Origin of the sequence: Mesorhizobium sp. M6A.T.Cr.TU.016.01.1.1, from assembly GCF_003952585.1 — a bacterium.
Classification (GTDB): Bacteria; Pseudomonadota; Alphaproteobacteria; order Rhizobiales; family Rhizobiaceae; genus Mesorhizobium; species Mesorhizobium mediterraneum.
The window spans coordinates 626,832-855,746 of the sequence record NZ_CP034452.1 but is presented as its reverse complement, the minus strand read 5'-3'; the positions used below and the strand labels follow the sequence as shown (position 1 = coordinate 855,746).

General features: G+C 63.1%; 209 protein-coding genes, 3 pseudogenes and 1 riboswitch (2 of these 213 running past the window's edge). Of the genes and pseudogenes, 105 read left to right on the top strand and 107 right to left on the bottom strand.

The window, feature by feature from the left end; translation table 11 throughout:
- The 5 genes from EJ075_RS03965 to EJ075_RS03945 form a co-directional block, all read left to right on the top strand.
- Positions 1-457 carry the 3' portion of an ABC transporter permease gene (locus EJ075_RS03965; protein ID WP_164547257.1) on the top strand. Its footprint begins 395 nt before the window's first position, so the window shows 457 of its 852 coding nt (coding positions 396-852); its start codon lies beyond the left edge, outside the window; the stop codon is at positions 455-457.
- Positions 454-1,263 carry an ATP-binding cassette domain-containing protein gene (locus EJ075_RS03960; protein ID WP_126103452.1) on the top strand — a complete coding sequence of 270 codons (810 nt, stop codon included), beginning with the start codon at positions 454-456 and terminating at the stop codon, positions 1,261-1,263. The genes EJ075_RS03965 and EJ075_RS03960 overlap by 4 nt, the downstream gene beginning before the upstream one ends.
- A gap of 12 nt (positions 1,264-1,275) precedes the next feature.
- Positions 1,276-2,484: an agmatinase family protein gene (locus EJ075_RS03955; protein ID WP_095483789.1), complete on the top strand. Its 1,209-nt coding sequence runs from the start codon at positions 1,276-1,278 to the stop codon at positions 2,482-2,484.
- 2 nt (positions 2,485-2,486) lie between these two features.
- The gene (locus EJ075_RS03950; RefSeq protein ID WP_095483790.1) at positions 2,487-3,005 is read left to right on the top strand and encodes a hypothetical protein; all 519 of its coding nucleotides are present in this window, start codon (positions 2,487-2,489) and stop codon (positions 3,003-3,005) included.
- A gap of 91 nt (positions 3,006-3,096) precedes the next feature.
- A complete protein-coding gene (locus tag EJ075_RS03945; RefSeq protein WP_206437531.1) occupies positions 3,097-3,645 on the top strand; it encodes a HupE/UreJ family protein in 549 nt (182 codons plus the stop codon).
- A 180-nt stretch (positions 3,646-3,825) separates the two neighbouring features.
- Here the strand turns inward: EJ075_RS03945 and EJ075_RS03940 are convergent, their stop codons facing one another.
- Complete coding sequence (locus EJ075_RS03940; protein WP_126103451.1) at positions 3,826-4,539, bottom strand: GntR family transcriptional regulator; 714 nt, start codon at positions 4,537-4,539, stop codon at positions 3,826-3,828.
- Positions 4,540-4,800: 261 nt separating this feature from the next.
- On the opposite strand from EJ075_RS03940, the gene EJ075_RS03935 reads away from it, so the two are divergent.
- The 6 genes from EJ075_RS03935 (at position 4,801) to EJ075_RS03905 (ending at position 10,792) form a co-directional block, all read left to right on the top strand.
- The gene (locus tag EJ075_RS03935) at positions 4,801-5,889 is read left to right on the top strand and encodes an ABC transporter ATP-binding protein (RefSeq protein WP_126103450.1); all 1,089 of its coding nucleotides are present in this window, start codon (positions 4,801-4,803) and stop codon (positions 5,887-5,889) included.
- Positions 5,890-5,922: 33 nt separating this feature from the next.
- Complete coding sequence (locus EJ075_RS03930) at positions 5,923-7,212, top strand: PotD/PotF family extracellular solute-binding protein (protein ID WP_126103449.1); 1,290 nt, start codon at positions 5,923-5,925, stop codon at positions 7,210-7,212.
- A gap of 245 nt (positions 7,213-7,457) precedes the next feature.
- Complete coding sequence (locus EJ075_RS03920) at positions 7,458-8,372, top strand: ABC transporter permease (protein WP_126103448.1); 915 nt, start codon at positions 7,458-7,460, stop codon at positions 8,370-8,372.
- 4 nt (positions 8,373-8,376) lie between these two features.
- On the top strand, positions 8,377-9,195 hold the full coding sequence (locus EJ075_RS03915; protein ID WP_126103447.1) for an ABC transporter permease: 819 nt from the start codon (positions 8,377-8,379) through the stop codon (positions 9,193-9,195).
- Positions 9,196-9,203: 8 nt separating this feature from the next.
- The gene (locus EJ075_RS03910) at positions 9,204-9,950 is read left to right on the top strand and encodes an aspartate/glutamate racemase family protein (protein WP_126103446.1); all 747 of its coding nucleotides are present in this window, start codon (positions 9,204-9,206) and stop codon (positions 9,948-9,950) included.
- A 5-nt stretch (positions 9,951-9,955) separates the two neighbouring features.
- Positions 9,956-10,792 carry a GNAT family N-acetyltransferase gene (locus EJ075_RS03905; protein ID WP_126103445.1) on the top strand — a complete coding sequence of 279 codons (837 nt, stop codon included), beginning with the start codon at positions 9,956-9,958 and terminating at the stop codon, positions 10,790-10,792.
- A gap of 207 nt (positions 10,793-10,999) precedes the next feature.
- Here EJ075_RS03905 and EJ075_RS03900 read toward each other — a convergent pair whose 3' ends face one another.
- From EJ075_RS03900 to EJ075_RS03870, 6 genes are all read right to left on the bottom strand, one after another.
- Positions 11,000-11,725 (bottom strand): DUF6236 family protein, encoded by a 726-nt coding sequence (locus EJ075_RS03900; RefSeq protein ID WP_126103444.1) that lies wholly within the window; start codon positions 11,723-11,725, stop codon positions 11,000-11,002.
- A 359-nt stretch (positions 11,726-12,084) separates the two neighbouring features.
- Positions 12,085-13,383 (bottom strand): FAD-dependent oxidoreductase, encoded by a 1,299-nt coding sequence (locus EJ075_RS03890; protein WP_126103443.1) that lies wholly within the window; start codon positions 13,381-13,383, stop codon positions 12,085-12,087.
- Positions 13,380-14,363, bottom strand: a complete 984-nt coding sequence (locus EJ075_RS03885; RefSeq protein WP_164547256.1) for a branched-chain amino acid ABC transporter permease — start codon at positions 14,361-14,363, stop codon at positions 13,380-13,382. Before EJ075_RS03885 ends, EJ075_RS03890 begins: the two co-directional genes overlap by 4 nt.
- Complete coding sequence (locus tag EJ075_RS03880) at positions 14,360-15,268, bottom strand: branched-chain amino acid ABC transporter permease (RefSeq protein WP_126103441.1); 909 nt, start codon at positions 15,266-15,268, stop codon at positions 14,360-14,362. Before EJ075_RS03880 ends, EJ075_RS03885 begins: the two co-directional genes overlap by 4 nt.
- Positions 15,265-16,032, bottom strand: a complete 768-nt coding sequence (locus tag EJ075_RS03875) for an ABC transporter ATP-binding protein (protein WP_126103440.1) — start codon at positions 16,030-16,032, stop codon at positions 15,265-15,267. The genes EJ075_RS03880 and EJ075_RS03875 overlap by 4 nt, the downstream gene beginning before the upstream one ends.
- Positions 16,029-16,829, bottom strand: coding sequence for an ABC transporter ATP-binding protein (locus EJ075_RS03870; protein WP_126103439.1), 801 nt, complete (start codon positions 16,827-16,829; stop codon positions 16,029-16,031). The genes EJ075_RS03875 and EJ075_RS03870 overlap by 4 nt, the downstream gene beginning before the upstream one ends.
- Positions 16,830-16,957: 128 nt before the next feature.
- On the opposite strand from EJ075_RS03870, the gene EJ075_RS03865 reads away from it, so the two are divergent.
- Genes EJ075_RS03865 through EJ075_RS03840 form a run of 6 tightly spaced genes read left to right on the top strand, consistent with a single transcriptional unit; the run spans position 16,958 to position 21,344 of the window.
- Positions 16,958-17,695 carry a GntR family transcriptional regulator gene (locus EJ075_RS03865; RefSeq protein WP_126103438.1) on the top strand — a complete coding sequence of 246 codons (738 nt, stop codon included), beginning with the start codon at positions 16,958-16,960 and terminating at the stop codon, positions 17,693-17,695.
- On the top strand, positions 17,692-18,180 hold the full coding sequence (locus EJ075_RS03860; protein WP_126103437.1) for a DUF3830 family protein: 489 nt from the start codon (positions 17,692-17,694) through the stop codon (positions 18,178-18,180). The genes EJ075_RS03865 and EJ075_RS03860 overlap by 4 nt, the downstream gene beginning before the upstream one ends.
- A gap of 2 nt (positions 18,181-18,182) precedes the next feature.
- Positions 18,183-18,542 (top strand): TIGR04076 family protein, encoded by a 360-nt coding sequence (locus EJ075_RS03855; protein WP_126103436.1) that lies wholly within the window; start codon positions 18,183-18,185, stop codon positions 18,540-18,542.
- A complete protein-coding gene (locus EJ075_RS03850) occupies positions 18,539-19,594 on the top strand; it encodes an aldo/keto reductase (RefSeq protein ID WP_126103435.1) in 1,056 nt (351 codons plus the stop codon). Before EJ075_RS03855 ends, EJ075_RS03850 begins: the two co-directional genes overlap by 4 nt.
- Positions 19,595-19,602: 8 nt before the next feature.
- On the top strand, positions 19,603-20,031 hold the full coding sequence (locus EJ075_RS03845; RefSeq protein ID WP_126103434.1) for a DUF4440 domain-containing protein: 429 nt from the start codon (positions 19,603-19,605) through the stop codon (positions 20,029-20,031).
- A gap of 53 nt (positions 20,032-20,084) precedes the next feature.
- Positions 20,085-21,344 (top strand): ABC transporter substrate-binding protein, encoded by a 1,260-nt coding sequence (locus EJ075_RS03840; RefSeq protein ID WP_126103433.1) that lies wholly within the window; start codon positions 20,085-20,087, stop codon positions 21,342-21,344.
- Between the two features lie 74 nt (positions 21,345-21,418).
- On the opposite strand, the gene EJ075_RS03835 is transcribed toward EJ075_RS03840, so the two are convergent.
- Entirely contained in the window at positions 21,419-21,958 is a 540-nt protein-coding gene (locus EJ075_RS03835) for an Lrp/AsnC family transcriptional regulator (RefSeq protein WP_126103432.1), read from the bottom strand.
- A gap of 48 nt (positions 21,959-22,006) precedes the next feature.
- Between EJ075_RS03835 and EJ075_RS03830 the strand changes: the two genes are divergently transcribed.
- Together EJ075_RS03830 and EJ075_RS03825 are read left to right on the top strand one after the other, a co-directional pair.
- Positions 22,007-23,179 carry an MFS transporter gene (locus EJ075_RS03830; RefSeq protein ID WP_126103431.1) on the top strand — a complete coding sequence of 391 codons (1,173 nt, stop codon included), beginning with the start codon at positions 22,007-22,009 and terminating at the stop codon, positions 23,177-23,179.
- Between the two features lie 157 nt (positions 23,180-23,336).
- The gene (locus EJ075_RS03825; protein ID WP_126103430.1) at positions 23,337-23,774 is read left to right on the top strand and encodes a GNAT family N-acetyltransferase; all 438 of its coding nucleotides are present in this window, start codon (positions 23,337-23,339) and stop codon (positions 23,772-23,774) included.
- A gap of 150 nt (positions 23,775-23,924) precedes the next feature.
- On the opposite strand, the gene EJ075_RS03820 is transcribed toward EJ075_RS03825, so the two are convergent.
- From EJ075_RS03820 to murA, 9 genes are all read right to left on the bottom strand, one after another.
- A complete protein-coding gene (locus tag EJ075_RS03820; protein WP_126103429.1) occupies positions 23,925-25,040 on the bottom strand; it encodes an anhydro-N-acetylmuramic acid kinase in 1,116 nt (371 codons plus the stop codon).
- Positions 25,041-25,047: 7 nt separating this feature from the next.
- Positions 25,048-26,052 (bottom strand): serine hydrolase, encoded by a 1,005-nt coding sequence (locus EJ075_RS03815; RefSeq protein WP_126103428.1) that lies wholly within the window; start codon positions 26,050-26,052, stop codon positions 25,048-25,050.
- A 232-nt stretch (positions 26,053-26,284) separates the two neighbouring features.
- Positions 26,285-28,030 (bottom strand): ABC transporter ATP-binding protein, encoded by a 1,746-nt coding sequence (locus EJ075_RS03805; RefSeq protein WP_126103427.1) that lies wholly within the window; start codon positions 28,028-28,030, stop codon positions 26,285-26,287.
- The gene (locus EJ075_RS03800; RefSeq protein ID WP_126103426.1) at positions 28,027-28,866 is read right to left on the bottom strand and encodes an ABC transporter permease; all 840 of its coding nucleotides are present in this window, start codon (positions 28,864-28,866) and stop codon (positions 28,027-28,029) included. The genes EJ075_RS03805 and EJ075_RS03800 overlap by 4 nt, the downstream gene beginning before the upstream one ends.
- Positions 28,866-29,825 (bottom strand): ABC transporter permease, encoded by a 960-nt coding sequence (locus EJ075_RS03795; protein ID WP_126103425.1) that lies wholly within the window; start codon positions 29,823-29,825, stop codon positions 28,866-28,868. The genes EJ075_RS03800 and EJ075_RS03795 overlap by 1 nt, the downstream gene beginning before the upstream one ends.
- 43 nt (positions 29,826-29,868) lie before the next feature.
- Positions 29,869-31,407 (bottom strand): ABC transporter substrate-binding protein, encoded by a 1,539-nt coding sequence (locus EJ075_RS03790; RefSeq protein ID WP_126103424.1) that lies wholly within the window; start codon positions 31,405-31,407, stop codon positions 29,869-29,871.
- A 127-nt stretch (positions 31,408-31,534) separates the two neighbouring features.
- Entirely contained in the window at positions 31,535-32,458 is a 924-nt protein-coding gene (gene murQ / locus EJ075_RS03785; RefSeq protein ID WP_126103423.1) for an N-acetylmuramic acid 6-phosphate etherase, read from the bottom strand.
- Between the two features lie 185 nt (positions 32,459-32,643).
- Positions 32,644-33,534: an N-acetylglucosamine kinase gene (locus EJ075_RS03780; RefSeq protein ID WP_126103422.1), complete on the bottom strand. Its 891-nt coding sequence runs from the start codon at positions 33,532-33,534 to the stop codon at positions 32,644-32,646.
- A complete protein-coding gene (gene murA, locus EJ075_RS03775; protein WP_126103421.1) occupies positions 33,531-34,787 on the bottom strand; it encodes a UDP-N-acetylglucosamine 1-carboxyvinyltransferase in 1,257 nt (418 codons plus the stop codon). Before murA ends, EJ075_RS03780 begins: the two co-directional genes overlap by 4 nt.
- A 179-nt stretch (positions 34,788-34,966) precedes the next feature.
- Between murA and EJ075_RS03770 the strand changes: the two genes are divergently transcribed.
- On the top strand, positions 34,967-35,824 hold the full coding sequence (locus EJ075_RS03770) for a MurR/RpiR family transcriptional regulator (RefSeq protein WP_126103420.1): 858 nt from the start codon (positions 34,967-34,969) through the stop codon (positions 35,822-35,824).
- A gap of 39 nt (positions 35,825-35,863) precedes the next feature.
- Here EJ075_RS03770 and EJ075_RS03765 read toward each other — a convergent pair whose 3' ends face one another.
- From EJ075_RS03765 to EJ075_RS03745, 5 genes are all read right to left on the bottom strand, one after another.
- Positions 35,864-36,646 (bottom strand): ABC transporter permease, encoded by a 783-nt coding sequence (locus tag EJ075_RS03765; protein WP_126103419.1) that lies wholly within the window; start codon positions 36,644-36,646, stop codon positions 35,864-35,866.
- Positions 36,643-37,509 (bottom strand): ABC transporter permease, encoded by an 867-nt coding sequence (locus EJ075_RS03760; RefSeq protein ID WP_126103418.1) that lies wholly within the window; start codon positions 37,507-37,509, stop codon positions 36,643-36,645. Before EJ075_RS03760 ends, EJ075_RS03765 begins: the two co-directional genes overlap by 4 nt.
- Entirely contained in the window at positions 37,506-38,567 is a 1,062-nt protein-coding gene (locus EJ075_RS03755; RefSeq protein WP_126103417.1) for an ABC transporter ATP-binding protein, read from the bottom strand. Before EJ075_RS03755 ends, EJ075_RS03760 begins: the two co-directional genes overlap by 4 nt.
- Before the next feature lie 106 nt (positions 38,568-38,673).
- Positions 38,674-39,711, bottom strand: coding sequence for an ABC transporter substrate-binding protein (locus EJ075_RS03750; protein WP_126103416.1), 1,038 nt, complete (start codon positions 39,709-39,711; stop codon positions 38,674-38,676).
- Between the two features lie 66 nt (positions 39,712-39,777).
- Positions 39,778-40,761 carry a 2-oxoglutarate and iron-dependent oxygenase domain-containing protein gene (locus tag EJ075_RS03745; RefSeq protein WP_126103415.1) on the bottom strand — a complete coding sequence of 328 codons (984 nt, stop codon included), beginning with the start codon at positions 40,759-40,761 and terminating at the stop codon, positions 39,778-39,780.
- Here EJ075_RS03745 and EJ075_RS03740 point away from each other — a divergent pair.
- The 5 genes from EJ075_RS03740 (at position 40,760) to EJ075_RS03720 (ending at position 46,126) form a co-directional block, all read left to right on the top strand.
- Positions 40,760-40,939, top strand: a complete 180-nt coding sequence (locus tag EJ075_RS03740; protein ID WP_126103414.1) for a hypothetical protein — start codon at positions 40,760-40,762, stop codon at positions 40,937-40,939. The genes EJ075_RS03745 and EJ075_RS03740 overlap by 2 nt on opposite strands.
- Before the next feature lie 95 nt (positions 40,940-41,034).
- Positions 41,035-42,144, top strand: a complete 1,110-nt coding sequence (locus tag EJ075_RS03735) for a carbohydrate kinase (RefSeq protein ID WP_095483825.1) — start codon at positions 41,035-41,037, stop codon at positions 42,142-42,144.
- 30 nt (positions 42,145-42,174) lie between these two features.
- Entirely contained in the window at positions 42,175-43,104 is a 930-nt protein-coding gene (locus EJ075_RS03730; RefSeq protein WP_126103413.1) for a pseudouridine-5'-phosphate glycosidase, read from the top strand.
- 70 nt (positions 43,105-43,174) lie between these two features.
- Positions 43,175-43,996 carry an enoyl-CoA hydratase/isomerase family protein gene (locus tag EJ075_RS03725; protein WP_126103412.1) on the top strand — a complete coding sequence of 274 codons (822 nt, stop codon included), beginning with the start codon at positions 43,175-43,177 and terminating at the stop codon, positions 43,994-43,996.
- A gap of 3 nt (positions 43,997-43,999) precedes the next feature.
- The gene (locus EJ075_RS03720) at positions 44,000-46,126 is read left to right on the top strand and encodes an acetate--CoA ligase (RefSeq protein WP_126103411.1); all 2,127 of its coding nucleotides are present in this window, start codon (positions 44,000-44,002) and stop codon (positions 46,124-46,126) included.
- On the opposite strand, the gene EJ075_RS03715 is transcribed toward EJ075_RS03720, so the two are convergent.
- From EJ075_RS03715 to EJ075_RS03675, 8 genes are all read right to left on the bottom strand, one after another.
- Positions 46,127-49,597: an indolepyruvate ferredoxin oxidoreductase family protein gene (locus EJ075_RS03715; RefSeq protein WP_126103410.1), complete on the bottom strand. Its 3,471-nt coding sequence runs from the start codon at positions 49,595-49,597 to the stop codon at positions 46,127-46,129.
- A complete protein-coding gene (locus tag EJ075_RS03710) occupies positions 49,594-51,012 on the bottom strand; it encodes an FAD-binding oxidoreductase (protein WP_126103409.1) in 1,419 nt (472 codons plus the stop codon). The genes EJ075_RS03715 and EJ075_RS03710 overlap by 4 nt, the downstream gene beginning before the upstream one ends.
- Before the next feature lie 292 nt (positions 51,013-51,304).
- Positions 51,305-52,585 carry a trehalase family glycosidase gene (locus tag EJ075_RS03700; RefSeq protein WP_126103408.1) on the bottom strand — a complete coding sequence of 427 codons (1,281 nt, stop codon included), beginning with the start codon at positions 52,583-52,585 and terminating at the stop codon, positions 51,305-51,307.
- A gap of 59 nt (positions 52,586-52,644) precedes the next feature.
- Positions 52,645-53,685: an ABC transporter ATP-binding protein gene (locus EJ075_RS03695; protein ID WP_126103407.1), complete on the bottom strand. Its 1,041-nt coding sequence runs from the start codon at positions 53,683-53,685 to the stop codon at positions 52,645-52,647.
- A 21-nt stretch (positions 53,686-53,706) separates the two neighbouring features.
- Positions 53,707-54,549 carry a carbohydrate ABC transporter permease gene (locus EJ075_RS03690; RefSeq protein ID WP_126103406.1) on the bottom strand — a complete coding sequence of 281 codons (843 nt, stop codon included), beginning with the start codon at positions 54,547-54,549 and terminating at the stop codon, positions 53,707-53,709.
- Positions 54,546-55,391: a sugar ABC transporter permease gene (locus tag EJ075_RS03685; protein WP_126103405.1), complete on the bottom strand. Its 846-nt coding sequence runs from the start codon at positions 55,389-55,391 to the stop codon at positions 54,546-54,548. Before EJ075_RS03685 ends, EJ075_RS03690 begins: the two co-directional genes overlap by 4 nt.
- Positions 55,392-55,467: 76 nt before the next feature.
- Positions 55,468-56,733 (bottom strand): ABC transporter substrate-binding protein, encoded by a 1,266-nt coding sequence (locus EJ075_RS03680; protein WP_126103404.1) that lies wholly within the window; start codon positions 56,731-56,733, stop codon positions 55,468-55,470.
- A 36-nt stretch (positions 56,734-56,769) separates the two neighbouring features.
- Positions 56,770-57,828 carry a substrate-binding domain-containing protein gene (locus EJ075_RS03675; RefSeq protein WP_126103403.1) on the bottom strand — a complete coding sequence of 353 codons (1,059 nt, stop codon included), beginning with the start codon at positions 57,826-57,828 and terminating at the stop codon, positions 56,770-56,772.
- 218 nt (positions 57,829-58,046) lie between these two features.
- Between EJ075_RS03675 and EJ075_RS03670 the strand changes: the two genes are divergently transcribed.
- From EJ075_RS03670 to EJ075_RS03625, 10 genes are all read left to right on the top strand, one after another.
- Positions 58,047-59,021: a sugar-binding transcriptional regulator gene (locus EJ075_RS03670; RefSeq protein WP_095483838.1), complete on the top strand. Its 975-nt coding sequence runs from the start codon at positions 58,047-58,049 to the stop codon at positions 59,019-59,021.
- 44 nt (positions 59,022-59,065) lie between these two features.
- A complete protein-coding gene (locus EJ075_RS03665; protein WP_126103402.1) occupies positions 59,066-60,511 on the top strand; it encodes an extracellular solute-binding protein in 1,446 nt (481 codons plus the stop codon).
- Positions 60,512-60,718: 207 nt separating this feature from the next.
- A complete protein-coding gene (locus EJ075_RS03660) occupies positions 60,719-61,642 on the top strand; it encodes a sugar ABC transporter permease (protein WP_126103401.1) in 924 nt (307 codons plus the stop codon).
- A 9-nt stretch (positions 61,643-61,651) separates the two neighbouring features.
- The gene (locus EJ075_RS03655) at positions 61,652-62,509 is read left to right on the top strand and encodes a carbohydrate ABC transporter permease (protein ID WP_126103400.1); all 858 of its coding nucleotides are present in this window, start codon (positions 61,652-61,654) and stop codon (positions 62,507-62,509) included.
- A 5-nt stretch (positions 62,510-62,514) separates the two neighbouring features.
- Complete coding sequence (locus EJ075_RS03650; protein ID WP_126103399.1) at positions 62,515-63,633, top strand: ABC transporter ATP-binding protein; 1,119 nt, start codon at positions 62,515-62,517, stop codon at positions 63,631-63,633.
- Positions 63,630-64,754, top strand: coding sequence for an ABC transporter ATP-binding protein (locus EJ075_RS03645; RefSeq protein WP_126103398.1), 1,125 nt, complete (start codon positions 63,630-63,632; stop codon positions 64,752-64,754). Before EJ075_RS03650 ends, EJ075_RS03645 begins: the two co-directional genes overlap by 4 nt.
- Positions 64,754-66,307: an FGGY-family carbohydrate kinase gene (locus EJ075_RS03640; protein ID WP_126103397.1), complete on the top strand. Its 1,554-nt coding sequence runs from the start codon at positions 64,754-64,756 to the stop codon at positions 66,305-66,307. The genes EJ075_RS03645 and EJ075_RS03640 overlap by 1 nt, the downstream gene beginning before the upstream one ends.
- 10 nt (positions 66,308-66,317) lie before the next feature.
- Entirely contained in the window at positions 66,318-67,358 is a 1,041-nt protein-coding gene (locus EJ075_RS03635) for a 2-hydroxyacid dehydrogenase (protein WP_126103396.1), read from the top strand.
- Between the two features lie 48 nt (positions 67,359-67,406).
- Complete coding sequence (locus EJ075_RS03630) at positions 67,407-68,924, top strand: glycerol-3-phosphate dehydrogenase (RefSeq protein WP_126103395.1); 1,518 nt, start codon at positions 67,407-67,409, stop codon at positions 68,922-68,924.
- A complete protein-coding gene (locus EJ075_RS03625; protein WP_126107224.1) occupies positions 68,924-69,865 on the top strand; it encodes a TIM barrel protein in 942 nt (313 codons plus the stop codon). The genes EJ075_RS03630 and EJ075_RS03625 overlap by 1 nt, the downstream gene beginning before the upstream one ends.
- Positions 69,866-69,908: 43 nt before the next feature.
- Here the strand turns inward: EJ075_RS03625 and fba are convergent, their stop codons facing one another.
- The gene (gene fba, locus EJ075_RS03620; RefSeq protein ID WP_095483847.1) at positions 69,909-70,973 is read right to left on the bottom strand and encodes a class II fructose-bisphosphate aldolase; all 1,065 of its coding nucleotides are present in this window, start codon (positions 70,971-70,973) and stop codon (positions 69,909-69,911) included.
- 291 nt (positions 70,974-71,264) lie between these two features.
- Here fba and EJ075_RS03615 point away from each other — a divergent pair, with 291 nt between their 5' ends.
- The 3 genes from EJ075_RS03615 to EJ075_RS03605 all read left to right on the top strand — a co-directional run bounded on the left by EJ075_RS03615 (position 71,265) and on the right by EJ075_RS03605 (position 73,373).
- Positions 71,265-72,032, top strand: coding sequence for a DeoR/GlpR family DNA-binding transcription regulator (locus tag EJ075_RS03615; protein WP_126103394.1), 768 nt, complete (start codon positions 71,265-71,267; stop codon positions 72,030-72,032).
- Positions 72,033-72,142: 110 nt separating this feature from the next.
- The gene (locus EJ075_RS03610) at positions 72,143-72,901 is read left to right on the top strand and encodes a triose-phosphate isomerase (protein WP_126103393.1); all 759 of its coding nucleotides are present in this window, start codon (positions 72,143-72,145) and stop codon (positions 72,899-72,901) included.
- 28 nt (positions 72,902-72,929) lie between these two features.
- Positions 72,930-73,373: an RpiB/LacA/LacB family sugar-phosphate isomerase gene (locus EJ075_RS03605; RefSeq protein ID WP_095483850.1), complete on the top strand. Its 444-nt coding sequence runs from the start codon at positions 72,930-72,932 to the stop codon at positions 73,371-73,373.
- On the opposite strand, the gene dhaL is transcribed toward EJ075_RS03605, so the two are convergent.
- The 9 genes from dhaL to oiaX form a co-directional block, all read right to left on the bottom strand.
- Entirely contained in the window at positions 73,370-74,008 is a 639-nt protein-coding gene (dhaL, locus tag EJ075_RS03600) for a dihydroxyacetone kinase subunit DhaL (RefSeq protein ID WP_126103392.1), read from the bottom strand. The two genes, EJ075_RS03605 and dhaL, sit on opposite strands and share 4 nt — an antisense overlap.
- An 11-nt stretch (positions 74,009-74,019) precedes the next feature.
- A complete protein-coding gene (locus EJ075_RS03595; protein ID WP_126103391.1) occupies positions 74,020-75,027 on the bottom strand; it encodes a dihydroxyacetone kinase subunit DhaK in 1,008 nt (335 codons plus the stop codon).
- Between the two features lie 75 nt (positions 75,028-75,102).
- On the bottom strand, positions 75,103-75,576 hold the full coding sequence (locus tag EJ075_RS03590; RefSeq protein WP_126103390.1) for a 6,7-dimethyl-8-ribityllumazine synthase: 474 nt from the start codon (positions 75,574-75,576) through the stop codon (positions 75,103-75,105).
- A 76-nt stretch (positions 75,577-75,652) separates the two neighbouring features.
- A riboswitch (FMN riboswitch) is annotated at positions 75,653-75,799 on the bottom strand.
- A gap of 366 nt (positions 75,800-76,165) precedes the next feature.
- Positions 76,166-78,454 (bottom strand): xanthine dehydrogenase family protein molybdopterin-binding subunit, encoded by a 2,289-nt coding sequence (locus EJ075_RS03585; protein ID WP_126103389.1) that lies wholly within the window; start codon positions 78,452-78,454, stop codon positions 76,166-76,168.
- A gap of 9 nt (positions 78,455-78,463) precedes the next feature.
- Entirely contained in the window at positions 78,464-79,450 is a 987-nt protein-coding gene (locus EJ075_RS03580; RefSeq protein WP_126103388.1) for a xanthine dehydrogenase family protein subunit M, read from the bottom strand.
- Between the two features lie 3 nt (positions 79,451-79,453).
- The gene (locus tag EJ075_RS03575; RefSeq protein ID WP_126103387.1) at positions 79,454-80,113 is read right to left on the bottom strand and encodes a 2Fe-2S iron-sulfur cluster-binding protein; all 660 of its coding nucleotides are present in this window, start codon (positions 80,111-80,113) and stop codon (positions 79,454-79,456) included.
- Positions 80,114-80,203: 90 nt separating this feature from the next.
- Complete coding sequence (locus tag EJ075_RS03570; RefSeq protein WP_126103386.1) at positions 80,204-81,088, bottom strand: AraC family transcriptional regulator; 885 nt, start codon at positions 81,086-81,088, stop codon at positions 80,204-80,206.
- Between the two features lie 169 nt (positions 81,089-81,257).
- A complete protein-coding gene (locus tag EJ075_RS03565; RefSeq protein WP_126103385.1) occupies positions 81,258-82,592 on the bottom strand; it encodes a four-carbon acid sugar kinase family protein in 1,335 nt (444 codons plus the stop codon).
- Positions 82,593-82,603: 11 nt separating this feature from the next.
- Entirely contained in the window at positions 82,604-83,854 is a 1,251-nt protein-coding gene (oiaX, locus tag EJ075_RS03560; protein ID WP_095483857.1) for a 3-oxo-isoapionate-4-phosphate decarboxylase OiaX, read from the bottom strand.
- 141 nt (positions 83,855-83,995) lie between these two features.
- Between oiaX and EJ075_RS03555 the strand changes: the two genes are divergently transcribed.
- Positions 83,996-84,709, top strand: a complete 714-nt coding sequence (locus tag EJ075_RS03555) for a transcriptional regulator NanR (protein WP_126103384.1) — start codon at positions 83,996-83,998, stop codon at positions 84,707-84,709.
- Here the strand turns inward: EJ075_RS03555 and EJ075_RS03550 are convergent, their stop codons facing one another.
- The 9 genes from EJ075_RS03550 to mtnK all read right to left on the bottom strand — a co-directional run bounded on the left by EJ075_RS03550 (position 84,710) and on the right by mtnK (position 95,699).
- Positions 84,710-86,548 (bottom strand): hypothetical protein, encoded by a 1,839-nt coding sequence (locus EJ075_RS03550; protein WP_126103383.1) that lies wholly within the window; start codon positions 86,546-86,548, stop codon positions 84,710-84,712.
- Positions 86,545-87,579 carry a Gfo/Idh/MocA family oxidoreductase gene (locus EJ075_RS03545; protein WP_126103382.1) on the bottom strand — a complete coding sequence of 345 codons (1,035 nt, stop codon included), beginning with the start codon at positions 87,577-87,579 and terminating at the stop codon, positions 86,545-86,547. The genes EJ075_RS03550 and EJ075_RS03545 overlap by 4 nt, the downstream gene beginning before the upstream one ends.
- A gap of 2 nt (positions 87,580-87,581) precedes the next feature.
- Positions 87,582-88,646 (bottom strand): ABC transporter permease, encoded by a 1,065-nt coding sequence (locus EJ075_RS03540; RefSeq protein ID WP_126103381.1) that lies wholly within the window; start codon positions 88,644-88,646, stop codon positions 87,582-87,584.
- The gene (locus EJ075_RS03535) at positions 88,639-90,189 is read right to left on the bottom strand and encodes a sugar ABC transporter ATP-binding protein (RefSeq protein WP_126103380.1); all 1,551 of its coding nucleotides are present in this window, start codon (positions 90,187-90,189) and stop codon (positions 88,639-88,641) included. The genes EJ075_RS03540 and EJ075_RS03535 overlap by 8 nt, the downstream gene beginning before the upstream one ends.
- Positions 90,186-90,845, bottom strand: coding sequence for a DUF2291 family protein (locus tag EJ075_RS03530; protein WP_126103379.1), 660 nt, complete (start codon positions 90,843-90,845; stop codon positions 90,186-90,188). Before EJ075_RS03530 ends, EJ075_RS03535 begins: the two co-directional genes overlap by 4 nt.
- A 76-nt stretch (positions 90,846-90,921) precedes the next feature.
- Positions 90,922-91,863: a D-ribose ABC transporter substrate-binding protein gene (locus tag EJ075_RS03525; RefSeq protein ID WP_095483864.1), complete on the bottom strand. Its 942-nt coding sequence runs from the start codon at positions 91,861-91,863 to the stop codon at positions 90,922-90,924.
- 300 nt (positions 91,864-92,163) lie between these two features.
- Positions 92,164-92,991 (bottom strand): phosphogluconate dehydrogenase C-terminal domain-containing protein, encoded by an 828-nt coding sequence (locus tag EJ075_RS03520; RefSeq protein WP_126103378.1) that lies wholly within the window; start codon positions 92,989-92,991, stop codon positions 92,164-92,166.
- Positions 92,992-93,339: 348 nt separating this feature from the next.
- Entirely contained in the window at positions 93,340-94,431 is a 1,092-nt protein-coding gene (gene mtnA, locus EJ075_RS03515) for an S-methyl-5-thioribose-1-phosphate isomerase (protein WP_126103377.1), read from the bottom strand.
- A complete protein-coding gene (gene mtnK, locus EJ075_RS03510; protein ID WP_126103376.1) occupies positions 94,428-95,699 on the bottom strand; it encodes an S-methyl-5-thioribose kinase in 1,272 nt (423 codons plus the stop codon). Before mtnK ends, mtnA begins: the two co-directional genes overlap by 4 nt.
- Before the next feature lie 136 nt (positions 95,700-95,835).
- Here mtnK and EJ075_RS03505 point away from each other — a divergent pair, with 136 nt between their 5' ends.
- The 3 genes from EJ075_RS03505 (at position 95,836) to EJ075_RS03495 (ending at position 99,541) form a co-directional block, all read left to right on the top strand.
- A complete protein-coding gene (locus EJ075_RS03505) occupies positions 95,836-97,362 on the top strand; it encodes a sugar ABC transporter ATP-binding protein (protein WP_126103375.1) in 1,527 nt (508 codons plus the stop codon).
- A 66-nt stretch (positions 97,363-97,428) separates the two neighbouring features.
- The gene (locus EJ075_RS03500; protein WP_126103374.1) at positions 97,429-98,424 is read left to right on the top strand and encodes an ABC transporter permease; all 996 of its coding nucleotides are present in this window, start codon (positions 97,429-97,431) and stop codon (positions 98,422-98,424) included.
- A 61-nt stretch (positions 98,425-98,485) separates the two neighbouring features.
- Positions 98,486-99,541 (top strand): substrate-binding domain-containing protein, encoded by a 1,056-nt coding sequence (locus tag EJ075_RS03495; RefSeq protein ID WP_126103373.1) that lies wholly within the window; start codon positions 98,486-98,488, stop codon positions 99,539-99,541.
- A gap of 71 nt (positions 99,542-99,612) precedes the next feature.
- Here EJ075_RS03495 and EJ075_RS03490 read toward each other — a convergent pair whose 3' ends face one another.
- The gene (locus tag EJ075_RS03490) at positions 99,613-101,667 is read right to left on the bottom strand and encodes a bifunctional aldolase/short-chain dehydrogenase (protein WP_126103372.1); all 2,055 of its coding nucleotides are present in this window, start codon (positions 101,665-101,667) and stop codon (positions 99,613-99,615) included.
- Between the two features lie 88 nt (positions 101,668-101,755).
- Positions 101,756-102,721: a sugar-binding transcriptional regulator gene (locus EJ075_RS03485; protein ID WP_126103371.1), complete on the bottom strand. Its 966-nt coding sequence runs from the start codon at positions 102,719-102,721 to the stop codon at positions 101,756-101,758.
- Between the two features lie 178 nt (positions 102,722-102,899).
- Between EJ075_RS03485 and EJ075_RS03480 the strand changes: the two genes are divergently transcribed.
- The 5 genes from EJ075_RS03480 (at position 102,900) to EJ075_RS03460 (ending at position 106,335) form a co-directional block, all read left to right on the top strand.
- The gene (locus EJ075_RS03480) at positions 102,900-103,145 is read left to right on the top strand and encodes a type II toxin-antitoxin system ParD family antitoxin (protein WP_126103370.1); all 246 of its coding nucleotides are present in this window, start codon (positions 102,900-102,902) and stop codon (positions 103,143-103,145) included.
- 2 nt (positions 103,146-103,147) lie between these two features.
- Positions 103,148-103,477, top strand: a complete 330-nt coding sequence (locus EJ075_RS03475) for a type II toxin-antitoxin system RelE/ParE family toxin (RefSeq protein WP_126103369.1) — start codon at positions 103,148-103,150, stop codon at positions 103,475-103,477.
- 65 nt (positions 103,478-103,542) lie between these two features.
- Complete coding sequence (locus tag EJ075_RS03470; RefSeq protein ID WP_126103368.1) at positions 103,543-105,183, top strand: acyl-CoA synthetase; 1,641 nt, start codon at positions 103,543-103,545, stop codon at positions 105,181-105,183.
- Positions 105,184-105,291: 108 nt separating this feature from the next.
- Positions 105,292-105,702 (top strand): nuclear transport factor 2 family protein, encoded by a 411-nt coding sequence (locus EJ075_RS03465; protein ID WP_126103367.1) that lies wholly within the window; start codon positions 105,292-105,294, stop codon positions 105,700-105,702.
- Between the two features lie 114 nt (positions 105,703-105,816).
- Positions 105,817-106,335, top strand: a complete 519-nt coding sequence (locus tag EJ075_RS03460; RefSeq protein WP_126103366.1) for a DUF417 family protein — start codon at positions 105,817-105,819, stop codon at positions 106,333-106,335.
- Between the two features lie 130 nt (positions 106,336-106,465).
- Here EJ075_RS03460 and EJ075_RS03455 read toward each other — a convergent pair whose 3' ends face one another.
- Together EJ075_RS03455 and EJ075_RS03450 are read right to left on the bottom strand one after the other, a co-directional pair.
- Positions 106,466-107,362 (bottom strand): PhzF family phenazine biosynthesis protein, encoded by an 897-nt coding sequence (locus EJ075_RS03455; RefSeq protein WP_126103365.1) that lies wholly within the window; start codon positions 107,360-107,362, stop codon positions 106,466-106,468.
- A gap of 26 nt (positions 107,363-107,388) precedes the next feature.
- Positions 107,389-107,742 carry a VOC family protein gene (locus EJ075_RS03450; protein ID WP_126103364.1) on the bottom strand — a complete coding sequence of 118 codons (354 nt, stop codon included), beginning with the start codon at positions 107,740-107,742 and terminating at the stop codon, positions 107,389-107,391.
- 241 nt (positions 107,743-107,983) lie between these two features.
- On the opposite strand from EJ075_RS03450, the gene EJ075_RS03445 reads away from it, so the two are divergent.
- The 4 genes from EJ075_RS03445 (at position 107,984) to EJ075_RS03430 (ending at position 114,777) form a co-directional block, all read left to right on the top strand.
- A complete protein-coding gene (locus EJ075_RS03445) occupies positions 107,984-108,592 on the top strand; it encodes a TetR family transcriptional regulator (RefSeq protein WP_126103363.1) in 609 nt (202 codons plus the stop codon).
- Positions 108,593-108,645: 53 nt separating this feature from the next.
- On the top strand, positions 108,646-109,806 hold the full coding sequence (locus EJ075_RS03440; protein ID WP_164547031.1) for an efflux RND transporter periplasmic adaptor subunit: 1,161 nt from the start codon (positions 108,646-108,648) through the stop codon (positions 109,804-109,806).
- 248 nt (positions 109,807-110,054) lie between these two features.
- Complete coding sequence (locus EJ075_RS03435) at positions 110,055-113,201, top strand: efflux RND transporter permease subunit (protein WP_126103361.1); 3,147 nt, start codon at positions 110,055-110,057, stop codon at positions 113,199-113,201.
- An 82-nt stretch (positions 113,202-113,283) separates the two neighbouring features.
- Positions 113,284-114,777, top strand: a complete 1,494-nt coding sequence (locus EJ075_RS03430) for an aldehyde dehydrogenase family protein (RefSeq protein WP_126103360.1) — start codon at positions 113,284-113,286, stop codon at positions 114,775-114,777.
- A 164-nt stretch (positions 114,778-114,941) separates the two neighbouring features.
- Here the strand turns inward: EJ075_RS03430 and EJ075_RS03425 are convergent, their stop codons facing one another.
- The 12 genes from EJ075_RS03425 to EJ075_RS03370 all read right to left on the bottom strand — a co-directional run bounded on the left by EJ075_RS03425 (position 114,942) and on the right by EJ075_RS03370 (position 130,897).
- Positions 114,942-116,651 (bottom strand): APC family permease, encoded by a 1,710-nt coding sequence (locus EJ075_RS03425; RefSeq protein ID WP_126103359.1) that lies wholly within the window; start codon positions 116,649-116,651, stop codon positions 114,942-114,944.
- Positions 116,652-116,891: 240 nt separating this feature from the next.
- The gene (locus EJ075_RS03420) at positions 116,892-119,261 is read right to left on the bottom strand and encodes an aminomethyltransferase family protein (RefSeq protein WP_126103358.1); all 2,370 of its coding nucleotides are present in this window, start codon (positions 119,259-119,261) and stop codon (positions 116,892-116,894) included.
- A 310-nt stretch (positions 119,262-119,571) separates the two neighbouring features.
- Positions 119,572-120,201, bottom strand: a complete 630-nt coding sequence (locus tag EJ075_RS03415; RefSeq protein WP_126103357.1) for a sarcosine oxidase subunit gamma family protein — start codon at positions 120,199-120,201, stop codon at positions 119,572-119,574.
- The gene (locus EJ075_RS03410) at positions 120,194-123,178 is read right to left on the bottom strand and encodes a sarcosine oxidase subunit alpha (RefSeq protein ID WP_126103356.1); all 2,985 of its coding nucleotides are present in this window, start codon (positions 123,176-123,178) and stop codon (positions 120,194-120,196) included. The genes EJ075_RS03415 and EJ075_RS03410 overlap by 8 nt, the downstream gene beginning before the upstream one ends.
- Positions 123,178-123,453, bottom strand: a complete 276-nt coding sequence (locus EJ075_RS03405; protein ID WP_095483884.1) for a sarcosine oxidase subunit delta — start codon at positions 123,451-123,453, stop codon at positions 123,178-123,180. Before EJ075_RS03405 ends, EJ075_RS03410 begins: the two co-directional genes overlap by 1 nt.
- Positions 123,454-123,469: 16 nt before the next feature.
- Positions 123,470-124,723 (bottom strand): sarcosine oxidase subunit beta family protein, encoded by a 1,254-nt coding sequence (locus EJ075_RS03400; RefSeq protein WP_126103355.1) that lies wholly within the window; start codon positions 124,721-124,723, stop codon positions 123,470-123,472.
- 92 nt (positions 124,724-124,815) lie between these two features.
- Positions 124,816-126,123, bottom strand: a complete 1,308-nt coding sequence (gene glnT / locus EJ075_RS03395) for a type III glutamate--ammonia ligase (RefSeq protein ID WP_095483886.1) — start codon at positions 126,121-126,123, stop codon at positions 124,816-124,818.
- A gap of 36 nt (positions 126,124-126,159) precedes the next feature.
- Complete coding sequence (locus tag EJ075_RS03390) at positions 126,160-127,488, bottom strand: FMN-binding glutamate synthase family protein (RefSeq protein WP_095483887.1); 1,329 nt, start codon at positions 127,486-127,488, stop codon at positions 126,160-126,162.
- 6 nt (positions 127,489-127,494) lie between these two features.
- Positions 127,495-128,226, bottom strand: a complete 732-nt coding sequence (locus EJ075_RS03385; RefSeq protein ID WP_126103354.1) for a GXGXG domain-containing protein — start codon at positions 128,224-128,226, stop codon at positions 127,495-127,497.
- A gap of 4 nt (positions 128,227-128,230) precedes the next feature.
- A complete protein-coding gene (locus EJ075_RS03380) occupies positions 128,231-129,127 on the bottom strand; it encodes a glutamine amidotransferase family protein (RefSeq protein WP_095483889.1) in 897 nt (298 codons plus the stop codon).
- A gap of 131 nt (positions 129,128-129,258) precedes the next feature.
- A complete protein-coding gene (locus tag EJ075_RS03375; protein WP_095483890.1) occupies positions 129,259-129,477 on the bottom strand; it encodes a hypothetical protein in 219 nt (72 codons plus the stop codon).
- 22 nt (positions 129,478-129,499) lie between these two features.
- Entirely contained in the window at positions 129,500-130,897 is a 1,398-nt protein-coding gene (locus EJ075_RS03370; protein WP_095483891.1) for an ammonium transporter, read from the bottom strand.
- A 168-nt stretch (positions 130,898-131,065) separates the two neighbouring features.
- Between EJ075_RS03370 and EJ075_RS03365 the strand changes: the two genes are divergently transcribed.
- Genes EJ075_RS03365 through EJ075_RS03350 form a run of 4 tightly spaced genes read left to right on the top strand, consistent with a single transcriptional unit; the run spans position 131,066 to position 134,822 of the window.
- Positions 131,066-132,199 (top strand): aminomethyltransferase family protein, encoded by a 1,134-nt coding sequence (locus EJ075_RS03365; protein WP_126103353.1) that lies wholly within the window; start codon positions 131,066-131,068, stop codon positions 132,197-132,199.
- Positions 132,200-132,213: 14 nt separating this feature from the next.
- Positions 132,214-132,810 carry a dimethylamine monooxygenase subunit DmmA family protein gene (locus tag EJ075_RS03360; protein WP_126103352.1) on the top strand — a complete coding sequence of 199 codons (597 nt, stop codon included), beginning with the start codon at positions 132,214-132,216 and terminating at the stop codon, positions 132,808-132,810.
- Positions 132,807-133,772: a PDR/VanB family oxidoreductase gene (locus EJ075_RS03355; RefSeq protein WP_126103351.1), complete on the top strand. Its 966-nt coding sequence runs from the start codon at positions 132,807-132,809 to the stop codon at positions 133,770-133,772. The genes EJ075_RS03360 and EJ075_RS03355 overlap by 4 nt, the downstream gene beginning before the upstream one ends.
- Positions 133,773-133,781: 9 nt before the next feature.
- Complete coding sequence (locus tag EJ075_RS03350) at positions 133,782-134,822, top strand: DUF3445 domain-containing protein (RefSeq protein WP_126103350.1); 1,041 nt, start codon at positions 133,782-133,784, stop codon at positions 134,820-134,822.
- A 213-nt stretch (positions 134,823-135,035) separates the two neighbouring features.
- Here the strand turns inward: EJ075_RS03350 and EJ075_RS03345 are convergent, their stop codons facing one another.
- Positions 135,036-135,746, bottom strand: a complete 711-nt coding sequence (locus EJ075_RS03345; RefSeq protein WP_126103349.1) for an XRE family transcriptional regulator — start codon at positions 135,744-135,746, stop codon at positions 135,036-135,038.
- 258 nt (positions 135,747-136,004) lie between these two features.
- On the opposite strand from EJ075_RS03345, the gene EJ075_RS03340 reads away from it, so the two are divergent.
- Entirely contained in the window at positions 136,005-137,363 is a 1,359-nt protein-coding gene (locus EJ075_RS03340) for an NAD(P)/FAD-dependent oxidoreductase (RefSeq protein WP_126103348.1), read from the top strand.
- Positions 137,364-137,548: 185 nt separating this feature from the next.
- Here EJ075_RS03340 and EJ075_RS03335 read toward each other — a convergent pair whose 3' ends face one another.
- From EJ075_RS03335 to EJ075_RS03290, 10 genes are all read right to left on the bottom strand, one after another.
- Positions 137,549-138,574 carry a serine hydrolase gene (locus EJ075_RS03335; protein ID WP_126103347.1) on the bottom strand — a complete coding sequence of 342 codons (1,026 nt, stop codon included), beginning with the start codon at positions 138,572-138,574 and terminating at the stop codon, positions 137,549-137,551.
- Between the two features lie 52 nt (positions 138,575-138,626).
- Positions 138,627-140,609, bottom strand: coding sequence for an ABC transporter permease subunit (locus EJ075_RS03330; protein ID WP_126103346.1), 1,983 nt, complete (start codon positions 140,607-140,609; stop codon positions 138,627-138,629).
- The gene (locus EJ075_RS03325) at positions 140,606-141,691 is read right to left on the bottom strand and encodes a glycine betaine/L-proline ABC transporter ATP-binding protein (protein ID WP_126103345.1); all 1,086 of its coding nucleotides are present in this window, start codon (positions 141,689-141,691) and stop codon (positions 140,606-140,608) included. Before EJ075_RS03325 ends, EJ075_RS03330 begins: the two co-directional genes overlap by 4 nt.
- Before the next feature lie 76 nt (positions 141,692-141,767).
- Complete coding sequence (locus EJ075_RS03320) at positions 141,768-142,742, bottom strand: ABC transporter substrate-binding protein (RefSeq protein WP_126103344.1); 975 nt, start codon at positions 142,740-142,742, stop codon at positions 141,768-141,770.
- Positions 142,743-143,304: 562 nt separating this feature from the next.
- Complete coding sequence (locus EJ075_RS03315; protein WP_126103272.1) at positions 143,305-144,291, bottom strand: IS5 family transposase; 987 nt, start codon at positions 144,289-144,291, stop codon at positions 143,305-143,307.
- Positions 144,292-144,508: 217 nt separating this feature from the next.
- Positions 144,509-145,294, bottom strand: a complete 786-nt coding sequence (locus EJ075_RS03310) for an SDR family oxidoreductase (RefSeq protein WP_126103343.1) — start codon at positions 145,292-145,294, stop codon at positions 144,509-144,511.
- Between the two features lie 8 nt (positions 145,295-145,302).
- Complete coding sequence (locus EJ075_RS03305) at positions 145,303-146,067, bottom strand: SDR family oxidoreductase (protein WP_126103342.1); 765 nt, start codon at positions 146,065-146,067, stop codon at positions 145,303-145,305.
- A gap of 138 nt (positions 146,068-146,205) precedes the next feature.
- Positions 146,206-147,714, bottom strand: a complete 1,509-nt coding sequence (locus EJ075_RS03300) for a sugar ABC transporter ATP-binding protein (RefSeq protein ID WP_126103341.1) — start codon at positions 147,712-147,714, stop codon at positions 146,206-146,208.
- A 17-nt stretch (positions 147,715-147,731) separates the two neighbouring features.
- Positions 147,732-148,670, bottom strand: coding sequence for a sugar ABC transporter substrate-binding protein (locus EJ075_RS03295; RefSeq protein WP_126103340.1), 939 nt, complete (start codon positions 148,668-148,670; stop codon positions 147,732-147,734).
- A 117-nt stretch (positions 148,671-148,787) separates the two neighbouring features.
- Positions 148,788-149,789, bottom strand: a complete 1,002-nt coding sequence (locus tag EJ075_RS03290) for an ABC transporter permease (RefSeq protein WP_126103339.1) — start codon at positions 149,787-149,789, stop codon at positions 148,788-148,790.
- Between the two features lie 433 nt (positions 149,790-150,222).
- Here EJ075_RS03290 and EJ075_RS03285 point away from each other — a divergent pair, with 433 nt between their 5' ends.
- A complete protein-coding gene (locus tag EJ075_RS03285) occupies positions 150,223-151,185 on the top strand; it encodes a sugar-binding transcriptional regulator (RefSeq protein WP_095483908.1) in 963 nt (320 codons plus the stop codon).
- Between the two features lie 310 nt (positions 151,186-151,495).
- Here the strand turns inward: EJ075_RS03285 and EJ075_RS03275 are convergent, their stop codons facing one another.
- The 5 genes from EJ075_RS03275 to EJ075_RS03255 form a co-directional block, all read right to left on the bottom strand.
- Entirely contained in the window at positions 151,496-152,992 is a 1,497-nt protein-coding gene (locus EJ075_RS03275; protein WP_126103337.1) for an FGGY family carbohydrate kinase, read from the bottom strand.
- Positions 152,993-153,012: 20 nt separating this feature from the next.
- The gene (locus EJ075_RS03270) at positions 153,013-154,335 is read right to left on the bottom strand and encodes a homoserine dehydrogenase (protein WP_126103336.1); all 1,323 of its coding nucleotides are present in this window, start codon (positions 154,333-154,335) and stop codon (positions 153,013-153,015) included.
- A gap of 347 nt (positions 154,336-154,682) precedes the next feature.
- The gene (locus EJ075_RS03265; protein ID WP_126103335.1) at positions 154,683-155,789 is read right to left on the bottom strand and encodes a mandelate racemase/muconate lactonizing enzyme family protein; all 1,107 of its coding nucleotides are present in this window, start codon (positions 155,787-155,789) and stop codon (positions 154,683-154,685) included.
- A 24-nt stretch (positions 155,790-155,813) separates the two neighbouring features.
- Positions 155,814-156,536 (bottom strand): GntR family transcriptional regulator, encoded by a 723-nt coding sequence (locus tag EJ075_RS03260; protein ID WP_126103334.1) that lies wholly within the window; start codon positions 156,534-156,536, stop codon positions 155,814-155,816.
- A 96-nt stretch (positions 156,537-156,632) separates the two neighbouring features.
- Entirely contained in the window at positions 156,633-157,421 is a 789-nt protein-coding gene (locus EJ075_RS03255) for a 2OG-Fe(II) oxygenase (RefSeq protein ID WP_126103333.1), read from the bottom strand.
- A gap of 102 nt (positions 157,422-157,523) precedes the next feature.
- On the opposite strand from EJ075_RS03255, the gene EJ075_RS03250 reads away from it, so the two are divergent.
- Positions 157,524-158,471, top strand: coding sequence for a LysR substrate-binding domain-containing protein (locus EJ075_RS03250; protein WP_126103332.1), 948 nt, complete (start codon positions 157,524-157,526; stop codon positions 158,469-158,471).
- 86 nt (positions 158,472-158,557) lie between these two features.
- Here the strand turns inward: EJ075_RS03250 and EJ075_RS03245 are convergent, their stop codons facing one another.
- The 3 genes from EJ075_RS03245 to EJ075_RS03235 are packed head-to-tail and all read right to left on the bottom strand — an operon-like array spanning position 158,558 to position 163,171.
- Positions 158,558-159,727: an efflux RND transporter periplasmic adaptor subunit gene (locus EJ075_RS03245; protein WP_126103331.1), complete on the bottom strand. Its 1,170-nt coding sequence runs from the start codon at positions 159,725-159,727 to the stop codon at positions 158,558-158,560.
- A gap of 16 nt (positions 159,728-159,743) precedes the next feature.
- Positions 159,744-162,920, bottom strand: a complete 3,177-nt coding sequence (locus EJ075_RS03240) for a multidrug efflux RND transporter permease subunit (protein WP_126103330.1) — start codon at positions 162,918-162,920, stop codon at positions 159,744-159,746.
- Complete coding sequence (locus EJ075_RS03235) at positions 162,914-163,171, bottom strand: hypothetical protein (RefSeq protein WP_126103329.1); 258 nt, start codon at positions 163,169-163,171, stop codon at positions 162,914-162,916. The genes EJ075_RS03240 and EJ075_RS03235 overlap by 7 nt, the downstream gene beginning before the upstream one ends.
- Positions 163,172-163,431: 260 nt before the next feature.
- On the opposite strand from EJ075_RS03235, the gene EJ075_RS03230 reads away from it, so the two are divergent.
- Positions 163,432-164,013 carry a TetR/AcrR family transcriptional regulator gene (locus EJ075_RS03230; RefSeq protein ID WP_126103328.1) on the top strand — a complete coding sequence of 194 codons (582 nt, stop codon included), beginning with the start codon at positions 163,432-163,434 and terminating at the stop codon, positions 164,011-164,013.
- Between the two features lie 584 nt (positions 164,014-164,597).
- Here EJ075_RS03230 and EJ075_RS03220 read toward each other — a convergent pair.
- The 5 genes from EJ075_RS03220 to EJ075_RS03200 form a co-directional block, all read right to left on the bottom strand.
- Positions 164,598-165,620 carry a LacI family DNA-binding transcriptional regulator gene (locus EJ075_RS03220; protein WP_126103327.1) on the bottom strand — a complete coding sequence of 341 codons (1,023 nt, stop codon included), beginning with the start codon at positions 165,618-165,620 and terminating at the stop codon, positions 164,598-164,600.
- Positions 165,621-165,690: 70 nt separating this feature from the next.
- On the bottom strand, positions 165,691-166,485 hold the full coding sequence (locus tag EJ075_RS03215) for an ATP-binding cassette domain-containing protein (protein WP_126103326.1): 795 nt from the start codon (positions 166,483-166,485) through the stop codon (positions 165,691-165,693).
- A 3-nt stretch (positions 166,486-166,488) separates the two neighbouring features.
- Positions 166,489-167,475: an ABC transporter permease gene (locus EJ075_RS03210; RefSeq protein WP_095483918.1), complete on the bottom strand. Its 987-nt coding sequence runs from the start codon at positions 167,473-167,475 to the stop codon at positions 166,489-166,491.
- 121 nt (positions 167,476-167,596) lie between these two features.
- Positions 167,597-168,529 (bottom strand): substrate-binding domain-containing protein, encoded by a 933-nt coding sequence (locus EJ075_RS03205; RefSeq protein ID WP_126103325.1) that lies wholly within the window; start codon positions 168,527-168,529, stop codon positions 167,597-167,599.
- Positions 168,530-168,783: 254 nt separating this feature from the next.
- Complete coding sequence (locus EJ075_RS03200; RefSeq protein WP_126103324.1) at positions 168,784-169,941, bottom strand: fumarylacetoacetate hydrolase family protein; 1,158 nt, start codon at positions 169,939-169,941, stop codon at positions 168,784-168,786.
- 266 nt (positions 169,942-170,207) lie between these two features.
- Between EJ075_RS03200 and EJ075_RS03195 the strand changes: the two genes are divergently transcribed.
- The 8 genes from EJ075_RS03195 (at position 170,208) to EJ075_RS03165 (ending at position 177,732) form a co-directional block, all read left to right on the top strand.
- Complete coding sequence (locus tag EJ075_RS03195; RefSeq protein ID WP_348627359.1) at positions 170,208-171,365, top strand: FAD-dependent oxidoreductase; 1,158 nt, start codon at positions 170,208-170,210, stop codon at positions 171,363-171,365.
- The gene (locus EJ075_RS34110; RefSeq protein ID WP_348627358.1) at positions 171,319-171,486 is read left to right on the top strand and encodes a hypothetical protein; all 168 of its coding nucleotides are present in this window, start codon (positions 171,319-171,321) and stop codon (positions 171,484-171,486) included. Before EJ075_RS03195 ends, EJ075_RS34110 begins: the two co-directional genes overlap by 47 nt.
- Before the next feature lie 86 nt (positions 171,487-171,572).
- Positions 171,573-172,460, top strand: coding sequence for an ABC transporter permease (locus EJ075_RS03190; RefSeq protein ID WP_126103323.1), 888 nt, complete (start codon positions 171,573-171,575; stop codon positions 172,458-172,460).
- Positions 172,457-173,335 (top strand): ABC transporter permease, encoded by an 879-nt coding sequence (locus EJ075_RS03185; RefSeq protein ID WP_126103322.1) that lies wholly within the window; start codon positions 172,457-172,459, stop codon positions 173,333-173,335. Before EJ075_RS03190 ends, EJ075_RS03185 begins: the two co-directional genes overlap by 4 nt.
- Complete coding sequence (locus EJ075_RS03180) at positions 173,320-174,390, top strand: ABC transporter substrate-binding protein (protein ID WP_126103321.1); 1,071 nt, start codon at positions 173,320-173,322, stop codon at positions 174,388-174,390. Before EJ075_RS03185 ends, EJ075_RS03180 begins: the two co-directional genes overlap by 16 nt.
- A gap of 190 nt (positions 174,391-174,580) precedes the next feature.
- Complete coding sequence (locus tag EJ075_RS03175) at positions 174,581-175,189, top strand: cupin domain-containing protein (protein WP_126103320.1); 609 nt, start codon at positions 174,581-174,583, stop codon at positions 175,187-175,189.
- Complete coding sequence (locus EJ075_RS03170; protein WP_126103319.1) at positions 175,179-176,264, top strand: ABC transporter ATP-binding protein; 1,086 nt, start codon at positions 175,179-175,181, stop codon at positions 176,262-176,264. Before EJ075_RS03175 ends, EJ075_RS03170 begins: the two co-directional genes overlap by 11 nt.
- Positions 176,265-176,304: 40 nt before the next feature.
- Positions 176,305-177,732 (top strand): aldehyde dehydrogenase family protein, encoded by a 1,428-nt coding sequence (locus tag EJ075_RS03165; protein ID WP_126103318.1) that lies wholly within the window; start codon positions 176,305-176,307, stop codon positions 177,730-177,732.
- 66 nt (positions 177,733-177,798) lie between these two features.
- Here EJ075_RS03165 and EJ075_RS03160 read toward each other — a convergent pair whose 3' ends face one another.
- Positions 177,799-178,491, bottom strand: coding sequence for an FCD domain-containing protein (locus tag EJ075_RS03160; RefSeq protein WP_126103317.1), 693 nt, complete (start codon positions 178,489-178,491; stop codon positions 177,799-177,801).
- Between the two features lie 178 nt (positions 178,492-178,669).
- On the opposite strand from EJ075_RS03160, the gene EJ075_RS03155 reads away from it, so the two are divergent.
- From EJ075_RS03155 to EJ075_RS03120, 8 genes are read left to right on the top strand one after another with little or no spacing between them, the layout of a single operon-like run.
- The gene (locus EJ075_RS03155) at positions 178,670-179,665 is read left to right on the top strand and encodes an ABC transporter substrate-binding protein (protein ID WP_126103316.1); all 996 of its coding nucleotides are present in this window, start codon (positions 178,670-178,672) and stop codon (positions 179,663-179,665) included.
- A 12-nt stretch (positions 179,666-179,677) separates the two neighbouring features.
- A complete protein-coding gene (locus EJ075_RS03150) occupies positions 179,678-180,505 on the top strand; it encodes an ABC transporter permease (protein WP_126103315.1) in 828 nt (275 codons plus the stop codon).
- A gap of 1 nt (position 180,506) precedes the next feature.
- Positions 180,507-181,310, top strand: a complete 804-nt coding sequence (locus tag EJ075_RS03145; protein ID WP_126103314.1) for an ABC transporter ATP-binding protein — start codon at positions 180,507-180,509, stop codon at positions 181,308-181,310.
- 6 nt (positions 181,311-181,316) lie between these two features.
- Positions 181,317-182,072 carry an ABC transporter permease subunit gene (locus EJ075_RS03140; protein ID WP_126103313.1) on the top strand — a complete coding sequence of 252 codons (756 nt, stop codon included), beginning with the start codon at positions 181,317-181,319 and terminating at the stop codon, positions 182,070-182,072.
- Between the two features lie 2 nt (positions 182,073-182,074).
- Positions 182,075-182,773, top strand: a complete 699-nt coding sequence (locus EJ075_RS03135; protein ID WP_126107223.1) for a fumarylacetoacetate hydrolase family protein — start codon at positions 182,075-182,077, stop codon at positions 182,771-182,773.
- On the top strand, positions 182,766-184,298 hold the full coding sequence (locus EJ075_RS03130) for an acyl--CoA ligase (RefSeq protein ID WP_126103312.1): 1,533 nt from the start codon (positions 182,766-182,768) through the stop codon (positions 184,296-184,298). The genes EJ075_RS03135 and EJ075_RS03130 overlap by 8 nt, the downstream gene beginning before the upstream one ends.
- Before the next feature lie 2 nt (positions 184,299-184,300).
- Positions 184,301-185,287, top strand: coding sequence for a 2-dehydropantoate 2-reductase (locus EJ075_RS03125; protein WP_126107222.1), 987 nt, complete (start codon positions 184,301-184,303; stop codon positions 185,285-185,287).
- Positions 185,265-185,981, top strand: a complete 717-nt coding sequence (locus EJ075_RS03120; RefSeq protein WP_245458096.1) for a 2'-5' RNA ligase family protein — start codon at positions 185,265-185,267, stop codon at positions 185,979-185,981. The genes EJ075_RS03125 and EJ075_RS03120 overlap by 23 nt, the downstream gene beginning before the upstream one ends.
- A 12-nt stretch (positions 185,982-185,993) precedes the next feature.
- Here the strand turns inward: EJ075_RS03120 and EJ075_RS03115 are convergent, their stop codons facing one another.
- Entirely contained in the window at positions 185,994-186,479 is a 486-nt protein-coding gene (locus tag EJ075_RS03115) for an SRPBCC family protein (protein ID WP_126103311.1), read from the bottom strand.
- Positions 186,476-186,835 carry a metalloregulator ArsR/SmtB family transcription factor gene (locus EJ075_RS03110; RefSeq protein WP_126103310.1) on the bottom strand — a complete coding sequence of 120 codons (360 nt, stop codon included), beginning with the start codon at positions 186,833-186,835 and terminating at the stop codon, positions 186,476-186,478. The genes EJ075_RS03115 and EJ075_RS03110 overlap by 4 nt, the downstream gene beginning before the upstream one ends.
- A gap of 176 nt (positions 186,836-187,011) precedes the next feature.
- On the opposite strand from EJ075_RS03110, the gene EJ075_RS03105 reads away from it, so the two are divergent.
- Positions 187,012-187,365, top strand: a complete 354-nt coding sequence (locus tag EJ075_RS03105) for an ArsC family reductase (protein ID WP_126103309.1) — start codon at positions 187,012-187,014, stop codon at positions 187,363-187,365.
- A gap of 24 nt (positions 187,366-187,389) precedes the next feature.
- Here the strand turns inward: EJ075_RS03105 and EJ075_RS03100 are convergent, their stop codons facing one another.
- The 3 genes from EJ075_RS03100 to EJ075_RS03090 all read right to left on the bottom strand — a co-directional run bounded on the left by EJ075_RS03100 (position 187,390) and on the right by EJ075_RS03090 (position 190,149).
- Complete coding sequence (locus EJ075_RS03100; protein WP_126103308.1) at positions 187,390-187,746, bottom strand: DUF488 domain-containing protein; 357 nt, start codon at positions 187,744-187,746, stop codon at positions 187,390-187,392.
- A 45-nt stretch (positions 187,747-187,791) separates the two neighbouring features.
- A complete protein-coding gene (locus tag EJ075_RS03095; protein ID WP_126103307.1) occupies positions 187,792-189,048 on the bottom strand; it encodes an aminopeptidase in 1,257 nt (418 codons plus the stop codon).
- A 186-nt stretch (positions 189,049-189,234) separates the two neighbouring features.
- The gene (locus EJ075_RS03090; RefSeq protein ID WP_126103306.1) at positions 189,235-190,149 is read right to left on the bottom strand and encodes a LysR substrate-binding domain-containing protein; all 915 of its coding nucleotides are present in this window, start codon (positions 190,147-190,149) and stop codon (positions 189,235-189,237) included.
- A gap of 97 nt (positions 190,150-190,246) precedes the next feature.
- Here EJ075_RS03090 and EJ075_RS03085 point away from each other — a divergent pair, with 97 nt between their 5' ends.
- The 3 genes from EJ075_RS03085 (at position 190,247) to sbmA (ending at position 193,163) form a co-directional block, all read left to right on the top strand.
- A complete protein-coding gene (locus tag EJ075_RS03085) occupies positions 190,247-190,459 on the top strand; it encodes a hypothetical protein (protein WP_095483940.1) in 213 nt (70 codons plus the stop codon).
- Between the two features lie 144 nt (positions 190,460-190,603).
- Entirely contained in the window at positions 190,604-191,764 is a 1,161-nt protein-coding gene (locus EJ075_RS03080) for a YbfB/YjiJ family MFS transporter (RefSeq protein ID WP_126103305.1), read from the top strand.
- A 121-nt stretch (positions 191,765-191,885) separates the two neighbouring features.
- Complete coding sequence (gene sbmA, locus EJ075_RS03075) at positions 191,886-193,163, top strand: peptide antibiotic transporter SbmA (protein WP_126103304.1); 1,278 nt, start codon at positions 191,886-191,888, stop codon at positions 193,161-193,163.
- Positions 193,164-193,292: 129 nt separating this feature from the next.
- On the opposite strand, the gene EJ075_RS03070 is transcribed toward sbmA, so the two are convergent.
- Positions 193,293-194,297, bottom strand: coding sequence for a polysaccharide deacetylase family protein (locus EJ075_RS03070; protein ID WP_126103303.1), 1,005 nt, complete (start codon positions 194,295-194,297; stop codon positions 193,293-193,295).
- 191 nt (positions 194,298-194,488) lie between these two features.
- On the opposite strand from EJ075_RS03070, the gene EJ075_RS03065 reads away from it, so the two are divergent.
- Both EJ075_RS03065 and der read left to right on the top strand, forming a co-directional pair.
- The gene (locus tag EJ075_RS03065) at positions 194,489-195,154 is read left to right on the top strand and encodes a tetratricopeptide repeat protein (protein ID WP_126103302.1); all 666 of its coding nucleotides are present in this window, start codon (positions 194,489-194,491) and stop codon (positions 195,152-195,154) included.
- 89 nt (positions 195,155-195,243) lie between these two features.
- Positions 195,244-196,677, top strand: a complete 1,434-nt coding sequence (gene der / locus EJ075_RS03060) for a ribosome biogenesis GTPase Der (protein WP_126103301.1) — start codon at positions 195,244-195,246, stop codon at positions 196,675-196,677.
- Positions 196,678-196,693: 16 nt separating this feature from the next.
- Here der and EJ075_RS03055 read toward each other — a convergent pair.
- A pseudogene (locus EJ075_RS03055) lies at positions 196,694-196,936 on the bottom strand (LysR family transcriptional regulator); the annotation flags it as partial.
- Positions 196,937-197,363: 427 nt separating this feature from the next.
- Between EJ075_RS03055 and EJ075_RS03045 the strand changes: the two are divergent.
- From EJ075_RS03045 to EJ075_RS03020, 6 genes are all read left to right on the top strand, one after another.
- Positions 197,364-198,545 (top strand): cell wall hydrolase, encoded by a 1,182-nt coding sequence (locus EJ075_RS03045; protein ID WP_126103300.1) that lies wholly within the window; start codon positions 197,364-197,366, stop codon positions 198,543-198,545.
- A gap of 242 nt (positions 198,546-198,787) precedes the next feature.
- Entirely contained in the window at positions 198,788-199,186 is a 399-nt protein-coding gene (locus EJ075_RS03040) for an AtpZ/AtpI family protein (RefSeq protein ID WP_126103299.1), read from the top strand.
- Positions 199,187-199,258: 72 nt separating this feature from the next.
- Positions 199,259-200,017: a F0F1 ATP synthase subunit A gene (locus EJ075_RS03035; protein WP_095483947.1), complete on the top strand. Its 759-nt coding sequence runs from the start codon at positions 199,259-199,261 to the stop codon at positions 200,015-200,017.
- Positions 200,018-200,095: 78 nt separating this feature from the next.
- The gene (locus tag EJ075_RS03030) at positions 200,096-200,320 is read left to right on the top strand and encodes a F0F1 ATP synthase subunit C (protein ID WP_056103679.1); all 225 of its coding nucleotides are present in this window, start codon (positions 200,096-200,098) and stop codon (positions 200,318-200,320) included.
- A gap of 76 nt (positions 200,321-200,396) precedes the next feature.
- Positions 200,397-200,996, top strand: coding sequence for a F0F1 ATP synthase subunit B (locus EJ075_RS03025; protein WP_126103298.1), 600 nt, complete (start codon positions 200,397-200,399; stop codon positions 200,994-200,996).
- A 10-nt stretch (positions 200,997-201,006) separates the two neighbouring features.
- Positions 201,007-201,498 carry a F0F1 ATP synthase subunit B gene (locus tag EJ075_RS03020; RefSeq protein ID WP_126103297.1) on the top strand — a complete coding sequence of 164 codons (492 nt, stop codon included), beginning with the start codon at positions 201,007-201,009 and terminating at the stop codon, positions 201,496-201,498.
- Positions 201,499-201,728: 230 nt separating this feature from the next.
- On the opposite strand, the gene EJ075_RS03015 is transcribed toward EJ075_RS03020, so the two are convergent.
- Together EJ075_RS03015 and EJ075_RS03010 are read right to left on the bottom strand one after the other, a co-directional pair.
- Positions 201,729-202,424: a ribonuclease HII gene (locus tag EJ075_RS03015; RefSeq protein WP_126103296.1), complete on the bottom strand. Its 696-nt coding sequence runs from the start codon at positions 202,422-202,424 to the stop codon at positions 201,729-201,731.
- Between the two features lie 155 nt (positions 202,425-202,579).
- A complete protein-coding gene (locus EJ075_RS03010) occupies positions 202,580-203,734 on the bottom strand; it encodes a PA0069 family radical SAM protein (protein ID WP_126103295.1) in 1,155 nt (384 codons plus the stop codon).
- A 151-nt stretch (positions 203,735-203,885) separates the two neighbouring features.
- On the opposite strand from EJ075_RS03010, the gene EJ075_RS03005 reads away from it, so the two are divergent.
- From EJ075_RS03005 to EJ075_RS02950, 12 genes are all read left to right on the top strand, one after another.
- Positions 203,886-204,392 (top strand): glycosyltransferase, encoded by a 507-nt coding sequence (locus EJ075_RS03005; RefSeq protein ID WP_095483952.1) that lies wholly within the window; start codon positions 203,886-203,888, stop codon positions 204,390-204,392.
- Between the two features lie 169 nt (positions 204,393-204,561).
- Entirely contained in the window at positions 204,562-205,491 is a 930-nt protein-coding gene (locus tag EJ075_RS03000) for a cyclase family protein (RefSeq protein WP_126103294.1), read from the top strand.
- 188 nt (positions 205,492-205,679) lie between these two features.
- On the top strand, positions 205,680-206,507 hold the full coding sequence (locus EJ075_RS02995) for an MBL fold metallo-hydrolase (RefSeq protein ID WP_126103293.1): 828 nt from the start codon (positions 205,680-205,682) through the stop codon (positions 206,505-206,507).
- Positions 206,508-206,692: 185 nt separating this feature from the next.
- Entirely contained in the window at positions 206,693-207,475 is a 783-nt protein-coding gene (locus EJ075_RS02990; protein WP_126103292.1) for a GntR family transcriptional regulator, read from the top strand.
- Positions 207,476-207,627: 152 nt separating this feature from the next.
- Positions 207,628-209,121 carry an FGGY-family carbohydrate kinase gene (locus EJ075_RS02985; protein ID WP_126103291.1) on the top strand — a complete coding sequence of 498 codons (1,494 nt, stop codon included), beginning with the start codon at positions 207,628-207,630 and terminating at the stop codon, positions 209,119-209,121.
- Between the two features lie 66 nt (positions 209,122-209,187).
- A complete protein-coding gene (locus EJ075_RS02980) occupies positions 209,188-209,934 on the top strand; it encodes a GntR family transcriptional regulator (RefSeq protein ID WP_126103290.1) in 747 nt (248 codons plus the stop codon).
- Positions 209,931-210,668 carry an SIS domain-containing protein gene (locus EJ075_RS02975; protein WP_095483958.1) on the top strand — a complete coding sequence of 246 codons (738 nt, stop codon included), beginning with the start codon at positions 209,931-209,933 and terminating at the stop codon, positions 210,666-210,668. Before EJ075_RS02980 ends, EJ075_RS02975 begins: the two co-directional genes overlap by 4 nt.
- A gap of 64 nt (positions 210,669-210,732) precedes the next feature.
- Positions 210,733-212,019 carry an ABC transporter substrate-binding protein gene (locus EJ075_RS02970; protein WP_126103289.1) on the top strand — a complete coding sequence of 429 codons (1,287 nt, stop codon included), beginning with the start codon at positions 210,733-210,735 and terminating at the stop codon, positions 212,017-212,019.
- 21 nt (positions 212,020-212,040) lie between these two features.
- Positions 212,041-212,913, top strand: coding sequence for a sugar ABC transporter permease (locus EJ075_RS02965; protein WP_126103288.1), 873 nt, complete (start codon positions 212,041-212,043; stop codon positions 212,911-212,913).
- Positions 212,910-213,737 carry a carbohydrate ABC transporter permease gene (locus tag EJ075_RS02960; protein ID WP_126103287.1) on the top strand — a complete coding sequence of 276 codons (828 nt, stop codon included), beginning with the start codon at positions 212,910-212,912 and terminating at the stop codon, positions 213,735-213,737. The genes EJ075_RS02965 and EJ075_RS02960 overlap by 4 nt, the downstream gene beginning before the upstream one ends.
- A gap of 16 nt (positions 213,738-213,753) precedes the next feature.
- Positions 213,754-214,833 (top strand): sn-glycerol-3-phosphate ABC transporter ATP-binding protein UgpC, encoded by a 1,080-nt coding sequence (gene ugpC, locus EJ075_RS02955; RefSeq protein ID WP_126103286.1) that lies wholly within the window; start codon positions 213,754-213,756, stop codon positions 214,831-214,833.
- A 195-nt stretch (positions 214,834-215,028) separates the two neighbouring features.
- Positions 215,029-216,003: a hypothetical protein gene (locus EJ075_RS02950; protein WP_126103285.1), complete on the top strand. Its 975-nt coding sequence runs from the start codon at positions 215,029-215,031 to the stop codon at positions 216,001-216,003.
- Between the two features lie 53 nt (positions 216,004-216,056).
- On the opposite strand, the gene moaB is transcribed toward EJ075_RS02950, so the two are convergent.
- The 6 genes from moaB to EJ075_RS02920 form a co-directional block, all read right to left on the bottom strand.
- Entirely contained in the window at positions 216,057-216,614 is a 558-nt protein-coding gene (moaB, locus tag EJ075_RS02945; protein WP_126103284.1) for a molybdenum cofactor biosynthesis protein B, read from the bottom strand.
- Positions 216,601-217,503, bottom strand: coding sequence for a 4-(cytidine 5'-diphospho)-2-C-methyl-D-erythritol kinase (locus EJ075_RS02940; RefSeq protein ID WP_126103283.1), 903 nt, complete (start codon positions 217,501-217,503; stop codon positions 216,601-216,603). The genes moaB and EJ075_RS02940 overlap by 14 nt, the downstream gene beginning before the upstream one ends.
- A 25-nt stretch (positions 217,504-217,528) precedes the next feature.
- Positions 217,529-217,714: a hypothetical protein gene (locus EJ075_RS02935; RefSeq protein ID WP_126103282.1), complete on the bottom strand. Its 186-nt coding sequence runs from the start codon at positions 217,712-217,714 to the stop codon at positions 217,529-217,531.
- A gap of 83 nt (positions 217,715-217,797) precedes the next feature.
- Complete coding sequence (locus EJ075_RS02930) at positions 217,798-218,664, bottom strand: S49 family peptidase (RefSeq protein ID WP_126103281.1); 867 nt, start codon at positions 218,662-218,664, stop codon at positions 217,798-217,800.
- 82 nt (positions 218,665-218,746) lie between these two features.
- Complete coding sequence (locus tag EJ075_RS02925) at positions 218,747-219,547, bottom strand: tRNA1(Val) (adenine(37)-N6)-methyltransferase (protein WP_126103280.1); 801 nt, start codon at positions 219,545-219,547, stop codon at positions 218,747-218,749.
- Positions 219,547-219,771, bottom strand: coding sequence for a DUF2007 domain-containing protein (locus tag EJ075_RS02920; protein ID WP_095483967.1), 225 nt, complete (start codon positions 219,769-219,771; stop codon positions 219,547-219,549). The genes EJ075_RS02925 and EJ075_RS02920 overlap by 1 nt, the downstream gene beginning before the upstream one ends.
- A gap of 165 nt (positions 219,772-219,936) precedes the next feature.
- Between EJ075_RS02920 and EJ075_RS02915 the strand changes: the two genes are divergently transcribed.
- A complete protein-coding gene (locus tag EJ075_RS02915) occupies positions 219,937-220,953 on the top strand; it encodes a polyprenyl synthetase family protein (RefSeq protein ID WP_095484027.1) in 1,017 nt (338 codons plus the stop codon).
- Between the two features lie 13 nt (positions 220,954-220,966).
- Here EJ075_RS02915 and EJ075_RS02910 read toward each other — a convergent pair whose 3' ends face one another.
- The gene (locus tag EJ075_RS02910; protein ID WP_126103279.1) at positions 220,967-222,400 is read right to left on the bottom strand and encodes an MFS transporter; all 1,434 of its coding nucleotides are present in this window, start codon (positions 222,398-222,400) and stop codon (positions 220,967-220,969) included.
- Between the two features lie 104 nt (positions 222,401-222,504).
- Between EJ075_RS02910 and EJ075_RS02905 the strand changes: the two genes are divergently transcribed.
- Complete coding sequence (locus EJ075_RS02905) at positions 222,505-223,110, top strand: TetR/AcrR family transcriptional regulator (protein ID WP_126103278.1); 606 nt, start codon at positions 222,505-222,507, stop codon at positions 223,108-223,110.
- 86 nt (positions 223,111-223,196) lie between these two features.
- On the opposite strand, the gene EJ075_RS02900 is transcribed toward EJ075_RS02905, so the two are convergent.
- On the bottom strand, positions 223,197-224,297 hold the full coding sequence (locus EJ075_RS02900; protein WP_126107220.1) for a helix-turn-helix transcriptional regulator: 1,101 nt from the start codon (positions 224,295-224,297) through the stop codon (positions 223,197-223,199).
- 332 nt (positions 224,298-224,629) lie between these two features.
- Here EJ075_RS02900 and EJ075_RS02895 point away from each other — a divergent pair, with 332 nt between their 5' ends.
- The 4 genes and pseudogenes from EJ075_RS02895 to glyS form a co-directional block, all read left to right on the top strand.
- The gene (locus EJ075_RS02895; RefSeq protein WP_126107219.1) at positions 224,630-226,405 is read left to right on the top strand and encodes a tetratricopeptide repeat protein; all 1,776 of its coding nucleotides are present in this window, start codon (positions 224,630-224,632) and stop codon (positions 226,403-226,405) included.
- A gap of 171 nt (positions 226,406-226,576) precedes the next feature.
- Positions 226,577-227,290, top strand: a pseudogene (locus tag EJ075_RS02890) (glycine--tRNA ligase subunit alpha); the annotation flags it as partial.
- A 147-nt stretch (positions 227,291-227,437) separates the two neighbouring features.
- Positions 227,438-227,620: pseudogene (locus tag EJ075_RS34105) on the top strand (glycine--tRNA ligase subunit alpha); the annotation flags it as partial.
- A 522-nt stretch (positions 227,621-228,142) separates the two neighbouring features.
- Positions 228,143-228,915: the start of a glycine--tRNA ligase subunit beta gene (gene glyS / locus EJ075_RS02880; protein WP_126103276.1), read on the top strand. Its footprint extends 1,573 nt past the window's final position; only the first 773 of its 2,346 coding nucleotides appear in the window; its start codon is at positions 228,143-228,145; its stop codon lies off the right edge, out of view.

Sequence of the window (228,915 nt, the reverse complement as noted above, 5' to 3'; positions counted from 1 at the left end):
TCCGCTGGCGCTGCTGCCTATCCTGTTCATCGCGCTCGGCCTCGGCGAAACGGCCAAGATCACGCTGATCGCCCTTGGCGTCGCGCCGGTGATGGTGCGCGACATCGCCAACCGGGTGATGGAGTTGCCGTCCGAACTGGTGGCCAAGGCACAGACGCTTGGTGGCAACAGCTGGACCATGGTCTTGCGGCTGGTGCTGCCGCAAGTCATGCCGCGCCTCATCACTTGCGTGCGGCTGGCGCTCGGGCCGGCCTGGCTGTTCCTGATCGCCGCCGAAGCCATCGCCTCGACCGAAGGGCTGGGTTACCGCATCTTCCTCGTCCGCCGCTATCTCTCGATGGACGTCATCCTGCCCTATGTCGCCTGGATCACGCTGCTTGCCGTCATCACCGATTGGCTGCTGGTGCGGCTGTCGCGGGCGGTCTCCCCTTGGGCGCATCCCGTGGAGGCCAGATGAGCCGCATCGTCGTCCATGGGCTGGAAAAGAGCTACGGCGATGCCCGCGTGCTCGAGCGGGTCAACGTCACTGCCGAAGCCGGCGAATTCCTGTCGCTGGTCGGCGCCAGCGGCTGCGGAAAATCGACGTTCCTGCGCATCCTGCTCGGCCAGGAGCAGCAGAGCAGTGGCGTCGTCATCGTCGGCGATGGCCCGATCGTCCCAGAGCCGACGCCGCAGCGTGGCATCGTCTTTCAGCGCTATTCGGTGTTTCCCCATCTGACCGCCATCCAGAACCTGCAGCTGGTCGAAGACTTTCGCTCGGGCGGGCCGTTTGGCCGCGTCTTCGGCGCCAGGCGCGCAAACGCCAGGCAAGAGGCCGAGACCATGCTGGAACGGGTCGGGCTTGCCCATGCGCGCGACCTGTATCCGGCATCGCTCTCCGGCGGCATGCAGCAGCGGCTTGCGATTGCGCAGACCTTGCTCGGCCGGCCGCAGATACTGCTTCTCGACGAACCGTTCGGTGCGCTCGATCCGGGCATCCGCGTCGAGATGCACGAGCTGCTCACCGAGCTCTGGACCGAGCACGGCATGACGGTGGTGATGGTCACCCACGATATCGGCGAGGCCTTCAAGCTCGGCACCCGCGTGCTGGTCTTCGACAAGGTGCGCCACGATCCGCAGTTTCCGTCGGCTTATGGCGCGACGATCACCTACGACTTGAGGCTCGATCGCAAGACCCGGGCTTCCTCTCATCACTTGGCCAAGGTGGCCGCGATGGTCGGGACGACCCGGCCGGATACAGCAATGGCGACGACGGCGTCGTAACGGAGACCGTGTATGTTCAGAAATATCCCCGAACGCAGCCACCGCCGGGCAGGGCTCGTCGCTCGGGAGGCAAGGGAACGCTTCCACCACCCGGATTTCGATGCCCGCGGAACGCAGGGCTGGAAGTCGATCGAGGCCGAGGGAAAGCTGCCGGAAAGCGGCTGGCGCAAGGAGCAGCAATGGGCGCTCGACATGGGCCTGCCGGGATCGGAGTCGATCGTCGACAAGTCGATCCCGACATTCGCGCGCGGCGAGCTGCCGCATTTCGCCGGCATCAACACCTTTCTCAAGGCGCCCTATGTCGAGAACGTCCGCGACGTCGGCAAATATGATGCCGCCGTCATCGGCATTCCTTTCGACAGCGGCACCACCTACCGGCCGGGGACCCGCTTCGGCCCGCAAGGCATTCGTCGCATCTCGGCGCTCTACACGCCATACAACTACGAGCTCGGTGTCGACCTGCGCGAGCAGATGACGCTGTGCGATGCCGGCGACGTCTTCACCATTCCCGCCAATCTCGAAAAGAGTTTTGACCAGATCACCAAGGGCGTCAGCCATGTCGCCTCGTCCGGCGCGCTGCCGATCATGCTTGGCGGCGACCATTCGATTGGATTTCCCTGCGTGCGCGGCATCGCCGACGTGACCTCGAAACGCATCGGCATCATCCATTTCGACCGCCATATCGACATCCAGGAAAAGGATCTCGACGAGCGCATGCACACCACGCCCTGGTACTGGGCGACCAACCTGCCGAATGTCTCGGCGACCAATCTCGTGCAGCTCGGCATCGGCGGCTGGCAGGTTCCCCGCTACGGCGTCGCCGAAGCGAGGAAACGCGGCACCAACGTGCTCACCATTGCCGACATCGAGCAGATGGGGCTTGAGAAGGCGGCGGAAATCGCGCTCGAGCTCGCATGGAAAGACACCGACGCCGTCTACATCTCCTTCGACGTCGACAGCCTCGACTGCGGCTTCGTGCCGGGCACGGGCTGGCCTGAGCCGGGCGGCTTCCTGCCGCGCGAGGCGCTCAAGCTGCTTGGGCTGGTGACGGCGCCGGGCATTTGCGGGCTGGAAGTGGTCGAGGTTTCGCCGCCCTACGACACGTCGGACATCACAGCGCTGTTCGGCGTGCGGGTCGTCGTCGAGGCGCTCGGCTCGATGGTCGCTCACGGCAATCTCGGCAAGCATAAATCGATCATCGACAAACCGGTGAGTTTTTGACCATGCACGACGATCACCACCACCACAGTCACGACCATGGCGACGGCCACCATCACCACGACCATCCGCACGCGCTCGGCCACAACGGGCCCGCGGGCAAGCCGCTGCAATGGCAGACGCCGCACCTGCCGGACCAGGCTCACGAGCCGCCGGCCGATCCAGCGACGGTCGACCTCGATCTTGTCGAATCCGCTTTCCTCGAAGGCTTTGCGCGGGCGCCGGACCCGTCCAGCTTTCTACGTCTGGCCGGCATACCGTTTGTCGGTGAGAGGGCGGACGGCGTGCGGCTTCATCTGCTGCGCGTCGAGACCGAGGATCTGGTCGATGTCGGCGCGGTCATGCCGCTCGTCGGCGGCACCGGCGTCGCCTATCACCCGTTGCCGGCGCGCCTGACATCGCACCGCCGCCGCCTCGCTTTCATCTATCACGATGGCAGTGAGCAAAAGCCTCTCGGCTTCGCCGCGGCGCGCGCTCTCGCGGACCGTTCCGCCGCTTCGCAATTCACCGTTCCCGGGCACTGAAACCAGAACCCGTCACTCTCATCGAACAGGTACAACCATGAAAACATTCGCAGGCATGAAAACACTAGCAAGACTTGGCACACTTTCAGCTATGGCCGCCCTCACACCGTCGCTGGCGTTTGCCCATAGCGGCGGCCTTCACGTCCACGGCCTTTTCGCCGGCCTCGAACACCCGCTCCTCGGCATGGATCATCTGCTCGCCATGGTCGCGGTCGGCATGATTGGCGCCCGCGCCGGCGGGCGCAGCATTGCCCTTGTGCCGCTGTTCTTTGTCTCGGCGATGGTCGCCGGAGCCTTGCTCGGCATGGCCGGCATCGGCCTGCCTTCCCTTGAAACCGGCATCGCGCTGTCGCTTGTCGTCTTCGGCGCCATGATCGGCCTTGCCAGACCTCTGCCGCTTGCTGCCGCGGCTGCACTGACGGCCTTGTTCGGCCTCTTCCACGGCAATGCCCACGGCCTCGAAATTCCCGAGAGCGCCGGCGGCATCGCCTACGCTGCGGGCTTCGTGCTCGGCACATCGATGCTGCATGCGATCGGGGTCTTGTCCGTCCTCACGCTCGCCCGTTGGCCGACGACGGTCCGCACCGCGGGTGTCGCCACCTCGCTGGCTGGAATGGCGATGGCGGTCCAAGCCTTCTGAGTAAGGGACCTCTTCCGAGTGAAGCAACCGGCGCGCGGTGGGCAAACAGAACTGGAAAGCAGATGAGCCAGAGATGGTTGACGAGGCTGCGGCGCATTCGGGACATGCTGCACCAGATCCTGAAAACCCGTGCCGAACGGCTTTGAGGGGCGCGTCTTTCGCGTCCCTCCGGAATGACCGTCAGAACTCGAGCGCCTGCCTGAGTGCCGGACCGCTCCTGACGCGGAGATCGAGGTCGGCCTCGATATGGTCGATGTGGTGCAGCATCAGTGCGCTGGCGCGTTCGGAATTGCCATTTTCCAGCGCCTCGAGGATGTTCATGTGCTCGCTGTGGCCACAGCTCGAGACGCCCGAGCGGCCATAAAGCGCGATCACCAGCGATGAACGCGCCACCAGCTCCTCCATGAAACGCTGGAGGATGACGTTTCCCGCGACCGACGCCAGCAGCAGGTGAAAATCGCCCGAGGCCTTGATCTCCGACCGTCTTGCGCTTGGTCCGCGTTCGGCAATGAAGCGGCCCTCTTCATCGAGCTGGGCCTTGAAGGCAACGACATGCGCCGGCGTCATGCGCCCAACCGCGGCGATCGCGATGCCGGGCTCGATCAGCCGACGCGAAGCAAAAACCTGGCGCGCTTCCTCCGGCGACGGATTGGCGACGAAGGCGCCGCGATTGCGCTCGGTCCGCACCAACCCTTCGAAGGAGAGCATTTGCAGCGCCGCGCGCGCCACGGTGCGGCTGACGTCGAACAGAGTGCCGACCTCGCCTTCGGACAGCTTGGTTCCGGGCGCCAGCCGGCGATCGACGATCGCGTCGCGCAACTGGTCGCGGATCGCTTGGGCGCGGTCCTCGTTGGCATTGTCGACAGCAGGGAAAGTCTGGTCGGCTATATTCATGATGGTAGTCCCTGCACCTTTCTACCCTGAATCGGGTCGCGTGCACGAGGGCCAAAGTGAATACGATCCCAAAAAAGATTGCATACGATTTTTGCGGGAATCGCCCGCTATCGCCTATAATTTGTGCATTGCACAAGCATGCCGTTTCGGCAGCCAGCCGGATGCAATCCTGATTTTCCTAAGCTTTCAATCGCTTGAGGCCGATGTGGGGCAATTGGCATGCATGATGCTTTGCTTAAGTTGATTTAGAGAGGAAGCCGGATGTCCAAAGCCGCCGAAATCGACATCGTGTCCGTTTCGAAAATCTATGGCGCAACGACTGCCGTCGAAGACATCAGCTTGAAAATTCCCGCGGGAACCTATTGCTGCCTGCTCGGCCCGTCCGGCTGCGGCAAGACGTCGACGCTGCGCATGATTGCCGGGCACGAGAGCATATCCAGCGGCGACGTGCGGCTCGGCAATATTGTGGTCACCGACCTGCCGCCGGCCCGGCGCGGCACCGCCATGATGTTCCAGTCCTACGCGCTGTTTCCGCATCTCGACCTGATCGACAATGTTGCGTTCAGCCTCAAGATGAAGGGTGTCGGCAAGGAGGAGCGCCGCGCCAAGGCGCTCGCCATGCTGAAGCTGATGCAGATGGAAGCCTATGCCGGCCGCCGCCCGGCGCAGCTTTCGGGCGGACAGCAGCAGCGCGTCGCTCTGGCCCGCGCGCTCATCACCGACCCCGAGGCGCTGCTGCTCGACGAGCCGCTCTCTGCACTCGATCCGTTCCTGAAGATCCGGATGCGGGCCGAACTGAAAAAGCTGCAAACGTCGCTCGGCATCACCTTCGTTCACGTCACCCATAGCCAGGAAGAGGCGATGGCGCTCGCCGACCTGATCGTGGTGATGAACGACGGCCGCATCGAGCAGGCGGCGCATCCGCGCATCGTCTTCGAGCGGCCGGCCACCGCCTTCGTCGCCCGTTTCATGGGCGATCACAACGTCGTCTCCGGCCGCGTCAGCGGCAGTCGCAACGGCATGGTTGTCTTCGATGTGCCGGGTGGCGCCTCGCTTGCGGCCAGCGGGCAGGGCAGGGCGATCGGCGAGCCGATCGATATCGCCATTCGCACCGATCATGTGCGGATCGGCGACCCGCCTGCCGCGGGGCTGGGTTTCACCGGCATCGCCTCCAATATCGAGTACCGCGGCTCGACCGTGAAGCTCTCGGTCAATGGCGCCGGCATCGAGGATTTCACGGTGATCGTCGACGACACCAGTTTCTTCGCCAAGCCGGTTGCCGTCGGCGACGCCGTGCCGATCGCCTGGGACGCCGAGGACGCGATCGTCCTTGGCCGTCTCGATTCCTGAACCAGAACAACCAATCAAAAAAGGGGAACTGACATGACCAACACCACTGACAAGAAGACAGGAATTTCCCGCCGCTCGCTGCTCAAGACAGGTGCCGCCGCCGTCGGTTTTGCAGCCGGCTCCGGCGTCATCACCGGCTTCCCGACGATCTGGGCGCAGAACCCGATCACGCTGCGCCAGTTTGGCACCGGCGTGTCCAACCTCAACGCCATCGCCGACAAGTGCAAGGCCGACCTCGGCATCACGCTGGAGATGACGGCGACCGATTCCGACGCGGCCGCCCAGCGCGCGGTGACCCAGCCGGACAGCTACGACATCGCCGACATCGAATACTGGATTGCCAAGAAGGTGTATCCCTCCGGCGTGATGCAGCCGATGGATGTCAAGAAGCTGAAATATTACGACAAGATCGTGCCGCTTTTCATCACCGGCAAGCTGACGCCCGACAGCGTCATCGCGCAAGGCACCGCGCCGCACACCGTCGGCTTCGTCGAGGCACAGGACGCCAAGACCTTCGCCAAGGAACCGACCCAGTGGATGACGATGGTTCCGACCATCTACAATGCCGACACGCTCGGCATCCGCCCCGACCTTGTCGGTCGCGACATCACCACCTGGGCCGACATCATGGATCCGGCCTTCAAGGGCAAGGCCGCCATCCTCAACATCCCGTCGATCGGCATCATGGATGCGGCGATGATCATGGAAGCCATGGGCAACATCAAATATGCCGACAAGGGCAACATGACCAAGGAGGAGATCGATCAGACGATCGACTTCCTGATCAAGGCCAAGCAGGACGGCCAGTTCCGCGCGTTCTGGAAATCGTTCGACGAGAGCGTCAACCTTATGGCTTCAGGCGAAGTGGTCATCCAGTCGATGTGGTCGCCTGCGGTCGCTGCGGTCCGCTCCAAGGGCATCGCCTGCAAATACCAGCCGCTCAAGGAAGGCTATCGCTCCTGGGGCGGCGGCCTTGGCCTGGCAGCGCATCTCGAGGGCGCCCAACTCGACGCCGCCTACGAGTATATCAACTGGTACCTGTCCGGCTGGGTTGGCGCCTATCTCAACCGCCAAGGCTATTACTCGGCCGCCATGGATACGGCCAAGCAGTTCATGTCCGAGGACGAATGGGGCTACTGGGTCGACGGCAAGGCCGCCAAGGGCGATATCATGGCGCCGGACGGCAAGGTCATGGAAAAGGCGGGCGCCGTGCGCGACGGCGGCTCCTTCGTCGAGCGCATGGGCAAGGTCGCCTGCTGGAACTCGGTCATGGACGAGGACCGCTACATGGTGAAGCGCTGGAACGAATTCATCGCTGCTTGATGCAAGGCTGAGATGTTGCATTCCTTCGCGCCCCCCTCTGTCCTGCCGGACATCTCCCCCACTTGGGGGGAGATCGGCCGTCGCCGCTGCTTTCGCCAATCTCCAACTTCGCAAGAAGAGGCGCCAACAGCGAAGCTGCCAATCTCCCCCCAAGTGGGGGAGATGTCCGGCAGGACAGAGGGGGGCGCGAAGGATCACAGCTTGCCAGATTGTCGCCCCTCCGCGACACGCCCGGGCTGTTCCAGATGACCGTGGTCCTCAACCAGCCTGTAGCCACCACCGCCGCAAACCCCGCCAGACGCCGCCGGCTCTCGATCGGCACCCTCGCCCCCTATCTCCAGGCGACGCCGCTGGCGCTGATCCTCGGCGCATTCCTTCTGCTGCCGATCCTGATGATCGCCGTGGTCTCCTTCTGGGACTATGATTTCGCGGCGATGTATCCGGATTTCCTGACCACCAACTACGCCGACACGCTCGGCTCGTGGGTCACCTGGAAAACCTATCTGAACACGCTGAAATATGCCGCCATCGTCTGGGCGCTGACGCTGTTGATCGGCTTCTGGGTCGCCTATTTCCTCGCCTTCCATATCAGGACCACGGCCATGCAGATGGTGCTGTTCCTTGTCTGCACGGTGCCGTTCCTGACCTCCAACATCATCCGCATGATCTCGTGGATTCCGGTGCTTGGCCGCAATGGCCTGGTCAACTCGACGCTGGTGCAGATGGGGCTGATCCCGAAACCGATCGAATGGCTGCTCTATTCCGAATTCGCCGTGGTGCTGGCCATGGTGCATCTTTACACGCTGTTCATGGTGACGCCGATCTTCAACACGCTGATGCGCATCGACAAGTCGCTGATCGAGGCCGCGCGCGACGCCGGCGCTTCCGGCTGGCAGGTCCTTTGGAACGTCATCATTCCGCTCGCCAAGCCCGGCATGGCGATCGGCACCATCTTCGTCGTCACGCTGGTGATGGCCGACTTTTCGACCGTGCAGGTGATGTCCGGCGGGCAGAGCGCCTCCGTCGCGCTGATGATGAAGAACCAGATGTCGCTGCTGCAATACCCGGCGGCCGCCGCCAACGCGGTCGTGCTCCTGGTGCTGGTGCTGCTGATGGTCGCGGGCATCCTGCGCATCGTCGACATCCGCAAGGAGCTGTGAAGCGATGAGCCAGGACAAGCGCTCCCTCGAATTCTACGTGCTGGCAGCCTTCTTCGCTATTTTCGTGCTGTTTCTCTACGGCCCGCTTTCGGCGATTCTCATTCTTTCGTTTCAGGGCGAGAATGGCGGGCTGACCTTTCCGCTGAACGGCGTTTCGCTGCACTGGTTCGCCAATCTGTTCGAGCGCCAGGCGGTCGGCGATTTCGGCGGCAGCTTCAAACGGTCCTTCATCCTTGGCCTGATGGTGATGATCGTGACCGTTATCGTGTCGCTGCTTGCCGGTCTTGCCTTCCGCCAAAAGTTTCGCGGCGCCACCGCATTGTTCTATCTGGCCGTTGCCAGCCTCGTCGTGCCGTCGATCATCATCAGCCTCGGCATTGGCGTCGTCTTCCAGCAGATCGGCTTTCGCCCCGCCTGGTACACGTCCGCCTTCGGGGCGCACCTGACCTGGACCTTGCCTTTCGGCGTGCTGATCATGTTCGCCGTCTTCAACCGGTTCTCGCCGGCCTATGAGGAGGCCGCGCGCGACCTCGGAGCATCGTCCTGGCAGACCTTCGCGCATGTCGTCCTGCCGATGATCGCGCCCAGCCTGATCGGTGTCGGCCTGTTCGGCTTCACCCTGTCTTATGACGAGTTCGCCCGCACGCTGATGACCTCGGGCACGTTCAACACGCTGCCGCTCGAGATTTACGGCATGACGACGAATGTGACGACGCCGGTGCTTTATGCGCTGGGCACCGTGACGACCGTATTTTCCTTCCTGGTGATCCTGCTGACGCTCGGCGCAATCGTCTATGTCGGCCGTCGCCGGGCACGTATTTGAGAACCGCAGTGCAGATCCTCGTTGTCAATCCAAACACCACCGCCAGCATGACCGAAACCATTGCAGCGGCGGCGCGGCTCGTCGCCGGCGCCGGTACGGAAATCGTCGCCGTCACCTCGTCGATGGGTCCGGTTTCGATCGAAGGCTATTATGACGAGGCGCTTGCCGTGCCCGGCCTGCTGGTCGAGATCGCCGCTGGCGAGCACTCGGGCGCGCAGGCTGCGATCGTCGCCTGTTTCGACGACACCGGCCTCGATGCCGCGCGCGCCATGGCCAACATCCCGGTCATCGGTATCTGCGAGGCAGCGCTCAGCACGGCCTCGTTCATCGCCCAGCGCTTCACCGTCGTCACCACGACCGAGCGCTCGCGCGTGCCCGTCGAAGGGCTGGTGCAGCGCTATGGCATGGCCGGGCGGGCACGCGTGCGCGCCGCGGACATTCCGGTTCTTGCGCTCGATGACCCGGCATCGGACGCGATCCTGAAACTGCGCGGCGAGATCGCGCGCGCGCTCGAGGAGGACCGCGCCGAGGCGATCGTGCTCGGCTGTGCCGGCATGGCCGATCTCGCGGCCGCGCTACAGCGGGAATTCGGCGTTCCGGTCATCGACGGCGTCGGCGCCGCGGTCAAGCAGGCCGAGGCCTTGATCGCGCTTGGCCTGTCGACATCCAAGCGCGGCGCCTATGCAAGCCCACTGTCAAAGCCTTATCGTGGTGCATTGAAATCCTTCGCCCCCGGTATAGTTGCCGCCGAGTGATCGCAATGCGCCGAACGATCAGAACGCTCGCACTTGAAGAAGTGGAAACGCTTGTCGACTGGGCGGCAGCAGAGGGCTGGAATCCCGGCCTCGGCGATGCCGCAGCGTTCCACGCGGCGGATCCAGAAGGCTTCATTGGCGCCTTCGTCGATGGCGAGATGGCGGCCGGTATTTCGGCCGTGGCCTATGGCGACGATTTCGGCTTCATCGGCCTCTACATCTGTCGGCCCGACAGGCGTGGAGAGGGCCATGGCAAGGCGGTCTGGGATGCCGGCACGGCGCGGCTCGGCAACCGCACGATCGGCCTCGATGGTGTCGTCGAACAGCAGGCCAACTACTGCAGCACGGGCTTTGCGCCGGTCTACCGGACGATCCGGTTTGTCGGATCGCCGGATGTTCCGGCAGCCGCCGACAGTGGTATTCGCGCCATAGGCCCGGAACTCTTGGCCGACGTCGTGGACTACGACAGCCGGTTCTTTCCCGCTCCGAGGCGATCCTTCCTGGAACACTGGCTGCGCCCGCCGCATATGGCGCTTGCGATCGTCAGGGATGGCGCGATCGAAGGATACGGCGTCGCGCGCCGGTGCCGGGACGGCTGCAAGATCGGTCCGCTTTTTTCCAACAGCCTGGACGCGGCAAGTCGCCTCTTCGCCGCACTCGCCAATGCTTCCGGAGCCGGAAATATCCATCTCGACGTTCCCGAGACCAGCGGGCAATTTGCAGCTTTGCTGTCGTCCGCCGGTCTTCAACCGGGCTTCGAAACCGCTCGAATGTACAAGGGAAAAGCGCCGCAGCTCATGCAGTCCGGGGTCTTTGCGATAACGACCTTGGAGCTTGGTTGAGGCGGAGGAAGTCGACTTGTAGCGCACAAAGTCGGTTGCCCGCTGCGCGCAATTTCAGTCGGCATCAAATAGCTGCTTTGCTGTAGACGCCTTCGCCAAAATCCTTTCATCGGAACATGACGACTTCTCTTGGGCCGCCTAGCGCAACGAAATGCGCCGGCAGCGGGAAGCACAGAGGCGGAAGGCGGCTTAGTCAACCAATCGCCTTCAGGGGAACAGCTCTTTAGTGAAGCTGTAGACGTATCGATATGGGCCAATTCGCTGAGCCCGCCGGGCAAGGCCGAAATCGCCCGAAATTTTGAATGATGCTGCGGCGCCGACAATTGCCGCTGATACCAGTGGCATCCCTATCGGATCTACATATGATGCAAGAAGTGCCCCAAACGCTGTGTTTGGTTTCAGGTCAAGCGATACTTTGACGTTAGTCAGCCTGATCGGGAAAGGCAGTTCTTTCGCAACCTTCAAGACATCCGCGCAATGCCCATCCAAGATGCTAACCTGTTTGGTGAGCTCCTCTTGCTGGTTTTCGGCTTTGACGATCTGCGCCGCCATCACCTCAATAGTTTCGCGCAGCGTAAATAGCTCGTCCGCTCGTTTCGCTCTAAAATCCAAAATGTCTGCCAGTGGCACCGTCTTATCAGGTACGGGTATTGCGCGGTGCAGGGTAAAGCTGGTGCCGTTCCCCTCGGTGAGAACTTGGTTGCGGACCAGGAATGAATTTTCCCCCTGTGAGAGAGCCCAGTTGCCCGGCTCTTTAGCGTCAAGGTCTCGCCATGCTTGGACTTGGCTCCTCAACATAATGCCAGCGCCGTCGCCGTTAAACCGGAACTCCGGTCGTGACAGGACACCTATGCTCTCCAAGAAACTAGCATCGGGGTCTGATTGAAAGTAGATGGCGTTGTTTGCCGGCCACGCAAGTTTGTCCCAGAACAAGAGAGCGTACCGCAACTCCTGTGGGTCAAGCTGGCTCGATCGGACGAAGACAGACCTTCCATCGATCTCGATTGGAGGGGACACTACAAGTCCGCGCTTTGGTCTCCCAAAGAAAGGATCACTCTCACGCCGCCTCTTAGCTTCACCCATCGCTCACTGCCCCCCTCTAAAATGATGAAAAGTAGATCAGGTTAGATGGCTCTCGGCAAGAAAATCGGCGGACGCTCAAGCCGTCTCCCAGAAATCCTGCGGCGAGCCAAGCCGCAGGTCTTCCTCGCGGCGCAGGTGCTTCACACGGCCGATCAGTCCTGGCTAAGTGATGCTGGCGAATGCCATCCGATCTTGCACGCTACCGTCGACTAACCTGCCTCATCCAGCCGGTCGCGCAGGATGCTTAGGGGAAGCAGCATGTTTGGCGCATGCCGCATCAGACCGTGGAGCGGGATCGGCGACGGCGGCGCAAACGGCAGCGGCAAATCCTGCGGCTTCGCGCCGTCAGCCCAATCCGCAAGCACCTTGCCCATGCTTGTCGTCATGGCGATGCCGCGCCCGTTGCAGGCAAAGCCGGCGATCAGGCCGGGCCCGAGATCGACGAGGCGCGGCAGGAAATCGGGCTCGACCGCAGCCATCCCCGACCAGCTATGTTCACGCGGCGGGATCTCCGGGAGGTCGAGGTGTTTTGCCAGCCGCCGCCAGATCGCTCGCGGCACTCGGGCATCGGCGCCCGGACCAAAACTATGCATGCCGCCGGATATCAGCCTGTTTTCGCCATCGAAGCGGAAGGTGAAAAGATTGCGCCTGGTGTCGCCGACGCCTTGCCCGCCGGGAAGCAGGCGGGTGCGTATTTCGCGCGGCAGTGGGGCCGTCGCGATCTGGAAGATTTTCAGTGGGAAATAGGTTCGCTCAAGCGTGCGGTGCAGCGGCCCGCCATAGGCGTTGGTGGCAATCAGCACCTTTCCGGCGCGCACCGAGCCCGACGTCGTCTTCAAGACCCAGCCATCCCCAATGCGATCGATCGACGTGACACGCGTATGCTCGAAGAGGCGCGCGCCGGCGTTTTCCGCCGCATCGGCGAGCCCGCGCGCATATTCGACCGGATTGAGGACGCCGCCCGAACGGTCCATCCAGCCGCCGACATAACCGCGAACGCCGGTTAGCTCTTCGACCGCCCGCCTGTCCAGCGCAACAGTCGGTCTTCCGAGCCTTGCCCATTGCTCGGCGCGCGATCTGGTTTTTTCGAGAGCAGCCTGCGAATGGGCTGGCTGTATCCATCCGCTCTGGACGGCATCGCATTCGATGCCGTGCCGCTTGATCAGGTCGAAGACGAGGTCGGCGCTGCCGGCCGCGAAATCGACAAGGCGGTCGCCGCGTTCTGGTCCGAGCTGGGCAATGATATCGTCGGGGTCCCTTTTCGCGAAGTTCGGCACCACGAAGCCGGCATTCCTGCCGGTTGCGCCCCAGGCGACGATTTCCGCTTCGAGGACGGCGACCGAGATGCCTTTCTCGGCGCTGTGCAGCGCGGTTGAAAGGCCTGAGAAACCGCCGCCGACAATTGCCAGATCGACATCGAGTGCGCCTTCGAGCGCGGACCTGTCGCGGCGGTTGCGGCTGACGGCATGCCAAAGGGAAACGCCGGGTGACGCGGCAACGTCGATCATGACTTGGCAATGCTCTCGCCCGGAGCCTCTTTCGCGCGCTTGCCGAATCCTGCACGCCGCGGCCTGTCGCCAAACAAGCCGTTCGGCCTGACCAGAAGGATGACGCACAGCATCACGCCGATGGCGACGATCTGCAGCGAGGCGGCGCGGGCCTGCTGTTCCGGCGAGAACAACACGCTCGTCAAGGCTCCCGATCCGGCCCATATCGCCCAGACCAGGATGCTGCCGATGACGGCGCCGAGGTTGCTGCCCGAGCCGCCGACGATCAGCATCACCCAGACCTGGAAAGTCAGCGCCGGCAAATAATTGTCCGGAGCGATGAAGCCGGTGAAATGCGCCTGCAACGCGCCTGCCAGTGCCATGATGGCGCCGCCGACGGCAAAGGCCTGGACGCGGTAGAAACGAGCGCTTTTCCCCAGGGATATCGCGGCCCGCTCATCCTCGCGAAGCGCCTTCAACACGCGCCCCCATGGGCTGCGCGACAGATGCTCCAGCGCGAGATAGACGATCAGCGTCGCCACCGAGACGACGGCTAGGTTCGACAGGTTGAACAGCAACGGCGTCTCGGCGAGGCTGCCGAAAGGACGCGGAATGAAGCCGATGCCGAACGGGCCGCCGGTCAGTTTTTGGGCGTTGAGCGCCACCAGCTGCACGACGACGGCGACGCCGAAGGTGGTGATCGCCAGATAATCCGATCTGAGGCGCAGCGTGGCGATGCCGGTGATGGCGGCGGCGATGCCGCCCACCAGCATGGCGCCGAGCCAGCCGACAAGAATAGGCAGGTCGAAGCCGCCCAGACGCGCGGCATCGTCGGGCGTGGTCAGCAGTGCCGACGTGTAGGCACCGATGGCGACGAAGCCGGCGAGCCCGACATTGAAAAGCCCCGTCAGCCCCCATTGCAGGTTGAGCCCCAGCGTGACGAGCGAAAAGATCAGCGCGGTGGTCAGGAAGAAAGCGCCATAGCCGAGCAGATCCATCAGCGTTCCCTCACTCCGAAAAGGCCGATAGGCCGCACGAACAGCACGGTCATCAGGATGATGAAAGAGACGGCCGCCCGCCATTCGGCGCCGATCAACTGCACTGCGCCGGCTTCGGCGAGACCAATGATCAAGCCGCCGAGAACGGCCCCAGGCACGCTGCCGATGCCGCCGAGGATGGCGGCCGCGAACATCGGCAGCAGCATGTCGAAACCCATGAATGGGCGGATCTGTATGAGAATGCCGATCATCACGCCGGCAACGCAGGCAAGTGCCCCGCCGACGATCCAGGTGACACGCACGACCTTGGCGACGTCGATGCCGACAATGCGCGCCAATGCCGCGTTCTGGCTCAGTGCCTGCATCGAGCGGCCGGTCTGGGTGCGGGTCATCAGGAGATGCACGCCGAGCACCAGAACGGCGGTCAGAAGCAGCAGCGCGATCTGGTCGGGGGTGATGCGAATGCCGAAGCCGACCGGCATGGCGATCTGGATGGCCCGGCTGAAATAGGTCGGACGCGAGCTGAAGATAAATTCGAGCAGGCTTCTCAGCGCCATCGAGGCGCCGAAGCTTGCCATCACCACGATGATCGCCTGGCCCTTGGCCCGCAGCCGCGCGAAAAGCACCAGGTCGAGCAGCAGCGCCAGCAGGCCGGTGATCGCCATGCCGAGCACCACCGCGGCGATCAGCGGCCAGCCGAAGGAGAGCGGAGCGATCGGCGCGATCTTGCCGAACATCGCGCCGATAGCGCCGACGACGGCGAGCGTCGCATAGGCGCCCCAGGCCATGAAGTCGCCATGCGCAAAGTTCGAGAAGCGCAGGATCGAATAGGTAAGCGTCACGCCGATGGCGCCGAGGCCGATCATCGAACCCGCCAGCAGCCCGTCGACGACAAATTGCAGGTTCATACCGCACTTCCTTTGCCGGAGTGCCGGTCTCTTTCAGCATCGAGGCGGCGCTGACCAAGATAGAGTTCGGCGACCACCGGATCGTTCCAGAGCTCGGAGGCGACGCCCTCGTGCCGGTCTTTGCCTTCGACCAGCACATAGGCGCGGTCGCCGATGGCAAGTGCTGCCTTGGCGTTCTGTTCGACCAAGAGAATGGTGACGCCGGATATGCGTATACCGGCCAGCATCTCGAAGACCATCGCCACGAATTTCGGCGACAGGCCGGCTGACGGCTCGTCGAGCACCAGCACCTTGGGATGGACGATCAATGCCCGGGCCACCGCCAGCATCTGCCGCTGTCCGCCCGACAGGTTCCCGGCGGCGGTCTTGCGCTGACGGGCGAGATCGGGGAAGGCCGCATACATTTCCTCGATGCGGGCAGGGATCTCGCGCGGCTTCAGGATGCCGCAGGCGACCTTCAGATTGTCCTCGACCGACATCAAGGGGAAGATGTTTTCGGTCTGCGGCACGAAGGCAAGGCCGAGGCGGACCATGGTGTGGGCGGGTGCGGCGGTGATATCCTTGCCGTCCAGCAGCACCGTGCCGCCGGTGATCGGGACAAGGCCGGCGATCGCCTTGATCAAGGTCGATTTGCCGGCGCCGTTGGGGCCGAGAACGACGACGATCTCGCCCTTGCCGACGGTGATCGAGGCGCCGCGCACGATCGGCACACCTGGCTCATAGCCGGCTTCGAGATTGCGGACATCGAGAACCCTTTGGCTCATGCCGCGCCTCCGAGATAGGCCTCGATGACGCGCGGGTCGCGTGCCACCTCGTCCGGGCTGCCTTCGCACAGAAGCTGGCCGCTCGCCATGACCAGCACACGGTGGCAGAGCCGCGTCACCATGTCGATATTGTGCTCGATCAGCAGGAAGGTGATGCCGCTTCTGTTGATGTCGCGAATGCGGTCGATGATGACTTCGAGCAGCGTCGCGTTGACGCCGGCCGCCGGCTCATCGAGCAGGATGATCGCCGGGTTGGCCATCATGACGCGGGCGAGCTCGAGCAGCTTGCGCTGGCCGCCGGAAAGCACGCGCGCCGGCTCGTGCGCCAGGCGGGCGAGCGTGACGAGTTCAAGCAATTCGATGGCTCTCGTCTCAGCCGCCCGTTCTTCGGCGGAGACCCGCCGTGGCGTCAGGAAATTGGCGAGCAGTCTTTCTCCGGCCTGCCCCTGCGCGGCCAGCATGACGTTTTCGATCAGCGTCAGATTGGGCAAAGGCCGGGGGATCTGGAACGTGCGGCCGAGTCCGCGGCCGATGCGGTGATGGGCTGCTTCCCCCGACACGAGTATGCCGTTGAGATGGATCTCGCCGCTGGTCGGCAGGATGCTGCCGGCCAGCAGGTCGAACATCGTCGTCTTGCCGGCGCCGTTCGGGCCGATGAGGCCGAGTATTTCACCCGGCCGGACGTCAAACGAGACATTGTTGACCGCGACGAGGCCACCGAAACGTCTGACGACGTTCCTGGCCGTCAGAACCGGCGTGCGGGTCTCCGCCCGCTGTTGTGCGGCTGTGTCACTCATGGAACCCTCTGGCCGAAAGCGATCGTCGCCGCCTTCTGGTTTTGATTTGTGATCACACTTGCTTTGATCACGCTATTCGGCTTTAATTTCTTCCGCAAGCCGAAAACGGCCAAAGACCGGGACTGCCCATGCAGAAGGCCGCCATCGAAAAGAACAATGAAACGATCGCAGCCCAGCTCACGCCGGTCGGCCGCGAGACCGTGCAGGATCGCGTCTATTCGGAGCTGCGCCGGGCCTTGATCGGCGGCCTTTTCGAGCCGAGCCAGGTTCTGACCATCCGCGGCCTCGCCGACGCGCTGGTCACCAGCACCATGCCGGTGCGCGAGGCGCTCGGACGTCTGATCACGGAGAAGGCGCTGGAGGCGCTTCCCAACCGCTCCGTGCGCGTGCCTCCGATCACGCTGGAGCGTATCGACGACCTCTTGCGCGCCCGCTCCCTGATCGAGGGCGAAGCGATCGCACTGGCTGCCACGCGCATGAACCCGCGCCAGATTGCTACGGTCGAGGCCATGCTCGGCGAGTGGGACGAGATGCGGGCGCTGAAGCACAAGAAGGATATCGACCGCGAGGCGACGCTCAACCAGAGCTTCCACTTCGAAATCTACCGCTGCTGCGGTTCCGCCGTGCTGATCCCGATGATCGAGAGCCTTTGGCTGCAATCAGGACCCTGCATCCGCGTCGCCATCTATGCCTTTTCCGACGCCGGCGAGGTCGATACCGCCCACTATCACCGCAGCATCGTCGCAGCGCTTGCGAAGCAGGATGCGCAAGCGGCGCGCGAGGCGCTGGTGGCCGACATCAGCCGGCCTTTCGCCTTCCTGCGCGACAAGCTCCAATCCGCAAGCAAAGAAGGATTGAGGGCATGACGACGCCCGCCATCAGGATCACTGAGGAACGCTCAAAGCTTTCCGTGACGGCGCTGCTGTTGCCTGAAAAGGCGCCCGACAATGCTGCCTTTCTGCTGGCCTATCTCGAGCAGCCACGCGTCGTTGCCGGTATCCATGCGATGTGGACGGGGCCGGAAATCTCCTGCCCGGTTCCATCAGCGGATCTTGAGGGCCAAACCTATGCCAGGCCCCTGCCGGCGGAGAATGCAACGCTGACGCCGCAGCCGGGCGACATCGTGCTATCCTACGTGCCGCCCCGCATGTGGGGCGGCAGTCCGAATGCGATTTTCGACATCGGCCTGTTTTACGGACAGGGCGCGCGCCTGCTGTTCCCGATCGGCTGGCTTGCCGGAAGCGTGGTCGCGCAGGTGCGTCCCGAGGAGCGCGACCGCTTCGCCGCCGCCTGCGGTGTTATCCGCCGCAACGGCGCCTGCGACATCACCTTCACGCGTGTGGAGATTTGAGAGTGCCTGAGAGCGACGACAGTTTCGAACTCTTCGACCTTCGTGTCGAGGCGGTTATCCCCGAGGGCAAGCCGATCTATTGCGGCGCCAAGGCGGGTGACTATTTCGAACTCAAGGGCGAGATGCTGTCGATGCCGGCGGGGCAGGGTTTTTCGATCTATTCGATATCAGCCGTGTTGCCGCTGCTCGCAGCCAAACAGCGCCCAACCCACAAGAATGACTGGATGACCTCGGACGCCGAGATCGCTTGTCCCGATCCCAATTGCGCTAGCCGGCTCAGGATCGTCAGGACGGGCAAGCGGCGGTTCAGCCATGCCGAAACCACGGCGGTGCCGCTGCCGAAGGAGAATGACCAGAGATGACCGTCAAGGCTTTCGAGCTCAGCCCCGGCTATACGATCTCACGCGTCATCCGCGGCGGTTGGCAGCTTGCCGGCGGGCACGGCGCGATCGATCGCGAACAGGCGGTGAGTGACCTGATAGCCACTTTCGATGCCGGCATCAGGACCTATGATTGCGCCGATATCTATACCGGCGTCGAGGAGCTGATCGGCGCGGCGCGGCTGCGGCTCGCCAATGAGCGCGGTCTCGACGCCGCCGCCAAAATGAAGGTTCACACCAAGCTGGTGCCTGACCTGGAAAGGCTTGCAAACATCAGCCGCGACTATATCAGGGGCATCGTCGAGCAGTCGCTGCGGCGGCTGAAGACGGAGCGGCTCGATCTCGTGCAGTTCCACTGGTGGGATTATGCGCTGCCCGGCTATGTCGACGCGATGGGCTGGCTCAATGACCTTCGCCTGGAAGGCAAGGTGCGCAATGTCGGCACCACCAATTTCGATACGCCGCATTTGGCCGAGATCCTGGCCGCCGGGGTGCCGCTGGTCAGTCAGCAGCTGCAATACTCAGTGCTCGACCAGCGGCCGGCCAACAGCCTCGCGGCACTCGCCAAGCAAAACGGCGTCAGTTTCCTCTGCTATGGTTCGGTAGCAGGCGGCTTCCTGAGCGAAAAATGGCTTGATGCTGCCGAGCCGCAGACGCCGCTCGAAAACCGGTCGCTGGTCAAATACAAGCTGATCATCGACGACTTCGGCGGCTGGGAGCTTTTCCAGGAGTTGCTTCGCACATTGAAGGCCGTCGCCGACCGCCATGGCGTCGACATCGCCACCATCGCCAGTGCCTGGGTGCTGGAGCAGCCGCAAGTGGCGGCCGTCATCGTCGGCGCCCGCAACCAGGCGCACGCCCTTGCCAACGCCCGGATTATGGACATCGCGCTCGATGCCGACGACCGGGCGCGGATCGCCGCCGTGATCGCGCAAAGCCGCGGCCCCCTGGGCGATGTCTACACGCTGGAGCGCGACCGTCACGGCCGCCACGGCTCGATCATGCACTACAATTTGAACGCAGGCCGGATATGAGCGCCGCCATGGACGAGAAGTCCTCTCTGCTTTCCCGCGCGAGTGCCGAGGTCGTCGATCTTCACCGCTTTTTCGTCGACTGGTTCGTTGCAGGAAGCGCGGACAGGGCGGATTTCAGCCGCTTCGAACGCGTCATGAACGAAAGTTTCTGCATGGTTGCGCCGGACGGCCAGATCCTCGATCGTGACGCAGTGGTCGACCACGTCAGGGTAAGCCGCGCTACCTGTGATGGCGACTTCACCATTTCGATCGAAGACATCAGGGCCAGCTGGCAGGCCGACGACGCGATCGTCCTCTGCTACGTCGAAACGCAGCAGCGCGCCGGCAAGCACAGCCGCCGTCGCTCGAGTGCCGTTTTCACCACCAGTTCATCGGCGCCCAATGGCGTTGAATGGCGACATCTGCATGAAACCTGGCTGCAGATGCCGGAAGACTGAACAGGCTCAAGACATGAATTGAATCAGTGTCGTGTAACGAAAGGGGAACAACAATGACAAAGACGCTACTTCAGATCACCACCGCGCTGGCTCTGCTGACAGCTGCCGGAGCAGCGCAAGCCGCCGATTGCAAGATCACGGTCGGCCTCGTCATGGAACTGACCGGCCCGGCCGGCGAGTACGGCCAGGCCGGCGCCAAGTCGGTCGAAATGGCCTTCCGCGATATCAATGACGCCGGCGGCGTGCGCGGTTGCGACCTCGCCACCGACACGCGCGACAGCCAGAGCCAGGGCAACATTGCAGTCGACGCCGCGACCCAGCTCGTGCAGGTCAAGAAGGTGCCGGTGATCATCGGCGGCATCATCTCCTCGGTGTCGATCCCGATCCTGACCTCGGTCACCGCTCCGGCCAAGATCGTCCAGGTATCGCCGGCTTCCTCGTCGCCGACGCTGACGGCCCTCGGGCGCGACGGCAAGACCAACGGCATCTTCTTCCGCACCATCACCTCGGATGCGCTGCAGGGCGTCGCCGCGGCCAAATATGCCATCGACAAGGGCTTCAAGAAGCTGTCGGTCATCCACGTCAACAACGACTTCGGCGTCAACATGGTGGCGGAATTCTCGCGCGCCTATAAGGCGCTCGGCGGCACCATCGTCTCCGACACGCCCTACAATGAAAAGCAGTCGAGCTATGCGTCCGAAGTCACGGCGGCAATGGCCGGCGAGCCCGATGGGCTTTATCTCGTCAGCACGCCCGTCGACGGCGCGACCATCGCCCGCACCTGGATTTCGCAGGGCGGCGTCCAGAAATTCCTGCTCAATGACGGCATGAACAGCCCGGACTTCATCGAATCCGTCGGCGCCGATTATTTGAAGGACGCTTATGGCACTTCCTCGGGCACCAGCCCGACCGCATCGACCGAGTATTTCACCAAGAACTACAAGGAATTTTCGGGCATCGAACCGTCGAACCCGGCGGCCGACCGGTCCTATGATGCCGGCGCCATCGTCGGATTGGCAATCGCCATTGCCGGGTCCGAGGATCCGGCCAAGATCAAGGAGGCGATGTACAAGGCGGTCGACCCGGCCGGCACGCCGATCTATGCCGGCAAGGACGAGTTCGCCAAGGCGCTCGGCCTGATCAAGGATGGCAAGCCGATCCGCTACGAAGGCGTCATCGGCCCGGTCGCCTTCGACAAATACGGCGACATCACCGGCCCGTTCCGCCTCTGGAAGATCGTCGACGGCAAGGTGACGACCGACGGCGAGATGACGACGGATGACGTCAACGCCCTGCAGGCGAAGCTTCAGTAAGGCGCCTATATCTGTCCGGCATCATTTCATTGAGGTTGATGCCGGACACCACCGTCCCGACTCGCACGCTCCAGCTAGTATAGCGGCTTGGCCATGTGCCGGGGTGTCGGCCACTCCGTCGTGATCCCGGGCTGCACCGGCCGCTCCAGATAGGTCGACAGAACCACGTAGCTTCGCGTCGAGGTGACGCCGGGCGTTTCGTAAAGCCGCGACAGCAGGCCTTCGAGCGCCCGAGTGTCCTCGGTGCGGACTTTGATCAGCATGCATGTGTCGCCGGCCACCGAATGAATTTCCTCGACTTCGGGGTGCTCGGAAATCGCCATCAGTTCGGGGGTCTTTCCCCAGCCCTTAGTGTCGATGTGCACGAAAGCGAGCAACGGCTTGTGCACTGCCTTGGGATCGATGATCGCCGCGGTGTTGCGAATGGCGCCGCTGCGCCGAAGCCGCTTCACCCGTTCATGGGCTGCCGGCGGCGACAGGCCGACGCGTTCGCCGAGCTCGGCATAGCTGATCGTGGCGTCGTCGACCAGAACGCCTAATATCTTTCGGTCGGTGGCGTCGATGTCGCGGGCGGCAGGCCTGTTCTGCGGAATGCCATCTGTTTCTTCGTCCATAATGAAATTCCTTATTGATACAGAATTTAATACGGCCATTATTGCCATATGTCGAACAGTGATCAAGTCGCAACGTTGACGGCTAGGCCGCCTATCCCGGCGCTCGCCTATCTGCTCACTGGATGCATCGCCGTGATCGGCTCCAACTCGCTGGTTCTTGGTCCGATAGCACCGGCGGTGGCCGCGTCGTTTGCGACAAGCGTGCCGGCCGTCATGATCGCGTCCGCTGCGTTCGGCCTCGGAACATCCGCAAGCGCCTTGTTCCTGGCGCGCTATATCGATCGGCTTGGCGCTCGCTGCATGCTGCAAGGGGCCTTGCTGCTGCTGGCGATAGCGCTTCTCGCCAGCGCCGCCGCGCCGACGGTGACGGCGCTGGTTGCGGCCCAGCTTCTCGCCGGCATCGCCGCCGGTATCGCCATGCCGGCAATCTATGCCAGCGCCGCAGCGATCGCGCCACCTGGCCGCGAAAGCGGAACGATCGGCGTCGTGCTGACCGGCTGGACCCTGAGTATGGTGGCCGGCGTCTCATTGTCGGCGGTGCTTGCCGATCTGCTGCATTGGCGCGCCGTTTTTGCGGCTGTCGCCGTCCTTGCTGGGCTCGCGTTGACCGGGCTTACGCTGACGTCGCTGAGCGACGTCAGGAAAAGCGGCCCGGCGCCGACGCCACTCGGCGCTTTGGCCGTTCCCGGCATCGTGCCGCTTCTGGTCGCCTGCGGCGCCTTCATGACCGCCTTCTACGGTGTCTATGGCTATCTCGGCGATCACCTTCACAACGGCTTGGGACAGCCGGTCAGCGCCAACGGTTTTGCTGCGCTTGCCTATGGCGTGGGCTTCGGCATGGCAGCACTTCTTGACGGCGTGATCGATCGCCTTGGCGCGCGACGCGTCATGCCGTTCGCCTATCTTCTGGTCGCGATCGTCTATGTCGCGCTTGCCGCATCAAGCAGTAGTTTTCACCTGATCATCGCGATGGTGGCGCTCTGGGGCCTTGCCAATCATTTTGGACTGAACGTCCTGGTGATGCGCCTTTCGGCGCTCGACCCGGCGCGGCGCGGCACGATCATGGGCTTGAACAGTGCGGTGACCTATCTCGCGGTATTTGTCGGCACCACGGCTTTCGGACCGCTTTATTCCAGCTTTGGCTTTGCGGCATCGGCCATGGTCGCAGCGCTGCTCGTGCTGGTTGCCGCTTCGGCGGCCGCGTGGCATTCGCCGCGGTAGTCGCGGATTATCGCAAGTTGCCGGTTTTGAGCTACGCGGCGCCGGAGCTTGCGCCTCCCTCCTATCCTTCGATAAATGCAATGAAAGTGCGATAGCATCCGGAAGGACGCGCGGCGCTGTATACCGATATCCGGCTGTGAGCCCGTCTGGACGTGCGATGATCACGACGCTTGAAACCACCGCCGACCCTTCGCCGAAAGAGCTCGCTTTTCTCGGGGAACGGCTCAGCGCGTTCAACGACAGCGACGTCGGTGCGGCCAACAGGAAGGCGCTCGCCGTGTTCGTGCGTGACGAGCACGGTGCGGTTGTCGCCGGCATCTCGGGATACACCGCCTGGGGCTGGCTCTATGTGCAATGGCTCTGGGTTGATGAGCGACTGCGCGGCCAGCACATGGCCGGCAGGATGCTGGACGCAGCCGAACAGGAAGCCGTCGCACGCGGCTGTCACGGCGCCTTGATCGACACGTTCAATCCGAAAGCGGCCAAGGCCTATGAGCGTCAGGGATATCGGCCTTTCGGCGTGCTTCCCGATTTTCCCGTCGGCCGCAGCCGCGTCTTCCTGCAGAAGAAAATTGTTGGCTTAGAGCAAAGATGAGATCAGGTTGGTCATTTTGCCGGTGATGGCTTGGGACAAGGTCGAGGGTTTTGGCGAAGGCCGTACCGGGAGTACGGTCGAGCCGAAGCCCGAAGGATTTGGCCCAAACCGGCCCGGCAAAATGACCAACCTGATCTCATCTTGCTCTAGTTAGCCGGCAAGGCGTCCGCCGCGCATCGGCTGTGGCACACCGGTGGTGGTCGGGAAGCTGATCGGCAGGCCCCTGAGCACGCGAACCGCAAGGAAGGCAAAGCACTCCGCCTCCACTGCGTCGCCCTTCCAGCCGAGCGCCTCCGCCGGCACGGCTTCGACGCCGGCGCGGCTGGCAAGCATGGCCATGATCGTCGGGTTGTGGCGGCCGCCACCGCTGACCACCAGCCGCTTCGGCCGGTGCGGCAGAAGGTCGAGCGCCTTGCCGACGGCTGCGGCGGTGAAGGCCGTGAGCAGTGCGGCGCCATCTTCAGCGTTCATCCCGTCCGCCATGGCCGCGCCGAAATCGAATCGGTCCAGCGATTTTGGATAGGGCTTGGCCAGAAAGGGATGTTGCAAGAGCTTGGCCAGCCGGACTTCGTCGACGGTGCCCGCGCGGGCCAATGCGCCGTCGCGGTCCATTTCGCCAAGCCCTTTCGCCTTGATGAAATCGTTCAACGGCGCATTGGCCGGTCCGGTGTCGAAAGCGACGACATTGTCCTTGCCGTCCCACCATGTGATGTTGGCGACGCCGCCGAGATTGAGCACAGCCGTGTCGCCGCTGGTATCGGCATCGCGCAGCAGCGCGGCATGATAGGCGGCCGACAGCGGCGCGCCTTGCCCGCCGGCGCGCATATCGGCCGAGCGGAAATCATAGGCTACCTTGGTACCCAGGATGGCATGCATCAACTCGCCATCGCCGAGCTGGCGGGTCTGGCCGAGCCGGCCGACTTGCGGGGCGCGATGCAGCACGGTCTGGCCATGGAAGCCGACGACTCCGATATCGGCCATTGTCAGCCCGTAGCTTTCGACCAGGTCCTTGACCGCCGCGGACTGGGCGCGCGTCAGCGCCTCTTCAGCTTCGCGAAAGATCGCCGGCTCCGGTCCGGTGAAATTCCACGCCCTGGCTTGATCCAGCGTCTCCTCCAGCAGGGTCCGGATCGATCTGGGGTAGGGCGCCAGCGTGTAGGTGCCGAAATCCGCGATCCGCTCGCCGTCGGTCTTGATCAGCGCAACATCGATATTACCGTCCAGCACGGTGCCGGTCATCAGGCCGACGGCCCAGATTGGTTCCATAACTATCCTAGGCTCCGTTGACGAGATCGCCGACCGATTGGCGAAGCGCTGCGATCCCGCTGTTGAAATGACGTGTCGGATGGATCCGGTTGGTGAGCAAGGTCCATGCCTTGCCTTTGTCGAAGTCGATCCACAGCCCGGTGCCGGTAAAGCCGGTATGCCCGATCCTCCCGGGGCTGCACAGCCGGCCGCCGGACCAGCCTTCATAGGGCTGCTCCCAGCCATGGGTGCGGGTCGCGGATAAGGGCGTGCGCATCAGCGTGATCGTACGCGCGGATGCGCCGGTCCCGTCCAGCAATCCTTGTGCAAAGTCGAGGATAGACGCCGCCGTTCCGAACAGCCCGGCGTGACCCGCACCTTGCAGCGCCGAGCAATTGTCGTCGTGGACCTCGCCTGAGAGCACGCGATGACGCCAGGTGCAGTCTTCCGTCGCCGCCGTTTGATCCGGCTCAGCGGAGAACGCAAAGCCCGGGCCGGGGTCCATCTCGCGGATGGCCTTTCCCGACACGCGCTCCAGGGCAAAGCCGAGCAGGATAAAATTGATGTCGGAATAGACCGGTTCCCCGGCCTGCCACTCGCGCTGCAGGACGAAGGCGCGCAACAGCTCGGGGTCGCGCCCGTAGGTGTAGATTGGCGCAACGGCGGGAAACGGCGTCTGATGGCCGAGGCACTGGCGAAACGTCACCTTCCGCTCCCAGGCCTTTTCATCATACTGGCGAAGATCTGATAGAACCGAGATCAGCGGTGCGTCGAGATCGATAACGCCTTCTTCCGCCAGCGCCAGGATGCGTGGCGTCGTGAAGATGATTTTGGTCAACGAGGCGAGATCGAACCAGGTCTCGACATGCATCGGCCGCACCTTCGGCACGATTTGAGCCGAGCCGATTGCCCGGACGAAGCGGTCGCCATGCCGATCGACCATGCCGAGCACGCCGCCGGGAATGCGTGAGGCAGCCACCGCCGCTTCGAGAGGGGCGAAGGCGCGGTCGAAGAAGTGGGCGAGGTCGGTCAATGCCAGCCTCCGCTCGAAACTTGGCGCTTTACGACACCCCCCTCTGTCCTGCCGGACATCTCCCCCTCAAGGGGGGAGATTGGCAGTTTTGGCGCCGCCGTCCATTTCTTTCCGCGTTGAAAATTGGCGAAACCTAAGGCGACATCCAATCTCCCCCCTTGAGGGGGAGATGTCCGGCAGGACAGAGGGGGGTGCTGTCCCGCTGCGTCTGGATAATTTTGGGCGACATGCATCACGCTTCCACCCTCGCTCTGTGATCCGGCCCGAACTCATCCCACCTCGCCGGCTCCGGTTCAAATCCCAGCGGCCGCACAAGCGAGGGGACCTGGCGCGTGTCCAGTTCGAAATGCTCGCGCCGCCGGTCGATGGTGGGAACCGCCGCAATGAGCTTCTTCGTGTAGGAATGCTTCGGCTCCGACAACACCGATGTGGCGTCGCCGATCTCGACGATCTGGCCGGCATAGATGACCGCGATGCGGTGGGCGATCCGCTCGACGACAGCCATGTCATGCGAAATGAACAGATAGGCCAGCCCGAACTCGCGCTGCAGGTCGACCAACAGCTCCAGAACCCTGGCCTGCACCGAGACATCGAGCGCGGAGACCGCTTCGTCCAGGACGACGACGGAAGGGTTGAGCATCAGCGCGCGGGCGATGCACAGTCTTTGCCGCTGGCCGCCCGAGAATTCGTGCGGGTATCGTTCAAGACTACTTTCCGGCAGGCCGACGCGTTTCAGCAGCGCGGCCATTTTCTCCCGCGTCTGCGCGTTCACACGGCCGGTGGCGATCACCGGTTCCGCCAGAATGCTGGCGATGCTGAGCCTGGGATTGAGCGAAGCGTAGGGGTTCTGGAACACCATCTGCACTGGCAGGGCGCTCTGCTCGGCGGCAGCCTTCCGCGCGCCGGCCGAGAATGTGCCGCGCGTCGACCGCACAAGCCCCAGGATCGCGCGCGCGGTGGTGGATTTGCCGGAGCCGCTCTCGCCGACGATGGCCAGTGTCTCGCCGGGCATCAGGTCGAAATCGACGCCGTCGACCGCATGCACGGCGCCGCTGGCGCGGCCGAAGAAACCTGATTTGACCGGAAACCGCACCACCAGGCCGTCGACCTTCAGCGCGGGTTCGGTGCCTTTGTCCTGTTCGCGTCGCCCGTCCGAGCGCGTCGCGCGACCGCTGGCGAAATGCGGCACGGCGTGCAGCAGATGCTGCGTGTAGGGGTGCTGCGGATGGTCGAGTATCTGGTTCAACTCGCCCTGCTCGACGGCCTCGCCGCCCTGCATCACCATGATCTTGTCGGCGATGCCGGCGACCAGGCCGATGTCGTGCGTGATGAAGATCATCGACATGCCGGTTTCCCGCTTGAGCTCGGCGAGCAGCGCCATGATCTGCGCCTGCACCGTCACGTCAAGCGCCGTCGTCGGCTCGTCAGCTATGAGCAGGCGCGGATTGCAGGCGAGCGCCATGGCGATCATCACGCGCTGCAGCATCCCGCCCGACAGCTGGTTCGGCGTGTATTCCAGCCGCCGCGCCGCATCCGGAATGCGCACGCGATCGAGCGCATCCTTTGCTGCAGCCGTAGCCTGCCGGCCGGTCAGGCCGCGATGCAGGCGAAACGATTCCTCGATCTGCGTGCCGATGGTCAGCACCGGATTGAGCGAGGTCATCGGCTCCTGGAAAATCATGCCGATCTCGGCGCCGCGGATCTTTGTCAGTTGCGGCTCGGTCGCCGTCAACAGGTCGAAGACGCTGTTGTCGGCCCGTCTCAGCTTGATCGAGCCGCCGGTGATGCGGCCGCCGCCATAGTCGACGAGACGGTTGATCGACAGAGCGGTGACCGACTTGCCCGAGCCGCTTTCGCCGACAATTGCCAATGTCTCGCCGTCGGCGAGGTCGAAACTGACGCCGCGAACGACCTCATTGGCTTCAGGGTTGCGGCCGAAGCCGACGTGCAGGTCGGTGACGGACAGAAGCGGGATCACGCGATCGACCTCCGCATCTTCGGATCGAGGATATCGCGCAAGGCATCGCCAAGCAGGTTGAAGCCCAGGATGCTGACCATGATGGCGAGCCCCGGGAAGATCATCAGCCAGGGGGCTGTTTCCATGAGGTTGCGGCTGTCGCTCAGCATCAGACCGAGCGACGCGGCGGGCGGCTGTGTGCCAAGGCCGAGGAAGCTCAAGCCGGCCTCCGTCAACAATGCCCAGGCCAGCGCCAGGGTTACCTGGACGGTCAACGGCGCCACGAGGTTGAGCAGCAGATGCCGGGTCAGGATGTAGCTTGAGCTGGAGCCGAAGGTGCGCGCGGCGTCGACGAATTCACGCGCCTTGAGCGACAGCGCAGGGCCGCGCACGACGCGCGTGAAGATCGGCGTGTAGACGATGGCGATGGCAACGATGCTGGTCCATGTTCCCGGCCCTGCAACTGTGACGATCAGCAGTGCCAGAAGGATCGCCGGGAACGCCAGCAGCACGTCCATGATGCGCATTAGCAGGCCGTCCCAGCGGCGTCCGAACCACGCTGCCGCCAGCCCGAGGATGGTGCCGGCGAGCGTTGCGAAAGCGACCGAGAAGAACGCCACCGTGAAGGATTGGCCGATCCCGATCATTAGCCGGCTTGCCACATCGCGGCCGAACAGGTCCGTGCCCATCCAGTAGGCGCTGTCGGGCGCATGCAGCCGGTCGACGCGATACTGCATCAGCGGATTGTGCGGCGTCAGTCCCAGCATTCCGAGGATCGCAAGCAGCAGATAGAGCGCGACGATCGCGCCGCCGATCCGGCCGCTGGTATGCGCGAAGATGGCGCGCAGAATACGCATCAGCGCTCCCCCAGCCGGATGCGCGGATCGAGCGCGACATAGGCGAGGTCGACCAGGAGGTTGACGATCATGAAGTTGAAGGCGATGAACAGGACGCTTCCCTGCACCAGCGCATAGTCGCGCTGCAGGATCGCATCCAGGACCATGCGTCCGAGACCCGGCAGCGCGTAGATCTGCTCGACGATGACGGCGCCGCCCAGGAGGTAGCCGAACTCGATGCCGCTCAGCGTGACGACTGGGATCAGCGCATTCGGCAGGGCGTGGCGCCAGATGACGCTGCGGTTGGAGGCGCCCTTGCTGCGGGCCGTCCTGACATAGTCGTCGCTCAGCACGTCGAGCATGGCCGACCGCGAAATGCGGGTTACCGAGGCCGCGAAGGCAAATCCAAGCGTCACCGCGGGCAGCAGCAGCTGGCCCAGATTGCGCAGCGGATCCTGCCACAGGGGCGAAAACGCGCCCATTGCCGGCAGCACGCCAAAGCCGGCGGACAGAGTGTAGATGATCAGCAGGGCAAGAACGAAATTCGGCGTCGACTGACCGATCATCGCGACCACGCGCACGCCGAGATCCGATAGCTTCTCATTGTGCGTGGCGGCGAAAACCCCCGCCGGCATGCCGACCGCAAGCGCGATGATCATCGCCAGCAGCGCGAGCTCGAGCGTGAGCGGGAAGCGCTCAAGGATAACGTCGAGGACCGGCTTGCCATAGGTGACCGAGATGCCCAGATTGCCGTGCAAGAGACCGAGCAGCCAGCGCCAGTACTGGATGAACCAGGGCTGATCGATGCCGAAATAGGCTGCAAGCGCATCACGCTGCGCGGGCGTAAGGAGGCCGGCTTCGGTCCCCAGCATCGCCGTGATCGAGTCGCCCGGAACCATCCGGATCGCCACGAAAACGAGAACGGACACGCCAATCAGGACGAGAGGAAACGTCGCCAGCCGTCGCATCAGATAGTTCACGCGAAGAATACCTCTCGGGCGATAGGTCCGAAGCCGGAGTTGGTTACTGCTGGAGCGTTACCTTGGCGAGGCTGAACAGCGATCCGGTCGGCACCGGCACGAACCCTCCGACATTCTTCTGCTGGGCCGTATAGCTGTACGAGGTGTAGAGCCAGATCCAGGGCGACATCTCGGTGATATGTTTCTCGAAATCGCCAAAGATCACCTTGCGTGCCGCCGGGTCGGTCTCGGTGCGGCCTTTCTGCATCAGTCCGTCGAGCGTGTCGTCGATATAGTTCGCCACCTTCTGCAAGTTTCCGGCCTTGGTCCAGTAGCGATTGTACATCGTGTAGGGATCGGCCCTGCCGCCGTTCAAGGCGATGGCCATGTCGAAGTCGCCCTTCAGCCAGGCATCGACATAGACATTGAGCTCCATCATCTTGATGTCGAGCTTGACGCCGATTTCGGCGAGCTGCGACTGGATGACCTGGGCTTCGGCCGCCGCCGTCGGCGGCTCGCCGGTGGCGCCGATCACGCTCGCCGAAAAGCCGTCGGCATAGCCGGCCTCGGCCATCAGCTTCTTGGCCTTCTCGACGTCGCGCGTGTAGCAGAACAATTGGTTCGGATCGGTCGCCAGAGCAGGGATCGTCAGCGGACCGGTGATCTTGCCTTCGCCAAGCGAGGCGGTGTCCAGCACCTCCTGCCGGTCGATGGCGCAAGAGATGGCTTGACGCACTTTGAGCTCGGTCATCGGCTTGCGTGACGGATTGAGCTGCAGCACGTGATAGGCAAGAACCGGCACGCGGTTCAATTGCAGGCTGGCTTCCTTTGGAACCAGCGTGGCGACAAGCGGGTCGTTGAGCAGCGCGAAATCGACCTGCTTGGTGCGCAGCGCCGCCAGGATCGCCGTCTCGTCCGGAAGCACCGAGATGTCGATGCCGTCGACGCCGGTCGCGCCACCGGCCCAGTCCTTGTTGGCCACAAGCACTTCCTTGGAATTCGGATCCCATTTCTCGAGCTTGAACGGACCCGAGCCGATCGTCGTCGTGCCGATCGACCCGGCGGCGATTTCGCTGGCAGGGACAATGGCTGCGTTGATGTCGCTCATCGCCGTCAGAATCGGAACATCCGGCTGCGACAGGTGAAACACGACGGTGGCCGAATCTGGCGTATCGATGCTGGCGATCGAAAGGAAGTTGGCGCGGGCGGCTGCACTTGTCTTCTCGTCGAGTATCCGTTCGAACGATGCCTTTACATCGGCCGACGTCACCGCCGCGCCGTTCTGGAATTTTGCTTTCGGATTGAGCTTGAAGGTCAGCTCCTTGCCGTCCGCCGAGAACTGCCAGGAATCGGCGATGGCCGGGGTGATCTGCAGGCTGGCGTCGAGCCGCACCAGCGGTTCGTAGATCAGCTCCAGCAGCCGCAGTGACGAAAAGGCCGTCTGCTTGTGCGGATCAAGCCCGGTGGCGTCCTGTGACCAGGCCATACGCAACGTCGCCGCATCCGCCTGCACCGGGACTGCCGCAATGCCGAGCATCGCCGCCAAGGCAATGCCAGGTAGCGTCATGCCGGAAAGCAGTTTCTTGGTAAGGTGCTGTACCATCGTCGTCTCCCATTGTGATCGAACTCGATGCCTTGCAGTTCCCCGGTCCGCTTCAAAGAGACACGCGTCCCCAGAATGTCGGCCCAGTCTATCGGGCCCAGTCTGTCGGCCCAGTATCCATGCGGCTTCACACCGTCTTTTCGCCTATCGCCTTTCGCAGGAACCCTCCGGCAGCGCCAAGCGCCTCGCGCGCCTCTCCGACGCCCGTGCCGGTGATCGTCACCAGTATCGCCAGCTTGACGTCATTGCCGGTCTGGTCGAGTGCTTGTCGTGCCTGTTGCGCCGCGCAACCGGTCGTCTGCATCACCATCCTGACGGCCCTGGCAACGAGCTTCTTGTTGCTGGGATTAAGGTCCACCATAAGGTTCTGATAGCTCTTGCCGATGCGGATCATGCTGGCGGTCGTCAGCATGTTGAGGACGAGCTTTTGCGCCGTTCCCGACTTCAGCCGGGTCGAGCCGGTGAGAACCTCGGGGCCGACAAGCGGAGAGATGGCGATGTCGGCAAGGCCGGCGATGATCGATTTGGCGTTGCAGGAGAGCGCCACGGTCGTCGCTCCCACCTGCCGTGCATAGGTCAAGCCGCCGATGACATAGGGCGTGCGCCCGCTGACCGCGATGCCGACCACCACATCGTCGGCGGTGAGATTGATCTCCTGCAGAGCCTTCATGCCCTGTTTTGGATCATCCTCCGCGCCCTCGGCGGACCGCACCAGCGCATCGGGACCGCCTGCGATCAGGCCCACCACCATGCTCTCGGGCACGCCGAAGGTCGGCGGACACTCCGAGGCATCGAGGACCCCCAGCCGGCCGCTCGTGCCGGCACCCATATAGACAAGCCGCGCACCTTTCTGGAAAGCAGCCACAATCCGGTCTACGGCGGCGGCGATTTCCGGAATGACCTTCTCGATGGCAGCTGGAACGCCTCTGTCCTCGTCATTGATCTTGCGCAGGATATCGATGGTCGGCAGCAGGTCGATATCCATCGTCTTCGGGTTCCGATCCTCGGAAACCAACCGCTCCAGCTCCGACATCAACCCTTGTTCGCTCATCCGCTTGCTTTCAAAGTTCTTGCCGTCGGCAGTAACTAATCTGATGCCGCGCCAAGCGTCGACCAGTGCCAGCGGTTGACATTGGCTTCGTGTCGGCTGTTCCGGTTTCTGCTTTGTTAACTTTCTAGAATTGAATATTCTCAGTGTCAACGGATTATGGAATATAATATTCCTATGTTGGAACGCTATCGGCCGCCAAGAGACTTTTTGGCTAGGATGATGGCACCTGAAACCGCGTCGCCGTCGGCGGGTTTCAGACGCCGGCGGACGTCGGGAGCAAGCCACGGCTCGAGCGGGCTGGACAACCCTCCAAGCAACGTCACCCGTGGCGCGCCTTTTTCGAAAAGCACCCGCACGAAAGTATCGACCTGCTCGGCCGCACCTTGCACGATGCGCCGTCCGACCGGATCTCCCTGGTCGGCGTGGCGGATCACCATGGGTGCGAAAGCCGCATAGTCGGTCGCTGTGGCGCGGTCCATCCAGGCGACCGCCTCGATCGGGTCGTCCTTGAAACGCTGCATGACCTCCGTCAGCAGCGCCGTGCGCTCGTGCCGGCCATCGTGGGCGCGCAAGGCGAGCTGCACGGCCTTCAGCCCAAGGTCGGCGCCGCTTCCCTCGTCGGAGATCGGAAAGCCGTAGCCACCGACGCGCAGGTCGCGCCCGTCGACAAAACCGATGCCGATGGAGCCGGTGCCGGCAATGACAATGGCGCCGTCCTGGCCCGAATGCGCACCAAGGCAGGCGCCGACGCCGTCGCTGACGAAGTCGATGCTGGCAAAGGGATGTGCAATCGCCCGAAACGCCTCCAGCGCACCCTTGCGCCCGATGCCGGCGAGGCCAATTCCTGCCCGGATCCGGGCGATCTCCGCCGGCCCGAAACCCGCCTCCTCGATCGCCGCGTCAAACGCTTTGGCAACGGAGGCCCAGGCCGCGCCGATGCCGAGCCGCGTCGTTGCCGGGCCCGACAAGCCTTGCCCCAGCACCGTTCCCGCTTCGTCTTCGATGCGGGCGCGGCAGCCGGTTCCGCCGCCGTCGACGCCCAGGAAATAATGCGCAGACGCCGCGGCGACACTCATCCACTTATCCGCTCGATCTGGGCGCCGCACAGGCGGAGCTTGCGGTCCAGCTGCTCATAGCCGCGGTCGAGGTGATAGACCCGGTTGATGACTGTCTCGCCTTCGCAGATCAGCGCCGCCAGCACCAGCGAGACGGAGGCGCGCAGATCGGTGGCCATCACCTGCGCGCCCCTCAGCTTCTCGCCTCCGCGCACCAGCGCCATGGTCCCTTGCAGCTTGATATTGGCGCCGAGCCGCATCAGCTCGGGAACATGCATGAAGCGGTTCTCGAAGATCGTCTCGCGCAACAGCGCCGCGCCGTCGGCACAGCACATCAACGCCATGAACTGGGCCTGGAGATCGGTCGGAAAGCCAGGATAGGGTTCCGTCGTAACGTCGACCGCTCTGAGGGGGCCGTCCCTCGATACGATCAGTCCACGGTCGCCGGGCCAGACCTTCACACCCGTGGCCTCGAGCAGCTGCACCACCGATGCCATATGCTCGAGCCGCGCATGGGTCAGCTCGAGCTGGCCGCCGGTGATGGCCGCGGCAATCGCGTAGGTGCCGGCCTCGATCCGGTCCGGGATGATGTCGTGCGTGGCAGCACGCCAGTTGCTGCTGCCCTCGATCAGGATGCGGTGCGTGCCCGCACCTTCGATCCGGGCGCCCATGGCGTTCAGGCAGGCGGCGAGGTCCGCCACCTCCGGTTCGCGCGCCGCATTGAGGATTTCGGTCTCGCCCTTCGCCGCGGTCGCGGCCATCATCGCGGTCTCCGTCGCTCCGACCGACGGCGAGCTCAGCACGATACGCGCGCCTCTCAATCCGCCCGACGCCGACGCAACGATCAGCCCGTTCTCGATGGCAATGTCGGCGCCAAGGGCGGCGAGCGCCGCGACATGCATGTCGACCGGCCGTGCGCCGATCGCGCATCCGCCGGGCAGCGAAACCCTGGCATGGCCGAAGCGGGCAAGCAGCGGGCCGAGAACAAGCACCGTCGCGCGCATGCGCCTCACCGTGTCGTAGGATGTCTCCTTCGAGAGGGCAGCACTTGTATCGATGGTGGCGGCATGGGCTGATCTGGTGATCTCGGCGCCGTGCAGTCTCACCACGCCAAGCATATTTTCCACATCGGTCACATCAGGCAGGTTCGTCAGCTCCAGCGGATAGGGGCTGAGCAGGGCGGCCGCTATCTGCGGCAAAGCTGCGTTCTTGGCGCCGGAGATGGTCACCGCGCCTTGCAGCCTGTGTCCGCCGGCGATCCGCAATTTGTCCATGGCTCTGGAACCTGACCTGATATGTGTACGAGCTTACGCGCTCGCAGGCGATCTTTCATGCCCGAATCTGGGCCGGTCGTATCGGCTCGAGAGTCGATGGATCATTCCTGGCTGTCAATCGTGGCCGGAATAATTTATTCCTTGGCTGGCATTGCCTGCAACTGGCGACAAGGGAACGCATGTCCGTCCTGAAGAAGATCGAGGCCAAGCTCGAAACCATGGCGCCCGGTGATCGCCAGATCGGGCAATTCATCATCGACAACCCGGACCAGATGCTGCGCCTGTCGACGGCGGCTCTCGCGGCCGAGATCGGCCGCAGCCAGTCGAGCGTCGTCAAGTTCAGCCAGAAGCTGGGCTATGTCAGCTATCAGGAACTCAAGCTCGCCGTCAGCGAGGCCAAGGCGCAGGAATGGCAAGTGCCGGCTGGAGTGATCCACGGCTCGATCGAGGTTGGCGACAGCTACCAGGTCATCCTGAAGAAGCTGACCGGCAGCAAGCTTCTGTCGATGCAGCAGACCGTCGCCGCCAACAGCGAGCGGATCATCTCCAGGGCGTTGGAAATGCTGGACCGCGCGCGTCGCATTCATCTGGTCGGTGTCGGTGCCTCCTCGCTGGTGGCGCGCGATTTCTCCTACAAGCTGATGAAGCTCGGCCGTCATGTGCTGCACGACAGCGACAGCCATGTGCAGATGGCCAATGTCTCGACGCTCGGACCCGGCGACGTGCTGTTCGCGCTCTCCTATTCCGGTGCCAGCATCGAAACCTTGCGGATGGCCGAACTTGCCCGCAAGCGCGGCACGACGGTGATCGCCGTCACCGGCCTGCATGACAATCCGTTGAGCCGAGTCGCCGACATCCGCCTCTACACCATCGCCGACGAAGAGCGTGCACGCTCCTCGTCCATCACCGCACGCGATGCGCAGCTGACACTGACGGACTTGCTGTTCATCCTGCTCGTGCAAAAGCAGCCGGACGCCAATGAATATGTCCACAACAGCGAAGTGGCCGTCTCGGTGCTGAAGGCGGATCGATCATAGCGCTGCCGGTGTGTTGCAGATGACAAGCGCAGCATCATCTCAGAAGCGATGGATGCGCAGGCCCAGCACTTTCTCCGAGACGATCACCACCACCAGCGTCAGCACGATCGATACGGTCGAGACGGCTGCGGCTTCCGGCGTGAAGTTGGTGCGCAGATAGTCGAACAGCTGGATCGGCAGCGTCGACGTCCCGATTCCCTTCAGCATGAACGAGATGGTGAAAGTGTCGAAGGATATGATGAAGGCGAACAGCGCGCCGCCGATGACGCCGGGCTTGATCAGCGGCAGCATGATGCGGCGGAAGCGGGTCAGGCGGTCTGCGCCCAGCGAACGCGCCGCCATGTCCCAGGACGGGTCGAAGCTTTCCAGCGAGGCCGAGACGTTGATGAAGACGAAGGGCAGCGTGATCAGCACATGGCCGGCGACCATGCCGATCATGGTCGTGGTGCCGATGCCGATCGCATAGACGAAGAACAGCAGCGCGATCGCCGTCAGCACTTCGGGCAGCAGCAGCGGCGCCAGCATGGCAATCCGTACTGCCTCCTTCCAGCGGCCGGCATGCTGGACATAGTAGAGCGCGGCCATGGTGCCGATGGTTCCGGAAATGACGGTCGCCACCGCCGCCACCCAGAGCGAGGTGCGGATCGCGCGCATGAATACGTCATTGTGGAAGAACGTCACATACCAGCGCAGCGACAGGCCCTGCGGCGGGAACGTCAGGAAATTACCGGCGTTGAAGGAGGCGCCGACGACCACCAGGATGGGCGCCAGCAGAAAGGCATAGACCAGCAGGCAGTAGAGCGTGAGCACCGGCCGCTTCATGTCCGCGCCACCTTCCATTTCATGCGCGTCAGCCGCGCGAAGATGACGACGCAGAGCGCGCCGGTGACGGACAGCATCAGCGCAAGCGCCGAGCCCCATGGCCACTGGAAGGTGTCGATCAGCGCATCGACGACGGTGACGGCCATGGTCTTGACCCTGAGGCCGCCGATCAGCGACGGCGTCACATAGGCGCTGAGCGACAGCACGAAGACGAGAATGCAGCCGGCCTGGATGCCTGGCGTGCACAGCGGCAGGACGATGCGGCGGAAGGCGGTGAAGCGCGAGGCGCCGAGCGAGCGCGCCGCCGATTCCAGCGACGGGTCGACGCCCTGGATCCCCGCCATGATCGGCAGGATCATGAAGGGCAGGAAGACGTGGACCAGCGCGATGACGATGCCGAGCGCATTGTACATCAGCGGCAGCGGGCGATCGATGAGGCCCATGCCGGTCAGCGTGCGGTTGATGAGGCCGGCATTGCCCAAAAGAATCGTCCAGCCATAGGAGCGGATGACGATGCCGACCAGCAGCGGCGACAGCACCAGCCCGTAGGCCAGTGCGCGAAAGCGCATGGTGCCGCGCGCCAATTGCCAGGCGACGGGAAAACCGACGACAAGGCAGATCGCGGTGGTGAGCAGGCCGATCCACAGCGTGTTGGCGACCTGGTGCAGGTAGAAACTGTCGGCGAAGAACTTGGTGTAATTGCCTGTCGTGAAGCCCGGGCCGTAAGGCGTGCCTTGTCCCGGCATGCGGAAACTCATCACCGCGATGTTGAGATAGGGCAGGATGAGAAAGATGCCGAGCAGCACCGCCGCCGGCGCGATCAGGACCAGCGGTCCAAGGCCCTTGCGGCGCGCCGCCCTCATTTTGCTGCCCCGAGCAGCCAGAACCCATCCGCCGGCGCGTGCACGCTGACGCGGTCGCCTTCGGCAATCCGAATGTTCGGAAAGGTCTGGACGTGCAGCGTTTCGCCGGAATCGAGGCCGACGCGATAATCGATGATGCTGCCGGAATAGTAGCGCGCGGTAACCTTTCCCGGTGCGCCGCCCTGACCTGCGGGCCTGAGTTCGATCGCCTCCGGGCGCAGCGACAGTGTGACGGCGGTGCCCGACGCATAGCCTTCGCGGCTGTCGACGGCGACTTCGCCAAAGACGGACGTGACGCGGCTTTTGCCGACTTCCGCCTTCCCACTGACCGTGCCCTTGATCAGGTTCACCTGGCCGACGAATTGCGCGACCTCGAGATTTTCGGGGCGTTCATAGATGTCGGACGGCGCCCCGATCTGGGCGATGCGGCCGCCGAACATGACCACGACCCGGTCGGACATCGTCATCGCCTCGGCCTGGTCATGCGTGACATAGACGGTGGTGATGCCGACGCGGCGCTGCAGGTCGCGGATGAAGACGCGCATTTCCTCGCGCAGCTTGGCGTCGAGATTGGCGAGCGGCTCGTCGAGCAGCAGGATCTTTGGTTCGATGACCAGCGCCCGCGCCAGCGCCACGCGCTGCTGCTGACCGCCGGAAAGCTGGTTCGGAAAGCGCTCGGAATAGCCGCCGAGTTGCACCATCTCGAGCACCTTGGCGATGCGGCTGCGCATTTCCGGCTTGGCGATCTTGCGCATCTCCAGCCCGAAAGCGAGGTTCTGGTCCACCGTCATATGCGGAAACAGCGCATAGTTCTGGAACACCATGCCGATGTCGCGTTTTTCGGCCGGCACGTTGATGACGTCCTTGCCGTCGAAGCGGATGGCGCCTTCGCTCGCTTCCTCGAAGCCGGCGATCATCTTCAGCGTCGTCGTCTTGCCGCAGCCTGAGGGACCGAGCAGCGAAATGAACTCGCCATCGGCGATGCGGATCGAGATGCCGTCGACCGCGCGTGCGCTGCCGAAGGTCTTGGTCAGCCGCTCGATGCTAACCTCGGTCATGAATGCTCCACTTCACAGGCGATCGACCGCCACCGCAGGTGCGGCGCGGCTGGCGGGAAGCGCGCCCCGAAAGCGAGACGCGCCATCCCAAGTTCAATGTCAGCCCTTAAAGGATCGTCTTGGCCCAGCGCTCGGCCAGCTCGCCCTGCTTCTCGTTGACGAAATCCCAGTCCCAGGTGAGTATCTTGGTCATTGCCTCGCCCGAGACCGGCACGTCGGCCTTGAGGTCGTCCGGAATGACCACCTTGGAGTTGGTCGGCGACACGAAGAATTCCTTCGCCATCAGCATCTGGATTTCCGGCGACAGCAGGAAGTCAGCATATTGATAGGCCAGCTCCTTTTCCGGTCCATTGGCCAGGATCGAGACCGTCTGGTCGAACATGAACATGCCTTCCTCGGGAACGACGCATTCGACCGGCAGGCCCTGCTTGCGCAGCCGCGCGATCTCGCCGAAATCGAACGGCGCGACGACGATTTCGCCTGAGGACAAAGCCGTGGAGAGGTTGAAGTCGACCTGGATCACCTGGCCGAGCTTGGCGAGAGCGTCAAAGCCGGCATCGACATCATACTGGTCCTTGCCGAAGATCTTCGAGGCCAGCAGCAGCTCCATCTTGCCGGCGCTGTTGGCGAAATTGTAGAGGCCGATCCTGCCCTTGAACTCCTCGTTGCTCCACAGGTCCTTCCAGGCCTTGGGCGGCGTCTGAACCAGATCGGTGCGGTAGCCGATGCCGATCGGCGAAATGGCGCCGGTGGCGCCGAAACCGTCGGCGATCTTGGCCAGCGGATAGAGGTCGTTGTAATTCGGCAGCTTGGCCAGATCGAGTTTTTCGAAGAAGCCCTCCTTGCGCAGGCCGGACGCGAACACCTCATTGGTCATGATGATAGAGTAGGGCGGCTTGTCGACGCCGGCGGCACGCAAATTGGCGCCGAAGACGCGGCCATTGCCGACATCGAGCGTCACCTTGGCGCCGGAGGCCTTCTCGAAGGCCGGTGCGATGGTCGAGCGCCAGAACTGTTCCCAGACGCCGCCGAGCGTCGGCACGATCAGCGTCTTTTCCTGGGCGATGGCAGGCATCCCAATGAGCCCGGCGGCGCCGAGCGCGCCCATTCCGGCAAGCGTCTGTCGTCTGGTCAGTTTCGTCATCACAATTCCCCTTGTTGATTTTTTTGAATCAATTCGTTCTTTGGGACGGCCGAAGCCCTCCATCGTTCAGCGGCCGAAAGCCTGTCTGGTCTTCAGCTCGATATAGTCTCCATAGGTGATCGGCTCATACTTGGCCTGCTTGCCGTCGGTGCAGAACGGCTCCAGGCAGGAGATCAGCGTCTCCTTGCTGGGATTGACGAAGAAAGGGATCGACTGACGGCGCGAACTGCCTTTCCTGTTGCGCGGCGGATTGGCGACGCGGTGCGGCGTCGAGACCCATTCGTCATTGCTCCAGCGCATGAAGGCGTCGGCGATGTTGACGACATAGGCGCCGTCGATCGACGGCGCATCGAGCCAGCGGCCGTCGCGGGTCTGCACCTGCAAGCCGCCGGACGAGGCTTCCGAACGCAGGATGGTCATGAAGCCGTAATCGCTGTGAACGCCGGCGCGAAGCTGGCCGGGCAGGGGATCCACGTCCTGCTCTGGATAGTTGATGACCCGGAGCGCCGACAGATGGTTCTCGAAGGCCGGCTCGAAATAGTCGGGCTCGAGGCCGATCGCCTGGCAGAAGATGCGGCGTAAATGTCTCGCCAGCGTCTCCATCTCTAAAAAGTAATCGCGAAAGGCGCTCTCGATACCTTCGGGCTGGTCCGGCCAGGTGTCGCCATTGAGGCGCAGGCCGAAATTCAGGCTTTCCTTGTAGTCGCCGGGTGTCTTGATGCCCTTGGTGGCAGCCAGCGCCTCGTCGGCGATCGGCGAGAACGCGACGCCGCCGTTCAGGCCGGTTCCGCGCCCATGGCTGCGCTTGTAGTCCTCGGGAAGATCGAAGAAGGCGCGCGCTAGATTATAGAGCCGCATCGTCCTCTCGGGCGACACGCCATGGCCGGTGACCAGAAAGAAGCCGGTGGTCCGGCAGGCGGTCTCGATAGCCCTAACGACAGCGCCGGCGCCGGCCTCGTTGCGAATGAAAGGCCCGACATCGACGACGGGAATTCCCTGATCTGTTGCTTCGGCTTGATCTGTTGCTTCGACTTGAGGCGCAGGCTGCATGATCGCGATCACCTTCCTGTTGGAAATGTCAAACGCAGAAGGCGAAAACCAGGCATGGCCGCTTCAGGGTGTTGAAGCAGTGAAAGCGGGCAGGGCGGATGATCTCGCATGCGCATCGCTGTGCCTTCTCTTGTGCCTTGTCCCCGCTTCGAGAGAAGCCGGGGAAACGCCGGTTTGATGGACGTTATAGCTACAAACGAATGTTGACAAGATCATCTGTTGTTGTCAATATCGAAAATGTTCAGCTACGAATTGGACAGGCCGGGTGAGACTATGGACGACCTTGGAGCACAGGAACAAGCGGTTCTGGACCTCATCGCGGCGAACCCGTTCGCCGGCCAGCAGGACATAGCGACCGCGCTCGGCATTGCCCGTTCGACCGTCGCGGCCCACATCGTGCAGCTCGTCAACAAGGGCTACATTCTCGGCCGCGGCTATGTGTTGCCGGCTTCCAAGCGCATGATCTGCATCGGCGGCGCGGTCCTGGACCGCAAGTACCACGCCAAGAAGGATCTGATCTTCGAGACGTCGAACCCGGTCGACGGCTATCGCAGCTTCGGCGGGGTCGCCCGCAACGTCGCCGAGAACCTTGTCCGCCTCGGCGTCGACGTCAGCTTCGTCTCGATTGTCGGCGATGACGAGACCGGCCGCTCGCTGGTGCGGCATCTGCGCGATCTCGGCGCCGACGTCAGCCAGGTGATCACCACAACGGAGCGGCCGACGGCCGAATACGCGGCCATCCTCGATCTTAACAACGATCTCGTGCTCGGCATCGCCGACATGGAGATTTTCGATCTGTTTTCACCATCCTATCTCGATCGCTTCTGGCCGCATCTGGCTTCGGCGACTTGGGTGTTCATCGACTGCAACCTGCCGGCCGCGACGATCGCAGCGCTGATGTCACGCAAGCAGGGCGCGCGTTTCAAGCTCGCCGTCGACACGGTGTCGTCGCCGAAATCGGCACGCCTGCCGAAGGACCTGACCGGCATCGACCTGTTGTTCACCAATCACGACGAGGCCAACACCATGCTTGGCATCACCGATGCCGACAAGCGGCTGAAGCCGAAAGACGCTGCGGCGGCCTTGCGCGCGGCAGGTGCTGCCGAGGTCATCGTGACCATGGGCGCGCATGGATTTGCTGTGGCGACCGAGAGCGGCGTGGCGACGATGCGCTCCGTGCCAGCGCGGGCCGTCGACATCACCGGCGCCGGCGATGCGATGATTGCCGGCACCATGTACAAGGTGCTTTCGGGCGATCCCGTGCCCCACGCAGCGCGCACCGGCGCGCTGCTCGCCACGCTGACCACCGAGAGTGAATCCAGCGTTCATCCCGATCTGTCGCCGCGCTTCCTCACCGCCGGCATGTACCGCATTCCCGCTTGAAAGCGAGACGACCCTGAAAGCGAGACGACGATGAAAACTTCCCTCCTTCACCTGAACGACGAAGTCGCGGCAGCACTCCGGGAAGGCCGCGCAGTGGTGGCGCTGGAATCGACGATCATCACCCACGGCATGCCCTATCCGGCCAACCTGGAGACCGCGCGCGGTGTTGAAACCGTGGTGCGCGAGAACGGTGCTGTGCCCGCCACGATCGCGGTGGTTGCGGGCAAGATCAAGGTCGGGCTCGACGACACTGAGTTGGAAAAGCTGGCAGCGGCAAAAGACGTGGTCAAGGCATCCGGGCGCGACCTCGCGGCAATCATGGTGGGCGGCGGATCGGCCGGCACCACGGTCTCGGCGACGATGCGGATCGCTGCATTGGCAGGCATCGGCATTTTCGCGACGGGCGGCGTCGGCGGCGTGCATCGCGGCGCCGAGGCCACTTTCGATATCTCGGCCGACCTGACCGAACTCGGGCAGACCGGCACGACCGCCGTCTGCGCCGGCGTGAAATCGATCCTCGATATGGCAAAAACGCTGGAATATCTGGAGACCCAGCGCGTGCCGGTGATCGCCTATCAGAGCGATGATTTTCCGGCCTTCTATACGCGCTCCAGCGGACTGAAAGCCGATCATCGCCTCGACACGCCGGAGGAGATTGCTGGGGCCATGCTGCTGCACGAGCAGATCGGCTCGGGCACCGGCATCCTCGTTGCCAATCCAATTCCGGAAGTGGATGCGCTCGATCCGGCCTTCATCGACGGCACGATCGCTGCGGCTGTGGCGGAAGCCGAACAACGCGGCATCGGACGCAAGGAATTGACGCCGTTCCTGCTCGCCCGCATCAACGAGCTTTCGCAAGGCCGCAGCCTGAAGGCCAATATCGCGCTGGTCCGCAACAACGCCGAGCTCGCCGCTCGCATCGCCGTGGCGCATGCGCGGCTGAAGCGCATGGCCGCGTAGACAAGGTCAACTCTCAGCCCGGCTTCACCGACCTCCGATTTCCGACTGCCGAAAATACCAGGAGAACCGCATGAGCGAGCAGGCCACCTACGAGACGATCCTTTACGAGAAGGACGCGACCGACAAGTTCGCGACGATCACCATCAATCGTCCCGACAAGCTCAATGCGATGAACAAGACGGTGATCCGCGAGATCGACAAGGCACTCGCCGCCGCCGTTGCCGATCCTGATATCAACGCGCTGGTGATCACCGGCGCCGGCCGTGCCTTCTCCTCCGGCTACGATCTGCAGGGCGGCGACTTCGATGTCGACATCGATTTCTGGCGCGAGGACATGGGCGAGAACGCTGAAGCGCTGCTCAACATCTGGCGCGCGCCGATCCCGGTCATCGCGTCGGTCAACGGCTATGCGCTGGCCGGTGCGCTGGAACTGATGATGTGCTGCGACCTGGCGATCGCCGCCGACAATGCGAGATTCGGCGAGCCTGAGGTGCGCCACAATTCCGGGCCGCCGGCGCTGATGATGCCTTGGCTGCTCGCCACGCGCGACGTGCGTTGGCTGATGTATACGGGCGACCTTGTCGACGCCGAGGAGGCGCTGCGCATGCATCTGATCAACCGGATCGTGCCGGCCGATCAGTTGAAGGAAAAGACGGAAAACCTCGCCCGCAAGCTGGCGCGCATGCCGGTTCCGGCGCTGAAGTTCACCAAGGCGTCGATCAACAACCAGCAGATGGTGGCCGGGCTGCTGCCGTCCTTCCAATACAATATCGAGGCGATCGCAGCACTGCATGTCACCAAGCAAGGCCGTGAATGGATGGCCAACCTCGCCAAGATGAGCCTCAAGGAATATCTCGCTTTCCGTGACCGTCCGTTCAAGGGCCTCGACTGAGCCGTGACCGGCCTCGCCGCTTCGCATGAGGCGATGCGGGCGCTGATGGCGCCGCGTTCGGTCGCCGTCATCGGTGCTACGGAACGGGCTGACGCGTCGTCGAGCTACGTCATGCGCAATTTGATGGCGTTCGGATTCTCCGGCACCATCATCCCCGTGCATCCGAAGGCCGAAAAGGTGTTCGGCATTCCGGCCATTCCGTCGCTCGACCGGCTCGATGCGCCGGCGGACGTGGCGGTGATTGGCATCGGCTCGGCTCACGTTCTGAGTTCGCTTGAAGAAGCCGGCAAGGCCGGCGTCAAGGCGGCTGTCGTGCTTGCCAGCGGCTTTGCCGAAACCGACGACGAGGGCAAAGCGCGCCAGCAGGCGCTGGTCGGGATCGCGCGAAAATACGGCATGGCGATTTGCGGGCCGAACTGCCTCGGCCTGTTCAATCTGCAAAGCGGTGCGGCCCTTTACTCCTCGACGCTGTCGCCCAATCTCAGGAAAGGCCAGCTCGCCATCCTGTCGCATTCCGGTGCCAGCGCCATAGCGCTCGCCAACACCGGACGCTTCGGCTTGAGCCACATCATATCGTCGGGTAATAGCGCGGCGACCGATCTTCCCAACTTTCTTTCTTATCTCGCCGACGATGAGGCGACGCGCGTCATCGGACTTGTCGTGGAAGCGATCCGCGATCCCGCCGCCTTCACCTCGGCGATGCAGGCGGTGCATGCCGCCGGAAAGCAAGTGATTGCCCTGCGCGCCGGCAAGTCCAGCAAAGGCGCAGAAGCCGCCGCCGCGCATACCGGTTCGCTCGCCGCCGCCAACGAGGCCTATGAAGCCTTCTTCCGGCGGACCGGCGTGATCGAGGTCGCCGACATGGACGAGTTCGTCGAGACCGCCGCGCTCTGCCTGTCGCTGAAGGCCAGGCCAACGCGCGGGGGCGTCGCGGTCGTTGGGGTCAGCGGTGGCGGTGTCGCCCATGTCTCCGACATCGCCGACCAGGTCGGCATCGACCTCCCGGAGTTTTCACAACACACCATCGCGCGGCTGAAGGCCTTGCTGCCGCCCTTCGCCACGCCGCAGAACCCGGTCGACACCACGGGCGTGGTTTTCGCCGATGGCGCGATCTATCGCCGCGTGCTCGACATCTTGGCGCAGGATCCCGCCGTCGGCCTGATCGTCGCCGCGCAAGACGCGCCTGTCGGCCTCGGTGCCGGCGGCGCTGCCGAATATGTCGGCATTGCCGACGCCGTTGCCGCTTACGCAAAGGATGCGACCGTTCCCGTCATCTTCATGAGCAATCTCTCCTCCGGACACCATCCCGTGGTCCGGGACAGGCTTGCCGGCGTGCCGGTGCTCAACGGCACACGTGCTGCGCTGCGTGCCGTGCGGCGGCTGCTGGACGCGACCGGCGCCACGATACCGAACGCCCCGGCGATCGAACCGGCCGGCGAAAACGATCCGTGGGCAAAGCGTCTTGCTGCCGGCAAGAAGCTGACCGAGCGGGAGGCCAAGCAGTTGCTGGCCGAGAACGGTCTGAGAGTGACGCGCGAGCGTCAGGCGGTAACGGCGCAAGAGGCAGGCGAGGCTGCAGAGGCGATCGGCTTTCCGATCGTGCTGAAAATCGAATCGCCTGACATTCTCCACAAGACCGAAGCCGGCGGCGTGCAGCTCGGCATAGGCAGTGCAGCCGAAGCTGCCGAAGCCTTCACGGCGATCATGCAAAATGCCGGGGCCTACGCACCGGATGCGGAACTGCGTGGCGTGGTGGTGCAGGAAATGGCCGGGCGCGGCGTCGAAGTGCTGGTCGGCCTCATCCGGCACGAGCCGTTCGGCCTCGGTATCGTCGTCGGCATCGGCGGCGTTCTTGTCGAGCTGGTCAAGGACGCCGCATTCGATCTGCTGCCGATCGATTGCAAGTCGGCCGAGGCGCTGATCGATCGGACACGACTAGGCCCTCTGCTCGAGGGCTATCGCGGTGCGCCGCAAGCCGACAGGCAAGCGCTGGTCGAGACGATCTTGGCGCTGTCAGATTTCGCCGGTCGCTATGGACACCTGATCGAGGCCGTCGACCTCAATCCGGTCGTGGTGTTCGAGAAGGGGGTCTGCGTTCTCGATGCGCTGGTGATTCCGAGAGCGGAATAGTCACGCCGCCGTCTCCAACCGGCTTTCCCTGCCCAATTTTGCCAGCAGCGCTTTCTTCTTTGTCTCGAAACGTTCGACCGCCGCCATCTTGACGTGGCCGAAGCCGCGCACCTCTTCCGGCAGCCGGGCAAGCTCGGTCGCTACGGCATGATTGCTCGGCGTCAGCCGCGCCGAAAGGCCTGAGATCAGCCCTTCATAGTCGGCAACCATGCGCCGTTCCATCCGCCGCTCCTGCGTGCGTCCAAACGGATCGAAGCGCGTTCCGCGCAAACCCTTCAGCCATGCCAGCATGGCGAAGACTGGGTTGATCCAGGTGCCGAAAGCGATCTTGCCGGGATGGCCGGTGCGTGGGTCGATGCGCGAAATCATCGGCGGCGCGAGATGATGCCTGATCCTGAAATCGCCCTCGAACTGCTCGGCCAGTTTTTTCCTGAAGGATTGATCGCGATGTAGCCGCGCCACCTCATATTCATCCTTGTAGGCCATCAGCTTGAAGGCCCCGACCGCCACGGCTTTGGCAAAATCCTCGGAGCCGGCTGAGGTCCCGGCTTCGGCCGCGCGGGCGGTCTCCACCAGCTTGCGGTAGCGGTTTGCGTAGGCAGCATTCTGATAGTCGGTCAGGAATGCCATCCGGCGGGCAACCATGGCGTCGAGCGTCTCTGGCTTCGTCGCCTCGGCGCTGCCTATCTGCGCCGTATTCAGCACCGCCGCAAGGTCGATCGCCGCGCGGCGGCCCCAGCCGAAGGCAGCACGGTTCATGGCGACGCCCGCGCCGTTCATCTCGATCGCTCTGTCGATCGATGTCAGGCTGATCGGCAACAGTCCGCGCTGCCAGGCATTGCCGAGCAGGAACATGTTCGCGGCGATGGCGTCGCCCATCAGCGCGAGGCCAAGCTTCGTCGCCGAAACCAGCGTGACCGCCTCCTCGCCGGCTGCCCGGCGCAATTGCTTCAGCGTCGCTTCCTGGCGGAAGTCGATCGCGGTGTTCTGCACGAAGGAGGCGGTCGGCGCGAAATGATCGTCGAGCACGGCTCTTGTGCGGCCATGCGCAAAGGTCGAGAGCGATGTCGCGGACGCAGAGACGACGATGTCGAAGCCAAGCACCAGATCGGCCTCGCCTGGGCCTATCCTGACCGTGTTGAGCAAGTCGGGGTCGCGCGCCAGCCTGATATGCGAGATCACCGCGCCGTTCTTTTGCGCCAGCCCGGTTTGGTCGAGGGTCAGAAGGCCGAGCCCGTCGAGATGCGCCGCCTGGGACAGAATGGCGCTGACCGTGATGACGCCGGTGCCGCCAATGCCGGCCAGCAGCATGTTGTAGGGGCGGTCGAGCGCCGCCAGCGCCGGCATCGGCAATTCACCGGAACCAGCCACCACCGCGCGCGCTTTCGGCTTGCGGATCGTGCCGCCTTCCACGGTCACGAAGCTCGGGCAAAAGCCCTTGATGCAGGACAGGTCGGTGTTGCAGCTCGACTGGTTGATCCTCCGCTTACGGCCGAACTCGGTCTCCTCAGGCTCGATCGAAATGCAGTTGGAGACGGCCGAGCAATCGCCGCAGCCTTCGCAGACCAGTTCGTTAATGAAGGCGCGTTTTGGTGAGACCGGATAGGCGCCGCGCTTGCGGCGGCGGCGTTTTTCGGCGGCGCAGACCTGATCGAAGACCAGCACCGTCACGCCCTCGATCTCCCTGAGCTCGCGCTGCACGGCGTCGAGTTCGTCGCGATGGTGGATGGTCACGGACCGCGGCAGGACGCCCGCCCAGGCCTCGGGCTTTTCGGACACCACGACCACGCGTTTCGCGCCCTCGGCCAGCGTCTGCTCGACGATGGAGGGCACGGAAACCTCGCCGTCATGACGCTGGCCGCCGGTCATGGCGACGGCATCGTTGTAGAGGATCTTGTAGGTGGCGCTGATCTTGGCGGCGATGGCAGCTCGGATCGCCAGCAGTCCGGAATGGAAATAGGTGCCGTCACCCATATTGACGAAAATGTGCTTCTCGTCTGTGAAGGGTGACAGGCCGATCCACGCGCCGCCTTCGCCGCCCATCTGGGTGAAGGTGGAGGTCTCACGCTCCATGCCGATGACCATCATGTGGCAACCGATGCCGGTCGAGGCGCGGCTGCCGTCGGGCACCACGGTCGAGATCGAGTGCGGGCAGCCGGAGCAGAAATAGGGGTCGCGCTTCAGCGCGATGATCTCGCCGGGGGCAGACGCCGCGACGGCCTCGATTGTCTTCAGATGCAGGCCAAGCTCCGCGTCCGGCGCGCCGAGCCGCGAGACGATGGCGCGGGCGACCGAAACGGCGCTGATCTCGCCGATGGAAGGCAGCAGCGGCGCGCCGCGCTCGTCCATCTTGCCGAAGACGCGCGGGCGATCCGGCGCGTTGAACAGCAGCGCCTTGATCTGGTTCTCGAGCACCGGCCGCTTCTCCTCGACGACGAGGATTTCCTCCAGCCCTTGCGAAAAGGCCTTTAGCCCCTCCGGCTCGAGCGGCCAGACCATGCCGACCTTGTACAGCCGGATGCCGAGCTCGGCCGCGCGCCGCTCGTCGATCCCGAGCGCCGACAGCGCGCCAAGCAGATCGAGCCATGACTTGCCGGTCGAGACGATGCCGAGCCGCGCCTTGCCGCTGCCATGCACGATACGGTCGATGCCGTTGGCACGGGCAAAGGCGCGCACGGCCGCCATCTTGTGCTCGATGCGGCGCTCCATCGCATGCGGGCCATCCGGCCAGCGCAGCGACAGGCCGTCGGCTGGCAGCGCCAGCTCTGGCGCGATGATGGTCAGCCGCGCCGGGTCGACATCGACGGTCGCCGTGCATTCGACGATCTCGGTCTGGCACTTGAAGCCGATCCAGGCGCCGGAGTAGCGGCTCATCGCCCAGCCGAGCAGGCCATAGTCGATATATTCGCCGACGCCGCCCGGTGACAGCAGCGGCACCATGGCCGAGATCAGATTGTGCTCGCTCTGGTGCGGCAGCGTCGACGAGACGGCGCCATGATCGTCGCCGACCAGAAGCAGCACGCCGCCATGTCGGTTGGTGCCGACGGCATTGGCATGGCGGATGACGTCCATCGTCCGGTCGACACCGGGACCCTTGCCGTACCACATGGAAAAGACGCCATCATAGCGCGAACCCGCGAACATGCCGGTCTGCTGCGTGCCCCAGACGGCGGTCGCGGCCATGTCCTCGTTGAGGCCGGGATGGAAGACGACGTGGTTTGCCCTGAGATATTTGCCGGCGCGCTGCATCTCGCGGTCGAAACCGGCCAGCGGCGAGCCGCGATAGCCCGAGACATAGCCGGCCGTGTTGAGGCCGGCGGCAAGGTCACGCTGGCGCTGGACAAGCGGCAGCCGTACCAGCGCCTGCGTGCCCGAGACCAGGATGCGGCCGCGTTCCAGAACATAGCGGTCGTCAAGGCTGGCCGGAACCGCATTCGCTTGTCCGCTTTTCGGGAGAGCGGCAGCCGTCATTGGGGCATTCCTTCACGCGCAACATCCACCGGCGCGAGGTCGAAGACCCGCCCGGCATTGAGGATATTGTTCGGGTCGAAGGCCGCTTTCAAGCGCCGCATGGCCGCGATCTCGGCATCGCTGCGCGCCAGGTGCAGCCATTGCTTCTTGTCGAGGCCGATGCCATGTTCGGCCGAGACGCCGCCGCCGGCCGCGGCCACGCCCCTATAAACGATGTCATATGCGGCGGCCGGATCCACGGTGCCAACCTGATAGTGCAGATTGCCATCACCGAGATGGCCGAAGACATAGATGTCGGCGCTGGGGTCGATTGCGCGGATCGCGGCTTCTGCCGCTTGCAGGAAAGTGCCCATCCTCGCCAGCGGAATGCTGATGTCGACGCCGATCAGGCCTTTCATCGAAAACAGAAAACGATTGGCGTCCTCTCGCACCGCCCAGAGCGCGCGGAATTCGCGCGGCGACTGCGAGACGACCACGTCGTCGATCACGCCGTCTTCAACCGCCTGCATCAGCACCGCGGCAAACCGTTCGCCGTCGCGGTCGGGCTCGTGGCCCTGTATCTCGGCGAGCACGTAGACGGGCGAGCCGACCGGCAGTGGCGCCGGCGCATCCATGCCGGCGACCATGGCGCCGTAGAGCGGCGCGAAATTCACCTCATAGGCCGAGAGCAACGGTCCGAGCTTCTGCCTGAGCAGCGCAAGCAGCGCGATCGCCGCATCCAGCGAGGCGACCGCGCAGAAGGCATTGACCTCGGTGGCCGGCTTTGGGTGCAGCCGCAGGCAGGCGCGCGTGACGACGCCTAGCGTGCCTTCGCTGCCGATGAAGAGCTGGTTGAGGTCATAGCCGGAATTATCCTTGGGCAAGCCTTTGAGCGAGGTCAGGATGCTGCCGTCTGCAAGCACGGCCTCGAGGCCCAGCACCTGCGCGCGGTACATGCCGTAGCGCAGCACGCGGATGCCGCCGGCATTGGTGGCGACATTACCGCCGACCGTGGCCGTGCCGCGCGCGCCGATGTCGACGCCGAACAGCAAGCCGGCCGCGTCGGCCGCTTCCTGCACCATTTGCAGCGGCGCGCCGGCCCGGGCGATGATCGTCGCCGCTTCGCGGTCGGGCGCCTCGATCGCCGTCATGCGCTCCAGCGACAGCACCGCTTCGCCGGGCTGAATGCGCGCCGCACCGGCAAGCCCGGTCCGGCCGCCCTGGACGACAAGCCGCTGCCCGACCTCATTGCACAGGCGCAGAATGTCGGACACTTCGCCGGCCGTGCGCGGACGCAGGACGATCGCTGGCGGGGCGCCGTCCTTGCCGTCCGGGTCTTCCTGATAGCGCGGTCCGGCCTCTTCGGCCGAGACAATCGCGGATCTGTCCAGCCGCTTTTCCAGCCGCGACAGAAGCTCGGCAATTCTCTGGGGCATGAGGCTCAAGGAAACGAATGACCCGGACGCTTCGATGCGGCCGGGAGAGTTGTGGATGAAGGCCGCGAAAGCGACGGCAGCCGATTTCTGTCGTCCGGCAAACGAGCGGAAAACCCGCCAAAAATACAGCCGGTTGTTTTCGCCATGCGTCGCTCCTGTAACAGGTCGACCATAGGCGCGGCCTGCCATTTGTCAAACCTATGGGGGCAGCAAAGCAGGTTGCCGACAGCATCCGCTCGGCCATTCTGGATGGCACGCTGAAATGGGGTCTTTGGCAAGAACCCCATTTAACTCATCTCTCACTCTTCAGGAACTCGATCACCATTGCCGCCGTCCAGGTGAAACGGCCGCCGCCGAGCGGTTCGCCGCTGAGCGGATCGTAATATTCGGCAAAGCCGCTCTCGGCGATCAGGTCGACGCTCGACCGCGTGATCCGCTGCGCAACCTGCGTGTGGCCAGAGGCGGCAAGGCCGTCGGCGATCATGTAGTTGACCACCAGCCAGACCGGCCCGCGCCAATAGCGCTTGGCGTCGAAGCGCGGATCATCGAGGTCGTGCGACGGGACGATATAGCGTGCCTTGCCGGCGATACGCTCGATGGTGGCGGCGATTGCAGCGATACGGGGTTTCGGGATGGCCGAGAAGACCGGCAGGATGCCGCCCACCGAAGCGCTGTCGATGAGCTTTCCCATAGCGCGGTCGAGGCAGAGATATTGGCCGTGCGCATCGCTCCACAGCCGCTCTATCGCCGAAAGCCCTTTTTTAGCGCGGCTGCGGTTAGCGTCGGCGATCTCCATTTCGCCTAGCGTCTCGGCGAGATCGGCAAGGTCGGCCGCTGAGCGGATCAGGATGGCGTTGAAGCCGGGATCGACGATCTGGAAGGGCGAGGCATCGTGCAGCTTTGCATTGTCCCAGCCAAGTGCGCGAAAATGCTGCAGCAGCCAGAGGTAGCGGTCATATTGCGCCTTGGTCGGCCGGTGCGCCGGGTCGGCATGCAGGGTGTCGCGGCGCGTGTAAGGCTCGACGCCTTCGGTCGGCACGCGCTCGAAGGCGTCGTCCCAGTCGATGGAATTGTCGCGGCCGGACTCCCATGGATGGATAATGGCGACCAGTCCTTCGCCCCTTGGATCGCGGTTTTCGTAGAACCAGCGATGCCAGGCGTCGATCTTCGGCAGCAGCGCGCGGGCGCGCTCGGCCGCCAGTTTCTTATCCTTGGCCCGGTCGAACAGGCGGCGCACCGCAAAGCCCGCCACCGCCGGTTGGGTGATGCCGGAGGTGGCAGTCGGGCGGTTGGTTCTCCAGACCTCCGGCCCGGGGAAATAGCTGTCGTTCAGGACATGGAAGACGATATGCGGCACCATGCCATCCGGCCATTGATGGGCGAACAGCGTCTCGATCTCGGTCCAGGCGCGCGCCTCGTCATAGTGGGCAAGACCGAGCGCAGTCAGGCAGGAATCCCAGTTCCACTGGAACGGATAGAGGCCCTTGGTCGGGATGGTGTAGTCGCCGTGGTCGTTTTCCCTGAGCACCTCGACGGCACGGGCGATGGTTTCGTTGACGGCAAGAGAGATCATTGAAGCGTTCGTACTTTCGGGATTGAAGGGCGTTGGCAGATTGAAGGGCGTTGGCGGGATCAAAGGGCGTTGGTGGTTTCAGGGTCGAACCAGCGGATGCGATCGGCTTTGGGCGCAAGTCGCAGGTGGTCGCCGACGGCGATCGCAGCGCTCGATTCGAGGATGGCGCGAAACAGCCCACCCTCGACATCGCAGGTGACCAGCGTATGCGGACCGAGCGGCTCGACGACGCGCACGGTGGCATGCAGCCCCTCGTCACCTGCGTCGACATCTTCGGGGCGAATGGCGAATTCAATTTTGTGCTTGTCCGATTTCGGGCCGGGCAGCGTCAGGCCGGCGACGGTCCAGCTTCCGTTCCCAGTCTTCGTCGCGGGGATGAAATTCATCGGCGGGTTGCCGATGAAGGAACCGACGAAGCGTGCGGCCGGGTTGCGATAGACCTCGACGGGCGAGGCGGCCTGGACGATGTGGCCCTGATGCATGACGGCGATGCGGTCGGCGAGACTCATCGCCTCGACCTGATCGTGAGTGACATAGATGGTGGTGGTTTTGGATGCAGCGAGCACGCCCTTGAGTTCGGCGCGCATTTCGAGCCTGAGCAGCGCGTCGAGATTGGACAGCGGCTCGTCCATCAGGATGACGTCGGGCTCCATGGCGAGCGCGCGGGCCACCGCCACGCGCTGGCGCTGGCCGCCGGAGAGCTGGCCCGAATAGCGTTTCAGCAATTGCTCGATATGCATGAGCTCGGCGGTGCGGGTGACGCGGCGTTCGACCTCTTGCTGCGGCAATTTCTTCATGCGCAAACCGAAAGCGATGTTCTCGAACACGGTCAGATGCGGGAAGACGGCATAGTTCTGGAACACCATGGCGATGCCGCGGTCGCGCGGCGGCAGATGATCGACGCGACGGCCGCCGATCCAGACCTCGCCCTGGCTCGGCGTTTCCAATCCGGCGACGATCCTGAGCAATGTCGTCTTGCCGCAGCCCGAGGCGCCGAGCAGCACCATGAATTCCTGGTCGGCGATGGTGAGGTCTATCGAATGCAGCGCGGTGAAGCCGCCGAAGCGTCTGGCCACCTGTTTTATGGCGATCTCAGCCATCGGCTTTCTCCCTATCGCGCGTCATCGGTTGGCGATCCCCCACATGGCGAAAAGGTACTTGCGGACGGCGAAGATGAAGATCAGCGCTGGGATGACCAGTGCCGCCCCACCGGCGAATTTGAGATAGAGCGGCGACTCGCCGAGGCTCTGCAGCAGGAAGGCGGTCAGCGTCCGGTTCTCTATTGTGAGCACGGCGGCGGCAAACACCTCGTTCCAGGAGATGGTGAAGGCAAAGACCGCCGAGGCCGCGATGCCGGGCAGTGCCAGCGGCAGGATGACTTTGCGAAAAGCCTGTAGGCGGGTGCAGCCGAGCGTCCAAGCCGCTTCCTCGAGCTCTACCGGAATGCCTGAGAACAGTGAAAAGGTGATCAGCACCGCGAAGGGCAGCGCCAGCGTGGTGTGAACCAGCGCCAGCCCGATGGCGGTGTCGTCGAGGCCGGTGCGGATGAACATCACCGCAAGTGGCAGCGCCAGCAGCGGCAGCGGAAAGGCGCGGGTCATCAGCACCAGGAAACGGAACGTGCCCTTGCCCGGAAAATCGAAGCGCGACAGCGCGTAGCCGGCGGGCGCGCCGAAGCCGATCGAGAGGATCATCGTCAGCGTGGCGACGAGGACCGAGTTCCACAGCGCCCTGCCGACGCCGGCGAAATTGATGAAGAAAGACAGGCTGCCGAAATCGAAGGAAGGGAAGAAGCGTTTCGGAAAGGCAGTGACCTCTTCCGGCGACGACAAGGCGTTGACTATCAGAAGATAGATCGGCAGCAGCACCCAGACGGAGAGCAGGATGACGGTGGCGACCAGCAGCCAGTTGCCGGCCTTACGGGCTGCGGGCGCGGCGATTGGCATCTCTGCGACGGCGCTCATATGCGTGCTTCCTTCGGCACGCGCAGCACTCGCAGGAAGAACAGCGTGAGCCCGACCGAGATGGCGAGGATGAGCAGCGCGAAAGCGGCGGCAACGTTGCGGTCCTGCAACGAGAATTGCCAGTTGTAGGTCTCACCCATCAGCACCGGAAAATTGGTGCCGCCGAGCGCCGCCACCACGGCGAAAACCTCGAAGGCGAGGATGACACGCAGGATGATCGCCGTCTGCAGGCTGGGACGCAGCAAGGGGAGCGTGATCTTGACGAAGCGCTTCCACGGGCTCGCGCCAAAGACCTCGGCTGCCTCGTGATATTCCCGCGGGATGAGCCCCATGCCAGCGACCAGGATGACCATCATGATTGCGGTCGCGCGCCAGATCTCGGCCAGCACCACGGCGACGAAGATGGTCAGCTTGCTCTGGTAGCCGAGAAACATGACAGGCCTGTCGACGAGGCCAAGGTTCGACAGCAGCGTATTGAGGAAGCCCGACTGGTCGAAGATGGCCAGCCAGATCAGCCCGGCGGCGAGATCGGAGATGCCGAGCGGAATGGCGAAGATGTAGAGCGCCGCACCCCGCCCGGTTTCGAGCCTGGACACCACCGTGGCCATCAACAGCGCCATGACCAGCTGGATCGGCACGACGATAGCTGCGAGCAGGATTGTGTTCCAGAATGCGACCGGGAATTTCCAGTTGCCGGTCATGGTGCGAAAATTGTCCAGCGTGAAGCCGCCATCGCGGGTGAAAGCCTCAAAGGCGACCAGCGCGAACGGGTAGAGGAAGAAGACGCACAGAAACAGCGTCGCCGGCATCAGCAGCAGATAGGGCAGGGCCTTGCCGTGCATGGTGTGTTCTCGGTGCGGCGTATGAAAGGGTGGGCGCCCGGAGCGCAACAGGTTCCGGACGCCCCTCGGGAGGATTCTAGTCGACCGGGCAGGCGCCTTCGGATGGCTTGTCGGGCGCCCAGCACGGTGCCTTGGACTGGTCGATGAGCGCCTTGAGCGCCGTCGCCTGTTCCTCGAGCACGCCACGCACATCCTGGCCGCCGAGCACGATGCGCTCGAAACTGTCTGTGTAGACCTGGTTGAACTTGCCGCCGAGATCGCCGAGCCCCATCGGCAGCAGCGCCGGCAGCGCATCCGGGGCGCCGGTCATGGTGGCGATGACCGGGCCAAAGGCTTTCACAGAGGCCGGCATGTCGTCGGGCAGCTTGACGTCGACCACGGGGAAGAAGTTGGTGGCCTTGAGCGTCGCGATCTGTGTTTCAGGCTTCAGCATGTAGGCGACCAGTGCCTTGGCCTTGTCCACGTCCGGCGAGGTCTTCGGAATGGCGACGCCGGCGACCACCGGCATGTAGCCGCGACCCGCAGGGCCGGCCGGCGCCGGGAAGGCGACGAACTCGTCGGGTCTCTGGTTGAAGGCATCAGCAAGCCGCGCCACGTGGTCGAACGCCACCCACACTTCACCGGTCAGCAGTGGCTCCTGCATGAAGGCATAGTTGGTCGAATTCGGGTTGGTGTACTGCCACAATTCCTTGAACTTGTTCCACGCGGTCTCGGCCTCCGCCGAGCGGAACTTGGTCACCATCGAGCCGGTGTAGGACGGATAAAGGAAGCCTTCGAAGAAACGGTGCTTCAGCCCCTTCGGTCCGGCCGGGAAGCCGAATTTCGGCGAGCCGGTCTTCTCGGCGATGTTCTTCGCCCATTCGATCAACTGGTCATAGGTGATGGTGTTGAGATCGACGCCTGCCGGCAGATATTGCAGCGCCTGCTTGTTGGCCGCCATCAGGAAGGTGGCCTGCATCCACGGCAGATATTTCTGTTCACCTGTGCCGAGCATGCCGAGCTTCTTGTAGTCTTCATTGAGCTTGACACCGCCGACATCGACGCCGGACAGATCGACAAGGTCCGCACCGACCGTGGAGAAGTCTCCGTGCAGCCCGCCGAGCACGCCGATGGTGCCGGAGCCGGCCTGCAACTCGGCCTGAAGGCGCGTGAGCCAGGGCCCGTCCTCGGCGACTTGGTAGTCGACCTGGCCGTCAAACGGTTTCAGCACTTCGCTGCGCATTTTCTGCGTCTCCTCCACAGGCCGCGCCTGCGTCGACCAGAACAGCACCTGGGCTTGCGCGCCGCCGATCGCGATCGACAGTGCGAGTGCGGCGCCGGCCAATGTCTTCAACGCATTCATCGTAGTCTTCCTCACTGCTTGTTCGCCGCCCCGGCGTCAGTTTTTTCCTATGGGTGCCGGTCCTGTGGGTGCTGGGCCATGGCTTGCCCGCGAAACCAAGGTCGGCCGGATCAGCCGCGTCAGCGGTGCGGCGGACTCGTCGCCAATGACGGCCAACAGCATCTCGCCGATCTCGCGCGCGCACTGGCGGATCGAGGCATCGAATGTGGTGAGGCCCGGCGGCGCATAGGCCGAGGCGGCGATGTTGTCGAAGCCGATGACCGAGAGGTCGCGAGGGATGGTCAGGCCGGCGCGGGTGGCCTCTTCCATGACATTGAGCGCCAGTTCGTCGAACAGCGCGACGATGGCCGTCGGCCGCTCGTCAGCATGCAACAGCCGGTTGATGGCCTGGATGCGGGCGCCGCGATCGAAGCGCGGCGCCGTCGCCACATCGAGGCTGACTGACGGATCGCCTCGGCGCGCGATCGCTGCGGCGAGCCCGTCTTGCCGCAGATGGCGAAACGTCATCGGCTCGGCGATCGTCACCAGGCCGAAATGGCGGTGCCCGAGATCGTAAAGCATGGCGAAGGCTTCGCCGAAGGCGTGCGCGCCATCGGTGTCGAGCCAGTTATAGGCAAAGTCGGTATCGAGCAGTCGGCCATGGGCGACGAACGGGAAATTGCGTTGGCGCAGATAGGCGAGCCGTTCGTCGACCTCGGCGATGCGGGTGACGACGACGCCGTCGGCACGTCCGGATTCGACAACATGGCGAAGCACGGAAAGTTCCGACTGGCCTTGCGCCACGGCGGCGAGGATCAGGTCGGTGCCATGCGAAACCAGCCCTTCGCCAAGCCCGGTGACGAATTCGCCGAGGAAGGAATCGACCAGATTGGCGCCGCGGATCGGCAGCACTATGCCGACAAAGCCGCTGCGGCCTGAGACCAGCGTGCGGGCTGCCGTGTTGGGCACGTAGCCGGCCTGACGCGCGGCTTCAGTGACGCGCTCGCGCGTCTTCAAGGCGATCTGCTGATGGCCGGCAAGAGCCCGCGACACCGTGGTGATCGACAGGTCGAGCTGCGCTGCAAGTTCCTTGAGCGTGGTGACGCGGGCCGGCACCGTTCCTCCAGATCGAAGTGTTTGAAGCGTTTGTAATGCGTTTCGATCAGATTGCAAACGTTTTAAATCCGGGTCGCGTCAATGAGGGTCTTTCGCTTCACGGCAGCCAATGGCCGGTTTTTGGCCCTGTTAGCGTGATTTGAACCACGTAGTGCTTGACTCCGGCGGCGCCTTGTGAAAAATTTTGCACCAACTGATAAAAATATCGTAGGGCGGAAATGGTTGGTTTTGGAAACGGCCTCCTGCGCGACGATGAAACCAGTATGGCGACGCGTGCCGCCTGGCTTCATTATGCTGGCGGCCTGACCCAGTCGGAGGTCGCCAAGCGGCTGGGCCTGACCAGCCTCAAGGCGCACCGCCTCATCACCAAGGCCAATCAGGAAGGGTTGGTCAAAGTCTATATCGACGGCGAAGTGTCGGAATGCGTGGCGCTCGAAGACGAGTTGTCCAGCCGCTACGGCCTCGATTACTGCGAGGTCGTTCCCGACTTCGATGGCGAAGACTTGCCCCTCAAGGCGCTCGGTATCGCCGGCGCGCAGTTTCTCAAACGAGAGATCGAACGTGGCGAGGATACGCTGATCGGCGTCGGTCATGGCCGCACGCTCGCCGCCTGCGTGGAGTATCTGCCGCGCATATCGGCCGAAAAGACCCGCTTCGTCTCGCTGCTTGGCGGCCTGACGCGCAAGTTCTCGGCCAATCCGCACGATGTCATACACCGTCTGGCCGAACGGACCGGCGCGGAAGCCTATGTGATGCCGGTGCCGATGTTCGCCAACACGGTCGAGGATCGAACCGTGCTGCTCGGGCAGAAGGGCATCAGCGAAGTCTTCGATCTCGGCAAGGCCGCCGACCTGCTCATTGCCGGTATCGGCACTGCCGAGCGCGAGGCGTCGCTGGTCGCCACCGGCATGATCGAGAAGGGCGAAATGGAGGAGATCCGTCGCAAGGGGGGCGTTGGCGAATTACTCGGCCATTTCTTCGACGATGCTGGAAAAGCGGTCGAGACGACGCTTTCCAACCGGGCGCTGGCGCTGGCGCGAGAAGATATCAGCAATCGCAGGATTGTCGCCGTTGCCGGCGGCAAGGTGAAGGTTCGTGCCATCAAATCGGTGTTGGAGGGCCGCTATCTCAAGGGCTTGGTCACCGATGAGCGGACGGCGCGATCACTCGTGGAGCAGACGCCGGTCGGGTAGCCGGCAACCATTCGATTGAAACTACCCTGTGGAGGAGAAGACAAATGCATGAGAAAGAAAAAGACCTGATCGATGCGTTCCTGCGCGGACAAGTCGATCGTCGTGGGCTGATCAAGGGCCTTGGCGCAATGGGCCTTGCCGCCGGCACGGCCGGCACGCTGCTCAATATGGGGCAGACCCGCGCGCTCGCCGCGGATTTCGACTGGCAGGCGCACAAGGGCAAGACCATCAAGCTCTTGCTCAACAAGCATCCTTATGCGGATGCGATGATCGCCAACCTCGAAAACTTCAAGAAGTTGACCGGCATGGAAGTCGTCTATGACGTGTTTCCAGAAGACGTCTATTTCGACAAGGTCACCGCTGCGCTGTCGGCCAGCTCGCCCGAATACGATGCCTTCATGACCGGCGCCTACATGACCTGGACCTACGGCCCGGCCGGCTGGATCACCGACCTCAACGAGTGGATCAAGGATCCGACCAAGACCAACGTGAACTATGCCTGGGACGACTTTCTGCCCGGTGTCAGGAAGTCCTGCGCCTGGAACGGCCAGCCTGGCGGCGTGCTCGGCTCCGACGACGCCAAGCAGTGGTGCATTCCGTGGGGCTTCGAACAGAACAACATCACCTATAACAAGGGTATGTTTGACAAGGTCGGCGTCAGCGTTCCCGGCAATATGGACGAGATGGTCGCTACGGCGGCGAAGCTTACCAAGGATGTTGGTGGCGGCGTCTACGGCATCGGCGTGCGCGGCTCGCGCTCCTGGGCGACGATCCATCCCGGCTTCCTGTCGGCTTACGCCAATTTTGACCAGAAGGACCTGAATGTCTCGGCCGACGGCAAATTGTCGGCCGCGATGAACACCGCCGAATCCAAGGCTTTCCACAAGCAGTGGGTCCAGATGATCCAGGAGAGCGGCCCCAAGGACTGGTCGACCTACACCTGGTATCAGGTCGGCACCGATCTCGGTGCGGGCGCCTCGGCAATGATCTTCGACGCCGACATCCTCGGCTACTTCATGAACGGCGGCGACAACAAGATGGCCGGCAAGCTCGCCTTTTCCGCCTTCAAGGCCAATCCTGCCGCCACGGCGCCGACGCCCAATATCTGGATCTGGTCGCTGTCGATGTCCAATTTCTCGAAGGACAAGGACGCCACCTGGTACTTCATGCAATGGGCATCAGGACCCGAGCATGCGCTGTTCGGCGCGACCAAGATGGATTTCGTCAATCCGGTCCGTCAGTCGGTCTGGAAGGACGAGATGTTCCGCGAGAAGCTGAACAAGAGCTATCCGGGCTATGTCGAGATGTTCGACGTCTCGGCGCCGGGCGCCAGCATCAAGTTCACCCCGCAGCCGCTGTTCTTCGACCTGACCACCGAATGGGCGGCGACGCTGCAGAAGATGGTGGCCAAGGAAGTGCCGGTCGACGAAGGCCTCGACATGCTGGCTACCAGCGTCGACGGCCAGCTCAAGGAAGCCGGGCTCGGCTGAGTCCTGGCGAACGGCTGGCCCGCTTTTGCGGGCCAGCCGGACATTCCAATGCGAAGCGGCGCCCTGGAGCATCGGACCCAAAAATGGAAACCGGTTTTGGGAAAATCCGATGCTCAACCACTGACGGTGCCGCCACTCGCCCAACCGGCCGCCTAGCTCCCTGGGCGGCCGGCAGGGCGAAGCAACAGAGATGACGGGTGAGCCACGATGACTGCGGCGACAATGCAAAGAAACAGACCTTCCGGCTTCAGGATCAGCAAGAGGGTGCTGCCCTATGTGCTCAGCCTGCCGGCCTTGCTCGTCTGCATCGGCATCCTGATCCCGTTCTTCACATCGGTCGTCTATTCGTTCCAGCGCTACCGGCTGAGCCAGCCCTGGGCGCGGCAGTTCAATTGGGGCGACAATTATATCTCCTTTTTCACTGACCCGAGGTTCTGGAACACGCTGGAGATATCGCTGCTCTATGCCGGTATCACCGTTCTGCTCGAACTGCTTCTCGGTCTCGGCATCGCCCTGCTGCTGCAGAAGCGATCGACACTGAACAACTTCATCTCGATCATGCTGTTGATGCCGCTGATGACGGCGCCGGCGCTTGCCGCGCTGATGTGGAAGCTGATGACCAATCCCGGCTTTGGCGTGCTGAGCTATCTCGCCAGCCTGATCGGACTGCAGGATTTCCGCTGGGCCTCGTCGCCGTCGACCGCACTTTTCACCGTGGTCCTTGTCGACATCTGGGTCTACACGCCCTTCATCATGATCCTGCTGCTTGCCGGCCTGCGCAGCCTGCCGACGCAGCCCTTCGAGGCGGCAGCACTTGACGGCGTGCCGAGGAGTTTCGTGTTCTTCCGCATTACCTTGCCGATGCTGACGCCGTACATCCTGACGGCGACGCTGTTCCGCCTGCTGGATTCCATCCAGCAGTTCGACATCATCTATGCCATGACCCAGGGCGGTCCGGGCGACACGCTGACCGTCTTCCAGGTCGAGGCCTACCTCAACTTCTTCCAATCGACCAATGTCGGCCGCTCGGCGGCGCTGATGATCATCCTGTGGGCGATCACCTATTTCCTGTCGAATATTTTCATCAAGAACTGGCTGCGCCTGCGCGAACGCGCCCGCGGCCAGGCATAGGAGGCCGAGATGGAGCACACCTCACTTCTCGAACGCGTCCTGCGCGGCATAGCACTGACGCTGGTCGTGATCTTCTTCATGTTCCCGATCGTCTGGATCTTCATGATGTCGTTCCAGACCAACGAGACCATCCTGCGGATTCCGCCGCAGCTCGTCTTCAAGCCGACGCTGGCCAACTACACCGCGCTCATCACCGGAAAGCTGACGACGGCGGCCGGCACGCTCGACATCGCCTTCATGCGCAATCTCTGGAATTCGGTGTTCCTGTCGGTCACCTCGGTCGCCGTCGCGCTGTTGCTCGGCGTTCCCGCGGCCTACGCCTTTGCGCGGCATAAGTTTCGTGGCTCTGAACACATCGCCTTCACGCTGCTGTCATTCAGGTTTGCGCCGGCGCTGCTGGTGCTCCTGCCGCTGACCCTCTATTTCCAGAAGCTTGGACTGGCCAATACTTATATCGGGCTGATCTGGGTCTATCAGCTGATCTGCCTGCCGCTGATCCTGTGGATCGTGCGCGGCTATTTCGAGGACATCCCGGCGGATATCGAATATGCCTATCGCATCGCCGGTCATTCCTGGTTTGCCACCTTCCGCAAGATCGCGCTGCCGCTCGCCGGCCCGGGCATTGCGGCTGCCGGCCTGCTTGCCTTCATCTTCGCCTGGAACAATTTCGTCTTCGCGCTGGTGCTTGCCTCGGCCGACAAGCAGCCGGTGACGGTTGGCGCGCTGGCTTTCATCACCTCCTCCGGCATCCAGTATGGCCAGATCTCGGCGGCAATCGTGCTGTCGATCACGCCGACGCTGGCACTTGCCCTCTATGCGCAGCGCTATCTCGTCGAAGGCCTGTCGCTTGGCGCCGTGAAAGGATAGCTCCGATGACCAGCCTCGAACTGCGAAATGTCGTCAAGCGCTACAAGAGCCAGACTGTTCTCGACAATCTGTCGCTGACCGTCGCCGACGGCGAAACCCTGGTCCTGTTCGGACCGTCCGGCGCCGGCAAGACAGTGCTGCTGCGGCTGGTCGCCGGCGTCATCGACCCCGATGAAGGAAAGATCTTCATCGGCGGCGAAGATATGACCGACCTCGATGCCGAGTTCCGCGGCGTTGGCATGGCGTTCCAGAATTTCGCGCTGTTTCCGCACATGACCGCCTTCGACAACATTGCGACACCGCTGGAAGCCAGCCGTTCGTCGCAAAGTGCGATCAAGGCGGGCGTCCAAAGCGTCGCCAAGCTGCTCAAGATCGGCCATGTGCTCAGCCACAAGCCACGGGCGCTATCCAACGGCCAGAAGCAGCGCACCGCGCTCGCCCGCGCTCTGGTCGGCTCGCCGCCGGTGCTCCTGCTCGACGATCCCCTGCGCAATGTCGATGCCAAACTGCGCTTCGAGATGCGGCTCGAACTGCCGAGGCTTTTGGCCGATCGCGGCGCGACCGTCGTCTACGTCACCCAGGACTACAAGGAGGCCATGGCGCTCGGCGATCGCATCGCGGTGATGTCGCAAGGTGTCATCAAGCAGCTCGGCACGCCCGAGCAGATCTATCGTGAGCCGGCAAACATCGAGATCGCGCGGCTGTTCGGCGACCCGACCATCAACCTGCTCGAGGTAAAGCCGTCGCGCGATGCCAAGGGCATCTATGTCGGCCTGTCGAATGTCCAGGTCCATCTGACGGGCGCCTACGATGCGACGGTCGGCCGCGATTGCGTGATCGGCTTGCGGCCGGAAGCGCTGAGCTTCGTCGATGAAGGCACGCCGGCCGCCATACCGGTGACGGTCAAGGCCGAGACGCCGCTCAACGAAAAGATCGTCACGCTGGTGCGCACCGTGCGCGGCCGCGAAATCCTGGTCTCCCGGCCGGCCGGAACACCGGGTCAGAGCGAGGGCAGGGCCCACATCGCGGTCGACGGCAAAAGCGCCCTTTTGTTCGATCGTGCAAGCGGCGATCGCATCGGCTCGAAGAACGTCGTCAATTTGCGCAGCGGAGAAGCGGCATGAGCCAGAGCGCACTCGCCATTTCTGGCGTCGACAAGTTCTACGGTCCGATCGACAGGGGCGTGCATGCCGTCCAGAATCTGACGATCGAAATCGACAAGGGCGAGATCGTCGCACTGCTCGGCTCGTCCGGTTGCGGCAAGACCTCGACTTTGCGCATGATCGCCGGCTTCGAAGAGGTCTCGCGCGGCACCATCTCGGTTGCCGGCCGCAAGGTGCACACGCTGGCGCCGGTCAAGCGCAATGTGGCGATGGCATTCGAGGGCTATTCGCTCTATCCGCCGCTGACCGTGCGCGAGAACATGGCGTTTGCGCTGAAGGCGGCCAAGCTGCCGAAAAGCGAGGTTGATGCGAAGGTTGCCAGCATCGCCAAGCTGCTCGAGATTGAGGATATTCTTGAGCGCTATCCGAGTTCCATCTCCGGCGGCCAGCAGCAGCGCGCCAGCCTCGGCCGGGCGCTGATCCGGCAGGCCGATCTGCATTTGCTGGACGAACCGATGGGCCAGCTCGAGCCGCAGCTTCGCGCCGTCCTGCGCGGCCGCATCAAGCACTTCATCAAGGAGCGTGGCTTGACCGCGATCCTGGTCACCCACGACCAGACCGAGGCCAACGCTTTGGCCGACCGGATCGCGGTGATGGAAGGCGGCGTGCTGCAGCAGTTCGACACGCCCGACATGCTCAAGCAGCGGCCGGCCAACCTGTTCACCGGCACCTTCGTCGGCGAGCCGCCGATGAATGTCTTCGAGGCCTATGTCGGCACGGCTGCCGACAAGATCAATCTGCGGCTGCCCGACGGACTTTCGCTCGACTATGACAAGGACGCATTCAGCGGCTCGGTTCGCGACGAATTGCTCAAGCGGGAGCGGGTCGTCATCGGCATCAGGCCCTATGCGGTTCGCCGCTCGAAGGACGGCGTGCCGGCCACGGTTTCGGCCAACCAGTGGCTCGGCGACCAGACGCATATCGCGGCGGATTTCGCCGGCGGCTCGCTCGTCCTGGTCGAGCATGACCGGACCCGGCTGGAGCTTGGCGCGCCGATCAATATCAGCATCGATCCGAAAAACCTGCACGTCTTCGATCAGTCCAGCGGCATGGCAATTTCGCACGGCATGGAGCTTGCCTGATGCGGGATGTGCTGATCGGCATCGATGCCGGCACGTCTGTCATCAAGTCCGTCGCCTTCGACACGGCGGGCCGGCAGCTCGCGGCTGCGGCGGTGCCGAACCGTTACGAGACCTTGCCGGGCGGCGGCGCCGAGCAGGATCTGGCGCGCACCTGGGCCGATACCGCGACCACCTTGCGCCAGCTTGCCGACAAGGTGCCGAACCTCGCCAGCCGCACCATCGCGATCGCCGTGACCGGACAGGGCGATGGCACCTGGCTGATCGACAAGGACGGTGAGCCGGTCGCCAAAGGCTGGCTGTGGCTCGACGCGCGCGCCGCGGGGGTCGTCGAGGAGATCCGGGCGCGACCGGAGGATCGGCTGCGCTTCGAAAAGACCGGCAGCGGTCTGGCCGCCTGCCAGCAGGGACCGCAGTTCGCCTTCATGAAGCGCAACATGCCCGAAATGCTTGGCAAGGCGGCGACGGCGTTCCACTGCAAGGATTGGCTCTATTACAAGCTGACCGGCGAGCGCGCCACCGACCCGTCGGAAGGGACCTTCACCTTCGGTGACTTCCGCACGCGCGGTTACAGCGACGATGTGCTTGAGGTGCTCGGCGTCACTGATCTCAGGCATCTGCTGCCGCCGATCGTCGACGGCACCAGGCACAGCGCCGGCCTGTCGGCGGCGGCTGCCGAAGCGACCGGGCTGCTTTCCGGCACGCCGGTGGTGCTGGCCTATGTCGACGTGGCCTGCACCGCGCTCGGCGCCGGCCTGCTCGACCGCGAGCGCAAGCCCGGCTGCTCCATCATCGGCTCCACCGGCATGCATATGCGGCTTGCGCAGACGCCGGACGAGGTGCTGCTCAACGAAGCCGCGACCGGCTACACGATGACGATGCCGGTGCCCGGCGTCTTTGCGCAGATGCAGTCGAACATGGCGGCGACACTCAACATCGATTGGGTCCTTAGCCTCGCCTCCGGCATACTCGCCTCGCAAGGCATAACGCGCACCAATGGCGAGATGATCGCGCTGGTCGATGAATGGATATCGTCATCCGAGCCGGCGTCGCTGCTCTATCAGCCCTATGTGTCCGAGGCCGGCGAGCGGGGGCCGTTCGTCGACGCCAATGCAAGGGCCGGCTTCGTCGGCATTTCGTCACGGCACGGCTACGCCGACATGGTCCGCGCCGTTTTCGAGGGGCTGGCCTTCGCGGCACGCGATTGCTATGCCGCCATGGGGCCGCTGCCGAGCGAAATCCGGCTGACCGGCGGTGCAGCCAGAAGCCCGGCTCTGCGCAAGATCCTGGGTGCTGTCGTCGGCGCCGCCATTCGCACCAGCCAACGCGAGGAAGCCGGTGCTGCGGGCGCCGCGATGATCGGTGCGGTCTGCGTCGGCCAATACAAGTCGATGGATGAATGCGTCGGCGAATGGGTCACGCCGCTGCTTGGCGCGGCGGAGCCGAGCGACCGAGAACTTGCCGCGATCTATGAGCGGGCGGTTCCGTCCTACACATTGGCGCATGAGGCGCTGCGGCCGGTCTGGCGTTCGATGGCCGCATCCAAGGCAAACTGAGAAGTCGAGCATGCGTAAGAAGATTGCAATCATTGGCGACCGCTTCATGCTTCCCGAAGTGTTTCGCGAGAAAATCGAGAAGGCCTGCGGCGACAATCTCGATATCCGTACCCTTGAGGCGGCATGGCCCGACGAGCCGATGGAATTCGGCAATGCGGCGCTCGGCCTCGACAAGGTCAAGGAGTATTTTGGCGATCCGGACGAGGTGGTCGATTTCATCGGGGATGCCGAGATCTTCGTCACCCAGCTTGCGCCGCTCTCCGAGACCATGATGCAACGCCTGCCCACGCTGAAGCTGGTTGCGGTATCGCGCGGTGGCCCGATCAACATCGACATGGCTGCCGCCAAGGCCCACGGCATCACCGTCGTCAACGTGCCGGGACGCAATGCGAGTGCTGTGGCCGAGTTCACCATCGGCGCCATCCTTGCCGAGACGCGGCTGATCCGGGTCGGGCACGAAGCCTTGCGCAAGGGGGAATGGCGCGGCGATCTCTACCGGGCCGATCGCACCGGCCGTGAGCTCAACGAAATGACCGTCGGCGTCATCGGCTACGGCAACATCGGCACCCGACTGGTCCGCCTTTTGCGCGCCTTCGGTTGCCGAATTTTGGTGTCCGATCCCTATGTGCAGTTGAGCGCCGAAGACCGCAATGCCGGCGTTGAACTGGTCGCGCTCGACGATCTCCTGTCCCGCTCCGATGTGGTCACGCTTCATTCCCGAGTAACCGAGGAGACCCGCGGGCTGATCAACAAGGACACCATCGCGCGGATGAAGCCGGGGGTGATCTTCATCAACACCGCGCGCGGGCCGCTGGTCGACTACGACGCACTTTACGATGCTCTCGTCTCGGGACACATCGGCAGCGCCATGCTGGAGACGTTCGCGGTCGAGCCGGTGCCTGCCGACTGGCCGCTGCTGCAGCTTCCGAACGTCACGTTGACGCCGCATATCGCCGGTGCCTCGGTGCGCACGGTGACCTATGCGGCCGAGCAAGCCGCCGAAGAGGTGCGCCGCTACATCGCCGGCCTTCCGCCGGTCAACCCATGCTGAGGTTGCGGCAGCCATGAAAGCAAATCTAGGCATAGAGGACCCGGCGAGATGAGCGGCGCCACTGAAATCGTCGATCTCTTCGTCATCGGCGGCGGCGTCAACGGCGCCGGCATCGCGCGCGACGCAGCCGGCCGCGGCCTTTCCGTCATTCTATGCGAAAAAGACGATCTTGCCGAAGGCACCAGTTCGCGATCCGGAAAGCTCGTCCATGGCGGCCTGCGCTATCTCGAATATTACGAGTTCCGGCTGGTGCGCGAGGCGTTGATCGAGCGCGAAGTGCTGCTCGAATCCGCTCCCCACATCATCTGGCCGATGCGCTTCGTGCTGCCGCACAGCCCTGACGACCGGCCGGCCTGGCTGGTCCGGCTCGGCCTGTTCCTCTACGATCATCTCGGCGGCCGCAAGCGGCTGCCGGGCACCCGAACGCTCAACCTGCGCACCGCGCCCGAAGGCGCGCCGATCAAGGACGCGTTCAAGCGCGGTTTCGAATATTCCGACTGCTGGGTCGACGACGCCCGTCTCGTCATCATCAATGCGCTCGATGCGGCGGAGCGCGGAGCCAAGGTCTTTACGCGAACCGCCTGCACCGCCGCCCGCCGTGAAAACGACCTGTGGTCGGTCGAGATGCGCGACAGCCGAACCGGCGTCAGGACCACGGTTCGGGCACGGGCGTTGATCAACGCCGCCGGGCCGTGGGTCAACGACATCATCAACCGCGTGGCCGGCCAGAATTCCAAGCGGAACGTGCGCCTGGTCAAGGGCAGCCACATCGTCGTGCCGAAATTCTGGGAAGGGCGGCAGGCCTATCTCGTCCAGAACAGCGACAAGCGCGTGATCTTCATCAATCCTTACCAGAACGATCTGGCGCTGATCGGCACCACCGACATTCCCTATGACGGGCGGCCGGAAGACGTAGCGGCGGATGCCAGCGAGGTCGACTACCTGATCAAGGTGGTCAACCGCTACTTCAAACGCGGGCTTGCCCGCAGCGATGTCATTTACTCGTTTTCGGGCGTCAGGCCGCTCTATGACGATAACGCCGACAATCCGAGCGCGGTGACGCGCGACTATATTTTCGAGCTCGACGCCTCGGCCGGACAGGCGCCGCTGCTCTCCGTCTTCGGCGGCAAGATCACCACCTTCCGCAAATTGGCCGAGCACGCGCTGGACAAGATCGCCCCGTTGTTTCCGAAAATGGGCAAGCCATGGACGTCGAAAAGCTATCTGCCGGGTGGCGATATCACCAACGCCGACTTCGAGCAGTTTCTCGGCGATCTCGGCCGCGAATATCCCTGGATGCCGGCGTCGCTGGTCAAGCACTATGGCCGGCTCTACGGCACCAGGACGCGGGTTCTGGTCGGTGCGGCCCAGTCGCTCACCGACCTGGGGCGGTGCTTCGGTAAGGATTTCTTCGAACGCGAAGCCAATTATTTGTTCGAGCACGAATGGGCGCTGACATCAGCCGATATTCTCGAACGGCGCACCAAGCATGCGCTGCATCTGTCCGCCGCAGAAAGAGCCACTTTCGAGGACTGGTGCGCGAGCCGGCTGGTGAAAGCAAGCTGATGGCCTTTACGCTTTCCCTCAACACCAATCCGCTGGTCAATCGCTTTGCCGAACCGGACGATCTGATCGATGCGATCGCTTACGACATCGGCATCAGAGACGTGCAGCTGACGCATGAATTCGTCAATCCCGGCTGGCCGGCGGCGACGATCTCGAAATTCCTCCACCTGTTCCGCGCCGCGCTCGACCGTACCGGTGTGCGCGTGACGTCGGGGATGACTGGCCCCTACGGCAGGCTCAATCATTTCGGCCACCCTGACGCCGATGTGCGCCGCTACTATGTCGATTGGTTCAAGACCTTTGCCGATATTTCCGCCGAGCTCGGCGCCAGCGGCATGGGCACGCAGTTTGCGATCTTCACGCATAGGGATTTCGACGATCCGGAGCGTCGCGCGCGGCTTTTCGACATCGCGCTGGAATGCTGGCGCGAGGTCGCCGAGCATGCCAAGGCGGCCGGTTTGAGCTACCTCTTCTGGGAGCCGATGTCGGTCGGCCGTGAATTCGGCCACACGATCGAGAGCTGCCGGGCCCTGCAAAACGAGATCGAAGCAGCCGGCATGGCCATCCCGATGGAGATGATGGTCGATATCGACCATGGCGACGTCACCTCGAGCAATCCGGACGACATCGATCCCTATGCCTGGGCCGAAGCGTTTCCCAAGGTATCGCCGATCATCCACATCAAGCAGTCTTCGATGAATAAGGGCGGTCATTGGCCGTTCATTGCCGCCTACAACAAGGACGGCCGCATCACGCCGGAAACATTCCTGGAGACGGTTCGCCGTGGCGGCGGCGGTGACAATGAGATCTGCCTCGAGCTGTCATTTCGCGAGCGCGAGCCGATCGATCATCAAGTCGTCGCCATGATACGCGAGTCGGTCGACTACTGGGCGCCGTTTATCGAGACCGGCAGAGCCGCTCTCCTGCCACGAGCAGGATAGATGAACAGGAGCCGATGCGGCTCCTGTTCAGAACCAGAATACGTCAGCCGAATTTCGGATCGAGACTGCCCGACTTGTAGCGCTTGGCCATTTCCGAGACCGGCAGCGGCTTGATCTTGGGCGCGTTGCCGGCAGTGCCGAACTGCTCGAAGCGCTCCTTGCACAGCTTCCTCATCGCGGCCATCGCCGGCGTCAGGTATTTGCGCGGGTCGAACTCGCTCGGGTTCTCGGTCAGCACCTTGCGGATCGCGCCGGTCAGCGCCATGCGGTTGTCGGTGTCGATGTTGATCTTGCGCACGCCGTGCTTGATGCCGCGCTGGATCTCCTCGACCGGCACGCCCCATGTCGGCTTCATCTGGCCGCCATATTTGTTGATGATCTCCTGCAGCTCTTCCGGCACCGAGGACGAGCCGTGCATGACGAGGTGCATGTTCGGCAGGCGGCGGTGGATCTCCTCGATCACATTCATGGCCAGAACCGCGCCGTCCGGCTTGCGCGAAAACTTGTAGGCGCCGTGGCTGGTGCCCATGGCGACGGCCAGCGCATCGACATGCGTGTCCTTGACGAACTGCACCGCCTGCTCCGGATCGGTCAGCAACTGGTCGTGGCTGACGGCGCCCTCGACGCCGTGGCCGTCTTCCTGTTCGCCGCCGCCCATCTCCAGGGACCCGAGAACGCCGATCTCGCCTTCCACCGACACACCGCCCCAATGCGCCATGTCGACGACGCGGCGCGTGATGCCCGAATTATAATCGTAGTCGGCCGGCGTCTTGCCGTCCTCCTTCAGCGACCCGTCCATCATCACCGAGGTGAAGCCGTACTGAATCGCGGTCACGCAGGTCGCTTCGTTGTTGCCGTGGTCGAGATGCATGCAGACCGGGATATCGGGATGGATCTCGACGAGCGCGTCGATCAGCTTGGCCAGCACGACGTCGTTGGCATAGGCCCGGGCCCCGCGGCTCGCCTGCAGAATGACCGGCGATTTGGTCTCCTCGGCGGCCTCCATGATGGCGAGGCCCTGTTCCATATTGTTCATGTTGAACGCAGGCACGCCATAGCCGTGTTCGGCGGCATGGTCGAGCAATTGTCTCAATGTAATGCGAGCCACCCAATAGTCTCCCGTATTTGGTTTCAAGCCTATGGTTGCGAGCCGTCCGGTCGTCGTTCAGCCCACTGATGCTTCTGGCCGGATTTCCAGAGAACCGCAACCTTTGGCCATGCCGCCGGGAGCAATTCTTGTTACAAGACAGCAATCAAAAGCGAATAATATCCCAAAGAAATGTAACATCATCACAAAAAATCTGACGCATATGCGATTTACTCTGTTATAATGGCTGTGGCTCGCCGTTTCCGCCACGGTGGACTCGCAACGAGCCGGAATCAGGGAACAGGCTGGACAATGAAGAGCGACGGCCGGCGGCAAGGCATCATGGATTTTCTGATGGACACTGGCACGGCCAGCGTCGATGACCTTTCCACGCGCTTCGGTGTATCGAAGATGACCGTCCATCGCGACCTCGACGAGCTTGAGGAAAGCGGCTTCCTGCGCAAGGTGCGCGGCGGCGCCTCGATCCAGCCGAGCGGCCTGTTCGAGAGTGATTTCCGCTACCGTCAGAAGCAGGCCGGTGAGGAGAAGCAGCGCTTGGCGGCTGCCGCAGTGGCGATGATCGAGCCGGGCCAGACGGTGATCATCGACGACGGCTCGACCGCCGGCGGCATTGCGCGTCACCTTGCGGATCTCCGCCCGCTGACCGTGATCTCAAACAATCTGGCCGTCATCCAGGATCTGGCAGGCGTTGGCGGGATCACCCTGATCGCGCTCGGTGGCCAGTACAGCAAGAAGTTTCACGGTTTCTTCGGCCTGCTTGCCGAGGACACGTTGAGATCGTTGCGCGCCGATGTGGCCTTCCTGTCGTCGTCGGCCATCCACGGCGCTTCCGCCTTCCACCAGGACCAGGAAGTGGTCCATACCAAGCGGCTGATGATGGCCGCCGCCGCGCGCAAATATCTGCTGGTCGATCACGGCAAGTTCGGCCGCACGGCGCTGCATTTCCTGACCGATCTCAAGGCGTTCGACGCCGTCTTCACCGGTCGCGAACTGGAACCCCAGATGCGCGAGGTGTTGGATGGCGCCGGCGTTTCGCTAACACTGGTCGAGAAGGACTAGACCATGATCCCGAAAAGTGGGAACCGGTTTTCGGAAAAGATCATGGTCAAAGAAGAAGATAGAGCCCCATCCCGCTACGCGGGATGGAACAGGCTCTAGAAGGAGGACGCATGGTTTACTGGGTCGGCACAAGCTGGAAAATGAACAAGACGCTTGCCGAGGCGACTGAATTCGCCAAGGCGCTGGCGGGGTTCGTCCCCGGTTTCGACGACCGCATCCAACCCTTCGTCATCCCGCCCTTCACGGCGGTCCGCGAGGTCAAGAAGGCGTTGGCCTCGACGCGGGTCAAGGTCGGCGCCCAGAACATGCATTGGGCCGACGCCGGAGCCTGGACCGGCGAGGTCTCGCCGGTGATGCTGACGGATTGCGGGCTCGACCTCGTCGAGCTCGGCCATAGCGAACGGCGCGAGCATTTCGGCGAGACCGACAAGGCGGTCGGCCTCAAGACCGCGGCGGCGGTGAAGCACGGGTTGGTGCCGCTCATCTGCGTTGGTGAGACATTGGCGCAACGCAACAGCGGCCAGGCCGATGCGGTGCTGGCCTTGCAGGTGCATGGCGCGCTGCAATACCTCGAAGGCCAGGCGAAGGCGGCGACGATCCTGTTTGCCTACGAGCCGGTCTGGGCGATCGGCGACAAGGGCATTCCGGCAAGTGCGGACTATGCCGATAGGCAGCAGGCGCTGATCAAGAAGATCGCCGGCGATCTCCTGCCGGCCATACCGCTGGTGCTTTATGGCGGCAGCGTCAATCCGCAAAATGCCGCCGAACTGATCGGCCAGCCGCATATCGACGGGCTGTTCATTGGCCGCTCGGCCTGGCAGGCGGAAGGCTATATCGACATCCTCGGGCGCGCCTCGGCGGCGATCTAACATCGAATGAACAGGAAAGGACAATAAAATGAAAATAGCCATTGGAGCCGACAGCGCCGGCAAGCCGCTGCTCGACGTCATCGCCGCGCATCTCGCCACCAAACCCGGCCTCGCCGTCAGCGACCTCAGCCAGGCCGGCTACTATGCCGACCTGTCGCAGAAGCTCGCTCAGACCATTCTCGACGGCGAGAACGATCGCGGCATCCTGTTTTGCGGCACCGGCATCGGCGTTTCGATCTCGGCCAACAAGGTGCCCGGCATTCGCGCCGCACTCACCCACGACACCTATTCGGCGGAGCGCGCCGCGAAATCCAACAATGCCCAGATCATCACCATGGGCGCCCGCGTCATCGGCCCGGAACTGGCCAAGTCGATCGTCGACGCCTGGCTCGCATCGGAGTTCGACGAAAAGGGACCATCGGCCGGCAATGTCCAGGCGATCGACAGGCTCGACGCGGCGAAGCTGGGCTAACCCAGGCTTTTCCGCATCGCGCCAATCACGGTGACAGCCGACGCGGCGCCAGGGTCCATATGCCCGAGCGACCGCTCGCCGAGCCGCGACGAGCGGCCTTTCGCGGCGATCATGTCCTTGGTCGCCTTGGCGCCCCGTTCGGCTGCTTCAAGGGCAGCTGCCAGGCTTTCGGACAGGGTCTTGCCGGCGGCATCCGCAGCGGCCGCTGCTTGCGCCGCCGGCAGCCAGGCGTCGACCATCGTCTTCTCGCCGATCTCGGCCTTGCCGCGATCCTGGATGCCTTGCGCCATCGCCCGGAACAGGGCGATGAAATCGGCACCCGCCAAGGTCGCCTTGCCCTTGACGGCGGCCGCACCACGCATGAAGGCCGTCGCATAGAGCGGACCTGACGAAGCGCCGACGGCGTTGAGGAACGATTTCGCGGCGGTGTTGAGGAGAGCTGTCGGCTCGGTCGCCGCGAGGTCCAGCGAAGCCAGCGCATCGCGCACCGCGCCAAAGCCGAGCGCCATGGCGATGCCATGATCGGCGTCGCCGATGACGCCGTCTAACTGGCAGAGCCTGTCCTTGTCGGCTTCGATCGCCACCGCGATCGCATCGAACATTGTTTTCAGATCGGTGGTGTCGATGGATGTCATAGATGCTGCTTTCAGCCGGCGCGGAACATGGCGCAGTCGCAAGGATGGTCGAGCATCGTCTGCAATTCATCGTCGAGATGCATCAGCGTCACCGAGGCGCCGGCCATTTCGAGCGAAGTGCAATAATTGCCGACCCAGGTCGCGTGAACTGACACGCCGATGTCATCCAGCCGACGCTTCGCGCGCCGGTTCATGATGTAGAGTTCCATCAGCGGCGTCGAGCCGAGCGAATTGACGAGCACGGCGACCTTGTCGCCACGTGCCGGCGCCATCTCGTCGAAGATCTTGTCCAGCATCTCGTCGGTGATCTCGTCGGCTGTTTTCAGTTTTCCCCGCGCAATGCCCGGCTCGCCATGGATGCCCATGCCGATCTCCATCTCGTCCGGCCCGATCTCGAAATTCGGCCGGCGGGTCTGCGGCAGCGAACAGGGCGACAGCGCCACCCCCATAGTGAAAGTGTGGTCGTTGGCTTTCCGGGCGATGCGCTCGCATTCATCGAATGACAGCATCCGGTCGCAGGCGGCACCGGTAGCCTTGAAGATAAAGAAATTGCCGGCGACACCGCGCCGCTTTTGCCGCTGGTCACGTGGCGCCGATGCCACGTCGTCAGTGGTCAGCACGGTGCGCACCTCGATGTCATCCATCGCCGCCATCTCTGCGGCCATGTCGAAATTCATCACGTCGCCGGCATAGTTGCCATACATGAACAGCACGCCGGCACCGCCGCTGGCCGCCTTGGCGCATTCGAGGATCGGGTCCGGCGGCGGCGAGGCGAAGACATTGCCGATCGCCGCCGCGTCGGCCAGCCCCTTGCCGACGAAACCGAGGAAGGTCGGCTCGTGGCCCGAGCCGCCGCCGATGACGAGGCCAACCTTGCCGTCCCGCGGTCCATCACGGGCGATGATGGAGCGCGGACTTCCCTCAGCGCTTGTGAGATGGCGGGGATGCGCGGCCAGGATGCCTTCCAGCATCTCGTCGACGGTGCGGTTGCCGTCATTGATGATCTTCTTGGTCTGCACCTGCATCCTCCCGATTTCGGTATTTTCGCAGATAGTACAGCGTGTTACCGGGATTTCCACCCGGGAACGGACATTTCACGCGGCGATGCGTTCGCGCGCGGCCAGGATCTGAACACAGGCATTGGCTGCCTCTTTGCCCTTGACCTGGAAGTGCTCGAAGAAGAAGCGGTGGTGGTCCGCGCTGTCATGGTAGTTGTGCGGGGTGAGCACCGCCGAAAGCACCGGCACGCCGGTCGACAATTGCACGTTCATCATGCCGTCGATGACAGCGCTCGCCACGAATTCATGCCGGTAGATGCCGCCATTGACGACAAAGGCCGCACCGAGGATCGCTGCATAGCGACCGGTCTCGGCAAGCGTCTTTGCATGCAGAGGAATCTCATAGGCGCCCGGCACATCGAAGACATCGACGGCAAAGCGTTTCTCTCCAAGAACCGCAAGTTCGGCCTGGAACGCCTCGACGCACTGGTCGACGATGTCGGCGTGCCAGCGCGCACGAATGACGGCAACGCGGATCGTTTCATAGTCTTTCTGGGAATGCTGATTCATGGGTCCATCCTTCCGTTTCGAACCAGAATCAGGACGCACGATACGGAATCCGAACCGCGAAAGCGGACCGTCTTCCGTTCGTTCTCTTCCATCCGGACTGTGACCGTCGGCTCCGGAATCACACCGGATCTGCTGACCCCTCCGGCTAACCGGAAAGCGCTCGCGGGCTTGGGCCGAAACCCTTACCGCCGGTGGGGACTTTCACCCCGCCCTGAGAACATTGACGATGTTTGTATGGAAGGGGCGGACAGCGCTGTCAACCACAGACGTCGTCGCGGATGGCGCAGAAATAGCGATCCGTTCCAGGGCAATCGCATTTGGATTCTTGCGAAGATGGACCCCCACCCTAACCCTCCCCACAAGGGGACCACAAGGGGGAGGGAACGCTGCCGCGCACCTGTACTTTCCCGTTAGCGCCGAAAGGCAGATAATTTGCCGAGGTCAGCGCCAACGGAAGTCTCCCTCCCCCTTGTGGGGAGGGGTTAGGGGTGGGGGTACATCGTAGAGCGAAAGCCTCGGCCTTCCACCTGCGATAGCCCTGCGTTCCGACCTGGTCACTTGAGGGCAAGGAGGAGGGCAACCTGCAGCGTCAAATGGCGATCACGGGCAAGGCAGGCAGCACCTTGTCCAAGGTGATGGGAAATTCACGCACTCGCACGCCGGCCGCGTTGTAAATGGCGTTGGCGACAGCAGCCCCCGCACCGCAGACGCCGAGCTCGCCGAGACCCTTCGCGCCAAGTGGATTGGCCTTGTCGTCATGTTCCTCGAGGAAGACGACCTCCATCTCGGGGACGTCGCCGTTGATCGGGACATGATACTCGGCAAGATCGTGATTGACGAAGTGGCCGTAGCGCGGGTCAAGCACCGTCTGCTCCATCAGCGCTGCACCGATCCCCCAGGTCATGCCGCCGATGATTTGCGAGCGCGCGGTCTTGGCGTTGAGGATACGGCCCGCGCCCATCACAGCCAGCATCCGGCGCATGCGGATCTCACCGGTATCGCAATCGACAGCGACCTCGGCGAAATGCGCTCCATAGGAATGCTGCGAGTAAGCCTTGTACGACCCGGTGGCAGCGCCCGCGGCCACGGAACCTTCGGCCTCAAACCCGTCGGGAGCGATCCTCCCGATGAGGTCGGCCAGGCTTGCCGACCGCTGGCCGACCCTGACCTCGCTGTCGGCAAAACTTGCCTCGGTGGCATTCGCGCCGCGCAACGGCGAGGCTTCGCTCGCCTGCGCCGCCTCCAGGATGCGTTCCTTGAGAGCGTTGCAGGCGTTATGCAGCGCCGAACCCGCGCTCGCCGCGCCCCAGGAACCGCCGGAGCCGGCGGTACGCGGGAAGCGGCTGTCGCCGAGTTCCACTTTGATGGACGAGATCGGCAGGCCGAGGCTCTCCGCGGCGATCTGGGTCAGGATCGTATAGCTGCCGGTCCCAATGTCGGTCATGTCGAGCCGCACCGTCACCCGACCGTCCCGGTCGATCGCAACCCGCGCCGTCGCCGCGCCGATGTAGTTAGGACGGATCGCCGCCGCCATGCCGTAGCCGATGAGCTTCCGGCCCTCTCGGGTGCGGCCCGGTGTCGGGTTTCTCCGCTCCCAACCGAAACGGCGGGCGCCTTCTTTCATGCAGGCGACGAGATTGCGGGTGGAGAACGGCACGCCGCGCTCGGGATCCTGTGCCGGTTCGTTACGGATCCTGAGTTCGATCGGGTCCAGGCCGAGCCGCTCGGCGAGCTCATCCACGGCGCATTCAAAAGCCAGCATGCCGGGCGCCTCGCCGGGCGAGCGCATCCATTCGCCGCGGTTGATATCCAGCGGAACCAGGCGATGACGGGTGACACGGTTCGGCGCCGCATAGAGCGAGCGGGCAAAAACTGCCGTTTGCTCGCAGTACTCCTCGAAGCTGGACGTTGCGGACCAGACATCGTGCGCGATCCCGGTGAGCCGCCCGTCGGTGTCCGTGCCGAGACGTACCTGTTGGATCATCTCTGCGCGGTGACCGGCATTGGCGAACATCTGTTGTCGCGTCAGCGCAATCTTCACCGGGCGCTTCAGAACCTGCGCTGCAAGCGCGGCCAGGATCGTATCGGCATGGGCAATCAGCTTGGAGCCGAAGCCTCCGCCGATGAAGGGGCTCACGATGCGCACACGCTCGGGCGGGATGCGAAGCGTGCTGGCGACTCCCGCCCGGAAGTTCGCTAAAGTCTGCGCCGATGTATGGATCGTCAGCTCGTTGCCTGACCAGGCGGCGAGCGTCGCATGGGGCTCCATCGGATTGTGATGTTCGAAGGGGGTCCGGTAAGTAGCATCGATCTTGACCGGAGCCGCCGCAAAGGCGCTCTCGAAATCGCCAATCACGCTGTCGGTCTCGAAGCCGGCATTGGTCCGTTTTGGTGCGTAGGCGTCGGCCTTATGTCCCGGTAAATCATAGACGCCCGGCGCCTCGTCGTAGCGCACTTTGATGAGGCCCGCAGCAGCGCGGGCCGCCTCGAACGTCTCCGCGACAACAAGCGCGACGGGCTCGTCGTAATATCGCACCCGCTCGCTGTTGAGCGCGGGCCGGGCGCGTGTGAAGACCTCCGGCACGGTCGGCGTGACCGCCGGGCCGAAATCCGGCTGGGCCGGCGCATTCCGGTGCGTCATGACGAGCAGCACTGCCTGCGCCCGTTCGGCTTCGGCCGTGTCGATCTCGGCGATGCGCCCCTTGGCGACGGCGGCGCCGAGAATATAGCCATAGGCTGTACCATCCAGCGCATTCTCGTAGGCGTAGGTGGCACCGCCTCTCACTTTGAGCGGACCGTCGATGCGGTCGATCGGCCGCCCGATGACGCCATTGCGTGGTTCGGAAGGACGGTTCTCGCTGGTCTTCGTCTCTGTCATCGTGTCACCTCACGCACTCTCGGCGGCAGCAGCGAGCGTGTGCCGCATCGTCCGTTTCGCCAGCGGGATCTTGAAATCATTGCCGCCATGCCCGACGGCTCCGGCGAGCGCGGCTTCGGCTGCGTCGGTAAAGGCGCCGTCGGACGCCGCCGCTCCTGCGAGCGTCCGCTCCGCCTCCGTCGCGCGCCAGGGCTTCGCGGCCACGCCGCCCATGGCGATTCGCGCGCTTCGGATACGATCGCCCCTCGTCTCGACGATTGCCGCCACCGACACCAGCGCGAAGGCGTAGGAGGCACGGTCGCGCACCTTGCGGTAAACCTGCCGGCCGGGCGGCGGGGACGGCAGGGTGACCGCGGCGATCATCTCGCCGTGGCCGAGCACGGTCTCGACATGGGGCGTCGCCTCGGGCAATCGATGGAAATCACCGATCGGGATCGTGCGGGTCTCGCCGCCGGGCGATGTGGTCTCGATCATGGCGTCGAGCCCGGACATGGCGACCGCCATATCCGAGGAATGGACCGCGATGCAGGCTTCGCTCGCGCCGAGCACGGCATGCATACGGTTGAAGCCCTGAAGCGCCGCGCAGCCCGAGCCCTGCTCGCGCTTGTTGCAAGGCATGTTGCGGTCGTAGAAATAGGGGCAGCGCGTGCGTTGCAGGAGATTGCCGCTGGTCGAGGCCTTGTTGCGTATCTGGCCGGACGCTCCCGCCAGCAGCGCTTGCGTGAGCATCGGGTAGCGTGACCTCACCCGCGGATCGGCGGCGAGATCGCTGTTGCGGACCTGGGCGCCGACCCGAAGCCCGCCTTCCGCCGTCTCCTCGATCCGATCGAGCGGCAGCCGGCTGATGTCGACAAGATGCGCTGGGCGCTCGATCTCGAGCTTCATCAGGTCGAGCAGGTTGGTGCCGCCGCTGATGAACTTGGCGTCCGGTCGGGCCGCAACCGCGGCGGCTGCCTGCTCGGCACTTGCCGCACGTTCATAAGTGAAGGATTGCATTGCTCACGCCTCCTCTGCCGCGTCGCGGATTGCAGCGACAATGTTCGGATAAGCGGCACAACGGCAGATGTTGCCGCTCATCCGCTCGCGGATCTCGGCATCGGTGAGAGCGACGGAAGCCGCCGCTACGTCGGCGCTCGCATGGCTCGGCCAGCCGGCCTTGGCCTCGCCCAGCATGCCGACAGCGGAGCAGATCTGGCCCGGCGTGCAGTAGCCGCACTGGAAACCATCGCGGGCGACGAAGGCGGCCTGCACCGGATGCAGCCGGTCACCCTCGGCAAGGCCCTCGACCGTGGTGATCTCGTCGCCCTCATGCATTGCGGCAAGCGTCAGGCAGGAATTGATCCGGCGCCCATCGACGAGCACCGTGCATGCGCCGCACTGGCCGTGGTCGCAGCCTTTCTTCGAGCCGGTGAGGCCGAGATGGTTGCGCAGCGCATCGAGCAGCGTCGTCCGCGGGTCGAGCTCGACGGCAAGATCCCTAGCGTTGATCCGTAGGGACATCGGCATCGTCGGTACCGGCGTCGGAGAGGCGACCGCCGTGACGGTGTCGGCCGGCTCTGCGTCGACCGGTATACCGGTAGCCAGGAGCACGCCGGTCGCCACCCCGCCCTCCAGCACCGTTCGACGCGTCGGCCCGCTCCTGTTGTCTGTTTTGGCCATGCATGATCTCCCAGTCGCAGTTCTGTCACCCGTCGACACTGGAGCTGGGGATGCGCGCGGCGGCTTTCTTTCAAGAAATCGGCGGCAATGTCAGAATTCCGGAGAAGAATTCACCCGATAGACCCGAGGCGTCATGCCCCTGAGGCGCCGGAAGGTCGTGGTGAAGTGGCTCTGGCTTGAAAAGCCGAGGCGAAAGGCAATGGTACCGATCGACAAACCCGTTTCGCGCAGCAGCATCTCGGCTCGCCGCACGCGTTCCTCGATCACATAGGCATAGGGCGCAAGGCCGGTCGTCGCTTTGAATCGGCGCGCAAAACTGTCGACGGCCATTCCCGCGACGGCTGCCAGCTCGCTTAGCGAAATGTCGGAGTTCATATGTGCATCGATATAAGCCCGAACTCGACCAAGCGCCCGACGGCTGAGACAGCCGTGACGTATAGGCGGGTGTTGCTCCCGGTTCAGGTTGGCCACGCGGAGGCTGACGAGGGCGACCAGATGCTCGACATAGGCAGAGTCCGGCTTGTGGCCGAGTGCCATCTCGTCGCGAAGCGAACTCAGAAGCGTGGCGACGACTACGTCTTTCTTGTTCACCAGGATCGGCAGGTCTCTCAGGCGTTCGCATCCGGGAAGCCCGATATCGGGATCGATCCACAAGGCTGAGTAGGAGAGGTTTACATCGCGATAGAAGCCGAGCCGCTCCGCGCCTGCGGGGACGAAGGTGAGGGCTCCGGGCCGGTCCATCCCGTCGTAGAGGGATCTTGCCTCGTGCCGGATAGATGTGTGGGACGTTCCGCCTTCTTCGGTCAGCACGATCAGATGATGAGGGGCTGTCCAGCGGAGCTCCGCCTCCCGGCATGCCCATCGCCGATTGTCGAAAACGATCGAGGAGCTACCCCATGACGCGGTTTGCAGGGGCTCCGACGTCTCTTCCTGGCTCCGAACCCGTCCGTCACCAAGCAACGGTCTGAATGACATCGCGGCATCCCGCTGGTTCACTCGCGGAGCCGTGGCCAGCCCCGGATTGAGCGTTGTGCGCCGCCCCGCCGCTACGCATACGGCGGTTTATGTGGGACAGGCATCGCGCGTTGGTAACCGGGCAGTGTTCAAGAAGTCGTGAGATCGGTCAAATCCAGCGCGCCTTCTGTCAACCGCCGAGCCCATCGCGGATGGCGCAGAAATAGCGATCGGTTCCGACCTGCCCGCCCTTGAGAGCGACCTCCAGTCCTTCGATTGCCTTGACGCGCGAGTGGGCGACGCAAAGCGGCGAGCCCGGCGAGGCGGGCAGCGGCATCCGCACCGTCAGCGCATCGACGCCCATCTGGCCGAGTGCGTGGCTCGACGTGTCGCCGCCGGCGATGACCACGCGCTGCAATTTCTGCTCGATCGTCAGCTTGCGAAGAAGTTCGCCGAGGCCGCGGCCAAGCTTATGGCGGGCGCCTTCCTGCCGGTCGATTTCGGCGCCACGGTCGGCTGTTGGTCCAAGCGCCGTATAGAGGACGACGCTGCGCCCGGCTTCCAGGCTGGCGCGTCCGGTGAAGACCGCGCGCGCAATCGCGTCGCTGGAGGCTTCGGAAACCAGTTCGATAGGATCCACCTCGATCCCGTCGAAACCGTCCGTCAAAGCATGCCGTATCTGCCGCTCCGTTGTCGGCGAGCAACTGCCCGAGACCACCGCGATCCGGTCGGCCGCACCCGGGGGCGAAAAGCCGGGCTCGGCACGGACAATCCCGTCAGACGCCCATTCAGCCAGCAGCGCATATTCGATGCCCGAAGAGCCGACGACGAAAGTGCCGCCAGGCCTGCGAACGCGCCATATCTCCTTGCCCGCAAGCGCCTGAGTCTCGCGGCTGTCGACATCCAAGAGCACGATATCGCTGCCATTCTCGATCAGGCGATCGAACGCTTCCGAGCGGAACGCCGACTGCAGCGTCGCTAGGTCGACCAGGCCCGAGCTGAGATCCGTCTGGCGCGACAGATGGATCAGCAGGTCCGACTCATCCATCGGCGTGGTCGGGTGGCGGCTCATCACGGGATGGCGATCGATACGGAAATATTTTTCGCGGTAGGCCGCAAACAGATGGCCGAAGGCGGTGTAGCGCTTGAGCTGCGGCGCGCCGACCACCAGCGGCACGCTGGCTTGGCTGAAAACCGAGCGGCCGATCTCGATGGCCCGGCCGATGCTGCCGATCGCCGGGCTGGAATCGAAGGTCGAGCAGACCTTGTAGTGGCAGATATCGGCGTTCAGGGTCTTCAGCCAGGCGAAGGCGCCCCGCAGATGCGTGTCCATCCACTGCGGCGTCTCGCTTCGGCTGGTGCCGGCGAGGCCGATGGCACGGCAATGCCTGAACTGCGAAAGCAGGGCCTCGTCCGGCTGGTGCATGAACAGCACGGTCGGCATACCGCCGAGCTCAAGCGCCTCCATGACGTCGGTCGAGCCGGTGAGGTCGTCGCCATAATAACTGAGAAGCAGGTTTTGCATAGCGTCGCTGCTCAGGCCGCTTTGCCGTCGCCGAATTTCTCGATCGACCGAGCCAATTCGGGATGGGTCAGGGCGAACTCCGCCAGCGGGATGCCATCGACCGCCGCCTGCCAGGCTTGCTGCACGGCGCGGACGCCGGCACCCGGCCCGTCTGGATGGCTGACGATGCCGCCGCCGCAGAGATAGAGAAGATCGACCGTTCGGCCGGTTCGCTCAAAGGTTTCGGGGGCCTGTCCGCCCCACTGGCCGGAGCCGGCCACCGGTAGCGCGCAATCATCAGGCGAAAAGATCGGGGTGGTCACCGCCCTGAAGGACTCGACGAAGGACCAGTCCGGCTCCCAGTATTTCGAGGCGATGCCGTTGATCTGGAACTGATCGACGCCGAGCAGCCGCCAGAATTGCTGCCAGACCTTGAAGTCCATGCCGAGGCCGGGGTGGCGGGTGAGAATGTCCCAGCCGTTGCGGTGGGCGTGGATCACCAGGCTGGAGCGCTTTCTGAGGAAGGCCATGCCGCCGAAGCCGACGGAGTTGATGTTGACCACGGCGCAATTGCCGCCGGCCTTCGCCACCAGATCGTGGTTTCGCATCATCTCGTCGGGGTCGGCATGCGAGATGCCGAAGGCATACATGACCTTTTTGCCGGTCTTCTGCTCGTGGTCGAGGACCAGCGGCATGATTGCCTTGACCCGTTCCGACAGAGGCGAATAGGCCGGGCTCATCAGCTTCTCGTCGTCCTTGATGAAATCGACGCCGGCGGCGATCAGCTCATCCACCATTGAGGCCGTCTCGTGCGGGCGCAATCCAAGCGCCGGCTTGACGATCGTCCCGATGATCGGGCGATCGGTGACACCGGTCAGCCGGCGGCTGCCTTTGACGCCGAATTGCGGACCTGGATGCGCGCCCCTGTATTCCTCCGGCAGCTTCAGATCGACGATGCGAATGCCGGACAGCCCCTTGATCGAAAAGGCGCCGCCGATGGCGATGGTCATCAGCGCCGAAAGGTCGGTGCCGATGGCATCGAGCGGAAACGCGATGTCGACATCGGCGCGCTTGAAGGGTCCGTCGCTGGCCTCGGGGAGGGACGGGCGATCGCCGTCCGGCAGAGGCCGTATCGCCAGGACGCGCGCCGCCACCCGGGCCTTGAGCTCTTCGGTCTCGCCGGCCAGCGCGACGAAGGTTCCGGTCGACTGGTCGCTGGCGATCTTGGCCGCCAACGCCTCGATGCTAGCCGAGGTCTCGATGCGATAGGTGAGGGTGATCATAGTTCGAAAAAAGTTCCCTGATCTTTGAAATCTGGTATAATGAGTACATAAGTATTGCAAGCGATATCCGCTTGGGCAGGCATTCCGGGAATCGTGGCGACAATGCTAAACAGACACCGGTCAAAGGAGTGATTCGCGACGATGAACCGTTCGGAGCCGATCGTCCGGCGCAAGCTTTCCGACGAAGTATTTTTGAGACTGAAGCGCTTGATCACCAGCGGCGAATTGCAGCCGGGCGATGACATGCCGTCGGAGCGCGAGCTGATGGAGCGCTTCGAGGTCGGCAGGCCGGCGATCCGCGAAGCGATGCAGGCGTTGAGCAATATGGGTCTCGTGGCGATCTCGCATGGCGAGCGGGCGAAAGTGCTTCAGCTGACCGCCAAGTCTATCATCAAACAGGTCGACGGCGCGGCCAAGATCATCCTGTCGTCGTCGAAGGACACGCTGGAGCACCTCAAGAACGCGCGCATCTTCTTCGAGCGCGGCATGGTCAGGGAAGCCGCAGAAAAAGCCACTGCCGAGGACGTTCAGCGGTTGCGGGCAACCGTTGCCGAACAGCGGAGCTTTCGCGGCGATTCCGAGGCCTTCATATCGGCCGACATGAAGTTTCATACCCAGATCGCGGCAATATCCGGCAACCCGATCTACGTCGCGGTCAGCGAAGCGATGCTGGGCTGGCTGAAGGAATATCATACCGAAATGCTGATCTGGACCGGCAAGGAAAAGTTCACGCTGACCGAGCATGAAGAGATCATCGGGCGCATCGAGCAGAAGGATGCGGACGGCGCCGAGAAGGCAATGATCAAGCACCTCGAGCGCTCGCGCGCGCTCTATGTGATGAATTCCGGCAACTGATCACCCGATCCGAGTGATCGCGTAAGGCGTCATCACAAGGTGGCGTCGTTCGAACCCGGAAATATCGACCGTCACTTCGCTCGCCGTCAGGTTCGCTAGCCACATGACGGTCTTGCCCGAGGCAGAACGGGCTGCCAGCGTGAGCACCCGCGTCTCATCGCTCGTCCTCGCCGCTACGTGCCTGAAGCCGGCCAGTTGGCAAAGCCCCTGCACGGACTGGAAGATCGGCCGGGGTTCATCTTCGCCGACAGGTTCCCCGGATGCCGCCAGCACGCCAAATGGTCCGGTGAAGCTGCAAAGCGTGAGCATCTCCAGCCCGGCCGGCGCGACACGCGCCGCATAGCCGATTGTCCAAGCAGCTCCGAACTGGCCTGCATGGCGTGGATCGCGGTCGGCCATGGCGATGCGCTGACCTTGCAGATTGGCCTTGGTCGCGCCGCCATAGGGGTTCTGGCGCATGGCGATGGTCGACGGGCCGATCCGGTAGGGTGTTGGCCCGAAGATCGCCCGCGTCGAGGCGGTGATGAAAGGCAGCGCCTCCAACGATTGCATGACGCTGAGATCGTCGGCGGCGTGCACGATCGGGCAGGTGCAATGGGTGACGAAATCGAGCTGGCCGGCCGGGACGCGCTTACGGTTCAACTCAGTGAAATAGCTGAACATGCCGCCACCGAGGCGGATATCGGGAAAGGCGCGGCGGGCGGCAGAATAGATGTCTTCGAGCGGCGGGCATTCAGGCCATGCGCTGCCCGGCGGCGTCGACTGCCGGTCGACCGAAGGCGAAACGGCTATGGCCGAAAGCTTCAGCCCGGCCTGGCGGACCATGCCGGCGACGCCTGAAAGCTCGGCGTCGAGATCGCCGACGCAGGAAACGACGCATTCGAGCGTTGTCTTGGCCGGATAGGCTGCGGCGAGCTTGGCGTAGTACTGCAAAACGTCGAGGCCGTGGCCGCGCGTCGGATCATAATGGAACATCAACTGTTGCGGGCCGAGCGCGGACAGTGTCGGCAGGTTTGCAAGCGTCGTCTCGACCTCGTCCGGGTAGATGATCACGCCGATATCCGGCAGCGCCGGTCCGGCTTCGCCGATCTCGACGCGGATTGGCTCGGCGGTTGCGGCGGCAGCCGGCACTTTCCCGTCACCGGACACACGCAGGCTGATCGTCTGGCGCAGCATCTCGCCGGCAGGCAGTATGTAGGGCCATGGCAGCGCGAGCGGCCGGACGTAGGTCTTGTAGGACGCATCCGACCAGTTGCGCTGGTCCTCCATCTCGAACGCGTCGCCTTCCATCCGGCATTCGGCGGTGACGCCGGGCCGGACCTCATGGGTGATCGCCCGCAAATCCTTGAAAGGCTGCCAAGGGTCGATCAGGTCGGGAAGCTTTGTTTCCACCATGCTGCCGTCGGTGTGCTCGACCGTGACCTGGCTGCCGGCCAGGCCGGCGATCGGATGCAGGATGCAGAAGCCGCAGCGATTGGTCTCGAAATCGCTTTCGGGAAGCGCGCTCACGTCGAAAACCAGCTGGCCGTCGGCGGAACCTTCGATCGTCGCGCGAAAGTCGAGCCGGCTTCCCTCCGGTCCGACATAACTTGCCGAATAGCTGACAGTGAAAGTATCGGAGCCCTGGTCGATGACTAAATCCGTGAGCGCCGGCTCGTAGGTGCCCCAGTCGCGATCCCTGACGATATAGGCGATGGCACGCAGCACTTCGATGCCGCCATGGCGGATAGTCCGTAGATTGCCGTTGGCGAAGTCGGCGGTGAGCGCGCCGGCGCGCAGCCTGACAGGGTCGGCCTCGACCGCGCGCGTGCCATAGAGGAGGAAGGCGTCGGCGGTCATCTCAGCAAAGCGTCGAGCTGCACCGGTTCACGGCTCGCAGCACCCGCATAGGCAGCCTCGACCAGCGCGAAAGTCTTGAGGTTGTCGGCGCCCGAGGTTGCCGGCTCGGTTTTGTTCGCCAGGCAGTCGACCCAGTGCTTTTGAATGGCGACGACGCTTTCCTGTATGTTGTGCCATGGCCGCGATGCCCAGGGCAGCAGCGGCGGCGAGACGTCGCTGACCACCGTTCCGTTCCTGCCGGTGACGGTAAGCTGGTAATCCTGTGCAAGCCGGATCGTGCCGTCGCTGCCGTCGATCTCGATCAGCGTCTGCGGAAACGGCTCGGTCGCGAGCTTGGTCGCATAGCTGCAATCGACCACAGACGTTGCGCCGCTCTTGTGGTCCATCAGCATGGTAGCGACGTCCTCGCCGGCGATCTCAGGATTAATGCGAGCGGTGCGTGTCGTGATCGTCGAAACGTCGCCCAGCAGAAAGCGGGCAATGTCGAGACTGTGGATGCCGAGGTCCTCGATGATGAAGCGCTTTCCCGTTGCCAGATATGGCTGGCCGGAAAACACGTCATAGGCCGAGCGGAACGAGATCCGTCCGAAGAAGGGTGTGCCGATTTCACCGCTGTCTAGCGCAGCACGCACCGCCTGGATCGGTGATTGCCAGCGAAAATTTTCATGCACCATCAACGGCACGCCGGCGTCAGTGCAGGCCTTCACCATGGCCTTGGCGTCGGCAAGCGTCGGCGCGAACGGTTTTTGGCAGATTGCCGGAACGCGGTGCCGCGCAGCCATCTCGACAAGCGGACGGTGGCTCGGCGCGGTGGTGGCAATATCGACGAAATCGAGGCTTTCGCCGGCAAAAAGTGCCGCCGCGTCGGTGTAGCGCCGCGTGATGCCGAACTGGTCGCCGACGACCTTGAGCCGTTCCGGATCTCGGTCGCAAATGGCGATGATCGACGCACCGGCGATGTCGCGCCAGGCGTGCATCTGGTTGACGGCGAAGAAGCCGCAGCCGATCAGCGCTCCACGCAGTTCCGCCATGCTCAGCCCGCCTTTGCCATCTGCATCAGTGTAACGCGCTGTTGCAGCCGGCGCTGCGCCTGGTCGACGACGACGGCGACGATGATGACGAGGCCCTTGATCACCATCTGCCAGAAGGAGCTTACGCCCATCATCACCAGCCCGTCGGAGAGAATGCCGATGACGAAGGCGCCGACGATGGTGCCGCCGATCGTGCCGCGGCCACCCGACATCGAGGTGCCGCCGAGCACCGCCGCGGCGATGGCGTTGAGCTCGAAACTTTCGCCGGTCGCCGGGTGCGAGGCCATCAGTTCGGACGAGATGATCAGGCCGACGATCGCCGCGCAGAAACCGGAGAACATGTAGACGAACATCTTCACCATGTTGACCCGGACGCCCGAAATCCGCGCCGCCCGCTCGTTGCCGCCGACGGCGAAGATGTGGCGGCCGAGCGGGGTGTATTTGGCGAGATAGGCCGCCCCAAGTGCTACGACGACAAGAATCCATATCGAGACCGGCAGGCCGAGCAGCCGGCCGGCGCCGAGGAAGCCGAAGCCCGTCGTGCCCAGATCGGGTTTGCCGACGAGGTTCGGGAAAGTGCGGCCATCGGACGACAGCAGCGCCAGGCCGCGCGCGACATAGAGCACGCCGAGCGTGGCGATGAACGGCGCGACATTCAGCCTGGTGATCAGCAATCCATTGACGGCGCCGATCAATATGCCGACCGCCAGCGTGATCAGCGCGATCTCGAGGACGTTGAAATAGATCGTATAGCCGACCTGCAGGTCGATGCCGTTGAGCACCAGATAGCCGGCGACCATGCCGCAAAGACCGACGATCGAGCCGACCGACAGGTCGATGCCTCCGGTGATGATGACGAAGGTCATGCCCATGGCCAGGAACGCGTTCAGCGCCACGTGCTTCGACATCAGGATCAGATTGGCCGCCGACAGGAAATTGGGTGCCGCGATCGAGAAGAAGATCAGGACGGCGATCAGCGCGATGAACGTCCTCGCCTTCATCAGCGTCAGCAGGACGGAGCCGTTCGAGGCGGAGGCAACAGAAGCCTTGGCCGGGATGTCAGTCATGGGCGTGGCTCTCCGTGTGCGGGACCGGTCCGTGGCCAAGCGCCGATGCGGCGACGAGGGCCGCCTCCGTCGCCTCGGCGCGATCGAACATGCCGGTCAGTTTTCCATTGCTCATCACCGCGATCCGGTCGGACAGCGCCATCACCTCGTCGAGATCGGAGGTGGCGAACAGTATGCCCAGTCCGTCGCGGGACAGTTTGCGCATGGTGCGAAAGACGTCGGCCTTGGCGCCAACGTCGATGCCGCGGCTCGGCTCGTCCATCAGCAGCACCTTCGGTCCGGTGAGCAGCGCCTTGCCGATCACCACCTTCTGCTGATTGCCGCCCGACAGCGACGAGACCTCTTGCGCCGGATTGGCGACCTTGATCGCCAGCTCCCGCACCATCTGCGTCACCGCCTGGTTTTCCTTGGCGCCGCTGATATGAAACAGGCGCACAAACCGCGACAGGCTGGCCAGCGTCAGGTTGCTGGCAACCGAGAGTATCGACACCAGCCCTTCGCGCTGGCGGTCCTCGGGGATCAGCGCCAGTCCGCGCCGGATGCGACGCGTCGTATCACGTTCTTTCACTTTTTTGCCGGCGATGAAGATCGCTCCAGTCGCATGGCCGTGGCGTCCCATGATGCAGTCGAACAGCTCGCTGCGTCCGGCACCCATCAGCCCATAGATGCCGAGGATCTCGCCGGCACGCAGCGACAGCGAGACGTGATCGACCGCAAGCCCGCCGGTCACGCGCGGCAGGCAGATGTCCTCGGCGCGGAAGATCTCTTCGCCCGGAACATGGCCATCGGCTTTGGCAAAATCCTTGGCGTCCGAGCCGATCATCTGCCGCACGATCCATTGCGTGTCGACGTTTTTCATCTTCTCTTGGCCGGTGATCCGCCCATCGCGCAGAACGGTGATGTAGTCGCCGATACGGATCAGCTCCTCGAGCCGGTGCGAGATGTAGACGATCGCCACGCCGCGCGCCTTGAGGTCGGCAATGACCTTGAACAGGATCTCGACCTCCGCCGCACTCAGCGCCGAGGTCGGCTCGTCCATGATGAGGATGCGCGCATCCAGCGAAACCGCCTTGGCGATCTCGACCAGCTGCTGCTGGCCGATGCGCAGGTCCTCGACCAGTATCTCGGGCCGGATGCCGGCTTCCAGGCGCTCGAGGAATTTCGCCGCACGGCGCTCCTGTTCTCGGCTGTCGATCTTGCGGAACCGGTTGATGATCTCGCGGGTGGCGAAAATGTTTTCGGCGACGGTCAGGTTGCCGAACAGGTTCAGCTCCTGAAACACCATGCCGATGCCGCGGTTCACCGCGTCCCCGGATGACGAGAAGGAAACCTCTTCGCCCTCCAGGAGTATGCGGCCGAGCGTCGGCTGTTCGACGCCGGCGATGATCTTCATCAGCGTCGATTTGCCGGCGCCGTTCTCGCCGACCAGCACGTTGACCGCGCCCTTGCGCACCTCGAAATTCGCGCGCTTGACCGCGACGGTGCCCGAATAGACCTTCGAGACGTCTTCCAGCTTCAGGATCACATCGTGATCGGTAGTCATGGCTTCGGCCCGATCTCTGCCTCCGCCGGCGTCACCAGCGGCAGGTCCTGGCCGCTGCCCATGACATAGGCGCCGACAATCCTGACGCTCCGGCCCTCCAGCGCTTCGCGCGGCAGCTTGGAAAGCACTGTCTTGTCGGCATAGATGTTGAACGCCTTGCCGAACTGGGCGAAGTCGATCTGGTTGGTGAAGTCGTTGAACTGGATGAAGTCGAGGCTGTCGCGCAGCGCGGTGCCACGCACCGCAGGTCCGATCTGCACCCGCGCATCGGCCTTGCCGTCACCGTCGGCATCGACATCCATCGTCGCCGCGCGAGACTGCGTATTCGCCGTGACCACCTTACCTTCGAGGCGAACCGCGAAGGTCCATGGCGAATTCGCCTGCTTCTTCGGATTGCCGTACTTGGCACCGGCAGCCGCTGGATCGGCTTTCGCCAGGGCGTGAACCTCGGGAAATGGTCCGGCTTTCTGCTGGAGATAGGGCACCATCTTGGCAGCCCAGATATCCCCGACCATTTTGTCCGCATTGAAGGCCGGGGCATTGCCGCCGTTTTCCCCGGACGGTGTCGGCAGGATCTTGCAGGCGGTCAGGCTGATGCCGACCATCGCGACAAGGATCGGCGCGGCGAGGATCGAGCATGTCGGCTTGTTCGGCATGGCGGTCAGGGCACCCAGGAAATGGAAGCAAGGGACGAGCCGGAAGCTCGTCCCTTGCGATTGATGTTACGCCGGCTCAGTTGGTGAGCGCAAAAGTTTCCAGTTTGGCGGCATTGTCGCCGTTGATCAGGACGCAGTCCATCAACTGCTTTTCCTCGGCCGGAGACTTCTTGTTCTTGATGAAGTCGTTGGCCTGCTCGACTGCCATCTGCGCCTGCGCATAGGCCGGCTGCAGGACTGTGGCCTTGATGCCGCCTGAGGCGATCGAGTCGCGAACGTCGTTCGATCCGTCGAAGCCGACGACGATGACGTCCTTGCGTCCGGCGGCGGCAAGGGCGGCATAGGCGCCCATCGCCATCGTGTCGTTGCCGGAGATCACGCCTTTGATGTCAGGATTGGCCTGGAGGATCGATTCCATCTTGGAATAGGCCTCGGTCTGGCTCCAGTTGGCCGACTGCTGCGCCACCATCTTCAGATCCGGATAGTCGTCGATGACATCGTGGTAGCCCTTGGAGCGGATCCCGGCATTGGTGTCGGATTCCTTGCCGACCAGCTCGACGAAATTGCCCTTCTCGCCCATCAGCTTGACGAACTCCTGCGCGCCGAGCTGGGCGCCCTGGTAGTTGTTCGAGACGATCTGCGCGACGGCGACGCCGGTGGCGTTGATCTCGCGGTCGATCAGGAAGGACGGAACGCCGGCGTCCTTGGCTTTCTGCACGGCGGCGACGGTGGCGTCGGCGCCGGCATTGTCGAGGATGATTGCCTTGGCGCCGCGGCCGATCGCCGTGTCGATCAGCTCGGACTGCTTGTTGGCGTCGTCGTCATGGACGAGCACCAGCGCTTCGTAACCGAGTTCCTTGGCCTTGGCTTCAGCGCCGACGGCTTCGGCCTTGAAGAACGGATTGTCGTGCGAAGGCGTGATGATGGCAATGAGATCCGCCGCATAAGCGGGTGCGGCCGTGCCGAGTGCCAGCATGCCGGCAAAAGCCGCAAGCGTCATTCTGCGAGTGAGTTTCATGATTTCCTCCCGTTTTGAAAACTATGCCTTGATCAACCCAAGGCTGCTGTCTGCATGCAATTCATTTAGATGGCTCGGGCGCGGATAGACTGGGTTCAAAGCCGTTTGCCGGTTCATCTCAACGGAACGTCGCTCCCCAGCCATCCTCCACCCCAGGCCCGAATTTGCTTCGAAGCCTGATGGCCCTAGCCACCGTACAGCTAAGCCAACTGGTATAATGAGTCAATCACTAATTCAGATGACATGTGTCGGCACGCCCGCGACTTTCCTTCGCCCCTCGGGGAGAAGGAAAAGGTCATCTCAGGTAATCCGCTGAATGCTTGCCGCAATCTCTTCCGGCTCGAAGACCCGCTTCCAGTCGTCGCGCATCAAGACCGGCTTGCCGAACTCGATGGCCTTGTTGCAGGCGTCGGAGAACACGCCCTTGGTTTCACCGAAGATGACGGCGCCGAGCACGTTCATGTGGCCAAGCAGGAAGTCGAGCGCCGCCTGCTGGTCAACCCCGCGCGCGACGACCTCGTCGACCGCTTCCTTCATGACGACGAGCAGCGAGGCGCAGACAGTCTCCGAAAGGCCCGGCTCGAGCAGCGCCATCTGGTCGACCGTGACGCGATGCGACCGCATGACCGGAGCCCATATGATCTTGGCGATCGCTTCGCCCTTGGCGAAATCTTCCTCCGGCCCCTGCATCAGTGCGCTGACCATATGCTGCTTAGCCTTGACGCCGCCGAAATAGTCCTTCTTGGCCGCCATATCGGTCTCGTCGTTGAAGATCGGCGGATGGCAGGGATGGGTGACGAAATAGGTCAGGTCCGGCCGCTTCGGCAAATGGCCGGCGAAAGGTGCTGCGGCGTCGAGCACGACCACCATCGTGCCGGCAGCAAGCTTGCTCTCGATGCTGGCCGCGACCTTGCCGATATGGGTGTCGGGAACCGCCAGGATCACCACCTCGGCGCTATCAAGGGCTTCATCGGCGCTGACCGCGTCGATGCCCAGCCCCGTCTTTAGTCGCTCGCAGCCGGCATCGCTGACCTCTACATGGCGTATCGTATAGGGAGAGCCGCGAAAATTGGTCGACAGGCGGTAACCCATTTTGCCGCCGGCGCCAAACAGCGCAATCGTTGTCATCTAGCCGTACTCCTGATCTCCAACGATGGCCCTGCCGATCGTCATCTTAGTAGCTGGTATAATCACCCTACCATATTTTGGCAACCGGATAGGAATCGGATGCGGCCAGTTTCGGCCGGCCCCTTCCAGTGCCTTTGGTTGTTATCGCATCGATGGACGATCGCCTCGCCTTAGCCGGCTGCCGGCGAGGCGAGTATCAGGATGTCAGGCAGAATCGTCCGCCGTCAAAATGCCGGCTGTCAGAAAATGAGCTACTCTGGATGCACCCAAGCAGCGCCCCTGCCACGGATATGGGCAGCTGGCCTCGCTTATCCGCTGATGCCGCTTTTGAAAGTCAATGAAGCCGAATCAGCGTCCGGGAAACATTGCCTTCAAGCCTTCGCGCGAGGCCTTGGCGACACCGCGTTCCGTGATCAATCCGGTGACCAGTCGCGCCGGCGTCACGTCGAAGGCCGGGTTTGCCGCGGGCGTCGTCTCCGGCGAGATGCGGACCTGCGCAATCTCGCCACTCGCGGTCTTGCCCCAGACCAGCGAGACCTCGTCGCTGGAGCGCTGTTCGATCGGAATTTCGGCCAGCCCGTCGCCCACCGTCCAGTCGATCGTCGGCGAGGGCAGCGCGACATAGAACGGCACGTCATTGTCGGTCGCAGCCAGTGCCTTCAAATAGGTGCCGATCTTGTTGCAGACATCGCCGTCGGCGGTGGTGCGGTCGGTGCCGACGATGACCATGTCGATCTGGCCGCGCTGCATCAGATGGCCGCCGGCATTGTCGACGATGAGCGTATGCGGCACGCCGTGGCCGGCCATCTCCCATGCCGTCAGCTGGGCGCCCTGGTTGCGCGGGCGCGTTTCGTCGACATAGACGTGAACGGGAATACCCGCTTCAACAGCCAAATAGATCGGCGCAGTGGCGGTGCCGTAGTCGACGGTGGCCAGCCAGCCGGCGTTGCAGTGGGTCAGGATGTTGACCGGTTCCCCCGGCTGCTTGCGCGCCGCGATTTCCTTGATGATTTCAAGCCCATTGACACCGATGGCGCGGTTGAGGCCGACATCCTCGTCGGCGATTTCGCCGGCGCGCCGATAGGCGGCCTGGGCGCGTTGTTCGGCTGGCAGGGGTCGCAGGAAACCTCGCATCTCATCGAGCGCCCAGCGCAGATTGATCGCCGTCGGGCGTGTTTCGTGCAAGACCTCCCAAACGCCGTCGAGTGCTGCATCCGAAGGGTCGACGGCCATCTGCATGGCGACGCCATAGGCAGCGGTGACGCCGATCAGCGGTGCGCCGCGCACCCACATGTCGCGGATCGCGGTGGCGATGCCGGCAACGGTGCCGACTTTTTCCACGCGGAAATCATGCGGCAGCCAGCGCTGATCGATGATCTCCACCGAACGCCCGTCGTCGCTCAGCCAGATGGTGCGATAGTGGCGGTCGCCGACGTTCAAATTCCGTTCTCCTGTTCGATCAGCACGGCCAATTTGTTGACCTCGTCGATGCTGTGAATCTGGCGCCGGTTGACGGCGATGTGACGGCCGAACTTCAGCGCCTTCGCCTCACATGTGGCGCGCAGATCCTCGTCGGCAATGGTCTCGAAATCGGCGTTGTGCGCGAGGCCCAGGATGCGCCGGTGCACCTCGACGCCGGCAAAGCCCAGCATGTCGGTCCAGATCTGATGCAGCATGTGGTCGAGCGCCTGTTCAGCGCCGAGCCTGTCGCCCTGATCCTCGAACAGGCTCTTCTGGTAGAGCATGCCCGTGCGCTCGGTCCGCCACAGATGCGAGAACTCGGTGCGGAACACCGACCATGTCTCGACCGTGACGTCGAGCAGATAGGCGCGCATGGCGTCGCGCTTTCCATTTTGCTCGTGGCCACGCTGCGAGAAGAACGCCATCCAGAAATTGGCAAGCAGCATGCCGACATCGAACGCGATCGGGCCGTAAAAGGCGAATTCGGGATCGATCATCCGCGTTTCGGTGTCAGTGACCATGATCGACCCGGAATGCAGGTCGCCGTGCAGCAGCGTCTCGGCATTGGCCGCAAAGATGTGCTTCAGCCGCTGCGCCTCGACCTTGAGATCGCGGTCGGCGCGCAACTCGGCGACGATGCGGTCGAGTTGTGGGCTCGTATGCCGGTTCAACTTGGCATCGAAATAGGGATCGGAGAAAACCAGGTTCTCGGTGATGTCGCAAAGCTCGACATTGTCGGCGAACAGCGCCAGATCCGTCTTGCGGTCCTTGGTCACCATGCTGAGGTCGGAGCCACGAAACAACGTGCGGGCCATGAACAAGCCGATGTCTCTGGCGATGTTCGGCAGCTGTCGGCCCTCGATCAGCGCGCGCCGCAGGATGATGTGCGGCGACAGATATTCCATGATGATCAGCGCCTGGCCTTCGTCGAAGTGATGGATCGCCGGCACCGAACCGGGCGCTCTCGCCTGTTGTCGTGTCAGCGCATGATATTCGAAGAAGGAGCGCTTCAACGGCAGCGGCCAGCTGTCACCGACCAGGCGGACATAGGGCAGGGCCTGCTTGACGACGGCAGCACCCGTGGCGCCCTCGACGATAAAGACCAGGTTCAGATTGCCGTCGCCGACCTCGCGAACCTTCCAGCGGCTTGTATCCTTGCCGATATGCGAACACAGGGCCTCGTTGGCGCCGAGGCGTGCCGCCAATGTCTCGACCGACAGTGCTTCGAACGGCGATTTCCCAGTCATCCTCACCCTCCCGCTTATGCGCTCCCATCATACTGGAGCCATGTCGGTCGGGCCAAGCTAGGAAGCTCTCTGGCAATTGTCAATCGTGTTGACAATTGCCGGAACAGCCCCTAGCGTCATGGCCAGGGAGGAACGAATGGGCAATGATGCCGTGTTCCGCGTGGACGGTCTGAGGAAGTCCTTCGGCCATATCGAGGTGCTTGGCGGCGTCTCGCTCGATTTGCATGCCGGCGAAGTAACCGTGCTGATGGGCGCCAACGGCGCCGGCAAATCCACCCTGGTCAAGATCATCAGCGGCGTCTACGAGCGCGGCGGCGGCACGATGAGCCTCGCCGGCCAGGACTTCGCGCCCAAAACGCCAGCGGAGGCGATCCGCGTCGGCGTCGTCACAGTTCACCAGAACATCAATGACGGTGTCGTCGCCGACCTCGACGTTGCCACCAATCTGACGCTGGACAGGCTCAGCGGCAGCGGCGCGCCGACCCTGTTCAATCCGGGCCGGGTGCGTCGCGAGGCAAAGGCGGTCGCCGACCGCATGGGTCTGGCCATCGACCTGAAAGCCCGGATCAGCGATCTCTCACTGGCCGACCGCCAGATGGTGGCGATTGCCCGCGCCATGGCGCACCAGCCGAAAGTGCTGATCCTCGATGAACCGACCTCCTCTTTGTCCAGCGCCGAAGCCGATCGGCTTTTCGCGCTGCTCGACCGGCTTCGCGAGCACGGCGTCGCGATCCTCTACATCTCGCACCGCATGTCGGACATCAGGCGGCTTGCCGACCGTATCGTCTCGATGCGCGATGGCGTCATCTCAGGCGTTTTCGACCGCAAGCCGCTCGACTATGAAGGCGCGGTCAACGCCATGCTCGGCCGCAAGATCCACCTCGACCGGATCGTCGCCAGGAATTCGGCCAGGCCTGTCCTGACGATCGATGGGTTGCGGATTGCAGACGGTTCCAGGCCGATCTCGCTGACGCTCGGCGACGGCGAGGTCGTTGCCATCACCGGCCTCGTCGGCGTCGGCAAGACGGCGCTCGCTGAGACGCTGTTTGGCGTGCGCAAGCCGCTGTCCGGGACCATGGTGCTGAACGGGAAACCTTACGCACCGGGTTCGACGGGCGAGGCGATCGCCGCCGGCGTGTTTCTCGTCGCCAAGGACCGGGGCGAAAACGGCATCGTCGGCGACTTCAATATCCAGGAAAATATTAGTCTCCCGTTCCACAAGCGGATGTCGCGTCTCGGTGTACTCAAGCGCCGCATCGAGCGCGCCACCGCTCGCCGCCAGATCCAGGAGCTGGGCATCGTCTGCCGCTCGGAAAAGGACGAAATGTCCGCCCTTTCCGGCGGCAATCAGCAGAAGGTGATGGTCGCCCGCTGGATGTCGCAGGCCGCAAAACTGTTCATTTTGGACGAGCCTTTTCAGGGCGTCGACATTTCCGCCAGGCGCGATATTGCGGCCAAGCTGCGGGCGAGCGCGAACGGCCGTGCGACGCTGCTGTTCGTCACCGAACTCGACGAAGCGCTGGAGACCGCCGACCGCATCCTGGTGATGTCGGAGCAGACGATCGTCGGCGAACACCGCAACGCCGACATCGACCTCGACCGCCTGCTGGCCGAAGTGGCGGGCGGCCGTTGCACAGCGCAGCGTAAGGATCACGGACGATGAGAATTGGAATGGAGAAGGCATGAGTTCGGGTTTGGTAAAGACGGCACCAGCGCGCTGGAGCGCTGCATGATACTGCGTGACCATGCCATCCGTTATGGCTTCATCATTCTGCTGTTCGGGTTGATCGCCTATTTCGCCATCGCCGCCGGCGGTTTCGTCTCGCCGCAAAGTGCCGTCTTCATCTTCCAGTCGGTCGCCATTACCGGCGTGCTGGCGCTTGGCGTCACCGCCACTCTGGTCGTCGGCGGCTTCGACCTGTCGATCGGCTCGGTCGCCACCAGCGCCATGATGGCGGCAGCCTACGTCATGGTGGTGCTGGAGCAGAACGCCGTCGTCGCGGTTATCGCCTGTCTCGCGATCGGTGTCATCGTCGGCCTCATCAATGGCTGGCTGATCGTCTATATGCGCGTGCCGGACCTTCTGGCGACGCTCGGCATGATGTTCCTGCTCGTCGGCTTGCAGCGCATCCCGACCGAAGGCCGCTCGATCGCCACCGGCATGACGATGCCCGATGGCTCGGTGGCCAACGGCACGTTCAGCGCCGCTTTCCTGGCACTTGGCCGCCACCGTTTCGATTTCTTCATCCCCAACCTCATTCCCGTTTCAGTCGTCGTCCTGCTCGTGCTTGCAGTGCTGATCTGGTTCTTTCTCGAATACACCCGTTTCGGCCGCATGATGTACGCGGTCGGCAGCAACGAGCGGGCTGCCGAGCTCGCCGGCGCGCCTGTCAAGGCATACAAAATCTGGGCCTACGTTATTTCAGGAGTTTTTGCTTCGATCGGCGGCATTTTGCTCGCTGCCCGGCTTGGACGCGGTGACATCGCTTCGGGTAATAATCTCCTGCTCGACGCAGTCGCTGCGGCGCTCATCGGCTACGCGGTCCTCGGAGCCGCCAAGCCGAATGCCTTCGGCACGGCCGTCGGTGCGGTGTTTGTCGGCGTGCTGCTGCAGGGCCTGACGATGATGAATGCGCCCTACTACACGCAGGATTTCATCAAGGGCGTGGTTCTCGTGGTTGCCCTTGTCTTCACTTTCGCCCTTTCCGGCAGGGGCAAGAGGTAGGATTTCGACAGATAGGATTTCGACCGGCTGAAATTTGAGTTCAACAAGTGGAGGAAACAACATGAAGATCACAAAAAGACTTTTGGGGAAGGCAGCGCTTGGGCTTGCCGGCGCCGCGCTGCTGATGCAGGCCCCGGCGATGGCGCAGGACAAGCCGGCGCCGTTCGACAAGCCCGGCGCCGTCAAGATCGCGCTGGTCCGCTATCTCTCGACCGGCGACTTTTTCCAGGCCTATCTTTCCGGTGTCGAAGCGCAGGCCAAGGCGCTTGGCGTCGATCTTCGCGTCCTCGACAGCCGTCAGGATGCCGCCCTTCAGGCAGACATGGTCGACCAGGCCATTGCGCTTGGCGTTCAGGGCATCATCATCCAGCACGGCCTGACGGAATCGATGAAGGAAGCCGCCCAGCGCGCGGTCGACGCCGGCATCAAGGTCGTCGCTTTCGACGTCAATGTCGAAAACCCCAAAATCCCTCAGATCGAGCAGTCCGACCGCGACCTCGCGCGCCTCGCGCTCGAACAGGCGATCAAGGACAATGGCGAGAGCTGGAAGGCCGGCTACGTCTATGTCGCCGGCATCGCGCCGCTCGACCGCCGCAACGAGACCTGGGTCGATTTCAAGAAGAAATATGCGGGCATCAACGAGGCAGCGATGTTCGGCACGCTCGACAATCCGATCGCCAATTCCGTCGCCAACCAGGCTCGCTCGGTGCTGTCGGCCAACCCTGATATCAAGGTGATGTTCGCGCCCTATGATGAATTCGCCAAGGGCGTGAAGATCGCCGTCGACGAGGCCGGCCTGTCCCAGGACATCAAGATCTATTCGGCCGACATCTCGACCTCCGACATCGCCGCGATGCGCGAGCCCGACAGTGCCTGGGCAGCGACCGCGGCGACCAATCCGGCCGTCGTCGGCCAGGTCTCGGTGCGCGCGCTGGCACAGCTTTTGGCCGGCGAAGATCCCGGTCACAACGTCATCGTGCCGCCGACGCTGATCACCCAGAAGGAGCTGATCGACAAGGACATCAAGAACATGGAAGATCTCTCGGCCAAGCTGCCGCAGTTCGCCCATGCCGATGTCGCGATGCCGGCCTGGATGCCGAACCCGAACGCGAAATAGCTTTTTATCGCAGGCAAAAGAAAAGAGCGGCTTTCGGGCCGCTCTTTTTGCGTCTGGACTGTTCTTGAGCCTTACCTCAACGCCGCCGCGATGTTGCCGCCATCCACCGTCGTCACATCGGCGGTGGTTCGCTCGGCCAACGCATGATGCAGGAAGGCCTGGGCCACGTCTTCGGCCGTCACTTCCTGCCCAAGCAGGTTGCCCGCCATGTATTCCTTTTCCGACACGCCGCGCGCGCCCGAGCGGCTGGCGATCATGGCGTCGGTCAAAAGCCCGGAACGGATGCGGTCGGCGTTGACGGCATTGGAGCGGATGCCATGGGCGCCATAGTCGAGAGCATACTGCCGCGATAGGAACAGCGTCGCCGCCTTGGGGATGCCATAGGCGCCGAACTTCGGACCCGGATTGATTGCCTGCTTGGAGGTGTTGAACAGGAGCACGCCGCCGGTGCCCTGTTCGAGCATGATGCGCACGGCGTTCTGGGCCGCCGACTGATGGGCGAAGAAATTGAGCTCGAAGCTCTTGCGCAAGATGGCATCGTCGAGTTCGCCGATCCTGCCTTCCCAGGCAGCACCCGCATTCGAGACGAGAATGTCGAGGCCGCCGAAGACGGCGACCGCCTTGTCGAACGCAGCGCGCATCTGCGCCGGATCGGTGATGTCGGCGCCGATGCCGATCGAACTGTTGCCAGCCTTTTTTGCTGCCTCGGCAGCCCTTGACGCGTCGAGATCGACAACGACGGCATGGGCGCCATTATCGGCGAACAGCCTTGCGGTGGCGGCGCCAATTGCGCCCGCGCCGCCGGTGACCAGCACTACCTGGCCGGTTAGCGGCTTCGGCTTGTTGGAAGCGAGCTTGGCCTGTTCCAGCGACCAGTATTCGAGCGGGAACAGGTCGGCTTTGGACAGTGGACGGAAATCGCCGACCGCTTCGGCTCCGCGTACCGCCTCGATCCACATCTCACCGACGTCGGACGCGATCTTCGCATCCTTCAGCGTGCGGCCATGACCGAACATGCCGAGGCCCGGCACCAGTGTCAGGCGCGGCATCTGGTCGAGCATCGTACGCTTCACATCATCGAGCGCGTCGTTGGTTTCGAAGTAGGCGCGATAGTCCTCGGCGAATTTTTCGACATGCTGGCGGATGGCGGATTTGTAGTCGCCGATCTTGTCCGCGTCGGGTGCCGGCAGCGCCATCGGTCCGGTCTTGATGCGGATCGACAGGTCGGGTGTCGATACGCCGCGCCCGGCATAGTCGGCAATCCTGGCCGAATTGATGAAATCGACGATCGCGTCCGAGGTGCGGAAGTCGCTGATCATGCGATCGAAGCGGCCTTCGCCGCGCGCTACGGCCACCGCGCCGCGCAGCATCGGCGCAATGTCCGCGGGCTTGGCCAGCCTGGCTGGCAAGGCCGATTTTTCGGCAGGCGGCTTGCCATTCCTGGCGATGAAATCCTCGGCGACATTCACATAGTGGATCATCCGGTCGTAGGCCTGTTTGGCATCGTCGCCGAAGGTGAAAATGCCATGCTTGTCGAGGATCAGGCCTTCGACCGTCGGGTCGGCGTCGAAGACATCGGCAGCCGCCTTCGCCAGGTCGAAGCCCGGCATGATATAGGGCACGTAACCCATCTTGCTGCCGAAGACCTTCTTGCTCAACGCCTTGCTGTCGTCCTGGTCGACGATAGCCAGAATGGCGGTCGAGTGCGTATGGTCGACGAATTTGTGCGGCAGGAAGGCGTGCAGCAGCGTCTCGACCGAAGGGTTCGGCGAAGACGGATCGATGAGGTTCGCCCGCTGCAGCGCGACCATGTCTTCGTCGGAGAGCTTTTTGAGCGACCGCGCCTTGAGCAGGGCGCCAAGCTTGACCGCCGGCAGGCCCTGCGGCTCGATCACGCCCATGTCCCAGCCGCTGCCCTTGACGCAAAGCACGTCCCATTCGTCGCCGACGAGGTCGGTGGCCTTTGTCTTGCAGGAGGTGTTGCCGCCGCCATGCAGGACAAGCCGCGGTTCGCCGCCCAGAAGCCGCGTCGTGTAGACGCGCAGCGCCAGGTCGCGGGCCACACCCTTCTTTGCATAGTCGGCAACCAGCTTCTCCGCGTCGCCGTCATTCCATAGGTTCTTCATGTTCGCTTCGTCCGATTTCTCTTTTTGTTGTGAACAGGAACGCCGCGACGCTTTGATGACAATGCGCCCGCGGCGGGGTTTTGCGTATCTAGGCGACCTTTTCCGCTGCCGGTCCGGCATGGTCGAGCAGCCGTCGCGCCATCCGTGCGCCGACCACCAGATGCGTGCACAGCCCACCCGCTATCGCCGCCATCAGCGGTCCGAACTTGCTGTCCTCCTGCACCACCACGAGGCGCTTTTCAATCTTGCGCAGCGATGACAGCTCTGCCGAAATGACCCGCCGGTTGTAGCTGCAGTCGAGCGCCTTGCCTTGCGCGTCGATGATCTGTCCGGCGATGACGCCGGCAGCGCCGGCACGGCGCAGCACGTCCATTTCGCTGGCAGTCAGCGCGCCGCATTTGACGACATGGCTGTCGGCATCGACTGTGCCGACCGAGTACAGCGCGAGGTCGCATTCGCTAATGCCCGACAATTGCTCGCGGATCACCGGCTCGGCGCGTAGGCCGCGCGCCAGTTCTTCCGTGGTCAGCACCAGCGGCGCATAGAAGTTGAGCCCCTGGGCATTGAGCCGGCGCGCGATTTCCATGGTGCATTGGTCGGGCCGGTAGGAATAGGGGGCTCCGAGATTGCCGCAGAGTTGCACCACCGTGACATCCTGCAGATCGGCATAGGACATGATGTCGGCGATCGTATAAACGGTCCGACCCCAGGCGACGCCGATGCGGTCGCCCTTCTTGACCAGTTCGAGAAAGACGCTCGCTGCCAGCACAGCAATGTCGGTCGAAGGATCGGCGACATGGCCGTTTTCCGGTGCGATCCAGACGGCGTCGAGCTTCAACGCGTCTTCAAGCTTGCGTGCCAGGACGTCGTCGGTGAAAAGCTGGGTCGAGGTCGAGATGTTGACGATGCCGGTTTCGCGCGCCTTGCGCAGATACATGGCGACCGAGGCTCGGGAAATCTTGAGCTGGCTGGCCACCTGGTCCTGGCGCAGGCCGTGAGCATAATAGAGCCACGCGGCCTTGTGAATAAGCTGTTCTGCCGGTCGGATCGCCATGCCATCTCCTCGCTGACATTATTCACGGCTCTCGACAAAAGTCAAATTGAGTAAGGGAGTTGATCACTTTTTCACGTGTTAACCAAGGAAGGTCGGGAACTCCGTTCATGTAGCGATGTCAGCAATTGCGCATTTATTGTTATTACAGTACCGTTTTTACCAAACAGGAGGTTCGAGAATGAACGTATCATTGGGAGACCGCTGGGAGACCTTTGTGTCCAACATTGTGAAGCGTGGCCGCTACGGCTCTGCCAGCGAAGTCGTGCGCGAGGGCCTGCGCCTGGTCGAGGAACGCGAGGAAAAGCTGAAGGCGCTGCGTGCCATGCTGGACAAATCGTTTGCTGACGACGGCGAAGCGACCGAGCAGGATATTGACGCGGCCATGGAAGCCAAGGCTAAGCAGCTCGCAAAGGAAGGCTTCTAGGCGTGCCACGGCTGCGCATGTTGCCGTCGGTGCAGACAGATTTGATCGATATCTTTGAATACATCACTCGCGAAAGCGGCAGCCTGGTGCTTGGCCGGCGTTTTGTGGATGCTCTGCGCCAGAAATGCCGTAATCTGGCGAGCTTGCAGGCAACGATCGATCGTGTGCGTCCCGATCTCCGACCGGACGTCCGGAGTTTCGCTTTCCGGGGATACGTTATTTTCTTCCGCTATAATGGAGATTGCTTCGAGGTGGCGAACATCGTTGAAGGGCACCGGGACATCGATGCTTTATGGTCAGAGGGTGAAGGCGGGCAGAGGCGTCAGGAGTAGTTGAAGCGGCCTTGCTCGCCAGCGTCCCGAGGCTAGAAGCGTTCGATAAACATGGGGAGGACGGGATGGGCAATCCCTACGAACAGGATCTCGACAAGAATCCGGCCAACCACCAGCCACTGACGCCGCTCAGCTATCTGGAGCGCGCGGCAAAGACCTTTCCCGACCATGTCGCCATCATCCATGGCCACCAGCGCACGACCTATCGCGATTTCTGGCGGCGGTCGCTGAAGCTTGCCTCGGCGCTCTCCAAGCGCGGCATCGGCAAGGGCGACACCGTCACCGTCATGCTGTCCAACACGCCGGCGATGCTGGAAGCGCATTTCGGCGTGCCGATGACCAAGGCGGTGCTGCATTCGCTCAATACCCGCCTTGATGCCGCAGTCATCGCCTTTCAGCTCGACCACGCCGAAACCAAGGTGCTGATCGTCGATCGCGAATTCGCAAATGTCGTCAGCGAGGCGCTGGCGCTGGCCAAGGTAAAACCGCTGGTCGTCGACTATGACGATCCCGAATACGCCACTGACGCCCCCTATCCCAAGGGCAAGCGGATCGGCACGCTCGACTACGAGGACTTTGTCGCGGGCGGCGACGAGGATTTCGCCTGGTCGATGCCCGACGACGAATGGGATGCTATTGCGCTCAACTACACGTCCGGCACGACAGGCAATCCGAAGGGCGTCGTCTATCACCATCGCGGTGCAGCACTGATGGCCTACGCCAACACCATCCATGCCGGCATGGGCAAGCATGCGGTGTATCTGTGGACGCTGCCGATGTTCCACTGCAATGGCTGGTGCTTTCCATGGACGCTGGCCGTGCAGGCCGGCACCCATGTCTGCCTGCGCTGGGTGCGGCCGAAGCCGATCTACGACGCCATCGCCGATCACTGCGTCACTCATCTGTGCGGCGCGCCGGTCGTCATGTCGGTGCTGATCAATGCTGGGGAGGAGGACAAGCGGCAATTTCCGCAGACGGTCACCTTCAGCACGGCCGCGGCTCCGCCGCCGGAAGCGGTGCTGTCGGGCATGGCTGATGCGGGCTTTGCGGTCATCCACCTCTATGGGCTGACCGAGACCTATGGCCCGGCTGTCGTCAACGAATGGCATGGCGAGTGGGACGGGCTCGAAAAGGGTCTCAGGGCGGCGAGGAAGGCCAGGCAAGGCGTGCGCTATGCCGCGCTCGAAGGTCTGACGGTGATGGACCCCGAGACGATGGAAGAGACGCCGGCCGACGGCGAGACGATCGGCGAGGTCATGTTCCGCGGCAACATCGTTATGAAGGGCTATCTGAAGAACCGCAAGGCGAGCGACGAGGCCTTCGCCGGCGGTTGGTTCCACTCGGGCGACCTCGGTGTCATGCATCCCGACGGCTACATCCAGCTCAAGGACCGTTCCAAGGACATCATCATTTCCGGCGGCGAGAACATCTCCTCGATCGAGGTCGAGGAGGCGCTCTACAAGCATCCTGCCGTCGCCTCCTGCGGAGTCGTCGCCAGGCCCGACGACAAATGGGGCGAAGTGCCGGTCGCCTATGTCGAGCTGAAGCCGGGCAAGATGGCGACCGGGGCCGAGATCATCGATCACTGCCGCGCGCTGCTCGCCCGCTTCAAGGTCCCGAAGGCGGTGATCTTCGCCGAAATCCCGAAGACCTCGACCGGCAAGATCCAGAAGTTCCGGCTGAGGGAGATGGCGAAGGGAGCCTAGCCACGCGAAGAGCAAAAAACACCACTCAGTGTCGGATCGAGTGCCTCCCGATCGTCCTCGATACAGAACCAACTCGACGGAAGAGGATCTGGCAGGAGGAGAATTCTAATGGAGAACACGCAGCGTGACGCCGAGGCACACATCCGGGCGCTAATCGAGCGTTGGGCGAACGCCGTGCAACAGCAAGATCTAGAGACAATCATTGCGGATCACGCGACGGACTTTCTGATGTTCGATGTCCCACCCCCGAACGAACTCAGTGGAATTGAGGCCTACCGGGATAGTTGGGGTCCGTTCTTCGAGCACTTCAAGCAAGGCGGCGTTTTCGCGATCGAGCGGCTGGATGTCACGGCGGGAGACCGGGTCGCTTTTGCGACCGCATTGCTGCGGTGCGGCACCATGGAAGAGCTTGAAAGGGACCCGGCAACCCGCCTCCGGCTTACCGTCGGACTGCGGAAGGAAGGTGACCTTTGGATCATCGCTCACGAGCATCACTCATACCCTTACAAGCCGGACTGACAGCGCATCGGGTAATCGAGCGACCGTGACAGCGGCGGCGATTGGCCAGCCGCTAGGGGCAAGGGATAAATTTACGGCGCGGGCGGTGCAATTGGCAGTTGGAGAAGGAAACTCATGCCGGTTCTCAGAACATCAGAGCCTGAAGGTCAAGACGAGACCCTTTCTCGGCCATGGGCGCGAAACGCCGCCGCGGTCAGGAAAGCCGGGCGGGTCGTCGCCCTGATCGGGGTCATACTGCCGCTTCTCATGATCGGCGGGATGAAGTTCACGGCTGTTGAGATCGAGGCGTTGAGGCCGCTGATCGGCGGCACGCCTTGGCTCGCCTGGATGTATCCGGTATTTGGCGAAGCCGGTGCTTCTTACGTGCTTGGCGTCGTCGAGATCGCGACCGCGCTTCTCCTGATCGCCTCCCCCTGGTCGGCGCGCGCCGGTGTGGTTGGCGGCGCATTGGCCGCCCTGATTTTCCTGGTTACCTGTTCGATCATGGTTGCCCTGCCGATCTGGGAGCCTACGCTGGGCTTTCCCGCGCTCGGTCCCGCCGGTCAGTTCCTGATCAAGGACATTGCGCTGCTCGGCATCGCGCTTGTCATACTGGGCGAAAGCCTGAACAGACTAAACAGATCGGCGACCTAAGCGAATCCAGTCGAAGACTAGCGGCAAACCATGTCATCCGCACAGCCGCCAAGTGGCCGGGCTCCACCTGCTGCGACCTTGTGGGACGGGCATAAATTCGCTGCCTGCGGCACCGGATCTGCAATCTTCGCTAGATCGAAAACGCCCCGCTCGCCACCACAATGCCGCGCCCAGAAATGCTCACCGAGCCGGCATCTACACCTACCTCGATGATACTGGTACGTCCGAGCGCCGTGCCTTGCTCGATCTTGATTACGCCGGGTAGTGCAAGACCGTGGGCAACGAGATGGGCGGCGAGCGGACCAGCCGCCGTACCGGTTGCCGGATCCTCAGAAATGCCAACAGTCGGATTGAAAAAGCGTGCATACGCCGTGGCTTCGGGCTGTAGTGGATCGAGCGAGAAGACATAGCAGCCTTCCCCGCCGACCTCGTTGAGCAGGTCGAAGAGCTGTTTAGCATCAGGCGAAATCCGGTCGACGGCTTCGCGATCGCGGATTGGCACCATGAGATGGGCAGCACCAGTCGAGACCACCTGACAAGGCACGATATCGGCCGCCATATCTTCGGTTTTAAGGCCGAGTGCGGTGGCAAGAGCGCCAAGGTTTGAGAGCTGCCGGCCGGCCACTGGGGCTTCTTGCTGCATAATGATCTTTTCGAGCCGCCCCTGGCTTTGCCAGATCGCCAATGGATATACCAAGTCGCCGATCTGTTGGTGAAACCATGTTGGGCCATCGCCCAGATCGAGCCGTCCCGCTGCAGCGAGCCACCACCAGGCCCCTAACGTATTGTGGCCGCCTGCGCCGAAAACCTCAACGCCTTTCGGCGTGAAAGAGCGCAACCTCCAGTCGGCGTCCGGTCGGGTCGCCGGCAGGACAAAGGTGGTCTCCGACTGGTTGAACTCACGTGCAATGCTCTGCATGAGCTCGAGTGCCAACTCGGCACCGCCGTCGACCACCGCAAGTGAATTGCCCGTCAGCGGCTCTACCGCGAAGACATCGACGAAATGAAATGCGATTGTTCTGCTCATGTTTTCCTCCGACGACCGCAATTGGGCTAGCGAAGATGCGAGAGCACGTTGAGCAGCTTGCCGGTCGGGTCGGCAATGAAGAAACGTCTTACGCTCCACGGTTCGTCGGTCAAATCATAGACCACTCTGCAACCGATCTCTTTTGCGCGAAGATACACCTCGTCCACATTGTCGACCTCGATCGACAGATCGGGCACGGGGGTGCCTGAGCCGCCCTCGCTGGCGATGCTGATCTGAGGGATGGTTGTTTCGCGGGAGGCCAGCGTGACGAGCCACCCGTGATCCATGACGGCATCGAGCCCGAACAGGTCGGAATAGAACTTCCGAACATCCGGAATGCTGTCTGTTGCGATATTCGTGACGATGCGCAGTACGGTCATCCCATGATCTCCTTTTCGCGGCATCGGATGACGATGCATAGCTACGCGGGGTCAGCATAGATGGCGAGGGGCCTGTGCATCGCCCGCAGCAGGCTTCATTAACGCTGTTCCCGCTGAGTGGTGTCAACAGATGTCACCAGTCGCCCAAGACGGATAATGTCACGTGTTGACATCCGGTTGATTTCGAATTACGAGTGACGAAATTCAAAATTCGTCATTCGTAATGAGCTGATGAAACAAGATGTATGATTCTCTCGATACGACGGCTGACCTGGTCCGACAGGAGAATGTCGCGCGCATCCTCGATTGCGCAGAGCGACTGTTCCGCCACTACGGCTACGGCAAGACCAATGTCGCCGACATAGCGCGTGAACTCGGCATGTCGACGGCCAATATCTACCGCTTCTTCGCCTCCAAGGTGGAGATTCACCAGGCCGTTTGCGGCCGCATGCTCGCTACCTGCTACCAACTGACCTACGACGCCTGTCATGGGCCCGGAACCGCCAGCGAAAAGCTTCGCCGCTACGCGCAAACGCATTATCAGTGGACCCGCGACACCATGCTCGACCAGGAGAAGGTGCACGAAATGGTCGTCGTTGCCATCGAACGCGATTGGCATGTCATCGAGAAGCATATCGACAGGATCCGTAGCTTGGTGGCGGAGGTCATCAGCGAGGGAATCGCAACCGGCGAGTTTGCCGACCAGGACCCGGAAGTCGCTTCGCGGTGCTTCGGCGCCGCTATCATCACCCTCTGTCACCCGCAGATGGTCGCCCAGTGCCTTGCCAAAGAGAACCGGGCAATGCCGGATGACCTTATCGAGTTTGCGATCAGGGCCTTGAAGAAATGACCGGCGGCGTCCGTCGGTCCTCGACAATTCATCTTCAGTTCGGGAGTACGCAAGTGCCTTTGTCCAAATCCATCATGAACAGGCTGTCGGCCATTGGTCCGGCTCTGCTCGTCGTCGCGGCGCTCGGGCTCGCCGGCTGCTCGCAAGAAAAAGTGGAAGTCAAGGACATTGTCCGGCCGGTCAAGGTAGTCGAGATTGCCAAGGCCAACGATACCCGTGAGCTTTCCTATTCCGGATCGGTGCGCGCCCGCACCGAGATGAATCTCGGGTTCCGCATCAACGGCAAGATCACCGAGCGCCTGGTCGACATCGGCCAGCGAGTGAAGCCGGGCGATGTTCTGGCCCGCATCGATCCCGCCGACTACGACCTTTCGGTCAACAGTGCCGAGGCCAGCCTCGAGGCCGCCGAGCGGCAGGTCGAGACAACAGGCCTTGCCCGTCGTCGTGCCGAACAGTTGTTTGCCAAGAACTTCGCGTCGAAATCGCAGCTCGAACAGGCAACGCTCAGCTACGACCAGGCGGTCGCCACCCGGAATTCCGCCCGCTCAACGCTTGACCAGGCGAAAAACCAGGTCCTCTACACCGACCTCAAGGCGGACAGGAACGGCATCGTCACATCAGTCGCCGCCGATGTCGGTCAGGTGGTCGGCTCCGGCACACCGGTTGTGACTGTTGCCGTCGATGGCGAAAAGGAAGTGCTGATCGCCGTTCCGGAAATGGATATCGCCCAGTTCAAGCCGGGCAAGGACGTCAAGGCAGGTTTCTGGTCCGACGATGCGCTGACGCTCGACGGCAAGGTCCGCGAAGTCGCCGGCAGCGCCGATCAGCAGTCGCGTACCTTTGCCGTCCGCGTCAGCCTGCCCAATGATCCGCGCGTGCTTCTCGGCATGACCGCGAACATCGAGGCTTCGGCGGCCAACAACAGCCCGCAAAGCGTATCGATCCCGTTGAGCGCGCTGGCGCAAAAGGATGGCCAGCAGATCGTCTGGACCGTGGACCGCAACGGCGAGACCGTCCATGCGCGTCCGGTCAAGGTCGCCGAGTTCACCGCCGACGGCGTGCATGTTGCCGAAGGATTGAGACCCGGCGATGTGGTCGTTGCGGCGGGCACACAATTCATGGCCGAGAATCTGAAGGTCAAGCTGACCGGAGATACGGTGCAACAGTCCGCATCTGCGGACGATGATGGCGACGCCGCCAAGCGCGTGCGCTGACGGCCAAGAATAAAACGGCTTTTCCTCGCATCGGCGCAAGCCGCGAGGTCAAGCGGTTCATGGTTTCCGGGCGGCAGGTGCCCGACTGTCGAGACGTCGGGTCGATGTAACCCCCCACATCGATCCTCGCGTCCCACCGCGATGAGTGTCTCTCCGCTCGGAAAGCCTCGCCGCCCGGAAGCCAGCATTAGAAGTTCCGTGGGCATGCCACGTGCGTGCGCTGACGATCAGACAAATGGACTGGCGCTATGACCACCGACACCAATGAAAAGCGGCCCTTCAATCTTTCGCGCTGGGCAATCGGGCATCCGAGCATTGCGCGGTTCCTGTTCGGCCTGATCATCCTGGCCGGTGCGCTCGGGCTGATGCGCATGGGCCAGAAGGAAGACCCGGATTTCACTTTCCGCGTCATGGTCGTCCAGGCTGTCTGGCCGGGTGCCTCGATCCAGGACATGGAGGACCAGGTCGTCAACAAGATCGAGCGCAAGCTGCAGGAAACGCCTCATCTCGATTTCGTCCGGTCCTACACGCGCGCCGGCAGCGCCATCATCACCTTGCAGGTGGAAGGCGACACCAATCCCGCGCAGGTCGCGGATGCCTTCTACCAGGTGCGCAAGAAGGTCGGCGACATCGCCAACGAGCTGCCTCAAGGGCTGCTCGGGCCCTACTTCAACGATGAGTTCGGCGACACTTTCATCACGTTGCATTCGATCAGCGGCGACGGCTACAGCTATCCCGAGCTGAAGAAATTGGCCATCCAGGCGCGTGACATGCTGCTGACGACGCCCGGCGTCGAGAAGGCCGTGATCATCGGCGACCAGCCGGAAAAACTCTATATCGACGTTTCGTCCAAGGCGCTTGCCGAGCGTGGCCTGACGCTGACCGACCTGCAGAACGCGATCAAGGGCCAGAACAATGTCGATCCGGCGGGCTCGGTCGATACCGGCACGAACTCGGTGCGCATTTCGGTCGAGGGCGACGTGACCAAGGCTGCCGACATCCGCGAACTTCGCTTGCGCGCCGGCAACCAGGTGACGCGCCTGGGCGACATCGCCACCGTGACCTCCGGCCTCGAGGATCCCTATCAGCGCAAATACCGCTTCAACGGCCACGACAGCGTCCAGGTCGGTGTCGTCATGGCCAAGGGCTTCAATGTCACCGATGTCGGCAAGGACGTCGAGGCGACCTATCACCGCTTCGAAGAGGCGCTGCCTTACGGCGTTTCGGTCGATCAGATCGCCGACCAGCCGGAAGTCGTGCGGGAAGCGGTGGGTGAGTTCATGAAGGCGCTCGGCGAGGCGCTGCTGATCGTGCTTGTCGTCTCGTTCCTGACGATCGGCTGGCGCTCGGGCCTGGTGATCGCGATCACCATTCCGCTCGTCCTGGCCGCGACCTTCGCAATCATGTACGAGATCGGCATCGATCTGCAGCGCATTTCGCTCGGCGCGCTGATCATTGCGCTCGGCCTGCTCGTCGACGACGCGATGATCGTCGTCGAAATGATGGAACGCAAGCTCGAGGAAGGGCTGGTCAAGGTCGAGGCGGCGAGCTTCGCCTATACCTCGACGGCCTTCCCGATGCTGACCGGCACGCTGATCACCACCGCCGGCTTCATCCCGGTCGGCTTCGCCGCCTCGACTGCCGGTGAATATGTGCGCACGCTATTTTATGTCGTCGGCATCGCGCTGGTCGTGTCCTGGTTCGTGGCGGTCTATTTCACGCCGTGGCTCGGTAACATGATCCTCAAGCAGCGAAAACACGCCGGCAACCATCACGATGTCTTCGACACTCGCTTCTACCGCCGGCTTCGCGCCACCGTCAGCTGGTCCGTGCGCCACCGCATCATCGTGCTGGTCATGACACTGGTGACCTTCGCAACCAGCCTTTGGGCGTTCCAGTTCATCCCGCAGAATTTCTTCCCACAGTCGTCGCGTCCGGAAATCCTTGTCGACCTCTGGCTGCCGGAAGGCACCAGCATCAAGGAAGTCGAGACGCAGGCCAAGGCGCTCGAAACCAAGATGATGGACGACAAGGACAAGCGCTTCATCGCCACCTATATCGGCGAGGGCGCGCCGCGCTTCTTCCTGCCGCTCGACCAGCAGCTTCGCAATCCGAATTTCGCCCAGCTTCTGGTGATGGCCAATGACGAACCGGCCCGCGAGCGGCTGATCGTCAAACTGCGCACCATTCTGGCCGAGGATTTCCCGTCGGTCCGCGCCAAGGTCGACCGCCTGTTCCTCGGGCCGCCCACGGGCTGGCCGGTGCAGATGCGCGTCATGGGCCCGGATCGCCAGGAGGTGCGCCGCATCGCCGACGAGGTGAAGGCGAAGTTCCAGGCAAATCCGCTGCTCGGCGCCGTCCACGACGACTGGCTGGAGCCGGTGCCGGAGATGAAGCTGGTGATCGACCAGGATCGCGCCCGTGCGCTCGGCGTCTCCTCGCAACGCATCCGCCAGATGCTGCAGGCAACCATGTCGGGAGCGCCGCTCGATGATTTCCGCGACGGCGAGGAGACCGTTTCGATCGTCGCCCGCGAACCGGAGGCGAGCCGTCACCTGCTGTCGGCGGTCGACTCCGTTTCTATCCCGACGGATTTCGGTGGCTTCGTGCCGCTGTCGCAGGTCGCCAAGGTCGTGCCGGTGCTGGAGCAAGGCGTCGAATGGCGGCGCGACCGCCTGCCGACCATCAGCGTGCGTGCCACGCTGCCGGATGGCGTGCAGTCGAACGACGTCGTGATGAAGATGTACAGCGAGATGCAAGGCCTGCGCGACGGCCTCGCACCCGGCTACAACATCGAGATTCAGGGCGGCGCCGAAGATTCGGCCGAAAGTCAGGCCTCCATTGCTGCGAAAGCTCCAATCATGCTGGCCGTCATCGTCGTGCTGCTGATGATCCAGCTGCAGCATTTCGGCAAGGCGATGCTGGTGCTGGCGACCGGTCCGCTCGGCATCATCGGTGCAGCCGCAGCACTTTTGATCAGTGGCGCGCCGTTCGGCTTCGTCGCCATCCTCGGCGTGATCGCGCTGCTTGGCATCATCATGCGCAACTCGATCATCCTGGTCGACCAGATCGACCAGGATATAGCGTCCGGCATGGAACGCTCGGAGGCCATCATCGGCTCGGCGGTCCGCCGCTTCCGGCCGATCATGCTGACGGCGTTGACCGCGGTCCTGGCGCTGATCCCGATTTCGCGCGGCGTCTTCTGGGGTCCGCTCGCCTATGCCATGATGGGCGGCATTCTCGTCGCCACGGTGCTTACCATCCTCGTGCTTCCGGCAGGCTATGCCTTGTTCTTCGGCAGAGAGCGCAAGAAGGCCAAGGACGCCGAGCAGGCGGCCGAGCCGGAGCTGGCAGACAACGACGACAGGCCGCGACTGCCCCTAGCGGCCGAATAGAGTGGCCGCCGAATAGAGCTGTTGGCAGATGTGACGTCCAGGGGTTAAATCCCCACCGGCCGAGGCGCTGGAGGAGGACGTCATGACCATAGCTCGGACACCGGTGGCGCTGCGCCAGCCGATCGACGGACGCCATCGCCAGATGTTCGTCGATGGCGCTTGGGTCGACGCCCGCTCGGGCCGGACCATGGAGACCCGCAATCCGGCCACCGGCGCGGTCATTGCGACGGTGCCGCGTGGCGATCGCCAGGATATCGATTTGGCGGTGACCGCGGCGCGCAAGGCCTTCGACGGGCCGTGGAGCCGGTTCAAACCCTATGAGCGGCAGGTGCTGCTGCTCAGGATCGCCGACCTCTTCGAAAAACATTGGGAGGAGATCAGCCGCTCGGACACGACCGACATGGGCATGCCGATCGTGCGCACCCGCGCCAACCGCAACCGCGTCATCGGCATGCTGCGCTATTACGCCGGCATGGCGACGTCCCTGCATGGCGAGACGATCGAGAACTCGCTGCCGGGCGAAGTCGTCTCCTTCACCCGCAAGGAGCCGGTCGGCGTCGTCGGCGCCATCATCCCCTGGAACGCGCCGACGGCCGCTTCGGTCTGGAAGATCGGGCCGGCGCTGGCCACCGGCTGCACGGTGGTGTTGAAACCTTCGGAAGAGGCGCCGCTAACACCGCTTTTGATCGCCGACATCATGAACGAAGCCGGCGTTCCGCCGGGCGTCGTCAACATCGTGACCGGCACCGGCGCCGAGGCAGGTGCCGCACTTGCCGAGCATATGGGCGTCGACAAGATCGTCTTCACCGGCTCGACGGCAACCGGCCAGTCGATCGTCCGCGCCTCGGCCGGCAATCTCAAGCGGGTCTCGCTGGAGCTCGGCGGCAAGTCGCCGGTCATCGTCTGCGCCGACGCCGATCTCGACAGGGCGGTGCCGGTGGCGGCGATGTCGGTGTTCGCCAATTCCGGCCAGATCTGCATCGCCGGCTCGCGCCTGTTCGTCGAACGCTCCATCCATGACGAGTTCGTCGAGCGGCTGGCGGCCTATGCCAAGGCCCTCAAGATCGGCGACGGCATCGACCCGGCGACCGAGATCGGCCCGCTCGTCTCAGAAAAGCAGCTGCAACGGGTCGCCTCGTATCTCGAAGCCGGCACAGCGGAGGGCGCGACCCTCGTCATCGGCGGCACACGTCTTGTGGAGGGTCCATTGGCCGCCGGCAATTTCGTCGCGCCGACGATTTTTGCCGGCGTCTCGGACGACATGAAAATCGCGCGCGAGGAAATCTTCGGGCCGGTCATTTCGGCGCTGCCGTTCGATACACTCGACGAGGCGGTCGAGCGGGCCAACAACACGCCCTACGGTCTTGCTGCCGGGGTCTTCACCCGCAATGTCGCCACCGCGCACCAGCTTTCCAGGAAAATCCGCGCCGGCTCGGTCTGGGTGAACACCTATCACGCCATCGATCCGGCCGTGCCCTTCGGCGGCTATAAGATGAGCGGCTACGGCCGCGAGGGCGGTGCCGAGCACCTCGACGAGTATCTCAACACCAAGGGTGTGTTCATCAAGATCGATTGAGCGATCCGCCGAATAGGCCCAGAAACGAAAAACCCGCCTCAGCGGCGGGTCATCGGCGCCAATCGGCACTGCAGCTAAATTAGTAGCATAATTGCCGGCACAAAGCAAGAACAAAGCATGCAGGGATCAAGCGCATCGTGCGCTTGATCCCCTGGGGCGGGATGTCAGATGACGAACAGCCAGTTGGCGAGCAGCATCACCACGACGCCGGCAATCAGCGTCAGGTAGGGTAGCATTCCCGCCTTTCTGACGGCGAGATCGGACGAAGTCATGCCGAGATCAGCCAGCATGTGGTCGGGGAATTTGCCCTTGTCCTGGATGTAGTGCCGGAAGCAGAACACCGGGATGATGAGGGCAGCCGTGATCAGCCCTGCCCACAGCGCCATCGGGTTCCAGACCTTTGCCCCGGCGCCCATGAAGATCATGTTGACATAGGCAAAGACGGCGCCGAGGCCTAGCAGCCAGCTCGGCGCGCGCCATGGCCGCGCGATGTGGCCGTTGTCGATGCGATGGATCCAGCCGGCATTGAGGTTGAGGAAGTTGAAGATGATGTAGCCGCAATTCGACACGGCGAGGATGAAGAAGAAGCTCGTCGCGTCGGCCGAGGCGATGGCCAGCACGGCCAGGTTGAAGATCAGGTCTGTCCACATGGCCCGGGTCGGGGCGCCATGCTCGTTGACATGGCTGAGATAGCGCGGCAGCCAGCCATCGACCGAGCCTTGGTAAAGCGTGCGCGAGGACCCCGCCATCGCCGTCATGATGCACAGCACCAGCGCCAGGATCATCAGCATCACCAGCAGGCTATGGATTAGCTGTCCGCCGCCGACCATGCCGGCCAAGGCGTCGGCAACACCGGAGCCATCGACGATCGGGGTGGCCAGCATGCCGTTCAAGCCGAGCACGCCCTGGAAGGTGAACGGCACCAGGATGAACAGCAGCATGCACAGCAGGCCGGAATAGAAGATCGCCTTGAAGGTGTCGGTGCCGGGATTCTTGAACTCGGACGTGTAGCAGACGGCGGTCTCGAAACCGTAGGTCGACCAGGCGGCGATGAACATGCCGCCGAGAACGAGCGTCCAGCCGGCGATGTTCCACGCCCCGGGCTCCGGCGCGTAGGCGGCAGCCAGCGGCACCAGCGGCGAAAAATTCGCCCAGTCGATCTGGCCGGTGATGATCGGCACGACGCCGACGATCAGCATCGGAATGATCACGAACAGGCCGATATATTTCTGCACGTTGGCCGTGCCCAGGATGCCGCGATGCTGGATCGAGAAGATGATCAGCATCAGCACCGCGCCGATAAAGAAGGTGGCGTTGAAGGTGAAAGAGACCGGCCCCAACGTGTGACTGTAGAGCGTCCAGTTGCGGATCGCCGGCGTGGCGGCCGCGGTCACCGCCGTGATGGCGTCGGCGGCACTCGTTCCGGCATTGGCCGCGATATAGGCGGCGACTTCCGGCGAGGTGTCGGTAAATAGCGGCACCGGCGCCAGCGCGTTGAGGATGTAGGCGGCGGCGATCGAGCAGCCGAGCGACAGCACCGGCGACCAGGCGAACCAGTTGCACCACACCGAAAGCGGCGCGATGAACTTGGAATAACGCAGCCAGGCGGTGGCGCCATAGATCGAGGCGCCGCCGGACTTGTTCGGGAACAGGCCGGCGATTTCCGCATAGGTGAAGGATTGCAGGAAGCCCATGATCATGGACACGGTCCAGATCAGGAAGGCCAGCTTCCCGGTCGTGCCGGCAATGCCGCCGATCGAAAACAGGACAAGGGCAGGAACGCCGCTTGCCACCCAAAAGGCGCCGCGCCAATCGATGTTCCGGTGCAGCTTCCCTTCGGCGGGCGGCACCAAGGCAGAGACTATCGTGCTCATTTACGTGAATTCCCCATTTTTGATGTTCCCCATCGGCGATAGCCGACACCTCGCGTGCGTCACCGACGCACGCGTTGAACGACCTCAGGCGTTTTCCGCTCAGTAGTATTTTTTTCTTGGCAGTGAAGATTGATCGGTCACGCTTTCACGTCAAGCGTTTTGTGAAACTGTGCACATCGCAGATGTTGGCACACGCTCTTACCTTCTCCCACAAGGGGGAGAAGGTAAGAGATGCTGCTGTCAGGAACGCGGTCTGGTCTTTTGCGGGTCGTAGTGCGCGAAGGCGACGACGCGCGCCGGCAGCCGCTTGCTGTGGCCGTCGAGCTTGCCGATCTCGACCTCGGTACCGATGGCGGAATGGGTGACGTCAAGCCTGGCCAGCGCGATATTCTTGTTCAGCAGCGGCGAGCGCATGCTCGAGGTGACCTCGCCGACCTGGGCGCGGCCGACATGGACGCAATCGCCATGGCCGACCGCGACATTGGCGTCGATGTCGAGGCCGACCAGTTTCTTCTGCGGGTTTTCCTTGCGCCGGATCAGCGCCTCGCGGCCGATGAAATCGTCGGTCTTGGTCTTCAGCGGCGCGGTGAAGCCGATGCCGGCCTCGAACGGATCGGTCTGGTCGGAAAACTCATAGCCGGCAAAGATCAGCCCGGCCTCGATGCGCACCATGTCGAGCGCCAGCAGTCCCATCGGCTTCAAGCCGTGCGGCTGGCCGGCCTCCCAGATGGCGTCGAACACCTTCGCGGCGTTGCGGGGATGGCACCAGATCTCGTAGCCGAGTTCGCCGGTGTAGCCGGTGCGCGAGACGACGACCGGAATGCCGTTGCCGCCGCCGATGCGGGCGACGGCGAAACGGAACCATTCGAGCTCCTCGATCGACGGCTGCAACGGCGAGGTCCAGATGATCTCCTTGAGGATGTCGCGGCTCTTCGGTCCTTGCACGGCGACATTGTGCATCTGGTCGGTGGACGAGCGCACCAGGACGTTGAGGCCGAGCTTGGTCGCCGTCTCGCGTAGCCATTCGCCGGAAAGATCGTCGCCGCCGACCCAGCGGAAATTGTCCCTGCCGAGCCTCAGCAGCGTGCCGTCGTCGATCATGCCACCATGCTCGTAGCACATGGCGGAATAGACGACCTGGCCGACACCGAGTTTTTTTACGTCGCGGGTCAGCGTGTATTGCAGGAGCGCTTCCGAATCCGGGCCGGTGACCTCGAATTTGCGCAGCGGCGACAGGTCCATGATCACGGCGTCCTGCCGGCAGGCCCAGTATTCGGCGATAGCCCCTTCTTTGGCGAAGGAATTGGCCAACCAATAGCCCCTGTACTCGACGAAGTTGCGGGTGTGCTTGGCAAAGTTCGAATGAAAAGCGGTCTCGCGGGTCATTTTCGGTTCCGAATCGGGCGTCATGCGTCTGGCGATCGCTCGCGAGAATTTGTGCTGGCCGGAATAGGTCCGCACATGGATGTCGGTCAGGTTCCAGCCATTGGCCGGCGTCGTGTCGTCGGGGCAGGCGGACGAGACGCAGACGATGTCGGTGAGCGCCCGCAGCAGCACGTAGTCGCCCGGTCGCGACCATGGCTCGTCGGAAACCATGACGCCATGCGCGTCGATCGCCGTGTTGAAGAAGAAGTTGATCGCCATCCAGCCCGCGCGGGGGTTCACTCCCTTGTCCGACAGCGCACGGTTGAAATTCTCCGAGCAATTGGGGTGACCGGGATAGCCGATGTCGTCGTAATATTTGGCGGCGCAAGCGAGCGCGAACGCATCGTGCCGGCCGCACGTGTCATGCACCACTTCGACCAACGGCTCCATGTCCTGGTCGTAATATTTCGAATGCAGGCCGGGCATCGGATAGTTCGAGCCCATCAACGTGCGGGTCGTCGTCACGTCGAGCGGATGGTCGCGTCCCTTGTCCAGCTTACGCGCCGAAAAGCACTGGAAGTCCGTGCATTGGCGCCCGTCGACATCGATGATCTGCAGATAGTCACCGGCTTTGACGAAGTAGGCTTCCGCGGTCGCCGAATGGACGCGCAGATCGAGCACCGGATCGGCGAGCGGATCGCCCAATTGCGACTTCGCCGCCGGACGGATCGTGGCGCGGCGGACGATGACGCTGAGCGGCGTCGCCGTGTCATGGCCGTCGACCAGCATCGGACCACCCGGGGCGGCAATGAGCATCGAGCCGTCGCGGGCGACGGTAAAACCCTGTTCGGTGCCGGCAGGGGTGGCGCCGCCGAAGACGCGAACCGCCTTTGCCTGATCAAGCTGCACCTGGCGTCGCTCCAGCCCCCGGCACAAGGAAGCGAGGCTGTCGTCGCCATCGGCCAGCAGCGCCTTGATGCCGGCGGCGTTGCTGTTGGATTTCTCGCCGAAAATGCCGGCGTCGGTCACGCCGCTCTTGTCCCATGCCAGCAGCTCACAGGCCTGTCCGCCTTCGACGTTGCGCACGGTGATGGTGTCACCGGCCTCGATCTCGATGAGCACCGCGCCATTGCCTTGGACGGAATAGCGCTCCATGCCAGCCGGCAGCGCGATCTGGCCGGGCCTAAGGATAAGGCTGGGCCGGGGCGGTCCGGCTGCGACGGCGGGGTAGGGCGACTGGCTCATCTCGACCCTATGGTTTTAGGAAATAAGTTTGCCTGTACGTGAAATTATTTTAGCGGCAAGAATAGCAGTGCTTGCAGTTTTGGCAAGGCGGAGCGACCAGGTGCGGCTCTCCCTTCTCCCCTTGTGGGAGAAGGTGGCCGAGCGCAGCTCGGTCGGATGAGGGGTGCTGGACGGATCGCAGCGTTGAAGACGTAAGCGCCTGGAATTATTTGTTTCTTTGACGCCGAGTTTCTTCCAACACCCCTCATCCGTCTTGGCGCTACGCGCCAATCCACCTTCTCCCACAAGGGGAGAAGGGAAGAGGCAGGCGCTACCCCAATTCCTCTGAATACCCGATCTCGACCCCATACTCGGCGGCCGCGTCGAGTATCGTGCGCCACAGGCTTTCCGCGAAGGTTGCAAACACCAGAAGATTGAACACCGCCTGACCGTCCGGCCGGTCATAGCCACGCCAGAGATTGACGCTGGTATGGTCGATCGATGTCGCGGCGGCAGTGCCGGTCGGAAACGCCGCCGGGTGCAGATCGATCGACGACAGTTTCGCCAGCATGGCCCGCGCCTTGGCTCCCGAGACGCTGATCAGGGCGCGCGCATGCGACTGGTCGGACAGCGAAGCCGACTGCGAAAACGCCTGGGTCAGTGGCTCCATCGTGTGCTTGCCGCCCTTCGACAGGACGAGGAACTGATCCGGCCCTGACCAGATCAGCGAGGTGTCCGCGGTTTGGACCGCCTTGGGCGCATCCGGAGCGGCAACGCCGAAACGGACTTCCGCGGCGCTGGCCAGTTCCGCCCCTTTGCCGCGTCGCGCCATCACCTGGATCAGGTCGAAATTGCGGATCTCGGTGAGCGAAATGCCCGGTTCGACGTCACGCGCGCCATAGTCGCCCACGACAAGCGCGTGCTCCAGCGGACTGCGAGAAACCCAGGAAAATTCAGCCACGCTGGCGCCCTCCATCCGGATCATAGAAGACGGGATTGCACAGCTCGACGTCATAGTCTTCGCCGCGCAGCGGATCATGCGCATGGACGATCTCGCCGATCCGCTCGCGGCCGCGCTCGACAAGCGCCAGCCCGATCCACTGGTCGAGCGTCGGCGAGAAGCAGACCGACGTGACATAGCCCTGGTCGTTTGTGGAACCCGGTATCTCGCCCTTTGGAATGATATGCGCGCCGGCGCGCAGGCGGCGCGCTCTGTCCGTCGGCTTGATACCGACCACGACCTGCCGGTCGGGCGCGACCAGCGCCTCGCGTCCGGCCATGACGCGGCCGATAAAATCCTTCTTGGTCGACATCATCTTGCCGAGGCCGAGATCGGCGGCGGTCGTGGTGCCGTTCAACTCTGGTCCGGCGACATGGCCCTTTTCGATGCGCATGACGCCGAGCGCCTCGGTGCCGTAAGGCGTCACGCCGAATTGTTTGCCGGCCAGCATCAGGTTGCGCACCAGCGCGTCGCCATAGCGGGCCGGAACGGAAATCTCGAACGCCATCTCGCCGGAGAACGAGATGCGGAACAGCCGCGCCCTGATGCCGCCGCGAAGCGCGACTTCGCGCGCGCCCATGAACGGAAAGCCCTCGTTCGACAAATCCTCGGCCGGATCGACGATTTCGCCGAGCAGGTCCCGCGTCTTCGGCCCGGCGATAGAGAATTGCGCCCACTGGTCGGAGACGGAGGTCAGCTGCACGTCGAGTTCAGGAAACAGCACCTGCCGGCAGAATTCGAGATGCTGCATCACCGGCCCGGCCTTGGCGGTCGTGGTGGTCAGGAAATAATGATCCTCGGCCAGCCGCGACGTGGTGCCGTCGTCATAGACCATGCCGTCCTCGCGCAGCATCAGCCCGTAGCGAGCTTTTCCCACGGCGAGATTGGAGAAGGTGTTGATATAGACGCGGTCGAGGAAGGCGCCGGCATCCGGCCCGTGCACATCGATCTTGCCGAGCGTCGAGACATCGCAGAAGCCGACGGCAGAGCGCACCGCCTTGACCTCGCGGGTGACCGATTCCAGCCAGTCCTTCTCGCCGGCGCGCGGATACCATTGCGCGCGCTTCCACAGGCCGGTGTCGACGAACACGGCGTCCTGTTCGGCTGCCCAGTGGTGCGACGGCGTCAGTCTTGTCGCATGGAAGTTCTCGTCGCGATGGTGGCCGGCAAAGGCGCCGATGGCGACCGGCACATAGGGCGGACGGTAGATCGTCGTGCCGGTCTCGGGGATGGATCTGCCTGACACCGCCGCCATGATGGCGAGGCCGGCGACGTTCGAGGTCTTGCCCTGGTCGGTGGCCATGCCGAGCGTCGTATAGCGTTTCAGATGTTCGACCGATTCAAAGCCTTCGCGCTGCGCCAGTTCGATGTCGGAAGCGGTGACGTCATGCTGGTAGTCGACAAAGGCTTTGCCTTTACCGGCGACATGCCAGAGCGGGGTCAGCGAAAAAGCCTCGTCGTCGGCGACGGGCGGCGTGCCGGCATTGCCCCTGTGTCCGGCGCTCTGTGCCGCAGCCGCACCGGCGGCAAAGCCTTGGCGCAGGCACGCACCAAGGCCGAAGGCTCCGTTGGCGGCACCGGCGGCCACCATGCCCGGTGGGGCGCTGTCCGGCACGAAGGCCGATATATCATCCTGCCATTTCGGCCGGCCGCGATGATAGGACGTCAGCCCGACCGCCGGATTCCAGCCGCCGGAAACGGCAAGCCCGTCGGCTTCGACCTCGGCGCGCGCACCGCCGGTCAGCGATACCGAGATTTTCCTGACGCCGTCCTTGCCGCCTTCGACACCAGCGACCGAACCGTTCAACACGGGAAACTCGGCCTTGGCGGCAAGCGCGCGATGCGCAGCCGACACATCCGGGCGCGCGTCGACGACCGCTGCGATCTGCAATCCGGCGCCAAGCGCGGTCTCGACCGTCCGCCATCCATCCTCATTGTTGGTGAACAGCGCGATCCTCTTCGCAGGGGTTGCCGCATAGCGTTCGACATAGGCCCGCATCGCCGAGGCCATCATCACGCCGGGCGTGTCGTTGCCAGCAAAGACGATCGGCCGTTCGATGGCGCCGGCGGCAACAATCGAGCGCTTTGCCACGATCCGCCACAGCCGCTGGCGGACCTGGTGTTCGGGCGGGGAGGGCAGGTGGTCGTTGACCCGCTCAATCGCGCCATAGGTGCCGCCATCATAGACGCCAAACAGTGTCGTGCGGCTCATGATGCGGACATCGGGCAGCGTCGTGAGCTCGGCCAGCGTGCGGGAGATCCATTCGGCCGCCGGCATGCCGTCGATCGTGCCGCCGTCGGCGAGCAGGCGGCCGCCGACCGCAAAATCTTCCTCGCACAGGATGACGCGGGCGCCGCTGCGCCCGGCGGCAAGCGCTGCCGCCAGCCCGGCCGGGCCGGAACCGGCGATCAGAACGTCGCAATACGCCCAGGCCTTGTCGTAATGGTCGGGATCGGCGACGCCAGCTGCGCGGCCAAGACCGGCGGCGCGGCGGATCGCTGGCTCATAGATCGCTTCCCAGAATTTTGCCGGCCACATGAAGGTCTTGTAGTAGAAGCCGGCAACGAAGATCGGCGCGAACAACTGGTTCACCGCCATCAGATCGTGCCGTAGCGACGGCCAGCGGTTCTGGCTGGCGGCTTCGAGACCGTCGTAAAGTTCTGCCGTGGTCGCTTTGGTGTTCGGTTCGCGGCGCGCGCCCGTTCGCAGCTCGACCAGCGCATTGGGCTCTTCCGAGCCTGCGGTCAGGATGCCGCGCGGCCGGTGGTATTTGAACGAGCGGCCGACCAGCTTGACGCCATTGGCAATCAGCGCCGAGGCCAGCGTGTCGCCCTCGAAGCCGGCAAAGGTTTTGCCGTCGAAGCGAAAATTCAGCGGTGCCGAACGATCGATAAGGCCGCCGCTCTCCAGCCGGTGTGTCTGTGCGCGACTGACCATCAGGCGCCAACCTTGGCGGCGCCGGCGCCTGCCGCCGGCTCGACCGACGAAATCTCGTGTGTCAGCGTGTTGCGGGTGATCTTCAGCCAGGCCCGGCAGCCGCCGCCATGATACCAATGCTCGGTCGTCTCGCCGGCAATGTTGTCGCGCAGATAGACGTAGTCGAAGACGTCGTCCTCCGAGGCGCCGGCCGCCGGACGCACCGGCTTGGCGTCGCCGAGATAGGTGAACTCGCCGAGTTCACGTTCGCCGCAGAAGGGACAGACAATACGCATGTTTTCTGGACCGTCCTCAGTGCAGACTCGGTTGGGCGCCGACGCCCTTTTCATCGATCATCGCGCCGCGCCGGAACCGGTCGAGGCGGAACCGCGCCGCCTCCTTGTGCGGTTCGTCGCGGGCCAGAAAATGGGCAAAGACAAGACCGGAGCCGGGCGTCGCCTTGAAGCCGCCATAGCACCAGCCGGCGTTGAGATAGAGCCCGTCCACCGGCGTCTTGTCGATGATCGGCGAGCCGTCCATCGACATGTCCATGATGCCACCCCATTGCCGCAACAGGCGCACGCGACCGATCATCGGCATCAGCGCCATGCCGCCCTCGCACACGTTTTCCATGACTGGCATGTTGCCGCGCTGGGCATAGGAATTGTAGCCGTCGATGTCGCCGCCGAAGACCAGCCCGCCCTTGTCGGACTGGCTGACGTAGAAATGGCCGGCGCCGAAGGTCATGACGTTGGGGATCAGCGGCTTGATCGCCTCGGAAACGAAGGCCTGCAGCACATGGCTTTCGATCGGCAGGCGCAGGCCCGCCATCGCCGCGACGCGCGACGAACTGCCGGCAACGGCCATGCCGACCTTGCCGGCGCCGATCTTGCCGCGTGTCGTCTCGACCCCGGTCACCTTGCCGTTGGCGTCGCGCGAAAAACCTGTCACCTCGCAATTCTGGATGATGTCGACGCCGAGTGTACTCGCCGCATGGGCGTAGCCCCAGACCACGGCATCGTGGCGTGCCGTGCCGCCGCGCCGCTGCAGCAGCCCGCCTTGCACGGGAAAGCGAGCATTGTCGAAGTTCAGGAACGGCATCATCTTCTTGACCGCCGCCAGGTCGAGCAGTTCGGCATCGATGCCATTGATGCGCATGGTGTTGCCGCGCCGCGCATAGGCGTCGCGCTGCGCGTCGGAATGATAGAGATTGATGACGCCGCGCTGGCTGACCATGGTGTTGTAGTTGAGGTCCTGCTCCATGCGCTCCCACAGCTTCATCGACAGCTCGTAGAAGCCGGTGTTGCCGGGCAGCCCGTAATTGGAGCGGATGATAGTGGTGTTGCGACCGGCATTGCCGGAGCCGATCCAGCCCTTTTCGAGCACGGCGACATTCCTGATGCCGTACTCGCTGGCCAGGAACCATGCCGTCGCCAGGCCGTGGCCGCCGCCGCCGATGATCACCACGTCGTAGTGATCCTTCGGGCTGGCGTCGCGCCAAGTGCGCTGCCAATTCTTGTGGCCGGAAAGCGCGGCGCGGGCGAGGGAGAAGATCGAGTATCTCATAAATCTATTCCGAGGTCGCTCGCGCCACGCAGGACCTTTCTTGACGCATCGGATTCATCCGAAAACCGCTTCACACTTTTCGGTTCGATGCTCTAGATATCCAGCGTGTGGTCACGCTCCCACTGGGTGAAGTGGGAAGCATAGGAATTCCATTCCTGGTGCTTGAGCTTTAGGTAAGCCGACGAGAATTCCTCACCCAGCGCCGCCTTGAGCGATTTGTCATTGTCGAACTCGCGCAATGCATCGAGCAGGTTGAGCGGCAGCTTCGGCGCGCCCTCCACCGTGTGTCCGAACTGGTACATGTCGATGTCGTAGCGCCTGCCGGGATCGGCCTTCGAGCGGATGCCGTCGAGGCCGGCGGCGATGATGACGGCCTGCAGCAGATAAGGGTTAGCCGCGCCGTCGGGCAGGCGCAGCTCGAAGCGGCCGGGGCCGGGCACGCGCACCATGTGGGTGCGGTTGTTGCCGGTCCAGGTCACCGAGTTCGGCGCCCAGGTCGCGCCCGAAATGGTGCGCGGCGCGTTGATGCGCTTGTAGGAATTGACCGTCGGGTTGGTGATCGCGGCAAGTGCCGAGGCATGCTTCATGATGCCGCCAAGGAAATTCTTGCCCTTCGCCGACAGGCCGAGTTCCATGGCATTGTCGGCAAAGACATTGGTCTTGCCGTCCTTGTCCCACACCGAAATGTGCGCGTGACAGCCATTGCCGGTCAGGCCGGGGAATGGTTTTGGCATGAAGGTGGCGCGCAGGCCGTGCTTTTCGGCAACGGACCTCACCATGAACTTGAAGAAGGAATGCTTGTCGGCGGTCGCCAGCGCATCGTCGAAAGCCCAGTTCATTTCGAACTGGCCGTTGGCGTCCTCATGGTCGTTCTGGTAGGCGCCCCAGCCGAGCGCCAGCATGTGGTCGCAGATCTCGGCTATGACATCGTAGCGGCGCATCACCGCCTGCTGGTCATAGCAGGGCTTCGACGCCGTGTCGTATTCGTCGGAAATCGTCTTGCCGTCCGGCGAGATCAGGAAGAATTCGGCCTCGACGCCGGTCTTGACATGCATGCCGTCGCCGGCTGCCTCGGCAATCAGCCGCTTCAGCGTGTTGCGCGGCGCCTGGGCGACCGATTTGTCGTCCATGATGCAGTTGGCGGCGACCCAGGCGACCTCCGGCTTCCACGGCAGCTGGATAACCGAATCCGGATCCGGCACCGCCAGCATGTCGGGATGCGCCGGCGTCAGGTCGAGCCAGGTGGCAAAGCCGGCAAAGCCGGCACCGTCCTTCTGCATGTCGGCGATGGCCTGCGCCGGCACCAGCTTGGCGCGCTGGCCGCCGAACAGGTCCGTGTAGGAAATCATGAAATATTTGACGCCGTTCTCTTTGGCGAATGCGGCGAGATCGTTCCCCATTATAGTTCCTCGCTTATGGAATTTTGTTGTGACGTCTTAGAAGCCGTTCTTCCCCGGTATCCAGTTGGTGCCGGCCAGCGGCACGCCGGCCATGGCGGCGGCTTCGATCGTGAGCGCGACGAGATCCTCGGGCTCGAGATTGTGCAGGCTGTTCTTGCCGCACGCACGGGCAATGGTCTGCGCCTCCAGCGTCATCACCTTCAGATAATTCGCCAATCGCCGTCCGGCGGCGATCGGGTCGACCCGCTTCATCAGCTCGGGATCCTGCGTGGTGATGCCAGCCGGATCGCGTCCCTCATGCCAGTCGTCATAGGCGCCGGCTGTGGTGCCAAGCTCGTTGTAGTCCGCCTCCCAGCGCGGGTCGTTGTCGCCGAGCGCGACAAGTGCTGCGGTGCCGATCGACACCGCGTCGACGCCGAGCGCTAGCGCCTTGGCGACATCGGCGCCGTTGCGGATGCCGCCAGAGACGATCAGCTGCACCTTGCGATGCATGCCGAGATCCTGCAGCGCCTGCACCGCCGGCCTGATGCAGGCAAGCGTCGGCTGGCCGACATTCTCGATGAACACTTCCTGGGTTGCGGCGGTGCCGCCCTGCATGCCGTCGATCACGACGACATCTGCGCCTGACTTCACCGCAAGGGCTGTGTCGTAGTAGGGCCGCGCGCCGCCGACCTTGACGTAGATCGGCTTTTCCCAGTCGGTGATTTCGCGCAGCTCCAGGATCTTGATCTCGAGATCATCCGGCCCGGTCCAGTCGGGATGACGCGAGGCCGAGCGCTGGTCGATACCTTTCGGCAGCGTGCGCATTTCGGCGACCCGGTCGGAGATCTTCTGGCCAAGCAGCATGCCGCCGCCGCCGGGCTTGGCGCCCTGGCCGACGACGATCTCGATCGCATCGGCCCGGCGCAAATCGCGCGGGTTCATTCCGTAGCGCGAAGGCAGATATTGATAGACCAGCGTCTGCGAGTGGCCGCGCTCTTCCTCGGTCATGCCGCCGTCGCCGGTGGTCGTCGAGGTGCCGGACAGCGTCGCGCCGCGGCCCAAGGCCTCTTTTGCCGGGCCGGAGAGCGACCCGAAACTCATGCCGGCGATGGTGATCGGGATTTTCAGCTCGATCGGCTTCTTGGCATGGCGCGAGCCCAGCACGACACTGGTGTCGCAGCGCTCGCGATAGCCTTCGAGCGGATAACGCGAGATCGAGGCGCCGAGGAACAGCAGGTCGTCGAAATGCGGCAGTTTGCGCTTGGCGCCGGCGCCACGGATGTCATAGATGCCGGTCGCCGCCGCGCGGCGGATCTCGGAGAGCGTGTAGTCGTCGAAGGTCGCGGATTTGCGCGGCGTCGTCGGCGGGTTGCGATAGGTCATGCTGCCTCAATACGCGTCGGCGTTGTCGATGTTGAAATTGTAAAGCGTGCGCGCCGAGCCGTAACGCTTGAATTCCGCCGCTTTGACGCCGGTCACCCCGGCGCGGTCGAGCAGGCCCTGCAGCAACTCCAGGTGCTCGGGCCGCATCTCCTTGGCGATGCAGTCGGCGCCGAGGCTTTCGACCTTGCCGCGCACGAAGAGCCGCGCCTCGTAGATGGAATCGCCGAGTGCGTCGCCGGCATCGCCCAGCACCACCAGATTGCCGGACTGCGCCATGAAGGCCGACATGTGGCCGATATTGCCATGAACGACGATGTCGATGCCCTTCATCGAAATGCCGCAGCGTGACGACGCGTTGCCTTCGATGACCAGAAGCCCGCCCTTGCCGGTGGCGCCGGCATATTGGCTGGCATCGCCTTTCACCGTTATCGAGCCTGACATCATATTCTCGCCGACGCCAGGTCCGGCCGAGCCATGCACGGTGATGCTGCTGCCGTCGTTCATGCCGCCGCAATAATAACCGACGCTGCCGCGGACATCGATGGTGATCGGCTGGTCGACCCCGACGGCGACCGAATGGCTGCCTTTCGGATGAAGCACCTCCCAGGCGGTCTCGTTCGAACCAGAGGTCAAATCGTGAAGCGCCTGATTGAGATCGCGCAGCGGCATTTCGCTGAGGTCGAAGACCCGTGACGCATGGCTCTGGTCGAGTGCTTTGGAGACGTTGATTGCCGGCATGGACTCAGTGCTCCCAGAAATAGACGGTTGCGGGCTCGGGTTCCCAGACCCTCGCATTGTCTATGCCGGGCAGTTTGGTGAGCGCGCGATATTCCGAGCCGAAGGCGACATACTGGTCGGTCTCGGCCATGACGGCAGGCTTGCAGGCGATCGGATCGCGCACCACGCCGAAGCCGTTCTTGGTGCCGACGACGAAGGTGAAGAAGCCGTCGAGGTCGCTCAGCGTGCCTTCCAGCGCTTCACCGAGATTCTTGCCATGCGCCATCTGCGACGAGAGATAGGCGGCCGCGACTTCGGTGTCGTTCTCGGTCTCGAATTTCATGCCTTCGCGGATCAGCTCGCGGCGGACATTGTTGTGATTGGACAGCGAGCCATTGTGCACAAGGCACTGGTCGGCGCCGGTCGAGAACGGATGCGCGCCCATCGTTGTGACAGCCGATTCCGTCGCCATGCGGGTATGGCCGATGCCGTGCGTGCCGGTCATGCTGCGCACGTCGAAACGATCGACGACCGCTTCGGGCAGGCCGACTTCCTTGTAGATCTCGACAACATCGCCGGCGCCCATGATGCGGATATCAGGGCGAAGCGTCTGGATGGCCTCGCGCGCTTCATCGATCTTGACGGGCGTGGTCCTGACGACTGCATGGGTCGACTTCACCGCAATGCTGACTGGGGCTCCGATGGCCTTGGCCAGTTCGGCGTCGAGACCGCGGAAGTCACGCTCCGGCTTTGCCGACTGGATGGTGATCTTAGCCTCATTGCCTGTTGGCGCGCCGTAGATGGCGATGCCGGCACTGTCGGGGCCGCGATCGCTGAGCGAGATCAGCATCTGCGACAGCATCGAGCCGAGCTGGGGCTCGAGCGACTTGTCCTTCAAAAACAGTCCGACGATTCCGCACATGTCAGGCTCCCGAGGTGAGGTATGATTAGGTGCTACCAGCTTCATGAGTCGAATTCAACTCGCATGAAAGTTTTTTTCATGTTGGACAAGTCGTCTGGCGCAAATGACGCGCCAGACGACCCGATGACGACTTAATGGCGGTCGATCGCCTTTCTCGTTTCCTCTCCGGTGCGATCCGCAGCCATATCGGCTTCGATTTCAGCGCTCTCGTGGCGCGTCTGGAGGACGTGCCAACCGATCCAGAAGACGAGGCCGATGATCACCATCACGACTTCGGAACCCTGAAACGGGTAGATCGCGCCGACGTCCTTGAGGTCCACGGCCCAGCTTTCCATTCCATTAGTAGACATTGCGGTTCTCCTTGTCCGTTGACTATTTGATCATGGCCTTTTCGGCGGTTCCCACTTCGCGGACCGACGCCTCGAAAGCATGGTTGAGGGCAAAGTCGACGCCCTCGAGTTCCACCTTCGCCGGCACGCGCAGGAGGTTCATGCTGTTGAGGATCTTGCAGACTACAAAGGTTGGGACGAAACCGAGCACGAACATCAGCACCGCACCAGCGAAATTGCCGAGCGGGTTGATATGCGCGAAGCCCTCGTAGGGCGAGGATGGCTGTCCCCACAGCATGAAGCCCGCCACCACGACCCCGAGGAATCCGCCATAACCATGCACGGCAACAGCGCCCACCGCATCGTCGATCTTGAAGCGGCGCTCGACGAAATAGTGCAGCTTGTAGCAGATGGTCGGGATGATCGCGCCGATCAGCAGTGCCTGGATCGGGTGATAGAGGTCGTTGCCGGCCGAGGTTGAGATAACGCCGCAAAGTCCCATGGAGAATGTCCAGAAAGGATCGCCTTTCGAGACGATGTAGCCGGCCAGCATCCCGCCCGATAGCGACATCAGGAAGTTGAAGGTGATCGCCGAGAGCGTGGTCGGCGCGAGATAGATGTTGGTTGCCGTCCAGGTTTCGCCGGTGATCTGGCCGGCAATCGTGGCCGGGCTGATCAACGGAATGTTGCACGCGGCATAGAAGCCCCAGAAGCCGGTGAAGATCAGGAACAGGCCGATCGTGACCAGCCAAACATTGTGGGGCGGGATGTCGCGTGCAGTGCCGTCGGGCCTGAACTTGCCGATGCGCGGACCAAGCACGATGAGAAAGGCGAGCGCCGCTCCGCCCGCGATTGCGTGCACGACCCCCGATGCATACGCATCATGATAGCCCCAGAGCTTCACCATCCAGCCTTGCGGATGCCAGCCCCAGGATGCGTCGAGAATCCACAGGACCGAACCGACCAGCACCGCGACGATCCAGAACGCCCCCGAGCGAGCACGTTCTATGATCGAACCCGAGATGATCGACGCCGTCGTAATGGAGAACAGCAGGAAGGCGCCCCAGAACACGCCATTGAGGCGATGCCACAGCGCGGCGTCGGTAGGCGTGACCCCCGTCTCGCCCGGATTGACTCCGGAGAGGTGGGTGCCCATCAGCGGATTCCATGGTTCGGCAAATGGTGCGGTGACAAGTCCGCCCGCGATGCCCGGCCCGTTGGGGAAGCCGAAATAGATCCACCAGCCGAAAAAATAGAAGGTGATCGTGACGAGCGGGATCGCCATCGCGTTCTTCATGAGCGTTTTCAGGTGATTGCGCCGACGCGACACGCCGACCTCGTACATGCAGAACCCGACATGGATGAGGAACATCATGACGATGGTCACCCAGTAATAGAACTCCGTGAAAATGGTCGTCAGAGCGTTGAGATTCCCTTCCATTTCATGTCCCCTCCGTTTAGTTGCGTTCCTTGCCTCTCAGTAAAACTTTTTGCATCTTAGTATTGCGCGCTTTTGGAGTTTTGAGTCAATATGGCGCGGACCGCCGCATGGGCCTCAGTGCCCTGCAGTGGCGAAACGTCGGCAATCATGTTGAGGAGAAGCAAGTCCATGACGGCATCCTGGAGATTTTCGACCTTGGCGGATCGCCATCGCGCGCTCGGTTCGAAGCTCGAAGACTGGAGCGGGATGGGCACCGCCTGGACCTACGACAAGGACGCCGACGAGGAATACATCGCCATCCGCACCAAAGCCGGGCTGATGGACGTGTCGGGCCTGAAGAAGGTCCACATCACCGGGCCGCATGCCTCGCATCTGATCGACCTGGCGACGACGCGCGACGTCGAGAAAATATATCCTGGCAAGTCGGCCTATGCCTGCATGCTCAACGAGGCGGGAAAATTCACCGACGACTGCATCCTCTACCGCACCGGTCCGAATGCCTGGATGGTCGTGCATGGTTCGGGCACCGGCCATGAGGAGTTGCAACGCGCCGCGATGGGCCGCGATGTCTCGCTGCGCTTCGACGACAATCTGCACGACCTTTCGCTGCAGGGGCCGACAGCCGTCGACTATCTGGCAAAGCATGTCCCCGGCATTCGCGACCTCGCCTATTTCCATCACATGCAGACCCGGCTGTTCGGTTTTCCGGTGATGATCTCGCGCACCGGCTACACCGGCGAACGCGGCTACGAGATCTTCTGCCGCGGCCAGGATGCCGGCACGATCTGGGACACCATTCTCGACGAGGGCAAGAGCGCCGGCATCATTCCGTGCCGGTTCACCACGCTCGATATGCTGCGCGTCGAGAGCTATCTCTTGTTCTACCCCTACGACAATTCGCAGAAATATCCGTTCGAGAACGAAGGCCCCGGCGATACGCTGTGGGAACTCGGCCTCGATTTCACCGTCAGCCCCGGCAAGACAGGCTTTCGCGGCGCCGAGGAGCACTACCGCCTCAAGGGCAGGGAGCGCTTCAAGATCTTCGGCGTGCTGCTCGAAGGCAAGGAGCCGGCCGACGAGGGCGCGCCGGTCTATCGCGACGGCAAAAAGGTCGGCGTGGTGACCTGCGCCATGTATTCGCCGCTGGTCAAGAAATCGATGGGCATCGCCCGGCTCGACGTCGACTGCGCCGTCCAGGGCACCAGGCTCGAGATCCGCAACAAGAGCGGCGCCATCAGCGCGACGGCTGAGCCGCTTCCGTTCGATGATCCGAAGAAGACCAAGCGCACGGCGAAAGGCTGAGGCATACTGAGAGGATGGCAGCGAAAAGCATCATCAGCCGGCCGGTCTATGCGACCCTGTCTCCCCAACCCGGCAAGCACCATCTTTTCGTGGCGGATGCAGAAGGTGCGCTGGCGATAACGGATCTGGCACCCAAGGTGCCCGATGGTTTCTTTGCCGATGCGCACATCATCTTCATCCCCGGCAATGAGGGCAAGCATGTCGCCGCCCTTGAGGCGCTGAAGCCGGCGCAACTCTACCAGGGACCTTCCTTTGCCAGCGCCTTGCCGCGGCTGAAGCAGACCCTTGCCAACGCCCACATGGGCCTGCGCCTCTATCTCGCCGGCACCGAGGGGCTAATCGGCCAAGCCATGCAGGCGGCGCTCGAAGCCGGTATCGACCATACCTCGATCCAGACCGAGCATCGCGGCTCGCTGGCGCGCCGCATGCAGTGCGTTCATTGCAAGGGCATCACCGAAAACGTGACCACGCAGCCGGCGACCTGTTCGCATTGTGGCCTGCTTCTTCTGGTACGCGATCACTATTCCAGGCGCCTCGCGGCATTCCAGGGCGTCTGCATCAATGCGGAAGACCGCAGCGAAATTCCTCCCACGGAGGAGATCTTTCGATGAGCACCGGCACCACCAAGCTTGACGTCGTGGTGAGCGATGTCGTCCCGGTCAACGAATTGGTGACGCGCTTCCATTTCCGCAGGCGTGACGAAGCGCTGCTGCCGACATTCTCCGGCGGCGCCCATGTTGTCGTCGAAATGCGAGACGGCGAGCGCACCAGGCTCAACCCGTATTCGCTGATGGGCTCGCCGCTCGACACGCGCGAATACACGATCTCGGTGCGCCGCGACGATGTCGGCCGCGGCGGCTCGCTGTTCATGCACAGGAATGTCAGGCCCGGCATGGAGATGGTGATCAGCTATCCGGTCAATCTGTTCTCGCTCGATTTGCGCGCCAGGAAGCATCTGATGCTGGCGGGAGGCATCGGCATCACGCCGTTCATGGCGCAGACCGCGCAGTTGGCGGCGGATGGCGGCAATTTCGAGCTGCACTACACCTGCCGCACCGCCTCGCTCGGCACCTACGCCGATGTGCTCAGAGAGCGCTACGACCGCCGGGTCAGGCTCTACCACGACGACCGCGACGAGCGCATCGAACTCGATCGGCTGCTGTCGTCGCAGCCGCTCGGCACGCATCTCTATGTCTGCGGTCCGTCCGGCATGATCGACTGGGTGCGCGACCGTGCCGCCGCGCTCGGCTGGCCGGCGGAAACCGTGCATTTCGAGCATTTCGCAGCCCCCCAGCCCGGCGCCCCATTCGACGTGACGCTGGCTGTCAGCGGCAAGACGATCCGCGTCGGCGAGCAGCAGAGCCTGCTTGAGGCGGTCGAGGCCGCCGGCGTCGATCCGCCCTATCTCTGCCGCGGCGGCGTCTGCGGCCAGTGCGAAACCAACGTCATTTCTTCAGACGGCAAATTCATTCACAACGACCACTGGCTGAGCGAGGAAGAGCATCGTTGCGGCAAGAAGATCATGCCCTGCGTCTCGCGCTTCGAGGGCAGGTCGCTGGTTCTGGAAAGATAGGAGGCGAGCCTGGGCATCACCTTTCGCAAGGAAACGTTCCGCGACGACTTCACCTTCAAGAACAGCCCGGAGCACATCAGGCGGTTTCCGTTCCCGTTCCACGAAGACAGCTACATGTATGCGGTCAACATCGAGCCTCATGTTCTGGGGCCGAAGGGCAGCGTGCTTGAAAACCTGATCGACGTCGACGAGCACTATGTCGCCGAGATGCAAGACCGCGCGCTGGTGCTGGCGGAGGACCCGCTGCGCTGCCAGTCGCTGCCGCACATGACACTGGCCGGCTGGGACCTGCTCGAACTTCTGATGGAACAGCAGGCGCTGGGCTATCCCGAGCATTTCACGCTGACGCGCGACGGTGACAGATGGCGCTGGATCAACCGGCCGCTCGGCATCGACGACACCTTCACCTTCGGCGACGTCTCGACGCTGCCCTATGGGCCGATGGAATACATCACGCGCCAGAGCCAGGGCGACTTCTGCATCCTCGACCAGCGCGACGGCAATCTGTGGATGGATGCCGGCATGGTCACCACCCAGGCCGACTGGTCGCTGGATTTCGATATCGGCATGAACTTCTTCGAGTGGCACGCGCCGGTTCCGCTGGCGCATGAGAAGGGCATATTCGTCCGGGCGCTGAAGTTCCTTACCAACATCCAGCAAGGCAAGCCGGCGCGCCGCCTGAACTGGACGATGACCATCAATCCGCGCCTCGACACCAGTCCGGAAAATTATCACAAATGGGGACCGGACCGGACGACGGTGACGCCCGAAAACGTCGGCGACAAGGTCCATCTGCGCGTCGAATTGCAGAGTTTCTGGCGGCTGCCGCGCTCGAACGGCATCGTCTTTCCGATCCGCTGCTACCTGATCAAGATGGACGAGCTGGTGACGCAGCCGAAATGGGCAAGGCGCCTGCATCGCGTGATCCGCGACCTTCCCGAAGAACTCGTCAATTACAAAGGCCTGACGCGCTATCGGCCGACGCTGCTCGAGTGGCTGTCGAAGCTGGATGATGGCAGCCCGACGTCAGCAGGGTTTGGACCGGATTGACTGCTGCCGTCGCCGAAGCTGCCAATCTCCCCCCTCGTGGGGAGATGCCCGGCAGGGCAGAGGAGGGCGCTGTCCCGCCAACCTCTCAATCGATCGTAATTGCGCCCTCAACCTGGTTCTCTGCTGGTCGTAGGACAGGCGCGAGGTTGGCGCTCTATGGCGCCCCCCTCTGTCCTGCCGGACATCTCCCCCACGAGGGGGGAGATCGAACTCTCACCCCGCACTACTTTGCGGATAGCAAATGATCGAGAGATAGCGCATCGGCAGTTGCGTCAGCACTTCCGGTCCGTGCGGCGCATCCGCGTCGAAGAACAGGCTGTCGCCGGGCTTCATTGGGTAGAGATTGCTGCCGTGCCGGTAAACGACCTCGCCCTCGAGCATGTAGAGGAACTCCATGCCTTCATGCTGGAAGGTCGGAAACACATCGGAATCCTCGGTCAGCGTGATCAGATAGGGCTCGACGACAACGCCGCTGGTGTTCGAGCCGATATGGCCGAGCAGATTGTACTGGTGGCCGGCGCGCGTGCCGCGGCGCTCGACATCGAGCCCTTCGCCGGCCTTGACGAAGACGGCGCTGCGCTCTTCCTCGAAGCGGCGAAAGAAAGCGGTGACCGGAACGCCGAGCGCTCGTGACAGCGCCTGCAATGTCGTCAGCGACGGCGAGGTGATGCCGTTTTCGATCTTCGACAGCATGCCAAGCGAAATGTCGGTGGCGGCCGCAAGATCGGCGACGGTGATGCCGAGTTTTTTGCGAAACGCCCGCACCTCGCGGCCGATCGCCACCTCCAGGACTTTTTCGCGGATATCGCGAACGGCGTGCGGGTCCTGGGTCAGTGGCGTCCGGATCGTTGCCACGCCCTTCGGCGATGGCTTGGTCTTGGCGGGGGCTGCCCCATTCCTGACATTGGAAGCTTTCTTCGCCATGTCGCCACCCCGGGGGTTTTGCGGATTTATTTCACTCACGGTGAACATATTCGGTGCCGACACAGGAGCGCAACCGCCCCACAAGCGATCCACGATCGATTTGTTTGTTTTCCATACCCATGACGATCAGGTTTCGCTGAAATCCGGCCTGGCGAAAACGAGGTTTCGCAACAAGGCCTGTTGACAGCATCGAAGGGGCAATTACTGTCCTGTCAGTGAAATTTGTTTCGTTAGAGAAATGAGATCGGGAGGCCCGCAATGAAAAGTCGTGTTGCCGTCATTGGAGCCGGACCTTCCGGTATGGCCCAGCTTCGAGCCTTCAAGGCGGCTGCCGACAAGGGCGCGGACATCCCGGAAATCGTCTGCTTCGAAAAGCAGTCCGACTGGGGCGGCCTGTGGAATTACACCTGGCGCACCGGCCTCGACGAGCATGGCGACCCGGTGCATGGCTCGATGTACCGTTACCTCTGGTCGAACGGACCGAAGGAATGCCTCGAATTCGCCGACTATACGTTCGAGGAGCATTTCGGCCGGCCGATCGGCTCCTATCCGCCGCGCGCCGTGCTGTGGGACTACATCAAGGGCCGCGTCGAAAAATCCGGCGTGCGCAAATGGGTGCGCTTCAACAGCCCGGTGCGCATGGTGACCTTCTCCGACGCGACGAAAAAGTTCACCGTCACCGCGCATGACCGCGCCAACGACGTCACCTATTCGGAGGAGTTCGACAACGTAGTCGTTGCCTCCGGGCATTTTTCCGTGCCCAACGTTCCCTATTTCGAGGGTTTTTCGAGCTTCAATGGCCGCATCCTGCACAGCCACGATTTCCGCGACGCCATGGAATTCAAGGGCAAGGACATATTGATCATCGGCCGCTCCTATTCGGCCGAGGATATTGGCTCGCAATGCTACAAATACGGCGCGAAATCGATCACCTCCAGCTACCGCTCGAAGCCGATGGGCTTCAAATGGCCTGACAATTGGAAGGAAGTGCCGCTGCTGCAGAAGGTCATCGGCAAGACCGCGCATTTCAAGGATGGCAGCACCAGGGATGTCGACGCCATTATCCTGTGCACCGGCTACCTGCACGCCTTCCCGTTCCTCACCGAGGATCTGAAGCTCAAGACCGCCAACCGCATGTGGCCAGACGGGCTCTACGAGGGCGTCGTCTGGGAGAAGAACCCGCGGCTGTCCTATATTGGCATGCAGGACCAGTTCTACACCTTCAACATGTTCGACGCGCAGGCCTGGTTCGCCCGCGATGTCATCATGGGCCGCATCAAGCTGCCTTCGGCCGAGGCGATGGCGGAACACGGCAGGAAGTGGCGGGCGCGCGAGGAAACGCTGGAAGACGCCGAGCAGATGATCTGGTTCCAGGGCGACTACACCAAGGAGCTGATGGAGCAGACCGACTATCCCGGCTTCGATGTCGAGGCTGTCAACCAGACCTTCATGGAGTGGGAGCACCACAAGGTGGAAGACATTATGAGCTTCCGCGACCACGCCTACCGCTCGCTGATGACCGGCACGATGGCGCCGCTGCACCATACGCCGTGGTTGCAAGCGATGGACGATTCGATGGAGAGCTATCTGGAAGTGAAAGGGGTGGCGGCGGAATAGCGACTTCCTCGCGGGCCGGACTGCATGACAGCCTGCCAGCTTGCAACCCATCGAACCGTCAAATCCTCTATGCAGAGGTCTAGTTAAAGCGCTTCGCGTTTGGATGGATTTATGCGACGCGCTTTAAGTTCTTTTTTATGCATGTCGTTACCGCAAACCCGCTGCGCACTTTTGCGCGACATGCGTTACTTGCTGCGGGCCTCGCGCACGTCTTTCGTCGCCTCAATGATCCGCTCGAGCAAGGCATGGAGATCGTCGCGGTGGCCGCTGCGGCCTGCGGGGCCGTCTTCATCGGATGTCATGACCACGGTCAGCGCGCGCCCGGGCACAACATAGACCATCTGCCCGCCATACCCCCACCCGTAGAAGACCGCTTCGCCCGCGATCTGACGGATGAACCAACCATAGCCATAACCGTCACCGGTGAAACGGGAGGCGGTGCGTGGCTGCCAGGAGAGCTTGATCCAATCGGCCGGCACGAGTTGCCGCCCGCCGCGGCTCATCCCGCCGCTGCGGTAGAGATCCCCAAAGGCGAGCAGCGAGCGCGGGCTCATGGCCATCTGGTTGCCGCCGAGATAGATGCCCTGTGGGTCCCGGTCCCAGGCGGCGACGGAAAAGCCCTCCTGCGGCCCCAGCCATTCGCGTGCCAGTTCCAGCGTTGAGCGGCCGGTCCGGCGCGTCAGGATCGCCGAAAGGAGATGGGTCGAGCCGGTGGAATAGAGCATGGCACCGCCCGGTTCGTCGTCGAAGGGCATGGCGAGCGCTGTCCGCACCCAGTTGTCGCTTGCCACCCAGCGCCCGTAGTTTGGGCCGGAGGTCCGACCCAGCCCTGCTTGCATGGAAAGCAGATGACCGATCGTAACCTGCTGGAGCCGCGGATCCACGTCGGCGGGCAGGTCGGCCTGAAGAAGCGGAGCGATCTTCTGGTCAGTGCCTTGGAGCATGCCCTTGTCGATGGCGATGCCGACGAGCGCGGAGATGATCGACTTGGAGGCGGATTTTATGTTGGCCGGACGTGCCGGAGAGTGGCCGCGATAGCCACGCTCCGCCACCACCGCGCCCTCATGCGCGATGGCGACCGTGCGCAGCGGCGTCAGGCGCTCGGCCTCATCAAAGAGCTTTTCAAGCCGCTCCTCCAGGCCATCCGCACCGTGAGCAGTGACGGAAAGGATGAGGAGGAAAGCTAGAATCACTGTGGGGCGCTTCAGCATGAAGCCAGCTTGGGATGCATTTTGGGCAAGACGAAGGTGGGGGCGCGCGATCCTATCCCAGCCTTGCCCGTGCCTTCGCCGTCCAGGCGTTGAACAGCCGGTCGGCGACGATGCCGATGAACGCGATGGCGAGGCCCGCGACGATGCCGCGGCCGGAATCGGCCTTGGACAGCGCGATGAACACCTCCTGGCCGAGGTCGCGCGTGCCGACCATGGCGCAGATGATGATCATCGCCAGCGCCATCAGGATCGTCTGGTTGACCCCGAGCATGATCTCAGGCAACGCCAGCGGCAGTTGCACGCGCAGGAACGTCTGGCGCTTGGTGCAGCCCGACACCTTTGCCGCCTCGATCAGTGCCGGTGGCACCTGCCTGAGGCCGTGATTTGTGTAGCGGATGGCCGGCACCACCGCGAAGGCGACCGTGGCGATCATCGCCGTCACGTCGCCGACGCGAAACAGCATCACCACCGGGATGATGAAGCAGAACGACGGCAGCACCTGCAAAGTGTCGATGATCGGCGTGACGACCTTCTCGACGCGGTCGCTGCGCGATGCCATCAGCCCGATCGGGATGCCGATCAGGCAAGCGATGAAAGCCGAGATGCCGCAGAGATAGACCGTCGCCATGGTTTTTTCCCAGAGGCCGGTCACCGCGCAGAACACGGTCAGCGCCGCAACCAGGGCGGCCAGGCGAAGGCCGCCGAGCTGGTAGCCGGCAAGACCGAGCAGGAACACCGCGCCCAGCCATGGAAAGCCCTCGCAGAAGGCGCGCACCGGGTTCAGCACATTGAGGATCAGCGCCACGCGGAACGCTTCGATCGTGTCGAAGAAGTTGATCGTGATCCAGCTCACCGCCGTCTTCCACAGGGGTGCGGTGGTGAAGGTGATCACCTTCGGCACCGCGGCGAAGGCCGGCACGAACAGGCCAAGCAGCGTCGTGGCCGCAAGGACGGCGATAGCCAGCGTCAGATTGGGGTAGCGCCGCCAAAAGCTCGGGCTCACCTCCTGATAGACATGGCCTTGCGCGTGATTGCGCGCGATCGCCTGGCTCAGCCGGTCGAGCGCGATTGCCAGCGCCACGATGGCGAGGCCGGCCTCCATAGCTTCGCCGACCTTCAGCGCCCTGAGCGCCAGCAGCACGTCGTAGCCGAGGCCACCGGCGCCGATCATCGAAGCGATAATCACCATGTTGAGCGCCAGCATGATGACCTGATTGACGCCGACCATCAGCGTTGGACGCGCCGAGGGCAAAAGCACGCGCCACAATTTCTGGCGCGCGGTGCAGCCGGCCATCTCGCTGAAATCGTCGATTTCGGACGGCACCCGCGACAGTCCCAGCATTGTCGCGCGCACCATTGGCGGCGTCGCGAAAATGGCCGTCGCGATCATCGCCGAAACCGGGCTGTTGCCGAACAAAAGCAGCATCGGGATCAGATAAGCGAAGGTCGGGATGGTCTGCATCAGATCAAGGGCAGGGGAGATCAACAGCCTCTCCGCCCATGGCTTGCGCCACGCCCAGATGCCGACGAACAATCCGGTGACGATGCAGAACGGCACGGCGATGGAGATCAGCCCCAGCGTCAGCATGGCGCTGGTCCATTGGCCGAACAGCGCAATGTAGAGAAAACAGCCGCCGACCAGCGCGCCGAGCTTCCAGCCGCCGGCGGCGCGTCCGGCCAGGAATGCGGCGGCACAGACGCCAACCCACGACAGACGCGGCAGAACGATCATATCCGCACCACGGCCGATCTTGAAATTCTTGGCGAGCAGATTGAGCGCGAAATCGAGCGGCACGCTGAGCGCCGCGGTGATCGACCGCGTCAGCCAGGAAAAGTTCGACTTTATCAGGTTCATCAGCGCGCTGACCCAGTCGGCGACGGGAACGATTGCGCTGGCCGGATAGTTGACGGCCCATGGCAGCCTGTCCTGCAGTAGGAATACGGCAAGCACGGCGGCGAGGGCGCAGGCCCAGATCGCCAGCCAGGTCTGAACCGGCCGGGGTCTCGCTGCGCTGGCGCTTGCCGTCACCGTCATGCGCCGGCCCCATGACGATCGATGCCTGCCAGAAGATCGATCACCGCTTGCGGCGTGACCTCGCCGATCGGCTTGCCGGTGCCGTTGACCACCGCGAACGGCTTGCCGGCGGAGACGATGCTTGCCGAAAAACTTGATATCTTGGCATCCGGCGCAACCGCGCCGCCATGCTCGGTGCCGTCGCAGGCGCGCATCAGGCTTCGCGCCGAGATCACCTTGGCGCGGTCGACGTCGCGGGTGAATTCGGCGACATAGTCGGTCGCCGGATTGACCACCAGCTCTTCCGGCGTGCCGATCTGGATGACCTCGCCGTCCTTCATGATGGCGATGCGGTCGGCCAGCCGGATGGCCTCGTCGAAATCATGGGTGATGAAGACGATGGTCTTGTGCAGCATGGTCTGGAGCCGCATCAGCTCGTCCTGCATCTCGCGGCGGATCAGCGGATCGAGTGCCGAGAACGGCTCGTCGAGAAACCAGATTTCCGGCTTGGTGGCGAGGCTGCGGGCGATGCCGACCCGCTGCTGCTGGCCGCCGGAAAGCTCACGCGGATAGAAATGCTCGCGCCCGCGCAAGCCGACGAGCTCGATCACTTCCCGCGCGCGCTTCTCGCGCGTCGGCCGGTGCTGCCCCTGGATGCCCAGGGGAAAGGCGATGTTCTCCAGCACGTTCAGATGCGGCAGCAGGGCAAAATTCTGGAACACCATCCCCATGCGGTGGCGCCGCAATTCGATCAGCGCGGCATCGGAGATCTTCAGCAGATCCTTGCCCTCGAACTCGACCTTGCCATGCGTCGGCTCGACCAGTCGCGACATGCAGCGCACCAGCGTCGACTTGCCCGACCCCGAAAGCCCCATGATGATGAAGATCTCGCCTTGGCGGATTTCGAGGTCGACGGCGCGCACGGCGCCGACCAGCCCGGCCGCAGCGACGTCCGCCATGCTGGCCTTGCCGTTGCGTTGGCGGATGAAATTTGCCGCGTTCGCCCCGAACAGCTTCCAGACGTTGCGGCAGGCAAGTTTTATCGGGCGGGCATCGTTTGGCGTGCCTGCCGCTTGCGGCACCTGTTCGGTCGTATCGCCCATGCAGTCGTCCTTCTGGAATATGAGATAGAGACCCGGTCATGAATGACCGAGTCCCGCAGTTTTCCAGTTGGAACGATCACTCGGCCCAGGCTTTCCAGTCGGCTTCGTGGGCGGCGATCCAGGCAGCGGCGACGTCTTCCGGCGTCTTGCCTTCGAGATCGATCTCGCCGCTCATCTTGTTGAGCTCGTCGGTGTCGACCGTGTAGTTTTTCGCAACCTTATAGGCGACCGGCCATTTGTCCTTCATGCCGGCCCAGGAATATTTCCAGATCTCGCCATGCGGCTTGCCGCAGTCATATTTGGCGTCCGGGTTCGTGCCCCATTTCGGATCGTTGTAGCACTCCGCCGTATGGTCGGGGAATTCGACCCATTCGCCCTTGTATTTGGCTGGCGCCCAATGTGGCGAATAGACCCACAGCATGATCGGCGCCTTGCGCTGGTAGGCCGATTCCAGTTCGGCGAACATCGCCGCATCGGTACCGGCATGGATGACGGTGAAGGGCAGCTTCAGCGCCGCGGCACGCTCGTCGTCGAAGCCTTCCCATGTCACGGGGCCGCCGAGATAGCGGCCGTTCGGCGCCGTTTCGGCGGTCGAGAAGGCTTCGGCGCATTTGGGGTCCTTCAGCGCCTCCCAGTTCGGCAGGCCGGGGCATTTCTCCTTCATGTATTCGGGATACCACCATTCTTCCTTGGCCTTGGGCCCGAGCTTGCCGAGGCGTTCGGTCTGCCCGGTCGCATCCGAGGCCTTCATGGCTTCGCCGGCCGTCGTGTCCCAGAATTCCATGGCGACAGAGAGGTCGCCATTGGTGAGGCCGGTGGTCAGGCTGGAGAGATAGTCGGCGGTCGGGTACTCGACCGTGTATCCAAGCTTTTCAAGAATGCCGCCGAGGATCTTTGCGTTCAGATTGACACTGGTCCAGTCGAACAGCGCGATCTTGATCGGGTCGTTGGATTCCGGCGCCGCAGCCTGGGCCGAAGGCGTCAGTGCACTTGCCGCGGCAAGTGTTAGTGCTCCCATTGATAGTCTCGAAATCATACTCCGCAGTGACATGCTTGTTCTCCTGTCAAGCTCTGGTGGAAGTTATCGTTCGTTCCCTTCTTCTCGTCTTTTTTTGATTGTGTTGGAAAAGCTGGTCGTTGCGCAAGGCCATAGGCACCACATTGCTGCCGGCGCAGACGGAATGATGCCCAATTCGATGAAGATGTCGTGCGGGACGGGTCGCATCATGGCTGCCGTGCTGCCGAAGCAGTGATCCGCGGATCGATCGCCGGTCTTGCGGCGCCCTCAAGCTTGCGAGCCATCAAGGTCCTATGATGTCGGCTGTCGCCGAAGCCATTTTCATGGGATGAAATTATATATACCAACGTTCATGTCGCGCAACGCATAATGCTATTCGCAGGCGGGTAAGGCGGGGTCCGAAGGAGGATCGACGGCGTTGCGCCTCGCGCGCCTCTTCCTTCTCCCCTTGTGAGGGCTTTGCACGGGGAGCGAAGTGGATTTCGGTGGTCAGTGAGGGCCTTTTTGAAGGCCGGCAGAGCGGTTTTCCGCGGCCCTTGCGGGGCCTTTGTCGGTTTAGGCAGCCATCCTGCCGGATTGTGGACGCACTCCTCCCTCATGTCCGCCTCTCATCGGGTGGATAGAGGACGCCAATCATGGTGCGCAGATTGTAAGCGCAGGCGGCCAGTATGCACTGCGTGCGGTTGGTGGCGAGGTTGAAGAAGCGCAGGCGTCGCATGCCGTAACGCTCCTTGAACACGGCGAAAGGCCGCTCCACTGCCGCCCGCACCTTGGCGATCAGCCGGTTGCGCAGCTTGTGGCGCGGCGGCAACTCGGGGTGATGCTTGTTGGGCCGCCGCATCAGCCGGTCCTTAATGTTGGCGGCGGCGAGCCGGGCATGGCGGGCGTGGGTGTAATAGGCTTGATCGCCATAGGCCGCCTTCTCGTCGCCGCAGATCAACTGGTCGGCCGGCTCGGTGTCGGTGACCGAGGCGTCGCTCGCCTCGACACGCCGGATCAAGGTGTGCTCCTGGTCGACGCCGATGTGCATCTTGTAGCCGAAGGTGCTCTTCTTGCCCTTCTTGCCCCAACGCGCATCCTTGTCGGCCGACGGCTTGACCGGACCTTGGTGGCCCTTTTTCGGCTGCTTGGGCGGACGGCCACGAGCCTGCAGGAACGTGGCATCGACCAAGGTGCCGCGCTTGACGATCAGGCCCTTCTCCTCCAGCTGACGGTTGATCTCCTCAAAGACCTTGTCGATCAGTCGCTCACGCGTCAGCTCCTCGCGGAAGCGCCACAGTGTCGAATGGTCGGGCGTGCGGTCCGAAAGGCTGAAACCGGCAAAGCGGCGGAACGACAATCGGTCCCGGATCTGCGCCTCAAGCGCCGGATCGCTCAGCCCATGCCACATGCCCAGCAAAAGACAGCGCACCAGCGGTTCCGCCGGATAGCTGGTGTTGCCCGAGCCAGGACCGCTGCGCTGACCCAGCAATGTTCGGATCGGCGCCCAGTCCAGTTCCTTCGATACTAGGTCGAAAATCGTCTCATCCGACGCCGCCAGACCGTCCGCCAGACTCAACTGACCCAAAACACGATCCGCCATCCCGAATCTCCCTGCTCCAACCTTCACCACAGAATCACCGTTCGGCTTCTGTGCAAAGGTCTCCTTGTGGGAGAAGGTGGCCGAGCGAAGCTCGGTCGGATGAGGGGTGCTCCAGCTTGGCACTAACAGCGCTCCGGCCAGCACCCCTCAACCGTCTTGGCGCTGCGCGCCAATCCACCTTCTCCCACAAGGGGAGAAGGAAAGAAGCGGTGGCGCCTCACGACATGATCAGGCCGCCATCGACATTGATGGTTTGACCGGTGATGTAGGCTGCGTCGTTGCTGGCCAGAAAGCTGACCAGGCCGGAAACATCCTCGCCGCTGCCGGCGCGGCCCATCGGGATATTCTTCACCCATTCGGCCATCAGCTCGCCCGGCTTGTAGTCGCCCATCAGCTTGCCCCATGCCGCGTCGTTGTAGGCCCACATGTCGGTGTCGATGATGCCGGGACAGATCGCATTGACTGTGATCTTCTCCTTGGCCACTTCCTTGGCAAGACTCTGGGTGATGCCGACGACGCCGAATTTCGACGCCGCATAGTGCGGCGTGTAGATAAAACCCTGCCGCGCCTGTCCGGAGGCGGTATTGATCAGCCGGCCGCCGTCGCCATGCTTGCGGATGCGCGCGATCGCCTCCTGGCAGCACAGGAACACGCCCTTGGTGTTGACCGCCATCACCTTGTCCCATTCGGCCTCGGTCATCGCCTCGATCCTGGCGATGGTGATGACGCCGGCATTCTGCACGGAGATATCGACGCGGCCGAATTGCTGCTCGGCCAGATCGTAGAGGGCAGCGACCTCGTCCTTCTTGGTCACGTCCATGCGCAGTGATGCGACCTTGGCGCCTTCCGCCTTCAGTCCGGCAGCGACCTCATCGACGCGCGGGTCGATGGCGCTGACGACGACCGCAGCACCTTCCGCCGCGAACCGCCTGGCCATCGCCGCACCGATGCCGCCGCTGGCGCCGGTGATGACTGCCGTCTTACCTTCAAATCGCTTCTGCATTTTCTCTCCTACCAGCAGACGAAGCCGCCATCGACGATCAGGTCGATGCCGGTGACGAAACTCGAGGCGCGGCTGGCCAGGAACACGGTCGGCCCGACCATCTCCTCCGGCGCCGCCATGCGCCCCATTGGTGTATCGCGCTCGAAAATCCTGACCTGGTCGGCGACCTCCGGCCGCTTGTTCATCGGAGTCAGCGTATAGCCGGGACTGACGACGTTGACGCGCAGGCCGCGATCGGCCCATTCCATGGCAAGGCTCTTCGACATGTGGATGACGGCGGCCTTGGATGAATTGTAATGCGCCTGAGTCAGGCCGCGATTGACGATCGAGCCCGACATCGAGGCGATGTTGATGATCGAGCCCTTGCGCCGCGTCAGCATCGCGCGCGCTTCGGCCTGGCAGGACAGGAACACGCCGCTGACATTGACGTCGTAGAGCTTCTGCCATTTCTCCAGCGACAGTGTCTCGGCCGGCTCGGCCGCGGCAACGCCGGCATTGTTGACGGCGATGGTCAGCGCGCCGAGCTCCTTCTCCGTGCGTTCGATCGCTGCCGCGAGATCGGCCTCTGAAGTCACCGTGCCGGTCAGCACCAACGCCTTGCGGCCAAGCGCCGAGATCCTGTGCGCGGTCTCGTCCAGCCCGCCCTTCGAGGCATGGCCGAAACAGGCGATATCGGCGCCGGCTTCGGCTAGGCCGATGGCGATCGCTTGCCCGATGCCGCTCCCCGCGCCGGTGACGAGAGCAACGTCCCCATGAAGATCGAATAATTTCATCGAAATGTTCCCTGTTGAGCCGCCGGTGCCGCCTAGGAGGAAGGGGCGCCAGTCTTGGCTGGCGCCCCGCGCGGTCCGGTGCTTGGGAGGGTATCACCTGCTGCGCTTTGTTCCGATTCCCCGATCGCTGGTTACGTCCTAGCTTGTGGCAAGTTCCATGACGGCGACGTTGCTCGCTTCGCTGCGGTCGAGAATTCCGCGCTGGCGGCCACGGCTAAGCACCAGCACGCGATGCGACAACCCGAGCACTTCCTCGAGATCGGAGCTCACCACCACCACCGCCATGCCGGAGCGGGCGAGGTCGGCGATGACATCGTAGATCGCCGCGCGCGCGCCGACATCGATGCCGCGTGTCGGCTCGTCCAGGATGAACACCTTGGGCGGCCGTGAAATCCATTTGGCGATGATCACCTTCTGCTGATTGCCGCCGGAAAGCTTGCTGATCGCCTGGTTCGGCCGGCCCTTGACGCCGAGCCTGGAGATGCCGGCCTCGGCGAATTTCTGCACTGCTTTCGGGAACACCCAGCCGTTCGGCGCGACATGGTCGAAATTGCCGATCGCCAGATTTTCGCCGATGGTTTGGTCGAGCACCACGCCTTGCGCTTTGCGGTCTTCCGGCACCAGCACGACGCCGGCCTTGATCGCGGCCGCTGGGCCGTTGAGATGCACAGGTTTGCCGGCGACGCGCACCGAGCCGGAAGAAATCGGATCGGCGCCGGCGATCGCCCGCACCAGCTCCGTGCGGCCGGCGCCGATCAGCCCGGCGATGCCGAGGATTTCGCCGGCCCGCACCGAAAAGCTGACATTCTGAAAACTGCGTTCCGGCGAGGACAGGTTCTCGACTTCGAGCAGCGCCTCGCTGCCCGGCTCCGAGAGCGGCGGGAACATCCGCTCGACGCTGCGGCCGACCATCTGCTCAACCACGGTGCGCACCGGAATGTCGGCGCGCTCGTGCCGGGCGACGATGCGCCCGTCGCGCATCACCACCACGCGGTCTGCGATTTGGGCGATCTCGTCCAGCCGGTGGCTGATATAGATGAAGGACATGCCTTCCGCCTTGAGCTTGCGGATCTGCTTGAACAACAGCTCCGTTTCCTCGCTGCCAAGCGCTGCCGTCGGTTCGTCGAAGATCAGAAGCTCGGCATTGAGCGTCAGCGCTTTTGCGATCTCGACTTGCTGCTGGGCGGCGATGCGCAGCGTGCGCACCTTGCGCTCCGGCGAGACATCGAGGCCGAGGCGCCTCAGCTGCGCCGATGCCTGCGCATTCATTGCCGCGCGGTCGATGCGGCCGCCGCGCATCGGCAGGCGCCCGACATAGACGTTTTCGGCCACCGACAAATCCGGCAGCAGCTTCAGCTCCTGGTGGATCATGCCGACGCCTGCGTCGATGGCCGCGGCAGGAGAGGCGGGGGAATAGGGTTTCCCCCGCCATGTGATGCTGCCGGCATCGGGTTTGGTCGAGCCGGCGATGATGTTCGAAACGGTGGACTTGCCCGCGCCATTTTCTCCAAGCAGCGCCACGACCTCTCCCGGTCGCACCTCGAAGCTCGCATCGGCCAGGACCTGGACCGGTCCGTAGCTCTTGCAGAGGCCGCTGACGAAGAGCCCCAGATGGGGGGTCTGCGTATGGCTGGGATCCAAGGACATCGTTCCGCTACCGATTGTCAGGGATGCTTGGCGATGAATTGATCGACATTGTCCTTGGTGGTCAGCGTCGCGTCCTGCAGCTGTTCCGCGGCAACGGTTTCGCCGGCCACCAGCTTGATCGCCGCATCGACGGCAAGCCGGCCCATGCCTTGTGTCTGCTGCGTCGCGGTCACGTCGAAGACGCCGCCTTTTAGTGCCTTCAGCGCCGCCACGTCGCCGTCGAAGCCGGCAACCCAGACCTTGTGGCCGGGATTGGCGACCTTGACCGCTTGTGCAGCACCGAGCGCCAGCGCGTCGGCCTGGCCGATGACGATCGAGACGTCGGGATGCGACTGCAGCAGGTCCTGCGTCAGCTTGAAGCCTTCGTCCTGGTGCCAGCCTTCGCTCCACAGCTCGCCGACCACCTTGATGTCGGGATAGGCGCTCAGCGCTTCGCCACAGCCCTTCGACCGGTCGACCTCGGGCGTCGTGCCTTTCTGGCCATGGATGATGATCAGCTCGCCCCTGCCGCCGGCCTGCTTGGCGATGTAGTCGCAAACCGCCTTGGCCGATGCCACGCTGTTGGTGGCGATGAAGGTGTCGCCGGGCGCGCCGTCGGCGTTGCGGTCGACATTGATGACCGGGATGCCTGCAGCCTTGGCCGTCTTGGTCGGCACGGTGGCGGCGGTAGCGCCGGCCGGGATGTAGATCAGCGCATCGATATTTTGCGTGATCAGGTCCTGCACCTGGCTGACCTGGGTCGCCGAATCGCCCTTGGCGTCGACGGTGACGATTTCGATGCCCTTTTCCTTGCCGTAGGCTTCGACGGACTGCTTGATCTGGTTGAAGAAGTCGGCCTGCAGATTGGCGACGGCAAGGCCAAGCTTCTTGGCCTCCTTGGCCGAGGCCATGTCGGATAATCCGAGCAGCGGAATGACGGCCGCGGCAGCAAGCAGCAATGAACGTTTGGTCAGCATGTGTTTCCTCCGTTGATGTTCAAATCTGTTCTGCCGGCGCATCACGGCGCCCTTAGCCGAACAACTCCCAGTTCGGATCAACCGATCCGTTTTCGCCCGGACACCCGGGCGAATTCTTCATTGCGTTCTGCGCCGCCATGTGTCCGTGGCAACCGCCAGCGCGATCACGACACCGATCACCACCTGCTGGATGAAGGGCGACACGCCGAGCAGGTTCAGCCCATTGCGCAGCACGCCGATGATGAGCACGCCGATGGCGGTGCCGCCGATCGAGCCGACGCCGCCCGATAGGCTGGCGCCGCCGATCACCACCGCCGCGATCGTGTCCAGCTCGTAGCCGAAACCGGAGCTCGGCTGGACGGAATCGAGCCGTGCTGCAAGCACGATGCCGGCGAGCCCGGCCAGCACGCCGCAGATCGCATAGACCCAGTTGGTCAGCGACTTGACCGGTATGCCGGACAGCCTGGCGACCTCGGCGCTGCCGCCGATGGCATAGAGGCTGCGGCCGGTCGCGCGGTAATTCAGGAAGATCGCGAAGATGATGGCCAGCACGATCATCAGCCCGACGGTGACCGACAGGAAGCCGAAATGGCGAATGATCGACAGGCTGGTGAACCAGTCGGGAAAGCCGATGATCTGCGAGCCGTCGGTGATCATGTTGGCAAGACCGCGCGCCACCGACATCATGGCCAGCGTGGCGATGAAGGGCGGCAGCTTGGTGACGGTCACGAGCAGGCCTGAAACCAGCCCGCAAAGTCCAGCAACGACAAGTGCCGTGACGATCCCAGCGGGCATGCCGAGATTGAGATAGTCAGGGTGGGCGACAAAACCCATCACCATGGCGGCGAGCGCCAGGACGGAGCCGACGGACAGGTCAATGCCGCCGATCAGGATGACCAGCGTCATGCCGATCGCCATGATGCCGAGCACCGTGACCTGGTCGAGCACGTTGAGGATGTTGCGGACAGTCAGGAACGTGTCGGTGGTCAGCGACAGGGCAAGGCACAGCAGCACCAGCCCGATCAGCGGTCCCATGGTCCCGGCGAACAGGGCAGAAAGCTTCGCGCCCTGCGCACCTGGGCCGGCCTTCAACTCGCTTGCACCGTTGCTCACAGCCATTTTGTCTCCTCCACCAGCAGTTCGGCGATACGTCGCCGGCTCGCCGTTGTTCACCAGGCACCTCCCTGTGAACAATTTATCTTTGGTATGCAATTTTGTTCAGCTAAACTGTTCGTCGGAAAATTGTCAAGGCCCGCGACATCATTCCACTCTGGTTTGCGCCGCCAGGCGGCTTGCTTTACGGAAGAGCACGAAATGCCGCGTTTCAGGCCCGGTCTCATCCCTGCGAATTCATTCCAGCTGCTTGAGCAGGGCAGGACGGCCAAGACAAAGTAAATGTTGACCATTTGGCTTTCATCTCGCGTTGTGGACGTTATCCTGTCGATATCTTAAATCTTGAATCCTGGGCACGCAGAACGATTTCGTGTCGCTTGGTCGGATATGCCATCTGAATGGCATTTAAGGATCCGGACGACCGCGGGAGGGCAAAAAGATGGCGATGATAGAGAATGACAAGGCCTCGCGCTTCCCGGATGTCGAGCTGAAGGCCCGTGCCGCGTGGCACTATTATGTCGAGGGTCTGACGCAGGAGAGGATTTCGGAGATCCTCGGCATCGGCCGCATCAAGGTGCATCGCATCCTCTCCGCTGCGCGCGAAGAGGGCGTCGTCCAGTTCCGCATCCGCGACAGCGTCGTCGAATGCATGGTGCTGGAAGAGGCTCTGAAGCAGCGTTTCGGGCTCAGCCAGGCCGTTGTGGTGCCGTCGGCCGCCGACCGGAGCAACGCGCCGCTGATGATCGGCCATGCCGCGGGCGCCTATCTGGCCGACAATGTGAATGCCGGCGATGTCATCGCGCTCGGCTGGGGGCGGACGCTGAAATTCGCCATCAATGAATTGCCGCGGCGGCCGATCGCCAGGACGACGGTGGTCTCCATGCTGGGCGGCCTCACGCACGCCCAGCCGCTCAACCCGACCGAAAGCGCTTGGGAATTCGCCGAAAAGATCGGCGCCGAGTGCTTTTTGCTGCCGGTGCCGGTCTATGCCGACAGGCCGGAGCAGCGCGACGCCTTCATGAGCCAGCGCAGCGTTCAGGACGTCGTTTTCCGCGCGCGCCGGGCAAACATCGCCGTGCTCAGTGTCGGTTCGTTTTCCAACGACAGCCCGATCGCCAATTACGGCTTCATCAAGCCCAGCGAACTCGAGGAGCTGCAGGCGGCTGGCGCGGTTGGCGATATTTTATGTCATTTCATCGACGCCGAGGGCCGCCTCGTCGACCATGAGGTCAATCGCCGGGTCTGCGCCTATCCGCTGCAGGACTTGGCGGACATCCCGGCCATCATCCTGGTTTCGGGAGGGCAGGAAAAAATTGCCATTATGCGGGCGGCGCTCGCCAACACCAAGGTGTCGGTTCTGATCACCGACGAGGATGCGGCCAAGGGCCTGCTCAACCGCTAGATATCGCTGCGCTGAGGATTTAACGACTGTGTTGAAAAGAGATTGAGCCCGATCTCAAATACAGCGGCGCAGAATTCTGCTCTGTAGCGATCCTTCCCACCCCCCTCTGTCCTGCCGGACATCTCCCCCGCAAGGAGGGAGATTGCGCGCTCAGCCGCTTTTGCCAATCTCCAGCGTTGTAGGAGCGGGCGGAGCGTCGAAGCTGCCGATCTCCCCACTTGCGGGGGAGATGGCCGGCAGGCCAGAGGGGGTGCTGTCCCGCCGACATCTCAAAGGCTGAGTCCGAAAGGTCTCCGACCTGTCAAAATCTCTAAACTTGTCCAACTTCGCCGAGACGCACGTGGATGTCGCGCGTCGCCTGATAGAGGTCGCGGTAGATCGCCTTACGGGCGCGGTAGCCGGAGATCAGGCCGTCGACCGGATCGACATGCCTGGTGGGGGGCGTGGCCATCGCTTCGGCCGCAATCTCGGGCGAGGCAAACCATCCTATCGCCGAAGCCGCCAGCATGGCGGCGCCGAGCGCTGCGGCTTCGTTGACTGGCGAGACGGAGAGCGGCCGTTCGAGCACGGTTGCCATGATCCGCACCAGCAGGGCGCAGTTGGTGCCGCCGCCGGCAGCTATCATCGCCGCCGGTTTGCCGCCGGCTTGAGTTTCCATTGCCTCGCTGGCGATGGCCTGCTCGAAGGCGATGCCTTCCAGAACCGCTCGAAAAAGGTGCTTCGGCTCATGGTCGAGCGACAGGCCGACAATGGCGCCGCGCGCCGCGCCGTCCCAATATGGACTCATGACGCCAGCCCAGTACGGCATGACAAGCAGTCCCTCGCTGCCGGCGGCAACGTCCACCGCCGCTTTTTCAAGTGCGGCGGCAGACGGCGAACCGGTCGTGCGAACGATCCAGTCGACCAGCTGCATGCCCGAGCGCAACACGGTCTCCAGCATGAATCCCGAGCCGGTCGGCGAGACCAGCGTTCGAAACGCGTCCGATGTCGTGATCCCATGGGAATAGCAGCCGCTGACGACGCCCGAGCCGAGCGAAAGATAGCTTTTGCCTTCGTCGTAGACCCCCATGCCGAGGCCCATCGCCTGGCCGTCGCCGGCGCCGGCGACGACAGGCGTGCCGGCTTTCAGGCCGGTCAGTCGGGCCACGCTTTCAATAAGTCCACCGCAGATCGCGCCGGGCGTGACCAGCTCCGGCAACTGGTCCGGCCGCAGCCCGGCGGCCGCAACGAGCTCAGGGTGCCAGGTGCCATTCTTGACATCGAGCAGCCCGAGCGGATCCGCACTTGCCGTGCTGGTGACCAGATGTCCGGTCAGCCGGTGGACGAAGAAGCCATGCACGTCGACGATTGCGGCTGCGTCGTCGAGCGCTTGCGGCTGGTGTTCGGCAAGCCAGCGAACAGCATAGAGCGCGGGCGTCGGGTCCGGTGGCTTGCCGCTCCAGTCGCGGATCGCCTCGCGGCCGAGTTCGGACGACAGCCTTATAACTTGCGGGCGAGCACGCTCATCCAGCCACAAGATCGCCGGAATGAGCGGCTTGCCGGCATGATCGATCAGCGTGAAAGTCTCGCGCTGGTGAGCGATGGAGATCGCCGCCACGCGCGAAGCGCCCACCGCCTCAGCGACCCGCTTCAATGCACCGAGCAGTGCGGTCCACCAATGTTCGGCATCCTGCTCGAAATGGCCGGGCTTGGGATTTGAAAGCGGATAGGCTTCGCGCGCATGGAACAGCTCCTTGCCGTCGCGCGTGAAAGCGATCGCCTTCACGGCCGTCGTCGAGGCGTCGATCCCGATTACGACATCGTCCATCAGGCGGTTATCCGGTGGAGTCAGGCTGCGTTTGTAACGAACCGCCCGTCCGATTGGTCGAGACGACGGCGGATCTGGGTTATCACCATCGAATCGTCGGGTACACAATTTTCATAGGTGAGGAAGTCGCCGGTCTTGACCGGCTTGACCACCTTGGCGCGCTCGGCGAGGCCGAGCGGCAGGGCGCCGCGGGCGCGCGCGTCCTCCCAGGTCATGGCGAAGCCGCGATAGTCGTTCTCGCCGATCATGCCGAGCGATTGGCCGAGGCCAAGATCGCTCTTGGCAACCGCCACCGCCTCGGCCACCGGATGGTCGAGCGGCTCCATGTCGGCGCGCTTGTAGACCACGGCGCGCGCCGCCGACAGCGGCACTTCGAGGCTGGTCAGGTGATAGGGACGGAAGATCGTGAAATAGGGGCCCTTGCCGACCTTGAGGTCGACCATGCGCTCCAGCACCCGCGGATGCCGGGTCTCGATGATGCAGAACACGCCGGGCGCCACGCCCTTGCCGATCGAATAGTCGACCACGCCCTTGCGATGCAACACGCCGCCATCCTCGCGCGGGCAAAGCACGCTGGCGAGTTCCTCAAGCGTTGCTGTCGGGCCATGCATCCCCGGCACGTCGGGCACCAGGCCGGTGGCATTGGCGATCGCCACCATCTCGATCGCCGTTTTCGAGCCGTCGACGAACTCGACCAGCATGCGCGCATTCATGTTGCGCTCGGCCGCCTCCTTCTCGTAGTCGGCCGGCATGGCATCGATCTTCAGCGGATTGTTCTTGCCCTTGCCGGCGGCGATGATGTTGAAGCCGAGGCTTTTGGCAAAGCCGATGATCTCCAGCGTGCAGGCGGGCTCGTCGCCGGCCGCGCCCGTATAGACGACGCCGGCCTTGCGCGCTTCCTCTTTCAGGAAGCGGCCGATGGTGATGTCGGCCTCGACATTCAGCATGACGATGTGCTTGCCGTTCTTCATCACTTCGAGCGCGAACAGCGTGCCGATGTTGGGATTGCCTGTCGCGTCGATGATGACGTCGATGCGGCCGGCGGATGCCAGCGCATGCAGGTCTTCGGTCACCGCGATCTTGCCGGCCTCGATGGCACGGTCGATCGCCGCCGCATTGCCGGCTTGCACGATGTCGGAGCGGTCGTGGCCGGCGAGAAGTGCTGCGTCGATCGCCGCCTGCGGCCTAACCTCGGAAATGGCGCCGATCCGCATGCCCGGCATCAGCGCGACCTGGACGACAATGTCGGTGCCCATCTGCCCGGCGCCGGCAAGCCCGATGGTGATCGGTCCCTGCTTTTCAGCGCGTTGCAAAAGTTCCGCTGCAAACTGCGGATGGGCCATATCGCTTCCTCCAGTTCCTGACGCGCCGCAGCGTCGAGATCATCATTCTGAACATTCCTATTTCCAAATGAAAAATATTTCAACCTGCAATTCGGCAGCCGTCTTCCCAAAATTGTGTGATTTCGATTTGCGCCCCTTGGCATGCGGCTTGAGTGCGCAGCCGGCCAGTGCATGTCGCCCAGAAGTCCGCAGCGGTTTTGGGATAACGACATGCATAAAAGCAAAGGCCTAAAGCGATCGATTGGATCCGTTTCAACGCGACGCGCTTTAGGGAGCGGAGAAGGGCGGTGTATCTTTAGGATGCAGACGGCGATGACCGAGACGCATGCTCGGCGCATGCCAGTATCTCAGCTTCCGACCGCGAAGAACGGCGCGCCGAGCAGGTCGGGAACGACATCGATGCCGAGACCCGGCCCGTCCGGAATGCCCATGCGGCTGCCCGTGACCGGCGGCATGTTCGATGCGGTGCGCACCGTCACCCATTCGTGGAAGGCGATGGCGTGCAGCCGGCGCTCCTCCGGCGTCGACAGCGACAGATGCGCCATCGCTGACGTGTCGATCTCTGCGCCGCCGGTGTCCTCGACGGTGATCATGAAGCCCAGGTCGACCGCAAGATCACGGATCTGGCGCGTCTTGGTCACGCCGCCCAGCCGCGAGATTTTCAGCGTCAGCCCGTCGGCCGCGCCCTTGCGGTGGATGTCGAGCATGTCGTCCAGCGAGGCGACGGATTCATCCAGCACCATCGGCTTGTCGAGCGAGCGGCGCACCGACATGCATTCGTCGATCGTGGCGCAGGGCTGCTCGAACGTGTAGTCGATGGCGCGCGTCGCATCGACGAACTGGCGCGCCTGATAGGGCGTCCAGCCGGCATTGGCGTCACAGAAGATCACCGTGCCTTTCGGCACCGAAGCGGCGACCGCGGTGACGCGCTCGATGTCGTCATGGACGTTGCCGCCGACCTTGACCTGCAGCCGGTGAAACCCGTCCTTGACGATGCGCTTGGCAAGTGCGGCCATGGCGTCGACCGTGCCATGGGTGACGACCTTGTAGAGTTCCGCCGTCTCGCTCTCGCGTCCACCGAGCAGCGTGACCAGCGGCACGTCGGCTGCGCGTGCGGCAAGATCTGAGCACGCCATGTCCAGCGCCGACTTGATGTAGGGATGGCCCTTGAACACCGTGTCCATCAGCCGGCCGATACTGGCCAAGGCCCGGGGATCGTGGCCGAGCAGATGCGGCGCGATTTCTATGATGCCGGCGCGCGTGCCGGCTGCGAAGGCGGGGGAGTAGAAATTGCCGAGCGGCGCCATCTCGCCCCAGCCGGTCAGCCCGCTATCGGAGGTAATGGCGACGATCACCGCGTCGAACGCATCGGCGACACGCCCCTTGGACATGCGGTAGGGCCCGTCCACGAAGGGCTGCACGACATGGTAGGCTTTGATGGTTTTGATCTGCACGTGTTTATCCGTTGTTCGCGATGTTCAGATTTGCTGCCGGTTGGCAACCGTCGCCTTGGCGCCTTTTGAAGCTCGCTGTTCGAAGCTGCGCGCATAGGCAAGCAGTTCCTCGAAATCGAGGTCGATATGCTCGCGGGCATGGCGCTGGGCGGCGCGCATGTCGGAGCCCTTCAGCAGCCGCACATAGGTCTCGTGGATGTCTTCGGCAGGTACCGGCTCTTTGCGCGCCCGCTGGTGGAGGGCAAAATACATCTGCAGCCGGCTGGCCAGGCGCTGCCAGGTCTCCAGCAACACTGAATTGTCGGCCCATTCATGGATCAGGCCGTGCAATTGCAGCGCCGTTTCGATCTGGCGGGTGGTGTCGAGGTTGCGCGTCGCCTGTTTCACCGCCTCGTGCCTCCGATCGAGCTCATCAAAGAAGCGCTGGTCGCGCAGCCGCCAGGTCAGTTCGATGGCGAACGCGTCCAGCACCTTGTTGAGCGAATAGGCATCGTCGATGTCCTTGGCGGTCACGTCGATGACGAAGGTTCCGGCGTAGGGAATGCTGGTCAGGATGCCTTCCTGCACCAGTTCGCGCATCGCTTCGCGCAGCGGCGCGCGGCTCACCCGCATCTGCTCGGCAATCCTAAGCTCGTTGAGTTTTTGCCCCGGTTCCAGCTGGCCCGTCAGGATCGCGCGCCTGAGCAACGCCACGATCTCGGCGCGCCTTGTCGTATCCGCGATCGGAGCAAAATCCAGCTTCCCCATTCGGTCACTCCAAAAGGAGCCGAAATCAAGCAGATTGTCGACAATCTAACAAGTGGTTATTTCTGGATTCCGGGCAGAACGTCGGTGACTTCGTTCTCACGCAGCCCGGCCGTAAAAGCCGACCCGTTCCTCGTCGCTGAACATCACGCCTGATTTCTCATAGTAGGAGAACACCGCGATCATGCGTTCGCGCTCGCCTTCGACTGTGGTGACGCGATGCGCTGTGTTCTTGCCACGGAAGACGTTCAGCGTGCCCGGCTTCATGCGCAGTATCTTCGCCTCGGGGTCGCGCCCTTCGAGCAGCCTGGCGACGCCGTCGTAATTGGGATTGTCGTCCGACCGGAGATCGGTGCGGTATTCGAGGTCGCCGCCGCGTTGCGCCGCCTGCAACAGTAGCGTCGTGGTGAATTCCGAGCGATCGAAATGCCAGTTCAGCGCCTCGCCGGCGCGGTAGGCCATCACATTGGTGCGCGCCAGCGGGTCCTGCATGACATGCAGCTGCGTCTTCCCCATCGCCGCCGCCAGGAAGTGCAGCAGCGGCTCGTATTCGTAGATGGCGAGGGCCAGGCTGCCAGGAATCTGGTCGGCGCAGACCGTATGGCTGATGGTCTCGACCTTGCGCAACGCGGGATGGTCTGGAGCGAGCTCCGGGATATCGGGCTTGAAGTAGATGTTATGCAAGCGCCTGTGCACGTGCGACCGGTTGTCCATGACAGGCTGGATTTCCTGTACCGCCCGTTCGGCCACACCGGGCCGCAAAAAATCTTCGAGATTGAACATGCCGTCGGCTTCCAGCGCCGCAATCGAGGTCTCCACGAGGCGCTTCCACTCAGTGCTGCCTTCACGGTCGAGCGGGTAGCGGTCCAGATCGAGAATGTCTTTCATCGTCTCATGCTCCAAGGTTCGGACACAGAAGATGGCAAAAAAATCTTTCTCTCAACGGCGAAAATTATTAGTCTTCCGCAGGAAAAACTTACGGAAGGCTCCATGGAAAGGCTTCCCCCGCTGAACGCGATCAAGGCTTTCGAGGTCGCGGCGCGCGTCGGCAGCTTCACTTTGGCCGCCACCGAACTCGGCGTTTCCTCGGCGGCGGTCAGCCAGCAGATCCGCAATCTCGAGACCTGGTTCGGCAAGCAGCTGTTCGTGCGTAGCGGCAATCGCATCGCGCTGACCGACGCAGGCCATGCGATCTACCCGCAGACGGCGCGCGCGCTGGGCGATATCGCGGCGATCGGGCGGCGCATGCTGGAGGGCGGGCTAAGGACGCGTCTCGTCGTCAGCGTGCCGTTTTCGCTGGCCGAATTGTGGCTGGCGCCCAGGCTGGCCGTTCTTCTCGATGCCTTCCCGCAAATGGCGATCGACGTCCGCGTCGAAGACGATCCCGTCGACCTGATGCGCCAGAACATCGATCTTCGCATCAGCTATGGCGACTATCACTATCCCGGTTTGCGGATGGTCCGCCTCATCCATGACGACGTCCTGCCGGTCTGCGCGCCGGACTTCTGGCAAAGATACGGCAACGATGCATCCAGCCTTGCGGATGTGCACGAGAGCTTGTTCATCCACACCAACTGGGGTCCGAACTATGCCTCGCATCCGACATGGGCGGATTGGTTTTCGGCGTCAGGCGGCAGCCGCGCGCCTGATCCCTCGCATGGGCGCCGTGTCGGTCTGTCCAGCCTGGCGATCGTCTCGGCGAGGCTTGGTCTCGGAATTGCGCTTGGCCAGCGGGCCATGGCCCATGGGGACCTGGAAGCCGGGCGCCTAATCGCGCCCTCGTCGGTATCTCTGCGCCTCGGTCATCCCTATTGCGCCTTCATGCCTGCGTCAAAGGCTGAGCGCGCCGATGTTGCCGGGCTCGTCGCGCTGCTTGGAGCAATTCCAGGAAAAGTGCATAGCGGTTTTCCCGGGAAAAGCGCATCGCGCTTTCCCTAGGGAATTGCGGAAAAACAAACATAGCAAAACGGCGCCCTTGGCGTGGGAGCCGAGGGCGCCGCTGGACCGGACCTGACGGGGGGGTATCAGGTGGCCGGTTTCTGTGGCAGCGGCGAGACCGGCATTCCGGGGCCGATCTTCTGCAGATTGCCTGTGATCACCTGGTCACCTTCCGATACGCCGCTCGAGATGGCCACCAGATCGCCGTTGGTCGGCCCGAGCGAAACGATGCGCTGGTCGACAGTGTTGTCCTTGCCGACGACGTAGAGGTATTTGCCGAGCTGGCTCGATCCCAACGCCGTCTGCGGCACCATCAGCGCATCGGGCTGCTGCTTGATATGCAGCTTCACGCGAACATATTGGCCCGGCAGCAGCGTGAATTTGGCGTTGCCGATCGTCGCCCGTGCGGTGATGGTGCCGGTCGAGCGATCGATCGTGTTGTCGATGAAGGTGAGCTGACCTCTCTGGCGCGGTTCTGTATCGCCGGGAAGCAGGACGTCGACGTCGATCGGCCCCGCCGCGCGGGCTTCCTCGATCTGCGCCAGATCCGTTTCGCTCGGATTGAAGGTGACATAGATCGGGTCGAGCTGCACCAGCGTGTTGAGCACCGTGCCGGCGACGCTGACCAGCGTTCCAACCGAAGCCTGGTTGCGGCCGACGCGCCCGGCGAACGGCGCCTTGATTTCCGAATAACTCAGATTGAGCTCGGCGGTCCGCACAGCCGCTTGGTTCACGGCGAGCGAGGCCTGGGCCTCGCGCAAGCTGCTGGTGCGCTGGTCGAACGCATCCTTGGCGATGTATCCGCTCTTGGCGAGCTCGGTGCCGCGGCCAAGGTTGGAACGGGCATAGTCAAGCGTTGCTTCGTCGCGCTGGACCTGCGCCTTCGCCTGGTCGAGGGCAGCGTGGAAATCCTCTGGAGCGATCTTGTAGAGAAGGTCGCCCTTCTTGACATCGCTGCCGTCGGGCGCAACCTGCTCCTGCAGATAACCCGGCACGCGCGCTTGCAGCGTGATGCTGCGGATCGGCTCGGTGCGGGCCGCATAGTCGAGATAGATCGGGATCGTCTTCTTGACGACGCTCACCACCGGCACCGGCATGACAAACGCTGCGGGCTCGGGCGCCGCGGGTTCGGGCGTTGCCGCTCCTGCCGTGCCGGCGTTGAGGCCGAAATTGCCCATGTCGAGCAAGTGAACGCTCGCCATCGAGATCGCCCCCAGGGCGACGGCCGCTCCCAACGCAATTTTCCATTTACGCATGATCAATTCTCCAATCCTATTCGGCCGCTTCGGCCAATCGCTCGAAAGCGGGTTCGGCAGTGGGTTCAGTCGGTTCGGCAACGGGTTCGTTCTTGCTGCCGCGCTCGCGCAGTTGCTCGATCACCGCATAGAAGACCGGCACGAACACCAGCGACAGGATTGTCGCCGCGACCATGCCGCCAAAGACGGTGGTGCCGATCGACTGGCGGCTCGCTGCACCGGCACCTGTGGAGAACATCAGCGGCAGCACACCGAGGATGAACGCGAAGGCGGTCATCAGGATGGGCCGCAGCCGCAAACGCGCCGCTTCCATTGCCGCGTCGACGATGCTGAGACCTTCCTCGCGCCGGCGCCGGGCAAACTCCACGATCAGAATGGCGTTCTTTGCCGCCAGCCCGATCAGCATGACGAAGCCGATCTGCGAATAGACGTCGATCTGCATGCCGCGCATCAACAAGGCGACGAAGGCACCAAACAGGGCAAGCGGCACCGCGAGCAGAACCATGAAGGGCATGGCCCAGCTCTCATATTGGGCGGCGAGGATCAGGAAGACGAAGATCATGGCGAGACCGAAGACGATCGAGGCGATCGATCCAGCCTTGAGCTCCTGATAGGTGATGCCCGTCCATTCGTAGCCGAAATCCTTCGGCAGCGCCGTGGCAGCGGCACGTTCCATCGCCGCGACCGCCTGGCCGGAGGAGTAACCGGGTGCAGCACCGCCATTGATCAGGGCCGACGCATTGTTGTTGTAATGCGGGACGGTTTCCGGGCCGACGATAGGCACGAGCTTGCCGAGTGTGCTCAACGGCACCATGCCGCCAGAGGCATTGCGCACATAGAGCCGTGAAATGTCGGCAGCACCCGCACGCGCATCCTTGTCGGCCTGGATCGTCACCCGGAAGGTGCGGCCGAACAGGTTGAAGTCGTTCACATAGAGCGAGCCGAGATAGATCTGCAGCGTGTTGAACACGTCAGGCAGGCTGAGGCCGAGCAGCTTCGCCTTGTTACGGTCGAGGTCGTAGTTGAACTGTGGCGTCGAGGTCGAGAACGACGAGAACAATTGCTGCGGGTTGAGCTCGGGCTGCTTGCGCGCCTCGGCGAGCACGGCTTGCGTCGCATCGTTGAGCGCAGCGCTGCCGCGACCGGTCAGATCCTGCACCTGGAATTCGAAGCCGCCGGTCGTGCCGATGCCCGGGATCGAAGGCGGATCGAAGCTCAGCGCGAAGGCTTCCGGAAGCTCCATGAGCTTCGAGCGCACGTCGGCGACGAGCTTCGAGGCGCTCTGGTCAGGGCCGCGTTCGTCCCATGGCTTCAGGATGGCGAATTCCACCGCTGAGTTCGACTGGGCTGCGTTGGTTAGGAAGTTCAAACCGCTGATCGAGCCGACGATATCGACGCCGGGGGTGTTCTGCAGGATGGCGCGTGCCTTCCGGGCCACGGCGTCGGTGCGTTCCAGTGACGCCCCATCCGGCAACTGGATGACCACGAAGAAGTAGCCCTGGTCCTCGACCGGAAGGAAGGTCGAGGGCAGGCGCTGCCAAACGAAATAGGTGGCGACAAGCCCGGCCGCGAACAGCCCGAGCATGATCCAGCGCAGGCGGATGAGGAAGCGCACACCATGGGCATAGGCATGCGACAGCCGTTCGAAGCCCGTGTTGAACCAGCGGAACAGCACGAACTGCGTTGCCGGGCGGTGGCGCAGGAAGGCGGCGCTGAGCGCCGGAGTGAGCGTCAGCGAGACGAAGGCGGAGATGCCGAAGGAGATCGCCACCGTCAGCGCAAACTGGTTGTAGAGCCGGCCGGAAACGCCGGGTATGAAGGCGACCGGCACGAACACGGCCATCAGCACGGCGGTCGTGGCGATGATCGGGCCGGTGACCTCGGCCATCGCCGCGCGCGTGGCAGCCAGCGGTTTGAGGCCGGCCTCCAGCTGGCGCTCGACGTTCTCGACGACGACGATCGCATCGTCGACGACGAGGCCTATCGCCAGCACCATGCCGAGCAGGCTGAGCATGTTCAGCGAGAAGCCGAACATGTACATGACGACGAGCGTGGCGACCAGCGACACCGGAATCGCGATCGTCGGGATGATCGTGGTGCGCCAGCTCTGCAGGAAGATGAACACCACCGCGACAACCAGGACCAGCGCCTCGCCGAGCGTGACCAGCACGTCGTGCATCGACGCCGAGACGAAGCGCGTCGTGTCGTAGTGCATGGCGTAGCTCACGCCCTTCGGGAAGCGGCCCGACAGTTCCTGCATCTTGTCCTTGACGCGCTGCTGCAGATCGAGCGCGTTCGAGCCCGGCATCTGGTAGACGGCGAGCACCACGGTCGGGTCTTCGGCGAAGAAGGCCGACGACGAATATTGCAGGGCGCCAAGTTCGATGCGCGCAACGTCACGCAACCGCACCAACGAACCGTTCGCGGCATCGGCGCGCACGACGATGTCGCCGAATTCCTTGGGGTCGCTCAGTCGGCCGACCGCGTTGACCTGCATTTCGAAAGCGGTGCCGGCCGGCGCCGGCGACTGCCCGATCTTGCCGGCCGCGACCTGGACATTCTGCTCGGCGATGGCGTTCTGGACATCGACGGCGGTGATGCCGAGATTGGCGAGCTTGTCTGGATCGAGCCATACGCGCATCGAATACCGCCGCTCGCCGAAGATCTGCACGTCGCCGACGCCTGGCAGGCGCTTCAGCGGGTCGACCACTTGCAGGTAGGCGAGGTTGCTGAGCGCGACCGGATCGACGGAGCCGTCGGGCGAGGTGAGGTTGACGATCAGGACGAAATTCGGGTTCTGCTTCTTGATCGTCACGCCGCCCTGGTTGACGATGGCCGGTAGCGAGGACGCCGCCTGCGACACGCGGTTCTGGACGTCGACGGCGGCGGTGCTCAGGGAATAGCCGACCTCGAAGGTGATGGTGATCGTCGACGAGCCGTCATTGGAGCTCGATGACGACATATAGGTCATCCCCTGAACGCCGTTGATCTGCTGTTCGAGCGGCGTCGTGACGGTGTCGGCCACGACCTGCGCACTGGCGCCCGGATAGTTGGCGCTGACCACGACCTGAGGTGGCGTGATGTCTGGAAACTGCGAGACAGGCAGCAGGAAATAGCAGATCGCCCCGGCGAGCACCATGATGATGGCGATCGACGATGCGAAGATCGGTCGGTGGATGAAGAAGTTTACCATGACACGTACGCCTCGCCCGATGCTCTCGCCTCGCCAAAAGCCTTGGCCACTCTGGACAGCCGCCGGCTGCGCCTTTGACCCGAATCTTCCAGAAAACGATGCGGCGCCTTGCGGCCGTACCCTTGCGCATCCGCAAGAGTACGCAGCATCGTCTCGAAAGAGCGCGGGTCGACGCGGTCGGCCTTCATCAGCATCCGGATCATTGGATCCTTAACAACTTCGTCGATCGTCAAATCTTTGCGCTGCGACATCGTAGCGGCTCCTGGCTTGCGATCCGCGGCGCATGCCGCAGATCGGGTGGTCTTCTTGTTCGCGGCCAAAAATCGCCTAGGGCGCAGTTTCATGCCTGGGCCGATTCGGCGGAGGCTATTCACAGGCGCCTGCGAGATTTGACACGAGGCAATTGGGGTGTTACCAGTAAGTAACATCTAGAAGTTACAGACCGGTAACACCCTAGTCAAGAGGTGCGCCGAGGGATTTTTCGGAAACCCCGGAAACCAAGGAGGTTTTGATGGAAGACGGCACTGCGGAACGCATCCGCCCGCGGGATCGCATCCTGGAAACGGCACGGGATATGTTCCACAAGCATGGCATCAAGGGCGTCGGCGTCGACGCGATCACTGAGGCCGCCGGTACCAATAAGATGACGCTCTACCGTCATTTCGAGTCCAAGGACGACCTGGTCATCGAGTGCCTGCGGGCGACCGCATGCAGCGCCAATGCGATGTGGCAAAAGTTCGAGGCCGAGCATCCGGGCGACAAGCTTGCGCAGTTGCACGCCTGGGTTCGGATGGCGGCTGATTGCCTGTTGAGTGACGGTCGCGGTTGCGACATGGCGAACGCCGCCATTGAGTTGAGCGAGACCGACCATCCGGCCCGTCGGGTGATCAAGGAGCTCAAGCAGGCCCAGCGCGAACGCCTGGTCGGCCTGTGCCGGGATGCCGGCATCGGACAGGCGGAACTTCTCGCCGATACATTGTCGCTGCTGCTTGAAGGCGCCCGCGTCAGCCTGCAAAGCGTCGGAGCCGAGGGCCCTAGCGCGCAATTCGTCCGCATGGCGGAAGGCCTGATCACCTCTTTCAGGGCCAGATAGTCTCGCAAGCGGCGGAACGACCGGTGGCGTGTTCATTGCGAGCCGCGCCGCCGAATGCTTTTTGTCCGTTCGGATGTACCGTCATCGCGCGTCTCCTTTGCCGGTCTGTCGCCGCACCACCGCGCGACCTGTTGCTTGGTGAGGCAGGATAGGACCGATAGCGAATTGGTGAGAGTGACAAGTGTGACGGGATTCCGGCGAATCCGCTGATCGCGGCTGCAACATGCCCTACCGCTCGCCGAACAAGCCGGTGGCGATCGCCCCCAATGGTCATTCGACGCGCGGACCGATAATCGTGTCCGGTGATGGTCATGACCTCCGCCTTTGCCCACACCCGGAGCCGGAACAAAAAAGCCCGCTGCCGGGAGGAGGTGGCAGCGGGCTTGATTTCGAATACGGCACGGGAGGAGGTGTACCGCACTCAGCGTCGGCATCGCATCTGGGAGGAGTAGATGGCCGACAACTGCGAAACTACCGATTGCCCAATGATTCGGCAACAACGAAAGATGCATAGCAGATGTGCAGATTTGCTGTATCAACCGAATCTTAACTATGGGCAGATTGAACGTCGCCCTTGCGCGGCGTCACTGCACCGGGACGTTTTCCTTGAAGATCAGGCGCGGTTCGATGAACTTCCGCGTCAAATAGGGCGCCGAGGAAGCGATCGAGCCGAGCAGGCGAATGACCGACTGCTCGGCGATCAGCCGCGCGTTCTGGTCGATGACGACGTCAAGCAGATCGTCGACGAGATAGCCGCGTGTCGCCCTTGTCAGGTCGTGACAGATGAACACCGGCTTCCTTTGCGGCTTGGCTTCCAGCAGCGCTTTCGCCACGCCAGAGCGCCCGGCGCCGACGCAATAGATGCCGAGCAGCTCCGGCTCGTTGTGCAGCGCCTTCATCGTCGCCGTGTAGCTGATATCAGGCTCGTCGTTGATCTCGACGGCGCTGGTGACGGTCAGATTGGGGAACTCCTCGCTGAGCACCGAGCGAAAGCCCATTTCGCGTTCCTCATGCCCGCGGTAGGAGCGTGAGCCGACGACCATTGCCAGATGGCCCCGGCGCCCGCCCAGGAAACGTCCCATCAACAGCGCCGCGGTGCGGCCTGCCACACGGTTGTCGATGCCGACATAGGCCGATCGCGGCGCGCCCGGCACGTCGGAGACCAGCGTGACCAGGCGGATGCCGGCCTCGACGATCTCGCGCAGGATGTTGCGCGTTCTCGGATGATCGATCGCGATGACGCCAACGCCGTTTGCCCTAAGCGAGAGGTTTTCGACGGCCGTTTGCAACGCGTTCGGCGAGATGCCGGCGAGCTTGTGGATCCGGCAGGAGGCGACGAGCGGCAGGCGCGCCGCATAATCCTCGATATGATTTGCCAGATCCATCATGAAGGCGTTGGAGCCGATCGGCAGGAAGAATTCCAGATGCGCCGGCCGCGAGGGCAGCGTGACCTGATCCACGACCGGCAAATAGCCGAGCTGCTTGGCCGCCTCCATCACGCGCTGTCGGTTGGCGGCGCTGGCGCCCGGCCGGTTGTTCAGCACCCGGTCGACCGTTGCGGTCGACAGCCCGCAGCTTCTGGCGATGTCCGCAACGGTGGCTTTCATGGTCGCAGTCATAGGAGCTGATGTGATCCCGTGCCAGAGATACGGCGAACCCGGCTTCCAACTGGCCCGCTCAGCCCTGCGATTGCTTCCCCTGGACGATGGCGTCGTGGATCTGCTCGTCGGACATGCCGGTGATGATCCGTTCGACTTCCGCGACGTTGGTGCTCTTCGGGTCGATATCGTCGGCGACCACCTTGCCGCGCCGCATGACGACGATGCGGTCGACCACCTGGAAGACGTGGTGGATGTTATGGGCGATGAAGATGCAGGAATGGCCTGAATCGCGGGCGCTGCGCACGAAGCTCAGCACGCCTTGCGTCTCGGCGACGCCCAAATTGTTGGTCGGCTCGTCGAGGATGATGAGGTCGCTGTCGAAATGCATGGCGCGCGCGATCGCCACGGCCTGCCGTTCACCGCCGGAGAGCGAGCCGATCGGCGTCGTCGGCGGGATGTTCTTCGAGATGCCGACCTGCTTGAGCAGATCGCGGGCGACCACGTTCATCGCCTCCTGGTCCATGCGGTTGAGGAAACGCGGCGGCTTGATCGGCTCGCGCCCGAGAAACAGATTGCGCGCGATCGACAATTGCGTGACCAGCGCCGAGTCCTGGTAGATCGTCTCGATGCCGTGGGCGATGGCGTCGCTGGTGCTGCGGAAGTCTACCTTCTTGCCGCGGATGAAGATGTCGCCGCTGGTCAGCGGAACCGCACCCGACAGCACCTTGATCAGCGTCGATTTGCCGGCGCCATTGTCGCCGAGCAGACCGACGATCTCCCTTTCATTAACATGGAAATTGGCGTCGATGAGCGCCTGCACGCGCCCGTAGGACTTGCGGATGTTTTCCATGCGGACAAGCGGTTCAGCCATGGTTCAAGTCCCCGCCTGATGCCGGCGTTCCAGCCATGAGTGCAGCGCCATCATGCCGAGGATGATCGCGCCGATGAAGATGTTGTAGGCAAGGCCCGGAACGCCGATCAGCACGATGCCGTTGCGCATGACGCGCAGGATCAGGATGCCGAGCACGGTGCCGATGATGGTGCCGCGTCCGCCGGTCAGCGCCGTGCCGCCGATCACCACCATGGCGATGACTTCGAGCTCGTAGCCGGTGCCGCTGTTGGGATTGGCGGCGGAGGTGCGCAATGAGCTGATGACGCCGGCAAGCGAAGCCATGATCGATGACAGGATGAACAGGCCGATCTTGACGCCGCTGACGTTGACACCACGAGCCTTCGCCGCGTTGGGGTTGCCGCCGGCCGCCTGGATCCAGTTGCCGGTCCGGCTCTGCGTCAGCACGTAGCCGAGCGCGATCGCGGCTGCGATGAACCAGAACAGCGACATGTAGATGCGGAACGGTCCTATGAAGAAATCGCCGACCAGCGCCTCGGCGAGCCAGCTGCCTTCGGCGCTCCAGGTGCGCTGCGGAAATCCGTTGGTGACGAACAGGGCGGTGCCGCGCACCACCAGCAGCATGCCGAGCGTCACCAGGAAGGACGGGATCTTGAGCTGCGTCACGAACCAGCCATTGACCAGGCCGATGAAGGCGGCAACCAGCAAGGCCACGACGAAGCCGGCTTCCAGCGAGGTGAGGCCGCTGTTGAAGAGTGTCCACATCAAGACAGGGGAGAAGCCGAACAGCGATCCGACCGAGAGGTCGAATTCGCCCGATGTCATCAACAGCGTCATCGCCAGCGCGATCAGGCCGAGCTCGACCGTGAAGGCCAATATGTTGCTGATGTTCTGCGGCGACAGGAAGTCGTGGTTGAACCCCCAGAACACGGCGAGCTCGACCACAAGCAGCACGAAGGGCCCGAATTCCGGCCTGGCGATCGAGCGTTGGATGATGGAACTATTTTCCACGTTGGACCCGCGATATGGTTGGAACTGGCCGAGCCTGGCGCTGCACAGGGCGGATTCGAGGCACGGCGAAATGACAGGGATGACCGCAGCAGGCGCCGCCGCGATCATCCCGATCGCGGTGTTATTTCCCGGACAGGATGTCGTCGTAGACCTGCGCGGTGTCCTTTTCGTAGAGCGCGCCGGTGATCACGTCGAAGCCGGGGGGAATGCCGCTGGCGGCCATGTTGGCGAGCGAAAGCGCCACATAGCTGGTCGCCTGCGGATCCTGCCACTGCCCGGCATTGACGTAGCCGGTCAGCACCTCCTGGGTGGTATCCAGCGAGTTGCCCCAGCCGACCACCGGGATTTCGCCCGGCTTGATGCCGGCCTGGTCGAACACCCGCTTGATCGAGCCGGTCACCAGATCGCCGAGGCCGATGATCGCCTTGACCTTGGCCCTGTTGGCGGTGAGGTAGTCGACCATGCGGTTGATCGCTTCGGCCTGGTCGAGCGTCGCCTCGGTGATCTCATAGGTGATGCCGAGCGGCTCGAAGACGCTCTTGATGCCTTCCTCTTCCTGGACGCCATAGGTGGCGCCCGGGATTTCGACCGGCATCCAGACGAAATCGCCCTTTTTCACCAGGCCCTTGTCGACCAGATACTGCGCCCAGTTCTTGCCGAAGGTGACGTTGTCGCCGCCGACATAGGCGTTGAAGCCCGCCTTCGGATCGGGCGTGTTGAAGTTGATGATCGGGATGTTTGCCGCCCGTGCTTCCTTAGCGAGCTCGATAAGGCTGCCCGGGTCGGGGCTGGTGGTGGTGATGCCGTCGGCCTTGGCGGCAATGGCCGCGCGAACGGCCTCCTGCTGGGATGCCACGTCGCCATTGTGGAACGAGGTGTTGACAGTGTTGCCGGTGTCCGCAGCCCATTGCTTGGCGCCGGCGAGGAAGTAGGTCCAGACCGGGTCGGCCGGGCCGCCATGCGAAATCCAGTAGAAGGTCTTGGCCTGCGCCGCCGCCGGAATGGCCAGCGCCACGATCAGGCCGAATACAAATAGTCGTAGCCTTGTCAGCATTTGATTTCCTCCCATTTTGAACTGCCTCCCTCCGACGACGATCACGGCAAACCCTGATCGTATTCTTGCCAGCGCCGATCTGGATGCATCAGAGCATCCGCTTTTTCGGTCGATGGCAAGCCTCCATTTGCCAGTGGTAGTTGGCGCGCGACAATGCGCCATCACTCGTCCCATCAGATTGCATCAGTTTGGCTGATATTTTCCAGGCAGGCGGATCCTCGTCGCCGAAGACAAGGCGCAGGCGGGACGGGAACCTAGATAAGGTCGGCCTTGGCGAGATCGCGCATCAGATGGCTGGCGCCGTAGGTCCAGTGCGGACAGTCGGGCGACAGCCGCACCCGGTTGACCAGGGCGCCGAATTTCTCCGACGAGATGGTGACGATGTCGCCGATCTTGTGCGTAAAACCCTTGCCCTTTTCGCCGCGATCCTTCGACGGCACGAACATCGTGCCGAGATAGAGCGCCAGCCCGTCGGGATACTGGTGATGCGGCCCCATCGCTGCGGCGACCAGCTCTTCCGGTGAGCGGCTGATCTCGGCCATCGAGCTTGCGCCCTCCAGCGAGAAACCGTCCTCGCCCTCGACCTTCAGACGCACGGTGGCTTGCTTCACGTCATCGATGGAAAAGCTATCGTCGAACAGCCGGATGAACGGACCAAGTGCTGCCGAGGCGTTGTTGTCCTTGGCCTTGCCGAGCAACAGCGCCGAGCGCCCCTCGACGTCGCGCAGATTGACGTCGTTGCCGAGCGTCGCGCCGACGATCCGGCCGCTGCTGGCGGCGATCATGGCGATCTCCGGCTCCGGATTGTTCCAGGTAGACACCGGATGCAGGCCGACATCGGCGCCGAAGCCGACCGACGCCATCGGCTGGCATTTGGTGAAGATCTCGGCATCGGGGCCGATACCCACTTCCAGATATTGCGACCAGGCGCCGCGCTGGATGAGCTTGGCCTTGATCTCCATCGCCTCCGGCGAGCCTGGCTTGAGCTTCGACAGATCGTGACCGATCAGCCCGGCAATGTCGGCGCGAATGGCGTCGGCTTTTTCCGCCGAGCCGCGCGCCTGCTCCTCGATGACCCGTTCGAGCAGGCTGACGACGAAGGTGACACCAGACGCCTTGACGGCGTGCAGGTCGACCGGGGAAAGCAGGTATGGTTTTTGCGGATCGCGCGTGGCCTGGAAACTGTTGGCGGCGATTGCGTCAAACGACCCGATTGGTTCGCCCCCGGCAGCGTGGACGTAGCCTGCCGGATCCGGCATCTCGCAGACGTCGCGCACGGTTGGTGCCATGCTCGACGTGATGTCGAAGACAGTGCCGTCGCGCACCGTGACCACCAGCGGATGGGACCTATCGCTTGTCCGGGCGCGGCCGATGAAGAGGCCCTCGTCGGGCAGGAGAGTGGTGTTCGTCATGGCTGCGGTCCTCTGCTGTCTTGTTCTGCTGTGACGGTCGTCGCTGCCGGGCCAACGGTTCATCAAAAGCCTGGCCAGCGGCGGCGGCACTTTCAACAAATTCCCGCCAAAGGTCTATCCCGTTCCTCGCGGTCGAGCCCTCCGCTGCATTTCGCATCGCCGGACGTCGTCCATTTCAATCCGCTAATGCCGAGGTCAAAACGCCTTTCAAAATCATGAAATCATCTCTAGGATTTTCATTTGACTAAGCCCATTTCAGGTGACCTTTGCCCATACCGTTTTCCGATCCGATCTGGCAGAAGCCTCCGGCGGCCCCTGCGTTCCAGTCGCTTTTTCCCGGCGGGCAACGTGTCGATGTCGTTATCGTCGGTGGCGGGATCCTCGGTCTGTCGACCGCCTTGCATGCAGCCCGGCTCGGGCTTGCCGTGCAGGTGCTGGAAGCCGGCGAGATCGGCCAGGGCGCATCGGGCCTGAATGGCGGCCAGGTGATCCCCGGCCTTAAATATGATCCGGAATGGCTGCTGGAGCATTTTGGCCCCGACCGCGGCGAGATCCTCGTCAATTTTGCCGCCTCGACGGCGGACGCCGTCTTCGAATTGATCCGCGACGAGAAACTGGCGGTGCCGTTCGTTCGCAACGGCTGGATCCAGGCAGCGCACACCGAGACGGCGCTGAAGGCGGCGGCGAACAGGGACCGCCAGTGGCAGGCCCGCGGCGCCGATGTCCGGCTTCTGAGTCAGACCGAGATCGCCGCGTTGACTGGCGCGCAGGGCTATCTCGGCGGCTGGCTCGACCGCCGCGCTGGCGTTATTGATCCGCTTGCCTACACGTCGGAGCTGGCACGGATCGCCTCGGCCGCAGGCGTGAAGATCGCCGAGCGCCAGAAGGTGGTGCGCCTCGACAAGAACGCCGGCCTTTGGCGCATCTCGACGGAAGGCGGCGCCGAATTGCAGGCGAAAGCGGTCATTCTGGCGACGAACGCATATACCGGGGATTTGCTCCCCGGTCTCGCCGAGACAATCGTTCCGCTGCACTCCTTCCAGATCGCGACAGCGCCGCTGTCGCCCGATCTGGCAGCCGGGATTCTGCCGGAGGGGCAAGCGGTTTCGGACTCGCGCCGCATCCTCGTTTATTACCGCAAGAGCGCCGACGGGCGGCTGGTGCTTGGCGGGCGCGGCCGGATGGCGCTGCCGACCAGCGAAGGTGACTGGGCGCGAGCGCGCGCTGCTCCGGCTCTATCCGGCGCTGTCCGGCGTTGCCGTCGAAAAGCGCTGGTTTGGTCGGGTGGCGATGACGCCGGATCATCTCCCGCATATCCACGAGCCCGAGCAGGGCCTGATGGCCGTGGTCGGTTGCCAGGGCCGTGGCGTCGGCCTGATGACCGCGCTTGGCGAGCGCATTGCTGGCTATCTGGCGAGCGGTGATGCCAGGCAATTGCCGTTTCCGGTCTCTCCGATCCGGCCGATCCCGTTGCACGCCTTTCGGCAGATCGGCGTTGCCGCGACGATCGCCTGGTATCGTATGCTGGATGCATTCGAGCGCTGATTTCATGCCGGCGCAGGAATCAGCTTGACAGTTTCATGATTATGAAAAAATCTTAGGCGATTTCAAAATTCCCATAGGGTAAGACGATGTCGACCACCGTTGCGATGCAACCGCCGCCGGAATCCCGGTTTTCTTCGGGTTTCCACTTGGCCATGCTGCTGCCGGGCGGACTGGTCACCTTCTTCCTGATCCTGTTTGCCCTCGGCCTCGTGCTCTTCCTCGCCTTTCGCGGCAATGATGGTTCGCTGCTGGGCGCCGGTTTCACCCTTGCGAATTTCATCACGGTGGTGTCCGACCCGCTGTACTGGACGGTGACGCTGCGCTCGCTGACCATCGCCGGTCTGGTGACGCTGGCAACGGTCGTCACCGCCTATCCGGTCGCTTATTATCTTGCCTTCCATGCCGGCCGGCGGCGCGGCCTGCTGTTGTTTCTGGTGACGTTGCCGTTCTGGACCAGCTATCTCCTGCGCGTCTTCGCCTGGAAGATCGTGCTCGCCTACAATGGCGTGCTGAACTCGGCGCTGATCGAAAGCGGTATCTGGTCCGAGCCGACATTGGCGTTTCTCAACACGCCGGCGGCCGTCGTCGTCACGCTGGCTCACGCCTACGCGCCATTCGCCATCCTGCCCATCTATGTGGCGCTGGACACCATCCCGAAATCGCTGCTCGAAGCCGCTTCCGATCTCGGCGCCAGACCGTTCACCAGCTTCCGCCGCGTCGTGCTGCCGAACTCGATGCCGGGGGTGCTGGCGGCGGCCCTCGTCGTCTTCGTGCCGACGGTTGGCGACTATGTGACCCCGGCGCTGGTCGGCGGCCCTGCCAGCACCATGATCGGCACGCTGATCCAGGCCCAGTTCGGCAAGGCCAATGACTGGCCATTCGGCGCAGCGCTCGCCGTCGCCGTCATGCTGGTCATCCTCGCCGTGGTGCTGGTCGTGCGTTTCGCCGACCGCAGGTTTGGCAGCCGGACATGAGCGCGGCGCGCATAGACGCAAAGAAAGGTGGGAGTTGGCTCGGCGCCTACGTGCTTGTCTATCTGGTATTTCTCTATTTGCCGGTATCGCTGATCCCGCTTTTCTCCTTCAACGATTCGATCCAGGCGGCGTTTCCGCTGCAAGGCTTCACGTTTGAATGGTACGCGACGCTGTTCGGCAATTCGGCGTTGTCCGGCGCTCTTGCCAACAGCCTCGTCATCGGCGCGATTGCCGCCACCGGCGCGACGCTTTGCGGCATCACCGTGTCCTATATGGACCTCTACGGCCGCTCGCCGCTTGCCCTCACGATCAGCGCCATCGCGCGGCTGCCGATCCTGATCCCCGGCGTCATCGTCGGTATCTCGCTGCTGATCCTGGTCAATCTCATCGGCTTCGGTCCGTCGCGCATCGCCATCGTCCTCGGCCACATTTTGGTGGCGCTGCCGACGACGGTGGTGATCATGAAAAGCCGCTTCGCCGCTATCCCGAAGACGATCCGCGAGGCCGCGCTCGATCTCGGCGCTTCCGACTGGACGACATTCAGGCGGGTCATGCTGCCGCTCAGCCTGCCCGCCATTGTGTCGGCGTTCATGTTGGCCTTCCTGACCTCCTTCGACGAGTTCATCGTCGCCTTCTTCCTGGCCGGCACCGAGCCGACGCTGCCGCTTTACATCTGGAGCCAGCTGCGATTCCCGAAGTCGCTGCCGACCGTCATGGCGCTGGGCACGGCAATCCTGGCCCTGTCCTTCGTCATCGCGGCAATGGCCGAAATCCTGCGCCATCGTGGGCTCGCCGCCGCTCAGCGGCCGGTGCCCGCCGACCTGTCCAAACCAGAAGAAACCGAAAGAGGAGAACTGCAATGGCATTCGACCTGAAATCGATAAATCGTAAGACAGTCCAAGCCGGATTGGCCGCCTTCGCGCTGGCGCTTTCGTCGACCGTCGCGTTTGCGGCCGACAAGCTGCAATATTTCACCTGGTCGGGCTACGAACTGCCCGACTTCAACAAGAGCTTCCTCGTCGCACACCCCGATGGCGTAGAAGCCTCGATGTTCGGCGACGACGATGATGCCTTCACCAAGGTCAAGGCCGGTTTCCGCCCTGATGTCGCGCATCCCTGCTACGACAAGGTGGCGCGCTGGAACAAGGAAGGCCTGCTGCAGCCGATCGACACCAAGCGCATCAAGAACTGGGATTCGATTTTTCCGGTCTTCAGGAACCTGCCCGACCTGCAGGCCGGCGACGGCAAGGTCTGGATGGTGCCGTGGGACTGGGGCAACACCTCGATCCTCTACCGCACCGATCTCGTGAAGAACCCGGAACCGAGCTGGAACTTGCTGTGGGACAAGCAATATGCCGGGCGCATGGCGACGATCGACGCCGTCCACGACACGCCCGTGGTGGCGGCCCTTCTCGCCGGCGTCAATCCATTCGACATGACGCCGGAACAGATGGACAAGGTGGCGGAAAAGCTGCGCGAGCAGCGCCCGCTGCTCTCTAACTACACCACCGACATGACCTCGGTCGAACAGGCACTGGCCAGCGGCCAGCTGGTCGCCGCCATGACCTGGAATGCGTCAGCCACCTCGCTCAAGAAGCAGGGCGTTCCGGTCGAGTTCATGAAGCCGAAGGAAGGAATGCTGACCTGGTCGTGCGGCTTCGTCATGCTCAAGGATGCCAAGAACGTCGATCTCGCCTATGACTTCATCAACAGCCGGCTGGAGACGGATTCGGGAAAATACCTGATCCAGGCTTATGGCTACGGCAGTTCGACCAGCTCGGCCTTCGCTGCGGTGCCGAAGGAAGAACTGGAGAAACTGCAGCTGCCGTCCGATCCGGAAGTGATGCTGAAGACCACCGTCTTCACCGGGCCGATGAAACAGAATGACGAACTCGCCAAGATGTTTGAGAAGGTCAAGGCAGGCGGCTGAGTCTCGCCTTCCCTTCTCCCCTTGTGGGAGAAGGTGGATTGGCGCGCAGCGCCAAGACGGTTGGGGGGTGCTGGCCGGAGCGCCGTTGGTGCCAAGCTGGAACACCCCTCATCCGACCGAGCTTCGCTCGGCCACCTTCTCCCACAGGGGGAGAAGGGAAAGCCGCCGTGCCGTAAACGAGGACGAACAGATGGACATACGAAACGAAACCGCTGAAAAGCCGAAGGACGACGCCGATGTGCGGGTCGGCCGGCGCGTGCGGGCGCTCAGGCTGGGACGCAATCTTTCGCTGGCCGAGCTTGCCGCCAAGGCCGGCGTTTCGATCGGTGCGCTCAGCCAGATCGAGCGCGGCCTGTCCTCGCTTCGCGTCAAGGTGATCTGGCCGCTTGCCGCCGCGCTCGACATCGAGCCGTCGGCGCTGATCGCCGACGGCAACGATGCCGGCAACGACCTCTATTGCGTGCGCGCCAACAGCCGTCGGCAAATCCCGGTGAAATCGGAAGGCATTGCCAAGGCGCTGCTGTCGCCGCCGGCCGCCACGCTCACCGGCATGCTGGTGACGGTGGAAGCCGGCGGCGGCACCGCCGAGGCCTATGCGCACGCCGGCCACGAATTCGGGTTCGTCATGGCGGGCGAGGTCGAGCTGGTGGTCGATTCCACCACCTATGGGCTGAAGGTCGGCGACAGCTTCGCCTTCAAGAGCACCTTGCTGCATGCCTTCCGCAATCCGGGCGTCGAGCGCTGCCAGATTCTCTGGGTCAACACGACCAAGCCGTCCGAGGTTCGCGATGGCGCCTGATCCTCTCGTCCGGCTGGATGCGGTGTCGAAAATGTTCCCCGGCGGCATCGTCGGTCTCGACACCATCGATCTCGACATTGCCCGCGGCGAGTTCCTGACGTTGCTCGGACCCTCCGGCTGCGGCAAGACCACCAGCCTGCGGGTGATCGCTGGTTTCGAAAGCCCGTCGAGCGGGCGGGTGCTGCTCGAAGGCCGTGACATCACGGCACTCAGGCCGTTTGACCGGCCGGTCAACACCGTGTTCCAGGACTATGCGCTGTTTCCGCACATGGACGTCGCCGAAAATGTCGGCTTCGGCCTGTCGCTGCGCAAGCTTTCCGGGGCAGAACAGGCAAAGCGCGTCGGCGAAGCGCTCGACATGGTTGGCCTTGCCGAAAAGCTCGGCGCCCGCGTGTCCGAATTGTCGGGCGGCCAGCGCCAGCGCGTCGCGCTTGCCCGTGCCATCGTCTGCGAACCGCGTGTGCTGTTGCTCGACGAGCCGCTATCGGCGCTCGACGCGCATCTGCGCGAACAGATGCAGGTCGAGCTGAAGCGGCTGCAGTCGCGGCTTGGCACCACTTTCGTCATGGTCACCCACGACCAGACCGAGGCGCTGTCGATCTCCGACCGCATCGTCGTCATGAACAAGGGCCGTATCGAGCAGATCGCACCGCCGGCAGCGCTCTACGACCGGCCCGCCACCAAATTCGTCGCCAGTTTCATCGGCACGATGAACCTGCTGCAGTCGCGCTTTGTCGGCCATGACGGCGATCGGTTGCATTTCAACGCCGGCGCCTTGCCGCTGGAAGCCACGTCGGAAACCGGCGAAGCACCGGGTGAAGGCGCGGTGCGAACCATCGGCGTGCGTCCGGAGGATCTTTTGGCAGCAACCGAAGCGGCGACCGGCACCGCGCCGGCGCGGGTGAGCAGCATCGTCTTTCACGGCCGCACCTTGCGCCTGCACGCCGAATTGGGGCAGGGGATACCGGTGGTTATCGACGCGCCACGCCGGGCGGAAGGTTTTCAATTCAGCGTCGGCGACGTGGCGCATATCAGCCTGCGCCGTGGCGCTAACTGCCCTATGCTACCCAGCTAATCTGTTCCCTATCTTTTCCAGAAAACCGGAGCATTACCCGATGAGCAATCATCTGAACTTCTTTATCGACGGAAAATGGGTCGCGCCCGTGGTGCCGGCAACGCTGGATGTGATCGACCCGTCTACTGAAGAGGCCTACACGAAAATCTCCGTCGGCTCGAAGGCCGATGTGGATCGCGCCGTGGCAGCGGCCAAGGCGGCCTTTCCGGCCTTTTCCCAAACCAGCAAGGCCGAGCGTCTGAAGCTGCTGAAGCGCATCCTCGAGGTCTACAACGAGCGCTACGAGGATATCGCGCAAGCTGTCTCCCAGGAGATGGGCGCGCCGATCACCTGGGCGCGCGAGGCGCAGGCCTGGGCAGGCAGGGCGCATATGGAATCCACCATCAAAGCGCTGGAGGATTACGAATTCAGCGAGAAGCGCGGCGGCACCATGGTGGTCAAGGAGCCGATCGGCGTCTGCGCGCTGATCACGCCATGGAACTGGCCGCTCAACCAGATCGTCTGCAAGGTGGCGCCGGCGATCGCCGCCGGCTGCACGGTCGTGCTGAAGCCTTCCGAGATCGCGCCGATCAGCGGCGTCATCTTTTCGGAAGTGATGGAGGCGGCAGGCACGCCGAAGGGGGTCTACAACATGGTCAACGGCACCGGTCCCGACGTCGGGCAGGTCATGGCCGGCCATCCCGATGTCGACATGGTTTCCTTCACTGGCTCGACCCGGGCCGGCATCATCGTCGCCAAGACGGCGGCCGAGACCGTCAAGCGCGTGGCGCAGGAGCTCGGCGGCAAATCGGCCAACATCGTGCTTCCCGACGCCGACTTCGAGGCGGCCGTGCGCCAGGGCGTCAACGCCTGTTTCGGCAATAGCGGCCAGTCGTGCGACGCGCCGACGCGCATGCTGGTGCCGGCGGCCCGCCACGACGAGGCGCTGACGATCGCCAAGAAAGCGGCCGAAGCGCACAAGGTCGGTGATCCGCGCTCGGAAGAGACCAAGCTCGGTCCGGTGGTCAGTAACATCCAGTTCGACAAGATCCAGCGGCTGATCGAGGCCGGCATCGCCGAGGGTGCTACGCTGGTCACCGGCGGTCCCGGCCGGCCGGAGCACCTCAACCGCGGCTACTATGTCAGGCCGACCGTCTTCGGTCACGTCACGCCGGGCATGACCATCGAGAAGGAGGAGATTTTTGGGCCGGTGCTTTCGGTCATCTCCTATGATGACGACGACGACGCGGTGAAGATCGCCAACGACACTGTTTATGGCCTCGCCGCCTATGTGCAATCCGGGGATATCGATCACGCGCGAAAAGTCGCCGGCCGCCTGCGCGCCGGACAGGTCTCGATCAACTATCCGGAGTGGGATACGTTCGCGCCCTTCGGCGGCTACAAGCAATCCGGCAACGGCCGCGAATATGCCGACTGGGCGATCCATGATTTCCTCGAGATCAAGGGCATCATCGGCTACGGCGCCTAGCGCATGACCCGAACAGCGCCGCGCGTTTAAGAAGGACGCGCGGCGCTGTAGCGTGGCCAATCCAAGCTATTCGGCGGCTTCGCGGACAGGGATCAGGCGCCGCTCGACCTGTTGGAGATGCAGGCGCATCGCCGCGGCCGCGCCGCCAAGGTCGCGTTCGGCGATCGCCTCGACGATCCGTTCATGGTCGGCAAAGCTGTGATGGTCCGCCGGAGGACGGGCGCCATCTGAACGAAGACGTCCCCAGACCACGGTTCGGCGCACCGCGTTCAGGACGTCGAACAGGCCGAGCAGCACATTGTTGCGGCTCGCCTGCGCAATCTGGCGGTGGAGCAGATTGTCGATGTTCTCATATTGCCGCCATGTGACGGCTTCCCGCGTCTGCACCAGCGATTGCCGCATCGATGCGATATCCGAAAGCGTGGCGTGCAGCGCCGCTTCGCGCGCAATCTCGGGCTCAATGATGAGACGCGCGCGCATCACGTCGGCCGGATTCGTGCGCCCGGCGATTTCCGAAATCCCAATCGTCTCCTCGACCGGTCCACTGCCGACGAAGGTGCCCCTGCCGACGTGACGCCAGATGCGGCCGTCTTTCTCGAGCACCGCCAGCGCCTTGCGCAGATCGCCGCGCGATACGCCGAGGCTCTCGGACAGTTCCCGCTCGGCAGGCAGCCGAGTCTCGCCGGCATGGTCCATCTGGGCAAGATAGGCCTGAAGCTGAACCAGGGCGGCGTGGCCGCCATTTCCGGGATCGTCCATCAATTTAACCAATTCGCATAGGATTTCCCTTTGTTGGTGTTAAAACGATTAGCGCAAACCGTCAACTGCCGAGTTTTCTGGGCGAACGTGTCCGACACGCCGCAGTTTCTCCTTGACCAATCCGGTCTGTGGCCTTAACCAATTAAGGTAATGGTTACAAGAAACGGGAGGAATGACAATGGCCAGCATGACCAGACGTACCATCCTTGCCACCGCTTTTGCCGCGGCCCTGGCATGGGCACTGCCCCTGTCGGCCGCAAATGCGGGCGACATGCGCATCGCATTCGGCGACCTTCCCGGTATAGAATCCATCCAGACACTCGCCGCGATAGAGCGCGCCAAGGAACGCGGCGTGAATGTCGAGCTCATCGTTCTCAATGACGAGGATCTGGCTGCCCAGGCCATTGTCGGCGGCCAGGCCGATGTCGGCATCGGCGCGCCCTATACTCTGATCCAGAAGGTGGGCGTGCCGATTCGCATCTTTGCGCAGATATCGACGCTGCGCTTCTTTCCCGTCGTCAACAGCGAATTCTACAAGGAATGGAAGGATCTCGACGGGCAGGAAGTCGCCGTTCAGGCGCGCGGCTCTGGCACCGAGGCCGTCATGCTCCTGATGGCGAAAAATCACGGCATCAAGCTCGGCAACATCAGCTATGTCCCGGGTTCCGAGGTTCGCCGCAATGCGCTGCTCCAGGGAACCATCAAGGCGTCGATCGTCGACGCCGCCAACAGGCGCGCGCTCGAGGCCGAAGCCCCCGGAAAGTTCATCGTCTTGCCGGTCGAGGATCTCGGCGCCTCGGACGAAGCGCTTTTCGCGACCGCAGACTATCTGAAGAACAACGCCGCCGACGTCGACATCCTGGTCGAGGAATTGATGAAGACCGCGCGCGAGATAACCGCGAACCCGGCGGTGGCGGTCGAGCTCCGCAACAAGTACAAATTGCTGCCGGATCTCGGCGCGGAAGCGGATAGCGAAATCACCGAATACTACAAGGAAACCGCGGAAGCCGGCAGCCTTGCGCTGAATGGCGGCGGCGCCGATGCGGCCGCAGACGACTTCGCCTTCTTCAGCCTTGCCGGCCAGATCGAAGGCGATCCCGCGAGCCTCAAGGTCGAGGACTTCTGGGATGTCTCGGCACTCGACCGCGCTGTCGCCAAGCTCGGCAAGAAATAGGCGGCCTGCCGGATGGCCGTAAGCATCAGAACCGACGGCGAGGCTGCCGGCCTCGCTCCCCTTTCCAATCGCAGCACCACGGGCGCATCGTGGGACCAGCCGATCCTGCTCAGGCTCGTGTCGATCGCCCTGTTCGCAGGAATTTGGGAGGTGGCCGGCCGCATTCCCGTCAGCTTCGCCTTCCCAACTTTTTCCGACACGATCGTCGCGTTTTTCGGATTGCTCGCCGATGGCAGCCTGGCAACTGCCTACCTCTCGACGCTGCAGCCGCTGGTGCTCGGCGTTGTCTTGTCGGCGTTCCTGGGTGTCGGTCTCGGCACGATCTGTGGTCTATGGCGCACCGGCGAATGGCTGCTAATCCCCGTGTTCATCGTGCTTCAGGCTGCACCCGTCGCCGCCTTCATTCCAATGGTCACCTTCGTCTACGGGATCGGCATGACCGCCAAGACGCTCGCCGTCATGATCCTGGCGCTGCCGGTCATCGTGCTCAACACCTACAAGGCCGTGCGCAACGTCAACGAGTCGTTGCTGGCCATGTGCCGATCGTTCATGGGCACACGCTGGCAGACCGTCGCCAAGATCATTCTTCCGGACGCCAGCCCGGTGATCTTTGCCGGCTTGCGCCTCGGCGTCGCTGCCGGGTTCGTCGGCGTGGTGCTCGCCGAGCTGCTGATCACCCCGACCGGCATCGGCGACCTCATCACCTTCCACCGCTCGCGCGCAGATTACGCCGAGATGTACGCAACAATTGCCTCGATCATCGCGCTTTCCACCCTGACGCTCGTCTTTCTGCAGTGGGTGGAAGTCCGTGTTTTCAGGCCCGAGAGTAGAGGTGCTTAACATGGGCGCGACCGCATTGCGAAATGGACCGTCACCGGTTCCCGCACCGATCGATTCAATCGTGGAAGTGAGAGGAATCTCCAAGACCTACGGCAATGTCGAGGCGTTGCGCGGCATCGATCTCGACTTTCCCAGGGGCAAGCTGACCAGCCTTCTCGGACCCAGCGGTTGCGGAAAGACGACGCTGTTGAAGATCATAGCCGGGCTGATACGGGCTGATGGCGGCACCGTCGCGATCAACGGCAAGCGCGTCAGCGCCCCAGGCCCCGAACGCGCTTTCGTGTTCCAGGACTTTGCGCTGATGCCTTGGGCGACCGTGACACGCAACGTGGCCTTCGGGCTGGAATTGCGCGGCACGAACAAGGCCGAGCGCGAGGACATCGCCCGCCACTATATCGCCGAGGTGGGGCTCGCCGGCTTCGAGGACAAATATCCGCACGAGCTGTCGGGCGGCATGCGCCAGCGCGTCGGCCTGGCGCGGGCTTTATCGGTCGATGCCGATGTCCTGCTGCTCGATGAGCCGTTTTCGGCGGTCGACGAGCAGAACCGGCGGAAGTTCCAGGAAGATCTGATCCGGCTGCGCACCAACCAGAACAAGACCTTCATCTTCGTGACGCATTCGATCGAGGAGGCGGTCTACATCTCCGACCGGATCGTGTTGCTGTCACCGAGGCCCGGTCGGGTTTCGCAGATCATCGAGCCGGAAATCGATCGCTCCGGCGATCCGGAGCGCATTCATCGCGACAGGCACTATCTCGATACGGTCGATGAGATCTGGCAGGGGCTGAAGCAATATGTGGAATGATCGGCCATGACCCTGTTTGGCTACCGTGTACCAATGATGGCATCCCTGCTCGTCTGGTGCGTCGTATGGGAAATCGTCGGCCGGCTGGACCTTGTCTTTCTGCTGCCGCCGTTTAGCGACGTGCTGGCAGCAGCCGTCGATCTGGTGCAGACCCCGTCCTGGCAGAGCGCGACGGTCACGACCCTTCGCGCCTTCGCCATGGGCATGGCCCTGTCGATCGTAGTCGGCGTGCCCCTGGGCATCCTGATGGGACGCGTCAAGATCGCCGACGATTTGCTCGGCATGTGGGTCAACATCTTCTCAAGCGCACCGCTCTCGGCCATCGTCCCGGTGCTGATGATCCTGTTCGGCTTCGGCGAGAAGACGATCGTTGCAGCGGTGTTCCTGTTTGCGATCTGGATCATCGTTCTCGACACACGCGCCGGGGTCCGCCACATATCGCCGTCACTGATCGAGATGGCGCGTTCCTATGGCGCCTCGCGCCCGGCGCTCTATACCAAGATCATCCTGTGGGCGGCACTCCCGGAGATCCTCGCCGGCATCCGCCTCGGCCTCATCCGCGGCGTCAAGGGCGTCGTCATCGGCCAGTTGCTCGTCGCCATCGTCGGCTACGGCGCGCTGTTCGAGACCTTCTCGCGAAATTTCCGCATGGCCGAATTCTGGGCCTTGACCATCATCCTTTTTGCCTTCGCCCTGCTGATCGCCGAACTGATCGAAAGGGCCGAAGCCAAAGTCGAATACTATGCAGGAGCAAGACAGTGAACATGCACGGCACGACCTCAAGCTACGTCATCGAACCGACCGCAATCCCAAGCATTCCGGTGGCGGGAACCGACAAGATGTTTCCGGTGCACCGCGTCTATTGCGTCGGGCGGAACTATGCCGCGCATGCCGTCGAGATGGGACACGACCCCAACAAGGAGCCACCGTTCTTCTTCCAGAAGAACCCCGACAACCTCAATGTTAGCGGAGAATTTCCATATCCTCCGGCCTCCAACGATGTCCATCACGAGATCGAAATGGTCGTTGCGCTCAAAAGCGGCGGCACGGACATCGCGGTCGAAAAGGCTCTGGACTGCGTATTCGGTTATGGCGTAGGTCTCGACATGACGCGGCGCGACCTGCAAGGTAAGGCGAAGGACATGGGTCGTCCTTGGGAGGTCGGCAAGGCCTTCGAGGCGTCGGCGCCATGCACGCCGTTGGTTCCGGCAAGCTCGATCGGCCATCCAACCCAGGGAGCGATTTGGCTGGACGTCAATGGCGAGCGAAAACAGACCGGCGACCTCAACCAGATGATTTGGAAAGTTCCGGAAATGATCAGTTATCTCTCAGGTCTTTTCACGCTGATGCCGGGGGACATCATCCTTTCCGGCACGCCGGCGGGCGTCGGGGCGGTTGTTCGCGGTGATGTTCTTCGCGGTCATATCGATGGCGTCGGCGACCTAGAGGTTCGCGTTGTCTGAAGCGTCGATCATTGAACGGCTTGCCGCCGGAGCGGATGATGCGCCGGCGATTTCGGCACCCGACAGGATCACGCTGACCCATGGCGGGCTGCGCCGCCTGATCTCCGAAACGGCGGCGCAACTGCATGCACTGGGCCTCGGCCGTGGCGACCGGATAGCCATCGTGCTGCCGAACGGGCCGGAGATGGCCACTGCCTTTGTCGCTGCGGCGGCGGCGGCATCCACGGCGCCGCTCAACCCGGCCTACCGGGCCGACGAGCTCGATTTTTATCTCTCCGACATCGGCGCCAACGCAATCCTGGTCGCCGAGGACGAAAGCGGCCCGGCGGTCGCGGTTGCCGAGCGTCTCGGCATAGCGGTGCTGAGGCTGGTCACGCGGGGTGACGCGCCAGCCGGCAGTTTTGAGATCGAGGGCAAACCGGTTGGTCCGCCTGTTTCGCGCGGCCTGGCTGAGGATGGCGACATCGCGTTGTTGCTGCACACTTCCGGCACCACGTCACGACCCAAACTGGTGCCGCTCAGCCATGCCAATCTCGCCGCCTCGGCCGCCCACATTGGCGCGACGCTCGGCCTGACGTCAGGTGATCGCTGCCTCAACATCATGCCGCTGTTCCACATTCATGGGCTGATCGCGGCGGTGCTGTCCTCGCTTGCCGCCGGCGGCAGCGTGTTCTGCACGCCGGGCTTCAACGCGCTGCGCTTCTTCCATTGGCTAAGCGAAGCGCGGCCGAGCTGGTACACGGCCGTGCCGACCATGCATCAGGCGATCCTGCCGCGTGCGGCGCGCAATGCCGAGGCGCTGGCGACAGCGCCTCTCCGCTTCATCCGTTCATCCTCGGCATCGCTGCCGCCGCAGGTGATGGCCGAGCTCGAGACTACCTTCGGCTGCCCGGTGATCGAATCCTACGGCATGACCGAGGCCGCGCACCAGATGGCCTCGAACCGGCTGCCGCCGGGCTTGCGCAAGCCGGGCAGCGTCGGCGCCGCCGCCGGACCGGAGGTGGCGGTGATGGCGCTGGACGGGCAATTGCTGAAGCCGGGTGAGACCGGCGAGATCGTCATTCGCGGGCCCAATGTCACCGCGGGCTACGAGAAGAACCCGGACGCCAATGCCACGGCCTTCGCGCATGGCTGGTTTCACACCGGCGACCAGGGCGTGCTCGACGACGACGGCTATCTGCGCGTCACCGGCCGGCTCAAGGAGATCATCAACCGCGGCGGCGAGAAGATCTCGCCGCTCGAGGTCGACGACGTGCTGATGGACCATCCGGCGGTGGCACAGGTCGTCACCTTCGCCACGCCACACGCTAAGCTCGGCGAGGAGGTCGCGGCTGCGATCGTGCTGCGCGAGGGCATGGCCGCGACCGAAGGCGAGATTCGCAGCTTTGCCGCGATGCGGCTCGCCGACTTCAAGGTGCCGCGCATTGTCCTGATCCTGGACGAAATCCCGAAGGGCGCGACGGGTAAGCTGCAGCGCATCGGTCTCGCGACCAAACTCGGTCTTGCCAAACCCGGTCTGGGATAATGATGCGGATCACCATTTTTGGCGCTGGCGCGATCGGCGGCTATCTCGCGGCCAAGCTTGCCATGGCCGGCCGGGTCGATCTGTCGATCGTGGCACGTGGCGCGCATCTCGATGCGATCAAGGCGAACGGGCTTCGCCTGATCGAGGACGGTCATGAATCCGTCGCCTCTGTCAGGGCCGCCGCGCAGGCGTCGGAACTAGGCGTGCAGGACTACGTCGTGCTGGCGCTCAAGGCCCATTCTCTCGCACCAGCGCTCGACCAGATCGCGCCGCTGCTGGGCGAGGGGACGGCCGTCGTCACCATGCAGAACGGCGTGCCGTGGTGGTATTTCCATAAGATCGGCGGGGCGCTCGAAGGCACGCGGCTGCAAGCGGTGGATCCCGGTGGGGTGATCTGGGACCGGCTTGGGCCGGATCGCGTCATCGGCTCGGTCGTCTATCCCGCTGCCGAGGTGGACGCGCCCGGCCTGGTCCGCCACATCGAGGGAAAACGCTTCTCGCTTGGCGAGCCCTCGGGCGAGAGGAGCGAACGTGTCACCCGGCTTGCCGAGGAGATGGTTGCGGCGGGCCTGCAGGTGCCCGTCCGCGACGACATCCGCGGCGAAATCTGGGTGAAGCTCTGGGGCAATCTCTCCTTCAACCCGATTTCCGCGCTGACCGGCAGCACGCTTGCGGCGATCGCTGCCGACGAGGCAACCCGCACGCTGGCTCGCACCATGATGCTGGAGGCGCAGGCGATCGGCGAAAGCCTCGGCGTCCGGTTCCCGATCTCGGTCGACCGCCGCATCAAGGGTGCCGGCGACGTCGGCGAGCACAAGACCTCGATGCTGCAGGATCTGGAGCGCGGCCGGCCGATGGAGATCGACGCACTGGTGACGGCGGTCCAGGAGCTTGGCCGGCTGGCCGGCCAGCCGACGCCCACCATCGACAGCGTGCTGGCGCTGGTGCGCCGCCTCGCCATCGAGCGTGGCTGCTATTCTCCCTTGTAGTTTGTTCCTGTTTTGTTCTAGTCTGTTCCCGCGGATAAAATACCGGACGGGATCAGCCATGAACGAGCTGCCTTCATTCGGAATCGGCAAAAACGGCCAGACTTTCTTCCGCTGGAACGAGCCAGACCAGCGGCGGAACGATCGGCTGTTTTTCGCCATTCTTTTGGACAGCACGATTGCCACGCCGCTGGCGCTGAAGGCGGCTGGTTGGCAGCGTGAGTTGGGCCTGCGCGGCAAGCTCATTGCGGCAGAGCAGTTGCATGTCTCGCTGGTTGGGCTCGGCGACCATGACGGATTGCCGATGTCCCTTGTGGACACTGCCTGCCGCGCCGGCGGGCTCGTTCAGACAGCATCGTTCGATGTTACCCTCGATCGCCTGTCGGCCTTCGGCGGTGGCGCACTGCTGCTGCGCGGCAGCGGCGGCAATCCAGCCTTGCAAACCTTTTGGCGCAGCCTCGGCGCTACGCTCTCCGATAGCCCGCTGAAGCCCTTCGTGGCGAATTCCTTCGAACCCCACGTTACCTTTCTGCGCGACAGGACGCAGGTCGCGAAGCTTGGCGAGCGAGCCATCGAACCGATTGGCTGGACGGTCCGCGACTTCGTCCTCATCCACAGTTTCCTGGGGCAGGGCCGGTATCAACTCTATGGGCGCTGGCAATTGAGCGACCAGGACGACGCCGTGGCCGCCATGTGAGAAGACGCCGTGTCAGATCGTCTTGACGTATTGCGCAAGCTGGTCGACCACGGTGCCCCAGCCATCGAAAAAGCCCATCTCCTCGTGGTTCGTTCGTGTCGCTTCATCCCTGTGGATGGCGGTCGCGGTGTAGCGCGTCGCCTTGCCTTCTGGCTGCAACGATATGACCGCTGTGATGAATGGGTCCCCTGACGGCCGATAGCCGGGTAGCAATGCATCGGTCCATACCAGCCGCTCGTTCGGCACGATGTCGAGATAGCAGCAATGACGGTCATTGACCTCCTTGCCATCGGGTGATTGCATGCGGGTCCTGAACAGGCCGCCGGGCCTGAGGTCTATCTCGCAATCGGTGACGATCCACGGCTTCGGTGTGAACCATTGCCGGACATGCTCGGGCTTGGTGTAGGCGGTCCAGAGCAGTTCTCGTGGCGCGTCGACGACGCGTTCGAGAACGAGGTCCAGTCTGGGGTCCGGTTTGAACAGCGGGGCCTGGCTCATATGTCTTTCTCCTTGAGTGTCATGACGTAGGCATCGAATCGGTCGAGGCGGCGCTCCCACATTGCACGCTGCTCGGCCAGCCAGTTTTCGGCGAGCCTCAGCGGCTCTGGCGCAAGCCGGTAGGTCCTGACGCGGCCGGTCTTTTGCGAGCGCACCAGCCCACAACCTTCCAGCACCTTGAGATGTTCGATGAAGGACGGCAGTGCCATGTCGAAGGGCTGGGCAAGCTCGCCGACCGAGGCGGGGCTTCTGTTCAGCCGCTCGACAACACGTCGACGTGTCGGATCGGCAAGCGCCCGGAAAATGCCGTCGATCGGCGGGGTGCTTACGGTCCGCGAGCTTGTTGCGACGATCATGTTTTTCTTGCGCCTCTGAGCATGGCCAAAGATGGTTTAGGAAAATACTTAGGAAAATTCCTTAGTATTGGCAAGCCCAAAACTTTGAAGATGCCGGCCTGGCCGCTGGCAAAGTCGCAAAAGCGGTTTTAGGGTGCCGCCGGATTCGAACACAGACCAGTCCGAGGATCACAATCTTGACGATCACCATGTACGGCATCACCAATTGCGACACGATCAAGAAGGCCCGCACCTGGCTGGAACGCCATGACGTCGCCTACCGGTTTCACGACTACCGGGTCGAAGGGCTCGACGCAAAGCGGCTGGATGGCTGGTCCAGCAAGGTCGGCTGGGAAATCCTGCTCAACAAGGCGAGCACGACGTTTCGCGAACTGTCGGACAAGGACAAGCTGAGCCTCGACGAGAACAAAGCCAAGGCGCTGATGCTGGCCAAGCCGACGATGATCAAGCGGCCGGTGCTGGAGCTCAGCGATCGCATCCTCGTCGGCTTCAAGCCTGATGTTTACCAGCAGGCGGTGGTTGGGAAATAGACGCGGTGCAGCGTGCGCGCCGCCTCAACCCTTTAGGCTGAGATAGTCAGCCAAAGCCACTGCGTTATTGTGCATATCGTCTTGGGCGCCGTAGAGCAGCGTCACCTGGCCGTTGTCGAGCAGGGCGCGCAACTGGCCAACCGCGTCGCCGTTCCTGTCGAGCTCGCCGCGATATCGCTGCTGGAATTCCATCCAGCGTGTCGGCTCGTGGCCGAACCATTTGCGCAATTCATCGCTAGGCGCGATGGTCTTGAGCCAGAGCGTCAGCGCGGCGTCTTCTTTGCGGACGCCGCGCGGCCATACGCGGTCTATGAGCACCCGTTGCCCATCGCTAGGCGAGGGCGGCTCGTAGATGCGCTTGACTTTGATATCGAGTTTCATTGCCAACTCCAGGGTTGACCGCCAAGACGGCTTGTTGGCGGCTCCTTAAGCCCACTCGCCCTTGCGCATGACCGGCACGCGGCTGCCGTCCTTGCCGACGCCGTCGATGTCGATCTTGTCCGAACCGATCATCCAGTCGATATGGATGAAGCTCTCGTTGCCGCCGCGCGCCGCGATCTCGTCCTGGCTGAGCGAGGCGCCGTCGACAAAGCACTTCGAATAGCACTGTCCCAATGCGATGTGGCAGGCGGCGTTCTCATCGAACAGCGTGTTGAAGAACAGCAGCCCGCTCGCCGAGATCGGCGAGGAATGCGGCACCAGCGCGACCTCGCCGAGACGGCGCGAGCCTTCATCGGTGTCGAGCACCTTCTTCAGCACGTCCTCGCCCTTCGAAGCCTTTGCCTCGACGATCCTGCCTTCCTCGAAACGCACCGAGATCTCATCGATCAACGTGCCTTGGTAGGACAGCGGCTTGGTGCTCGAAACATGGCCCTCGACGCGCTTGGCATGCGGTGTGGTGAAGACCTCCTCGGTCGGGATGTTCGGGTTGCAGGTGATGCCGTTCTTGGCGGTCGAAGCGCCGCCCATCCATTCATGACCGTCGGCCAGACCGACGGTCAGATCAGTGCCGGGTCCGGTGAAATGCAGCGCGTGGAAATTGTGGCCGTTCAGCCATGCGGTGCGGCCGCGAAGTGCGGCGTTATGCGCCATCCAGTTGCCGATCGGGTCGTCGACGTCGACCCGTGAGGCGGCAAAGATGGCGTCGGCGAGCTTGGCCACGGCGACGTCATCGGTATCATCCGGGAAAACCTGCTTAGCCCAGGCCTGATCAGGATAGGCGACGATGTTCCAGTTGATGTCGAAGCCGGTGATCTTTTCCAGCGCCGGCCGATAGGCCATCGAGTTCGCCTTGTTGGCGCGCGCCACTTTCACTGGATCCTGCGCCGACAGCAGCGACGGATCCTCGCCGCGCACGGCGAGCCGCGCCGCATTGTTGGCGAAGGCCTTCGCCATGCCCTCATAGAGCCAGCCGGCGGCGTGGTCGAAGCCGGCATCGGCGCCATGGCGGAAGCGCGCCAGCGTGATCTCATCGTCGTTGAAGATCGGCGTCACCAGGCCGGCGCCGGCCTTGTAGGCGTGCTCGACGATCCGCCGCGTCAAAGGCAGCGCTGCGATCGACGATGTCAGCACCAGATCCTGCCCCGGCTGCAATTGCAGCCCGACCTTGATGGCGACTTCGGCCAGCCTGTCGAGTTTCACCGGGTCGATCGTTGCGGAAACGCCGCGCGAATGTGTGGTCATGATCCTGCCTGTCGTGATGTGGTGTCTGGTTCCTACATAGATCGCCGTCGCGGCGCTTTCCACAGCGATTGCGACTACCACAGCGCCGCGCGTCCTGTCGGACGCGCAAAGGACGCTGTGGCACTTTGATCTTGCGCATGATCCTTTTCCAAAATCGATTCCGATTTTTGGGGTCATGCGCCAGGTTCAACCCACGCTGGCGAGCGAGCCGAATTGCGCCATGGTCGCCGCTATCTCTTCGCGGATCCAGATCTTGAAATCCCTGACCTTGCGGCTTTCGGTCTTGGTGGCTGAGGTCACCAGCCAGTAGCCCAACCCGCTCTCAGCGCGCACGCCGAACGGCGCGACCAGTCGGCCGTCGGCGAGAGCGTCAGCCGTCAGCAATTGCCAGGCGAGCATCACGCCATGGCCGGCGATCGCCGATTCCAGGCAAAGCATCGGGTCGGTGAAACGCGCGCCCTTGAGAAAGGTGACGGGCTTCGCCCCGGCCGCCTCGAACCAACTGTCCCAACTGATCATCGACCGTTCGTCGGTGATGGCGCAGGTCTGCGCCAGGTCTTGGATCGACTTCAATCTGGCAGCGATCGACGGTGCGCAGACCGGAAACACCTCCTGCGCCAGTAGCAGTTCCGCGCGGCCGCCCGGCCATTTGCCGTCGCCCATCCGGATGCCGATGTCGATGTCGGAATGGTCGAGATCGGCGATCCGGCCCGAGGCGTCGATGCGCAGCAGCACATTCGGATGGCGGGCGAAATGCCGCGATAGTCTCGGCAGAAGCCACTTCGACGCGAAAGCCGGTGCGACCGAAACCACCAGCGTGCATTCGGAGGCCTCGTCGGCGAGCGCCACGGCTTGGGCGAGTTCGCGAAAACCTGCCCCGAGGCGCGCGGTGAAGACGGTGCCGAATTCGGTCAGCACCAGACCGCTCGCCGTTCGTTCGAACAGCGTCTGGCCGAGTTGCTCTTCCGTTCGCTTGACCTGCTGGCTGACGGCGCTGGCGGACACGTTGAGTTCGCTCGCCGCAGCCGAAAGCGATCCCAGACGGGCGACGGTTTCCACGGCGCGCAAGCCGTTGAGGTGGACGCGGTTCAGCATGACCATACAGTTTTTCTAAACCGCCGCGATTGAAATCTCAATTGAAACGCGGGGCTGATTGGCAGATTTTAGCGAAACAAGCAGACCAGTGGAGGAAAATCCGATGAAGATTTTGTCATTGCTCAGGGTCTTTTCCGCTGCCGGCGCGCGGCAAAGCCGGTCGCCTGAAAGCGAGACCACCCGATGGGTGATTGATCCGCTGTCGCATCCTGTGCTCGACACCATGTCGGAGCGCGAGCTCGGCGACGTGCCGTTCCGGCTGACGGCCCGGCGCACTGCCTACGAGACGGCTACCGTGCAAGCAGGTTGCGGTTGAAGCTTCTGGAACGGTAGCAGCGGGCGGTCGCCCTCAGTTGCCGGCACGTGCGGGCAGAGGCTGGATGCTGGCGGCTGCGGCAATCCGTTCTGGCCCAACGCAAGCGGATTGTTTGACAGGCTCGTGCACCTATTGTGCACTGCAATGAAAGCCGTTTCGCCGTCTCCTTTGCGTCTCGCCTTTGCCGGCATGATTGGCTTGGCCGCTGCCATGGGCATCGGCCGCTTCGTCTACACACCGATCCTGCCCGGCATGATGGAGGAGCTTGGCCTGTCGCCGGCCGATGCCGGCTGGATCGCATCCGCTAACTATCTCGGCTATCTCATTGGTGCGCTTGCAGCCGTCGGCGGCTGGGCGCATGGTCGCGAGCGCCTGCTGATGCTGGCCGGTCTTGCCGCCACCGCGGTCCTCACCGGGCTGATGGGCCTGGCCGACACGATGGCGGCCTTTCTCGTCATCCGGTTTCTTGCCGGTCTGGCCAGCGCCTTCGTCTTGGTCTTCCTGTCCAGCATCGTTTTCGGCCATCTGGCCGCCGCCGGCCGAAACGACCTGCAGGCGCTGCATTTCGGCGGCGTCGGGCTCGGCATAGCGGCGTCCTCGGCGCTGATGGCTATCCTCGTCACCGAACATGCCGGCTGGGCAGCGGGCTGGTTCTGGTCCGCCGTATTCTCCGCCTGCGGCTTTGCCGTCGTGGCGTTGCTGGTCGGCAGCACTGCGACCACCAACGGCGCCGATGGTCGCGAACCGGCGCTGCCGAAGGACCGCTCGCTGATAAAGATCATCGTCGCCTATGGCCTGTTCGGCTTCGGCTATATCGTGACGGCGACGTTTCTGATCGCCATCGTCCGGCAGGGTGGCGGCGGTCGTGTGTTCGAAGCCATGGTCTGGATGGTCACTGGCCTGGCCGGGATTCCTTCGATCTGGCTCTGGCAGAAGATTGCCGCAAGGATCGGCCTGTATGCGGCTTATGCCTTCGGGTGCCTCGTCGAGGTGGTCGGCGTCACCGCGAGCGTCGCCATGGGCGGACACGTTGGGCCGTTGCTCGGCGGGTTTCTGCTTGGCGGGACTTTCATCGCCATCACCGCGCTCGGCCTGCAGACCGGAAGGCAGCTTGCCCCGCAAGCGCCACGCCGGACCTTGGCGTTGATGACGGCTTTTTTCGGCCTCGGTCAGATCGTCGGTCCGATCGTCGCCGGTCTGCTTGCGCAAGCCTCGGGCGACTTCTTCCTCGCATCGATCGTGGCCGCCGCCGTCCTGCTTGTCTCGGGCGCGATCACCTGGTCGGCTGCGCCAAAATCGCCATGATTGTGGGTTTGCTCGGGGATGGGCATCGGGCACGGGCATTTTCATTCCGACCGATGTGTGACCTTATGCCCGCTGAACAGCAACGCCGCTGATTTGCGCATCGACCGAGGATTTCCCCACAGTGTTTGTATCCTTCTTCCCGCAGCCGAAGCTTTTTTTCATCTCGGCGGCCGTCTGGAGCCTTCTGCTGGTTATCCTATGGTTTTTTGGCGGCGAGCACCTTGGCACGATGCTTGGGATGCCGCCGGTCGATCCGCAGGCCGCACCGGTCATCAGCCCAATAAGATTCCTGACACCGGCATTCCTCTGGTTCTACGGATATTTCTTCGCGGGTATGGGCGTATTCTACCTTTTTTGGGCGCTGTATGCCCCACACCGTTGGCAGAACTGGTCGATCCTTGGCTCTGCGTTGATTATTTTCGTCACTAATTTCATCGTGCAGATAAGTGTGGCGCTCAATGACTGGCGTGGCATGTTTTACGACATGGTGCAGAAGGCCCTGACCACGCCCGGCTCCGTTACGCCTGCCGAGCTTTACTACGGAGTATGGCAGTTCCTGTCGTTGGCCCTGGTCTATATGACCATTGCCGTCCTGAATGTCTTTTTCGTCAGGCACTATGTGTTTCGCTGGCGCACCGCGATGAACGACTATTTTACGGCTTATTGGCCAAGGCTGCGCCATATCGAAGGGGCGTCGCAGCGCGTTCAGGACGACACGATGCGCTTCTCGGGCACAATGCAGGGGCTCGGAGTGAACTTCATCGATTCCATCATGACTCTGATTGCATTTCTACCTTTGCTGGCATCCCTTTCTCTCCATGTTCCAACTCTCCCCATACTCGGAGCAATCCCCTATCCGCTGGTTATTGCAGCGATCGCGTGGTCGTTGTTTGGAACCGGCTTGTTGGCAGTCGTCGGCGTCAAGTTACCCGGGCTGGAATTTCGTAATCAGCGTGTTGAAGCCGCTCTGCGCAAGGAACTTGTCCTCGGTGAGGATGATACGGAACGAGCACAGCCACCAACGCTGGTCGAGCTTTTCAGAAATGTTCGAAAGAACTACTTCACGCTATACGCTCATTATGTCTACTTCGACATGGTACGCTATCTATATCTCCAGGTTGACAACGTTTTTGCCACGCTTATTCTTGTACCAACCTTGTCTCTTGGTAAGATAACCTTTGGAATTTTTCAGCAAATTGTCACCGCCTTTTCACAAGTCGCCAGTTCGTTCCAATATCTTGTGAATTCCTGGCCGACCATTGTCGAACTGATATCTATCTACAAGCGCCTGCGCGCCTTCGAGGCGACGCTTGAAGGGGCCCCGCTGCCCGAAATCGATCAGCATTATCTGGAGCGTGAGCGAGCCGGCTTGCGCCCTGAGGATCAGCCGGCAAGCTAGAGCGATTCATCGTTTCACGGAAACGCCGAACCGCTCTATCTCTTTGTTTTTGCACAATTCCGGACGGAAAACCGTTTCACACTTTTCCTGGAATTGCTCTAGGAGAGGCGGGCGGCGAGCGCTTCCGGCTCAGCCGCCCACCGACGCCTGCTTTTCGTGGCCGCGTTGGCGCGAAACATAGTCGCGATAGCTGATGCACTCGACATCGGGCCTGGTGCAGACCTCGCCGGCAAAGCGCTCCAGCGCATTCCAGTAGGCGCCGTCATTCATAAGCGTGAAATGAAAGCCGAGCTCCAGCGGAATGCGTTTTCCCTGGTATTGGGCGTCGAAGGCGGCGCGAAAGGCATCATAGGTCCGGTCGGCGAATTCGTCCGCCTTGCTCGGCCGCTCGAAGCCGCCGGAATGTCTGACATAGAGATTGTAGTCCATCGCGATAACCGGCCTTGAACGAGGCCCTTCCGGAATCTGCGGCAGCGAAAAGCGCATGATGCCATTGGCGGTCGTCGGCCGGACTGGGCCGCGCGAGACGCCGCTCGCGTCGAACAGGTAGCCCGCCCTTGGCAGCGCCTCGTAGAGCGCCTTGTTTGCCGACAGATAGGGCGCGCGAAAGCCGACCGCCTTGCGCGCGACTTCGCGCCAGCCCGCGGGTTCGGGGGCAATGCCGTTGATCGAATAGGCGCTTTCGAGAATGTGTGAGAAAGAGCCGAACTCGCTCAGCCAGTCGGCCTTGCTCCAGTCCTCGCCGTCGAAATGGCCGCAACCGTGGCTGCCGATGTCATGACCTTCCGAGGCGGCAAGGTTTATCTGCTCGAGCCGGTCAGCGACTTCCTGTTTCGAGGCGGCAAAGCCGATGTTGGATTTGCCTGCGGTCTTGCCGGGCGCCGTGTATTCCTTGCGCGTTTTCGGCGAGAGCAGGAAGACGCAGGACACGAAATAGGTGAAATGGGCGCCGGTGCGGGCTGCCAGCGCCTGGCTGCGCTTCCACTGCGGAATATCGCGAGCGCTGTCGAACGAAATGATGACGACCTGCTTCGGCTTTGTCGGCGCAGGCGCCGCGGGCGGATCGGCGACAGCAGTGCCCGCCGCAGCAAGCGACGCGATGGAAAACGCAACAACGCGGTACAAACGAGGCATCGACATCTGATCTGGATTTGAAGAGGGTTCGAGCACCGGCTATCGGCGAAATGTGGCGCGGGTGCGGTCGCCATTTACGTCGCCTGCCGGCGATTAGCCGATTTTCCTGTCGAACCCCTTCCATGCGGACAGAATTTCGCTAAAACGCGGGCTCATGTACGCCCCGGCCGGGGCAGGAATGGTTTTGATCCATGTCGGACGACAGTTTTATCCGCGAAGTCAACGAAGAGATGCGTCGCGATCAGGCGCATGCGCTATGGGACCGTTTTGGTCCTGCCTTGCTTGCGCTCGCGGTTCTGGTGGTGGTCGGCACCGCCGCCTTCGTCGGCTATCGCTATTGGGACGAGACCCGCGCCAATCGCTCGGGCGATGCCTTCTCGCAGGCGCTGAAGCTTGCCAATGAGGGCAAGAGCGACGAAGCGCTGACGGCCCTCGCTGCGCTGGAAAAGGATGGCTACGGCGCCTATCCGCTACTCGCCCGCATGCGCGCGGCAACCGTCAAGGCGGACAAGGGCGACGTCGCCGCCGCAGTCAAGGACTTCGACGAGGTCGCCGCCGACGCAGACATTCCATCGGGTCTTCGCGACATGGCGCGCCTCAGGGCAGCACTGCTGCTCGTCGACCAAGGTTCCTTCGCCGATGTCTCCAGCCGCGTCGAGGCTCTCACCGCCGACACCAACACGCTGCGCCATACGGCGCGCGAGGCGCTCGGCCTTGCCGCCTGGAAGGAAGGCAAGGCAGCGGACGCACTGAAACTGTTCGACCAGATCGCCTCGGATGACGGCGCCCCGCGCAACGCGCGCGAGCGGGCGACGTTGATGTCCGAGCTGATCCGCGGGTCGGGCAGCGCGTCGTAGTGCATGTTGCCCAAAAGCATGCCCTCGGGCTTGACCCAAGGGTGCGCAGCGGTTTTGGGGTCAACGACATGCACAATAGGTAGAGTCCGATGACATTCAAAGTCGCCATCATCGGCCGGCCTAACGTCGGCAAATCGACCCTTTTCAACCGTCTGGTGGGAAGGAAGCTGGCGCTTGTCGACGACACGCCGGGGGTCACCCGCGACCGTCGCGTCCATGCCGCCAAGCTCTACGATCTGCATTTCGACGTCATCGACACCGCCGGCTTCGAGGACGCTGCTGCTTCGACGCTGCCGGGCCGCATGCGCGCCCAGACCGAGATCGCCATACGCGAAGCCGACCTGATCTTTTTCACGATCGATGCCAAGTCCGGGCTGATGCCTGACGACAAGACCTTCGCCGAGATCGTGCGCAAATCCGGCAAGCCGGTTGTCGTCGTCGCCAACAAGGCCGAGGCGCGCGGCGCTCAGGGCGGCATGCTGGAGGCCTGGGAACTCGGCCTTGGCGAGCCCATCCCGGTCTCGGCCGAACACGGCCAGGGCCTGCCCGATTTGCGCGATGCGGTGATCGCAGCACTGGGCGAGGCGCGCGCCTTCGGCGAAGAAGAAGGGGATGCGGACGAGGAGACCGCCGCCAGCGAGGTGCTGATCGGCGAGGACATCACCGATCCGGATGCCGAGCCGAGCTATGACGATACCAAGCCGATGCGCATCGCCGTCGTCGGCCGCCCGAACGCCGGCAAGTCGACGCTGATCAACGCGCTGATCGGCGAGGAGCGGCTCTTGACCGGGCCGGAAGCCGGCATCACCCGTGATTCCATCTCCGTCGACTGGGACTGGCATGGCCGCCGCCTGAAACTGTTCGACACCGCCGGCATGCGCCGCAAGGCCAGGATCCACGAAAAGCTGGAAGTCATGTCGGTGCAGGACGGCTTGCGCGCCATCCGCTTTGCCGAGATCGTCATCATCGTGCTCGACGCCACCATTCCCTTCGAGAAGCAGGATCTGCAGATTGCCGACCTGATCATCCGCGAGGGCCGCGCGCCGGTGATCGCCTTCAACAAATGGGACATGATCGACCACCCCCAGGAACTCCTGGCGGAACTGCGCGAGAAGACCGAGCGGCTGTTGCCGCAGGCGCGGGGCATGCAGGCAGTGCCGGTCTCGGCCGAGACTGGGCGCGGCCTCGACAAGTTGATGGATGCCGTCATCAAGACGCACAGAGTGTGGAACAGCCGCGTCTCGACCGGCAAGCTCAACCGCTGGCTGGAAGGCATCCTGGCGCATCATCCGCCGCCCGCCGTGGCGGGGCGCCGGCTGAAGATCAAATATGTCACGCAGGCCAAGACGCGCCCGCCGGGCTTCGTCGTCTCCTGCTCACGGCCGGACGCGATGCCGCAATCCTATGTCCGCTATCTCTCGAACAGCCTGCGCGAAGCCTTCGACATGCCAGGCGTGCCGATCCGCATCGCCTTGCGCACCTCGGAAAATCCGTTCGCCAGCAGGGCGAAGAAACGCCGCTGAGCGTTTCTGCGGCCCTTTAAGCAGCGCTCCGCAGGCCGGCACGCGCTTGCGCGTTTTCGGGTAGCGATTCCAGCGCCGCCTGCAGCAGGATATCGGCAAGGCGTGCCGCCACCGGGTCCGGCTCGGCCTCCTTGCGATGCAGGAACAGCGCCATCTCAGGCAGTGCGGGCAGCCCCAAAACCTCCGGCGTCATTGCCCTGACAGTGGCCGGCAGACCGATATCGGTGCGGATCGTCAGTCCCAGCCCGGCGGCGACGGCCGGCGAAACCACGCCGGAACGGCGCTCGGCCTCGCCAACAGCCTTGTCTTCATTGCCTTCTTCCTGGTGCCGATCGCCATTCCGGAGCTTCTCGTCTTCTGGTCGTGGGCGGGCGTCTGGCTGGCTGCGGCTTTTTGCGCACTGATCGCCGGGCCGATCTTTCTTCGGCCCGAACATGGCCGCAAAAGCGCCTGACTTCGGATCGACAGGGAAGGTCGACAGGGAAAACACGATCCAACCTGTTAACGCACCATCAAGGTTAATGCATCATTGTGCCTCTCCAGTGGGGTCAGTTGCGTTTCTGGAGAGTTCCGTGCATCGACGTGTTTTGAAGCGGCTTGTCGCTGTCGCCGGTGAGAAGAAACGTTCACTTCTGTCTCCGTCCATTGTTGGTCTGTGCATTCGGGTCGGCTTTCCGAAGATCTCCATGCACCGACGTGTCTCGACGCCGGTTGCCGCCGTCGGTGAGAAAAGACGTTCACTCCTGTCTCCTCTGGTCATTGGGCTTGGCATCTGGGTCGGTTTTCCCAATGTCATTGCCTACCAGGACATGACGAGCCTGGTTTCCGGCCTCAAGGCGCCGAACGCCCGCTGGAACGCCTATGTCGAGAAATCCGTCGCCGGATCGGTCCATGCCGCCGAAATGCCTTTCCTCGATTCCGACAGCACCGGCTCGATCTCGGGTTCCGGCGTCCAGTTGCCCGGCATCGGCGCTGTGTCGTTTCGCGGCAAGGGCAGCGTAGCCAGCACGACGCCCGACGAGGACCGCGTCGTGCGTGCCAACAAAAGAGGCCGCATCATCATGGTCTCGCCGGTCGCGCCGCCGAAGAACTTCAATGCCGGCTCGATTTTCGAGCGCACCTCTTCGCTGCTTCGTCCGAGCATGGACAGCAGCCTGAAGATGGCCTTCGCCAAGCCCGAAATCAAAGGCAAGGAGATCCAGATCGCCGCCGCGTTCCACGCGCGCATCGACAAGAAGCCGGATCCCGGCGTGCCGGCCATGCTTGCCGCACTGGTCAATAACGACCGCCCCGACGTCTTGGCGACCGCCTACGCAGCGGCCGCGCCCGACTATGCGCAGGCGTCGCCCTTCGAGGCCTTGCTGCAGGACGAGAAACCCAACGATGGCCGCTTCATTCCGCCGGTGGCCAAGGGCGATCATTCGTGGATGCAAACTCCGCTGCCGGCGAGCGTCTTCTCCAAGCCGGAACAGACTTGCCTCGCCAACGGCATCTATTTCGAGGCGCGCGGTGAATCCGTGCGTGGCCAGGCTGCCGTCGCCCAGGTCATCCTCAATCGCGTTCGCAATCCGGCCTATCCGAACTCGATCTGCGGCGTCGTCTACCAGAACGACAAATGGTTCAACCGTTGCCAGTTTTCCTTCGCCTGCGACGGCAGGAAGAAGCGCATCCAGAGCCCCGCCCACTACAAGACCGCGCAGGATGTCGCCATGGCGGTCACTGCCGGCAAGATCTTCATCCCGGAAGTGGGATCATCGACCCATTACTACGCCAACTACGTCAACCCGGGTTGGGCGCGAACGATGAAAAAAATGACCAAGATCGGCCTGCACATCTTCTACCGCACCTATGGCGGCGGCTGGAGCTGAGCGCTCCGGCAAGGCCCCCGGCGCGGCCGATCGAAGACCCGTCGCCGGAGGGATTCGGTCGCGGCATGCCAACGACGGTATCGGGCACGATGTCGCACCCTGGCAAATCATTGATTTCAATAGGGAAAATACTTGGGGCTGAAGTTCCGCCCGTGGCTTGACGGGCGCGGACCCTCTAACTATGTTGCCGGCGACTTAAGAGCGGACGGACGGTGACGATCTGACCGGGCAAGGGGGTTGCGATGGCCGACAAGAATGGGCCAGACGGAACCGGAGAAACCGGCCGCGGCAAACAGCGTCAAGCCGACATCCGCGACGACGATCTTGAGCGCCGCCGGCGCGACCTTGAAGCATCGCTTGCGACAAGGCGGCCGAACCGGCTCGAGGGGAAAGACGACGCGAAAGCGGGCAGTGCGGCCGGATATGGCCAGGCGCTCAAGCTGTCCAGCGAGTTCATCGCCGGGATAGTGGTTGGTGCAGGTCTCGGCTGGATCATCGACCGTGTGGCGGGGACATCGCCATGGGGTCTGATCGTTTTTTTGCTGCTGGGTTTTGGCGCCGGCGTGCTCAACGTCCTGCGTTCCGCAGGGCTTATGGCGGAATTCGGACAGGGCGACAAAACGCGCGATCCGAAAGAATGAACTTGAGGCGCCGCTTGCCGGCGCAGTGAACAAAGACACTCAAGCCGCGTGCGGCTTTGATGGGGAATTAAAGTGGCTGCTGACAAGGTCGATCCGATCCACCAGTTCCATATCAACAAGCTGATTCCGATCGAGATCGGCGGCTACGACCTGTCCTTCACCAATTCGGCTCTTTTCATGGTCGCGACCGTCGCCGTTGCGTCGGCGTTCCTCTATCTCACCACCTCGAGCCGCAGCCTCGTTCCCGGCCGTCTTCAGTCGGTCTCGGAAATGGCCTACGAATTCGTCGGCAACATGCTGAGGGACGCAGCCGGAACGCAGGGCATGAAGTTCTTCCCCCTCGTGTTTTCGCTATTCATGTTCGTGCTCGTTGCCAATCTGCTCGGTCTTTTCCCATATTTCTTCACCGTCACCAGCCACATCATCGTCACCTTCGGCCTCGCTGCGCTGGTGATCGGAACGGTCGTCGTCTACGGCTTCATGAAGCACGGCCTTGGTTTCCTGAAATTGTTCGTGCCGCATGGCGTGCCGGTCTACCTGCTGCCGCTGGTGGTGCTGATCGAGGTGATTTCCTTCGTCTCGCGCCCGGTCAGCCTCTCGGTGCGTCTGTTCGCCAATATGCTGGCCGGCCACATCACGCTGAAGGTGTTCTCGGGTTTCGTGGTGAGCTTGAGCGCGCTTGGCACGCTTGGCATTGCCGGATCGGTCCTGCCGCTGGCGATGGCCGTGGCGCTGACGGCGCTGGAACTGCTGGTCGCCTTCCTGCAGGCCTATGTCTTTGCCGTGCTGACCTGCATGTATCTGAACGACGCCCTGCATCCCGGGCACTGACCCAGGCTGGCCAAGAGTTTCCGGCATTGCTGCCGGATGGAATTGCAACGGAATTTTAGATCCAAAGGAGTTGAACAAATGGAAGCAGAAGCAGCAAAGTACATCGGCGCCGGCATCGCATGCCTCGGCATGGGTGGCGCCGGTATTGGCCTCGGCAACATCTTCGGCAGTTATCTGGCGGGCGCGCTGCGCAACCCGTCGGCCGCGGATGGCCAGTTCGGCCGCCTGATCTTCGGCTTCGCCGTGACGGAAGCGCTGGGCATCTTCTCCCTTCTCATCGCGCTTCTGGCTCTGTTCGGCTGAGCCCCTGTTCGGCTAACATTGGGAATTGGACGGGCCGGCCGCAATCAGCGGCGGGCCTGATATCAGGGAATAGTCCATGTTCGTGACATCTGCCTTTGCGCAAGAGTCCGCGCCCGCCGTCGAAGGCGGCCATACCGGCACGGAAGGCGAAACGCATTCCGGCACCGGCGTGCCTGCCGAGGCGCACGGCATGTTCCCGCCATTCGATCCGGCGACATTCCCGTCGCAGCTTCTGTGGCTGGCGATCACCTTTGGGCTGTTCTATCTGTTCCTCAAGAAGGTGGTGATGCCGCGTGTCGGCGGCATCATCGATGTCCGCAACGACCGCATCACCCAGGACCTCGACCATGCCGCCAGGCTGAAGGGCGAGGCCGATGCCGCCGTTGCCGCCTATGAGCAGGAACTGGCGGAAGCCAAGACCAAGGCCAATGCGATCGGGCAGCAGGCCAACGATGCCGCCAAGGTGGAAGCCGAGGCCGCCCGCAAGAAGGTCGAGGCTGCCCTCGACAAAAAACTTGGCGAGGCCGAGGCCCGCATTTCGTCCATCAAGGCCAATGCCATGAAGGAAGTCGGCACGATCGCCGAGGACACCGCTTCGGCCATCGTCGAGGCGCTTGTCGGCGGCAAGGCCAGCAAGGCCGAGATCGCGGCAGCCGTCAAATCCGTGGCCCGGTGAGGAGCGCATCATGGACGCCACATCACTCGCGACGCTTTGGGCCACTGTTGCCCTCGTCATTTTTCTGGCCATTGCCGTCTACATCAAGGTGCCGGGGCTGATCGCCAAGGCGCTCGATGCCCGCGCCGACAAGATCAGCAACGAGCTTGAGGACGCGCGCCGGCTGCGCGAGGAGGCCCAGCAACTGCTCGGCCAATATCAGCGCAAGCGCAAGGAAGCCGAGCAGGAGGCCGCCGACATCGTCGCCGCCGCCAAGCGCGAGGCCGACATGCTGGCCGCCGAGGCGCACCAGAAGACCGAGGACTATGTCGCCCGGCGCACCGCGCTTGCCGAATTGAAGATCGGTCAGGCCGAGCGCGAGGCGATCGGTGAGGTGCGCGCCAGTGCCGTCGATATCGCCGTCGAAGCCGCACGCACGCTGCTCGCCGGCAAGATCGACGCCAAGGCCGGCGCCGACCTGTTCAAGGCCTCGCTTCAGGATGTTAAGTCTAAGCTGAATTAAGCGATTTCATCGAGAAGTTCATCGAAAGCCGCCTGGGAAACCTAGCGGCTTTTTTTGTGCGGGCGGGCGAGCGCGTAATCTCCCTCCTTGAGGGGGAGATGGCCGGCAGGCCAGAGGGGGTAGCCGCGCGTGAAGCGCCAGCCTTCTCTTCGCCCCAGATGGCGTCGCGCCAGCTGAAGCGACCCCCTCTGTCGCCTTTGGCGCCTCAAGGGGGGAGATTTGGCGCTGCCTCAATCCAGGCCGGCAAGGCCCTCTTCGTCGAGCACTTCGGTGCCGCCAAGCCGGAACGGTGCGAAGGACGCGCGGTGCAGCCGCGCCACCGGTCCATGCACCTCGATCGCCGTTCGGTGGCGGACGGTGGCATAGCCCATATGAGCCTCGAAACCGTAATGCGCGTGATGGCTGCCGCAGCCGCACATCATGCGGTCGCGCATCACCTTGGCGACGATCGAGGCGGCAGCAATCGACTGCGAGCGCTGGTCGCCCTTGATCAGCGCTCTGCCTTCGCAGGGCAGCCCGGGTGGCACGTCGCGGCCGTCGGCGAGGGCCAGCTTTGGTTGCACTGACAGCCCGACCAAAGCGCGGCGCATCGCCTCGAGGCTGGCCTTGAGAATATTGCTGCCATCGATGCCTTCCGCGCTGACCGAGGCCATCGACACACCAAGAGCGGAGCCAAGAATTTTCAGGAACAGCGCCTCGCGCTGTAGATGGCCGAGGCGCTTGGAATCATCGAGGCCATCGGGAATGTTGGCGGGATCGAGCACCACCGCTGCCGCGACGACCGGCCCGGCGAGCGGGCCGCGGCCAGCCTCGTCCATTCCCGCCACCGGCCACAGGCCTTCGGCCATCGCCTTCGTCTCGAAGGAGAAATCGGGTCTCTCGACGATTTCGAAGAGAAGCGGAGAATCAGAGCGCGCGCGAGCCATGTTGCGGCGAGGTTCGCATTGGCTCCGATTCTCCGCAAGCCCCTCCGGGTCGGGCGGGGCACCGGACCTAGAGGGCACCGTCTGCAAGCCCGGGGACAAGACAGGCCGGACGGGATCTCTTTATGTGCCGCCGGCGCCGGCGGCACATGATGTCTTCACAGCAACATCAGTTGCTCGGTTGCCTTGGCCGCGACGACGAACTGATCGGTCCTGAGCGACCGCCGCTCGGCGTTGAGGCCAAGCCGTTTGGCGGCGATCTCGAAGCGCCGGCCGATCTGCCAGGCATAGGGACCGGCGCCTTTCATGCGCTTGCCCCAATCCGAATCGTAATCCTTGCCGTCGCGCATCGAACGGATCAGCGACATGACGTGACGGTAGCGGTCCGGATAATGGCGCAGCAGCCAATCCTTGAAAATCGGCGCGACCTCCAACGGCAGGCGCAGCACGACATAACCGGCCTCGCGCGCTCCTGCTGCACGTGCCGAATCGAGGATGCGTTCCATCTCCTGATCGGTCAGGCCAGGGATGATCGGAGCGACCATGACCGAGGTCGGAATGCCGGCATCCGAAAGCTGCCTGATCGCCTCAAGCCGCTTGGTCGGCGTCGACGCACGTGGCTCCATCGTTCTGGCCAACATCCGGTCCAATGTCGTCACCGACAGCGCCACCTTGGCCAGCCCGCGTTCGGCCATGCGCGACAGAATGTCGATGTCGCGCGTCACCAGCGCGGATTTGGTGACGATGCCGACCGGGTGGCCGCGCGCCTCCAGAACTTCGAGGATCTCGCGCATGATCCGGTACTGCTTCTCGATCGGCTGGTAGGGATCGGTGTTGGTGCCGATGGCAATGGTGCGCGGCTGATAGCCGTCCTTCGACAGTTCCTTGTCGAGCAGCCGCGCCGCATCCGGCTTGGCGAACAGCTTCGATTCGAAATCCAGCCCTGGCGACAGGCCCATGAAGCTGTGCGTCGGCCGGGCAAAGCAATAGACGCAGCCATGCTCGCAGCCGCGATAGGGGTTGATCGAGCGGTCGAAGGAAATGTCGGGCGACTCGTTACGGGTGATGATGGTGCGCGGCTTCTCGACCTGCACCTCGGTCTTGAAGGGCGGCAGCTCCTCCAGCGAATTCCAGCCATCGTCGAACACATGCCGGCTGACCGGCTCGAACCGGCCGGACGGGTTGATGCCGGCGGACCGGCCGCGATTGCGGTCGGGGCGGACGCGGACGCCACTCTGCTCGATCATTGCATTGGCCATCTCGGCTCTTCCGGCCCCGAAGGCGGCAATGTCGGCACGTACGATCTGTTCCATCTTCGCCCTCTCCCAGGGACTGTCGGCTGGCTGTCGATTCGCTCTGTTCATGAAAATAATCCTATTTTGCCGATGAGAACAAATCAAGAACTTTTTTATGACGCGACGCAAAAACTGGCGTCGCGTTCGGCTTTCCGCTATTCGGCTAACGATGCTCAGCGTTCTCATCCAGACCCTGAATGACGAAGAGAGACTTGCCCGCACGCTCGCCTCGCTGATCGGCGGCGCGGTCGAGGGCGTGGTGCGCGATGTCGTCGTCTGCGACGGCGGCTCGACCGACCAGACGCACCGCGTTGCTGAACATGCCGGCTGCCTTTTTGTGGCGAGCGGCGGCGTTGCTGCCGGTATCAGGCAGGCAAAGGGCGACTGGCTGCTGCTGCTGGAGCCGGGCGCGCGGCTGGCGGAAGGCTGGATCGACGAGGTGGCCGCCCACACGGCCAGGCAAACCATGCCGGCGCGGTTCTCGAGGGCGCGCGGCAGCCGCGTGCCGTTCCTGTCGCGGGTCTTTTCGGGAAACCGGGCACTGGCCGAAGGGCTGGTGATCAGCAAGCGTCAGGCCGCGGCCTTGTCGAAAAACGCCCGCAGCGCCGAAGCCATCGCGCGCGGCCTTGCGACCAAGCGGCTCGACGCCGAGATCTGGGTGGCGCCGGCGAAATGAGGGGCCTTCCTCTGCCGTAGCTTGCTGGGTTAGGCGGCGCGCAAGCCGTGGGCGGAAAGCGGCTTGGTGGAAGCCGTATTGCAGCTACCCTCCTGGGAGGAATGCATACGCTTGTCGCCGTGCGGGAAACTCGCGATACTTGGCAACATTTCGGGGAGATTGCAGATGAATGTATCTATTCGTTCGTATCGCCTTGCTGGCAGCAGCTTGGTCAGTGCCGGCGATCGCGTCGGCGCAGGAGTCGTCCCTTTGGTCAGTTTATGAGAACACGCTCAAATCGGCCAAGTACATCGATCTGACCCATGCCTTCGAGCCGGTGCAGCCTGTATGGCCGGGCTTCGCCAATGCCAAGTTCCAACCGACTGTCGCCGGTCGGGACATCGAGGGCTACGTCAAGGCCGGCGAAGAGTTCACTTACGACAAGCATGGGTTCGTCGCTACCGCCTACGAGCTGACGACGGACCAATATGGCACGCAACTCGATCCGCCCTCCCACTGGAACCCACTCGGTGCAACGATCAGCGACCTGCCGGCCACTTATGCCGTGCGGCCGCTCGTCGTGATCGACATCAGCGGCAAGGTGCAGACTGACGAAGGCTATCACCTTCAGATCGCCGACATCGAAGAGTGGGAAAAGGAGCACGGCCGCATACCGGAAGGTTCGGTCGTCTTCGTGCGTTCGGATTGGTACAAGAAATGGTCCGATGCCGCCCGCTTCAACCAGAAGCCGTTTCCAGGCGTCAGTTTGGACGCGCTGAAGTTCCTGCATCTGGAGCGGAAGATTCTGTTTCATGGCCATGAGCCGCTCGACACCGACACCACGCCCAATCTCGAAGGCGAACATTGGCTGCTTCACAACGATTTCACCCAGGCAGAAGGCGTTGCAAACCTCGACAAGGTGCCGGAGGCCGGGGCGTTGGTTACAATCGGCTTTGCCAAGCCGCTCGGCGGGTCAGGCGGATATGCGCGTTACATCGCTATTGCACCCGCCGATTGGACGGAGGGTGTTTCGGTCACCGAAGCGCCCGGTGCGCCGCTTTCCCGGCAAACCGCGCCGCTCAAGCGCGACGAGAACGGCGTCTTCCGCCCGACGCCCTGATCGCTGGCGATATCCGGGCGGCCGGGCCATGGCGCGTCCCATTTCACGCGATTGTCGCGCAAGTCGCGACAATCGGTTCAGACGTTCAGCCCCTCCGGCGCTCGCGAAAACGTGACTTTCCCGGCGATAGCCATCGTAATCGTTAGCGCTATCGTGGCGTGGCGCCAGTTCTGCCACGGGAGGCAGCCATGCTCCGCCTATCTGCCGCCGTTCTGCTGACCCTGGCTTTCTGGCCGCTCATCGCTTCGGCCCAGGAACAGCCGCCGCCGTCGAGATGCGTTGCGATCGCGCAAGCGCTGCCGTCGGCCACCTATGCCAGCTTCACAGCGCCAAAGGCGCAGACGCCTATGCTGGCCGAGGCCTTCGTCGACGGCGACGTTACGATCACCTATGCCGGCCATTCGACCTACATCATCGAGACACCCGCCGGCGTCAGGATCGCCACCGACTTTTCCGGCGTCTACGGCGCTGACCCGCTGCCGCGCGTGGTGACCATGAACAAGGCCCACCGCACCCATTATTCGGACCATCCGGATCCCGCCATCGAATATGTGCTGCGCGGTTGGAATCCGGACGGCGGTCCGGCGCGCCACGCTCTTGTCGTGGATGACGTCTACATCCGCAACGTGCCGACGGATATCCGCAATGGCGGCGATCTCGGCAAGGACGGCAACTCCATCTTCATCTTCGAAGTGGCGGGGCTCTGCATCGGCCATCTCGGCCATCTGCACCACCGGCTGGAGGACGCGCATTATGGCGCCATTGGCCGGCTCGACGTCCTTATGGTGCCTATCGACGGCGGCATGACGCTGTCGCTCGACCGGATGACCGAAATCACCGCGCGGCTCTATTCATCGATGATCCTGCCGATGCATCGCCATTCGACCCCGATCAGTGAGTTCACAGGTAGGATGGGTGACGATTTCGCGGTGGAATTCCTCTCCGGCCGGTCGCTGACGGTCTCGCTGAAGACGCTGCCCGACCGGCCGACGATCATCATCCTCGAAGGGGTCTGATCGCTTCGTCTCGATCTTCTCCGCCGTGCGCAACCTCTTCTTTCCACTCGCTCAAAACACTCGCTGTCGTTTGGCTTCAGGGGGCAGAGTTAGCTGCCCCTCCACTCTGCGGGCCGATAGGACTAACGAGGGCAGCTTCCGGACGTGCCACTCTGGTTGTTGCGGTCATCGCGAAAATTGGTATCATGTTGGTATTATCGCTATGGGTCCCAGGCGTGACATTCCTCGAATTTTTTGCTGCTGCGCAGAGCAATGGAAGTGATGCGCCGGTCTATAGGCGCCTGCAGGCAGCCCTAGTCGACGCGATCGCCTCGGGCACCTTGAAACCGGGCGCCGTTCTTCCGCCCGAACGTGAGCTTGCCCTTGAACTTGGCATTTCGCGGGTTACCGTGCGTAGAGCGATGGCTGAACTTGTCCGCCAAGGTCTGATTACCCAGCGACATGGCAGCGGAACGTATGTTTCGGGGACGCGCGAGCGCGTCGTGCAAAGCTTGAGCCGACTTTATTCCTTCTCCGAAGACATGACCTCGCGCGGACGGTCGCCAGGCACGCTGTGGCTGGAGCGCGACCTTAGCGTGGCGAATGCCGACGAGGCGCGCCGGCTCGAAATGCCCAATGGCGGGTCTGTCGTTCGGATGTGCCGGCTGCGGCTGGCGGATAAAGAGCCCATTGCGTTGGAAACCTCATTGATTCCGGCTGCTATCCTGCCCGACCCGAAGCAGATCGAAGACTCCCTCTACCGGACATTGCGCGATCTTGGTCATGTTCCGGTCAAGGCCGTTCAGCGTTTCTCGGCGATCAACCTCGACGAAAAGAGCGCCCGCCTTCTCAACGCACCGACGGGCGCTGCAGCGCTCGACATCTACCGGATAACCCGGAGGGAGGATGGCGTCGTCGTTGAATCCAGTCGGTCGATTTTTCGCGGCGACGCCTACGATTTCGTTGCTGAGCTCGGGCTGGGCAGATGAAATATGGTAGCTGCCAGGCGATCCCGGCGCCATCAGCGAAGCCCTTCATGAAAATAAAACAGGTGCGCACTGATGTCCGGCCACGATTGAATCGGAACCGCGGCGGCCGTGGAGCAGCCAGCATTGCGTGCCATCAGAGATAAGACCAATTCATGACCAGTTATTTCCTTGGCATCGACGCGGGCTCGTCCGTAACCAAAGTCGCGGTATTCGACGAAAAAGGCCAACAGCTCGGCATGGGATTTCGTCGCATCCGTTTGCAAAGACCCTATCCGGGTTGGTCGGAACTCGATCCTGTCCTTGCATGGAACGCGGTGAGCGAGGCGATCCGTGCAGCTCTCGCCAACGCCGGTATCGTGGGAAACGATATTGCCGCCGTGGGTCTGTCGGCGGCCATGGTAGGGGCATGGCTGGTCGATTATACCGGCAGTGCCTTGCGTCCCGGCATCGTTTGGGAAGACAGCCGGGCGCAGGATTTGCTGGAACGGCGGGCGGCCGACGTGCCGGATTTCTATCAAAGGATCTTTCAGTCGGATGGCTGCGTATTGCAGCAGGGCTGCACGTTGCCGCTACTTGCTTGGCTGCGAACATATGAGCCAGATGTGCTGGGCAGGGCGGCACATGTCTTCGGCTATAAGGATTTCCTGCGCCTGAAACTGACCGGACGGGTAGCCACCGATCGCACGGAAGCTGCAGTGGCGCCAGGCAGCGCGCGACAGCGCGACCACAGCCCTGAAATGCTTGCATTGTTCGAAGTCGCCGACCTGGCGCACAAGCTGCCGCCAGCAGCAGATTCCGAAACCATAGGCGGCTTCGTCACGGCCACGGCAGCAGCCGCTACCGGCCTGAGGGAAGGCACGCCGGTGGCGATCGGCGCTGGCGATGTCCCGGCGACGGTCATTGGCGCGAGCGCACTCGAAAGCGGGATGGCGATGGCCGTTCTCGGTACGACCTGCATGGTCGGCATCGTCTCCGATCAGCCCGTGTTCACGCCACCCAACCTGGGCCTGCTTTTTACCCTGCCCGGCGAGAACTGGTTTCGCGCGATGGTCAACGTGGCCGGCACGCTCAACCTTGACTGGGCTATCGAAACGCTGTTGCCCGACCTAGCCGGGGAACCCGATCTCTACGCGCGGATGGAGGCGATGATCGCCCCGCTACCTATCGGCAATGAGGGCGTGACCTATTTGCCATATCTCAGCGAGAGCGGCATCATTGCGCCGGTGGTTGACCACGAGGCGCGTGCCGGTTTTTACGGTCTCGCACCCCGACACGGGCGGCCTCACATGATCCGGGCCGTCTATGAGGGTGTGACGCTGGCGATGCGCGATCTGTACCAAGGTCTGGAAGGCACCGGCGACAAAATCCTGCTGACCGGCGGCGGAGCGCGCAGCCTGATGTGGACCCAAATGATCGCCGACGCGCTCGGCATCACTGTTCTCGTCCCGGCCGGGACCGAATTTGGTGCCAGGGGAGCAGCTCTCCTCGCTGCGACAGCCATTGGACAGTTCGGTTCGATCCGCGAAGCGTCGAAGGCGACCCGGCAGATACAGCGCCGCCATGAGCCGGACGGTTCCGTGAAGCCGGCCTGGGACCGCGCCTTCGCTAATTATCGCGCCCGCCGCGACAGCAGCTTGCGCAGATAGCCGGAAAAGCTCTACAAAGTTGTTTCAGGTGGTACATACCACGAGAAATTCTGGTTTAACCTGTTCATGCCTTCAATCGTCGCCGCAGATCATGTGCCGCTTTATCAACGCATCGCGAGCTCGTTCGCGGCGCAGATAGCATCCGGTGCGCTGAAGGTCGGCGAAAGATTGCCGTCGGAGCGGCAGATGGCCGAGGAGCTCGGCGCGAGCCGAATGACGGCTCGCCAGGCGCTTAAGCTTCTCGAACGGCGCGGCTTGGTGGAGACGCGTACCGGCCGAGGCGCCTTTGTCGCCCATCCGCGCATCGAACAGCAGCTCAGTACTCTGAGCGGTTTTACCGAGGAGATGCATCGCGGCGGCCGCTTGGCTTCCAGCATCGTGCTGGATGCAGGCGTCGGCGCGGCGGATCGGGAAGCGGCGGCGGCGCTTGGCATTGCAGAGCATGCGCCGGTCCATCGCTTGGTTCGTGTGCGTCTGGCGGATGCCGAGCCCGTTGGCCTCGAGCGCACCGAAATCCCGGCGGCGCTGGCGCCGAAACTGCTGGAACGCGCGGATTTCAGCACGGATTCGCTCTATCGCGTGCTGCGAGAGGACTATGGCCTCTACCCGAGCGAAGCCGAGCAGAAGCTCTGGTCCGCGCATCCGGATGCGGCCAGTGCTGCCTCACTTGGTATTTCGCTGCAGAGTCCGGTTCTCTTTCTCACCCGCCGCACGCTCGACGCGACGGGCCGTCCGATCGAATACGTCCGGGCGGTCTATCGCGGCGACTGCTTCGTGATGCGCGTCAATCTGACGCTCGGAACAGACACATGACCAAAACGCCGACTGCTGCCGCTTATTTAGCCGACCTCACTACTCGTATCGGTCGTCTATACGACGACAATGCCGAAGCGATCGCGCTCGCCGCCGCCGCCGTCGAGCGCACGGCCAAGGCTGACGGGCTGGTCTATGTTTTTGGCACCGGCCATAGCCACACCATGGCCGAAGAGGCGCACTACCGGGCCGGTGGGCTGGCGCTGACCGTGCCGATCCTCGCCGCTACGACCATGGTGCATGAAGGTGCGGTCGCGGGCACTGTATTCGAGCGAATGTCGGGCATCGTCGCGCCCATATTCGCCCGCTATCCGATCGGGCCAAACGATGTGCTGATCGTCGTGTCTAACAGCGGCGTCAATACGGCCACCGTGGAGGCTGCGCTGATCGGCAAGACAATCGGAGCGACCGTTGTCGCGATCACCTCGGAAGCCTATTCGAAGGTTGCTGCCCAAGGGCGGACGCGGCTCGCCGACGTCGCCGACATCGTCCTTGACAATGGTGCGCCTCCTGGCGACGCCACCATCAACCTGCCGGGAAGCAAATTGCGTGTCGGCCCGGTGTCAACCTCGATTGGGGCAGCGCTGATGAACGCCGTGTTCGTCGAAGCAGCTGCGCGTCTGCAGTCGGCTGGTGGCGCCGCACCCATTTATCTCAGCGCCAATATGCCGGGCGCCAAGGAGGTCAACGAGGCGCTGGTTGATCGTTATCGACCGCGCAATCCGCATCTTTGAGAATTCCAGGACACAGGGATTCCGGACTCAACGGGAGTCTCGGAGCAACGGGAGGAATATGATAATGAGCCCTACGAGATTTCTGACGATCGCCGGCTTCGCCGCTACAGTTCTTGCCGGCACCGCCTATGCCGAGCCGGTCGACCTGACGGTCTGGCATATGGAGCAGCCGCCGCACCGCGTGCAGCGCATGAAGGAACTGCTCGACGAATTCAACGCCGCCCATCCCGACATCCAGGTCAAGCAGGAGCCGCAAAGCTGGGGTGAGGTCTACGCTAAGGCGCCGGCGGCCTTCGCCGCCGGAAACGGTCCGGACCTTCTCTTTACCATTCCCGATTTCACAACAGTCCTGAAAGGCATCGATGTGGTCGTGCCGGTCGACGATCTGGTCAAGGACCTCGACAGCAAGCATGGCTTCGTCGAGGCGACCCTCGCGCCCTATAAATACGACGACCATGTTTGGGCCGTGCCGGCCTACAACATGGCGATCTCGCTATGGTACCGCAACAGCGTGCTGAAAGCGGCAGGCGTCGAGGTGCCGAAGACCTGGAGCGAGTGGCAGGCGGCCGCCGAGAAGCTCAGCACCGATGGCAAATCCGGCATCGGTCTTCCGGCCAACAAGCAGCTCTATACGGACCAAACCGTCTATAGCTTCATGGTCAACAGCGGTGCCGGCGATCTCTACAATGACGACGGCTCGATTGCTTTCGACAAGCCGGAAACCGTCAAGGCTTACGATTTCTACAGCAAGCTTGCCAAGTTTTCGCCACCCGACAACAGCACGTGGACATGGGGGGAGGCGGAGGCATGCTTTGCAAACAGCAGCTGCGGCATGATCCTGCAGTTCGGTGTCATCAACACCTACGAAACGCAGGCCGAAGGTGACGCCGCCGATCTCGGCGTGGCGCCCGTTCCGCATGCCGACGAGCAGAGCGCGTCGGCGACCATCTCCTATTCGAACGCCATCATGCTGACGACAAAGGATGAGGCGAAGCAGAAAGCCGCCAAGGTGTTTCTCACATGGTTGCTTGAACCTGCAAATTACGGTCGCTTTCTCACAATGGAGCCAGGCCTGTTCCTGCCGGTGACTAATGACGGCGCCAAGGCGGAATCATTCTGGAGCGACAAGACCGTGACTAAATACAAGTCCCAGGTCGAAACCATGATTGCCAATTCGCAAACCGGCAAGCTCTTCGGCTTCACCACCGGCAAGGTGTTTCCGTCGATCGGCGCCATCTCGGCTCAGAATGTGATCGCCGAGACCTTGCAGCGCGTTGTTGTCGACGGTCAGAGCGCCGCCGATGCCGTCAAGGCCGGGCAGGCGCGGATGTCCGAAATCGCCGCCAAATAGCGGGCAAGCCGGGGAACGCTCATGAAGAACACGACGCTCGCTTTTGCGTTCGTTTCGCCGGCGCTCCTCTTTCTGCTGGCGGTTCTCGGCTGGCCGCTCGTTCAAGCCGCTATCCTGAGCTTTCAGGATGTCGGCGTGATCGGCTCTGAAGGCCACTTCATTGGGCTCGGCAACTATGCGACGATCCTCGGCGGCGCCGGCTTCTGGCGGGCGCTTGGCCGCAGTGTCGTCTGGGTGCTGTCCAACGCGGTGGTGCAGACTTTGTTGGCGCTGGCAGCGGCGCTTATCCTCAATCAGAAATTTCCCGGCGTCCGGATCGCACGCACCTGGATAATTCTCACATGGATTGTGCCGACCGTGGTCGTTGTCATCATCTGGCGGTGGTTGCTTTCCTCGTCGGGCGGCATGATCAACCCTCTGCTGATCCAGGCCGGCGTGATCGAGCGTCCGGTTGGTTTCTTCGCCACGCGCGAAGGCGCCATGACCACGCTGATCATGATCAATTCCTGGCGCTGGTTTCCATTCACCACACTGATGATGCTGGCTGGCCTGATGCGCATTCCTGGCGATCTCTACGAGGCGGCGCGGATTGATGGCGCTGGCACCTTCCAGCGTTTCAAGCGCATCACCTGGCCGTTGCTGCAACCGACGCTGATGGTGCTCGGCGTCATCGGCACGCTTCTGTCCTTCAACGTCTTCGATGTGATCTGGCTGCTCACCGCGGGTGGCCCGTCCAGCGCAACCCAGACATTGCCTGTGCTCATCTATGAAACCGCCTTCAAGGGCTATCGTTTGAGCGAAGCTGCAACGATTTCCGTTCTCACCAGCATCCTCCTGATGGGATTTGCCTTTTTGACGACACGAGCCATGACGGCGGCGGAGGCGGATCGATGAGGCGTACTTTCGGCCAGTCACTTTCGCTCTATGGCGGCGTTCTGGTCCTTGTTCTCGCGATCGGTCTGCCGTTCTGGTGGGTGTTGACCGGCTCCATCAAATTGCCGAAGGAAATCATCCAGCGTGTGCCCACGATGGTGCCGCACAGCTTTACCCTTCAACATTTCGAAAAGCTGCTGCAGGCTTCGGATTTCCCGATTTATCTGTTCAACAGCATGGTTGTGGCGCTGTTTTCCACGGCCTTCACGGTGTTGCTTGCCTTGCCTGCCGCCTATGCCTTTTTTCGCATGGAGTTTCCGGGCCGCAACGCGCTCTACAAGACGATCCTGCTCGCTTACGCTTTCCCTGGCGTGGTGGTGCTGATCCCGCTCTACGGCCTGTTCGCGAAGGTCGGGCTGATCGACAGCCCCGTGGCGCTGGTTATCGTCAACGTTGCCTTCGCATTGCCGTTCTCGATCTGGATGATGCGTTCATTCCTGGCGACCGTTCCGCGCGAGATCGAGGAGGCGGCGGTCGTCGATGGAGCACCCACCACCACCATTCTGATCAGGATCCTGATGCCGCTAATTGCGCCGGGCATCGCCAGCGTCGCAATCTTCGCGTTCATCTCGTCCTGGACGGAGTTCCTGTTCGCCTCGGTATTGATCGTGTCGGATGCCAGGCGCACCATTCCGGTCGGCTTTGCCGGCATCATTGGCCAGTATCAGATCGACTGGGGCCTCCTGCTTGCCGGCGCCACGGCAGCCATCATTCCGGTCGTCGCACTCTTCGCCCTTGTCGGCCGCTGGTTCGTCTCCGGCCTTACCGATGGCGCCGTGAAATAGGCTCGAGGGAAGAACTATGGCGGGTCTATCACTTCAGTCGGTCAAGAAGTGCTTTGGCGAAACGGAGGTTATCGGCGGTGTCGATCTTGACGTCGCCGATGGTGAGTTTGTCGTCTTTGTCGGCCCCTCCGGCTGCGGCAAATCAACGCTTCTGCGTATGATCGCCGGGCTGGAAAGAACGTCCGACGGGCGTATCCTGATTGGCGGGCGCGACGTCACCGACGAGGATCCAGCCAAGCGCGGTATAGCCATGGTATTCCAGACCTATGCGCTCTACCCGCACATGACTGTGGCCACCAACATGGGATTTCCGTTGGAGATGGCCAAACGCCCCAAGGAGGAGATCGACCGCAAGGTGGCGGAAGCGGCGAAGATACTGCACCTGGAGGCCTATCTCGAGCGTAAGCCACGCGAGCTTTCCGGCGGCCAACGCCAACGCGTTGCCATCGGCCGCGCGATTGTGCGCCAGCCGGGCGTCTTCCTGTTCGATGAGCCGCTGTCGAACCTCGACGCCGAACTGCGTGTGCAGATGCGCATCGAGATCGCCCGGCTGCATCAGGAACTCGGCACGACCATGATCTATGTCACGCACGACCAGATCGAGGCAATGACGCTGGCCAGCCGTATCGTCGTGCTGCGCGCCGGTCGCATCGAGCAGGTCGGCGCCCCTCTGGAGCTTTATGAGAATCCCGACAACAGTTTCGTGGCAGGCTTCATCGGCTCACCACGGATGAATTTCGTCCCGGCCACGGTCATGGCTGTCGAAGACGGACGGGCTGTGGTCACGGCGCCGGAGGCCGGCCTCGTCGGCATGGCCGTTGCCACACGCGGCGCGCCGCCGAAACTGGGAACATCTGTCAGCCTCGGCATTCGCCCGGAGCATTTTGTGCCCGCCAAAGGCGCGACTGGGGCGCTTTCTGGCAAGATCTCCCTTGTCGAGCGCCTGGGCGGCGTCACCTACGGCCATGCTTTGCTCGCTAGCGGCTCGATGATCACCGTTGAAAGCCGTGACGCGGATCGTTTCGAAATCGGCAAAACGGAAATCTTCGGGTTCCAACGCGCGTTTCTGTTCGGCGCCGACGGCGTTCGATTGTAAGTGTCGGCTCTGGGTGAGTTGATGGGGCGAGCATCATTCCCCCAGAGAAATTGCGAGGTCTCCCTTTTATTGTGCATTGCACAAAATCTAGCCTAGGGTTACCATTCTTCCGTTGTGGGCGGATGGGCTTGGGTGACGCCGGAGCGGTGAGCGACCGACGCTTTGTCGACGCTGCCCTCATAGCTGAGGATACCGATGACCTTTTCAAGCCCTGACAAGTCCGGTGCTGCAAGCCTCGAGTCAATCGCTCGAAACGGCAGCCTGCTGCGCCGCATTGCCGTGCGGATTCCGACTTATCTGTCGGACCTTCGCGAGAATCCGGCATGGCTGCCGATGTTCATGCTGGCACGCACCATGCCGGCGCGGCGGCTGCATTGGCGTGGCGCAAAACCGGTTCGACCGGCGCAAAAAGCCCAGGAAACGATGTTCACCAGCGTCGATCGTGATGCGGCGGTGCGCGCGCTCCGCTCGGACGGCCTGTTTTCCGGGCTTGCCCTGCCGTCGTCGATCCACGAAGAGATCGCCAGCTTTGCGCAGCGCACGCCTTGCTTCGGCAATTTCGACCGTCGGCTGGAGTTCTTGCCGGCCGAGCATGCCGACGCCGAGAAGCACTTCGGCCGTCCCTTGCTCAGCGGGCACTTTTTCGAGCGGATCCTCGACTGTAATGCCGCGCTTACCGTGCAGCGCGACCCGCTGCTTCTCGACATCGCCGCCCATTATCTCGGCAGCCAGGCGAAGCTGATCACCACGCGCGTCTGGTGGAGCTTTCCGACGAGCTCCGTCTCCGACGCCGAGAAGAACCTGGCGTCGCTTGGCAAATACCACTTCGATCTCGACGATTGGCGGATGCTGAAATTCTTCTTCTATCTCAATCCGGTCGATACCGAGACCGGTCCGCATGTCTATGTCCGCGGCAGCCACAATCGCCGCATCCTCAAGCACCAGATGACGCTTCTCGTCGGCCATCCGGCGGAAGAGGTTCTAAAGGTCTACGGCGCGAAGAGCCCGATTACGCTGACCGGCGAGGCGGGTTCGGGCTTTGTCGAGGATCCCTTCGGCTTCCACATGGGCACCGTGCCGACGCGCAAACCGCGGCTGATGATGGAAGTCGGCTTCGGCGTTTCGCCGCCCTCACGGCGGCGGTTCCACGGTGAGCCCGTCATCCGCTGATCTTTGCCGCTGATTTTTGGGAAAGCCCAGAAGCAGCCTTTCCGGAACTTGGCCTAACTTGTCTTGGTGCCGCCGCGCCGCAGATGTTCGTCCAGGCGCGGCATGATCTCGACGAAGTTGCAGGGCATGTGCCGGTAGTCGAGCTGCGGCTTCAAAATGCCGTCCCAGGCGTCCTTGCAGGCGCCGGGCGAACCCGGTAGCACGAAGACGAAGGTCGCGTTGACGACGCCGCCGGTGGCACGGCTCTGGATCGTCGAAGTGCCGATCTTGTCGTAGGAAATGCGGTGGAACACTTCGGAAAAGCCGTCCATGCGCTTTTCGAAGATCGGCTCCAGCGCCTCCGGCGTCACGTCGCGGCCGGTAAAGCCGGTGCCGCCGGTGGTGATGACGACATCGATCGCTTCATCCTTCGACCAGCCCAGAACCTTGTCGCGAATTTTCTGGCGGTCGTCGGTGACGATGTCGCGGTCGGCCAGGACATGGCCGGCCTCCACGATGCGGTCGGCCAGCGTCTGGCCGGATTTGTCGTCGGCGAGGCCGCGGGTATCGGAAACGGTCAGCACCGCGATGCGCACGGGTATGAAGGAGCGGCTCTCGTCAATCCTGACCATGTGCGTCAGCCTCCGATGTCATGCTTCGCGTTGCGGCGACGAACCAGTCGGGATGGCGGCTGCGAATATCGACGGCCGCGCGCTTGGCCACATTGCCGGTCTCGAACAGCCCGAAGCAGGTCGCGCCGGAACCGGACATCCGGGCGAACCCCGCTCCGGCTTTGTTGAGCACAGAAAGCGCCTTGCCGATGGCGGGTTGGATCGCCCGTGCAGCGGGCTCGAGATCGTTACGCGTGATCTCCAGCCAATTGCGGATGCTGTGGAAGTCGAGGCTGCGCGGCAGCGGCGGCAATCCCTCATTGTCGCGATGGGAAAGCGCGTTGAACACCTCGGCCGTGGAGACGGCGATGCCGGGATTGACGAGGACCAGCCCGAGTGCGGGAAAGCCCGGCACGGCCGACAGCTCGTCACCAACACCGCGCGCTATCAGCGGTTTTGCCGTAAGGCACATGGGAACGTCGGCGCCCAGCGAGAGGCCGATCCGCGCCAGTTCGGCTTCGTCGAGGTCCAGTCTCCACGTCTCAGCCAGCCCGCGCAGCACCGTTGCGGCGTCGCTCGAGCCGCCGCCGACGCCGGATGCGACCGGCAGGTTCTTTTCGAGCCTGATGGCGACCGGCGGCGCATGTTGGAGACCGGCCCGCTTCCGCAGCGCGTCGCGCGCTTTGACGACCAGATTGCTGTCGTCGAGCGGGACCGCGGAGGCGTATCGGCCCGACACGGAAAACCCGTCGCTGTCGGCGAGCTCGATCTCGACCCTGTCGCCGAAGCGCGTGAACACCGCCAGGCTCTCGATCGTGTGATAGCCGTCGGCGCGCCTGCCGGTGACGTGCAGCGCGAGATTTATCTTGGCATGCGCATGCAATGCCCGGACGGTGATGCCGGAATCCACTGTGTCAGTCGCGAGCGGGATGATGTCAGTCCTTGGCCAGACGGTATTCGCCGGTCTTCGGGTCCTTGACCAGCGTGCCCATTGAGCCGTTGGTAGCCTGCTTTTCGGTGCGCCGTATCTTGGCCGTCACGCGCTCGGCTTCCCTGACAAAGGAGCGATAGCCGACATAGGCGACGACGCCAACGAGGACAAAGAAAATGATCTGCGGCATATCAAAACTCCTCCCTCGCAAGGCCGGCACAGGGGTCCGGTCGGGTCGTTTGACGCATCATGCTAGACGGTTTCACCAATTTTTCAAAGCCCGAAGCGAGCCCATAGCGCGCGCTCTTGCGCCGCATCGATCACGCCGCTTGCGGCAGCAGCGGCGATATCGGGCGCTGAAAAGCCCCCCTTGCTTGAGCCGAACCAGCCGAACCGGCCGAACAGGCCGCGTGGCGCCGTGATCAGCTTGAGCTGGGTTTTCGGCCCGAAACGGGTCTTCAGCACGCTGCGCATGTCGCCGAGCGCGTCGACAAGGCCGAGCTCCAGCCCTTTCTTGCCGGTCCAGAACAGACCAGTGAACAGGTCCGGGTCGTCCTTGAGCTTGGTGCCGCGCCGGTCCTTGACGAGGTCGATGAAGGTTTCGTGGACATCGAGCTGCAGCGCCTTCAGCCGCTCGATGTCTTCCTTTTTCTCGGGCTTGAACGGATCGAGCACCGCCTTGTTCTGGCCGGCGGTATGGACGCGGCGCTCGATGCCGATCTTCTTCATCAGCTCGGGAAAGCCGAACGAAGCCGACACCACGCCGATCGAACCGACGATGGAGGACGGATCGGCAAAGATCTCGTCGCCGGCGACCGCGATCATGTAGCCGCCCGACGCCGCCACGTCCTCGACGAAGACCAGAACCTTTTTGTTCTTTTCGGCCGCCAGGTCGCGGATACGTTTGAAGATGAGCCGCGATTGTACCGGCGAGCCGCCTGGCGAATTGATTGAAATGGCGACCGCGGGGGCTTCGAAGGAAAACGCCTTCTCGATAGGGCCGGCGGTGGACGCGAGCGAAAGACTCGGCCGGAACTGGCCGCCACCGGCCATGATGGTGCCGTGCAGCCGGATGACGGGAATGACGACGATGTCGGAGCGCCAGGATTTCGGCAGCAGGCGGTTGAGAAAGCGTTTCACGGGATCTCCGGTCAATGAGCCTGAAGGCATGTAGGGATTCGCCGGCCAACGGCAATGCCCGCGGACGCCGGCAGGTAAAAGGTCAGTCGCCGAACAGCGAAGCCAGTCCGTTGTTGATCATCTCGGTCCGCTCCGTTGGGCCGTCGCCCGACAGCGCATGCAGCATCAGCGGCGGGCGGATCGACAGTTTTCCGCGTGCCCCGAGTATCGCCCTGACGACGATGCGGATCGCCGCTGCCTCGGGGCGAGGGTGGACGGCCAGCATCTCGGCATCGCCGAAGCGGCCTGATATCGCATCGAGGATGGCGCCGAGCTGATCGGGCCTGGCAATCACGGCAAGACCGCCGCGCGGCCTGACCACAGCAGCCGCACTTCGGATCCAGCTGTCGAACAGCCCGTCCTCCATGACATGCGCCGCCTTTCTGAGCGGGTGGGGCGTGGCGCGATCCTCCGCGGCGTTGAAGGGCGGGTTCATGATGACGAAATCGAAGGAGTTGTCGGCAAGTCCGGCGGCGGTTCGCGCCTGGCCAGACAGCGCGACGTCTGCGGTGAGCACCGAGGCGCGGTCGTTGAGATGCGCATTGCCGGGGTGGGCAAGCGTCGTTGCAGCGAACGCCGCCATTTCCGGAGACCGTTCGATGAGCACGGCCTTGGCATCAGGACAGCGCGACAGCACCGCCAGGCCTGCGGCGCCAGCACCCGCGCCAAAATCGGCAAGGCGGCCGGCGAAGGAGGACGGCACGGCAGCCGCCAGCATCATGGCGTCCATGCCGGCGCGATGGCCGGCCTGTTTCGGCTGAACCAGCCAGAACCGTCCGCGATGGAAGGCATCGACCGTATGGGCCGGCGTATCCTGGACAAGGGTGGCGCGCGCTGCGGACATTATTTCTGGCGGATCTCGTTGGCGATGCCGGCATCCGTCAGGATGCGCCGCGCCGCATCGGCCTGATCGGCTTCGACCATGATGCGCCGGGGCAGGATGCCGATCGAGCCGTCGAGCACGCTCATGTTCTGGTCGGCGACGAAACAGCCGATGCCGGCATCGCGCATCAGCGATTCGACAAAGGAGATGATCACGGCATCGTTGGTGCGGATAAGCTCTATCATCGGACGAAACTCGCAGGTTGCAGCGTTTATGTAAATGTGGGTGGCTCCCGTCGCCATCTCGACCGCGCCAAATCGCCTCTTGCCGTGCCTGTGGGTACCGCCCTAGAGTCTGTGGCGGGATCAGGGTGCCGTCGTGCGCGTGACTTATAGACGGGAGTGTTTGTGGTGGGTGTCGTTCTCAACATCGAAAACGGGAAGCGGGAAGCTGCCTCGATCAAGGATCTCATCGACCTGACGGCGGCCGATATGGGGCGCGTCAACAAATTGATCCTGTCGAAGGCCGGTTCCGACGTCGAGATGATCCCGGAGATTGCCAACCACCTGATCTCTTCGGGCGGCAAGCGGCTGAGGCCGATGCTGACGCTCGCCTCCGCCCAGATGTTCGGCTATTCCGGCGAGGGTCACGTCAAGCTCGCCACATCGGTCGAGTTCATGCACACGGCCACGCTCCTCCACGACGACGTCGTCGACGAGAGCGGCATGCGGCGCGGCAAGAAGACCGCCCGCATGATCTGGGGCAACCAGGCAAGCGTGCTGGTCGGCGATTTCCTGCTTGGCCAGGCTTTCCGCATGATGGTCGATGTCGGCTCGCTGGAAGCGCTCGATATCCTGTCGAGTGCTGCCTCGATCATTGCCGAGGGCGAGGTGATGCAGCTCGCTGCCGCCAAGAACCTCGAAACCACCGAGGATGAGCATTTCGCCGTGATCAAGGCCAAGACGGCGGCGCTGTTCTCGGCGGCCGCCGAGGTCGGTCCGGTTATCGCCCAGGCGACGCGAAACGATCGCGCGGCACTGCGCTCCTATGGCATGAATCTCGGCCTTGCCTTCCAGCTGATCGACGATGCGCTGGATTATGGCGGCACCAGCAAGGATCTGGGCAAGAATGTCGGCGACGACTTCCGCGAGGGTAAGGTGACGCTACCGGTGATCCTCGCTTACCGGCGCGGCACCAAGGCCGAACGCACCTTCTGGAAGCGCGCCATCGAGGACAATGTCATCGACGACGCCGGGTTGGAAAAGGCGATCGGATTGATGACCCGTCACGGGGCGATCGCCGACACTATCGGGCGCGCCGGCCATTTCGGCGAGATCGCCCGCGACGCGCTGGCGCCGCTCGAAGCGACGCCGCAGAAATCGGCGCTGATCGACGTCATCGATTTCTGCATCAGCCGGGTGAACTGAGAGGCGCCGCTCCTCATCTTGGTTTCCCCGGAAGCACCATTGCGGCGAACAGGCTGACGGCGATGCCTGCCGCAGCGAGCCAGAAGGCGACCTGGATGCCGTCGGCAACAGCGATCTTCAAGGCATCACCGGCCAATCCGCCGACATGGCGGTTGGCGATCGCGATCAACACCGCCATGCCGATCGCGTTGCCGACATTGAGCATGGTGGAGGCCATTCCCGACGCGACGCCCTGTTCGTCGTGGGAAACACCCGAGGCGGCGGCGATCCACATGGCGGTCCAGACGATGCCTTGTCCGACGCCGGAGATGATCAGGCCGGGCACGAGGGATAGATAGAGGCTGTCTGCGGATGCGCCTGATACCATCAAGGCCGTCCCGATCGCGCCAATGACCATGCCGCCGACCAGCGTGGCGCGTGTCGAAAAACGCGTTGCCAGGCGTTCACCGAATTGCGTGCCGACCGCGATGGCGACCGATGGCACCAGGAACGCAAGGCCGGCCTGCAAGGCGGTGAAGCCATGCACGTTCTGCAGCAGCACGGTGAGGAAGTAGGGCAGGGCGCCGAAAGTCCCCATGAAGAGGAAGGTGATTGTCATGCCGGCGACCAGGCTGCGGTTGTGGAACAGGCGCAGCGGCATCAGCGGATCGGCGCTCTCCGCCTCTATCACCGCGAAGGCGATCAGGAAGAGTGCCGCCAGTGCGGCGCTGACGATGATCGCAGTCGACCCCCAGCCATATTCGGGGCCCTGAACCAGCGTGAAGACAAGCAGCGTCGCGCCGGTGGTGACGGTCAGCGCGCCCGGCAGATCGAAGCTGCGGTGCTCATGCCGCTTGCGGTCACGCGGAATGATGGCGAACGCCGCGATGATGGCGACCCCGGCCAAAAGCACGTTGACATAGAAGACCGAAGGCCAGCCGAAGGCGCTGGTGAGAAGGCCTCCCGCCAGCGAGCCGAGCGTGAGGCCGCTCGCTCCGGCGCCGCCCCAGACCGCGAGCGCCCGATTGCGTTCCGGCCCCTCGGCAAACAGCCGATTGATCAGCGACAGCGTGGCCGGGAACAGGAAGGCGGCGCCGATGCCTTGCACCGCACGGGCCGCGATGATCACTTCCGGCGACCAGGCGAGGCCGCCCACCAGGGACGAAAGCGCATAGAGCCAAAGCGCGAAGATGAAAACACGGCGCTGGCCGATCAGGTCGGCAGCCCGGCCGCCGAACAGCAGGAAGCCACCGGTGAACACGGTGTAGGCGCTGACCACCCATTGCAGGGTCTGGCCCGAAAAGCCCAACCCCGCGCCGATTTCCGGCAAAGCCACGAAGACGATGTTGAGGTCGAGTGCGATGATGAGCTGGGCGAAGGCAAGCAATGCCAGCGTGGCGCCGCGCTTCGCGCCGATCCCCCCTGCTGCCGCGGCGCCGAACGGCGCGCCTTGATCGAGTGAGCGCATGTCAAATCTCCATGTCGATGATTCTTTATCGATCGACAAAGAATTGAGTTTGCAATCCGAAGTCAAGCGGATTATTTGTTGATTGATAAAAAATGGAGGTCGCAATGGCGGGAAGGCCAAGGGAGTTCGATCGGGATCAGGCGCTGGAGAAGGCCCGCGACGCCTTCTGGACGCGCGGCTACGAAGGCACCTCGATGGCCGATCTCGTATCGGTGCTTGGTTTGGCCTCGCCGCGCATCTATGCCGCCTTCGGCTCGAAGGAGGACCTGTTTCGTGAAGCGGTCGTTCTCTACGAGACCAAAGAAGGAAGCTTCGCCACCCGCGCGCTTGCCGAGGAGCCAACCGCTCGGCGGTTTGTCGAGCGGTTGCTGCGTGATGCAATCGAAATCTACACGAGGCCGGATCTGCCGCAGGGCTGCATGGTCGTCACGGCCGCGACCAACTGTGCCGCCGAGAACGATCGCGTGCTTTATTGGCTGGCCGAACGTCGCCGAGCGCGCAATGCGCTGATTGTCGAGCGCCTGAGAAAGGGCGTTCGGGACGGGGAGCTCAAACCGGACACGGACCCGGAGGCCTTGGGCGATTACTACACCACGCTCTTGTTTGGTCTCTCGGTGCAGGCGCGCGACGGTGTGCCGAAAGAGCGGCTGCACGCTCTGATCACCGTGGCGATGCAGTCGCTGGACGCAAGACTTGTCCAAGAATCCTGAGTTTTATCAAGCGTGGGGGCGAAATCAGCACGGAATTTCCCGGCCAGCAGATCCTCAAGCAACTTCGAAACTGGGTGCTGTCGAGATCATGAAAACGACCACGCGCTCTTCAGCAGCGCCACCAACTGGCTCTGACGGCTAGTTCCGGTTTTCCGAAAGATTCGTTCGAGATAGGTGCGGGCCGACTTGACGGCGATGCCGATTTCGATGGCCGCTTCGTGCACCGAACGGCCGGCGGCAAGCGCGACGGCGAGCCGGGCCTCGGCCGGCGTCAGGTCGAACAGGCCTGAAAAGATATGGGGCGACGGAACAGTCGCGCAGAGGCTGACCTCGGTTGCCGAAACGAGAATATCCGCGCCCGAAAAGATATCATGCGCGGCGCGGCGCAACGGCAGCAGGTGGACGACTAGCGCGGGCCGCCCCTCCGTGCCCGGAACAGGGATGGACCGCACGATGCGGTTATCCCGGTTCTGCGCGATGGCCTGCTGGAAAAGCGCGTTTGCCGGTTCATCGGCAAGCGCGATGCCGCCATGGGCCGTGGGGAGGAAAACGTGGGCCATGTCTTCGAGGAGCGGATTGGCCGTCAGCACGCGGCCCGACCCGCTCATGACAGCGGCCGGCCGTCCAATTTCGCGCAGCGTCGATACGGCGGTCGTTGCTCGTTCCAGACCCAGGCGCCCGGCAATAACGCTAGCTCTCGCGAGGTGAGGGCGCAGTTCGTCCAGCCGATCGATCGCGGCCTGATCGTAGATCCCGTCCTTTAGCCAGCGCTGGAAGACAAAAAGCACAAGCTCTCCGCCAGGCATTGGGACGGATGTGCATACATGCGATCCAACGCCAAATGCCGTTGCGCTTTTGCGGACGGGGTCGCGCTCGATCTCCTCGCCGGTCATGAAATCATCGACCCGCACAAAGCTTGCTGGCTGTGTGCTGCACATGCGCTGCACACTTTCGGAAAACTTCCAGCTGTCCGCTTCCATGAACTCATCGAGCAAGGGCTGGACATGCGCTTCGGTGACGGCGCGGACCGGCGAGTGATCGCTGAATACAAAGATCGCGCCGCTTGCCGAGCGGGAGATCGCGCTTGCCGTTCCCAACACCTCCGGCCACAGCTCGGCCGCGAACGCCGCTTCGTAGATTAGATCGACAATGGCGAAGGCCTGCTCGTCCTGCGGCATTTCCAGCATCGGCATCTTCCTGGGCGAAGCAACGGCATCCATCTGCACGGTTCCACGCATCATTGCGTTGCGTAAACTTTCGACGCCCGCCGCTTACGGATCGCTTACGGCATCGGGTTGCCGGTGCCGCAGCAGGGCAAGCCGGCAGCCCTCCAGGCCGGCAAAGCGCGGTCGATGGTCGCAGTTGCGCGCCGTTCGGCATGCTTTGCTAATCGCATGACTCGATTGTGAATTCGGGCCGGGTTGAAGCGTGACCCCAAAAAGGCCATGCTTTGCCTGGAAAAGATCGAGTCTACGGCGATCCCGCTGACGCGGGCATGGCTTTGACTGAAAGGGATACGATGCGGCAAGGATGTGCGCGCTGGCTGACAGGGCTGGCAATTGTGACGGGCATGGCGATCTCTGGTCTGCCAGCCCTGGCCAAAGAGACCACCGAGCCGGTCAAGATCACATCCTTCTCGGGAGCCTATCTGGCCGCGCGGGTCGCTGAAGGCGACAATGATCTCGACAACGCCATCGCTTACTACAAGCAGGCGCTTGCCTTCGCACCCGACGATACCTCGTTGCAGCAAAGCCTGATGCTGTCGCTGATCGCTCAAGGGCGCTTCGAAGAATCCCTGGTCTATGCCGACAAGCTCAAGGCGGTTCCCGACGTCGAGCGGTTCTCGCGCCTGGCGCTGGCCGTCGGTTCCTTTCACAAGAAGGATTTCACCAAGGCAGAATACTGGCTCAAGCTTTCGCTTGAATCCGACCTCGACCGGCTGATCTCCGGCGTTATGACCGGTTGGGCCAAGCAGGGCGCCGGCGACGCCAGCGAGGCCATGGCCTCCATCGACAAGCTGCAGGGTCCGGACTGGTTCGGCCTCTTCAAATCCTTCCATCGCGCGCTGATTGCGGACGCATCTGGCTTGCCCGAAAAGGCGGATGCGATTTACGCCGCGACCCTCCAGGACACCGCGACCGGTAGCGCCGCACCCGAAACCTGGATGCGCAATGCGCAGGCCTATGCCTCTTTCCTCGCCCGCAAGGGCGACAAGGACAAGGCGCTGTCCGTGCTTGATCAGGCCGAGGCATTTGCATCCGGCAAGGTGGAGATATCAGCGCTTCGCGACAAGATCACCAAGGGCGAGAAGATCGAACCCTTCGTTGCCGGCCCGTCCGACGGCGCCTCGGAAATTCTGCTCGATCTCGCCACCGCGCTCAATCGCGGTGGCGGCGAGCCGTTCGTCCGCCTCTATCTGCAATATGCCCTGGCGCTGAAGCCCGACAGCGACGTGGCCCTTGTCCAGCTCGCCGCCGTTTCCGAGCAGCTGAAGGATGGCGAGGGCGCCATCGCCTTCTATCGCCGCATCCCGGCCAGCTCGCCACTGAAGGAGCTTTCGGAACTACAGCTCGGCCTCAACCTTGCCGATCTCGACCGCCATGACGAGGCCATCTCCCATCTGAAAGCCCTCGTCGAAGCGCATCCCAACGACATGCGCACCTATCAGGCGCTCGGTGGCGTCTATGCCTCGAAGGAGGACTTCCGCTCCGCGGCCGACCTCTTTGACAAGGCGGTGGCGGCGCTGCAGGCCCCGACCCGCGCCGACTGGAACATTTTCTACCAGCGCGGCATCGCCTATGAGCGGCTGAAGGAGTGGCCGAAGGCCGAGCCGAATTTCCGCAAGGCGCTGGAATTGTTCCCCGACCAACCGCAGGTTCTGAACTATCTCGGCTATTCCTGGGTGGACAAGAACATGAACCTCAAGGAAGGCCTTGAGATGATCCAGAAGGCCGTCGACCTCAGGCCGAGCGACGGCTACATCGTCGATTCGCTGGGCTGGGCCTATTTCCGCCTGGGCAGGTTTGATGACGCTGTTCGCGAAATGGAGCGTGCCGTGTCGCTGAAGCCGGAAGATCCGGTGCTGAACGATCACCTCGGTGATGCCTATTGGCGCGTCGGCCGCAGGCTGGAAGCCACCTTCCAGTGGAACCAGGCCCGCGACCTGAAGCCAGATCCCGACGTGCTCGCCGCCTTGCAGCAGAAACTGCTGAAGGGCCTGCCGCCGATCGAATCCAACACGGCGCAGGAAACCCCGAAGGTCAAGCCCGAACCGGCGCCCGCGCCGAAGGGCTGACCCGTTCGCCTTGACGCTTGGCGGGCGGCGCTCTAGAGCCTGATCCCGAACCGAAGGTCAGCGCAGCAAAAAGTTGCAGACTTTTCGGACAAGATCATGCGGCCTGATCCAACAGGTGCCGCATCCCGCCGCTCCGTCGAGGCCGCCGTGACTGTTGATATCCCAGCCCATATGCATCCCAGCCGCTCGTTCCAGGGGCTGATCCTGACCTTGCATAACTACTGGGCGGACTATGGCTGCGTCGTCCTCCAGCCCTATGACATGGAAGTCGGCGCCGGCACGTTCCATCCGGCGACGACGTTGCGTGCGCTGGGGCCAAAGCGCTGGAACGCCGCCTACGTGCAGCCTTCGCGACGGCCCAAGGACGGGCGCTACGGCGAGAACCCAAACCGGCTGCAGCACTACTACCAATACCAGGTGATCCTGAAGCCGAACCCGCCCAATCTGCAGGAGCTTTATCTCGGCTCGCTGGCGGCCATCGGCGTCGATCCGCTTCTGCATGACATCCGCTTCGTCGAGGACGACTGGGAAAGCCCGACGCTCGGCGCCTGGGGACTGGGCTGGGAGTGCTGGTGCGACGGCATGGAAGTGTCGCAGTTCACCTATTTCCAACAGGTCTGCGGCATCGAATGCGCGCCGGTGGCGGGCGAGCTTACCTACGGGCTGGAGCGGCTGGCCATGTATGTGCAGGGTGTCGACAATGTCTACGACCTCAACTTCAACGGCCGCGAGGGCGCCGACAAGGTTACCTATGGCGAGGTCTTCCTGCAGGCCGAGCAGGAATATTCGCGCCACAATTTCGAATTCGCCAACACGGCGATGCTGCTCCGGCATTTCGAGGACGCCGAAGCCGAGTGCAAGGCGCTGCTCGATGCCGGCGCGCCTTTCTCCCCCCTCGAGGGGGAGATGCCCGCGAAGCGGGCAGAGGGGGTTGCCTCAGAAGGCACCGCAAGTAGGACGTCGAGCACTGCCCGAGCGACCCCTCCCGGCCAGACTTTGTCTGGCCACCCTCCCCTCAAGGGGGAGGGGAACCACCGGATGGTGTTTCCCGCCTACGACCAGTGCATCAAGGCCAGCCACGTCTTCAACCTGCTCGACGCGCGTGGCGTGATTTCCGTCACCGAGCGGCAGAGCTATATCCTGCGGGTGCGCAATCTGGCGAAAGCCTGTGGCGAAGCGTTTTTGCTGACGCAGGCTGGCGGGCTGGCGGCTTAGCTCCAAAGGCTATTTGCGATTTCGACCGAAGCGCTGATTGGCAATACGCCTTGGCCGCTGGAACCAGCCATTGTCCGCAGCGCTTGCCTGACGCCAGGCATCGTGAACGTGCCATGAGCCTGCGCTGTGAAACAGGCGCTGAGCGCGAGGATCTGTAGGAATGTCGATGCCGTCTTCATGGTCGTTCAGCCAATAGTTCTCTGCCTGAGCGTGGGTCGCTTCAGCGCTGCGTTAGGTTCATGAAAATCTTTGACCCAAGGACGGACGATCCCGCTTCGGCCCGACAGGCAGCGGAATATTTTTGGAAATCGCTGGCAGAGGCCGCGATCTTGCAGGGAAGGGTGACAGCGGCCAGCCGAGTTGCTATGCCCCGCCCGACCGTTCTCCCGCATGAGCTGACCCTATGCCCGACCTGCTCCTAGAAATTCGCTCCGAGGAAATCCCCGCGCAGCCGCACGCCCGCAGCGCCGCAGGCGCGAGGACGTGCAAAAAAGGAAAAGGCATGCGGGGAGGGAAACTCTAATGCCGGATTTATTGCTTGAACTTCGCTCCGAGGAAATCCCCGCGCGCATGCAGCGCAAGGCGGCAGGCGACTTGCGGAAGATGCTGACTGACGGTCTGGTCGAGGCCGGGCTGACCTATGAGGCGGCGCGCGAATATTGGACGCCGCGCCGGTTGGCGCTCGACATTCGCGGCGTGACCGCGCGCTCGAAGGACATCAGCGAGGAGATCAAGGGCCCCTCGACCAAGGCGCCCGAACAGGCGGTCCAGGGTTTTCTGCGCAAGGCCGGTCTTTCCTCGATCGCCGAGGCGCATGTCCATGCCGACCCGAAGAAGGGCGATTTCTATGTCGCCCATATTGCGAAGCCGGGCAGGGCGGCAGAAGAAATCATCGCCGAGCTGGTGCCGGGCATCATCCGCGGCTTTCCATGGCCGAAATCGATGCGCTGGGGGCCTGCCTCGGCGAAACCCGGATCGTTGCGCTGGGTGCGGCCGCTGCAATCCATCCTCTGCACCTTCGGCCCGGAGACCGAAGAGCCGGTGGTGGTCGATTTCGAGATCGACGGCCTCCGCTCGGGTAACCTCACCTACGGCCACCGTTTTCATGCGCCGGGCGCGATCACCGTGCGCCGCTTCGACGACTATGCCGCAAAGCTGGAGGCAGCGAAGGTCGTGCTCGACGCCGACCGGCGCAAGGAGATCATCCTTGCCGACGCCAGGAATCTCGCCTTCGCCAACGGGCTCGACATGGTCGAGGACGATGGATTGCTCGAGGAAGTATCCGGCCTGGTCGA

Excerpts from the sequence above, each read along its gene's own strand:
- EJ075_RS03960 (WP_126103452.1), top strand. The coding sequence starts at position 454 with ATGAGCCGCATCGTCGTCCATGGGCTGGAAAAGAGCTACGGCGATGCC.
- EJ075_RS03955 (WP_095483789.1), top strand. The coding sequence starts at position 1,276 with ATGTTCAGAAATATCCCCGAACGCAGCCACCGCCGGGCAGGGCTCGTC.
- EJ075_RS03950 (WP_095483790.1), top strand. The coding sequence starts at position 2,487 with ATGCACGACGATCACCACCACCACAGTCACGACCATGGCGACGGCCAC.
- EJ075_RS03945 (WP_206437531.1), top strand. The coding sequence starts at position 3,097 with ATGGCCGCCCTCACACCGTCGCTGGCGTTTGCCCATAGCGGCGGCCTT.
- EJ075_RS03940 (WP_126103451.1), bottom strand. The coding sequence starts at position 4,539 with ATGAATATAGCCGACCAGACTTTCCCTGCTGTCGACAATGCCAACGAG.
- EJ075_RS03935 (WP_126103450.1), top strand. The coding sequence starts at position 4,801 with ATGTCCAAAGCCGCCGAAATCGACATCGTGTCCGTTTCGAAAATCTAT.
- EJ075_RS03930 (WP_126103449.1), top strand. The coding sequence starts at position 5,923 with ATGACCAACACCACTGACAAGAAGACAGGAATTTCCCGCCGCTCGCTG.
- EJ075_RS03920 (WP_126103448.1), top strand. The coding sequence starts at position 7,458 with ATGACCGTGGTCCTCAACCAGCCTGTAGCCACCACCGCCGCAAACCCC.
- EJ075_RS03915 (WP_126103447.1), top strand. The coding sequence starts at position 8,377 with ATGAGCCAGGACAAGCGCTCCCTCGAATTCTACGTGCTGGCAGCCTTC.
- EJ075_RS03905 (WP_126103445.1), top strand. The coding sequence starts at position 9,956 with ATGCGCCGAACGATCAGAACGCTCGCACTTGAAGAAGTGGAAACGCTT.
- EJ075_RS03890 (WP_126103443.1), bottom strand. The coding sequence starts at position 13,383 with ATGATCGACGTTGCCGCGTCACCCGGCGTTTCCCTTTGGCATGCCGTC.
- EJ075_RS03880 (WP_126103441.1), bottom strand. The coding sequence starts at position 15,268 with ATGAACCTGCAATTTGTCGTCGACGGGCTGCTGGCGGGTTCGATGATC.
- EJ075_RS03875 (WP_126103440.1), bottom strand. The coding sequence starts at position 16,032 with ATGAGCCAAAGGGTTCTCGATGTCCGCAATCTCGAAGCCGGCTATGAG.
- EJ075_RS03870 (WP_126103439.1), bottom strand. The coding sequence starts at position 16,829 with ATGAGTGACACAGCCGCACAACAGCGGGCGGAGACCCGCACGCCGGTT.
- EJ075_RS03865 (WP_126103438.1), top strand. The coding sequence starts at position 16,958 with ATGCAGAAGGCCGCCATCGAAAAGAACAATGAAACGATCGCAGCCCAG.
- EJ075_RS03860 (WP_126103437.1), top strand. The coding sequence starts at position 17,692 with ATGACGACGCCCGCCATCAGGATCACTGAGGAACGCTCAAAGCTTTCC.
- EJ075_RS03850 (WP_126103435.1), top strand. The coding sequence starts at position 18,539 with ATGACCGTCAAGGCTTTCGAGCTCAGCCCCGGCTATACGATCTCACGC.
- EJ075_RS03845 (WP_126103434.1), top strand. The coding sequence starts at position 19,603 with ATGGACGAGAAGTCCTCTCTGCTTTCCCGCGCGAGTGCCGAGGTCGTC.
- EJ075_RS03840 (WP_126103433.1), top strand. The coding sequence starts at position 20,085 with ATGACAAAGACGCTACTTCAGATCACCACCGCGCTGGCTCTGCTGACA.
- EJ075_RS03835 (WP_126103432.1), bottom strand. The coding sequence starts at position 21,958 with ATGGACGAAGAAACAGATGGCATTCCGCAGAACAGGCCTGCCGCCCGC.
- EJ075_RS03830 (WP_126103431.1), top strand. The coding sequence starts at position 22,007 with ATGTCGAACAGTGATCAAGTCGCAACGTTGACGGCTAGGCCGCCTATC.
- EJ075_RS03825 (WP_126103430.1), top strand. The coding sequence starts at position 23,337 with ATGATCACGACGCTTGAAACCACCGCCGACCCTTCGCCGAAAGAGCTC.
- EJ075_RS03820 (WP_126103429.1), bottom strand. The coding sequence starts at position 25,040 with ATGGAACCAATCTGGGCCGTCGGCCTGATGACCGGCACCGTGCTGGAC.
- EJ075_RS03800 (WP_126103426.1), bottom strand. The coding sequence starts at position 28,866 with ATGCGTATTCTGCGCGCCATCTTCGCGCATACCAGCGGCCGGATCGGC.
- EJ075_RS03790 (WP_126103424.1), bottom strand. The coding sequence starts at position 31,407 with ATGGTACAGCACCTTACCAAGAAACTGCTTTCCGGCATGACGCTACCT.
- murQ (WP_126103423.1), bottom strand. The coding sequence starts at position 32,458 with ATGAGCGAACAAGGGTTGATGTCGGAGCTGGAGCGGTTGGTTTCCGAG.
- EJ075_RS03780 (WP_126103422.1), bottom strand. The coding sequence starts at position 33,534 with ATGAGTGTCGCCGCGGCGTCTGCGCATTATTTCCTGGGCGTCGACGGC.
- murA (WP_126103421.1), bottom strand. The coding sequence starts at position 34,787 with ATGGACAAATTGCGGATCGCCGGCGGACACAGGCTGCAAGGCGCGGTG.
- EJ075_RS03770 (WP_126103420.1), top strand. The coding sequence starts at position 34,967 with ATGTCCGTCCTGAAGAAGATCGAGGCCAAGCTCGAAACCATGGCGCCC.
- EJ075_RS03765 (WP_126103419.1), bottom strand. The coding sequence starts at position 36,646 with ATGAAGCGGCCGGTGCTCACGCTCTACTGCCTGCTGGTCTATGCCTTT.
- EJ075_RS03760 (WP_126103418.1), bottom strand. The coding sequence starts at position 37,509 with ATGAGGGCGGCGCGCCGCAAGGGCCTTGGACCGCTGGTCCTGATCGCG.
- EJ075_RS03755 (WP_126103417.1), bottom strand. The coding sequence starts at position 38,567 with ATGACCGAGGTTAGCATCGAGCGGCTGACCAAGACCTTCGGCAGCGCA.
- EJ075_RS03750 (WP_126103416.1), bottom strand. The coding sequence starts at position 39,711 with ATGACGAAACTGACCAGACGACAGACGCTTGCCGGAATGGGCGCGCTC.
- EJ075_RS03740 (WP_126103414.1), top strand. The coding sequence starts at position 40,760 with ATGATCGCGATCACCTTCCTGTTGGAAATGTCAAACGCAGAAGGCGAA.
- EJ075_RS03745 (WP_126103415.1), bottom strand. The coding sequence starts at position 40,761 with ATGCAGCCTGCGCCTCAAGTCGAAGCAACAGATCAAGCCGAAGCAACA.
- EJ075_RS03735 (WP_095483825.1), top strand. The coding sequence starts at position 41,035 with ATGGACGACCTTGGAGCACAGGAACAAGCGGTTCTGGACCTCATCGCG.
- EJ075_RS03730 (WP_126103413.1), top strand. The coding sequence starts at position 42,175 with ATGAAAACTTCCCTCCTTCACCTGAACGACGAAGTCGCGGCAGCACTC.
- EJ075_RS03725 (WP_126103412.1), top strand. The coding sequence starts at position 43,175 with ATGAGCGAGCAGGCCACCTACGAGACGATCCTTTACGAGAAGGACGCG.
- EJ075_RS03715 (WP_126103410.1), bottom strand. The coding sequence starts at position 49,597 with ATGACGGCTGCCGCTCTCCCGAAAAGCGGACAAGCGAATGCGGTTCCG.
- EJ075_RS03710 (WP_126103409.1), bottom strand. The coding sequence starts at position 51,012 with ATGCCCCAGAGAATTGCCGAGCTTCTGTCGCGGCTGGAAAAGCGGCTG.
- EJ075_RS03700 (WP_126103408.1), bottom strand. The coding sequence starts at position 52,585 with ATGATCTCTCTTGCCGTCAACGAAACCATCGCCCGTGCCGTCGAGGTG.
- EJ075_RS03695 (WP_126103407.1), bottom strand. The coding sequence starts at position 53,685 with ATGGCTGAGATCGCCATAAAACAGGTGGCCAGACGCTTCGGCGGCTTC.
- EJ075_RS03690 (WP_126103406.1), bottom strand. The coding sequence starts at position 54,549 with ATGAGCGCCGTCGCAGAGATGCCAATCGCCGCGCCCGCAGCCCGTAAG.
- EJ075_RS03685 (WP_126103405.1), bottom strand. The coding sequence starts at position 55,391 with ATGCACGGCAAGGCCCTGCCCTATCTGCTGCTGATGCCGGCGACGCTG.
- EJ075_RS03680 (WP_126103404.1), bottom strand. The coding sequence starts at position 56,733 with ATGAATGCGTTGAAGACATTGGCCGGCGCCGCACTCGCACTGTCGATC.
- EJ075_RS03670 (WP_095483838.1), top strand. The coding sequence starts at position 58,047 with ATGGTTGGTTTTGGAAACGGCCTCCTGCGCGACGATGAAACCAGTATG.
- EJ075_RS03665 (WP_126103402.1), top strand. The coding sequence starts at position 59,066 with ATGCATGAGAAAGAAAAAGACCTGATCGATGCGTTCCTGCGCGGACAA.
- EJ075_RS03660 (WP_126103401.1), top strand. The coding sequence starts at position 60,719 with ATGACTGCGGCGACAATGCAAAGAAACAGACCTTCCGGCTTCAGGATC.
- EJ075_RS03655 (WP_126103400.1), top strand. The coding sequence starts at position 61,652 with ATGGAGCACACCTCACTTCTCGAACGCGTCCTGCGCGGCATAGCACTG.
- EJ075_RS03650 (WP_126103399.1), top strand. The coding sequence starts at position 62,515 with ATGACCAGCCTCGAACTGCGAAATGTCGTCAAGCGCTACAAGAGCCAG.
- EJ075_RS03645 (WP_126103398.1), top strand. The coding sequence starts at position 63,630 with ATGAGCCAGAGCGCACTCGCCATTTCTGGCGTCGACAAGTTCTACGGT.
- EJ075_RS03640 (WP_126103397.1), top strand. The coding sequence starts at position 64,754 with ATGCGGGATGTGCTGATCGGCATCGATGCCGGCACGTCTGTCATCAAG.
- EJ075_RS03635 (WP_126103396.1), top strand. The coding sequence starts at position 66,318 with ATGCGTAAGAAGATTGCAATCATTGGCGACCGCTTCATGCTTCCCGAA.
- EJ075_RS03630 (WP_126103395.1), top strand. The coding sequence starts at position 67,407 with ATGAGCGGCGCCACTGAAATCGTCGATCTCTTCGTCATCGGCGGCGGC.
- EJ075_RS03625 (WP_126107224.1), top strand. The coding sequence starts at position 68,924 with ATGGCCTTTACGCTTTCCCTCAACACCAATCCGCTGGTCAATCGCTTT.
- EJ075_RS03615 (WP_126103394.1), top strand. The coding sequence starts at position 71,265 with ATGAAGAGCGACGGCCGGCGGCAAGGCATCATGGATTTTCTGATGGAC.
- EJ075_RS03610 (WP_126103393.1), top strand. The coding sequence starts at position 72,143 with ATGGTTTACTGGGTCGGCACAAGCTGGAAAATGAACAAGACGCTTGCC.
- EJ075_RS03605 (WP_095483850.1), top strand. The coding sequence starts at position 72,930 with ATGAAAATAGCCATTGGAGCCGACAGCGCCGGCAAGCCGCTGCTCGAC.
- dhaL (WP_126103392.1), bottom strand. The coding sequence starts at position 74,008 with ATGACATCCATCGACACCACCGATCTGAAAACAATGTTCGATGCGATC.
- EJ075_RS03590 (WP_126103390.1), bottom strand. The coding sequence starts at position 75,576 with ATGAATCAGCATTCCCAGAAAGACTATGAAACGATCCGCGTTGCCGTC.
- EJ075_RS03585 (WP_126103389.1), bottom strand. The coding sequence starts at position 78,454 with ATGACAGAGACGAAGACCAGCGAGAACCGTCCTTCCGAACCACGCAAT.
- EJ075_RS03580 (WP_126103388.1), bottom strand. The coding sequence starts at position 79,450 with ATGCAATCCTTCACTTATGAACGTGCGGCAAGTGCCGAGCAGGCAGCC.
- EJ075_RS03575 (WP_126103387.1), bottom strand. The coding sequence starts at position 80,113 with ATGGCCAAAACAGACAACAGGAGCGGGCCGACGCGTCGAACGGTGCTG.
- EJ075_RS03570 (WP_126103386.1), bottom strand. The coding sequence starts at position 81,088 with ATGTCATTCAGACCGTTGCTTGGTGACGGACGGGTTCGGAGCCAGGAA.
- EJ075_RS03565 (WP_126103385.1), bottom strand. The coding sequence starts at position 82,592 with ATGCAAAACCTGCTTCTCAGTTATTATGGCGACGACCTCACCGGCTCG.
- oiaX (WP_095483857.1), bottom strand. The coding sequence starts at position 83,854 with ATGATCACCCTCACCTATCGCATCGAGACCTCGGCTAGCATCGAGGCG.
- EJ075_RS03555 (WP_126103384.1), top strand. The coding sequence starts at position 83,996 with ATGAACCGTTCGGAGCCGATCGTCCGGCGCAAGCTTTCCGACGAAGTA.
- EJ075_RS03550 (WP_126103383.1), bottom strand. The coding sequence starts at position 86,548 with ATGACCGCCGACGCCTTCCTCCTCTATGGCACGCGCGCGGTCGAGGCC.
- EJ075_RS03545 (WP_126103382.1), bottom strand. The coding sequence starts at position 87,579 with ATGGCGGAACTGCGTGGAGCGCTGATCGGCTGCGGCTTCTTCGCCGTC.
- EJ075_RS03540 (WP_126103381.1), bottom strand. The coding sequence starts at position 88,646 with ATGACTGACATCCCGGCCAAGGCTTCTGTTGCCTCCGCCTCGAACGGC.
- EJ075_RS03535 (WP_126103380.1), bottom strand. The coding sequence starts at position 90,189 with ATGACTACCGATCACGATGTGATCCTGAAGCTGGAAGACGTCTCGAAG.
- EJ075_RS03530 (WP_126103379.1), bottom strand. The coding sequence starts at position 90,845 with ATGCCGAACAAGCCGACATGCTCGATCCTCGCCGCGCCGATCCTTGTC.
- EJ075_RS03525 (WP_095483864.1), bottom strand. The coding sequence starts at position 91,863 with ATGAAACTCACTCGCAGAATGACGCTTGCGGCTTTTGCCGGCATGCTG.
- EJ075_RS03520 (WP_126103378.1), bottom strand. The coding sequence starts at position 92,991 with ATGACAACGATTGCGCTGTTTGGCGCCGGCGGCAAAATGGGTTACCGC.
- mtnK (WP_126103376.1), bottom strand. The coding sequence starts at position 95,699 with ATGACTGGGAAATCGCCGTTCGAAGCACTGTCGGTCGAGACATTGGCG.
- EJ075_RS03505 (WP_126103375.1), top strand. The coding sequence starts at position 95,836 with ATGGGCAATGATGCCGTGTTCCGCGTGGACGGTCTGAGGAAGTCCTTC.
- EJ075_RS03500 (WP_126103374.1), top strand. The coding sequence starts at position 97,429 with ATGATACTGCGTGACCATGCCATCCGTTATGGCTTCATCATTCTGCTG.
- EJ075_RS03495 (WP_126103373.1), top strand. The coding sequence starts at position 98,486 with ATGAAGATCACAAAAAGACTTTTGGGGAAGGCAGCGCTTGGGCTTGCC.
- EJ075_RS03490 (WP_126103372.1), bottom strand. The coding sequence starts at position 101,667 with ATGAAGAACCTATGGAATGACGGCGACGCGGAGAAGCTGGTTGCCGAC.
- EJ075_RS03485 (WP_126103371.1), bottom strand. The coding sequence starts at position 102,721 with ATGGCGATCCGACCGGCAGAACAGCTTATTCACAAGGCCGCGTGGCTC.
- EJ075_RS03480 (WP_126103370.1), top strand. The coding sequence starts at position 102,900 with ATGAACGTATCATTGGGAGACCGCTGGGAGACCTTTGTGTCCAACATT.
- EJ075_RS03470 (WP_126103368.1), top strand. The coding sequence starts at position 103,543 with ATGGGCAATCCCTACGAACAGGATCTCGACAAGAATCCGGCCAACCAC.
- EJ075_RS03465 (WP_126103367.1), top strand. The coding sequence starts at position 105,292 with ATGGAGAACACGCAGCGTGACGCCGAGGCACACATCCGGGCGCTAATC.
- EJ075_RS03460 (WP_126103366.1), top strand. The coding sequence starts at position 105,817 with ATGCCGGTTCTCAGAACATCAGAGCCTGAAGGTCAAGACGAGACCCTT.
- EJ075_RS03455 (WP_126103365.1), bottom strand. The coding sequence starts at position 107,362 with ATGAGCAGAACAATCGCATTTCATTTCGTCGATGTCTTCGCGGTAGAG.
- EJ075_RS03450 (WP_126103364.1), bottom strand. The coding sequence starts at position 107,742 with ATGACCGTACTGCGCATCGTCACGAATATCGCAACAGACAGCATTCCG.
- EJ075_RS03445 (WP_126103363.1), top strand. The coding sequence starts at position 107,984 with ATGTATGATTCTCTCGATACGACGGCTGACCTGGTCCGACAGGAGAAT.
- EJ075_RS03435 (WP_126103361.1), top strand. The coding sequence starts at position 110,055 with ATGACCACCGACACCAATGAAAAGCGGCCCTTCAATCTTTCGCGCTGG.
- EJ075_RS03430 (WP_126103360.1), top strand. The coding sequence starts at position 113,284 with ATGACCATAGCTCGGACACCGGTGGCGCTGCGCCAGCCGATCGACGGA.
- EJ075_RS03425 (WP_126103359.1), bottom strand. The coding sequence starts at position 116,651 with ATGAGCACGATAGTCTCTGCCTTGGTGCCGCCCGCCGAAGGGAAGCTG.
- EJ075_RS03420 (WP_126103358.1), bottom strand. The coding sequence starts at position 119,261 with ATGAGCCAGTCGCCCTACCCCGCCGTCGCAGCCGGACCGCCCCGGCCC.
- EJ075_RS03410 (WP_126103356.1), bottom strand. The coding sequence starts at position 123,178 with ATGGTCAGTCGCGCACAGACACACCGGCTGGAGAGCGGCGGCCTTATC.
- EJ075_RS03405 (WP_095483884.1), bottom strand. The coding sequence starts at position 123,453 with ATGCGTATTGTCTGTCCCTTCTGCGGCGAACGTGAACTCGGCGAGTTC.
- EJ075_RS03400 (WP_126103355.1), bottom strand. The coding sequence starts at position 124,723 with ATGAGATACTCGATCTTCTCCCTCGCCCGCGCCGCGCTTTCCGGCCAC.
- glnT (WP_095483886.1), bottom strand. The coding sequence starts at position 126,123 with ATGGGGAACGATCTCGCCGCATTCGCCAAAGAGAACGGCGTCAAATAT.
- EJ075_RS03390 (WP_095483887.1), bottom strand. The coding sequence starts at position 127,488 with ATGACCTATCGCAACCCGCCGACGACGCCGCGCAAATCCGCGACCTTC.
- EJ075_RS03385 (WP_126103354.1), bottom strand. The coding sequence starts at position 128,226 with ATGCCGGCAATCAACGTCTCCAAAGCACTCGACCAGAGCCATGCGTCA.
- EJ075_RS03380 (WP_095483889.1), bottom strand. The coding sequence starts at position 129,127 with ATGTGCGGAATCGTCGGACTGTTTTTGAAGGACAAGTCGCTCGAGCCC.
- EJ075_RS03375 (WP_095483890.1), bottom strand. The coding sequence starts at position 129,477 with ATGTCTACTAATGGAATGGAAAGCTGGGCCGTGGACCTCAAGGACGTC.
- EJ075_RS03370 (WP_095483891.1), bottom strand. The coding sequence starts at position 130,897 with ATGGAAGGGAATCTCAACGCTCTGACGACCATTTTCACGGAGTTCTAT.
- EJ075_RS03365 (WP_126103353.1), top strand. The coding sequence starts at position 131,066 with ATGACGGCATCCTGGAGATTTTCGACCTTGGCGGATCGCCATCGCGCG.
- EJ075_RS03360 (WP_126103352.1), top strand. The coding sequence starts at position 132,214 with ATGGCAGCGAAAAGCATCATCAGCCGGCCGGTCTATGCGACCCTGTCT.
- EJ075_RS03355 (WP_126103351.1), top strand. The coding sequence starts at position 132,807 with ATGAGCACCGGCACCACCAAGCTTGACGTCGTGGTGAGCGATGTCGTC.
- EJ075_RS03345 (WP_126103349.1), bottom strand. The coding sequence starts at position 135,746 with ATGGCGAAGAAAGCTTCCAATGTCAGGAATGGGGCAGCCCCCGCCAAG.
- EJ075_RS03340 (WP_126103348.1), top strand. The coding sequence starts at position 136,005 with ATGAAAAGTCGTGTTGCCGTCATTGGAGCCGGACCTTCCGGTATGGCC.
- EJ075_RS03335 (WP_126103347.1), bottom strand. The coding sequence starts at position 138,574 with ATGCTGAAGCGCCCCACAGTGATTCTAGCTTTCCTCCTCATCCTTTCC.
- EJ075_RS03330 (WP_126103346.1), bottom strand. The coding sequence starts at position 140,609 with ATGACGGTGACGGCAAGCGCCAGCGCAGCGAGACCCCGGCCGGTTCAG.
- EJ075_RS03325 (WP_126103345.1), bottom strand. The coding sequence starts at position 141,691 with ATGGGCGATACGACCGAACAGGTGCCGCAAGCGGCAGGCACGCCAAAC.
- EJ075_RS03320 (WP_126103344.1), bottom strand. The coding sequence starts at position 142,742 with ATGTCACTGCGGAGTATGATTTCGAGACTATCAATGGGAGCACTAACA.
- EJ075_RS03315 (WP_126103272.1), bottom strand. The coding sequence starts at position 144,291 with ATGGCGGATCGTGTTTTGGGTCAGTTGAGTCTGGCGGACGGTCTGGCG.
- EJ075_RS03310 (WP_126103343.1), bottom strand. The coding sequence starts at position 145,294 with ATGCAGAAGCGATTTGAAGGTAAGACGGCAGTCATCACCGGCGCCAGC.
- EJ075_RS03305 (WP_126103342.1), bottom strand. The coding sequence starts at position 146,067 with ATGAAATTATTCGATCTTCATGGGGACGTTGCTCTCGTCACCGGCGCG.
- EJ075_RS03300 (WP_126103341.1), bottom strand. The coding sequence starts at position 147,714 with ATGTCCTTGGATCCCAGCCATACGCAGACCCCCCATCTGGGGCTCTTC.
- EJ075_RS03295 (WP_126103340.1), bottom strand. The coding sequence starts at position 148,670 with ATGCTGACCAAACGTTCATTGCTGCTTGCTGCCGCGGCCGTCATTCCG.
- EJ075_RS03290 (WP_126103339.1), bottom strand. The coding sequence starts at position 149,789 with ATGGCTGTGAGCAACGGTGCAAGCGAGTTGAAGGCCGGCCCAGGTGCG.
- EJ075_RS03285 (WP_095483908.1), top strand. The coding sequence starts at position 150,223 with ATGGCGATGATAGAGAATGACAAGGCCTCGCGCTTCCCGGATGTCGAG.
- EJ075_RS03275 (WP_126103337.1), bottom strand. The coding sequence starts at position 152,992 with ATGGACGATGTCGTAATCGGGATCGACGCCTCGACGACGGCCGTGAAG.
- EJ075_RS03270 (WP_126103336.1), bottom strand. The coding sequence starts at position 154,335 with ATGGCCCATCCGCAGTTTGCAGCGGAACTTTTGCAACGCGCTGAAAAG.
- EJ075_RS03260 (WP_126103334.1), bottom strand. The coding sequence starts at position 156,536 with ATGGGGAAGCTGGATTTTGCTCCGATCGCGGATACGACAAGGCGCGCC.
- EJ075_RS03255 (WP_126103333.1), bottom strand. The coding sequence starts at position 157,421 with ATGAAAGACATTCTCGATCTGGACCGCTACCCGCTCGACCGTGAAGGC.
- EJ075_RS03250 (WP_126103332.1), top strand. The coding sequence starts at position 157,524 with ATGGAAAGGCTTCCCCCGCTGAACGCGATCAAGGCTTTCGAGGTCGCG.
- EJ075_RS03245 (WP_126103331.1), bottom strand. The coding sequence starts at position 159,727 with ATGCGTAAATGGAAAATTGCGTTGGGAGCGGCCGTCGCCCTGGGGGCG.
- EJ075_RS03240 (WP_126103330.1), bottom strand. The coding sequence starts at position 162,920 with ATGGTAAACTTCTTCATCCACCGACCGATCTTCGCATCGTCGATCGCC.
- EJ075_RS03235 (WP_126103329.1), bottom strand. The coding sequence starts at position 163,171 with ATGTCGCAGCGCAAAGATTTGACGATCGACGAAGTTGTTAAGGATCCA.
- EJ075_RS03230 (WP_126103328.1), top strand. The coding sequence starts at position 163,432 with ATGGAAGACGGCACTGCGGAACGCATCCGCCCGCGGGATCGCATCCTG.
- EJ075_RS03220 (WP_126103327.1), bottom strand. The coding sequence starts at position 165,620 with ATGAAAGCCACCGTTGCGGACATCGCCAGAAGCTGCGGGCTGTCGACC.
- EJ075_RS03215 (WP_126103326.1), bottom strand. The coding sequence starts at position 166,485 with ATGGCTGAACCGCTTGTCCGCATGGAAAACATCCGCAAGTCCTACGGG.
- EJ075_RS03205 (WP_126103325.1), bottom strand. The coding sequence starts at position 168,529 with ATGCTGACAAGGCTACGACTATTTGTATTCGGCCTGATCGTGGCGCTG.
- EJ075_RS03200 (WP_126103324.1), bottom strand. The coding sequence starts at position 169,941 with ATGACGAACACCACTCTCCTGCCCGACGAGGGCCTCTTCATCGGCCGC.
- EJ075_RS34110 (WP_348627358.1), top strand. The coding sequence starts at position 171,319 with ATGACCGCGCTTGGCGAGCGCATTGCTGGCTATCTGGCGAGCGGTGAT.
- EJ075_RS03190 (WP_126103323.1), top strand. The coding sequence starts at position 171,573 with ATGTCGACCACCGTTGCGATGCAACCGCCGCCGGAATCCCGGTTTTCT.
- EJ075_RS03185 (WP_126103322.1), top strand. The coding sequence starts at position 172,457 with ATGAGCGCGGCGCGCATAGACGCAAAGAAAGGTGGGAGTTGGCTCGGC.
- EJ075_RS03180 (WP_126103321.1), top strand. The coding sequence starts at position 173,320 with ATGGCATTCGACCTGAAATCGATAAATCGTAAGACAGTCCAAGCCGGA.
- EJ075_RS03175 (WP_126103320.1), top strand. The coding sequence starts at position 174,581 with ATGGACATACGAAACGAAACCGCTGAAAAGCCGAAGGACGACGCCGAT.
- EJ075_RS03170 (WP_126103319.1), top strand. The coding sequence starts at position 175,179 with ATGGCGCCTGATCCTCTCGTCCGGCTGGATGCGGTGTCGAAAATGTTC.
- EJ075_RS03165 (WP_126103318.1), top strand. The coding sequence starts at position 176,305 with ATGAGCAATCATCTGAACTTCTTTATCGACGGAAAATGGGTCGCGCCC.
- EJ075_RS03160 (WP_126103317.1), bottom strand. The coding sequence starts at position 178,491 with ATGGACGATCCCGGAAATGGCGGCCACGCCGCCCTGGTTCAGCTTCAG.
- EJ075_RS03155 (WP_126103316.1), top strand. The coding sequence starts at position 178,670 with ATGGCCAGCATGACCAGACGTACCATCCTTGCCACCGCTTTTGCCGCG.
- EJ075_RS03150 (WP_126103315.1), top strand. The coding sequence starts at position 179,678 with ATGGCCGTAAGCATCAGAACCGACGGCGAGGCTGCCGGCCTCGCTCCC.
- EJ075_RS03145 (WP_126103314.1), top strand. The coding sequence starts at position 180,507 with ATGGGCGCGACCGCATTGCGAAATGGACCGTCACCGGTTCCCGCACCG.
- EJ075_RS03140 (WP_126103313.1), top strand. The coding sequence starts at position 181,317 with ATGACCCTGTTTGGCTACCGTGTACCAATGATGGCATCCCTGCTCGTC.
- EJ075_RS03135 (WP_126107223.1), top strand. The coding sequence starts at position 182,075 with ATGCACGGCACGACCTCAAGCTACGTCATCGAACCGACCGCAATCCCA.
- EJ075_RS03125 (WP_126107222.1), top strand. The coding sequence starts at position 184,301 with ATGCGGATCACCATTTTTGGCGCTGGCGCGATCGGCGGCTATCTCGCG.
- EJ075_RS03115 (WP_126103311.1), bottom strand. The coding sequence starts at position 186,479 with ATGAGCCAGGCCCCGCTGTTCAAACCGGACCCCAGACTGGACCTCGTT.
- EJ075_RS03110 (WP_126103310.1), bottom strand. The coding sequence starts at position 186,835 with ATGATCGTCGCAACAAGCTCGCGGACCGTAAGCACCCCGCCGATCGAC.
- EJ075_RS03100 (WP_126103308.1), bottom strand. The coding sequence starts at position 187,746 with ATGAAACTCGATATCAAAGTCAAGCGCATCTACGAGCCGCCCTCGCCT.
- EJ075_RS03095 (WP_126103307.1), bottom strand. The coding sequence starts at position 189,048 with ATGACCACACATTCGCGCGGCGTTTCCGCAACGATCGACCCGGTGAAA.
- EJ075_RS03090 (WP_126103306.1), bottom strand. The coding sequence starts at position 190,149 with ATGGTCATGCTGAACCGCGTCCACCTCAACGGCTTGCGCGCCGTGGAA.
- EJ075_RS03085 (WP_095483940.1), top strand. The coding sequence starts at position 190,247 with ATGAAGATTTTGTCATTGCTCAGGGTCTTTTCCGCTGCCGGCGCGCGG.
- EJ075_RS03080 (WP_126103305.1), top strand. The coding sequence starts at position 190,604 with ATGAAAGCCGTTTCGCCGTCTCCTTTGCGTCTCGCCTTTGCCGGCATG.
- EJ075_RS03070 (WP_126103303.1), bottom strand. The coding sequence starts at position 194,297 with ATGCCTCGTTTGTACCGCGTTGTTGCGTTTTCCATCGCGTCGCTTGCT.
- EJ075_RS03065 (WP_126103302.1), top strand. The coding sequence starts at position 194,489 with ATGTCGGACGACAGTTTTATCCGCGAAGTCAACGAAGAGATGCGTCGC.
- der (WP_126103301.1), top strand. The coding sequence starts at position 195,244 with ATGACATTCAAAGTCGCCATCATCGGCCGGCCTAACGTCGGCAAATCG.
- EJ075_RS03045 (WP_126103300.1), top strand. The coding sequence starts at position 197,364 with ATGCACCGACGTGTCTCGACGCCGGTTGCCGCCGTCGGTGAGAAAAGA.
- EJ075_RS03040 (WP_126103299.1), top strand. The coding sequence starts at position 198,788 with ATGGCCGACAAGAATGGGCCAGACGGAACCGGAGAAACCGGCCGCGGC.
- EJ075_RS03030 (WP_056103679.1), top strand. The coding sequence starts at position 200,096 with ATGGAAGCAGAAGCAGCAAAGTACATCGGCGCCGGCATCGCATGCCTC.
- EJ075_RS03025 (WP_126103298.1), top strand. The coding sequence starts at position 200,397 with ATGTTCGTGACATCTGCCTTTGCGCAAGAGTCCGCGCCCGCCGTCGAA.
- EJ075_RS03020 (WP_126103297.1), top strand. The coding sequence starts at position 201,007 with ATGGACGCCACATCACTCGCGACGCTTTGGGCCACTGTTGCCCTCGTC.
- EJ075_RS03015 (WP_126103296.1), bottom strand. The coding sequence starts at position 202,424 with ATGGCTCGCGCGCGCTCTGATTCTCCGCTTCTCTTCGAAATCGTCGAG.
- EJ075_RS03010 (WP_126103295.1), bottom strand. The coding sequence starts at position 203,734 with ATGGAACAGATCGTACGTGCCGACATTGCCGCCTTCGGGGCCGGAAGA.
- EJ075_RS03005 (WP_095483952.1), top strand. The coding sequence starts at position 203,886 with ATGCTCAGCGTTCTCATCCAGACCCTGAATGACGAAGAGAGACTTGCC.
- EJ075_RS03000 (WP_126103294.1), top strand. The coding sequence starts at position 204,562 with ATGTATCTATTCGTTCGTATCGCCTTGCTGGCAGCAGCTTGGTCAGTG.
- EJ075_RS02995 (WP_126103293.1), top strand. The coding sequence starts at position 205,680 with ATGCTCCGCCTATCTGCCGCCGTTCTGCTGACCCTGGCTTTCTGGCCG.
- EJ075_RS02990 (WP_126103292.1), top strand. The coding sequence starts at position 206,693 with ATGTTGGTATTATCGCTATGGGTCCCAGGCGTGACATTCCTCGAATTT.
- EJ075_RS02985 (WP_126103291.1), top strand. The coding sequence starts at position 207,628 with ATGACCAGTTATTTCCTTGGCATCGACGCGGGCTCGTCCGTAACCAAA.
- EJ075_RS02980 (WP_126103290.1), top strand. The coding sequence starts at position 209,188 with ATGCCTTCAATCGTCGCCGCAGATCATGTGCCGCTTTATCAACGCATC.
- EJ075_RS02975 (WP_095483958.1), top strand. The coding sequence starts at position 209,931 with ATGACCAAAACGCCGACTGCTGCCGCTTATTTAGCCGACCTCACTACT.
- EJ075_RS02970 (WP_126103289.1), top strand. The coding sequence starts at position 210,733 with ATGAGCCCTACGAGATTTCTGACGATCGCCGGCTTCGCCGCTACAGTT.
- EJ075_RS02965 (WP_126103288.1), top strand. The coding sequence starts at position 212,041 with ATGAAGAACACGACGCTCGCTTTTGCGTTCGTTTCGCCGGCGCTCCTC.
- EJ075_RS02960 (WP_126103287.1), top strand. The coding sequence starts at position 212,910 with ATGAGGCGTACTTTCGGCCAGTCACTTTCGCTCTATGGCGGCGTTCTG.
- ugpC (WP_126103286.1), top strand. The coding sequence starts at position 213,754 with ATGGCGGGTCTATCACTTCAGTCGGTCAAGAAGTGCTTTGGCGAAACG.
- EJ075_RS02950 (WP_126103285.1), top strand. The coding sequence starts at position 215,029 with ATGACCTTTTCAAGCCCTGACAAGTCCGGTGCTGCAAGCCTCGAGTCA.
- moaB (WP_126103284.1), bottom strand. The coding sequence starts at position 216,614 with ATGGTCAGGATTGACGAGAGCCGCTCCTTCATACCCGTGCGCATCGCG.
- EJ075_RS02935 (WP_126103282.1), bottom strand. The coding sequence starts at position 217,714 with ATGCCGCAGATCATTTTCTTTGTCCTCGTTGGCGTCGTCGCCTATGTC.
- EJ075_RS02925 (WP_126103280.1), bottom strand. The coding sequence starts at position 219,547 with ATGTCCGCAGCGCGCGCCACCCTTGTCCAGGATACGCCGGCCCATACG.
- EJ075_RS02920 (WP_095483967.1), bottom strand. The coding sequence starts at position 219,771 with ATGATAGAGCTTATCCGCACCAACGATGCCGTGATCATCTCCTTTGTC.
- EJ075_RS02910 (WP_126103279.1), bottom strand. The coding sequence starts at position 222,400 with ATGCGCTCACTCGATCAAGGCGCGCCGTTCGGCGCCGCGGCAGCAGGG.
- EJ075_RS02905 (WP_126103278.1), top strand. The coding sequence starts at position 222,505 with ATGGCGGGAAGGCCAAGGGAGTTCGATCGGGATCAGGCGCTGGAGAAG.
- EJ075_RS02900 (WP_126107220.1), bottom strand. The coding sequence starts at position 224,297 with ATGCTGGAAATGCCGCAGGACGAGCAGGCCTTCGCCATTGTCGATCTA.
- EJ075_RS02895 (WP_126107219.1), top strand. The coding sequence starts at position 224,630 with ATGCGGCAAGGATGTGCGCGCTGGCTGACAGGGCTGGCAATTGTGACG.